The 228191-nt window shown below is 63.4% G+C and carries 220 protein-coding genes, 7 tRNA genes, 3 rRNA genes, 6 pseudogenes and 2 riboswitches (2 of these 238 running past the window's edge); of the genes and pseudogenes, 70 read left to right on the top strand and 166 right to left on the bottom strand.

Going from position 1 to position 228191, the window contains the following annotated elements:
• The 6 genes from trpE to QFZ91_RS16920 all read left to right on the top strand — a co-directional run.
• Positions 1-374, top strand: partial view of an anthranilate synthase component I gene (trpE, locus tag QFZ91_RS16945; protein WP_429567869.1) — the end only. 1120 nt of this gene lie to the left of the window's left edge; 374 of the gene's 1494 nt are visible here — the last part of the coding sequence; its start codon lies beyond the left edge, outside the window; it ends in the stop codon at positions 372-374.
• A 13-nt stretch (positions 375-387) separates the two neighbouring features.
• The gene (locus QFZ91_RS16940; protein ID WP_429567868.1) at positions 388-1005 is read left to right on the top strand and encodes an aminodeoxychorismate/anthranilate synthase component II; all 618 of its coding nucleotides are present in this window, start codon (positions 388-390) and stop codon (positions 1003-1005) included.
• Positions 1006-1024: 19 nt separating this feature from the next.
• Positions 1025-2056, top strand: coding sequence for an anthranilate phosphoribosyltransferase (gene trpD / locus QFZ91_RS16935; protein ID WP_429567867.1), 1032 nt, complete (start codon positions 1025-1027; stop codon positions 2054-2056).
• Between the two features lie 18 nt (positions 2057-2074).
• The gene (trpC, locus tag QFZ91_RS16930) at positions 2075-2860 is read left to right on the top strand and encodes an indole-3-glycerol phosphate synthase TrpC (protein ID WP_429567866.1); all 786 of its coding nucleotides are present in this window, start codon (positions 2075-2077) and stop codon (positions 2858-2860) included.
• 32 nt (positions 2861-2892) lie between these two features.
• Positions 2893-3519, top strand: a complete 627-nt coding sequence (locus tag QFZ91_RS16925; RefSeq protein ID WP_429567865.1) for a CYTH domain-containing protein — start codon at positions 2893-2895, stop codon at positions 3517-3519.
• A gap of 108 nt (positions 3520-3627) precedes the next feature.
• Complete coding sequence (locus tag QFZ91_RS16920) at positions 3628-4452, top strand: uracil-DNA glycosylase (RefSeq protein ID WP_429567864.1); 825 nt, start codon at positions 3628-3630, stop codon at positions 4450-4452.
• A gap of 126 nt (positions 4453-4578) precedes the next feature.
• On the opposite strand, the gene QFZ91_RS16915 is transcribed toward QFZ91_RS16920, so the two are convergent.
• From QFZ91_RS16915 to QFZ91_RS16895, 5 genes are all read right to left on the bottom strand, one after another.
• The gene (locus tag QFZ91_RS16915) at positions 4579-5175 is read right to left on the bottom strand and encodes an FMN-dependent NADH-azoreductase (RefSeq protein WP_429567863.1); all 597 of its coding nucleotides are present in this window, start codon (positions 5173-5175) and stop codon (positions 4579-4581) included.
• A gap of 191 nt (positions 5176-5366) precedes the next feature.
• Positions 5367-7157, bottom strand: a complete 1791-nt coding sequence (locus tag QFZ91_RS16910; protein WP_429567862.1) for a M61 family metallopeptidase — start codon at positions 7155-7157, stop codon at positions 5367-5369.
• A 145-nt stretch (positions 7158-7302) separates the two neighbouring features.
• Complete coding sequence (locus QFZ91_RS16905; RefSeq protein ID WP_429567861.1) at positions 7303-8028, bottom strand: DsbC family protein; 726 nt, start codon at positions 8026-8028, stop codon at positions 7303-7305.
• A gap of 215 nt (positions 8029-8243) precedes the next feature.
• Positions 8244-9416: a UbiH/UbiF family hydroxylase gene (locus tag QFZ91_RS16900; protein ID WP_429567860.1), complete on the bottom strand. Its 1173-nt coding sequence runs from the start codon at positions 9414-9416 to the stop codon at positions 8244-8246.
• Between the two features lie 86 nt (positions 9417-9502).
• Entirely contained in the window at positions 9503-9865 is a 363-nt protein-coding gene (locus QFZ91_RS16895) for a hypothetical protein (RefSeq protein ID WP_429567859.1), read from the bottom strand.
• Positions 9866-10139: 274 nt separating this feature from the next.
• On the opposite strand from QFZ91_RS16895, the gene ychF reads away from it, so the two are divergent.
• A complete protein-coding gene (gene ychF, locus QFZ91_RS16890) occupies positions 10140-11234 on the top strand; it encodes a redox-regulated ATPase YchF (protein ID WP_176381158.1) in 1095 nt (364 codons plus the stop codon).
• Positions 11235-11311: 77 nt separating this feature from the next.
• On the opposite strand, the gene QFZ91_RS16885 is transcribed toward ychF, so the two are convergent.
• Both QFZ91_RS16885 and QFZ91_RS16880 read right to left on the bottom strand, forming a co-directional pair.
• Positions 11312-11788, bottom strand: coding sequence for a hypothetical protein (locus QFZ91_RS16885; protein ID WP_429567858.1), 477 nt, complete (start codon positions 11786-11788; stop codon positions 11312-11314).
• Positions 11785-12051 (bottom strand): tlde1 domain-containing protein, encoded by a 267-nt coding sequence (locus tag QFZ91_RS16880; protein WP_429567857.1) that lies wholly within the window; start codon positions 12049-12051, stop codon positions 11785-11787. Before QFZ91_RS16880 ends, QFZ91_RS16885 begins: the two co-directional genes overlap by 4 nt.
• A gap of 407 nt (positions 12052-12458) precedes the next feature.
• On the opposite strand from QFZ91_RS16880, the gene ugpB reads away from it, so the two are divergent.
• The 6 genes from ugpB to QFZ91_RS16850 all read left to right on the top strand — a co-directional run bounded on the left by ugpB (position 12459) and on the right by QFZ91_RS16850 (position 19998).
• On the top strand, positions 12459-13784 hold the full coding sequence (gene ugpB, locus QFZ91_RS16875) for a sn-glycerol-3-phosphate ABC transporter substrate-binding protein UgpB (protein WP_429567856.1): 1326 nt from the start codon (positions 12459-12461) through the stop codon (positions 13782-13784).
• Positions 13785-13859: 75 nt separating this feature from the next.
• On the top strand, positions 13860-14744 hold the full coding sequence (ugpA, locus tag QFZ91_RS16870; protein ID WP_429567855.1) for a sn-glycerol-3-phosphate ABC transporter permease UgpA: 885 nt from the start codon (positions 13860-13862) through the stop codon (positions 14742-14744).
• Positions 14741-15586 carry a sn-glycerol-3-phosphate ABC transporter permease UgpE gene (gene ugpE / locus QFZ91_RS16865; protein ID WP_368592775.1) on the top strand — a complete coding sequence of 282 codons (846 nt, stop codon included), beginning with the start codon at positions 14741-14743 and terminating at the stop codon, positions 15584-15586. Before ugpA ends, ugpE begins: the two co-directional genes overlap by 4 nt.
• Before the next feature lie 50 nt (positions 15587-15636).
• Positions 15637-16716: a sn-glycerol-3-phosphate import ATP-binding protein UgpC gene (locus QFZ91_RS16860; RefSeq protein WP_429567854.1), complete on the top strand. Its 1080-nt coding sequence runs from the start codon at positions 15637-15639 to the stop codon at positions 16714-16716.
• Positions 16717-17044: 328 nt separating this feature from the next.
• Positions 17045-18709, top strand: a complete 1665-nt coding sequence (gene ettA, locus QFZ91_RS16855) for an energy-dependent translational throttle protein EttA (protein WP_152853645.1) — start codon at positions 17045-17047, stop codon at positions 18707-18709.
• A gap of 164 nt (positions 18710-18873) precedes the next feature.
• A complete protein-coding gene (locus QFZ91_RS16850) occupies positions 18874-19998 on the top strand; it encodes a DUF748 domain-containing protein (protein WP_429567853.1) in 1125 nt (374 codons plus the stop codon).
• 14 nt (positions 19999-20012) lie between these two features.
• Here the strand turns inward: QFZ91_RS16850 and QFZ91_RS16845 are convergent, their stop codons facing one another.
• Genes QFZ91_RS16845 through QFZ91_RS16835 form a run of 3 tightly spaced genes read right to left on the bottom strand, consistent with a single transcriptional unit; the run spans position 20013 to position 22773 of the window.
• On the bottom strand, positions 20013-20636 hold the full coding sequence (locus QFZ91_RS16845; protein ID WP_176381152.1) for an HAD family hydrolase: 624 nt from the start codon (positions 20634-20636) through the stop codon (positions 20013-20015).
• 34 nt (positions 20637-20670) lie between these two features.
• Positions 20671-22488, bottom strand: coding sequence for an aminopeptidase P family protein (locus QFZ91_RS16840; RefSeq protein WP_429567852.1), 1818 nt, complete (start codon positions 22486-22488; stop codon positions 20671-20673).
• An 18-nt stretch (positions 22489-22506) separates the two neighbouring features.
• Positions 22507-22773, bottom strand: a complete 267-nt coding sequence (locus QFZ91_RS16835) for a hypothetical protein (protein WP_176381150.1) — start codon at positions 22771-22773, stop codon at positions 22507-22509.
• A gap of 229 nt (positions 22774-23002) precedes the next feature.
• Between QFZ91_RS16835 and QFZ91_RS16830 the strand changes: the two genes are divergently transcribed.
• The 7 genes from QFZ91_RS16830 to QFZ91_RS16800 all read left to right on the top strand — a co-directional run bounded on the left by QFZ91_RS16830 (position 23003) and on the right by QFZ91_RS16800 (position 29173).
• Complete coding sequence (locus QFZ91_RS16830; protein ID WP_429567851.1) at positions 23003-23713, top strand: response regulator transcription factor; 711 nt, start codon at positions 23003-23005, stop codon at positions 23711-23713.
• A gap of 79 nt (positions 23714-23792) precedes the next feature.
• Positions 23793-25079, top strand: a complete 1287-nt coding sequence (hemA, locus tag QFZ91_RS16825) for a glutamyl-tRNA reductase (RefSeq protein ID WP_429567850.1) — start codon at positions 23793-23795, stop codon at positions 25077-25079.
• A 120-nt stretch (positions 25080-25199) separates the two neighbouring features.
• Complete coding sequence (gene prfA / locus QFZ91_RS16820) at positions 25200-26282, top strand: peptide chain release factor 1 (RefSeq protein ID WP_013090660.1); 1083 nt, start codon at positions 25200-25202, stop codon at positions 26280-26282.
• A gap of 10 nt (positions 26283-26292) precedes the next feature.
• A complete protein-coding gene (gene prmC, locus QFZ91_RS16815) occupies positions 26293-27180 on the top strand; it encodes a peptide chain release factor N(5)-glutamine methyltransferase (protein WP_429567849.1) in 888 nt (295 codons plus the stop codon).
• A 112-nt stretch (positions 27181-27292) separates the two neighbouring features.
• Positions 27293-27604, top strand: a complete 312-nt coding sequence (grxD, locus tag QFZ91_RS16810; RefSeq protein WP_008918687.1) for a Grx4 family monothiol glutaredoxin — start codon at positions 27293-27295, stop codon at positions 27602-27604.
• 40 nt (positions 27605-27644) lie between these two features.
• Positions 27645-28247, top strand: a complete 603-nt coding sequence (locus QFZ91_RS16805) for a UbiX family flavin prenyltransferase (RefSeq protein ID WP_429567848.1) — start codon at positions 27645-27647, stop codon at positions 28245-28247.
• Between the two features lie 134 nt (positions 28248-28381).
• A complete protein-coding gene (locus QFZ91_RS16800; RefSeq protein ID WP_176124301.1) occupies positions 28382-29173 on the top strand; it encodes a DODA-type extradiol aromatic ring-opening family dioxygenase in 792 nt (263 codons plus the stop codon).
• A gap of 123 nt (positions 29174-29296) precedes the next feature.
• Here the strand turns inward: QFZ91_RS16800 and QFZ91_RS16795 are convergent, their stop codons facing one another.
• Positions 29297-30892 (bottom strand): APC family permease, encoded by a 1596-nt coding sequence (locus tag QFZ91_RS16795; protein ID WP_429567847.1) that lies wholly within the window; start codon positions 30890-30892, stop codon positions 29297-29299.
• Between the two features lie 430 nt (positions 30893-31322).
• Here QFZ91_RS16795 and QFZ91_RS16790 point away from each other — a divergent pair, with 430 nt between their 5' ends.
• Positions 31323-31526, top strand: coding sequence for a cold-shock protein (locus tag QFZ91_RS16790; protein ID WP_013090665.1), 204 nt, complete (start codon positions 31323-31325; stop codon positions 31524-31526).
• A gap of 136 nt (positions 31527-31662) precedes the next feature.
• Here the strand turns inward: QFZ91_RS16790 and QFZ91_RS16785 are convergent, their stop codons facing one another.
• Positions 31663-32913, bottom strand: a complete 1251-nt coding sequence (locus QFZ91_RS16785; protein ID WP_368717222.1) for an Hsp70 family protein — start codon at positions 32911-32913, stop codon at positions 31663-31665.
• Positions 32914-33101: 188 nt separating this feature from the next.
• On the opposite strand from QFZ91_RS16785, the gene QFZ91_RS16780 reads away from it, so the two are divergent.
• Complete coding sequence (locus tag QFZ91_RS16780) at positions 33102-34625, top strand: MFS transporter (protein ID WP_429567846.1); 1524 nt, start codon at positions 33102-33104, stop codon at positions 34623-34625.
• Positions 34626-34667: 42 nt separating this feature from the next.
• Here the strand turns inward: QFZ91_RS16780 and QFZ91_RS16775 are convergent, their stop codons facing one another.
• Together QFZ91_RS16775 and QFZ91_RS16770 are read right to left on the bottom strand one after the other, a co-directional pair.
• A complete protein-coding gene (locus QFZ91_RS16775; RefSeq protein ID WP_368598691.1) occupies positions 34668-35261 on the bottom strand; it encodes a nitroreductase family protein in 594 nt (197 codons plus the stop codon).
• Between the two features lie 192 nt (positions 35262-35453).
• Positions 35454-36737, bottom strand: a complete 1284-nt coding sequence (locus QFZ91_RS16770) for an MFS transporter (RefSeq protein ID WP_429567845.1) — start codon at positions 36735-36737, stop codon at positions 35454-35456.
• 153 nt (positions 36738-36890) lie between these two features.
• On the opposite strand from QFZ91_RS16770, the gene QFZ91_RS16765 reads away from it, so the two are divergent.
• Both QFZ91_RS16765 and QFZ91_RS16760 read left to right on the top strand, forming a co-directional pair.
• A complete protein-coding gene (locus QFZ91_RS16765) occupies positions 36891-37538 on the top strand; it encodes a TetR/AcrR family transcriptional regulator (protein ID WP_368717220.1) in 648 nt (215 codons plus the stop codon).
• 59 nt (positions 37539-37597) lie between these two features.
• The gene (locus QFZ91_RS16760; RefSeq protein WP_429567844.1) at positions 37598-38152 is read left to right on the top strand and encodes a DUF1415 domain-containing protein; all 555 of its coding nucleotides are present in this window, start codon (positions 37598-37600) and stop codon (positions 38150-38152) included.
• 20 nt (positions 38153-38172) lie between these two features.
• On the opposite strand, the gene QFZ91_RS16755 is transcribed toward QFZ91_RS16760, so the two are convergent.
• On the bottom strand, positions 38173-39015 hold the full coding sequence (locus QFZ91_RS16755; protein WP_176381139.1) for a class I SAM-dependent methyltransferase: 843 nt from the start codon (positions 39013-39015) through the stop codon (positions 38173-38175).
• Positions 39016-39402: 387 nt separating this feature from the next.
• On the opposite strand from QFZ91_RS16755, the gene QFZ91_RS16750 reads away from it, so the two are divergent.
• A complete protein-coding gene (locus QFZ91_RS16750) occupies positions 39403-39723 on the top strand; it encodes a hypothetical protein (RefSeq protein WP_013090673.1) in 321 nt (106 codons plus the stop codon).
• Positions 39724-39858: 135 nt separating this feature from the next.
• Here the strand turns inward: QFZ91_RS16750 and QFZ91_RS16745 are convergent, their stop codons facing one another.
• The gene (locus QFZ91_RS16745; protein ID WP_176124292.1) at positions 39859-40068 is read right to left on the bottom strand and encodes a DUF1059 domain-containing protein; all 210 of its coding nucleotides are present in this window, start codon (positions 40066-40068) and stop codon (positions 39859-39861) included.
• A gap of 338 nt (positions 40069-40406) precedes the next feature.
• On the opposite strand from QFZ91_RS16745, the gene QFZ91_RS16740 reads away from it, so the two are divergent.
• Positions 40407-41678, top strand: a complete 1272-nt coding sequence (locus QFZ91_RS16740; RefSeq protein WP_429567843.1) for a TIGR03862 family flavoprotein — start codon at positions 40407-40409, stop codon at positions 41676-41678.
• Positions 41679-41693: 15 nt separating this feature from the next.
• On the opposite strand, the gene QFZ91_RS16735 is transcribed toward QFZ91_RS16740, so the two are convergent.
• Entirely contained in the window at positions 41694-42818 is a 1125-nt protein-coding gene (locus tag QFZ91_RS16735; RefSeq protein ID WP_429567842.1) for a methyltransferase, read from the bottom strand.
• Between the two features lie 662 nt (positions 42819-43480).
• Between QFZ91_RS16735 and QFZ91_RS16730 the strand changes: the two are divergent.
• Positions 43481-43615 (top strand): annotated as a pseudogene (locus QFZ91_RS16730) (alpha/beta hydrolase); the annotation flags it as partial.
• Between the two features lie 267 nt (positions 43616-43882).
• On the opposite strand, the gene QFZ91_RS16725 reads toward QFZ91_RS16730, so the two are convergent.
• The 7 genes from QFZ91_RS16725 to QFZ91_RS16695 form a co-directional block, all read right to left on the bottom strand.
• Positions 43883-43958: transfer RNA gene (locus QFZ91_RS16725), tRNA-Thr, on the bottom strand.
• Positions 43959-43977: 19 nt separating this feature from the next.
• On the bottom strand, positions 43978-44475 hold the full coding sequence (locus QFZ91_RS16720) for a ClpXP protease specificity-enhancing factor (protein WP_176381136.1): 498 nt from the start codon (positions 44473-44475) through the stop codon (positions 43978-43980).
• Positions 44476-44541: 66 nt separating this feature from the next.
• Positions 44542-45153, bottom strand: a complete 612-nt coding sequence (locus QFZ91_RS16715) for a glutathione S-transferase N-terminal domain-containing protein (RefSeq protein ID WP_006052302.1) — start codon at positions 45151-45153, stop codon at positions 44542-44544.
• Between the two features lie 95 nt (positions 45154-45248).
• Positions 45249-46004: a cytochrome c1 gene (locus tag QFZ91_RS16710; protein ID WP_429567841.1), complete on the bottom strand. Its 756-nt coding sequence runs from the start codon at positions 46002-46004 to the stop codon at positions 45249-45251.
• A gap of 23 nt (positions 46005-46027) precedes the next feature.
• Positions 46028-47407 carry a cytochrome b gene (locus QFZ91_RS16705; RefSeq protein WP_429567840.1) on the bottom strand — a complete coding sequence of 460 codons (1380 nt, stop codon included), beginning with the start codon at positions 47405-47407 and terminating at the stop codon, positions 46028-46030.
• Positions 47407-48027 carry a ubiquinol-cytochrome c reductase iron-sulfur subunit gene (gene petA / locus QFZ91_RS16700; protein WP_026228357.1) on the bottom strand — a complete coding sequence of 207 codons (621 nt, stop codon included), beginning with the start codon at positions 48025-48027 and terminating at the stop codon, positions 47407-47409. The genes QFZ91_RS16705 and petA overlap by 1 nt, the downstream gene beginning before the upstream one ends.
• A 220-nt stretch (positions 48028-48247) precedes the next feature.
• On the bottom strand, positions 48248-48994 hold the full coding sequence (locus QFZ91_RS16695; RefSeq protein ID WP_176124286.1) for a Nif3-like dinuclear metal center hexameric protein: 747 nt from the start codon (positions 48992-48994) through the stop codon (positions 48248-48250).
• A 19-nt stretch (positions 48995-49013) separates the two neighbouring features.
• Between QFZ91_RS16695 and QFZ91_RS16690 the strand changes: the two genes are divergently transcribed.
• On the top strand, positions 49014-50234 hold the full coding sequence (locus QFZ91_RS16690; RefSeq protein ID WP_176110151.1) for a Do family serine endopeptidase: 1221 nt from the start codon (positions 49014-49016) through the stop codon (positions 50232-50234).
• 88 nt (positions 50235-50322) lie between these two features.
• Here the strand turns inward: QFZ91_RS16690 and tatC are convergent, their stop codons facing one another.
• The 28 genes from tatC to QFZ91_RS16550 form a co-directional block, all read right to left on the bottom strand.
• Positions 50323-51108, bottom strand: a complete 786-nt coding sequence (gene tatC / locus QFZ91_RS16685) for a twin-arginine translocase subunit TatC (protein WP_176124285.1) — start codon at positions 51106-51108, stop codon at positions 50323-50325.
• Positions 51109-51142: 34 nt separating this feature from the next.
• Positions 51143-51685, bottom strand: a complete 543-nt coding sequence (gene tatB / locus QFZ91_RS16680) for a Sec-independent protein translocase protein TatB (protein ID WP_176124284.1) — start codon at positions 51683-51685, stop codon at positions 51143-51145.
• Positions 51686-51733: 48 nt separating this feature from the next.
• A complete protein-coding gene (tatA, locus tag QFZ91_RS16675) occupies positions 51734-51979 on the bottom strand; it encodes a Sec-independent protein translocase subunit TatA (RefSeq protein ID WP_176110148.1) in 246 nt (81 codons plus the stop codon).
• 272 nt (positions 51980-52251) lie between these two features.
• The gene (locus tag QFZ91_RS16670) at positions 52252-52617 is read right to left on the bottom strand and encodes a histidine triad nucleotide-binding protein (RefSeq protein WP_013090689.1); all 366 of its coding nucleotides are present in this window, start codon (positions 52615-52617) and stop codon (positions 52252-52254) included.
• A gap of 93 nt (positions 52618-52710) precedes the next feature.
• On the bottom strand, positions 52711-53106 hold the full coding sequence (locus QFZ91_RS16665) for a DUF4870 family protein (protein WP_152853628.1): 396 nt from the start codon (positions 53104-53106) through the stop codon (positions 52711-52713).
• A 90-nt stretch (positions 53107-53196) separates the two neighbouring features.
• On the bottom strand, positions 53197-53592 hold the full coding sequence (locus QFZ91_RS16660) for a phosphoribosyl-ATP diphosphatase (protein ID WP_176381132.1): 396 nt from the start codon (positions 53590-53592) through the stop codon (positions 53197-53199).
• Positions 53589-53999 carry a phosphoribosyl-AMP cyclohydrolase gene (gene hisI, locus QFZ91_RS16655; protein ID WP_176381131.1) on the bottom strand — a complete coding sequence of 137 codons (411 nt, stop codon included), beginning with the start codon at positions 53997-53999 and terminating at the stop codon, positions 53589-53591. The genes QFZ91_RS16660 and hisI overlap by 4 nt, the downstream gene beginning before the upstream one ends.
• Position 54000: 1 nt before the next feature.
• The gene (hisF, locus tag QFZ91_RS16650; RefSeq protein ID WP_176381130.1) at positions 54001-54774 is read right to left on the bottom strand and encodes an imidazole glycerol phosphate synthase subunit HisF; all 774 of its coding nucleotides are present in this window, start codon (positions 54772-54774) and stop codon (positions 54001-54003) included.
• Between the two features lie 247 nt (positions 54775-55021).
• Positions 55022-55774: a 1-(5-phosphoribosyl)-5-[(5-phosphoribosylamino)methylideneamino]imidazole-4-carboxamide isomerase gene (hisA, locus tag QFZ91_RS16645; protein ID WP_169500003.1), complete on the bottom strand. Its 753-nt coding sequence runs from the start codon at positions 55772-55774 to the stop codon at positions 55022-55024.
• A gap of 181 nt (positions 55775-55955) precedes the next feature.
• Positions 55956-56597, bottom strand: a complete 642-nt coding sequence (gene hisH, locus QFZ91_RS16640) for an imidazole glycerol phosphate synthase subunit HisH (RefSeq protein WP_176110144.1) — start codon at positions 56595-56597, stop codon at positions 55956-55958.
• A gap of 162 nt (positions 56598-56759) precedes the next feature.
• Complete coding sequence (gene hisB, locus QFZ91_RS16635; RefSeq protein WP_176110143.1) at positions 56760-57347, bottom strand: imidazoleglycerol-phosphate dehydratase HisB; 588 nt, start codon at positions 57345-57347, stop codon at positions 56760-56762.
• 114 nt (positions 57348-57461) lie between these two features.
• Positions 57462-58532, bottom strand: a complete 1071-nt coding sequence (hisC, locus tag QFZ91_RS16630) for a histidinol-phosphate transaminase (protein ID WP_429567839.1) — start codon at positions 58530-58532, stop codon at positions 57462-57464.
• 144 nt (positions 58533-58676) lie between these two features.
• Entirely contained in the window at positions 58677-60011 is a 1335-nt protein-coding gene (gene hisD, locus QFZ91_RS16625) for a histidinol dehydrogenase (protein WP_429567838.1), read from the bottom strand.
• 59 nt (positions 60012-60070) lie between these two features.
• The gene (gene hisG / locus QFZ91_RS16620) at positions 60071-60772 is read right to left on the bottom strand and encodes an ATP phosphoribosyltransferase (protein WP_176124279.1); all 702 of its coding nucleotides are present in this window, start codon (positions 60770-60772) and stop codon (positions 60071-60073) included.
• Positions 60769-62031, bottom strand: coding sequence for a UDP-N-acetylglucosamine 1-carboxyvinyltransferase (gene murA, locus QFZ91_RS16615; RefSeq protein WP_429567837.1), 1263 nt, complete (start codon positions 62029-62031; stop codon positions 60769-60771). The genes hisG and murA overlap by 4 nt, the downstream gene beginning before the upstream one ends.
• 111 nt (positions 62032-62142) lie before the next feature.
• Positions 62143-62382: a BolA family protein gene (locus QFZ91_RS16610; protein ID WP_176381127.1), complete on the bottom strand. Its 240-nt coding sequence runs from the start codon at positions 62380-62382 to the stop codon at positions 62143-62145.
• A 15-nt stretch (positions 62383-62397) separates the two neighbouring features.
• The gene (locus QFZ91_RS16605) at positions 62398-63162 is read right to left on the bottom strand and encodes an ABC transporter permease (protein ID WP_429567836.1); all 765 of its coding nucleotides are present in this window, start codon (positions 63160-63162) and stop codon (positions 62398-62400) included.
• A complete protein-coding gene (locus tag QFZ91_RS16600; protein WP_429567835.1) occupies positions 63159-64091 on the bottom strand; it encodes an ABC transporter ATP-binding protein in 933 nt (310 codons plus the stop codon). The genes QFZ91_RS16605 and QFZ91_RS16600 overlap by 4 nt, the downstream gene beginning before the upstream one ends.
• A 189-nt stretch (positions 64092-64280) precedes the next feature.
• Positions 64281-64601 (bottom strand): STAS domain-containing protein, encoded by a 321-nt coding sequence (locus QFZ91_RS16595; protein ID WP_176124275.1) that lies wholly within the window; start codon positions 64599-64601, stop codon positions 64281-64283.
• Positions 64598-65230, bottom strand: a complete 633-nt coding sequence (locus tag QFZ91_RS16590; protein ID WP_176110136.1) for an MlaC/ttg2D family ABC transporter substrate-binding protein — start codon at positions 65228-65230, stop codon at positions 64598-64600. Before QFZ91_RS16590 ends, QFZ91_RS16595 begins: the two co-directional genes overlap by 4 nt.
• 114 nt (positions 65231-65344) lie before the next feature.
• A complete protein-coding gene (locus QFZ91_RS16585) occupies positions 65345-66427 on the bottom strand; it encodes an MlaA family lipoprotein (protein WP_429567834.1) in 1083 nt (360 codons plus the stop codon).
• A gap of 11 nt (positions 66428-66438) precedes the next feature.
• Positions 66439-66978 carry an outer membrane lipid asymmetry maintenance protein MlaD gene (gene mlaD, locus QFZ91_RS16580; protein ID WP_176381124.1) on the bottom strand — a complete coding sequence of 180 codons (540 nt, stop codon included), beginning with the start codon at positions 66976-66978 and terminating at the stop codon, positions 66439-66441.
• A gap of 91 nt (positions 66979-67069) precedes the next feature.
• Positions 67070-67837 (bottom strand): lipid asymmetry maintenance ABC transporter permease subunit MlaE, encoded by a 768-nt coding sequence (gene mlaE / locus QFZ91_RS16575; protein ID WP_176381123.1) that lies wholly within the window; start codon positions 67835-67837, stop codon positions 67070-67072.
• On the bottom strand, positions 67834-68655 hold the full coding sequence (locus QFZ91_RS16570; protein ID WP_176110133.1) for an ABC transporter ATP-binding protein: 822 nt from the start codon (positions 68653-68655) through the stop codon (positions 67834-67836). Before QFZ91_RS16570 ends, mlaE begins: the two co-directional genes overlap by 4 nt.
• A gap of 94 nt (positions 68656-68749) precedes the next feature.
• Positions 68750-69853: a thiamine phosphate synthase gene (gene thiE, locus QFZ91_RS16565; RefSeq protein WP_429567833.1), complete on the bottom strand. Its 1104-nt coding sequence runs from the start codon at positions 69851-69853 to the stop codon at positions 68750-68752.
• Positions 69850-70665, bottom strand: coding sequence for a thiazole synthase (locus QFZ91_RS16560; protein WP_429567832.1), 816 nt, complete (start codon positions 70663-70665; stop codon positions 69850-69852). Before QFZ91_RS16560 ends, thiE begins: the two co-directional genes overlap by 4 nt.
• A gap of 107 nt (positions 70666-70772) precedes the next feature.
• Positions 70773-70970, bottom strand: coding sequence for a sulfur carrier protein ThiS (gene thiS, locus QFZ91_RS16555; RefSeq protein WP_026225709.1), 198 nt, complete (start codon positions 70968-70970; stop codon positions 70773-70775).
• Between the two features lie 65 nt (positions 70971-71035).
• The gene (locus tag QFZ91_RS16550) at positions 71036-72166 is read right to left on the bottom strand and encodes an FAD-dependent oxidoreductase (RefSeq protein ID WP_429567831.1); all 1131 of its coding nucleotides are present in this window, start codon (positions 72164-72166) and stop codon (positions 71036-71038) included.
• A 221-nt stretch (positions 72167-72387) separates the two neighbouring features.
• Positions 72388-72511, bottom strand: a riboswitch (TPP riboswitch).
• A 433-nt stretch (positions 72512-72944) separates the two neighbouring features.
• Here QFZ91_RS16550 and QFZ91_RS16545 point away from each other — a divergent pair.
• The 4 genes from QFZ91_RS16545 to QFZ91_RS16530 all read left to right on the top strand — a co-directional run bounded on the left by QFZ91_RS16545 (position 72945) and on the right by QFZ91_RS16530 (position 77000).
• Complete coding sequence (locus tag QFZ91_RS16545; RefSeq protein ID WP_368598715.1) at positions 72945-74696, top strand: ABC transporter ATP-binding protein/permease; 1752 nt, start codon at positions 72945-72947, stop codon at positions 74694-74696.
• Between the two features lie 234 nt (positions 74697-74930).
• Positions 74931-75404 carry a hypothetical protein gene (locus QFZ91_RS16540; RefSeq protein WP_429567830.1) on the top strand — a complete coding sequence of 158 codons (474 nt, stop codon included), beginning with the start codon at positions 74931-74933 and terminating at the stop codon, positions 75402-75404.
• A 64-nt stretch (positions 75405-75468) separates the two neighbouring features.
• Positions 75469-76137 carry a hypothetical protein gene (locus tag QFZ91_RS16535; protein ID WP_429567829.1) on the top strand — a complete coding sequence of 223 codons (669 nt, stop codon included), beginning with the start codon at positions 75469-75471 and terminating at the stop codon, positions 76135-76137.
• A gap of 101 nt (positions 76138-76238) precedes the next feature.
• A complete protein-coding gene (locus tag QFZ91_RS16530) occupies positions 76239-77000 on the top strand; it encodes a response regulator (RefSeq protein ID WP_429567828.1) in 762 nt (253 codons plus the stop codon).
• A 64-nt stretch (positions 77001-77064) separates the two neighbouring features.
• On the opposite strand, the gene QFZ91_RS16525 is transcribed toward QFZ91_RS16530, so the two are convergent.
• The 4 genes from QFZ91_RS16525 to QFZ91_RS16510 form a co-directional block, all read right to left on the bottom strand.
• Positions 77065-77736, bottom strand: coding sequence for a flagellar basal body L-ring protein FlgH (locus tag QFZ91_RS16525; RefSeq protein ID WP_429567827.1), 672 nt, complete (start codon positions 77734-77736; stop codon positions 77065-77067).
• Positions 77737-77849: 113 nt separating this feature from the next.
• Positions 77850-78560 carry a hypothetical protein gene (locus QFZ91_RS16520; protein WP_429567826.1) on the bottom strand — a complete coding sequence of 237 codons (711 nt, stop codon included), beginning with the start codon at positions 78558-78560 and terminating at the stop codon, positions 77850-77852.
• Between the two features lie 3 nt (positions 78561-78563).
• The gene (locus QFZ91_RS16515) at positions 78564-78761 is read right to left on the bottom strand and encodes a DUF6726 family protein (RefSeq protein WP_368598721.1); all 198 of its coding nucleotides are present in this window, start codon (positions 78759-78761) and stop codon (positions 78564-78566) included.
• Positions 78762-78776: 15 nt separating this feature from the next.
• Positions 78777-78968, bottom strand: coding sequence for a hypothetical protein (locus tag QFZ91_RS16510; RefSeq protein WP_368598722.1), 192 nt, complete (start codon positions 78966-78968; stop codon positions 78777-78779).
• A 392-nt stretch (positions 78969-79360) separates the two neighbouring features.
• Between QFZ91_RS16510 and QFZ91_RS16505 the strand changes: the two genes are divergently transcribed.
• Entirely contained in the window at positions 79361-80101 is a 741-nt protein-coding gene (locus QFZ91_RS16505) for a response regulator (RefSeq protein WP_429567825.1), read from the top strand.
• Positions 80098-81405, top strand: a complete 1308-nt coding sequence (locus tag QFZ91_RS16500; protein ID WP_429567824.1) for an ATP-binding protein — start codon at positions 80098-80100, stop codon at positions 81403-81405. The genes QFZ91_RS16505 and QFZ91_RS16500 overlap by 4 nt, the downstream gene beginning before the upstream one ends.
• A gap of 172 nt (positions 81406-81577) precedes the next feature.
• Here the strand turns inward: QFZ91_RS16500 and QFZ91_RS16495 are convergent, their stop codons facing one another.
• The 4 genes from QFZ91_RS16495 to QFZ91_RS16480 form a co-directional block, all read right to left on the bottom strand.
• Entirely contained in the window at positions 81578-82453 is an 876-nt protein-coding gene (locus QFZ91_RS16495; protein ID WP_429567823.1) for a tyrosine-protein phosphatase, read from the bottom strand.
• A 389-nt stretch (positions 82454-82842) separates the two neighbouring features.
• Entirely contained in the window at positions 82843-84312 is a 1470-nt protein-coding gene (locus QFZ91_RS16490; protein WP_429567822.1) for a glutamate synthase subunit beta, read from the bottom strand.
• A gap of 102 nt (positions 84313-84414) precedes the next feature.
• Positions 84415-89118 carry a glutamate synthase-related protein gene (locus tag QFZ91_RS16485; protein WP_429567821.1) on the bottom strand — a complete coding sequence of 1568 codons (4704 nt, stop codon included), beginning with the start codon at positions 89116-89118 and terminating at the stop codon, positions 84415-84417.
• 349 nt (positions 89119-89467) lie between these two features.
• Entirely contained in the window at positions 89468-90175 is a 708-nt protein-coding gene (locus QFZ91_RS16480) for a transposase (protein ID WP_013090727.1), read from the bottom strand.
• 187 nt (positions 90176-90362) lie between these two features.
• Between QFZ91_RS16480 and QFZ91_RS16475 the strand changes: the two genes are divergently transcribed.
• On the top strand, positions 90363-91088 hold the full coding sequence (locus QFZ91_RS16475) for an OmpW/AlkL family protein (RefSeq protein WP_176381108.1): 726 nt from the start codon (positions 90363-90365) through the stop codon (positions 91086-91088).
• Positions 91089-91452: 364 nt separating this feature from the next.
• Positions 91453-91833: a DUF883 family protein gene (locus QFZ91_RS16470; RefSeq protein ID WP_013090729.1), complete on the top strand. Its 381-nt coding sequence runs from the start codon at positions 91453-91455 to the stop codon at positions 91831-91833.
• A gap of 102 nt (positions 91834-91935) precedes the next feature.
• Here the strand turns inward: QFZ91_RS16470 and QFZ91_RS16465 are convergent, their stop codons facing one another.
• The 7 genes and pseudogenes from QFZ91_RS16465 to pilM form a co-directional block, all read right to left on the bottom strand.
• The gene (locus QFZ91_RS16465; protein ID WP_429568656.1) at positions 91936-93123 is read right to left on the bottom strand and encodes a deoxyguanosinetriphosphate triphosphohydrolase; all 1188 of its coding nucleotides are present in this window, start codon (positions 93121-93123) and stop codon (positions 91936-91938) included.
• 159 nt (positions 93124-93282) lie between these two features.
• Positions 93283-94368, bottom strand: coding sequence for a 3-dehydroquinate synthase (aroB, locus tag QFZ91_RS16460; RefSeq protein ID WP_176110116.1), 1086 nt, complete (start codon positions 94366-94368; stop codon positions 93283-93285).
• Entirely contained in the window at positions 94368-94919 is a 552-nt protein-coding gene (locus QFZ91_RS16455; protein ID WP_026228368.1) for a shikimate kinase, read from the bottom strand. Before QFZ91_RS16455 ends, aroB begins: the two co-directional genes overlap by 1 nt.
• 114 nt (positions 94920-95033) lie before the next feature.
• Entirely contained in the window at positions 95034-96752 is a 1719-nt protein-coding gene (locus tag QFZ91_RS16450) for a type IV pilus secretin PilQ (RefSeq protein ID WP_429567820.1), read from the bottom strand.
• Positions 96749-97687 (bottom strand): hypothetical protein, encoded by a 939-nt coding sequence (locus tag QFZ91_RS16445; RefSeq protein ID WP_429567819.1) that lies wholly within the window; start codon positions 97685-97687, stop codon positions 96749-96751. The genes QFZ91_RS16450 and QFZ91_RS16445 overlap by 4 nt, the downstream gene beginning before the upstream one ends.
• On the bottom strand, positions 97684-98379 hold the full coding sequence (locus QFZ91_RS16440; protein ID WP_429567818.1) for a fimbrial assembly protein: 696 nt from the start codon (positions 98377-98379) through the stop codon (positions 97684-97686). Before QFZ91_RS16440 ends, QFZ91_RS16445 begins: the two co-directional genes overlap by 4 nt.
• Positions 98376-99365 (bottom strand): annotated as a pseudogene (pilM, locus tag QFZ91_RS16435) (pilus assembly protein PilM). The gene QFZ91_RS16440 and the pseudogene pilM overlap by 4 nt, the downstream one beginning before the upstream one ends.
• 249 nt (positions 99366-99614) lie before the next feature.
• Here pilM and QFZ91_RS16430 point away from each other — a divergent pair.
• Positions 99615-102011, top strand: a complete 2397-nt coding sequence (locus tag QFZ91_RS16430) for a penicillin-binding protein 1A (protein ID WP_429567817.1) — start codon at positions 99615-99617, stop codon at positions 102009-102011.
• A 98-nt stretch (positions 102012-102109) separates the two neighbouring features.
• Here the strand turns inward: QFZ91_RS16430 and cyaY are convergent, their stop codons facing one another.
• A complete protein-coding gene (cyaY, locus tag QFZ91_RS16425) occupies positions 102110-102430 on the bottom strand; it encodes an iron donor protein CyaY (RefSeq protein WP_429567816.1) in 321 nt (106 codons plus the stop codon).
• Positions 102431-102465: 35 nt separating this feature from the next.
• Here cyaY and lptM point away from each other — a divergent pair, with 35 nt between their 5' ends.
• Both lptM and lysA read left to right on the top strand, forming a co-directional pair.
• Positions 102466-102810, top strand: coding sequence for an LPS translocon maturation chaperone LptM (lptM, locus tag QFZ91_RS16420; protein WP_429567815.1), 345 nt, complete (start codon positions 102466-102468; stop codon positions 102808-102810).
• A gap of 9 nt (positions 102811-102819) precedes the next feature.
• Positions 102820-104082, top strand: coding sequence for a diaminopimelate decarboxylase (gene lysA / locus QFZ91_RS16415; protein WP_429567814.1), 1263 nt, complete (start codon positions 102820-102822; stop codon positions 104080-104082).
• A 119-nt stretch (positions 104083-104201) separates the two neighbouring features.
• Here lysA and msrQ read toward each other — a convergent pair whose 3' ends face one another.
• The 5 genes and pseudogenes from msrQ to QFZ91_RS16390 all read right to left on the bottom strand — a co-directional run bounded on the left by msrQ (position 104202) and on the right by QFZ91_RS16390 (position 110317).
• Positions 104202-104903, bottom strand: a complete 702-nt coding sequence (msrQ, locus tag QFZ91_RS16410; RefSeq protein ID WP_429567813.1) for a protein-methionine-sulfoxide reductase heme-binding subunit MsrQ — start codon at positions 104901-104903, stop codon at positions 104202-104204.
• Between the two features lie 10 nt (positions 104904-104913).
• Positions 104914-105911 (bottom strand): annotated as a pseudogene (msrP, locus tag QFZ91_RS16405) (protein-methionine-sulfoxide reductase catalytic subunit MsrP).
• Positions 105912-106117: 206 nt separating this feature from the next.
• Positions 106118-107330: pseudogene (gene ccsB / locus QFZ91_RS16400) on the bottom strand (c-type cytochrome biogenesis protein CcsB).
• A gap of 4 nt (positions 107331-107334) precedes the next feature.
• Entirely contained in the window at positions 107335-109545 is a 2211-nt protein-coding gene (locus tag QFZ91_RS16395) for a cytochrome c biogenesis protein ResB (RefSeq protein WP_429567812.1), read from the bottom strand.
• A gap of 118 nt (positions 109546-109663) precedes the next feature.
• On the bottom strand, positions 109664-110317 hold the full coding sequence (locus QFZ91_RS16390; RefSeq protein WP_026228372.1) for a c-type cytochrome: 654 nt from the start codon (positions 110315-110317) through the stop codon (positions 109664-109666).
• 220 nt (positions 110318-110537) lie between these two features.
• Here QFZ91_RS16390 and yihA point away from each other — a divergent pair, with 220 nt between their 5' ends.
• Both yihA and hemB read left to right on the top strand, forming a co-directional pair.
• Positions 110538-111200 carry a ribosome biogenesis GTP-binding protein YihA/YsxC gene (gene yihA / locus QFZ91_RS16385; protein WP_429567811.1) on the top strand — a complete coding sequence of 221 codons (663 nt, stop codon included), beginning with the start codon at positions 110538-110540 and terminating at the stop codon, positions 111198-111200.
• A 285-nt stretch (positions 111201-111485) separates the two neighbouring features.
• On the top strand, positions 111486-112484 hold the full coding sequence (gene hemB / locus QFZ91_RS16380; RefSeq protein ID WP_429567810.1) for a porphobilinogen synthase: 999 nt from the start codon (positions 111486-111488) through the stop codon (positions 112482-112484).
• Positions 112485-112606: 122 nt separating this feature from the next.
• Here the strand turns inward: hemB and dsbD are convergent, their stop codons facing one another.
• The 57 genes and pseudogenes from dsbD to QFZ91_RS16095 form a co-directional block, all read right to left on the bottom strand.
• Positions 112607-114487 (bottom strand): protein-disulfide reductase DsbD, encoded by a 1881-nt coding sequence (gene dsbD / locus QFZ91_RS16375; RefSeq protein ID WP_429567809.1) that lies wholly within the window; start codon positions 114485-114487, stop codon positions 112607-112609.
• Positions 114480-114812, bottom strand: coding sequence for a divalent-cation tolerance protein CutA (gene cutA / locus QFZ91_RS16370; RefSeq protein ID WP_429567808.1), 333 nt, complete (start codon positions 114810-114812; stop codon positions 114480-114482). The genes dsbD and cutA overlap by 8 nt, the downstream gene beginning before the upstream one ends.
• Positions 114813-115068: 256 nt before the next feature.
• Positions 115069-115603: pseudogene (locus QFZ91_RS16365) on the bottom strand (group II intron reverse transcriptase/maturase); the annotation flags it as partial.
• 450 nt (positions 115604-116053) lie between these two features.
• Positions 116054-116446, bottom strand: a complete 393-nt coding sequence (gene rplQ, locus QFZ91_RS16360) for a 50S ribosomal protein L17 (protein WP_013090750.1) — start codon at positions 116444-116446, stop codon at positions 116054-116056.
• Between the two features lie 190 nt (positions 116447-116636).
• Positions 116637-117614 carry a DNA-directed RNA polymerase subunit alpha gene (locus QFZ91_RS16355; RefSeq protein WP_007730697.1) on the bottom strand — a complete coding sequence of 326 codons (978 nt, stop codon included), beginning with the start codon at positions 117612-117614 and terminating at the stop codon, positions 116637-116639.
• A 125-nt stretch (positions 117615-117739) separates the two neighbouring features.
• Entirely contained in the window at positions 117740-118363 is a 624-nt protein-coding gene (rpsD, locus tag QFZ91_RS16350; protein ID WP_013090752.1) for a 30S ribosomal protein S4, read from the bottom strand.
• A gap of 147 nt (positions 118364-118510) precedes the next feature.
• Positions 118511-118915 carry a 30S ribosomal protein S11 gene (gene rpsK, locus QFZ91_RS16345; RefSeq protein WP_006052224.1) on the bottom strand — a complete coding sequence of 135 codons (405 nt, stop codon included), beginning with the start codon at positions 118913-118915 and terminating at the stop codon, positions 118511-118513.
• Positions 118916-118943: 28 nt separating this feature from the next.
• Positions 118944-119309, bottom strand: a complete 366-nt coding sequence (gene rpsM, locus QFZ91_RS16340) for a 30S ribosomal protein S13 (protein WP_008923332.1) — start codon at positions 119307-119309, stop codon at positions 118944-118946.
• A gap of 41 nt (positions 119310-119350) precedes the next feature.
• The gene (rpmJ, locus tag QFZ91_RS16335) at positions 119351-119467 is read right to left on the bottom strand and encodes a 50S ribosomal protein L36 (protein WP_004199844.1); all 117 of its coding nucleotides are present in this window, start codon (positions 119465-119467) and stop codon (positions 119351-119353) included.
• A 20-nt stretch (positions 119468-119487) separates the two neighbouring features.
• Positions 119488-119706 (bottom strand): translation initiation factor IF-1, encoded by a 219-nt coding sequence (gene infA / locus QFZ91_RS16330; RefSeq protein WP_004521905.1) that lies wholly within the window; start codon positions 119704-119706, stop codon positions 119488-119490.
• Between the two features lie 8 nt (positions 119707-119714).
• Positions 119715-121061, bottom strand: a complete 1347-nt coding sequence (secY, locus tag QFZ91_RS16325; protein WP_013090753.1) for a preprotein translocase subunit SecY — start codon at positions 121059-121061, stop codon at positions 119715-119717.
• 46 nt (positions 121062-121107) lie between these two features.
• Complete coding sequence (gene rplO, locus QFZ91_RS16320) at positions 121108-121542, bottom strand: 50S ribosomal protein L15 (RefSeq protein WP_018420156.1); 435 nt, start codon at positions 121540-121542, stop codon at positions 121108-121110.
• 29 nt (positions 121543-121571) lie between these two features.
• Positions 121572-121754 carry a 50S ribosomal protein L30 gene (gene rpmD / locus QFZ91_RS16315; RefSeq protein ID WP_008923335.1) on the bottom strand — a complete coding sequence of 61 codons (183 nt, stop codon included), beginning with the start codon at positions 121752-121754 and terminating at the stop codon, positions 121572-121574.
• Between the two features lie 11 nt (positions 121755-121765).
• Entirely contained in the window at positions 121766-122284 is a 519-nt protein-coding gene (gene rpsE, locus QFZ91_RS16310; protein WP_004197945.1) for a 30S ribosomal protein S5, read from the bottom strand.
• Between the two features lie 14 nt (positions 122285-122298).
• Positions 122299-122664 (bottom strand): 50S ribosomal protein L18, encoded by a 366-nt coding sequence (rplR, locus tag QFZ91_RS16305; RefSeq protein ID WP_008923336.1) that lies wholly within the window; start codon positions 122662-122664, stop codon positions 122299-122301.
• A gap of 12 nt (positions 122665-122676) precedes the next feature.
• Complete coding sequence (rplF, locus tag QFZ91_RS16300) at positions 122677-123207, bottom strand: 50S ribosomal protein L6 (RefSeq protein WP_176110100.1); 531 nt, start codon at positions 123205-123207, stop codon at positions 122677-122679.
• Positions 123208-123225: 18 nt separating this feature from the next.
• On the bottom strand, positions 123226-123621 hold the full coding sequence (gene rpsH / locus QFZ91_RS16295; protein ID WP_006052216.1) for a 30S ribosomal protein S8: 396 nt from the start codon (positions 123619-123621) through the stop codon (positions 123226-123228).
• A gap of 14 nt (positions 123622-123635) precedes the next feature.
• The gene (gene rpsN, locus QFZ91_RS16290; protein WP_090802162.1) at positions 123636-123941 is read right to left on the bottom strand and encodes a 30S ribosomal protein S14; all 306 of its coding nucleotides are present in this window, start codon (positions 123939-123941) and stop codon (positions 123636-123638) included.
• A gap of 7 nt (positions 123942-123948) precedes the next feature.
• On the bottom strand, positions 123949-124488 hold the full coding sequence (gene rplE, locus QFZ91_RS16285) for a 50S ribosomal protein L5 (RefSeq protein ID WP_176110099.1): 540 nt from the start codon (positions 124486-124488) through the stop codon (positions 123949-123951).
• A 16-nt stretch (positions 124489-124504) separates the two neighbouring features.
• Entirely contained in the window at positions 124505-124813 is a 309-nt protein-coding gene (gene rplX, locus QFZ91_RS16280) for a 50S ribosomal protein L24 (RefSeq protein WP_008923340.1), read from the bottom strand.
• 9 nt (positions 124814-124822) lie between these two features.
• Positions 124823-125191: a 50S ribosomal protein L14 gene (rplN, locus tag QFZ91_RS16275; RefSeq protein WP_006998478.1), complete on the bottom strand. Its 369-nt coding sequence runs from the start codon at positions 125189-125191 to the stop codon at positions 124823-124825.
• Between the two features lie 290 nt (positions 125192-125481).
• Positions 125482-125754: a 30S ribosomal protein S17 gene (gene rpsQ, locus QFZ91_RS16270; protein ID WP_007180129.1), complete on the bottom strand. Its 273-nt coding sequence runs from the start codon at positions 125752-125754 to the stop codon at positions 125482-125484.
• The gene (gene rpmC, locus QFZ91_RS16265) at positions 125751-125945 is read right to left on the bottom strand and encodes a 50S ribosomal protein L29 (RefSeq protein ID WP_007180130.1); all 195 of its coding nucleotides are present in this window, start codon (positions 125943-125945) and stop codon (positions 125751-125753) included. The genes rpsQ and rpmC overlap by 4 nt, the downstream gene beginning before the upstream one ends.
• A gap of 10 nt (positions 125946-125955) precedes the next feature.
• Positions 125956-126372: a 50S ribosomal protein L16 gene (gene rplP, locus QFZ91_RS16260; protein WP_008923342.1), complete on the bottom strand. Its 417-nt coding sequence runs from the start codon at positions 126370-126372 to the stop codon at positions 125956-125958.
• Positions 126373-126374: 2 nt separating this feature from the next.
• A complete protein-coding gene (gene rpsC / locus QFZ91_RS16255) occupies positions 126375-127181 on the bottom strand; it encodes a 30S ribosomal protein S3 (RefSeq protein WP_176110098.1) in 807 nt (268 codons plus the stop codon).
• A gap of 11 nt (positions 127182-127192) precedes the next feature.
• The gene (gene rplV, locus QFZ91_RS16250) at positions 127193-127522 is read right to left on the bottom strand and encodes a 50S ribosomal protein L22 (protein ID WP_007730533.1); all 330 of its coding nucleotides are present in this window, start codon (positions 127520-127522) and stop codon (positions 127193-127195) included.
• A 12-nt stretch (positions 127523-127534) separates the two neighbouring features.
• Complete coding sequence (gene rpsS / locus QFZ91_RS16245; protein ID WP_006998484.1) at positions 127535-127810, bottom strand: 30S ribosomal protein S19; 276 nt, start codon at positions 127808-127810, stop codon at positions 127535-127537.
• Positions 127811-127820: 10 nt separating this feature from the next.
• Positions 127821-128648: a 50S ribosomal protein L2 gene (rplB, locus tag QFZ91_RS16240; RefSeq protein WP_008923344.1), complete on the bottom strand. Its 828-nt coding sequence runs from the start codon at positions 128646-128648 to the stop codon at positions 127821-127823.
• A gap of 2 nt (positions 128649-128650) precedes the next feature.
• A complete protein-coding gene (gene rplW / locus QFZ91_RS16235; RefSeq protein ID WP_008923345.1) occupies positions 128651-128965 on the bottom strand; it encodes a 50S ribosomal protein L23 in 315 nt (104 codons plus the stop codon).
• On the bottom strand, positions 128962-129582 hold the full coding sequence (rplD, locus tag QFZ91_RS16230) for a 50S ribosomal protein L4 (protein ID WP_008923346.1): 621 nt from the start codon (positions 129580-129582) through the stop codon (positions 128962-128964). The genes rplW and rplD overlap by 4 nt, the downstream gene beginning before the upstream one ends.
• Positions 129582-130241, bottom strand: a complete 660-nt coding sequence (rplC, locus tag QFZ91_RS16225; protein ID WP_176110097.1) for a 50S ribosomal protein L3 — start codon at positions 130239-130241, stop codon at positions 129582-129584. The genes rplD and rplC overlap by 1 nt, the downstream gene beginning before the upstream one ends.
• A gap of 199 nt (positions 130242-130440) precedes the next feature.
• Entirely contained in the window at positions 130441-130752 is a 312-nt protein-coding gene (gene rpsJ, locus QFZ91_RS16220) for a 30S ribosomal protein S10 (RefSeq protein WP_006998489.1), read from the bottom strand.
• A 127-nt stretch (positions 130753-130879) separates the two neighbouring features.
• Positions 130880-132070, bottom strand: a complete 1191-nt coding sequence (gene tuf / locus QFZ91_RS16215) for an elongation factor Tu (protein ID WP_013090760.1) — start codon at positions 132068-132070, stop codon at positions 130880-130882.
• Between the two features lie 48 nt (positions 132071-132118).
• A complete protein-coding gene (fusA, locus tag QFZ91_RS16210; RefSeq protein WP_013090761.1) occupies positions 132119-134221 on the bottom strand; it encodes an elongation factor G in 2103 nt (700 codons plus the stop codon).
• A gap of 132 nt (positions 134222-134353) precedes the next feature.
• Entirely contained in the window at positions 134354-134824 is a 471-nt protein-coding gene (rpsG, locus tag QFZ91_RS16205; protein WP_006053291.1) for a 30S ribosomal protein S7, read from the bottom strand.
• A gap of 182 nt (positions 134825-135006) precedes the next feature.
• Positions 135007-135387: a 30S ribosomal protein S12 gene (rpsL, locus tag QFZ91_RS16200; protein ID WP_006053290.1), complete on the bottom strand. Its 381-nt coding sequence runs from the start codon at positions 135385-135387 to the stop codon at positions 135007-135009.
• 220 nt (positions 135388-135607) lie between these two features.
• The gene (gene recQ / locus QFZ91_RS16195) at positions 135608-137455 is read right to left on the bottom strand and encodes a DNA helicase RecQ (protein WP_429567807.1); all 1848 of its coding nucleotides are present in this window, start codon (positions 137453-137455) and stop codon (positions 135608-135610) included.
• Between the two features lie 225 nt (positions 137456-137680).
• Positions 137681-141919, bottom strand: a complete 4239-nt coding sequence (rpoC, locus tag QFZ91_RS16190; protein WP_176381088.1) for a DNA-directed RNA polymerase subunit beta' — start codon at positions 141917-141919, stop codon at positions 137681-137683.
• A 21-nt stretch (positions 141920-141940) separates the two neighbouring features.
• On the bottom strand, positions 141941-146047 hold the full coding sequence (gene rpoB, locus QFZ91_RS16185; protein WP_176124236.1) for a DNA-directed RNA polymerase subunit beta: 4107 nt from the start codon (positions 146045-146047) through the stop codon (positions 141941-141943).
• A 369-nt stretch (positions 146048-146416) separates the two neighbouring features.
• Positions 146417-146794 (bottom strand): 50S ribosomal protein L7/L12, encoded by a 378-nt coding sequence (gene rplL, locus QFZ91_RS16180; protein ID WP_018420143.1) that lies wholly within the window; start codon positions 146792-146794, stop codon positions 146417-146419.
• 63 nt (positions 146795-146857) lie between these two features.
• Positions 146858-147361: a 50S ribosomal protein L10 gene (gene rplJ, locus QFZ91_RS16175; protein WP_176110093.1), complete on the bottom strand. Its 504-nt coding sequence runs from the start codon at positions 147359-147361 to the stop codon at positions 146858-146860.
• A gap of 303 nt (positions 147362-147664) precedes the next feature.
• Positions 147665-148363, bottom strand: coding sequence for a 50S ribosomal protein L1 (gene rplA, locus QFZ91_RS16170; RefSeq protein WP_429567806.1), 699 nt, complete (start codon positions 148361-148363; stop codon positions 147665-147667).
• Complete coding sequence (rplK, locus tag QFZ91_RS16165; protein WP_429567805.1) at positions 148364-148795, bottom strand: 50S ribosomal protein L11; 432 nt, start codon at positions 148793-148795, stop codon at positions 148364-148366.
• A gap of 160 nt (positions 148796-148955) precedes the next feature.
• A complete protein-coding gene (gene nusG / locus QFZ91_RS16160) occupies positions 148956-149513 on the bottom strand; it encodes a transcription termination/antitermination protein NusG (protein WP_429567804.1) in 558 nt (185 codons plus the stop codon).
• A 1-nt stretch (position 149514) separates the two neighbouring features.
• A complete protein-coding gene (gene secE / locus QFZ91_RS16155; protein WP_429567803.1) occupies positions 149515-149895 on the bottom strand; it encodes a preprotein translocase subunit SecE in 381 nt (126 codons plus the stop codon).
• Positions 149896-149930: 35 nt separating this feature from the next.
• Positions 149931-150006: transfer RNA gene (locus QFZ91_RS16150), tRNA-Trp, on the bottom strand.
• A 64-nt stretch (positions 150007-150070) separates the two neighbouring features.
• Entirely contained in the window at positions 150071-151261 is a 1191-nt protein-coding gene (gene tuf / locus QFZ91_RS16145) for an elongation factor Tu (protein WP_013090760.1), read from the bottom strand.
• Positions 151262-151323: 62 nt separating this feature from the next.
• Positions 151324-151398: transfer RNA gene (locus QFZ91_RS16140), tRNA-Thr, on the bottom strand.
• A 16-nt stretch (positions 151399-151414) separates the two neighbouring features.
• Positions 151415-151488 (bottom strand) — tRNA-Gly (locus tag QFZ91_RS16135).
• Between the two features lie 40 nt (positions 151489-151528).
• Positions 151529-151614: transfer RNA gene (locus QFZ91_RS16130), tRNA-Tyr, on the bottom strand.
• 157 nt (positions 151615-151771) lie between these two features.
• Positions 151772-151886: ribosomal RNA gene (gene rrf / locus QFZ91_RS16125) — 5S ribosomal RNA — on the bottom strand.
• A 201-nt stretch (positions 151887-152087) separates the two neighbouring features.
• Positions 152088-154969, bottom strand: a 23S ribosomal RNA gene (locus QFZ91_RS16120).
• Between the two features lie 307 nt (positions 154970-155276).
• A tRNA-Ala gene (locus tag QFZ91_RS16115) sits at positions 155277-155352 on the bottom strand.
• Between the two features lie 48 nt (positions 155353-155400).
• Positions 155401-155477, bottom strand: a tRNA-Ile gene (locus QFZ91_RS16110).
• Positions 155478-155555: 78 nt separating this feature from the next.
• Positions 155556-157088: ribosomal RNA gene (locus QFZ91_RS16105) — 16S ribosomal RNA — on the bottom strand.
• Together the 16S, 23S and 5S rRNA genes with 5 tRNA genes alongside form the textbook arrangement of a ribosomal RNA operon.
• A 364-nt stretch (positions 157089-157452) precedes the next feature.
• The gene (locus QFZ91_RS16100) at positions 157453-158733 is read right to left on the bottom strand and encodes an SGNH/GDSL hydrolase family protein (protein WP_429567802.1); all 1281 of its coding nucleotides are present in this window, start codon (positions 158731-158733) and stop codon (positions 157453-157455) included.
• Between the two features lie 85 nt (positions 158734-158818).
• Complete coding sequence (locus QFZ91_RS16095) at positions 158819-160441, bottom strand: NAD(P)/FAD-dependent oxidoreductase (protein ID WP_429567801.1); 1623 nt, start codon at positions 160439-160441, stop codon at positions 158819-158821.
• 196 nt (positions 160442-160637) lie between these two features.
• Between QFZ91_RS16095 and paaA the strand changes: the two genes are divergently transcribed.
• The 8 genes from paaA to QFZ91_RS16055 all read left to right on the top strand — a co-directional run bounded on the left by paaA (position 160638) and on the right by QFZ91_RS16055 (position 167008).
• Positions 160638-161636, top strand: a complete 999-nt coding sequence (gene paaA, locus QFZ91_RS16090) for a 1,2-phenylacetyl-CoA epoxidase subunit PaaA (protein WP_429566159.1) — start codon at positions 160638-160640, stop codon at positions 161634-161636.
• A 36-nt stretch (positions 161637-161672) separates the two neighbouring features.
• Entirely contained in the window at positions 161673-161957 is a 285-nt protein-coding gene (paaB, locus tag QFZ91_RS16085; protein ID WP_013090772.1) for a 1,2-phenylacetyl-CoA epoxidase subunit PaaB, read from the top strand.
• A 16-nt stretch (positions 161958-161973) separates the two neighbouring features.
• The gene (gene paaC, locus QFZ91_RS16080) at positions 161974-162777 is read left to right on the top strand and encodes a 1,2-phenylacetyl-CoA epoxidase subunit PaaC (protein WP_429568655.1); all 804 of its coding nucleotides are present in this window, start codon (positions 161974-161976) and stop codon (positions 162775-162777) included.
• A gap of 7 nt (positions 162778-162784) precedes the next feature.
• Entirely contained in the window at positions 162785-163363 is a 579-nt protein-coding gene (paaD, locus tag QFZ91_RS16075) for a 1,2-phenylacetyl-CoA epoxidase subunit PaaD (protein WP_429567800.1), read from the top strand.
• Between the two features lies 1 nt (position 163364).
• Positions 163365-164453 carry a 1,2-phenylacetyl-CoA epoxidase subunit PaaE gene (paaE, locus tag QFZ91_RS16070; RefSeq protein ID WP_368594380.1) on the top strand — a complete coding sequence of 363 codons (1089 nt, stop codon included), beginning with the start codon at positions 163365-163367 and terminating at the stop codon, positions 164451-164453.
• 175 nt (positions 164454-164628) lie between these two features.
• Positions 164629-165444 carry a DUF1835 domain-containing protein gene (locus QFZ91_RS16065; RefSeq protein WP_429567799.1) on the top strand — a complete coding sequence of 272 codons (816 nt, stop codon included), beginning with the start codon at positions 164629-164631 and terminating at the stop codon, positions 165442-165444.
• A gap of 16 nt (positions 165445-165460) precedes the next feature.
• Positions 165461-166072 (top strand): TetR/AcrR family transcriptional regulator, encoded by a 612-nt coding sequence (locus QFZ91_RS16060; RefSeq protein ID WP_176124623.1) that lies wholly within the window; start codon positions 165461-165463, stop codon positions 166070-166072.
• 267 nt (positions 166073-166339) lie between these two features.
• Positions 166340-167008, top strand: coding sequence for a GNAT family N-acetyltransferase (locus QFZ91_RS16055; RefSeq protein ID WP_176380124.1), 669 nt, complete (start codon positions 166340-166342; stop codon positions 167006-167008).
• 99 nt (positions 167009-167107) lie between these two features.
• Here the strand turns inward: QFZ91_RS16055 and QFZ91_RS16050 are convergent, their stop codons facing one another.
• Complete coding sequence (locus QFZ91_RS16050; protein WP_176110082.1) at positions 167108-167605, bottom strand: Lrp/AsnC family transcriptional regulator; 498 nt, start codon at positions 167603-167605, stop codon at positions 167108-167110.
• A 189-nt stretch (positions 167606-167794) separates the two neighbouring features.
• On the opposite strand from QFZ91_RS16050, the gene hppD reads away from it, so the two are divergent.
• A complete protein-coding gene (gene hppD, locus QFZ91_RS16045) occupies positions 167795-168892 on the top strand; it encodes a 4-hydroxyphenylpyruvate dioxygenase (protein ID WP_368718504.1) in 1098 nt (365 codons plus the stop codon).
• Positions 168893-169029: 137 nt separating this feature from the next.
• Here hppD and QFZ91_RS16040 read toward each other — a convergent pair whose 3' ends face one another.
• Entirely contained in the window at positions 169030-169224 is a 195-nt protein-coding gene (locus QFZ91_RS16040) for a hypothetical protein (protein WP_429567798.1), read from the bottom strand.
• A gap of 389 nt (positions 169225-169613) precedes the next feature.
• Between QFZ91_RS16040 and QFZ91_RS16035 the strand changes: the two genes are divergently transcribed.
• Complete coding sequence (locus tag QFZ91_RS16035; RefSeq protein WP_429567797.1) at positions 169614-173213, top strand: indolepyruvate ferredoxin oxidoreductase family protein; 3600 nt, start codon at positions 169614-169616, stop codon at positions 173211-173213.
• Between the two features lie 160 nt (positions 173214-173373).
• Here the strand turns inward: QFZ91_RS16035 and QFZ91_RS16030 are convergent, their stop codons facing one another.
• Both QFZ91_RS16030 and QFZ91_RS16025 read right to left on the bottom strand, forming a co-directional pair.
• On the bottom strand, positions 173374-175656 hold the full coding sequence (locus tag QFZ91_RS16030; protein ID WP_429567796.1) for an NADP-dependent malic enzyme: 2283 nt from the start codon (positions 175654-175656) through the stop codon (positions 173374-173376).
• 293 nt (positions 175657-175949) lie between these two features.
• Positions 175950-177194 (bottom strand): MFS transporter, encoded by a 1245-nt coding sequence (locus tag QFZ91_RS16025; protein WP_429567795.1) that lies wholly within the window; start codon positions 177192-177194, stop codon positions 175950-175952.
• Positions 177195-177506: 312 nt separating this feature from the next.
• Here QFZ91_RS16025 and QFZ91_RS16020 point away from each other — a divergent pair, with 312 nt between their 5' ends.
• Positions 177507-178193: an orotate phosphoribosyltransferase gene (locus QFZ91_RS16020; protein ID WP_013090785.1), complete on the top strand. Its 687-nt coding sequence runs from the start codon at positions 177507-177509 to the stop codon at positions 178191-178193.
• A gap of 158 nt (positions 178194-178351) precedes the next feature.
• Here QFZ91_RS16020 and QFZ91_RS16015 read toward each other — a convergent pair whose 3' ends face one another.
• The gene (locus tag QFZ91_RS16015; protein WP_429568654.1) at positions 178352-179041 is read right to left on the bottom strand and encodes a response regulator; all 690 of its coding nucleotides are present in this window, start codon (positions 179039-179041) and stop codon (positions 178352-178354) included.
• 269 nt (positions 179042-179310) lie between these two features.
• Here QFZ91_RS16015 and QFZ91_RS16010 point away from each other — a divergent pair, with 269 nt between their 5' ends.
• The 3 genes from QFZ91_RS16010 to argC all read left to right on the top strand — a co-directional run bounded on the left by QFZ91_RS16010 (position 179311) and on the right by argC (position 181734).
• Positions 179311-179907, top strand: a complete 597-nt coding sequence (locus QFZ91_RS16010) for a YbhB/YbcL family Raf kinase inhibitor-like protein (protein ID WP_429567794.1) — start codon at positions 179311-179313, stop codon at positions 179905-179907.
• A 90-nt stretch (positions 179908-179997) separates the two neighbouring features.
• The gene (locus QFZ91_RS16005; RefSeq protein ID WP_429567793.1) at positions 179998-180570 is read left to right on the top strand and encodes a flavodoxin family protein; all 573 of its coding nucleotides are present in this window, start codon (positions 179998-180000) and stop codon (positions 180568-180570) included.
• 216 nt (positions 180571-180786) lie between these two features.
• Positions 180787-181734 (top strand): N-acetyl-gamma-glutamyl-phosphate reductase, encoded by a 948-nt coding sequence (gene argC, locus QFZ91_RS16000; protein ID WP_429567792.1) that lies wholly within the window; start codon positions 180787-180789, stop codon positions 181732-181734.
• Positions 181735-182106: 372 nt separating this feature from the next.
• Here the strand turns inward: argC and QFZ91_RS15995 are convergent, their stop codons facing one another.
• Together QFZ91_RS15995 and QFZ91_RS15990 are read right to left on the bottom strand one after the other, a co-directional pair.
• The gene (locus QFZ91_RS15995; protein ID WP_429567791.1) at positions 182107-182742 is read right to left on the bottom strand and encodes a LysE family translocator; all 636 of its coding nucleotides are present in this window, start codon (positions 182740-182742) and stop codon (positions 182107-182109) included.
• A gap of 108 nt (positions 182743-182850) precedes the next feature.
• On the bottom strand, positions 182851-183720 hold the full coding sequence (locus tag QFZ91_RS15990) for an NAD(P)-dependent oxidoreductase (protein WP_176110071.1): 870 nt from the start codon (positions 183718-183720) through the stop codon (positions 182851-182853).
• A 93-nt stretch (positions 183721-183813) separates the two neighbouring features.
• Between QFZ91_RS15990 and QFZ91_RS15985 the strand changes: the two genes are divergently transcribed.
• Positions 183814-184572, top strand: a complete 759-nt coding sequence (locus tag QFZ91_RS15985) for a Mut7-C RNAse domain-containing protein (protein WP_368586379.1) — start codon at positions 183814-183816, stop codon at positions 184570-184572.
• Positions 184573-184623: 51 nt separating this feature from the next.
• The gene (locus tag QFZ91_RS15980) at positions 184624-184902 is read left to right on the top strand and encodes a hypothetical protein (protein ID WP_176110069.1); all 279 of its coding nucleotides are present in this window, start codon (positions 184624-184626) and stop codon (positions 184900-184902) included.
• A 151-nt stretch (positions 184903-185053) separates the two neighbouring features.
• On the opposite strand, the gene QFZ91_RS15975 is transcribed toward QFZ91_RS15980, so the two are convergent.
• Positions 185054-185263 (bottom strand): hypothetical protein, encoded by a 210-nt coding sequence (locus QFZ91_RS15975; RefSeq protein ID WP_018432578.1) that lies wholly within the window; start codon positions 185261-185263, stop codon positions 185054-185056.
• Positions 185264-185533: 270 nt separating this feature from the next.
• Positions 185534-186287: pseudogene (locus QFZ91_RS15970) on the bottom strand (IclR family transcriptional regulator domain-containing protein).
• Between the two features lie 240 nt (positions 186288-186527).
• Here QFZ91_RS15970 and QFZ91_RS15965 point away from each other — a divergent pair.
• Complete coding sequence (locus QFZ91_RS15965; RefSeq protein WP_429567790.1) at positions 186528-187457, top strand: DMT family transporter; 930 nt, start codon at positions 186528-186530, stop codon at positions 187455-187457.
• 78 nt (positions 187458-187535) lie between these two features.
• On the opposite strand, the gene QFZ91_RS15960 is transcribed toward QFZ91_RS15965, so the two are convergent.
• The 3 genes from QFZ91_RS15960 to QFZ91_RS15950 form a co-directional block, all read right to left on the bottom strand.
• Positions 187536-187787: a hypothetical protein gene (locus tag QFZ91_RS15960; RefSeq protein WP_176110066.1), complete on the bottom strand. Its 252-nt coding sequence runs from the start codon at positions 187785-187787 to the stop codon at positions 187536-187538.
• Between the two features lie 757 nt (positions 187788-188544).
• Positions 188545-189417 (bottom strand): DUF2242 domain-containing protein, encoded by an 873-nt coding sequence (locus QFZ91_RS15955; protein ID WP_429567789.1) that lies wholly within the window; start codon positions 189415-189417, stop codon positions 188545-188547.
• Between the two features lie 192 nt (positions 189418-189609).
• Positions 189610-190287 (bottom strand): lytic transglycosylase domain-containing protein, encoded by a 678-nt coding sequence (locus QFZ91_RS15950; protein ID WP_429567788.1) that lies wholly within the window; start codon positions 190285-190287, stop codon positions 189610-189612.
• Positions 190288-190702: 415 nt separating this feature from the next.
• Between QFZ91_RS15950 and QFZ91_RS15945 the strand changes: the two genes are divergently transcribed.
• Positions 190703-190963 carry a DUF6723 family protein gene (locus QFZ91_RS15945; RefSeq protein ID WP_176124588.1) on the top strand — a complete coding sequence of 87 codons (261 nt, stop codon included), beginning with the start codon at positions 190703-190705 and terminating at the stop codon, positions 190961-190963.
• Positions 190964-191012: 49 nt separating this feature from the next.
• Here QFZ91_RS15945 and QFZ91_RS15940 read toward each other — a convergent pair whose 3' ends face one another.
• The 6 genes from QFZ91_RS15940 to QFZ91_RS15915 form a co-directional block, all read right to left on the bottom strand.
• The gene (locus tag QFZ91_RS15940; RefSeq protein ID WP_176380108.1) at positions 191013-191612 is read right to left on the bottom strand and encodes a rhomboid family intramembrane serine protease; all 600 of its coding nucleotides are present in this window, start codon (positions 191610-191612) and stop codon (positions 191013-191015) included.
• 198 nt (positions 191613-191810) lie between these two features.
• Positions 191811-193628 carry a glutamine--fructose-6-phosphate transaminase (isomerizing) gene (gene glmS / locus QFZ91_RS15935; RefSeq protein ID WP_429567787.1) on the bottom strand — a complete coding sequence of 606 codons (1818 nt, stop codon included), beginning with the start codon at positions 193626-193628 and terminating at the stop codon, positions 191811-191813.
• Between the two features lie 59 nt (positions 193629-193687).
• A complete protein-coding gene (gene glmU / locus QFZ91_RS15930; protein ID WP_176380106.1) occupies positions 193688-195049 on the bottom strand; it encodes a bifunctional UDP-N-acetylglucosamine diphosphorylase/glucosamine-1-phosphate N-acetyltransferase GlmU in 1362 nt (453 codons plus the stop codon).
• 141 nt (positions 195050-195190) lie between these two features.
• On the bottom strand, positions 195191-196192 hold the full coding sequence (gene ttcA / locus QFZ91_RS15925; RefSeq protein ID WP_429567786.1) for a tRNA 2-thiocytidine(32) synthetase TtcA: 1002 nt from the start codon (positions 196190-196192) through the stop codon (positions 195191-195193).
• 3 nt (positions 196193-196195) lie between these two features.
• On the bottom strand, positions 196196-196591 hold the full coding sequence (locus QFZ91_RS15920; RefSeq protein WP_013090805.1) for a dihydroneopterin aldolase: 396 nt from the start codon (positions 196589-196591) through the stop codon (positions 196196-196198).
• 92 nt (positions 196592-196683) lie between these two features.
• A complete protein-coding gene (locus tag QFZ91_RS15915; protein ID WP_429567785.1) occupies positions 196684-197511 on the bottom strand; it encodes an SDR family oxidoreductase in 828 nt (275 codons plus the stop codon).
• A 13-nt stretch (positions 197512-197524) separates the two neighbouring features.
• Here QFZ91_RS15915 and QFZ91_RS15910 point away from each other — a divergent pair, with 13 nt between their 5' ends.
• Positions 197525-198727: a class I SAM-dependent methyltransferase gene (locus tag QFZ91_RS15910; RefSeq protein WP_429567784.1), complete on the top strand. Its 1203-nt coding sequence runs from the start codon at positions 197525-197527 to the stop codon at positions 198725-198727.
• Positions 198728-198758: 31 nt separating this feature from the next.
• Complete coding sequence (locus QFZ91_RS15905; protein ID WP_013090808.1) at positions 198759-198953, top strand: DUF2905 domain-containing protein; 195 nt, start codon at positions 198759-198761, stop codon at positions 198951-198953.
• Between the two features lie 31 nt (positions 198954-198984).
• Here the strand turns inward: QFZ91_RS15905 and QFZ91_RS15900 are convergent, their stop codons facing one another.
• The 4 genes from QFZ91_RS15900 to QFZ91_RS15885 all read right to left on the bottom strand — a co-directional run bounded on the left by QFZ91_RS15900 (position 198985) and on the right by QFZ91_RS15885 (position 203900).
• Complete coding sequence (locus QFZ91_RS15900; protein ID WP_368611249.1) at positions 198985-200217, bottom strand: multifunctional CCA addition/repair protein; 1233 nt, start codon at positions 200215-200217, stop codon at positions 198985-198987.
• Complete coding sequence (locus tag QFZ91_RS15895) at positions 200214-200867, bottom strand: glutathione S-transferase family protein (RefSeq protein WP_429567783.1); 654 nt, start codon at positions 200865-200867, stop codon at positions 200214-200216. The genes QFZ91_RS15900 and QFZ91_RS15895 overlap by 4 nt, the downstream gene beginning before the upstream one ends.
• 29 nt (positions 200868-200896) lie before the next feature.
• Positions 200897-201850, bottom strand: coding sequence for a complex I NDUFA9 subunit family protein (locus QFZ91_RS15890; protein ID WP_176380101.1), 954 nt, complete (start codon positions 201848-201850; stop codon positions 200897-200899).
• Between the two features lie 82 nt (positions 201851-201932).
• Positions 201933-203900, bottom strand: a complete 1968-nt coding sequence (locus QFZ91_RS15885; protein ID WP_429567782.1) for a transglycosylase SLT domain-containing protein — start codon at positions 203898-203900, stop codon at positions 201933-201935.
• 77 nt (positions 203901-203977) lie between these two features.
• Here QFZ91_RS15885 and QFZ91_RS15880 point away from each other — a divergent pair, with 77 nt between their 5' ends.
• Positions 203978-204520, top strand: a complete 543-nt coding sequence (locus QFZ91_RS15880; RefSeq protein WP_429567781.1) for a 5-formyltetrahydrofolate cyclo-ligase — start codon at positions 203978-203980, stop codon at positions 204518-204520.
• A 50-nt stretch (positions 204521-204570) separates the two neighbouring features.
• Here the strand turns inward: QFZ91_RS15880 and QFZ91_RS15875 are convergent, their stop codons facing one another.
• Complete coding sequence (locus QFZ91_RS15875) at positions 204571-205083, bottom strand: winged helix DNA-binding protein (RefSeq protein ID WP_018432558.1); 513 nt, start codon at positions 205081-205083, stop codon at positions 204571-204573.
• A gap of 210 nt (positions 205084-205293) precedes the next feature.
• Here QFZ91_RS15875 and pxpB point away from each other — a divergent pair, with 210 nt between their 5' ends.
• The 5 genes from pxpB (at position 205294) to QFZ91_RS15850 (ending at position 209701) form a co-directional block, all read left to right on the top strand.
• Positions 205294-205947, top strand: a complete 654-nt coding sequence (pxpB, locus tag QFZ91_RS15870; RefSeq protein ID WP_429567780.1) for a 5-oxoprolinase subunit PxpB — start codon at positions 205294-205296, stop codon at positions 205945-205947.
• Entirely contained in the window at positions 205944-206996 is a 1053-nt protein-coding gene (locus tag QFZ91_RS15865) for a biotin-dependent carboxyltransferase family protein (protein ID WP_429567779.1), read from the top strand. The genes pxpB and QFZ91_RS15865 overlap by 4 nt, the downstream gene beginning before the upstream one ends.
• A 20-nt stretch (positions 206997-207016) precedes the next feature.
• Positions 207017-207769, top strand: a complete 753-nt coding sequence (gene pxpA / locus QFZ91_RS15860; RefSeq protein WP_429567778.1) for a 5-oxoprolinase subunit PxpA — start codon at positions 207017-207019, stop codon at positions 207767-207769.
• Between the two features lie 205 nt (positions 207770-207974).
• Positions 207975-208748, top strand: a complete 774-nt coding sequence (locus QFZ91_RS15855) for a DUF969 domain-containing protein (protein WP_429567777.1) — start codon at positions 207975-207977, stop codon at positions 208746-208748.
• The gene (locus QFZ91_RS15850; RefSeq protein ID WP_176110042.1) at positions 208745-209701 is read left to right on the top strand and encodes a DUF979 domain-containing protein; all 957 of its coding nucleotides are present in this window, start codon (positions 208745-208747) and stop codon (positions 209699-209701) included. Before QFZ91_RS15855 ends, QFZ91_RS15850 begins: the two co-directional genes overlap by 4 nt.
• Before the next feature lie 65 nt (positions 209702-209766).
• On the opposite strand, the gene QFZ91_RS15845 is transcribed toward QFZ91_RS15850, so the two are convergent.
• From QFZ91_RS15845 to QFZ91_RS15790, 12 genes are all read right to left on the bottom strand, one after another.
• Entirely contained in the window at positions 209767-210852 is a 1086-nt protein-coding gene (locus QFZ91_RS15845; protein WP_429567776.1) for a TraB/GumN family protein, read from the bottom strand.
• Positions 210853-211019: 167 nt separating this feature from the next.
• The gene (locus QFZ91_RS15840) at positions 211020-212039 is read right to left on the bottom strand and encodes a peptide ABC transporter ATP-binding protein (protein WP_429567775.1); all 1020 of its coding nucleotides are present in this window, start codon (positions 212037-212039) and stop codon (positions 211020-211022) included.
• Complete coding sequence (locus QFZ91_RS15835) at positions 212036-213040, bottom strand: ABC transporter ATP-binding protein (RefSeq protein WP_176124543.1); 1005 nt, start codon at positions 213038-213040, stop codon at positions 212036-212038. The genes QFZ91_RS15840 and QFZ91_RS15835 overlap by 4 nt, the downstream gene beginning before the upstream one ends.
• Positions 213041-213042: 2 nt before the next feature.
• Positions 213043-213960, bottom strand: a complete 918-nt coding sequence (locus QFZ91_RS15830; RefSeq protein WP_176367735.1) for an ABC transporter permease subunit — start codon at positions 213958-213960, stop codon at positions 213043-213045.
• An 8-nt stretch (positions 213961-213968) separates the two neighbouring features.
• Positions 213969-214979 carry an ABC transporter permease subunit gene (locus tag QFZ91_RS15825; RefSeq protein ID WP_176110037.1) on the bottom strand — a complete coding sequence of 337 codons (1011 nt, stop codon included), beginning with the start codon at positions 214977-214979 and terminating at the stop codon, positions 213969-213971.
• Between the two features lie 140 nt (positions 214980-215119).
• Entirely contained in the window at positions 215120-216751 is a 1632-nt protein-coding gene (locus tag QFZ91_RS15820; protein WP_429567774.1) for an ABC transporter substrate-binding protein, read from the bottom strand.
• A 203-nt stretch (positions 216752-216954) separates the two neighbouring features.
• Positions 216955-218598 carry an ABC transporter substrate-binding protein gene (locus tag QFZ91_RS15815; protein WP_176110678.1) on the bottom strand — a complete coding sequence of 548 codons (1644 nt, stop codon included), beginning with the start codon at positions 218596-218598 and terminating at the stop codon, positions 216955-216957.
• Between the two features lie 173 nt (positions 218599-218771).
• Entirely contained in the window at positions 218772-219602 is an 831-nt protein-coding gene (gene metF / locus QFZ91_RS15810) for a methylenetetrahydrofolate reductase [NAD(P)H] (protein ID WP_176380090.1), read from the bottom strand.
• Between the two features lie 11 nt (positions 219603-219613).
• Positions 219614-219967, bottom strand: a complete 354-nt coding sequence (locus tag QFZ91_RS15805) for a phage holin family protein (RefSeq protein ID WP_018432546.1) — start codon at positions 219965-219967, stop codon at positions 219614-219616.
• Positions 219968-220142: 175 nt separating this feature from the next.
• Positions 220143-221561: an adenosylhomocysteinase gene (gene ahcY / locus QFZ91_RS15800; RefSeq protein WP_176110035.1), complete on the bottom strand. Its 1419-nt coding sequence runs from the start codon at positions 221559-221561 to the stop codon at positions 220143-220145.
• Positions 221562-221594: 33 nt separating this feature from the next.
• Positions 221595-221729: riboswitch (S-adenosyl-L-homocysteine riboswitch) on the bottom strand.
• Positions 221730-221791: 62 nt separating this feature from the next.
• On the bottom strand, positions 221792-222517 hold the full coding sequence (locus tag QFZ91_RS15795; protein WP_429567773.1) for an LrgB family protein: 726 nt from the start codon (positions 222515-222517) through the stop codon (positions 221792-221794).
• The gene (locus QFZ91_RS15790) at positions 222514-223005 is read right to left on the bottom strand and encodes a CidA/LrgA family protein (RefSeq protein ID WP_176124534.1); all 492 of its coding nucleotides are present in this window, start codon (positions 223003-223005) and stop codon (positions 222514-222516) included. The genes QFZ91_RS15795 and QFZ91_RS15790 overlap by 4 nt, the downstream gene beginning before the upstream one ends.
• Before the next feature lie 111 nt (positions 223006-223116).
• Between QFZ91_RS15790 and QFZ91_RS15785 the strand changes: the two genes are divergently transcribed.
• Positions 223117-224067: a LysR substrate-binding domain-containing protein gene (locus tag QFZ91_RS15785; protein WP_429567772.1), complete on the top strand. Its 951-nt coding sequence runs from the start codon at positions 223117-223119 to the stop codon at positions 224065-224067.
• A 76-nt stretch (positions 224068-224143) separates the two neighbouring features.
• Here QFZ91_RS15785 and QFZ91_RS15780 read toward each other — a convergent pair whose 3' ends face one another.
• Entirely contained in the window at positions 224144-225769 is a 1626-nt protein-coding gene (locus QFZ91_RS15780; protein ID WP_429567771.1) for a GMC family oxidoreductase, read from the bottom strand.
• Positions 225770-226085: 316 nt separating this feature from the next.
• Here QFZ91_RS15780 and QFZ91_RS15775 point away from each other — a divergent pair, with 316 nt between their 5' ends.
• Together QFZ91_RS15775 and QFZ91_RS15770 are read left to right on the top strand one after the other, a co-directional pair.
• Entirely contained in the window at positions 226086-227774 is a 1689-nt protein-coding gene (locus QFZ91_RS15775) for an isovaleryl-CoA dehydrogenase (protein ID WP_429567770.1), read from the top strand.
• 109 nt (positions 227775-227883) lie between these two features.
• Positions 227884-228191, top strand: partial view of a coniferyl aldehyde dehydrogenase gene (locus tag QFZ91_RS15770; RefSeq protein ID WP_429567769.1) — the start only. The gene runs 1111 nt beyond the window's last position; the window shows 308 of its 1419 coding nt (coding positions 1-308); the start codon lies at positions 227884-227886; its stop codon lies beyond the right edge, outside the window.

The following is a 228191-nucleotide window of genomic DNA, read 5'->3' as shown; positions in this document are numbered from 1 at the left end:
ACATCGTCAGCTCGGTCGAAGGCAAGCTCAAGAACGACATGACCAATTTCGACGTGCTGCGCGCCACCTTCCCGGCCGGCACGCTGTCGGGCGCGCCGAAGGTCCGCGCGATGGAGCTGATCGACGAGCTCGAACCCATCAAGCGCGGCCTCTACGGCGGGGCGGTTGGTTATCTGTCGTTCACCGGCGAGATGGATCTGGCCATCACGATCCGCACCGGCGTGATCGCGAACGGCAATTTGTATGTGCAGGCGGCCGCGGGCGTGGTCGCCGATTCGGTGCCGGAATCCGAATGGCAAGAGACCGAGAACAAGGCGCGCGCGGTGCTGCGCGCTGCCGAGCAGGTCCAGGACGGCCTCGATAGCGACTTCTGACCGGAGACACACCATGCTGCTCATGATCGACAACTACGACTCGTTCACCTACAACCTGGTGCAGTACTTCGGCGAACTCGGCGAAGACGTGCGCACCTACCGCAACGACGAAATCACGCTCGATGAAATCGCGAAGCTGAACCCCGAGCGCATCTGCCTGTCGCCCGGCCCGAGCAATCCGCAACACGCGGGCATCACGCTCGACGTGCTGCGCGAATTCTCCGGCAAGACGCCGATTCTCGGCGTGTGCCTCGGCCATCAGGCGATCGGCGAGGCGTTCGGCGGGCGCGTCGTGCGCGCGCAGACCATCATGCACGGCAAGGTCAGCACGATCGAAACCGACTGCAAGGGCGTGTTCGCCGACCTGCCGAAGCACTTCACGGTCACGCGCTACCATTCGCTCGCGATCGAACGCGAATCGCTGCCCGACTGCCTCGAAGTCTCGGCATGGACCGAAGACGGTGAAATCATGGGCGTGCGCCACAAGGAACTGGCCGTGGAAGGCGTGCAATTCCACCCGGAATCGATCCTTTCCGAACACGGCCACGCGCTGCTCGAAAACTTCGTCAAGCAGTCGAAGCTCGCCGTCGCCGGCAAGGCCCCGAACAACGCTGCGTCCCGCAATGCCTGACACAAAGAGAGACGAGATCATGTCCATTACGCCCCAGGACGCGTTGCAGCGGACCATCGAGCACCGCGAGATTTTCCACGACGAAATGCTGCACCTGATGCGCCTCATCATGCGCGGCGAACTCTCGCCCGTGATGTCGGCGGCGATCCTCACCGGCCTGCGCGTCAAAAAAGAGACCATCGGCGAAATCACTGCGGCTGCCACGGTGATGCGTGAATTTGCCCGGCACGTCGAAGTGCAGGACAACTCGAACTTCGTCGATATCGTCGGCACCGGCGGCGACGGCGCGCACACCTTCAACATTTCCACCGCGACGATGTTCGTGTCGGCCGCAGCCGGCGCGAAAGTCGCGAAGCACGGCAATCGCGGCGTGTCGAGCAAGTCCGGCAGCGCGGACGTGCTCGAAGCGCTCGGTGTCAACATCGATCTGCAGCCGGAGCAGGTCGCGGCATCGATCGCGGAAACGGGCATGGGCTTCATGTTCGCGCCGAACCATCATCCGGCGATGAAAAATGTCGCGCCGGTGCGCCGCGAACTAGGCGTACGCACGATCTTCAACATCCTCGGGCCGCTCACCAATCCAGCCGGCGCGCCGAATCAACTGATGGGCGTGTTCCACCCCGACCTCGTCGGCATTCAGGTACGCGTGATGCAGCGCCTCGGCGCGAGGCACGTGCTCGTCGTGTACGGGATGGACGGCATGGACGAAGTGTCGCTCGGCGGCGCGACGCTGGTCGGCGAGTTGCGCGACGGCGAAATCCGCGAGTACGAAATCCATCCGGAGGACTTCGGCATGCAGATGGTGTCGAATCGCACGCTGAAGGTGGCCGACGCGAACGAGTCGAAGGTCATGCTGCTCGACGCGCTCGACAACAAACCCGGCGTCGCGCGCGAGATCGTCACGCTGAACGCCGGCACCGCGCTCTATTCGGCGAACGTCGCGGCCACGATCGCGGACGGCATCGTGCTCGCGCGCGAAGCGATCGCGAGCGGCAAGGCGCGCGCGAAGGTCGACCAACTGGTGCGCTTCACCCAGCAATTCAAGCAGTAATCACGTAGCGAGACATTTATGAGCGACATTCTCGACCGCATCATCGCGGTCAAACGCGAAGAAATCCGGGCGGCCGAGCAGAGCGTGCCGCTCGAAGCATTGCGGCTCGAAGCGTCGTCGCGCGATCTGCGCGACTTCGTCGGCGCAATCCGCGCGAAGCACGCGGCCGGTCTCGCCGCGGTGATCTCCGAAGTGAAGAAGGCAAGCCCGTCGAAGGGCGTGCTGCGCGAGCACTTCGTGCCGGCCGACATCGCGCGTTCGTATGAAAAGCACGGCGCGGCGTGTCTGTCCGTGCTGACCGACGTGCAGTTCTTCCAGGGCAGCGTCGCCTATCTGCAGCAAGCGCGCGCCGCGTGCCAGTTGCCGGTGATCCGCAAGGACTTCATCGTCGATCCGTATCAGCTCGTCGAAGCGCGCGCGATGGGCGCCGACGCGATCCTGCTGATCGCCGCCGCGCTCGAAACCGCCGAGATGCAGGACCTCGAAGCGCTCGCGCATTCTCTCGGTCTCGCGGTGCTCGTCGAAGTGCACGACAGCGATGAACTCAAGGAAGCGCTGACGCTGAAGACGCCGCTGATCGGCATCAACAACCGCAATCTGCGCACCTTCGAGACCTCGCTCGACACGACGCTCGGCATGCTCGACGCGATTCCCGACGACCGCATCGTCGTGACCGAATCGGGCATCCTGTCGCGCGACGACGTCGAGCGCATGCGCGCGCGCAACGTGCATACGTTCCTCGTCGGCGAGGCGTTCATGCGCGCGGACGAGCCGGGCGTGGAGCTTGCGCGGATGTTTTTCTGAGCACCGCGCTCGCATAAGCAAGGACACGTACCATGAGCATGGAACGCGAAATCAAGCTGGCACTGCCGGCTTCGCAGGTGCAGGCGGCGACAGAGTGGTTCGCCGCGCGCGCCGGCAAGAAAGGACGCGCGATCAAGCTCGTGAACATTTACTTCGACACGCCGCAGTTGACGCTGGCGTCATCGAAGAGCGCGCTGCGTCTGCGTCAGACGCCGGACGGCTGGCTGCAGACCTTCAAGACGGTCGGCACGGCGACCAACGGCCTGCATAGCCGGCACGAATGGGAAATGCCGGTCGCCGGCGCGAAGCTCGAAATCGATTCGTTGCTGCGCGCCTGCGACGAACCCGCCGCCGCGGACGCTCTTAAACAGGCCGCGCCTGCGCTGATCGAGCTGTTCCACACCAATTTCACCCGCACGCTCTGGCTGCTCGACACCGACGGCGCTCAGATCGAGGCAGCGATCGATCAGGGCGACGTGCTCGCCGAAGTCGACGATCAAGCGCGCCGCGCGCCGATCTCGGAGATCGAACTCGAACTGAAGTCGGGCGACGAAGCGGCGCTTCACACGCTCGCCGCCGAACTCGGCGAACGGATTGCCGGCCTCGCGCCGGATGACATCAGCAAGGCGCAGCGCGGCTATCGGTTGCGCGCGGGGTAAGCGCGGGATGGGCGCGGAATGGCCGCGGGTTGACGAAACCCGCGGCACCTCATGCGCTCGCTCGCCGCAACTTGAGCTAGCCAGCGTTTGCTGCGACACTTCCCCGCCATGACCTCCGCTACCCGTACCCGCTCCAGTGCGCCGCAGGCGTCGTTGTTCGACCATGCCGCGCCAGCTCCCGCCGCAGCCTCGGCCGACACCACCTCCGCCGCTCCGCCCACGCTCGAAGCCCAATTCGCCGCGCTGCCGGCGGCTTGGCGTGCGCATTTGAAACCCTTCATCGACAGCGACACCTACGCGCCGCTGTGCCGCTTCGTCGACGGGGAGCGTGCTGCCGGCAAAACCATCTATCCGGCCGACGTGTTCCGCGCGCTGCGCCTGACGAGTCCCGACGAAGTGAAAGTCGTGATCCTCGGCCAGGACCCGTACCACGGCGAAGACCGCGGCACACCGCAGGCGCACGGTCTCGCGTTTTCGGTCGCGCCGCACGTGCGGCCGCCGCCGTCGTTGCGCAACATCTTCAAGGAAATCGGCGCGAGTCTCGGTCACGCAACGCCGCAGCACGGGTGCCTCGACAGCTGGGCCAGACAGGGCGTGCTGCTGCTGAACACGGTGCTGACCGTCGAGCGCGACAGCGCCGCGAGCCACGCGAAACGCGGCTGGGAAAAATGCACGGACACGCTGATCCACGAACTGGCGACACGGCATCAGGACCTCGTGTTCATGCTGTGGGGCGCGCATGCGCAGGCCAAGCGCGCGCTGCTCGGCGGCAAATCGCACTATGTGCTGGAGGCGCCGCATCCGTCGCCGTTGTCCGCGCATCGCGGCTTTCTCGGTTGCGGTCATTTCGCGAAGGCGAACGAATATCTAATGCAGCACGGCCGCGAGCCGATCGACTGGCGTCTGCCGGACGACGCGCAAATGCTTGCGTGACGGCGTCGCCGTCGGAAGATGTCGATACCAAGCGAAAACGCCACGGAGGGTGAACCCATCCGTGGCGTTTTTTATTTCACCGCTTGCGCCGCATCGAAGCGGCGCAATGCGACACGACGAAGCCGCTTAAACCGCGGCGATCACTTCGCGCGCCGAGCTCAGCGCGGCGTTCGCTGCATCCGGGCCCATGTTCAGGCCTTCGGCGTAGATGAAGCTCACGTCGGTCATGCCGAGGAAGCCGAGGAAGCTCTTCAGATACGGAGTCTGGCTGTCGTTCGGCGTGCCGAGATACTTGCCGCCGCGCGCCGACACGACGTACACCTTCTTGCCCTTCACGAGGCCTTCCGGGCCGTTCGCGGTGTATTGGAACGTGATGCCCGCCCGCGCGATGAAGTCGAAGTACGTCTTCAGTTGCGACGAGATGCCGAAGTTGTACATCGGCGCGCCGATCACGATGACGTCGGCGGCTTGCAGTTCGGCGATCAGCGCTTCGCTGCGCGCGGCGATGGCGGCTTGTTCCGGCGTGCGCTGCTCGGCCGGCGTGAAAAACGCGCCGAGCACGGCGTCGTCGAGGTGCGGCAGCGGTTCGGCTTGCAGGTTACGGACGACGACTTGCGCGCCCGGATTCGACTGTTGCAGCTTTTCGGTCAGTTCGTTGACGAGAAGTGTCGAGTTCGCGCCTTGCGAACGGGCTGCCGAGTTGATTTGCAGGATCGTGGTCATGGTTGACTCCAGTAGGGGCGCGCAGTGTTGCGCGAGTGGAGCCATTGTGTTTTTTTATCGAGCGGCGAAAAAGCCGTCCAGCGGCGACGGATTGTTGCATGGGTAGAACAATCCACCGCCCTCCTCCGCCGATTGATGACAAGACGGGCGACGATCGGTGGACCGTCCGGTGCGGCCCACCGCCACGCTGTTCACTTCGTCAGCCAGCGCTCGAGGGCTTTGCGCGCGGCGGGACGGTGATCGCTAACCGTGAGCTTGTAGCGCGCCACTTCGGGATCGTCGAGCTTCACCTGCGTGACCCGCAGCTCATCGCGGCGGAACGCGTGCACCTCGACTTTCGCGCCCGGCTGGTAGCGCGCCAGCAGCGCATCGATATTCCCGCCGGTCACGCGCAGGCCATCGAGCGCGATCAGCACGTCGCCAGCGGAAAGGCCGGCTTTCTGCGCGGCACTGCCCTCGTGCACCGTCGCGAGCGCGCAGTCCGCGCCGCCGCGCAGCCGCACGCCGAGCGACGGCTTGCCGTTCTTGTCGACGTCCGGCGCGAGCGTCACGCCGAACGGCGCGAGCAACGCGTCGAGCGGCAGATCGCGCGTGCCGCGCACGCCCTCGGCGAACAGTTCGGCGAGTTCCGCGCCGCTCGCTTCCGCAAAAATCGCCTCGATCTCGCTTTCATCGACGCCGACCGGCTTGCCGCGATAAAAATCACGGCCAAAGCGCTTCCAGAGCAGACGCATCACGTCGTCGAGCGATTTCTGATTGCCGGTTTGCGCGCGGATCGTCAGATCGAACGCGAGCGCGATCAGCGAGCCCTTCGTGTAATAGCTGACGATCGCGTTCGGCGCGTTCTCGTCCTGCCGGTAGTACTTGACCCATGCGTCGAACGAGCTTTCGGCGACGCTCTGCTTCAGGCGCCCGCTGCCGCGCTGCACGCCGCCAATCACCTTGCCGAGCAGGCCGAAATAGTCGTCCTGCGAGATCACGCCGCTGCGCACGAGAATCAGGTCGTCGTAATACGACGTGAAGCCCTCGAACAGCCACAGCAGCGACGTGTAGTTTTCGACGCCGAGGTCATACGGCGCGAACCCGGCCGGCTTGATCCGCTTCACGTTCCACGTGTGGAAGTACTCGTGGCTGCACAGACCGAGATAGGTCCGGTAGCCCTCGCTCATCGCATCGCGGCCCTGCACGGGCAGATCGGTGCGATTGCAGATCAGCGCGGTCGATGCGCGATGCTCGAGGCCGCCGTAACCGTCGGTGACGGCCTGCGTCATGAACACGTAGCGCTCGACCGGCGCCTTCTTCGATTTCGGTTCGAACAGTGCGATCTGCGCCTCGCAGATGCGCTTCAGGTCGCGGCACAACCGCTCCATGTCGAGCCCGATCACACGGCCGCCGATCACGACGTCGTGCGGTACGCCGTGCGACTTGAACGTCGCGAGCGCGAACTCACCGAGCGTCACCGGATGGTCGACCAGCTCGTCGTAGTTCTGCGCGCGGTACTCGCCGAAGCCGTAGCGCCGGGTGCCGCGCGCTTCCGGCAGCGCGGTCGCGACGCGCCAGTCGCGATACGCGGCGCCCTGCGGCTTCTGGATATCGACCACGCACTGCGCGTCTTCATGGCCGAGCGGCGACAGGAACACGCTCGTGCCGTTGAAAAAACCGATGGTGTCGTCCAGATGCGCGGCGCGCACCGACATGTCCCATGCGTACACCTCGTAGCGCAGCGTCAACGCTCCCTTGACCGGCGCGGCCTGCCACGTGTGCTTATCGACCTTCTCGACGCGCACCTTGCGGCCCGCGTCGTTGACCGCGCGCAGCGTCACGATGTTGCGCGCGAACTCGCGCACCATGTAGCTGCCCGGAATCCACACCGGCAGCATGAAACGCTGGCCGGCCGGATCGGGATCGGCGACGGTCACGGTGACTTCGAACAGGTGGGCGGCGGGGCTACTCGGAACGATGGTGTAGCGGATCGGCTTCATCGGCGGCGTTTGGGAGTGTCAGGAGAGTGAGGCGAAGAAGTTCGGGGCTCGATGCGAAAGGAGGCGCTGCGTGCGCCTCCTTTCGTTTGAACGTTGCATCTGTTGCGCGCCTGAGGCGTGCTTGACGCTGCGTGCAGCGCACTGTTCAGTGCACGGCCGACAGTTCCTTGTCGAGCCGGTCGGCCGGCACGGCGCCCGGCAGTCGGCGGCCGTCGGCGAGGAACACAGTCGGCGTGCCCTCGACGTTCATCGAACGGCCGAGCGCGAGGTTCTTGTCGATCGCGGCGGTGTCGCAGGTGGCGGCGGCGGTCGGCGCCTGACGGTCCTGCATCCACGATTCCCACGCCTTCGCGCGATCGGCCGAGCACCAGATCGATTTCGACTTGGCCGTCGAATCCGGCGACAGCACCGGGTACAGGAAGGTGTAGACCGTCACGTTGTCGATCGACTGCAGCGTTTTTTCGAGCTGCTTGCAGTACGGGCAGTTCGGATCGGAGAACACCGCGATCTTGCGCGCGCCGTTGCCGCGCACGACCTTCACCGCGTCGCCGAACGGCAGGGTCGCGAAGTCGATGCGGTTGGTTTCCGACAGGCGTGCCTCGGTCAGATTCTTGCGCGTCTTCGAGTCCACCATGTCGCCGAGCATCAGGTAGTCGCCGCTCGCATCGCTGTAAATGATCTGCGTGCCGAGGTTCACTTCGTACAGGCCCGCGATCGGCGTCTTCGACACGCCCTTGATCGTCACGTCGGACAGACGGTTTTGCAGGGTGGCTTTGAGCTTGTCGGTGGTCTGGTCGGCCTGCGCCGAGCAGCCGAGCGTGACGGCAGCGATCGCGAGGGCGGTGGCGGCGATGCGGAAAGTCTTTTTCATGCGGGAGTCCTGGAGGTCATTCGCGCACCTGCGCGTTCGTTACGTTCCGGCCGCGCGCTTTGGCCGCCTATCGGTTCGATCAGGCTCGATCAGGTTCGATCGGGTTCGGATAAGGGCCGGATAGGGGCGGATCGCAGCGCGTCGATCCGGTCATGATACCTGTCCCGGGCGCCCGTGACCGGCCATCGGCTATCCGCGCGACGCTTCGTTGCGGTTTATCCCAGCGCGGCCGACACGAGCCAGCGCTTGATGAATGGCTGCGCGCCGACGAACGCCATGCCGGTATTGCGCACGGCGCGCGCGAGCGGACCGGGCACCGAAAACAGTTTCTGCAGGCCGTCGGTGGCGATCATCAGCGCGCGGATGTCTTCGCGGCGCGCGCGTTCGTAGCGACGCAGCAGCACCATGTCGCCGAGATCGCGAAACGACTCCTTGCCGCCGATCGTGCTCGCGAGCGCGGCGACGTCGCGCAAGCCGAGGTTCATGCCCTGCCCTGCCAGCGGGTGGATCAGATGCGCGGCATCACCGACCAGCGCGACACGCGGCGCGACCAGCCGGTCGACGGTTTGCAGCGCGAGCGGGAAGCCCTGCGCGGGCGTGACACACTCGAGCGCGCCGAACTGTTCACCGCTCACGTGCTCGACTTCGGCGGCGAGCCGCTCGGGATCGAGCGCGAGCAATTGCTCGGCGTGTTCGGTGCGGGCCGACCAGACCAGCGACAGGTGGCCGTCCGGCATCGGCAGCAACGCGATGATCTCGCCGTCGCGGAACCACTGATACGCGGTTTCGCCGTGCGGTTTCGCTGCCTTGAAATTGGCGACCACGCCGATCTGCCGGTAGTCGCGGCGCACCATCTTCGAGCCGATCTGCGCGCGCACCCACGAGTGCGCGCCGTCCGCGCCGACTACCAGGTCCGCTTCGAGCACGTTGCCGTTCGCGAGGCCGATGCTCGCGCTGTCGACGGAGAAATCGAGTGCCTGCGCGCGCGTGTCGATCCATGTGAGGTTCGGCTGGAAGCGCAGCGCGGCATCGAGCGCGCGCTCGATCACCGACGACTCGACGATCCACGCAAGCTGCGGCACCGATGCCTGAAACGCGGAGAAATGCAGTTCGGCGTGCGCGTCGCCGTAGACGCGCATGTCGTAGACGGGACCGAGCCGTGAGTGATCGAGCGCCTGCCAGACCCGCAGCCGTTCGAGCAAGTCCTGCGAACTCGACGACAACGCATAGACGCGCGAGTCGAAGGCAGCACCCGCCGGCAGCGCCGCGCAAGGCTGCGCGAGCAGTGCGACGCGCAGTCCGGCTTGCGTGAGCGCGAGCGCCGCGGTCTTGCCGACGAGCCCGCCGCCGATCACGGCGGCATCAAAGGTCTGGTGGTGTGCGTTCATGCGCGCATTATAGCCGCGGGGGTGCGGGGGACGGATCGACGGGCGCGGGCATTTGGGCTCCAATCGCGGGCCCCTGATGGGTCGTGCTAACGCGTCGAGGCGCTCGCCGCGAGCGCCGCGTTCGCCTCGCGCATGCGCATGAAATCGTGATCGGACGAGAGGTTGCGCCATGCGGCCGCCTCGAGCTCGGCCTTGCGATCGCGCTGATCGCTGCGCACCGCGCAGTCGGGGAACACGCGGTCGAACACGCTCCACAACGAGTCGTAGTCGTTCTTGTCAGCGAACCGTGCGATGTCGGCGCGATCTGCGTGCGACAGGTGGGTCGACAAACAGTCGATCGTCTGACGGTCCGTGGTTGCCTGGGCTTCGTCGAAATCCGGCGCGACCCATGCCGCGACCACGCCCACCACGATCGCGGCGGCGACGCCAATTCCGACCCATCTCATCATTCGCACGCTGGTCCCCCGGAAATGGAGCGCTGCCGGCTTTGAACTGACGATTCTACAGTGGCGATGCGCAAATGCGCCGCCCGGTCCGCGCGGGCGAACGGGTTACAATTGCGCTTTCCGTGAAAACTCGCACTCAATCGTCGAGCCAACGCCCCGATTCGGTGACTTGTCCGCTCCGCTGAGCCTGCCGCGCCCCTCCTAACGCGAAGGCTTTCCGAATCCGCGCGCAGCGTCGAGCGCATCACGCAACCTACTGATTCACTGAAGGATTTCCATGAGCCTCCAATGTGGCATCGTCGGCCTGCCTAACGTCGGCAAGTCCACCCTGTTCAACGCACTCACGAAGGCGGGCATCTCCGCTGAGAACTATCCGTTCTGCACGATCGAGCCGAACGTCGGCATCGTCGAGGTGCCGGACGCCCGTCTGAAGGCGCTTGCCGAGATCGTCAAGCCGGAGCGCATCCTGCCGGCGGTGGTCGAGTTCGTCGACATCGCGGGTCTGGTGGCCGGCGCGAGCAAGGGCGAAGGCCTCGGCAACCAGTTCCTCGCGAACATCCGCGAAACCGATGCGATCACACACGTCGTGCGCTGCTTCGAGGACGACAACGTGATTCACGTCGCGAACAAGGTCGATCCGCTGTCGGACATCGAGGTGATCAACACCGAACTCGCGCTTGCCGACCTCGGCACCGTCGAAAAGGCGCTCGCGCGCTACTCCAAGGCGGCCAAGTCTGGCAACGACAAGGAAGCCGTGAAGAACGTGGCGGTGCTGGAGAAGGTCCGCGCGCAACTCAACCAGGCGAAGCCGGTCCGCGCGCTCGATCTGAGCGATGAAGAAAAGGCCACGCTCAAGCCTTTCTGCCTGATCACCGCGAAGCCGACGATGTACGTCGCCAACGTGAAGGAAAACGGCTTCGAGAACAATCCGCACCTCGACGCGGTCACGAAGTTCGCGGCCGCGGAAGGCTCGCCGGTCGTCGCCGTGTGCGCGGCGGTCGAAGCGGACATCGCCGACCTCGATGAAGCCGACAAGGAAGTCTTCCTCGCCGACATGGGCATGGAAGAGCCGGGGCTGAACCGCGTGATCCGCGCGGGCTACAAGCTGCTCGGCCTGCACACCTACTTCACGGCCGGCGTGAAGGAAGTGCGCGCGTGGACGATCCACATCGGCGATACCGCGCCGAAGGCGGCCGGCGCGATCCACACGGACTTCGAGCGCGGTTTCATCCGCGCGCAGACGATCAGCTTCGCCGACTACATCACTTACAAGGGTGAACAAGGCGCGAAGGAAGCCGGCAAGATGCGCGCGGAAGGCAAGGAGTACGTCGTGCACGATGGCGACGTGATGAACTTCCTGTTCAACGTGTAAGAGCGAAGCGGCGCACACAGCGCTGCCCGAGTAAGGCCCGCGAACCCTCAGGGGTTGCGGGCTTTTTTGTTTGCGCGCTACGACTTGCGCAGTGCGTCGAGACAACGGGCCTTGATGTGCCGATTTGCAGTGGTGATCGCCGAGACAGCGTGCAATGCGTTGGCCTTGTAGTTTTTCGGCGCATCGTCAATAAATGGAATGCCGCACACACGTGATATCGCCAGAACGTGGCCATCGCCTTCGAGCGGGTCTACGACCTTCAAGACGGCCGCGGGATTCTTCGGCAACGCATGGGCAAGAGCGATTCCCAACCCTTCTGCGTTTGCGCCGTCGGCCCCGACAGCCAGTTTGGGCGCAAGTGCGACCCAATCTGCGCGGCCTGTCCCGATCTGCTCGAAAAGCCTATCGACAGCCGCTTCGTCCAACGACCTGAAAAACGCGCTCGCCCCTTGCCGGCCGATCGCCGCTGATACCTCGGCAGGCGTGTTGCTTTGCACGGCCCCCACCGCTGCTGACGCACACACCAAGATCAGGAGTGCAAGAAGTTTCTTCATCGTTCTACCCGAAGCTGGTGGTCACCGCTTGACCAGATTCGCTCGCGGACGGCGCGGTTCGAAATAACGATGCATCCGTTCGACGCGTTACCCGGATGACTCTTGCTGTCGCCGTGAATGAAGAAGGCATTGCTGCCGAAGGTTTCTGTTCCTGGATCAGGCGTCAATGGCATGGCGAAAGCTCCGACATGATGGGAAGGCCTTGGCGTCCCAATCGTGTATGAACCTTCCGGTATCGGCCCTACGGATCGGACCGCCTGCATAACGGGATTGTTTTTGCCCGCACCATGGCCCGAGGTATCCGCGAGCGGCCAAGCTACCGTCTCGAGACAGAGTTCCCGAAGTCTGGTTGTACGTCCAAGTCATGTTAAACACCTCAGTATCAGATCGCGTTACCGAGCTTACGGCATTCGCAGACGGGCGAATGTCAAAAGTGGCAATGGTCGCGCAAACACATCTATGCGGCTCCATGCAATGAGCTGGATCGCCGACGATCTTCCCGAATAGAGTCCCATTTATTTCCTTTCCATGACAGCCGATGCTAAATTTCGGCTTCCGGCGCGCTGCCACCCATGGTCCGCGCCACCCGGCCACCGACGCCGGAATGTCATCGAACACAAATAGAATCGCGCGATTCGCGTCCGCGCCCTTATGAACAGGAGATAAATCGATGAATTACAAGCCGCTGTTCCGCTCACTTTCCGTCGCCGCTGTATTGAGCATCGGCGTCAGCCACGCGGCTCACGCCGCGACCGAAATCCAGTTCTGGCATGCGATGGAAGCCGCGCTGGGCGAACGTCTGAACGACATCGCGAACGACTTCAACGAATCGCAGAGCGACTACAAGATCGTGCCCGTGTTCAAGGGCACCTACGACCAGACCCTCGCCGCCGGCATCGCCGCCTATCGCAGCGGCAACGCGCCGGCGATCCTGCAGGTCTACGAAGTCGGCACCGCAACGATGATGCAGGCGAAGAAAGCCATCGTCCCGGTCACGCAGGTCTTCAAGGACGCGGGCGTGCCGCTCGATCAGAAGGCCTTCGTGCCGACCATCGCCAGCTATTACAGCGACTCGAAAACCGGTGAACTGATCTCGATGCCGTTCAACAGTTCGACGCCGGTGCTGTACTACAACAAGGATGCGTTCAAGAAGGCCGGCCTCGATCCGAACCAGCCGCCGAAGACCTGGGCCGAGTTGCACGCCGATGCGCAGAAGCTGAAGGCCGCGGGCCTGTCGTGCGGCTACTCATCGGGCTGGCAGAGCTGGATTCAGCTCGAGAACTACAGCGCGTGGCACGCGGCGCCGTTCGCGTCGCGTAACAACGGCTTCGACGGCATGGACGCCCAGCTGGAATTCAACAAGCCGCAGCAGGTCGCGCACATCCAGTTCCTGCAAAGCATGGCGAAGGACGGCACGTTCACCTATGTCGGCCGCAAGGACGAACCGGTGTCGAAGTTTTATAGCGGCGACTGCGGCATCATCACGAACTCGTCGGGCTCGCTCGCGACGATCAAGAAATACGCGAAGTTCAGCTTCGCCACCGGCATGATGCCGTACGACGACAGCGTGAAGGGCGCGCCGCAGAACGCGATCATCGGCGGAGCCAGCCTGTGGGTGCTGTCGGGCAAGGACCCGGCCGTCTACAAGGGCGTCGCAAAGTTCCTCGCGTATCTGGCCACGCCGCCGGTCGCCGCGAAGTGGCATCAGGACACCGGCTATCTGCCGATCACGACCGCCGCATATGATCTGACGCGCCAGCAGGGGTTCTACGACAAGAACCCGGGCAGCGACACCGCGATCCGCCAGATGCTGAACAAACCGCCGCTGCCGTACACGAAGGGTCTGCGTCTGGGCAACATGCCGCAGATTCGCACCGTGATCGACGAAGAACTCGAGCAGGTGTGGGCGGAGAAGAAGACGCCGCAACAGGCGCTCGATTCGTCCGTCTCGCGCGGCGACGAACTGCTGCGCCGCTTCGAAAAGGCCGGTAGCTAAGCATCGCCCGCTGGCAGGGTTCCGGCGCTCTTGCGCCGGAACCCGAAGTCGTTGCAACACATCTCGAGAATCCCGATGGATAAGCGCTCCTACTTCGGCACCAGCGCGCTGCCCTACCTGCTCGTCGCGCCGCAGTTGATCATCACGCTGGTGTTCTTCCTGTGGCCGGCCGGCGTCGCGCTCTGGCAAGCGACGCAAACTCAGGACGCGTTCGGCACGTCGAGCGAGTTCGTCGGACTCGCGAACTTCAAGCAGCTGTTCGCCGATCCTTTATATCTCGCGTCGTTCACCACGACGATCGTGTTCTGCACGCTCGTCACCGTGTCCGGCCTCGTGATCTCGCTGTTGCTGGCGGTCTGTGCGGACCGCGTGATGCGCGGCGCGAAGGCCTATCAAACGCTGCTGATCTGGCCGTACGCGGTCGCGCCCGCGATCGCCGCGGTGCTGTGGTCGTTCCTGTTCAACCCGAGCATCGGCCTCGTCACGTACGCGCTCGCGAAATACGGGGTCGTGTGGAATCACGCGCTGAACCCCGGTCAGGCGATGTTCCTCGTCGTGCTCGCATCGGTCTGGCAGCAGATCAGCTATAACTTCCTGTTTTTCTACGCGGGGCTGCAGGCGATTCCGCGCTCGCTGATCGAAGCGGCCGCGATCGACGGCGCCGGTCCGGTGCGGCGCTTCTTCGGCATCGCGCTGCCGCTGCTGTCGCCGACCACGTTCTTTCTGCTGGTGATCAACATCACCTACGCGTTCTTCGATACCTTCCCGGTGATCGACGCGGCGACCGGCGGCGGACCCGGTCAGGCAACCCGCACTCTGATCTACAAGATCTTCGCCGAAGGCTTCCAGGGGCTCGACATCGGCAGCTCCGGCGCGCAGTCGGTCGTGCTGATGATCATCGTCGTCGCGCTGACCGTCGTGCAATTCCGCTTCATCGAACGCAGGGTTCAATACTCATGATCGAGAACCGACGCGGTTTCGACCTGTTCTGTCACGCGGTGCTGATCATCGGCGTCGCGCTGGTGGTGTTTCCGGTGTACGTCGCGTTCTGCGCGGCGACGATGAGCGAGCATGAGGTGTTCACGGTGCCGCTGTCGCTCGTGCCCAGCACGCACCTGTTTGAGAACATCGTCACGATCTGGACGCAGGGCACCGGCAACGCGGCGGCGCCGTTCAACCGCATGCTGCTCAACAGCCTCGTGATGGCGCTCGTGATCGCGGTGGGCAAGATCGCCGTGTCGATGATCTCCGCGTACGCGATCGTCTACTTCCGCTTTCCGTTTCGCACGGCCGCGTTCTGGCTGATTTTCATCACGCTGATGCTGCCGGTCGAAGTGCGGATTTTTCCGACCGTGCAGGTGGTGTCGTCGATGCATCTGAGCAATACGTACACCGGTTTGACGCTGCCGCTAATCGCGTCGGCGACCGCGACGTTCCTGTTCCGCCAGTTCTTCAAGACGCTGCCCGACGAGCTGATGGAAGCCGCGCGCATCGACGGCGCGGGCGCGCTGCGTTTCTTCTGGGACGTCGTGCTGCCGCTGTCGCGGACCACGATGGCCGCCCTCTTCGTAATCACGTTCATCTACGGCTGGAACCAGTATCTGTGGCCGATCCTGATCACGAGCCAGCAGTCGCTGACCACCGCGGTGATCGGCATCAGGGGGATGATCGCCTCGGGCGATACCGCGACCGAATGGCATCTGGTGATGACGGCCACGCTGCTCGCGATGCTGCCGCCGCTCGCCGTCGTGCTGACGATGCAGCGCTGGTTCGTGCGCGGCCTCGTGGACTCGGAAAAGTGATCCGGTATGGCGGACTGCGACAAGCACTCAAAATCAAAGGCTAGAACCGCATGGCTGCACTGACTCTGCAAAGCGTTAAGAAAACCTACGACGGCAAACAGTTCGTATTGCACGGCATCGACGTCGACATAGCCGCCGGCGAGTTCGTCGTGATGGTCGGCCCGTCCGGCTGCGGCAAATCGACGTTGCTGCGGATGGTCGCCGGCCTCGAGCGCATCTCCGACGGCAGCATCTCGATCGCCGGCAAGGTCGTCAACGACTTGGAGCCGAAGGATCGCAACATCGCGATGGTGTTCCAGAACTACGCGCTGTATCCGCATATGAGCGTGGCCGAGAACATGGGTTACGCGCTGAAGATCGCGGGCGTCGATCGCGCGCAGATCGCGAAACGCGTCGAAGCCGCCGCGCAGATTCTCGAACTCGGCGCGCTGCTGCAGCGCAAGCCGCGCGAACTGTCGGGCGGACAGCGCCAGCGCGTCGCGATGGGCCGCGCGATCGTGCGCGAACCGGCGGTGTTTCTGTTCGACGAACCGCTGTCGAATCTCGACGCGCGTCTGCGCGTGCAGATGCGCCTCGAAATCCAGCGCCTGCATGCGCGCCTGAAGACCACGAGCCTATACGTCACCCACGATCAGATCGAAGCGATGACGCTGGCGCAACGCGTGATCGTGATGAACAAGGGCCACGCCGAGCAGATCGGCGCGCCGACCGAAGTCTACGAGCGGCCGGCGACGGTGTTCGTCGCGAGCTTCATCGGCTCGCCGGGGATGAACCTGCTCGAAGGCCGGGTTTCGGACGACGGCTCGACCTTCGACGTCGCCGGCAACGGCCCGAAGCTGCCGCTCGCGGGCGTGCCGTCGATCGGCCGCGAAGTCGCGACGGGCCGCGAATGGACGCTCGGCATTCGCCCCGAGCATCTGAGCCCCGGCACGGCCGATGCGACGCTCACCGTCGATTCCTGCGAGATTCTCGGCGCGGACAATCTCGCCCACGGCCGCTGGGGCAAGCACGACGTGACCGCGCGACTGCCGCACGCTCATCGTCCGGCGGCGGGCGAGACGCTGCAGCTCGCGCTGCCCGCACGACATCTGCACTTCTTCGATCCGGTGACGGGACGGCGCGCGAACTGACTCCGCGGCTGGGCGCCGCCGCCTGCTCACGGCACGGCGGGGTCGCGCAACGGCTCCGAAGATCGGCGACACGGTGCGCGCAAATAGCGCACCACCCGGTGCGTGAAGCGGCCCGCCAGCGGTCCGCCAGCGGTCCGCCCTGCCGCCCGGCCCCCGCCGGGCGAAGTACAATGCCACCTGAACAGATGCCGCGCGCGGCAGCGTCGTCGAATCCGACGCCGCGCCGGCCCGGCGCCGGGTGCTCCGCCCGGCCCTCACACCGATTACCCATTCAACCCCGACTGCCCGCCCGCACGCGGCCGGCATCGTCAACGTCTACTGCAAGCAAATGGCCCAATACGTTTTCACCATGAACCGGGTCGGCAAAATCGTGCCGCCCAAGCGCCAGATCCTCAAAGACATTTCGCTATCGTTCTTCCCCGGCGCGAAGATCGGCCTGCTCGGTCTGAACGGCTCGGGCAAGTCGACGCTGATTCGCATCATGGCCGGTGTGGACACGGAGATCGAAGGCGAAGCCACGCCGATGCCGAATCTGAACATCGGCTATCTGCCGCAGGAGCCGCAACTCGATCCGCAGAAAACCGTGCGTGAAGCGGTCGAGGAAGGCCTCGGCGATGTGTTCAACGCCCAGAAGAAGCTCGACGAGATCTACGCGGCCTACGCGGAGCCGGACGCCGACTTCGACGCTCTCGCGGCCGAGCAGGCGAAGTACGAAGCGATCCTCGCGACGACCGACGGCAGCGCCGAGCAGCAGATCGAAATCGCCGCCGACGCACTGCGCCTGCCGGCGTGGGACGCGAAGATCGAGCATCTGTCGGGCGGCGAAAAGCGCCGCGTCGCGCTGTGCAAGCTGCTGCTGCAAAAGCCCGACATGCTGCTGCTCGACGAGCCGACCAACCATCTCGACGCGGAATCGGTCGAATGGCTCGAGCAGTTCCTGACGCGCTTCCCGGGTACCGTGGTCGCCGTCACGCACGATCGCTACTTCCTCGACAACGCCGCCGAGTGGATTCTCGAACTCGACCGCGGTCACGGCATTCCGTGGAAGGGCAACTACAGCAGTTGGCTCGATCAGAAGGAAGAGCGCCTGAAGCAGGAAGAAGCGTCGGAGTCGGCGCGCCAGAAGGCGATCAAGAAGGAGCTCGAGTGGGTGCGCCAGAACCCGAAGGGCCGTCAGGCAAAGTCGAAGGCGCGCATCGCCCGCTTCGAGGAACTGAACAGCCAGGACTACCAGAAGCGCAACGAAACGCAGGAAATCTTCATTCCGGTCGGCGACCGCCTCGGCAATGAAGTGATCGAGTTCAAGAACGTCAGCAAGTCATACGGCGATCGTCTGCTGCTCGATAACGTCAGCTTCAAGATTCCGGCCGGCGCGATCGTCGGCATCATCGGTCCGAACGGCGCCGGCAAGTCGACGCTGTTCCGGATGCTGACCGGCCGCGAACAACCGGATTCGGGCGAGATCGTGCAGGGCCCGACCGTCAAGCTCGCTTACGTGGACCAGAGCCGCGAAGCGCTCGCAGCCAACAAGACGGTGTTCGAGGAAATCTCGGGCGGCGCCGACGTGCTGACGGTCGGCAAGTACGAAACGCCGTCGCGCGCGTATATCGGCCGCTTCAACTTCAAGGGCGGCGACCAGCAGAAGATCGTCGGCAATCTGTCCGGCGGCGAGCGCGGTCGTCTGCATCTGGCGAAGACGCTGATCGCGGGCGGCAACGTGCTTCTGCTCGACGAACCGTCGAACGACCTCGACGTCGAAACGCTGCGCGCGCTCGAAGACGCGCTGCTCGAATTCGCGGGTTCGGTGCTCGTGATCTCGCACGATCGCTGGTTCCTCGACCGTATCGCGACGCATATCCTCGCGTTCGAAGGCGACTCGCAAGTCACGTTCTTCGACGGCAACTACCAGGAATACGAAGCGGACAAGCGCGCGCGTCTCGGCGAGGAAGGCGCGCGCCCGAAGCGTCTGCGCTATAAGCCGATCTCGCGTTAACAGGCGGGGCACACCGGCCCGTCTGGCGCAATGCCGGACGGGTCCCGGGGCATGCGCGTTGCTATTCGTCACTTGATGGAGGCGCGCGTGACAGTCCCGCGCATACGAGAGACGGTCAACACGGCGCCGCGCGACGCGCAGCGCGTTGACGAGGAGACACAGGCATGGCGATGTCGAAGGGCAGGCGCTGGATCGTCGTCGTGGGCGGAACGCTATTGGCGTTGATTCTGATCTTGATCGGCGCGATGCAATTCGCGCAACAGGAAGTCAAGAATCGCGTCAGCGCGGCGCTCGGCCCGCTCGGCAGCGCCGACAGTATCGACGTCGGCCTCACTTCGGTACACCTGACCCATGTCGTGCTGAAAGCGCCGCCGGGCTGGCCGGCGGGCGAACCGCTACGCGCCGACGAAATCACGATCACCCCCAACGTGCGCGATCTGATCGCGCGGCGCATGCATATCCGCGAGGTCGTCGTGCGCGGCTTCGACATGGCCGTGTTACGCACGAAGGACGGCTCGCTGAATCTGCTGCCGAACCTGCGCGAATCGCTGAACCGCGGCGATCATCCGGGCGGCGCCGGCACGGCGGCGTCGATCCCACGCGAAAAACTGGTCGACCATATCCGCTTCGAACACGGCAACTTCCACTTCTACGACATGAGCGTCGGGCCGCCGCCGTTCAAGGTCACGGTCAGCAACGCGAACGCGAGCGTCGACAATCTGCATCTGCCGTCGCTTGCCGAGCCGACCAACGTCAGCGTTCGCGGCGCGCTGAAGGGTCCGGCGCATACCGGCACCGTGACGTTCGACGGCTGGATCAAGATCGCCAGCCGCGATTCGCAGACGACGACCACGCTGCATGGTGTCGATGTCGCGATGCTCGATCCCTATCTGCTGAAGAAGGCCGGCACGCGCGCGCAGGTGACGGGCGGTACGGTCGATCTGTCGATCGAATCGACAGTGCGCAACTATCATCTGCACGCGCCCGGCACGGTGACGGTCCACAATCTGCAACTCGCCGAAACCGACAATCCGCTCGAGACGTTCATGTCGATTCCGACCCGCGCCGCCGTCGCCGCGCTCAAGACGCATGACGGCAACATCACACTGCATTTCGTGCTCGACGGCGATCTGCGCGATCCGAAGTTCTCGGTACGCGAAGGGATCCTCAAGCGCATCGGCGAGGGGTTTGCAAAGGCGCTGGGGGTCAGCGTCGAAGGTGTTGCGAAGGGTGCGGGGGAGACCGTCAAAGGCCTCGGCAATGCGTTGAAGAATCTGCTGGGACAGTAGCGGTAGCGCTCAGCTCAAACCGGCAAGCCCAACTCGCGCAGCTTCGCTTCCGTTTGCGCGGCGCTCGTGTGATGCACGCCGTGCCAGCCGAGCGCCGTAGCAGCTTCGGCGTTTTTCGCGTTGTCGTCGATGAAGACGAGCTCGGCCGGCTCGACGCCGGGCATCTGCAGCTCGATGCGCCGGCGCATCTCGGCGAAGATCGCCGGATCGGGCTTCACGAGCTTCACGCGCCCCGACACGACGATGTCGCGAAAGCGCCGCAGCACCGGATAGTGCTCCCACGCATACGGGAAGGTCTCGGCCGACCAGTTGGTGAGCCCGAAGAGCGGCACCTCGGCCACTTCGAGCTTCTCCATCAGCGCAATGCCGTCGTCGAGCACACCCGCGACCATTTGATGCCAGCGCTCGTAGAACGCGCGGATCAGCGGTTCGTGATCGGGAAACTGCGCGATCAGCTCGTCGGTGGCTTCGACGATCGGCTGCCCGCCGTCCTGGCGGATCACCCAGTCCATCGAGCAGACGTGCGTGAGGAACCAGCGGCGCTCCGATTCGTCGGGAATCAGCTCGCGGTACAGGTACTCGGGACTCCAGTCGATCAGCACGCCGCCGAAATCGAAGACCACTGCCTTGATCGCCATGCACCACGCTCCGTTTGCAAGGTCGCCGCTACGCTCAGATCGGTTGCGTGCGCAGTTCGAGCCACGCCTTGGCGTCGCCCGATACATGCGGGGCGAGACGCGCGCGCACCGTCTCGTGATACGCGTTGAGCCACGCGCGTTCATCGTCGCGCAGCAGCGCCAGCTCGATGCAGCGCGTGTCGATCGGGCACAGCGTCAGGGTTTCGAACTTCAGGAAGTCGCCGAATTCGGTTTTTTCCGCGGCCACGTTCAGCACGAGGTTTTCGATGCGCACGCCCCACTTCCCCGGCCGATACAGACCCGGCTCGTTCGACGTGATCATGCCCTCTTCCATCGCGGTCCACGGTTCGGCCGGCGCATAGTGCGAGATCACCTGCGGGCCTTCGTGCACATTCAGGAAGTAGCCAACCCCGTGACCGGTGCCGTGGCCATAGTCCGCGCCGGCCTGCCAGATCGGCGCGCGCGCGATCGCGTCGAGCATCGGCGAGCGGATACCGCGTGGGAATTGCGCGCGTGACAGCGCGATCATGCCCTTCAGCACGACCGTGAAATCGCGGCGCTGTTCGTTGCTCGGCGTGCCGATCGGAACGACGCGCGTGATGTCGGTCGTGCCGCTCAGGTACTGGCCGCCCGAATCGATCAGCAGCAGGCCGTTGCCTTCGATCACCGCATGCGACTCCTCGGTCGCGCGATAGTGCGGCAGCATCGCGCCGTTCGCGTTGAAGCCCGCGATCGTCGCGAAGCTCAGCGACACGAAGCCGGGACGGCGCCCGCGAGCGGCAGTCAGACGCTCGTCGATCGTCAGTTCGGTGATGCGCTCGCGGCCCAGCGCGCTTTCGAACCAGGCGAAGAATTCGGCGAGGGCCGCGCCGTCCTGCTCCATCGTGTCCCGCACGTGCGCGGCATCGGCGGCGGTTTTGCACGACTTGAGGAACGTGGACGGATTGACCGCCTCGACCACCTTGACCGACGACGGCACCGCCTGCAGCGAGCCGTACGTGATGCGGCGCGGGTCGATCAGCAGCGTGCTGCCGGCTGGTAGCGCGGCGAGCGCGTCGGCGGCTTTCGCGTATGGCTCGACGCTGATGCCGTCGCGCGCGAGCACGTCGGCGAGCGCCGGCGACACTTTGCCGTCGGCGATAAAGAGGGACACGCGATCCACGCCGATCAGCGCGTGCGCGACGAACACCGGGTTGTAACTGACGTCGGCGCCGCGCAGGTTCAGCAGCCAGGCGAGGTCGTCGAGCGTCGAGATGAAGTGCCACTGCGCGCCTTTGTCGGCCATCGCGCGACGAACCTGCGCGAGCTTGTCCGCGCGCGCGACCCCCGCTTGCGGCGCGGCGTGCTCGAAGACTGCGTCGGCGGGCAACGCCGGGCGCTGCGCCCAGATCGCCTCGAACAGGTCGATGTCGGTGCGCAGTTGCACGCCGCGCGCGTTCAGCGCCGCGCTCAACGCACGCGCGGCCGAGACGCCGAGCACCGCACCATCCACCCCGACCGTGCCGCCGCTCACGACGTTCTGCGCGAGCCATTCGAAATGCGGCGTCGTGAGCTGGCCGCCGGTCATCTTCATCAGCTCGACACCGGCGCCGGCGAGCTGCGCGGTTGCCTGCTCCCAGTAGCGACTGTCGGTCCAGACGCCGGCGAAATCGGCGGTGACGATCAGCGTGCCGGCCGAGCCGGTGAAGCCCGACAGCCACTGGCGGCCTTGCCAGCGCCCTGGCAGATACTCGGACAGATGCGGATCGGCCGACGGCACGAGGTAAGCGGCGATGCCTTCGCGCGCCATCGCGGCGCGCAGGCTCGCGAGGCGCTCGGGAATGGAGGAGGTTTCGGGGAGTCGGGCGTTCATGGAGTTACCTGCAAGGATTCATCGACGGATTGACCGGCGCGAAAAAAGACCGACCGTCACGGCGACGGCGATCAGCGCGACGGCGGTGCATACCGGCCATTCGAGCATGTCGCCGTCATGGAAAAGACCCGTCACGTTGCCGGCCATGCGCGCGACGCTCGCGCCGAGCACGCCGGCCAACAGCGCGGCCCACCAGCGCGCGCGGCTCAGCCTGCGCAGCGGGTGCAACCACCAGCCCGCGAGGCCGATCACGACGCCGAGAACGAGAATGCCAGGCCACCCCATCAGGCGTGGGCTCCGGATTGGGTGCCGAAACAAGGCAAGTTCAATTTCGGATTCGTCTCATAGGACGACGGAGCCGCCAAGGCTAGCATTTTGGCCTCTTTAACTATAGAAGTTCAGCACGGCGCTTTCCGCATAGCGGTTGAGTTTAGGGGTCGGGGGGTACTTAGGCAAGTTACAAGCCTGACGAAAACACCTCACGCTCCGCTCCTTGCCAGGCTGACGCCGCGCCATGCGTATCGCACTTATCGAACCCGACCTGCAACACGCCAAGCTGGTCGACCGGCTCATTTTCGCCGGCGGCCATGTGTGCCTTCACTTCACCACCAGCGCCACCTTCCTGCAGCACGCCACCGATGAATTTTTCGATCTGCTGATCACCGAAAGCTGGGCCGGCGACCATTGCGCCGAAGACGTGATCCCGCGCGCGCGCTCAATTCTGCCAGGTCTGCCCATCATGATGCTGATTGCGGCACCGAGCGAATGCCAGATCGTCGCCGCGCTGCACGCGGGCGCCGACGACTGCCTCAGCAAACCGGTGCGCGGCCCCGAAATGCTTGCGCGAGTCGAGGCGCTGCAGCGCCGCGCGGGCCTGCGGCGGCCACCCAAACGTCGGCGCGACGTGATCGGCGGTTATACCTTCGACGCGGCGAATTGCGCCGTGACCTTCCGTGAGCTGACCGTCATCCTGACGCCAAAGGAATTCCGCCTCGCGCTGCTGCTGTTCAACAATCTGGCGCGACCGGTGTCGCGCGCGCATATTCTCGAAACCGTGTGGTCGCGCCGGCGCGACGTAAAGTCGCGCACCATCGACACTCACGCGTCGCGCGTGCGCGGCAAGCTGCAACTGCGTCCGGAACTTGGCTACGCGCTGACGCCGGTCTATGGTTACGGTTACCAGCTCGACGCGATTCCGCCGGAGACTCAGACAGGCGAGAGCTGACGCATGCTGGGTATGCGGCGTGCAGGATGTGAGAATCGTGAAAACGCTATAATATAAGGCTGAACGATAGCTCCCCCAAATGCAGCTTCTAACGATCGGAATCAACCATCACACTGCGCCTGTCGCCTTGCGCGAACGCGTGGCGTTTCCGCTCGAACAGATCAAGCCCGCTCTGGATACGTTCAAAGGCATCTGGCTGGGCCGCATGGCCCCGAATGCGCCGGAAGCGGCAATTCTTTCCACCTGCAACCGCACTGAACTCTACTGCGCGACCGACGACCTCGCCGCACGCGAAGCCTCGGTACAGTGGCTGTCGAAGTACCACAATCTCCCCATCGATGAACTCGCGCCGCACGTCTACGCGCTGCCGCAGTCCGAAGCCGTGCGGCATGCGTTCCGCGTCGCGTCGGGGCTCGATTCGATGGTGCTCGGCGAGACGCAGATCGTCGGGCAAATGAAGGACGCGGTCCGCACCGCCTCCGAAGCCGGCGCACTCGGCACCTACCTGAATCAGTTGTTCCAGCGCACCTTCGCCGTCGCAAAGGAAGTGCGCAGCACCACTGAAATCGGCGCGCAGTCGGTATCGATGGCCGCCGCCGCAGTACGCCTCGCCCAACGCATTTTCGACAAGATCGCGAACCAGCGCGTGCTGTTCATCGGTGCGGGCGAAATGATCGAGCTCTGCGCGACGCATTTCGCCGCGCAGCATCCGCGTGAACTCGTCGTCGCGAACCGCACGGCTGAGCGCGGCATGCGGCTCGCCGAGCGCTTCAACGGCCGCGCCATTCCGCTCTCCGAGTTGCCCTCCCGGATGCACGAGTTCGACATCATCGTGTCGTGCACGGCGTCCACGCTGCCGATCATCGGTCTCGGCGCGGTCGAGCGCGCGGTCAAGGCGCGCCGTCACCGGCCGATTTTCATGGTCGACCTCGCGGTGCCGCGCGACATCGAACCCGAAGCCGGCCAGCTCGAAGACGTGTTCCTGTACACCGTCGACGACCTCGGCGCGATCGTCCGCGAAGGCAATGCGTCGCGCCAGTCTGCGGTCGCGCAGGCCGAAGCGATCATCGAAACGCGCGTGCAGAACTTCATGCAGTGGCTCGACGCGCGCAGCATCGTGCCCGTGATCCGCCACATGCACACGCAGGCCGACACGCTGCGCCGCGCGGAAGTCGAACGCGCACAGAAAATGCTCGCGCGCGGCGACGACCCGGCTGCAGTGCTCGAAGCACTGTCGCAGTCGCTCACCAACAAGCTGATCCATGGTCCTACTCACGCGTTGAACCGCGCGAGCAGCGACAACCGTGACAAGCTGATCGAGCTGATGAGCGGCTTCTACAAACACCCCGGCTCTTCCGAGCGTTAGCGGCGCAATGCTCGCCGCACCCCGCGCGCCACCGCCGTGGCTCGCGAAGTGCTTCCGCCCCGGGCATTCGCCCGTTCCCCTGGCCGCATCCTTTCCGGAGTCCGCTCCGCTACCCGCCCGATGAAAACGAGCATGCAACGCAAGCTCGACCAGCTGACCACCCGGCTGGCCGAACTGAACGACCTGTTGAGCCGCGAGGACATCACCGCCAACCTCGACCAATACCGCAAGCTCACGCGCGAACACGCGGAGCTCGGCCCGGTCGTCGAGCATTACGGGCTATGGCGCCAGGCGCAGAACGACGCGGCCACCGCGCAGGAATTGCTCGCCGACGCGTCGATGCGCGATTTCGCCGAAGAGGAAATCCGCGCGGCGCGCGATCGTATGGAGACGCTCGGCGTCGAACTTCAGAAAATGCTGCTGCCGAAGGACCCCAACGACGAGCGCAACATCTTCCTCGAAATCCGAGCCGGCACCGGCGGCGACGAATCCGCGCTGTTCGCTGGCGATCTGCTGCGCATGTATCTGCGCTATGCCGAGCGCAATCGCTGGCAGGTCGAGATGATGTCGGCGAGCGAATCGGATCTCGGCGGCTATCGCGAAGTCATCGTGCGAATTGCCGGCGATGCCGCGTATTCGAAGCTGAAATTCGAATCCGGCGGGCATCGCGTGCAGCGCGTGCCGGCCACCGAAACGCAAGGCCGCATCCATACTTCGGCCTGCACGGTCGCGGTGATGCCGGAAGCGGACGAGATCGGCGAGGTCGAGATCAATCCGGCCGATCTGCGTATCGACACGTTCCGCGCGTCGGGCGCGGGCGGCCAGCACATCAACAAGACCGACTCGGCAGTGCGCGTCACGCACTTGCCGACCGGCATCGTCGTCGAATGTCAGGACGACCGTTCGCAGCACAAGAACAAAGACCGCGCGCTGAAAGTGCTCGCAGCGCGCATCAAGGATAAGCAAACGCACGAGCAGCAGACGAAGGAAGCGGCGACGCGTAAGAACCTGATCGGCTCGGGCGACCGCTCGGAGCGCATCCGCACCTACAACTTCCCGCAGGGGCGCCTCACCGATCACCGCATCAACCTGACGCTGTATCGCCTCGACGCGATCATGGACGGCGATCTCGAAGAACTGATCGCGGCGCTCGTCAGCGAGCATCAGGCCGAGCTGCTGGCCTCGCTCGGCGACGCGGACTGACGCCCCGCCAATGACCGACGCTTCCCCAATCCCGCTAGACCCCGCCGCTCCGCCCGCGACGGCCGACGCGCTATTGCGCGCATCGCCATTGCCGCCGCTCGAAGCGCGGATTCTGCTCACCCATGTTCTCGGCTGGCGGCGCACGCAGCTGATCACGCGCGGCGAGGAGCCGCTCGAGCGGGCGAGCGTCGAGCGTTATCGCGCGCTGGAGGCGCGGCGCATGGCCGGCGAGCCGGTCGCGCACCTCGTCGGCGCGCGCGAGTTCTTCGGGCTCGAATTCGAAGTCACGCCGCACGTGCTGATTCCGCGTCCCGAAACCGAGCTGCTGGTGGAGACCGCTCTCGCGGCGATCGAGACCCGGCCGCGCCCACGTGTGCTCGATCTCGGTACCGGAACCGGCGCAATCGCGGTGGCGATCGCGTCGATGCGGCCCGACGCCCAGGTCTGGGCACTCGACCGCTCGGCCGACGCGCTCGCCGTCGCCGCGCGCAACGGCGCGCGCCTGCTCGACGCGAAGCGTCCCGGCGGCGCCGTGACGTTCCTGCACAGCGACTGGTACGCCTCGCTCGACGCCGCGCCGCGCTTCGACGCGATCGTCAGCAATCCACCGTATATCGCGAGCGGCGACCCGCATCTGACCGAAGGCGATCTGCGCTTTGAGCCGCGCGGCGCGCTCACCGACGAGGCCGACGGCCTCAGCGCGATCCGCGCGATCGTCGCCGGTGCCCCCGAGCGTCTCGCCGCCGATGGCGCGCTTTGGATCGAACATGGCTACGACCAGGCGGAAGCCGTGCGCGCGTTGCTGAGCGCGGGCGGTTTTGCCGAGGTCCGCTCGGAGCGCGATCTCGCCGGTATCGAGCGCATCAGCGGGGGCGTGTTGCGCGCCGCGGCGGCGTGAGGGCGGTCGCCGAGGCTAAAACCCCAAGCACGACGCGGCTGCGGCCGCCCGTAGCGAAATCCGCTATCATTTCAGCCTATTCCCATCCTTTATCGGAACCGCAAGGTCAGTCATGGATACGCAACAACGCATCAAGCAAATCGTCGACGGCAACAACGTCGTTCTCTTCATGAAGGGCACGGCCCAGTTCCCGATGTGCGGTTTTTCCGGCCGCGCCATCCAGATCCTGAAAGCGTGCGGCGTCGGTGAAATCAAAACCGTCAACGTGCTCGAAGACGACGAAATCCGTCAGGGCATCAAGGTGTTCTCGAACTGGCCGACCATTCCGCAGCTGTATGTGAAGGGCGAATTCATCGGCGGCTCGGACATCATGATGGAGATGTACGAATCGGGCGAACTGCAGCAGCTGTTCGCCGCGGCCTGAGCGCTCTGCGCTCCGTTCGCTTTATCAGGCGCCGCAAGCCATGCAGCAAGCACGCACCGCGGCGCCCCGCCGGCTGATCGTCGCGATCACCGGCGCCACCGGCGCCATCTACGGCATCAGGTTGCTCGAGACGCTGCGGCGGCTCGGCGGTGTCGAGAGCCACCTGCTGATTTCGAGCGCGGGTTGGCTCAACATCCAGCATGAACTCCAGTTGGGCAAAGAAGACGTGCATCCGCTCGCGGATGTCGTCCATTCGGTGCGCGACGTCGGCGCGAGCATCGCGTCCGGCTCGTTCGCGACTGACGGCATGATCATCGCGCCCTGCTCGATGAAAACGCTCGCGAGCATCGCGCACGGTTTCGCCGACAACCTGATCACCCGCGCCGCCGATGTGACACTGAAGGAGCGTCGCCGCCTCGTGCTGCTGGTGCGCGAAACGCCGTTTAACCTCGCGCATCTGCGCAATATGACTGCCGTCACCGAGATGGGCGGCGTGATCTTCCCACCTCTGCCCGCGTTCTATAACCAGCCTGCTTCGATCGACGAGATGGTCGACCATACGGTCGCACGCGTGCTCGATCTGTTTGCGCTTGGACCGGCGTTGTCGCCGGCATGGCAAGGACTGCGGGACGCGCAGGATTAGCAGCGGCAACGCGAATTAACAACATTCGCGACACAATCAATTCCCTGCGCGCCCATTTATCAAGCTGGCGTGCGGACCTATATTGGTAGCAACCCAATTTCTCAGTGCCGTGCTGTCACGGCCGCGTTGCTGTCATGAACCGCTTACCTTCGCTTTTCCTGTCCCACGGCTCGCCCACGTTGCCGATCGATCCTTCGATGCCGTCCGCCGAGTTCGGCGCGCTCGGCACGCAATTGCCGCGTCCCGAGGCGATTCTGATGTTGTCGGCGCACTGGGGCACCGCCCAGCCACTCGCCAGCATCGCGACGGCGCCTGAAACCATCCACGATTTTTATGGCTTTCCGCGTCAGCTCTACGAAATCCAATACCCGGCACCGGGCGCACCCGATGTCGCGCGCAGCGCCGCCGCGCTGCTTGGCGCGAGCGGCATCGTCGCGGACGTGCAGCCGCACGGGCTCGACCACGGCGCATGGGTGCCGATGCTGCTGATGTTCCCGCAAGCGGACGTGCCGGTCGCGCAACTGTCGATCCAGCCGCACAAGGACGCCGCGCATCATTTCCGCGTCGGCCGGGCGCTGCGCGCGCTGAAAGACGAAGGCGTGATGGTGGTCGGCTCCGGTCAGATCACCCATAACCTGCGCGCCGCCGATTTCTCCGCTCGCCCGGAAGACGCCGATCCGCGCGTGAGCGAATTCACCGACTGGTTCGAAGACAAGCTCGTCGCGCGCGATATCGACGCGCTGCTCGACTATCGCCGCCAGGCGCCGCACGCGGTGCTGATGCATCCGACCGACGAGCATCTGTTGCCGGTGTTCGCCGCCCTCGGCGCCGCCGACGACGACTATTCGCTTGCGATCCAGTCGCTCGGCACCTACCAGCGTTCGCTCGCAATGACCAACTACGTGTTCGGCACCGCCACCGCCTGATCCGCCGCGGAACCAGCCAGCCACAACGACCAACGAAAAAGCCCGCCTGATCATCGATCAGGCGGGCTTTTTATCTACCGCGAAGGACCCGCTTCGAGCGGCCCCTTCGGCTGCGGCGAACGCTCAGTGCGCGCCGATACCTTCGAGCACTTCGTCGTGCACGAGCCGCTCGTCCAGATACTCCGAACGGTAGCCGCTGTTCACGCCCCAGAAGTAGAACACCAACGAGAAGGCGATCACGACGAGCATGTCCCAGCCGTACGGCAGGATGCCGAAGCCGCCGAACTCCTTGCTGCCGATCAGCGATAGGATCGCCATGATCGGAAGATACGCGACCAGCCACCAGGCTGCCTTCAGGTCACGCCCCCAGCCCTCGAAGCCCTGCTGGGCCTGGAAATAAAAGTACACCGGCAGCGCGACGACCATCAGCAGAATGATTTCGCCGGTCAGCGGCCACTTCGCCCAGTACAGGATCAGCGACGCGCAGACAAACGCGAACGGCGCAATCACCTTCATGCCGGCGATGTGCAGCGGACGCTCGAGATCGGTTGCCGCGCGGCGCAGCGCCATCAGGCTGATCGGGCCGGTCAGGTACGAGATCACCGTCGCGACCGAGATCACCGCCGCGAGCGAGCTCCAGCCGCGGAAGAAGAACAGGAAGATGAACGACACGAACAGGTTGAACCACATCGCCTGACGCGGCACGCCGTAGAACGGATGCACCTGGCCGAAAATTTTCGGCATCGTGTTGTTGCGCTCCATCGCGTAGATCATCCGCGTCGTGGTCGCCATATAGGTCGTACCGGTGCCGCTCGGGCTCACGAACGCGTCGACGTACAGCAGGAACGCCAGCCAGTTCAGGTTCAGCGCAATCGCCAGTTCCGCGAACGGCGAAGCGAAGTTGAAGTGGCTCCAGCCCTTCACCACGTCGGCCGGATTAACGGCGCCGATGTACGCGATCTGCAGCAACACGTAGATCACGAGCGCGAGCAGGATCGAGCCGATCACCGCGAACGGCACGCTCCTGGCCGGATTGCGCGCTTCACCGGCCAGGTTGACCGGGCTCTGGAAACCGTTGAACGCGAACACGATCCCGCTCGTCGCGACCGCAGTCAGCACCGCCGACCAGCCGTACGGCGCGAACGTGCTCGTCTGGCCGAAGTTCTCGGTGTGGACGCCGGTCATCATCAGACCGACGATCGTCGCGCCCGGAATCAGGAACTTGAAGATCGTTATCGCCGAATTGGCGCGCGCGAACAGCTTGACGCCCCAGTAGTTGAGCAGGAAGTAGATGATCACGAGGCCGGCGGACAACAACAGACCGTTGGTGGTCAATGATCCGTCGACGAAGAGCGCATGCGCCCAAGGATAGGGCCACGTACTCATGTATTGAATCGATGCTTCGGCTTCGATCGGGATCACCGACACGATCGCGATCCAGTTGGCCCACGCGCTGATGAAACCGACCAGCGCGCCGTGCGAGTAGCGCGCATAGCGCACCATCCCGCCGGATTCCGGAAACATCGCCCCGAGTTCCGCGTAGGTCAGTGCAATCGCGAGAATCACGACCGCGCCGATGATCCATGCGCAAATTGCAGCGGGACCGGCAATCTTTGCAGCCTTCCACGCGCCGAACAGCCAGCCGGACCCGATGATGGAACCGAGACCGGTCAGCATCAGCGCGAACGGCCCGATGTTCCGTTGTATAGAACTTTTCACGTCTTCTCCTAAATCAGAACCATGTCGGCACCGCGCGACATCGCTTGTGGCGGTGGCAACGGGGTGACGCGCATGCAAGCGCGTCCAGATGCGGAACAGGTGCAACCGACGCGCGGCGCGTAGTTTAACGGTTGCACCGGGTTGCTGCAGTGGAAGCGCCGGCCGACTAAGGGTTCTCCCTAGCAAAAATTCAGCCCCATGCGCAAGCTTTGTAAGAAAGCTTTGCAACAATCCAGCAAAGTTTCGTGCAGACTGTTGACCTTCGTCCGAATTCGCCGTATAACGTTCCAGCAGGATTTCAAGTGGCGAGTGAAGTGGTTCTTTCGTAGTTCGCCCATCAACGGTACTCCGGTTGGTCCCATTACCCCCTTCCTTGATTTTCATGCACCCCGGGCTTCGGCCTTATTCACCATTTTTAGGAAAAAGTAATATGGAAACCGGTACCGTCAAGTGGTTCAACGACGCTAAGGGCTTTGGCTTCATCACTCCGGACGGCGGCGGTGAAGATCTGTTCGCGCATTTCTCGGAAATTCGCGTCGACGGCTTCAAGACGCTGCAAGAAAACCAGAAGGTCACGTTTGAAGTGAAGACGGGCCCGAAGGGCAAGCAAGCGGCTAACATCAAGCCGGTGTAAGCTTCTAGCTTCCTTCTGGACGCAAAAAACCCCGCCTTGGCGGGGTTTTTTTATTTATCGGCGGCGAATCGAAATCAATGGATTAAATTTGCCGCATTCGCAATTCGCGGCGGATTATTTTTCCGATTATTCGCGATTATCCGAACACGCGTCGGGCGTGAATACCGAGGCCGGTCGCCACGCTCGCAAGACGATCGCCGAACACCGCTTTCGCGTCCGGAAACGCCGCCGCCAGCGCGCCCGACAGAAACGCGAGGCCGGTCGAGCCGCCGGTGAAATAAATCGCGTCGAGCTCGCGCGGTGCGACACCCGCCGCCTGCACCGTATCGCGCGCAGCCTGCACGATGCGTCGCGTTTCATCCTCGCCGGCTTTGACGAGTTGCGCTTCGTCGAAGGCGAGGCGCAGATCCTCTTCCACTTGCTCGAGATCGATCACGGTCTCGCCGCCCGCTGCAACGCCGATCTTCGCCTCTTCCGCGTGCGCCGCGAGCGCGTGCCCCAAACGCTGTTCGACCACGCGCATCAGCCGGTCGTGGTGCTTCGTCTCGATGAAAAGGTGCCGCATCAGCGCAAGTTCGCTGACGCGCTTAGGCGTGTAGACGGTGTTGATCAGATGCCAGGTCGCGAGATCGAAATAAATCCGGTTCGGGATTTCGCGCCCTTGCGGATCGAGCGATTGATAACCGAGTTCGCGCAGGATCGTCACGAGTTCGACCCGGCGGTCGAAGTCCGTGCCCGCGACGTGCACACCGTGATGCGCGAGCACGTCGTCCTTGCGCTCGACGCGCTTCATCCGCTCCGGCCCCACTCGCACGAGCGAAAAGTCCGACGTACCGCCGCCGATGTCCGCCACAAGCACGAGCCCTTCGGCGCTCAGGTGCGATTCATAATCGAACGCAGCTGCGATCGGTTCATACTGAAAGTGGATGTCGCGCAAGCCGACCGTGCGCGCAGCGGCTTCGAGCTGTTGCTGCGCCATCTGGTCGGCGCGCGGATCGTCGTCGACGAAGAACACCGGGCGGCCCAGCACCGCGCGGTCGATCGCGCCGCCGGCGCTCGCTTCGGCCGCTCGCTTCAGATGGGTCAGGAACGTCGCGATCACGTCGGTGTACTTGATCGCGCTGCCATCGCCGAGATCGGTCGTATTTTCGGCGAGCGGCGAGCCGAGAATGCTTTTCATCGAGCGCATCAGCCGGCCGTCGAAACCGTCGATGTAGGCGGCAAGCGCCGCGCGCCCGAATTCAGTGGTGTTTTCGTCGGTATTGAAGAAGACCGCGGTGGGCAGCGTCGTGTACGCGCCTTCGACCGGCGCCAGCTTTAGCTGCGGGCCGCTCGGAATCGCAACGGCCGAATTGGAAGTACCGAAGTCAATCGCGCAATAGTTCATGGCAGGAATGGCCGCTCACGGCTGGCGCGCACAGAAAGGGGAGCGGCTTTGTATCACGAAAACTCCGGCAGCATCAACTGAAGCTGACGGGACCGCGGAAAGATCGAGTGAAATCCTGGCGCGGAACGGATCTTGCTGCATCCGACCGGATACGCCGCTCCATTTCGCCATCGAGGAGACTTCGCGTCATGAGCGTGCCGCCCACCGCCGCCGTCGATGACCACCACGCCATGCTGATCGAAACCGACCTGCCGTCGCGGCTAGACCGCCTGCCGTGGGGCCGCTTTCACACGCTGATCGTAGTCGCGCTCGGTGTGACGTGGTTGCTCGACGGGCTCGAAGTGACGCTTGCCGGCGCGGTCGCGAGCGCGCTGAAAACCAGCCCGGCGCTGCGCTTTTCGAATGCCGACGTCGGCCTCGCCGGCAGCGCGTACATTGCAGGCGCGGTGCTCGGCGCGCTCGGTTTCGGCTGGCTGACCGACCGACTCGGCCGCCGCAAGCTCTTTTTCATCACGCTGACGCTTTATCTGGCCGCGACCGCGGCGACCGCGCTGTCGTGGAATCTGATGAGCTTCATGCTGTTCCGTTTCCTGACCGGTGCGGGTATCGGCGGCGAATACACGGCGATCAACTCGACGATCCAGGAATTCACGCCGGCACGCGTGCGCGGCTGGACCGACCTCGGTATCAACGGCACGTTCTGGGTTGGCGCGGGGCTCGGCGCCGCGGGCTCGCTGGTGCTGCTCGACCCGCATCTGCTGCCTTCCGACTGGGGCTGGCGCGCGTGCTTTTTCATCGGCGCGGTGCTCGCGCTCGGGATTCTGCCGATGCGCATCTGGATACCTGAAAGCCCGCGCTGGCTGCTCACGCACGGTGACGAGCGCGATGCACGGACGATCGTCGAGGGCATCGAAACGCGTTTTCGCGACGACGGCCACACGCTCGCCGACGACGCCCTCACGCGGCTGCGCCTGCGCGCTCGCGACCATACGCCGTTGCGCGAGGTGTTCCATACGCTGTTCAACTTGCACCGGCGCCGCTCGCTGGTCGGTCTCACGTTGATGACCGCGCAGGCATTCTTTTACAACGCGATCTTTTTCACCTACGCGCTGGTCCTCACCGACTTCTATCACGTGCCGGGCGGCGACATCGGCTGGTATCTGCTGCCTTTCGCGCTCGGCAATTTCCTGGGGCCGCTCGTGCTCGGGCGGCTATTCGACGTGATCGGCCGACGCAAGATGATCGCCGCGACGTACGCGATGTCGGCGATCCTGCTGACGCTGTCGGGTTATCTGTTCGAGCAGCAACTACTGACCGTCGTCACGCAGACGGTCGCCTGGATGGTGATTTTCTTCTTCGCGTCGGCGGCCGCGAGTTCCGCGTATCTGACCGTCAGCGAATCGTTTCCGCTGGAAATCCGCGCGCTCGCGATTGCCGTTTTCTATGCATTCGGCACCGCGCTCGGCGGCATCATCGGGCCAGCGTTTTTCGGTCGGCTGATCGACACGCATCAGCGCAGCGAAGTGTTTTCGGGCTATCTGGTGGGCTCGGGGTTGATGCTCGCGGCGGCGCTCGTCGCGGCGATCTGGGGTGTCGACGCGGAGCGCAAGTCGCTCGAGCATGTGGCGGCGCCGCTGTCGAGCGTGACGGATGAAGAGTATGGCGTGCACCGCGCCGATGAAAAACGCGCGGACCGTGCCGCGCGTACCTGACTGCCTGGCGAAGTCACGCGGCAAGCGCCGCGAGTCCGTTGCTCAGAACGCCTTCTTCCAGCCGCCGCCGTACGCGATTTCCGCGAGCGCCACGCGCTGACGCGGTGCCTTCTCGCGTTCGCGCAGGACCGGGTCCAGTTTGTCGACGTCGCCGTAATGGCCAAGCGAGATCATCGCGATCGGCTCGACGTCTTGCGGCAATTCGAAGGTGGTGCGGAACGCGTTCACGTCGAAGCCGCTCATCTGGTGCGCGGCAAGGCCGAGCGCGTGCGCCTGCAGCACCAGCGCCATCGCCGCCGCGCCCGCGTCATAGAGCGCGCAGCGATTGACGTCGCCCTTATTGGTCAAGGTGTGCGCGGTCACCGCGATCAGCACCGGCGCGGGCGCATTCCAGCCCTGGTTGAACGGCACCAGCGTGGCGAAAGCCTTCTTGAACGCGACTTCATCGACGCTGCGATCGAATACGACAAAACGCCAGGGCTGCGCGTTATACGAGGACGGCGCCCAGCGCGCCGCTTCGAGCACGGCGCGCAATTGATCGCGGCTCACCGGCTCGCTCGAATACGCGCGCGGGCTCCAGCGGCCTGCAATCAGCTCGTGAATGGCAACTTCGGTTGGGGCGGGTTTCTTGGCCATGCGCTTCTCTCGGTAGAAATTCATGATCGTCGGGCGGTTGCCCGAGGCCACATAGCATAACGGGCTTTCGATGCGCGCTCCAACTTGCAGCGCGGCGCTATGCGCGCTGGCTGAAAAAGCGCGCACGGCCCGTGATGGGGCCGTGCGTCGTTGCATTACTGACGGCGAATCTGCGCGGTCCGCGAAGGCGATTCAGATTGCCTGCGGCGCCGGCACTTTGGCCGGGCGGTTGATGCGCAGCACGATCACGGCGGCGATCAGGCACAAGCCGCCGGAAATCATCGAGGCGACCGTATAAGTGCCGAGGCTCGCGCGCAGCATGCCCGCGCCGAGCGCCGCGAACGCCGCGCCGAGCTGGTGGCCGGCGACCACCCAGCCGAACACGATCGGCGCCGATTCCTTGCCGTAGACGTCGGTGGCGAGACGCACGGTCGGCGGCACGGTGGCGATCCAGTCGAGACCGTAGAACACCGCGAACATCGGCAGCCCGAAAAAGTCGATGCCGAACGCGTGCGGCAAATACATCAGCGACAGGCCGCGCAGCCCGTAGTACCAGAACAGCAGCACGCGGCTATTGAAGCGATCCGACAGCCAACCCGACAGCGTGGTGCCGAACAGGTCGAACACGCCCATCGCCGCGAGCAGCGACGCGCCCTGCACTTCAGTCATGCCATAGTCGCCGCACATCGCAATCAGATGGGTGCCGACATAGCCATTGGTGCTCGCGCCGCAAATGAAGAAGCTGAAGAACAGCAGCCAGAAATCGCGCGTTTTGCTCGCCGACGCGAGCGTGCCGAACGCGATCGCAAGCGGGTTCTGCCTGGTGATGCTCGTGGTAATCGGCGCGTCGTGCGCTTCGCCGTATGGGCGCAGCCGCATGTCGGCCGGATGCTCGGGCAGCAGGAACGCGACGAGCGGAATCACGATGCCCGCCGCGAGCGCGACCACCCACACGACCTGGCGCCAGCCGTAATGCTCGGCGACGGCCGCGAGCAGCGGCAGGAACACCAGTTGGCCGGTCGCCGAACTGGCGGTCAGGATACCCATCACGAGACCGCGGCGCGTCGTGAACCAGCGCGTGACGACGGTCGCCGACAGCGACAGCGCCGCGACCCCGGTCGATCCGCCGACCATCACACCCCAGATCAGCACCATCTGCCACGGATGCGTCATGAGCGACGACAGCGCGACGCCCGCGGCCATCGTGCCGAGCGCGCTCAGCAGCGTCGGACGTACACCGAAGCGCTGCATCGCGGCGGCCGCGAACGGCCCCATCAACCCATACAGCGCGATGTTCACGGAGATCGCAAGCGAAATCGTCGCGCGGCTCCAGCCGAATTGGTGCTCGAGCGGCACCATCATCACGCTAGGCGTTGCGCGCGTACCCGCCGCCGCGAGCAACACCAGGAACACCACGGCGACGGTCAACCAGCCATAGTGGAAACGTCCGCCTATCAATCGCGCAGCCCAGTTCATCGGTTCTCCAATCGACGCGGCCGGGGTGGCGGCATCGTTCGTATTGTTACGGCTTCGGTAAATGATTTGTGACAGATCAGTCACAATGGTGTTGCGATATTAGTTACTGGTCGGTAACATGTCAAGGCGTCAATCTCATTCGGGTGACTTGCCATGTCCGACAGCGAAACTCTCAAGCCCGCCGCTACTCGCTCGCGGCGTGCGCGCGGCGCACAGACCGCGGGGCCGCAGGCGCAGCAGCATCTGCTGCGCGCGGCCAGCGAGTTGTTCTATCGCGAGGGCGTGCGCACGGTCGGCGTCGATGCGGTGGTCGAGCGCGCGGGTGTGAACAAAATGAGCCTGTATCGGCAGTTTTCGTCGAAGGACGAGCTGGTGATGGCGTATCTGGAACAGAAGGACGAGCAGTTCTTCGGCTACGTCGAGAAGAGTTTCGCCAAACATCCGGGCGAGCCGGCGAAGCAGCTTCAGCAGTACTTCGACGACCTCGCGGTGCGCGCCTCGGTCGACCATTACCGCGGCTGCCCGTTCGTGAACGTGTCGGTGGAGTTTTCGGATACCACGCATCCGGCGCGGCAGTTCGTGTTCCGCAACAAGCAGCGCTTGATGGCACGCCTCGTCGAACTGTCGACGGCGGCCGGCGCCGACGATCCGCAGGCGCTCGCCGATGGGCTCGGCCTGCTGATCGAGGGCGTGTACGCGGCGAGCCAGACTTACGGGCCGGGCTGCGGGCCGATCCTCGCCGCGCCGCGAGTCGCCGCGCAGTTGATTGCGGCCGCTTGCGCGAAGAAGCAGGCTCGCTGAGTCAGTCCGTCGACTGGGGTCCTTTAGAATTGCGCGTTTCCCCGTCTCATCCTTCCGCCATGCCGTTGCCCGCCGAATCCCACGATGCCGTTATCGCCACGACCCGTCACTGGCTGTCCGAGGTCGTGATCGGCTTGAACCTGTGTCCGTTCGCAAAGGCCGTGCATGTGAAGGAGCAGATTCGGTATGCGGTCAGCGAAGCGGACACGCTCGAAGCGGTACTCACCGACCTGGAAGCCGAACTGCAGACGCTCGTCGCCGCCGACCCCGCCGCCATCGACACGACGCTGCTGATCCTGCCGCGTGCGTTCGGCGACTTTCTCGACTTCAACGACTGCCTGTTCTTCGCCGACCGCCTGATCCAGCAACTGCGGCTCGAAGGCGTGATTCAGATCGCGAGCTTTCATCCGCACTACCAGTTCGAAGGCAGCGAGCCCGACGACATCGAAAACTACACGAACCGGGCGCCGTATCCGATCCTGCATCTGCTGCGTGAAGACAGCATCGAGCGAGCTGTGCAGGCCTTTCGCGACGCGGAAGAGGTTTACGAGCGCAATCAGGAAACGCTGCGGCGCATTGGCCTCAAAGGCTGGGATGCGTTGATGAAACGCTAGGCGAAGCGCCCGGCTGCGCCTCAGGCTGGCACGAAAAAACGCTCCTTAAGCGCATCGAGTCCGAGCGTGTCCAGCACTTCGCCGAGCCGCTCGGCCGGCCGGCGCCGCGGCAGATCCTTGTACTGCGCGATGATCAGCTCGTTTTTCATCGAGTGTTCCCAGCCGACCAGCTCGGTCACACTGACCTGATAGCCATGCGCTTCGAGCTGCAGGCAGCGCAGCACGTTCGTGATCTGACTGCCGAATTCGCGCGTGTGCAGCGGATGCCGCCAGATTTCCGTGAGCGCGTTCTTCAGAGCCTTGCCTTTGTTCTGCCGCAGCACGCCGGCCACCTCGGCCTGGCAGCACGGCACGACGACGATGTACTTCGCGTGCTTTTCGAGCGCGAAACGGATTGCGTCGTCGGTCGCGGTATTGCACGCGTGCAGCGCGGTCACGATGTCGATTTCGGCGGGCAGCTGCGTCGAGGTGATCGACTCGGCCACCGACAGATTCAGAAATGACATCCCCTTGAAGCCGAGCCGCGCCGCCAGCTCTTCGGACTTCGTCACCAGTTCCTCGCGCGTTTCGATGCCATAAATGTGCGAAGCCCCACCAGCGGCGTCCTGAAACTCCTTGAAAAACAGGTCGTACAGGATAAAACCGAGGTATGACTTGCCCGCGCCGTGATCGACGAGCGTCAGCGAACCCTGCTGGTCCTTCAGGTCCTTGAGCAGCGGCTCGATGAACTGGAACAGGTGGTAGACCTGCTTCAGCTTGCGACGACTGTCCTGATTCATCTTGCCGTCGCGCGTGAGGATGTGGAGTTCTTTGAGCAGTTCGACGGACTGGTTGGGACGGATTTCGTGGGTTTTGCCGGACATCGTGTGGGTCGCCATCAATTGCAGCGCGAACGTGCGACAGATGACGGAAAAAGAGAAAAGTTACTGCCAGTTTACCCAAACTGCGGCATTCCCAGCGAGCACGCCGCGCGGACCACGCGACATAGGTGCTCTGCTGGGAACACTTCCTGCTGGACAGGCGCTGCGCGGAAGTGTCTCGAGAATGGCTGAAAACAGCTTGCGCGCCGGCTGAGCCCGCGGGTGCATGCCGTGTCGCCGAAAACAGGAGGCTGTCGGGTCGTGCGACCGGCACGCGAACCGGATGCATGTGGGGAGAGCGGTCCCGCAACGCGGGCCGAACGTTACGTAACCAGCAGCGGCCGGCTTTGCTACCGGTCGCGCGCTCGGAAGATCACCGAAGAGGCGGCAATGGATACGGTACCCAACGGAAATGTCGAACAGAAGTTTCAGGAAATGCTTGCGAAGCTCACCACCGCGCCGGCATGGTCGGAGAAACAGCAACTCGAACTGGAGATGGCTCGCGATATCTCCACGGAAATGCTGCGGCTCGCCGAGGTCATGCGCGATGGCAACGTCGACCTCGAAACTTGCCTGACGATGCTCAAGTACGCCAAGGTGCTCGACTTCGTGATGACGACGCTCGCGTCGCGACGCGACATCAAGCCGCAGACGTTGCGGGTGATCTTCAAGCTCGCCGGGCTGAAGGTCGATGAGGCGTATCCGGGTTAGCGCGTCGGCATGTTGGTTAGGATGGCTTGGTATCGCGTTTCGCGTGTGACCAAAAGACTGCTGCAACACGACCGCGCGCGGGCGGCTGGATGCCGCTCGCGACGCGGGCTTCCACACTCCCCTTGCACGGGTATCTCAAGCGCGCGGCGCCTCGGCGGGCGGCGTTCCCTCATGAAATAGCGTCTTCAGCTGCGCGCGCAGCTCCGGCGAATCCGCGTGCTTGTGAACGCTGACGGCATGCTGGACCGCGGCTTCGAGCAGTTCGCTGTCGCTGTCGGCGGACATCGCGACGGTGCAGTTCATTTCGCTCGGAAATTCGCGGCAGTCGATGTATTTGCGGGTCATGACAATCTCCTTGAACCAGACGATCGACTCTTCCATCAATTCGACAGGCGATGTGCGTCGGCTGCCGGCGCGCGGCAGTGAAGCGCGCCGCAGCGGCTGCGTCGCAAGTGACGTGACGGGGATTGACGCGAGGAACGACGCGAACGACGTCCGATGGAAGATGTGTGAAAAGTATAGGTCGCGTGTGGCGCGAGCCAAGCGGTGAAAGCAGTTCGACCGCGTTCGACGGCGTTTGCCGCGCGCCGCGCGCGGTGTGACAATAACGCCCTTCGCGCCGCCCGTCCGTTCGGTCGCTGGCGGCGCAGCGCCCTTTTTCCCCCGCAGATCCGCCGAACCGCATGCCCTCCTCGCTCGATTCCGCCCGCGCCGCCGTAATCGGCGGCGGCCCCGCCGGCCTGATGGCCGCCGAGACGCTTGCCCGGCGCGGCGTGCAAGTCCACGTACATGACGCGATGCCGTCGGTCGGCCGCAAATTCCTGATGGCGGGCAAAGGCGGGATGAACATCACGCATTCCGAAGCGCTCGAGCGGTTTCTCGACCGCTACGGCACGCGCCGCGAGCGTATCGCGCCGCTGCTCGACGCGTTCGGTCCCGACGCGCTGCGCGCCTGGTTGCGCGGATTGGGTGTCGAGACGTTCGTCGGCAGTTCGGGGCGCGTGTTTCCGTCCGACATGAAGGCCGCGCCGATGCTGCGCGCGTGGCTGCATCGACTGCGCGAAGCGGGCGTGCAGTTCCACATGCGTCACAAGTGGAACGGCTGGGCGTCCGTGTCGGAAGACAACGCCGCGCATGCGCTGCGCTTCGCCACGCCCGACGGTGAGCAGACGGTGAGCTACGACGCGGTAGTGTTCGCGCTCGGCGGCGGCAGTTGGCCGCGGCTCGGCTCCGACGCCGCGTGGGTGCCGCTGATGATGTCGCGCGGCGTGCCCGTGATGCCGTTGCGCCCTGCGAACTGCGGCTTCGACGCGGACTGGAGCCCGTATCTGCGCGAGCGTTTCGCTGGTCAGCCGATCAAGACGATCGCGATTTCCTTCACCGATGTAGACGGAAAAGTCCACAATCGACAAGGTGAAATACTTCTGACCGAAACAGGCCTCGAAGGGAGTCTGATTTACGCGCTGTCGGCGCCGATCCGCGAGCGGATTCTGGCCGACGGCGAGCTCACCGTCGGGCTGGATCTCGCGCCAGGCTTGCCGCTCGGGCGGGTCATCGAGGAAGTGACGCGGCCGCGCGGCTCACGCTCGATTGCGAGTCATCTGCATGGGCGGATTGGCATCGGCGGGGTCAAGCTGGCGCTGTTGCACGAGATTCTGTCGAAAGAAGCATTCGCCGATGCGCGCGGTCTCGCCCACGCGATCAAGGCGCTGCCGTTGCGACTGCTGCGCGCGCGACCGATCGACGAGGCGATCAGCACGGCGGGCGGCATCCCATTCGAGGCGCTGGACGCACATCTGATGATCGACCGGATGCCCGGCGCATTCTGCGCGGGCGAAATGCTCGACTGGGAAGCACCGACCGGCGGTTATCTGCTGACGGCCTGTTTTGCCAGCGGGCTCGTGGCCGGCCGGGGCGCATGCGCGTATCTCGAAGCGCGCCGCGCATCGGCGTGACGCACGCACTCGCCGTCACCGCACCTTGAGCCGCCACAACGACGTGATCTCGGCCGCTCGCGCAGCATACAGCGGATCGTTCTGATCACTGGCCTTCGGATGCCGTGGACGAATGTCCTCGCGTCCCACCACACTGAGCCCCGCGTGCTCGATCGCCGCCAGCAGCCATGCGCGCGTGCGCAACCCGAGATGCTCGGCGAAATCCGAAATGATCAGCCAGCCTTCGCCGCCCGGCGTCAGATGATCGGCGAGGCCGTTCAGGAAGCCGAGCAGCATGCGGCTGTCAGGATCATAGACCGCGTATTCGAGCGGCGACGCGGGCCGCGCCGGCACCCACGGCGGATTGCAGACGACGAGCGGCGCCCGACCGTCCGGAAACAGATCGGCCTGCACGATCTCGACTTGCCGAGCGTAGCCCAGGCGCGCGAGATTTTCACGCGCACACGCCAGCGCGCGCTCATCCTGATCCGTGGCGACGATCTTGCGCACGCCGCGTTTGGCCAGCAGCGCGGCCAGCACGCCAGTGCCGGTGCCGATATCGAAAGCGAGATCCAGCGACGGCAGCGCGGCGCGCGCGACCAGATCGACGTACTCGCCACGCACAGGTGAGAACACGCCGTAATGCGGATGAATGCGCTCGCCGAGCGCCGCGATCTCGACACCCTTCTTGCGCCATTCGTGCGCGCCGATCAAACCGAGCAACTCCCGCAACGACACCACCGACGCCTCGCCGGTCGCCGGTCCGTACGCTTCGGTGCAGGCTTGCCGCACGTCGGGCGCGCGGCGCAGGGAAATGCCGTAGTCGGCATCGAGCGGAATCAGAATCATGCCGAGCGTGCGGGCGCGTTGCGACTGCGCCTGCCGATGCAGGTTGAACGCGTCGAGCGGTGTCGCTCCCTGCTTGCGCGCCTTGCGTTCGAGTCGGCGCGTGACCGCCTGCAACAGTTGGCGCGCGTTCTGGAAGTCGCCGTGCCACAACAGCGCGGTGCCTTCGCAGGCGAGGCGGTAGGCCGAATCGGCGGTGGTGCGGTCGTCGGCGACGAGGACGCGCTTCGGCGGCGGCACGGCCGCTTCGGAGCGCCAGCGTGCGGTGCGCGGGCCGTCGGCTTCGGGCCAGGTGAGAGTTGCGGGGTTGGTCATGGTGCAATGGAGTCGATGTGACGCCGCCGGCGACATGGACCGCGGCAGCGGACCGGAACGTCTGGCGGCTGCCCGCCATCCCGGGCGACGCCCGAATAGTACCGTACCGCCGCCGTGCGGCTTCGCGGCGCCGCAGCGATTGGTGACGATGATCGGCTAAGTTTAGACGCGCCAAATGTAGACAATAAAGTCCATAATCGACAAGGTGAAAGAGTTATCGTGATTTCTGATCCGTCAGGCGGCGCACCTCACGGCATGGGCGCACTTTAGCGGGTAAATTGCAGACCGAAAAGTCTATGATCGACAAGGTGAAAGAGATATTGTGATTTTTGAGCTATTCAGTGACTCACCTGAAACGGCAGCGCGGCCGAAGTTCGGCGACTAAATACTAAAAAGTCCACGATCGACAAGGTGAAGGAGATTGCGTGATGTTTGAGCCATCGAACGGCGCACCTTGGCCCGCACTGCATTTAGGCCCGCCGATTACAGATTAAAAAGTCTACTATGGACAAGGTGAAAGAGATATCGTGATTTCTGAGCTAGCCAGCGGCTCACCTCACACCGCATCCAACGTCTTTCCGGCATGGGCTAAAGACGAAAAAAGCACCGTCGAACTCCGACGGCGCTCGTGGTGACCCGTATTGGCGACTTCTACTGCGGCGCCCGGCGCGGACGAGGTCCAGCTCGATCTGTTCCGCGGCCATCGCCACAACGTCGCGCTGTACCCGGCGTTTCAGGAGTACTTCCGCACCCACCGACCGCCTCTGCTGGCGGTGCGGGGCAAGAACGACCCGTTCTCGTCATCGATCTTGACCTGTCTGAGCCGGATGCCGCTACGGGCATCTCACGTTATGGCACACCCGAGGAAATCGCGGAGCCGATGGCTTTCGTCATAACGCCGGCAGCACGCAGCACGCTGGACAGGCTCGACGCTGCAGATGGACGGCGGCCAGGTCAAATCGGTCTAGCTCGGCGACTCGACTGACGAAAAAAGAAAAACCCCGCCGAAGCGTGCGCTTCGACGGGGTTTTCAAGCATTTCCAGTTACTGCTGATAAAGCAATCTGGTGCCGGCTGCAGGACTCGAACCCGCCACCTCATGATTACAAGTCAAGCGCTCTACCTGATGAGCTAAGCCGGCATGAGGCCGTGATTCTACTTCATTTCACGATCTTAAGGCGAGCCCTTCCGCCACCTTTCGATCCATCGTCGTCGGGTTGCGGTTTGTCGTCGGCGTCGCTGGCCGCGGCCGGGTCGACCGGCGCGGTTTCGACGGCGCGCGGCGCCGCCGGCGTGTCCGCTTCGTCCGCGGCATCCGCGCCCGAATCCTGAGCCTCGCCGCCCGCCGATTCGACCGGGAACGCCATACCTTGGCCGTTCTCGCGCGCGTAGATCGCCAGAATATTGGCGACCGGCACTTCGATCTTGTGCGACTTGCCGGAAAAGCGCGCGTTGAACTCGATCCACTCGTTGCCCATCTGCAACTGGCTGGTCGCCTCGAAGCTGATGTTCAACACGATCTCGTTGTCTCGCACGAACTGACGCGGCACGCGCGTCTGATTGTCGACGCGGACCGCGATGTGCGGTGTGTAGCCGTTATCCGTGCACCACTCGTAGAGCGCGCGCAGCAGATAAGGCTTCGTGGAAATCTCTTGCATCAACAGTCCTCTTGCGGGCGCGGGCGCGCATCGAAGCAATGCGGCGCCCGCACACCAAAGCCAAACTCAACGACGCATCACCTTTTCCGACGGCGTCAGCGCTTCGATATAAGCCGGGCGGCTGAAAATGCGCTCGGCGTACTTCATCAGCGGCGCGGCGTTCTTCGACAGCTCGATACCGTAGTGGTCGAGGCGCCACAAGAGCGGTGCGATCGCGACGTCGAGCATCGAGAACTCTTCGCCGAGCATGTACTTGTTCTTCAGGAAGATCGGCGCGAGCTGCGTCAGGCGATCGCGGATCGCGAGGCGCGCCTTCTCGTGATTCTTCTCCGCTGCCTTGCCCTTCTCGTTTTCGAGTGTGCCGACGTGGACGAACAGCTCTTTCTCGAAGTTGAGCAGGAATAGGCGTGCCCGCGCGCGTTGCACCGGATCGGCCGGCATCAGCTGCGGGTGCGGGAAGCGCTCGTCGATGTACTCGTTGATGATGTTCGATTCGTACAGAATCAGGTCCCGTTCGACGAGAATCGGCACCTGACCATACGGATTCATCACGGCGATGTCTTCCGGCTTGTTGAACAGGTCGACGTCGCGGATCTCGAAGTCCATGCCCTTTTCGAACAACACCAGCCGGCAACGCTGGGAGAACGGGCAAGTAGTGCCGGAATACAGAACCATCATGTTTACGTTTCCTCAAAAAGCTGAAGGGCCAGCGCACGGAAAAACCGTTCAGCAGGTCTTTCCTGGCGCCGGCCCCACGCCGTGTAGCGGCGTGATTATTTGATATGTTTCCAGTACGCGGCGTTCAGTCGCCAGGCGAAAAAGCTCAGGATACCGAGGAACAACACCACCCACACGCCAAGTTGCTTGCGGATTTGCTGCGTTGGTTCGGACATCCATGACAGGTACGACACGAGGTCGGCCACAGCAGAATCATAATCTACCGGCGACATCGTCCCCGGAGTGAGTTGCTGGAAGCCGAGGAATTTGTGTACCTTTTCGCCGGTTCTTTCGTCGGTTTCGTCACCGAATTTCGCCGCCCGCTGCCCCTGAAGCTGCCACAGCACGTGAGGCATGCTCACGTTTTCGTACACCAGATTGTTCCAGCCAGTCGGCCGCGTATCGTCGCGGTAAAAACTACGCAGATACGTGTACAGCCAGTCCGTGCCGCGCGCCCGCGCCTCCACCGACAAATCCGGCGGCGTCGCCCCGAACCACGATTTCGCGTCGTCCGGGCGCATCGCCACGGTCATCGTGTTGCCGACCTTGTCGGTGGTGAATAGCAGATTCGCCTGGACTTCGTTCGGCGTGATGCCGAGATCGGTCAGGCGGTTGTAGCGCATCAGGTTCGCGCTGTGGCAATTCAGGCAGTAGTTTACAAACAATTGCGCGCCGCGCTGCAAAGAAGCGAAATTGTTCGTGTTGTCCGGCGCGCGACTGAGCGGGAAATTCTCGTCCGCGTGGACCGGAGCGGCCAACATCGCAAGCACGGTCGCGCCGACCAGCGCGCACATCGAAAGCAGTTTTTTCATCTTCGTGTTCTCCTGGCTCGCGATTAGTGAGGCTTGAACCGCACCCGTTCCGGCGGCTGCTTGAACTTGCCAAGCCGCGTCCAGAAGGGCATGCCGAGGAAAAACGCGAAGTACACCAGCGCGCAGATCTGGGCGATCAGCGTTGCGGCGGGCGAGGGCGGCCGCGTGCCGAGGAAGCCGAGCGTCAGGAACGCGATCACGAAGATCCCGAAGAAAACCTTGTGAAAAAACGGCCGGTAGCGAATCGACCTGACCGGCGAGCGGTCCAGCCACGGCAGGAAGAACAGCGAAATAACCGCGCTGCCCATCACGACGACGCCCCAGAATTTCGATTCGGTGAACACCATCGCGACGATCACCAGCACCGCGAGCACTGGCAACCCGATCTTCCACTTGCCGCGCGCGCGCACGAGCGCGAGCAGCCCCAGTAGCGCAATGACGATCATCAGGACGATCTTGAATGGATCGGTGGTGGCGCGCAGCATCGCATAAAAAGCGGTGAAGTACCAAACTGGCGCAATTTCCGGCGGCGTCTGCAGCGGATTCGCTGGAACAAAGTTGTTGGCCTCAAGGAAGTACCCGCCCATTTCCGGCCCGAAGAAGATGATGGCCGCGAAAATGAGCAGGAAGATCGCCACGCCCATGAAGTCGTGCACCGAGTAGTACGGGTGGAACGGAATGCCGTCGAGCGGCACGCCATCCGGCCCCTTCTTCGCCTTGATTTCGATGCCGTCCGGGTTGTTAGAGCCGACTTCGTGCAGCGCGACGAGGTGCGCGATCACGAGGCCGACCAGGACCAGTGGAATCGCGATCACGTGGAACGCGAAGAAGCGGTTCAGCGTGACGTCGGACACGACATAGTCGCCGCGAATCCACAGCGACAGATCCGGCCCGATGAACGGAATCGCCGAGAACAGGTTCACGATCACCTGCGCGCCCCAGAACGACATCTGGCCCCACGGCAGCAGGTAGCCGAAGAACGCTTCGGCCATCAGGCTCAGGAAGATCAGGCAGCCGAAAATCCACACGAGCTCGCGCGGCTTGCGGTAGGAGCCGTACAAAAGCCCGCGAAACATGTGCAAATACACGACGACGAAGAACATCGACGCACCCGTCGAGTGCATGTAGCGGATCAGCCAACCCCACGGCACCTCGCGCATGATGTATTCGACCGACGCGAACGCCAGCGTCGCATCGGGCTTGTAGTTCATCGTCAGCCAAATGCCGGTGACGATCTGGTTGACCAGCACCAGCAATGCAAGCGAACCGAAGAAGTACCAGAAGTTGAAGTTCTTCGGCGCGTAGTACTCGGAAACGTGCTTCTTCCACGTGGCAGTCATCGGGAAGCGCTGGTCGATCCAACCAGCCAGCCCGGTCGTCTCTACTTTGTGTTCGCTCGCCATTACGCTTCTCCTTTTTCGTCCTTCCCGATCACAAGGGCCGTCGCCGACGTGAACATGAAGCGCGGGATGTCGAGGTTCTGCGGGGCGGGTTTGTTCTTGAAGACGCGGCCGGCCATGTCGTAGGTCGAGCCGTGGCACGGGCACAGGAAGCCGCCGGGCCAGTCGTCGGGCAGATTGGGCTGCGGGCCTTCCTGGAAGCGCGGCGTCGGCGTGCAGCCCAGATGCGTGCAAACCGCGACGGCAACCAGCAGATGCTTGTTCTCGGCGCGTGAACGGAATTCGTTGTTGCAGTAGTCCGGCAGCGGCATCGAGAAGGGATTCTGCGTGTGGGGGTCCGCTACCTGGCTATCGGCTTTTTGAACATCGGCGAGCATGCGGTCCGTGCGGTTGATGATCCACACCGGCTTGCCACGCCAGGCGACCGTCATCATGTCGCCGGGCTTCAGACCACTGATATCGACTTCGACCGGGGCACCTGCAGCCTTGGCCTTTTCGGATGGTGCAAACGAACTAACAAAGGGTACGACAACGGCAACACCTCCTATGCCGCCTGCTACGGTCGTCGCTACCAGCCAGTTACGGCGGCTGCCATCGACGCGTTCCTCTTCTTTGTCTCGCATCACACGCCCCACTTCTGAGTTGGATTTTTCCTTCACGTCGCTTCTACCGCCGCTAGTTTGCTCGAATGGAGTCGCCATTTACAAGGGCCGATTGCCAAAAACCGTGCGAAGCCCTTGATAACTCAGGGTTTGTCCGTACCGATCGCAAACTTTTTTGTACCTCCTTTTAAGCGCCTTCTACGGTATTCGCGCCTTTTTCTTCGTTAATGCAATTCGCAATTCAAACGGGATTCGGAATGTCGATAAACAGGTGTTCGATATCGAACGATTCGGACAGATGCTTGCCCACCGCCTGCACGCCGAAACGTTCCGTCGCGTGGTGGCCGGCCGCGAGAAAGGCGACGCCGCTTTCCGCCGCCGTATGCATCACCGACTCCGATACTTCGCCGGTCACGTAGACGTCGACGCCCGCGTTGATCGCCGCGTCGAACATCCCTTGCGCGGCGCCCGTGCACCAGCCGACGCGGCGCAGCTGCATATCGGGATCGCCGAACACGAGCGGCGTGCGGCCCAGCGTTTGCTCGATTTCCGCGCTCAGGTGCGAAAGCGAGATCGGCATTGGCAACGTGGCGAGCCAGCCGAGGTCGTTGTCGCCGAAACGCGCGTCGCTGATCCAGCCCATCTTCTCGCCGATCTGCGCGTTGTTACCGAATTCGGGATGATCGTCGAGCGGCAGGTGGTAGGCAAACAGGTTCAGGTCGTTGGCGAGCAGCAGCTTCAGTCGAGCATGCTTGCGGCCGGTGATCTGCGGCGCCTCGTTGCGCCAGAAGTAGCCGTGATGGACCAGCACGGCGTCCGCGCCCCAATCGAGCGCGGCCTCCAGGAAGGCCACCGACGCGGTCACACCGGTCGCGAGTTTGTTGATCCGGCGGCGCCCTTCGACCTGCAGTCCGTTCGGGCAATAGTCCTTGAAGCGCGCGGTTTCAAGGAGATTGTTCAAGTACAATTCAAGTTCAATCCGATCCATATAGACCTCTTGTCTTCAGATGCTTAGACGCTTTTGGCTGTTATTTGCCCAAGCGGTGACGGTGCTGTTGGCGCTGATGTTCATCATTGCGACCCTCAAACCGCAGTGGCTGCAGCGTCAAGGACAATTCGGCAGACAACTCGCCGAACCCATCGTGGCGCTGCGGGAAGTGGCGCCGGGCATCAGCAAAGGGCACGCCGAAACGTCCTATGCCGAAGCGGCGCAAAAGGCCATGCCCGCGGTCGTCAACGTGTTCTCCAGCAAGGATGGCTCGCTGCCGCCCGACCCGCGCGCCAAAGATCCGCTGTTCCGCTACTTCTTCGGCGACAGGAACAATCGCAAGCAGCAGGAGCAGCCTGCCTCGAATCTCGGCTCAGGCGTGATAGTGAGTTCGGAAGGTTACATTCTAACGAACCAGCACGTCGTCGACGGCGCCGATCAGATCGAAGTCGCACTCGCCGACGGCCGCACCGCCAGCGCGAAGGTCATCGGCATCGATCCCGAGACCGATCTGGCGGTGCTCAAGGTCAACATGAGCAATCTGCCCACCATCACGCTCGGCCGGATGGACCAGACCCGCGTCGGCGACGTCGTGCTCGCGATCGGCAATCCGTTCGGCGTCGGGCAGACCGTGACGATGGGCATCGTCAGCGCACTGGGCCGCAACCACCTTGGCATCAATACGTTCGAAAACTTCATCCAGACCGACGCCCCGATCAACCCCGGCAACTCGGGCGGTGCGCTCGTCGACGTGAACGGCAATCTGCTCGGCATCAACACCGCGATCTACTCGCGCTCGGGCGGCTCGCTCGGCATCGGCTTCGCGATTCCGGTGTCGACCGCGCGCAGCGTGCTCGAGAGCATCATCACGACCGGTACAGTCACGCGCGGTTGGATCGGTGTCGAACCGCAGGACGTGACGCCGGAAATCGCCGAGTCGTTCGGGCTCGATCAGAAGTCAGGCGCGATCGTCGCTGGGGTGCTGAAGAGCGGACCGGCCGACCGCGCCGGCATCAAGCCCGGCGACATCCTGACGAGCGTGAACGGCCAGGTGATCACCGATACGACGCGCCTGTTGAACGTGATCGCGCAGATCAAGCCGGGCACGGCGGCAAAAGTGCATCTGGTACGCAAAGGCCATCAGATCGATCTCGACGTGATGATCGGCAAACGCCCGCCGCCGCCGAAACAGCCGGAAGACGAAAACGGCGGCGATCAGCCGGACGACGAAGGTGGTTAAAGTCAAGGCCGCGACTAACGCAACGAAAAAGGGCAGTCCGTGATGGACTGCCCTTTTCATCTGACGCCTGGCACCGACTCCCGGCACCTCAATTAGACGGCGGCGGACTCGCATCCTCGACGACCACCGGCTGCTTGCCGACGATCAACCGCGCCGCGACGATGCCGGCTTCGTACAGCAGAATCAGCGGAACCGCGAGGATCAGCTGCGAAAACACGTCCGGCGGCGTCACGACGGCCGACACCACGAACGCGCCGACGATCACATACGGCCGGATCTCCTTCAGCTTCTTCAGGGTCACCACGTTCATCCGCACCAACAGGACGACGACGATCGGCACCTCGAACGTGACACCGAACGCGATGAACATCGTGAGCACGAAGCTCAGGTAATTGTCGATATCGGTTGTCATTTCCGCGCCGAGCGGCGCGTTGTAGTGCGCCATCACGCGGAAGATGGTCGGAAACACGACGAAATACGCGAACGCCATGCCGCACAGGAACAGCGTATAGCTGCTCGCCACCAGCGGTGCGACCAGCTTCTTCTCGTGCTGATAGAGTCCCGGCGCGACGAACGCCCAGATCTGGTACAGCACGACCGGCAGCGCGATCACGAAAGCGACCAGCATCGTCACCTTCATCGGTACGAAGAACGAGCCGGTGACGTCGGTGACGATCATCTTGCCGTCCTTCGGCAGATTCATCATCAGCGGCCGCGCGAGCAGTTTGAAGATGTCCGGCGCCCAGTACACGAGCCCGATAAACACGACGATGACGGCGAGCCCCGCACGGATGATGCGGTCACGCAGTTCGACGAGGTGGGAAATGAAGGTCTCTTCGGCGCCTTCGTTCTGGGATTGCTGGGGGTCGCTCACACCGGCCCTCGGTTAGGGATTGTCGCTCTGAACATCAGAAAAACCGCGTCGGACGACGCAGGTTGGCAGGTGTGTGCCGCGCAACGCGCGCGGCGCCCGACTGCACGCGCGTGCGGCGCAGGCTCGCTCGCTTGTACCACGTGGGGGTGGCGCTTTGCTGGACGCGCCAGTTCTTGCGTTTGGGCGCGGCGGCCGGTGTACTGACCGGCCACGAGGTGGCACCGGTGCTGCCGCTGACGCCGCTGCCGGCGTCTTCGAGCGCGCCGCCGGCGATACTCGGCGACACCGACGTACCGCTCTTCCATGCCTCGTTCAGTTCATTCTCGTGCTTGCGCAGATTGTCCTGAACCGCCGTTTCGACGTTGCTGGCGGCCTTCTCGAACTCGGTCTTCATGCGCCGCAGTTCGTCGAGCTCGATTTCGCGCGTGACTTCGGCCTTCACGTCGTTGACGTACCGCTGTGCGCGGCCGAACAGCGCGCCGGCCGTGCGGGCGACACGCGGCAGGCGCTCAGGCCCGAGGACGACCAGCGCGACGACGCCGATCAGCGCCATCTTGGTTAGACCGAGGTCCAGCATGAGGTGAAATGTCCGTCAGAAACGCGGGAACGGCGCAAACGCCGCGGCTTAGCGGTAATCGCCCGATTGCTGCGTCTTTTCTTTCGCTTCGACGTCCACCGCGCCGTTGCGCGGCAACTCGCGCTGCTGCTGTTGCGCGTCGGCCGACGGTGATTCGGCTTCCTTCATGCCTTCCTTGAAGCCCTTCACCGCGCCGCCCAGATCGCTGCCGATGTTGCGCAGCTTCTTCGTGCCGAACACGAGCGCCACGATCAACAGAACGATCAACCAATGCCAAATACTCAACGAACCCATGACTACTCTCCTTAACCCCGACGCCGCATCTCGATGCGGCAAATTTGCCTAACCTGAAGCGCGTGCGCTTCGTCTGCCTCTATCTCTACGTTACCGCAGGTCGCACCAGCTCGCTCGCAAAGTGCGCCGCAGTCTGAACCGCCGTCATTGTGGTCAGGCGATCGCGTCGACGGTATTACACAGCGGTAAAAATAACGACGGCGCTATTGTCCTCGACCAAAACTCGCGGCGGTGTGCTCTCGCCACGCGGCGCGCATGACCCGTGCGCCCGCTCAGCCCATGCGATGCCAGGGGCGCGGTCCCGCGAGAATATGCGCGTGCAGGTGATACACCTCCTGACCACCGCCCGGACCGGTATTGATTACCGTGCGAAAGCCCGTTTCGCCGCCGCTATACGCGACCCCCAATTGCTCCGCCAGTCGAGCGGCCAAGACAAGCATTCTACCAAGCAGAGGCGCGTCGCTTTCCGTGCAGTTCGACAGCGTTGCAATGTGCTTGCGAGGGATCACCAGCACATGCGTTTCTGCCGCCGGACGGATGTCGCGGAAGGCGACGAACTCGTCGTCTTCGTGGACTCTGGTCGAGGGGATTTCGCCAGCGGCGATCTTGCAGAAAAGACAGTTCGGATCGTGACTCATCGTGTTCCTGACGCGGTATGACTTAGGCGAGCGAAGCCGCACGCGACGAGGTTCGACCCGAATGCCGGTCCGCGCGTGCGGACCGGCTAGCGTTCAGACCCAGCCGGCCGGATTCGCGAATGGCTTGTTATCGTACAGATACAGCCAGCCTTTGATAATACGGTACAACATCCATATGCTGACCGCCCACAGCACCGGGATGCCGATCACGACGACCAACAGCAACGCGCCGATCGCATAACCGACGAGGCCCATCCAAAACGTGCGAATCTGCCATTCGAAGTGCGCTTCGTACGGCGTGCCGGCCACGTCGGCCCGTTTCACGTAGTTGATGATGATCGCGACCAGAATGGTGAGCCCACCGGTCAGCCAATGAACCGCATACAGCGCGTACAGCACGTGCGTGAGCGTGCGCAGGCTGCGCTCCCGCTCAGGTTCCATCGCGTGGCGGTAGACCGGCGGCGGGTAGCTTCCTTGCGGCTGTTCCATGCTTGCGTCCTCACGAAGGTGCGGTTACCGCTATATAGGCGCCAGCGCGCGCGAGTTCAAGCGGAAATGCCAGATTTCCGCTCCGGCTGCTCAGTCGCCGTTTGCCTCACGCTCGCGGCTCTTGCGCAGCGCTTTTTCCTCGATGCCCGACAGGCCTTCGCGACGCTCGAGTTCGGCGATCACGTCGGCGGGGCTCAGATTGAAATGCGACAACATCACGAGGCAGTGGAACCACAGGTCCGCGACCTCCCCGACCAGCGCCTTCGGCACGCCGCCGTGGCGAGTGTCCTTTGCGGCCAGCACGACTTCGGTGGCTTCTTCGCCGATCTTCTTCAGAATCGCGTCGTCGCCCTTGTGGAACAGGCGCGAGACGTACGAGGTGTCTGGATCGCCGCCCTTGCGGCCATCGATCAACGCCGCGAGGCGCAACAGCGTGTCGAGCGTGGAAGCCTCGGCGGGCGACGGGTTTTGCGTGGATTGCGTCATTTGTAGATGTGTTCGGGGTCTTTCAGCACGGGATCGACGGCCTGCCAGTCGCCGTCGTCCACCGAGCCTTCGAATTTCTGGAAAAAGCACGAGTGGCGGCCGGTGTGGCATGCGATGCCCGAGACCTGCTCGACCTTCAGCAACACGACGTCTTCGTCGCAATCGAGTCGCACTTCATGCACATGCTGCACGTGGCCGGATTCCTCGCCCTTGAACCACAGGCGTTGGCGCGAGCGCGAGAAATAAACCGCGCGGCCGGTCTCGACGGTCTTCGCGAGAGCCTCGCGGTTCATCCACGCGAACATCAGCACGTCGTTCGTCGACGCTTCCTGCGCGATCACCGGCACGAGGCCGTTCGCGTCCCACCTGACCTTGTCGAGCCAGTTCACTGCCGAAGGATTCGTCACGTCACAACCTCACCGAAATGCCTTGGTCGGCCATGAAGCGCTTGGCCTCGCCGACCGTGTGTTCGCCATAGTGGAAGATGCTCGCGGCCAGCACCGCGTCCGCGTGACCGCTTTTGATGCCGTCGGCGAGATGCTGCAGATTGCCGACGCCGCCCGAGGCGATCACAGGAACCGGCACCGCGTCCGACACCGCGCGCGTCAGCGCAAGGTCGAAGCCGCTCTTGGTGCCGTCGCGATCCATGCTGGTCAGCAGGATTTCGCCCGCGCCGAGCTCGGCCATCTGGCGCGCCCATTCCACCGCGTCGAGACCGGTGGACTTGCGTCCGCCGTGCGTGAACACTTCCCAGCGCGGCGTTTCGCCGTCGGCAGAGACGCGCTTCGCGTCGATCGCGACGACGATGCACTGCGAGCCGTATTTGTCGGTCGCGTCCTTCACGAGCTGCGGATTCGCGACCGCCGACGAGTTCATGCTGATCTTGTCCGCGCCCGCGTTCAGCAGGCGCCGCACGTCTTCGACCGCGCGCACGCCGCCGCCGACCGTCAGCGGAATGAACACCTGCGAGGCGACTGCCTCGATGATCGGCAGGATCAGGTCGCGCTGATCCGAGGTCGCGGTGATGTCGAGGAACGTCAGTTCGTCGGCGCCCTGATCGTCGTAACGGCGCGCGATTTCGACAGGGTCGCCGGCGTCGCGCAGTTCGACGAAGTTGACGCCCTTGACCACGCGGCCCGCGGTGACGTCGAGACAAGGGATGATGCGTTTAGCTAGAGCCATGATCGTGCAATTCTGCCAATACCGCTGATGAGGCCGCTCGCTTGCGGGCAAGCGGCACGGTGCCGGCGCGAGCGGTTGCGTCGCGCCGCGAGTGAAGTGCTGGCCGCAGGCCGCCGAGGTTCCGGTTGCGTGATCGTGCGAAGCGCGCTACCCGGCAAGCCATCGGTCGAGCGAGTGCCGCAAGCCGAGGTGAGTGCCACGCCGGCACACGGCGAAAGCTTCCCGGCAAGCGCGGCCGACGCCGCGCTTAAGCGTCGTCCGCTTCGCGCAGCTTGTCCGCGAGCGTCTGCGCGGCCGCGAAGTCGAGGTCGCCCGAATAGATCGCGCGGCCGCAGATCACCCCTTCGATGCCCTCGCCTTCGACTTCGCACAGCGATTCGATGTCCGCGAGGTTCGACAGACCGCCACTCGCGATCACCGGAATCTTGACCGCGCGCGCAAGGCGCACCGTCGCTTCGATGTTGATGCCCTGCAGCATGCCGTCGCGGCCGATGTCGGTGTAGATGATCGACTCGCAGCCGTAGTCCTCGAACTTGCGCGCGAGGTCGGCCACTTCGTGACCGGTCAGCTTGCTCCAGCCGTCGGTCGCGACCTTGCCGTCTTTCGCGTCGAGACCGACGATGATGTGGCCGCCGAACGCGGTGCACGCGTCCTGCAGGAAGCCGGGGTTCTTCACCGCCGCGGTGCCGATGATCACGTACGACAAACCGTCGTCCAGATAGCGCTCGATCGTGTTCAGGTCGCGGATGCCACCGCCAAGCTGAACCGGAATCTCACCGCCCACTTCGTCGATGATAGCCCGGATTGCATCGCCGTTCTTGGGCTTGCCGGCGAACGCGCCATTCAGATCGACGAGATGTAGACGACGCGCGCCGCGGTCGACCCAATGTCGGGCCATTGCCGCCGGTTCCTCGGAGAAAATCGTCGCCTGGTCCATATCGCCCTGTTTGAGGCGTACACACTGACCATCTTTCAGGTCGATGGCGGGAATCAGCAGCATAGCAATCGGGTGTTATCTGGGAGTGGATTGAAGGTCGGCGGCAGCGGCTGGCGGATCAGCCCGCCGCAATACCGTCTCGCTAGTTTAGTACAACTCTTTCGGCGCTCCAGTGGGGCGCCGGTCGGATGCGGGACCGCGGCACCGCGCGACGCACGCGCGGCAACGGGATAAAGAAAGGCGTTCACGGGTTCCAGTGCACGAAGTTGCGATACACGCGCAAACCCGCCTCGGCGCTCTTTTCGGGGTGGAACTGGGTGGCGAAAATGTTATCCCGCGCTACAGCCGAGGTAAAGGGCACGCCGTAGACCGTCTCGCCCGACGTGTGCGTCGGGTTGTCCGGCACCACGTAGTAGCTGTGCACGAAGTAGAAGAACGCGTTGTCGGCGACGCCGTCCCACAGCGGATGCGGCTGCGCCTGACGCACGCGGTTCCAGCCCATCTGCGGGACCTTGAAGCGCGAGCCGTCGTCCTGCAGGCGGCCTTCGAGCTCGAAGCGCACCACCTTGCCGGGCAACAGACCCAGCCCCGGCGTGTCGCCCTCTGCGCTCCAGTCGAACAGCATCTGCTCGCCGACACACACGCCCATCAGCGGCTTGCTGCGCGACGCCTCGACGACCGCTTCCTGCAAACCGGACGCGCCGAGACTGCGCATGCAGTCGGGCATCGCGCCCTGGCCGGGCAGCACCACGCGGTCGGCCGCACGGATCGCTTCCGGACGATCGACGATCGCCACGTCCGCTTCCGGCGCCGCTTTGCGCAGTGCCTGGGCAACCGAGCGCAGGTTGCCCATTCCGTAATCCACAATCGCTATCGAAGTTTTCATTTCAAGTTGGGCCGCTCTGCCCTCGATCCATCGATGCCGCCGCGCGGCGTCGAACGACGTGCCGGCAAATGCGGTCCTGCCCGATGAGTCGCGTGAAGGTGAGTGGCCTGAAGACGTTGGGGGCGGTGAAACCCTGTGTTAAAGCCTGCTACGGCCGTTCGGTCAGAGACTGCCCTTGGTCGACGGAATCTGTCCGGCCGCACGCTCGTCGAGTTCGACGGCCATGCGCAGCGCGCGCCCGAACGCCTTGAACACCGTTTCGAGCTGGTGGTGAGCGTTGATGCCGCGCAGATTGTCGACATGCAGCGTCACGCCGGCATGGTTCACGAAGCCGCGGAAGAATTCGATCGACAGGTCGACGTCGAACGTGCCGATGCGCGCGCGCGTGAACGGCACGTGGAATTCGAGGCCCGGACGCCCGGAAAAATCGATCACGACGCGCGACAGCGCTTCGTCGAGCGGCACATAGGAATGGCCGTAGCGGCGGATGCCCTTGCGATCGCCGATCGCCTTCGCGACAGCCTGGCCGAGCGTGATACCGGTGTCCTCGACCGTGTGGTGGTCGTCGATATGCAGGTCGCCATGCGCTTCGATCTCGAGGTCGAACAGCCCGTGGCGGGCGATCTGGTCGAGCATGTGGTCCAGGAACGGCACACCGGTTGCCAGCTTCTGCTGGCCGGTGCCGTCCAGGTTGATCTTCACACGGATCTGCGTTTCGCTGGTGTTGCGAACGACTTCCGCAAGGCGCATGGCAATTCCTCGAATCTGGCTTAAAAGCGCTAGTAATGTGGGGTGGGCTAATGGCGGGCTGCTCAGTGCAGCCGTTCCATGCAGCGGCTCGGTGCCGCCGCTCGATGCGGCGGATTACCGCAACACGAGTTTCAGGCCGGCGAGCAACTGCGCGTTCTCGTTCGGCGAACCGACGGTCAAACGCACGCAGTTGTCCAGCAATGGGTGCATTTTACTCACGTTTTTGATCAGGATACGTGCCGTTAGCAGGGTTTCGAACAATACCGACGCATCGGGCACCCGCACGAGCAGGAAGTTGCCCGCGCTGTCGAACACTTCGGCGCCCGGCAGCGCGGCCACCGCCTGCGCGAGCTTCTCGCGTTCGTCGCGCAATTGCGCGGCCTGCGCGTCGAGCACGCCGATGTGGTCGAGCAGGAAATCGGCGGCGGCCTGCGTCAGCACGTTGGTGTTGTACGGCGGGCGCACCTTGTCGAATTCGGTCAGCCACTCGGGCTTGCCGACCAGATAACCGAGGCGGATCCCGGCTAGGCCCAGCTTCGACACCGTGCGCATCACGACGACGTTGTCGAACCGGTCGGCGCGCGGCAGCCAGCTCTTCTGCGCGAACGGCTGATACGCCTCGTCGATCACGACGAGGCTCTTGCCCGCCGCAGCGATGATGCGCTCGATTTCGGCGTCATCGAACAGCGTGCCGGTCGGGTTGTTCGGATACGCGAGATAGATCAGCGCCGGTTCGTGCTCGGCGAGCGCCGCGAGCATCGCGTCGGTATCGAGCGTGAAGTCGGCTTTCAGCGGCACGCCGACGAATTCGAGATGCGCCAGCTTGGCAGACATCTGATACATGACGAAGCCCGGCACCGGGGCGAGCACCTTCGCGCCCGGCTTCGCGCACGCGACCGACATAATGCTGATGATTTCATCCGAGCCATTGCCAAGCAGCACGTCGCAGCCCGCCGGCACGCCCATCACGTGACGGATGCGCTCGATCAGTTGCTCGGGACGCGGCGCTGGATACCGGTTCAACGCGACGCCGGCCAGACGCTCGCCGAGATGGGCGGCAAGTCCCGGCGGCAGCGGGAACGGGTTTTCCATCGCGTCGAGCTTGATGAAACCGGTGGCGTCCGGAACCGGATAGCTCGTCATTGCGAGCACGTCGCTGCGGATGATGTCTTGAGGTGTCGTCATAGCTTCGGGGCCGGGCCGGGCGAAGACTGCCATGTCGGCGTCGTCGGTGCAGGGCGTTCGGGTTGGTCTCTGTCGTTGTTATTGAACGGGGCGGGTGCTCGATGCGTCGCTCGCGCGGCAGTCTCCGCCCTCGCCGCTTCCGTCTCAGCCGCGTTCGTTGTTGTTCTGCCGCATCCGGAATTCGGCACTGCGTGCGTGCGCTTGCAGACCTTCGCCATATGCAAGTTCGGCGGCGATCTCGCCGAGCGTCTGCGCGCCCTCCGCGCTGACCTCGATCAGGCTCGAGCGCTTGAAGAAATCATAAACGCCGAGAGGCGACGAGAACCGTGCGGTACGCGACGTCGGCAGCACGTGGTTCGGGCCCGCGCAGTAGTCGCCGAGGCTCTCGCTGGTGTAGCGGCCAAGGAAGATCGCACCCGCGTGGCGGATTTGCTGCGCCCACTGATGCGGCTCCAGCGCCGAAATTTCGAGGTGCTCCGGCGCAATGTCGTTGGCGATCGCGCAGGCCTCGGCCATGTCGCGCACCTTGATCAGCGCGCCGCGATTTTCGAGCGACGTGCGGATTACCTCGTGGCGCGGCATCGTGGGCAGCAGTTCGTCGATCGCTTCCTGCACACGCGCGATGAACGCGTCGTCCGGGCACAGCAGGATCGACTGCGCGAGCTCGTCGTGCTCGGCCTGCGAGAACAGGTCCATCGCGACCCAGCGCGGATCGGTCGTGCCGTCGCACAGCACGAGAATTTCCGACGGCCCGGCGATCATGTCGATGCCGACCGTGCCGAACACGCGCCGTTTCGCCGACGCGACATACGCATTGCCGGGGCCGCAGATCTTGTCGACCGCGGGCACGGATTGCGTGCCGTACGCGAGCGCGCCCACCGCCTGCGCGCCGCCGATCGTGAACACGCGATCGACGCCGCCTAGCAGTGCCGCCGCGAGCACGAGCGGATTCTTCACACCGTCCGGCGTCGGCACGACCATCACGATTTCGCGCACGCCGGCCACCCGCGCCGGAATCGCGTTCATCAGCACCGACGACGGATACGCCGCCTTGCCGCCCGGCACGTAGATGCCCGCGCGATCGAGCGGCGTCACCTTCTGGCCGAGCACGGTGCCGTCCGCTTCGGTGTACTGCCAGCTATGGCTGCCGCACTCGATCTTCTGCTTCTCGTGGTAGCCGCGCACGCGCGCCGCCGCCGCTTCCAGCGACGCACGCTGCTTCGGCTCGAGACTTTCGAGCGCCGCTTCGAGCTCCGCCATCGGCAGTTCGAGCTCGGCCACGCTTTTCGCATCGATGCGATCGAAGCGGTTCGTGTACTCGAGCACTGCGTCGTCGCCCCGCGCCTTCACGTCGTTCAGAATCTGCGCGACCGCGCGCTCGATGGCTTCGTCTTCGCTCGCCTCGAACGCGAGCACCGCATGCAGCGACTTCTGAAAGTCGGGAGCGGTGGAATCGAGTTTGCGAATCTTGGTAGACATACAGGTATCCGTTTCGGTAAGGCGCTGAGTCGCAGCGTGATCAGCGTGCCATCGTTCAGTCAGGCCGCCGGGGCGCCGGTTTTCGACGACGCATTGGCAAACGCGTCGAGAATTGGCCGCAACGCGGCGCGTTTGAGCTTCAGCGCCGCCTGGTTCACCACGAGGCGCGACGAAATCTGCATGATCTCCTCCACCTCGACGAGATTGTTCGCGCGCAGCGTATTGCCCGAGCTGACCAGGTCGACGATCGCGTCGGCGAGGCCGACCAGCGGCGCCAGTTCCATTGAACCGTACAACTTGATCAGATCGACGTGAACGCCCTTGGCGGCAAAATGCTCACGTGCGGTTTCAACGTACTTGGTCGCGACACGCAGACGCGCGCCCTGGCGCACCGCGTTTGCATAATCGAAACCCGCCGCGACCGCGACCGACATCCGGCAACGCGCGATGTCCAGGTCGACCGGCTGATACAGACCGCTGCCGCCATGCTCGAGCAGCACGTCCTTGCCGGCCACGCCGAAGTCGGCCGCGCCGTACTCGACATAGGTCGGCACGTCGGTCGCGCGCACGATGATCACGCGCAGGTTCGGGTCGGTGGTCGGCAGGATCAGCTTGCGCGAACTCTCGGGATCTTCGGCGACTTCGATGCCGGCCGCCGCGAGCAGCGGCAGCGTTTCCTCGAAGATACGCCCTTTCGACAACGCGAGCGTGAGCGGCGCGCTCACCGCCGGCGACGACGACGTTTGCGGCATCGAACTCATGCCTGGCTCCCGGATACGCGGCGCACCTTCGCACCGATCGCGTTGAGCTTCGCTTCCATGCGGTCGTAGCCGCGATCGAGGTGATAGATACGGTCGATCAGCGTCTCGCCCTCGGCGCGCAGCGCGGCGATCACGAGGCTCGCGGACGCGCGCAGATCGGTGGCCATCACCTTCGCGCCGGACAGTTTCTCGACGCCGGTCACGAGCGCGGTGTTGCCGTCGATCGTGATGCTCGCACCGAGGCGGTTCAGTTCCTGCACGTGCATGAAGCGATTTTCGAAGATCGTCTCGACGACCTGCGACGTACCGTCGGCGATCGTGTTGAGCGCCATGAACTGCGCCTGCATGTCGGTCGGGAACGCCGGGTATTCGGAGGTGCGGAACGTGACCGCGCTCGGGCGCTTGTCCATGCGCACGCGCATCCAGTCGTCGCCTTCCTCGACCGTCACGCCCGCATCGCGCAGCTTTTCGGTGACGGCTTCGAGCAGCAGCGGACGCATCTTGCGCAGCGTGACGTCGCCGCCTGCCGCCGCGACCGCGCACAGGAAGGTGCCCGCTTCGATGCGGTCCGGAATGACCGTGTGCTTCGCACGGTGCAGCTTGTCGACGCCCTGGATCACGAGGCGATCCGTGCCGATGCCTTCGATCTTCGCGCCCATCGCGACGAGCAGATGCGCGAGGTCGACCACTTCGGGTTCACGCGCGGCGTTCTCGATGATGGTTTCGCCTTCCGCGAGCACCGCCGCCATCAAGAGGTTCTCGGTACCGGTCACGGTGATCATGTCGGTGACGATGCGCGCGCCCTTCAGACGCTTCGCACGCGCTTCGATGAAGCCGTGCTCGATCGTGATCTCGGCGCCCATCGCCTGCAGACCCTTGATGTGCTGATCGACCGGACGCGCGCCGATTGCGCAACCGCCCGGCAGCGACACGCGCGCATGACCGAAGCGCGCGACGAGCGGACCGAGCACGAGAATCGACGCGCGCATCGTCTTCACCATCTCGTACGGCGCGACGAGGTTGTCGACCTTCGACGCGTCGAGCGCGACGCGCCCTTCGCCTGCCTCGATACGCACGCCCATCTGGCCGAGCAGCTTGAGCATCGTGCGCACGTCCTGCAGATCGGGCACGTTCTCCAGATGCACCGGATCGGCGGTCAACAGACCCGCGCACAGGATCGGCAATGCCGCGTTCTTCGCACCCGAGACGACAACTTCACCGGAGAGCGGGTAGCCACCTTCAATGATGAGTTTATCCATGCCTGTCGGTTCCTGATCGGCCCGGTTCGCGCCCGGACCTGCTTTGTCTGTGTTCGGCGCGCCGCTGGCTGCGTCGCGCCCTTCGTGAGTAACTCGCACTAAATTTCCAGATTACGCGTTCTGCCATTCGGCGGGCGTCAGCGTCTTCATGCTGAGCGCGTGGATTTCTTCGCGCATGCGCTCGCCGAGCGCCGCATACACGAGTTGGTGACGCTGTATCAGGCGCTTGCCTTCGAAGCTCGGCGAGACGATCGTCGCAAAGAAATGCTGACCGTCGCCTTCGACTGCGAGATGCTCGCACGCGAGTCCAGCTGCAATGTACTGTTTAACCTGTTCGGGAGTCGGCAACATAAGGGAAGCTCCTCGTCAGTGGCGCAGCTTGTAGCCGGTGGCGAGCATTCGCATCGCCACGACAGCCAGCACCACGAAGAAACCGGCGACGATCGCGAGGCTCACCAGCGGGTCGATATCCGACACGCCGAAAAAGCCATAGCGAAAGCCGTCGATCATGTAGAAAAACGGATTGAGCCGCGATACTTCGCGCCACCCGGGCGGCAGCGTATGCGTCGAGTAGAACACGCCCGACAGGAACGTGAGCGGCATGATCAGAAAGTTCTGGAACGCGGCGAGCTGGTCGAACTTCTCGGCCCAGATGCCGGCAATCAGCCCCAGCGTGCCGAGAATCGCCGCGCCGAACATCGCGAACACGATGATGTAAAGCGGCGCGGTGAACGCGAGCGGCACGAACCAGATTGTCACGATGAACACACCGAAGCCGACGCACAGCCCGCGCGCCACGGCCGCGAGCACGTAGGCCGCGAACATCTCGTAGTGCGACAGCGGCGGCAGCAGCACGAACACGAGATTGCCGGTGATCTTCGATTGGATCAGCGACGAAGAACTGTTCGCAAACGCGTTTTGCAGCACGCTCATCATCACGAGACCCGGAATCAGGAAGCTCGTGTATTCGACGCCCGGATAGACCTCGACGTGGCCGCGCAGCGCGTGGCCGAAGATGGTCAGATAAAGGAGCGCGGTGATGACCGGGGCGAGCACGGTCTGGAACGATACCTTCCAGAAACGCAGCAGTTCTTTGTAAAACAGCGTGCTGAATCCACTGTAGCCGCTCATGCGAGCCCCTCGATCACTTCTGGACCGTTCATCACCTGAACGAATACGTCTTCGAGGTCGGCCTTGCGGACCTCGATTTCTTCGAATGCACAACCGGCCGCGCGGCATTGCGCGAGGATGCGCTCGACGTCGTCGTAGCTCGTCAGGCGCAGCAGGTGCTGGCGGCCATTGCCGTTGCCCGCGCCGCTTTCCGCCTCGAGCGGACGCAGATCGGCAGGCAGCACGCCGTGCGCGAAGCGCACGAACAGCTGCATGCCGGCGAAGCGCTGCAGCAGCGTGCTGGTGCGATCGAGCGCAACGACCTCGCCTCGGCGCAGCATCGCGATGCGGTCGCACAGCGATTCGGCTTCTTCCAGGTAGTGCGTGGTCAGCACGATCGTGTGGCCTTCGCGATTCAGGCGCGAGATGAACTTCCACAGCGTCTGGCGCAGTTCGACGTCGACGCCCGCGGTCGGCTCGTCGAGCACGATCACCGGCGGACGGTGCACGAGCGCCTGCGCGACCAGCACGCGGCGCTTCATGCCGCCCGACAGCGCGCGCATGTTGGCATCGGCTTTTTCGGTGAGATCGAGATTGGCCATGATCTCGTCGATCCACGCGTCGTTGTTGCGCAGACCGTAGTAGCCCGACTGGATGCGCAAGGTTTCGCGCACCGTGAAGAACGGATCGAACACGAGTTCCTGCGGCACCACGCCGAGCGCGCGGCGCGCATTGCGGAAATCGTCGACCACGTCGTGACCGCGCACCGCGATGCTGCCTTCGTCGGCGCGGGCGAGACCCGCGAGTATGCTGATGAGCGTCGTCTTGCCCGCGCCGTTCGGACCGAGCAGTCCGAAGAACTCGCCTTCTTCGACCGTGAGGCTGACGCCCTTAAGCGCCTGCAAGTCCTTGTAGCGCTTCTTGACGTTACGAATTTCTATGGCTGACATGACTATGGGCCGCGCGCGTCGCGGCGCCTGAAGTAGCCCCGATGGAGCTTGGGGACGTGCAAATGCTGGAAGAAACGGAACCGGGGCCGATTAGGGGGCCAGTTCAACGCCCCAAAAAAACGTTTGATTATAGGGCAAAAACTGACACCCCCGGCCTGGCCGGAAGGGGGGGACGACGCTAGAGGAGCGTCAATGTCGCGCTGACGCAACCATGCTGGAGGCGACAGGAGAGAGAAGCGTATCGACGCCGTAGGCCTGCGCGAGACTGGCGAGACCGGCCGGCAGATTGATGATTTCGAACTTGTCGCCGCGCGCCGCCGCGGCCCGCACCCACGCGAGCAGGACCGCGAGCGCCGACGAATCGAATTGCGTGAGCGGCGCGCAATCGACGCCGCGCGCGCCGGCCGCAATACGTTGCAGACCCGCCGCGAGCGCGGCCTTCGCGCTCTCGTGGGTCAGCGTCGCGCCGCTGTCGAAGCGGTTCGCGACCTGGTTCAGCACGTCGCTCACGACTGCTTGCCCGCGGCGAGTTGCTGATTGCGCTGCGTGAGGAACTGGATCAGTCCGTCCACGCCCTTCTGCTGGATCTGCTCGTTGAACTGCTGCTGATACGCCTGGATCAGCCACGCGCCGAGCACGTTGAGGTCATACACGCGCCAGCCTTGCGCCGTCTTGTACAGGCGATAGTCGAGTTCGATCGGCTGGCCATTGTTCATCACGACCGAGCGCACCACCGTGTCGGTGTCGTCCGGGTTCATGCGGAACGGCTTGAACTGGATCTGCTGGTCGCGCACCTGCGCGAGCGCGCCCGAGTACGTGCGGATCAGCAGCATCTTGAACTGCTCGACCACCTGGTTCTGCTGCTCGGGCGTCGCGGTGCGCCAGTTGCGGCCCATCGCGAGCTGGGTGGTGCGGCGGAAGTCCGTGTACGGCAGGATCTTTTCGTTGACGAGCGCCGTGATGTGGGTGATGTCGCCCTGCTGGATCGACTTGTCGCCGCGAATTGCGTCCATCACCTGCTGGGTGACGGTTTTGATCAGCGCCTCGGGGGAGTTGGTGTCGACGGTTTGCGCCGATGCGCCCGCGCTGATGAATGAAAACAACACGGCAAACAACGGAATCAGGAAGAATTTTTTCATATCGAGCTTTGCCTCAAAAATAGTGCAACAGGTTGAACGGACCTTATCACGCGAGTTTGACGGCAATCCATGCGCAAACTGCGAGAGTCGTATCGATCTGTTACGGCTGCACGTTCAATGCAATCTGAACGACGGGAAGTTGAAGCGCGTGGGCGGCACCAGCTGACCGGCCGGAATCTGCGTTTCAGGGCCGCCTTTCAGGTCGAGCGGCGGGGTTTCGGTGCCTGACGCGGCCTCCGGCGCCGACGCGCCTTGCGGTGCCGACGCGCCCTGCGGTGCCGACGCGCCTTGCGGTGTCGCCACGGCCGCGCCGGATGCGGGAGCCGCCTTTGCCGCAGCACCCTGCGCGCCCGCGGCGGCGCCCGCCGCGCCGGTTGCAGCGCCGGCCGGCGCACCTGCCGCCCCCGCGGCCGCGCCCGTCTCGCCTTCGTCGTACTTCGGCAGCGGCGCTTCCTCTTCGTAGCTCGGCAGGTCCTGCGGACGCCGGCGGTTGTCCGACAGCAGATACTGGCGGCGCTGCAGATACGCATTGCGCACGAACGAGTATTTGTCGAGCGCCGCGCCTTCCAGCAGGTTGCTCGCGCCGAGCAGGTTCGCGCGCGTATTGACGATGTTCAAGCCCCACAAGCCCCAACTCAAGCCCGGCGGATCGATGTAGCTGATCGGGTTCACGTAGTAGTTGCCGAGCGAGCCGAACGCGTCGCGCACCGTGCTCGGCCCGAACAGCGGCAGCACGAGGTAAGGGCCCGCCGGCACGCCGTAGTGGCCGAGCGTCAGACCGAGGTCGTTGTCGTGCTTGGGCAGCTTCGCGAGCGTCGCGACGTCGAACAGGCCGCCGACGCCGAACAACGTGTTGATCACGATCCGCATGATGTCCGACACGCCGTCCGCGATACGCAACTGCAGCAGATTGTTCGCCGCGATATAGATGTCGCCGATGTTCGAGAAGAAGTTCGTCACGCTGTCGCGCACCGGCTGCGGCGTGACAAACACGTAGCCCTGCGCGACCGGCTTGATCGCATACTGGTCGACCTTGTCGTTGATGGTGAAGATCGTGCGGTTCAGCCCTTCGAACGGGTCGCCCTTGGTCGGCGTCTGCACGGTCGTGCAACCGGCGAGCAGCGCAGCCGCCACGGCGACCTTGCCGAACTGTAGGACGCGCGCGCCGCTGCGCGGGGTCTGCAGTTTCGTCTGCATCGTTGTTCTCCTTATTGGCCTGACTGGCCGGCAGCGCCGGAAGCCGGCGCTGCCGGCGCCGGTGCGGGGGCGGATGCAGCGGGCTTCGCTGCGCCGGAATCCGCGGCCTTGCTATACAGGAACTGGCCGATCAGGTTTTCCAGCACGATCGCCGATTGCGTCATCGCGATGGTATCGCCCGCCTTCAGCATTTCCGAGTCGCCGCCCGGCTCGAGCCCGATGTATTGTTCGCCGAGCAGACCCGAGGTCAGGATCTTCGCCGAAGTGTCTCTCGGAAACTCGAATTGCTTGTCGATATCGATCGTGACGAGCGCCTGGTAGGTGTTGCTATCGAAGCCGATCGACGCGACCCGGCCGACCGTCACGCCGGCGCTCTTTACAGGCGCGCGCGGTTTCAGCCCGCCGATGTTGTCGAACTTGAGCTTGACCGGGTAGGTTGCCTGGAACGACAGCGAGCTCATATTGCCGGCCTTCAGCGCAAGAAATAGCAACGCCACGAAACCCAGCACCACGAACAGGCCGACCCAGAAGTCGAGAACATTCTTTTTCATCGTCATCCCAAAGTGAATCCGCCGCGCCGCCGCCGCTTCCCGCCGTGCGCGGCGCATCGTACGCCGCCGGCAGCCGGCACGCTGCGCGGCCTTAGCTGAACATCAGTGCGGTCAACAGGAAGTCGAGCCCGAGCACCGCGAGCGACGCGTACACGACCGTGCGGGTCGTCGCGCGCGACACGCCTTCCGGCGTCGGCTTCGCCTCGTAGCCCTGAAACAGCGCGACGAAGGTCACCGCGAGACCGAACACCACGCTCTTGACGACCCCGGCGCCGACATCGCGCCACACGTCGACGCCACTTTGCATCTGCGACCAGAACGCGCCGGCATCGACGCCGATCAGCAGCACGCCCACCACGTAACCCCCCAGCACACCGACCGCGCTGAAGATCGCCGCGAGGATTGGCATCGAGATAATGCCGGCCCACAGGCGCGGCGCGATCACGACTTTGACCGGATCGACGGCCATCATTTCCATCGCGGTGAGCTGCTCGCCGGCCTTCATCAGGCCAATTTCGGCGGTCAGCGACGTGCCCGCGCGCCCGGCGAACAGCAGCGCGGTCACGACCGGCCCGAGCTCGCGCACCAGCGACAGCGCGACGAGCAACCCGAGCGCTTGCTCGGAGCCATAACGGTTCAGCGTGTAATAGCCCTGCAGCCCGAGCACGAAGCCGACGAACAGCCCCGATACCGCGATGATCACGAGCGAATAATTACCGACGAAGTGGATCTGCTTCGTGACAAGACGCGGACGGCGCAGCAGCGGGAAAATTTCGAGCACGAGCCGCAGGAAGAAGCGCGTCGCGTAGCCGGCGGTGCCGAGCCCGCTGATGACCGAGCGACCGATCGTACTGATCATGACTGGCCTCCGCCGATGCCGAAGTCCGCCGCAAGCGGCGTCTGCGCCGGATAGTGGAATCTGAACGGGCCGTCCGGCGCGCCGTCGATGAACTGCCGCACGGTCGGGTCGGTCGACGCGCGCAGCTCGTCCGGTGTGCCTTCGGCGAGCACCCCGCCGCTGGACAGGAAGTACACGTAATCGGCGATCGCGAACGATTCCGGCACATCGTGCGTGACGAGAATCGACGTCGCGCCGAGCGCCTGGTTCAGCGTGCGGATCAGATTTGCGGTGATGCCGAGCGAGATCGGATCGAGGCCGGCGAACGGTTCGTCGTACATCATCAGTTCGGGATCGAGTGCGATCGCGCGCGCGAGCGCCACGCGCCGCGCCATGCCGCCCGAAATCTCCGACGGCAGCAAATCGCGAGCGCCGCGCAGGCCGACCGCGTTGAGCTTCATCAGCACGAGGTCGCGCAGCAGTTCTTCGGGGAGATCGGTGTGCTCGCGTAGCGAAAAGGCGACGTTCTCGAACACCGACATGTCGGTGAACAGCGCGCCGAACTGGAACAGCATGCCCATCTTGCGGCGCAGCGCGTAAAGGCCTTCGCGCGTCTGCCCGCCGATGTCCTGGCCATGGAACAGCACCTGGCCGCGTTGCGCGCGCACGAGGCCGCCGATCAACCGCAGCACCGTGGTCTTGCCGCAACCGGAGCCGCCCATGACCGCGACGACCTGACCGCGGCGAAAGCGCAGATTCAGATTCGACAGGACGAGCCGGTCGCCGTAGCCGAAGTCGACGTCGCGCAGCTCGAGTATGGTCTCGGGGGAGGAAGGCACCAAACTGACAATCCTTTTACACGGAAGGCCGAATTATAGGGCCATCATGCAAAAGCTGCGTTGAGGTGCCCCGTTCCTTGACTATGCCTGACGATTATTGCGTAAACGTGTGTTGCAGCGCCGAAACGGCGGCGGCTGGGTCGGCCGCTTCGGTGACCGCGCGCACCACCGCCGCGCAGCCGACGCCGGTCGCGAGCACCTCCGGCAGCACCTGCAGATCGATCCCGCCGATCGCGACGAGCGGCACCACACCGTCGAGCAGCCGCACATAGCGTGCGAGGCGCCGCAAGCCTTGCGGCGCGGTCGGCATGACCTTGGTCGTGGTCGGGAACACCGCGCCCAATGCAATGTAACTCGGACGAAAATGCAGCGCCTTCAGCATCTCGTAAAAGCCGTGCGTGGACAGGCCCAGACGGATGCCCGCGTCGGCCAGCGCGGACAGATCCGCAGTATGAACGTCTTCCTGGCCGAGATGCACGCCGTACGCGCCCGCCTCGAGCGCCGCCTGCCAGTGATCGTTGATGAACACCTGCGCGTCGTGCGCGCGGCCGGCCGCCACACAGCGGGCGATCTCGCGCTTCAGTTCGTCGGCGGGCTCGGCCGACTTGCGGCGCAACTGCACCGTCTTCACGCCGAACCCGACCACCCGCTCGACCCAGTCCGCGGTCGGCAGCACTGGATACAGGCCGAGCTTTTCCGGGCAGCGCGGGAACGCCCTGGCGGGTGCCGGCGGCAGGTCGGTAAGGCGCGGAAAGCGGCCGAGGTCGGACGGGAAAGCGTCGTCGGCGCGGGTCTCGTCGCCGTCGCGCCACGCGAGCGCGAGCACCAGCGCGTCGTGCGGATCGAAACCGCAGTCGAGGAACGCGGCCAGCGCGGGAATCCAGTCTTCCGCCAGATGGCCTTCGAGGCCGTATTTCTCACCGCCCAGATGCAGCGTCGCGCGGTTTTCCGCAGCGACGATCACGCCCGCGCCCCACGTCAGCCAGCGCGCGATCTGCTCGCCGTGCTGCTGCGCGTCGGCGACCACGATCAGGTCGCCACCGTTCGGTTCGTCCGGCGCGGTCAGGCAGATGCGCCACGGCGCGTGGGTCTGCGGCCAGTCGCCAAGCCGCGCGCGGATGCGCTCGGCGGCTTCGATGAGTTCGTCGGCCGTCGGCCAGAACAGATCGCGGTCCTTCAGCGTCAACGACTGCGTCATGCCGCACCTCCATCCTGATGCCAGAACGGCATGCCGACCACCGGCGTGCTCGCGTGCGCACTCTCGCGCTCGGCCATCGGGCCCGCGAGATACGCCTGCCGGCCCGCCTCGACGCCCAGCGCGAACGCGCGCGCCATCGCGTCGGGGTGCGTCGCCTGCGACACCGCCGTATTCAGCAGCACGCCGTCGAAGCCCCACTCCATCACCTGGGCCGCATGCGACGGCACGCCGAGCCCGGCATCGACGATCAGCGGCACGTCCGGCAGCCGCTCGCGCAATACACGCAGCCCGTACGGATTGATCACGCCCTTGCCGGTGCCGATCGGCGCGCCCCACGGCATCAGCGCCTCGCAGCCGGCGTCGAGCAGACGGCGGCCGATCACCAGATCTTCGGTGCAGTACGGCAGCACCTTGAAGCCATCCTTGACGAGCCGCGCGGCGGCTTCGATCAGCCCGACCGGGTCGGGCTGCAACGTGTAGTCGTCGCCGATCAGTTCGAGCTTGATCCACTCGGTCTCGAAGATTTCGCGCGCCATATGCGCGGTCGTCACCGCTTCACCGACGCTCAGGCAGCCCGCCGTATTCGGCAGCAGCGGCACGCCGTGGCGCTTGAGCAGATCGAAGAAGCCGGCTTCCGCGTTGGCCTCGTTCATCTGACGGCGCAGCGCGACGGTGACCATGCCGGGGCGCGCGGCGTGGATCGAATCGGACAGCGATTGCAGCGACGGGTAGCGCGACGTGCCGAGCAGCACGCGGCTTGCGAAAGTTTGACCGTATAGGGTCAGCGCGTCCGCGCTCTCGTGAGAAGTCATTTGCATCATCCTGGTTTGCCGTCGCGGCTAGAACCGACCGCGTGACGGCAATGGGTTTTCGGCGACGGTTGTTGCGTTCGGTATGCAGCAGGCCGGCGCGAGCGCGCTCAGCCGCCCGCGACCGGCTGCACGACGTCGAGCCGATCGCCCGTTTGCAGCGCGCGCGCCGCATGCTGCGCACGCGCGACGAAATCGCCGTTGAGCGCGACCGCGAACGGCGGACGCGCGCCAAAGGCGGCAAGCGCATCGGCGACAGTCGCGCCCTCGGGCAGCGACAACGGCTTCTGATTGATATGAATGTCCATGGTGTTCGAATACGGTTCAATCGATGGCGCAAGCGGCATCGCGTGCGGCACGTTTGCCGCTACGCTCAGGCCGGCTCACGCGCGAAATGCTGTTGGAACAGCTCGCTCCAGCGTGCGTCGCGCCGCCAGCCGGCGAATGCGTCGGCGTCCCGGACACGGCCGTCGAGCAGCGCGCTCGCGAAGCGTACGGCTTCGTCGGCGACTTCCGGCGCGATCATAAAGCCGTGCCGATACAGGCCGTTCACGCGCAACGTGCGCGCGCCGTCCCACAGCAGCGCGGGACGGTGATCGGGCAAGGTCGGCCGGCACTGCGAATTCAGCTCGAGGATGCGCGCCTCGCCGAAGCCCGGATGCACCGAGAACGCCGCGCTCAGCAACTCGAGCGCCGAACGCACGCTGACGGGCGACATGTCCTCGCCCTCCACCTCGGTCGCGCCGATCACGTAGAGGCCGTTCTGCTTCGGCGCGATATACAGCGGGTAGCGCGGATGCAGCAGCCGCACCGGGCGAGTCAGCTGCAGGTGAGGTGCATGCACGCGCGCAACTTCACCGCGGATGCCGCGCAGCGTCGGCAGCACAGGCTTTGCGCCGAGCCCGCGGCAATCGATCGTGATACCGGCGTCGGGCAGCGACGCGTCGTCGATCGGCGTGTTCCAGTGCGTGTCGACGCCGCGCTCGGCAAGCCCCGCGGCGAGCGCGGAAAGCACCTGGCGGTTGTCGAGCTGGCCCTCGCGCGGCAGTAGCCAGCCCTGATTGAAGCGGCCGGCCAACGCGGATTCGGCGGCGCCGAGCTGCGCGCCCGAAAGCGCGACGAAGCCGCCGTCGAGCAACTCGGCCGGCGCGTTCGCGCGCACGCGGCGCTCGAACAGCGGCGCCTCCGTGCGATCCGCGTGATGCCAGACGACGAGCGTGCCGTTGCGCTGGAAAAACACCGGCTCCGGCAGTTCGGCGAGCACGCGCGGCCAGCTTTCGAGCGAACTCGCACCGAGCCGTGTGATCAGCAGCTCGGCGCTCGCGGCTTCTGCCAGCGGCGCGAGCATCGCCGCGGCGACCCACGCGGCAGCCTGCGAGCCGGCGGCATCGCCGCGCTCATAGAGCGACACGCGATGTCCGTCGCCCGCGAGGTGCCACGCGACCAGCCGGCCGCACAAACCGCCGCCGAGCACGGCGAAATCAGGTCGAGCGGAATGGCTCATCGCACCCGCTCCGTTTGACAGCCGCGGGCGAAACCAAAGCGGCACGGCACGCCGGAGCCGGCGCGACGAAGAGAAAGATGCATGTCTGAAGAATAGGCGGTCATCGAGTCCTTTCCGTACGGCCAAAAACGCACGTACCCAGGACGAAACCGGCGGGTGAAGCCGGCCGGTCACGGCGTGTGCAGGTGAGCTGCGCTCGCCGCCCGGCGGGGAATGGAAGACGGTTGCTTCCGGAAACTTCCCGCGCCGGTATTACCCGGATCGGGTGCAAAGGGTCTCTCTCAGCCTCGCCGCCCCGGCATGAAAATCATGCCGCCTGTGGGCGAAGCACCCCTGTTTCGTCGCAGGTCATTAGACCATAAAAGGCGCGGCGCCCGCAAACCAGCGGTCCGCCGTCGCTGCCGCGATTTTGATCTGGCACCGTCTAGCGAGATGCCGATGCGAATCGGCCCGGCGCTCTGGCACAATGCCGTGACCGGTGCCGAAAAAACGCGGCGCGCGCGGCACTCGTGGCCGCATGCGTGGCAGCGGCATCCCGGCGGACGCCGGCCCCGAAAAATTAATTTTCGCTTAAGGGCGTCACGCCAGAATCGGGCGCCCGTCCGGACTCGCGTTCATCGAGCGCGAGGGCGCGATGCCCGGCCAGGTATCGCAGACCCGCCTCAGCCACGGCCTCGCAAAGGGCCGGCTGTCAGCGGGATCGCCCGACATGGGTCAACCAGATCGGACCCGTACGCCGCCGGAATGCACTTCGGGTCAGCACTTCATCAGGACGCTCATGACACCACATACTTCCGCCAGCCCCGCGCTGCCGTCCGACGAAAAGGTCTCCGCCTGGAGCCTGATCAAGCCTTACTGGGTTTCCGAGGAACGAGGCATCGCATGGGGGCTGCTCATTACGATCATCGTGATGAACCTGCTCGTCGTCTGGATCAACGTGCGCCTGAATAGCTGGAGCAGGGACTTCTACAACGCGCTGCAGGAGAAGAACGTCCACGACTTCCCGCATCTGCTGATGATTTTTACCGGACTCGCGTTCGGCTTCATCATCCTCGCCGTGTATGGACGCTATCTGCGTCAGATGCTCGGCTTCCGCTGGCGCCAGTGGCTGACCACCCGCTACCTGAACGAGTGGCTCAACGACAGCGCGTTCTACCGCATCGAGCGCGACCGCCTCGCCGACAACCCCGACCAGCGGATCAGCGACGACCTGCAGTCGTTCGCGACCACCACGCTGTCGCTGACGCTCGATCTGCTGTCGACCGTCGTCACGCTGGTATCGTTCATCACGATCCTGTGGACGCTCGCGGGCGCGCTGAGTATTTCGCTCGGCGGCATGCCGCTGCATATCCCCGGCTATATGGTTTGGGCCGCCGCGCTGTATGCGGTGGTCGGTTCGCTGCTGATGCAGAAGGTCGGCCATCCGCTCGTGTCGATCAACTATCAGGCGCAGAAAGTCGAGGCGGATTTCCGTTTCGGTCTGATCCGGCTGCGTGAGAACGCCGAGCAGATCGCGTTCTACAACGGCATGGAAACCGAGAAGACGAACGCGCGCACGTTGTTCGGCCGCATCCGCGACAACTGGTGGCAGGTGATGAAGTACACGAAGCGCCTGACCTTCGTGCTGAGCTTCTACGGCCAGATCGCGATCATTTTCCCGATCGTCGTCGCCGCGCCGCGCTACTTCGCGGGCGCGTTCACGTTCGGCGTGCTGATGCAGATTTCGAGCGCGTTCGGCACCGTCAGCGATTCGTTCTCGTGGTTCATCAACAGTTATACGAGCCTCGTCGAATGGCGCGCGACCGTAAACCGGTTGCGCGAATTCAAGCGCGTCGTGCATTCGCCGCGTCTGAAGGAATCGGTGTCGCCGGCCACGGAACACGGCGGCATCAATCTGCATTTCGTCGACAGCAACTCGCTTACCACCGACAGCCTCACGCTCGCGCTGCCCAATGGCAACCCGCTGTCGCGCATCCGCGATATCGCGATCCGGCCGGGCTCGCGCTGGCTCGTGCGCGGTCCGTCGGGCGCCGGCAAGAGCACGCTGATGCGCGCGCTCGCGGGCCTGTGGCCGTTCGGCGACGGCTCCATCGACGCGCCGGTCAACGCGCGCATGATGTTCATTCCGCAGGTCAGCTACATGCCGATCGGCACGCTGAAGGCGGCGCTCGCGTATCCGTCGGCGGCGGACACCTATGGCGACGACGAATGCCGCGACGCGCTCATCACCTGCCATCTGTCGGAATACGCGGACCGTCTGCAGGAAACGGGACACTGGACCCGCGTGCTGTCGCCGGGTGAGCAGCAGCGCTTCGCCGCCGCACGCGTGCTGCTGCACAAGCCCGACTACCTGTTCCTCGACGAAGCGACCAGCGCGCTCGACGCGGAAAACGAGGCGCGGCTCTATCGACTGTTCACCGAGAGGCTGCCGAAGGCGGCGATCGTCAGCGTCGCGCATCGCGAATCGCTTGCTGCGTTCCATGACGAAACGCTCGACGTCGAGCGTTCGGCCGAAGCGATAGCGGCGTGAGCGACGCGCACAGCGCTCACTTCAATTAAGCGCACGACGCCGCCCCCGCGCGTCGTGCGCAACATCCGGAAAGACACGAGAAGAGTTCGGAAGCATTTGCGAAGCGCGCAAGCTGTTCCGCGCTTTGAAAATGCCCGCGAGCAGCGACGATAGTCGTACGGGCCGCGCCATGCGTCGGCCTTCGTTGACGTCAGTCACGTCTTTGATCGCAACCGCTCTCCGGACTTCTCGCCCATGTCATTCGCTCGCCATGTTTCACCTCTGCTCCCGACTTTGCTCCCGCGTCTCGCGCTCGCCTTCGGCGCGGCGCTGCTCTTCATGAACGCCGTCGACGCCGCGCAAACGGCCGAGCCGAACCAGCCCGCCGATATCTGCGCGGCGCTCACGCACATCGTCGATGCGAGCGATTTCCGGCAACTGCCGAACGAGACCGCCGCGCAACTGCCGGGCGTCTTCCATTCCGACGATTGCCGCGCTACCGCGCACGCGTACGACTGCCACTGGCGCGCGCACTGGCAAGCCGACGGCGTCATCAACGATCCGCTCGAAGAACTCGGCGCCGACATCGCCGCCTGTTTTCCGCGCGTCGTGCACGACGTCAACACGCCCGTGCGCCAGCATTTCGTCGTGACCACCGACGCGCGCCGCGTGAACGTCACCGCAAGCGTGCAAGGCCAGAACGAACTGCGACTGCGCGTGACGCGCTGAGCGCGCGGCCATCGCTGCTTTCGATGACCCAGCGAATCTCGTGACCGGGATCGGGCGCCGCATCATGACCTCGCCGCCAACCGTGCGCGCGCCAGCCGCAACCAAGCCTTCGCGCCTGGGTCCGACCGCCTCGCTGATATCCCGGCGTCGCTGCGCCCTCGCCGCCTTCGCCGCGACGCTGACACTCACGCTCGACGGCTGCGCATGGACGCTGATCCAGGCCGCCGACGCCACCGGCTCCGTGATCCAGGCCGGCTACGCGATCGCGTCGAACTACTCGTCGCCGACCTTCGTCAACGGCCGGCCCGCCGATGTGCAGCACGTGTGCATCGAAGTGAATCCGACGGTGTCAGTCGGCGATTTCGTGCCGGCGCTGCAGCTCGCGCTCGAGCGGCGCGGCATTCGTTCGGACGTCTACAATCCGGGGACCTCGCCGGCCGGCTGCGAAGCGCGGCTCATCTACAGCGCCGCGATCGACTATGGGCGCCGGTCGTTCAGCGACGAATCCATCCAGTACCTGTCGATCATCGATCTGACGCTGATCCAGAGCGGCCGCATTCTCGTCACCGCGCGCTATCAGACCGGCGGCCTGAACACCGACCGCTTCTCGTCGGCCTCGGTGAAGCTCGGCGGGTTGATCGAGCGGATGGTCGTCGATCGGACCGATTTCGCGCGCCAGGAGCATCAACAGCAGACCCTGCAAACCTCGCAGGCCTTCCCGCCGACCCGCTGAAGACCCGCGGCTGTGCGTTCGCTTGCAGCGCCTTACACGGGAAAGGATTGGAAAGCGGTATGCGCTTTGCGCGGCCCGTGCGCATCACTAAGATGACCTGAATGAACCAGACCATCCTGATCGTCGATGACGATCCCGTCGTACGCGAACTCGTCAGCGAATATCTGCACGGGCGCGGCTTCAACGTCTCCACCCTCGAAAATGGCTTGGCGTTGCAGCGCAGATTGCAGCGGGAGCGTCCCGCGCTCGTCGTGCTCGACATCATGATGCCGGAGCTCGATGGCATCAGCGCGCTGCGCGCGTTGCGCGTCGCCGGCGACGACATTCCCGTGATTCTGCTGACCGCGCGCGCCGATCCGATCGATCGCGTGATCGGCCTCGAACTCGGCGCCGACGACTATCTCGGCAAGCCGTTCGAACCGAGCGAGCTCGTCGCGCGGATTCGCACGGTGTTGCGGCGTCGCGGCTCGATCGCGCCGGGCGCGCCGGAGCAACGCGCGCCCTATCATTTCGGCCGCTTCGAAGTGAACTTCCCCGCGCGCGAACTGCGCCGCGACGGCGAACGCATCACGCTGCGTTCGAGCGAATTCGCGATGCTGAAGGTGTTCGTCACGCACGCGATGACCGTGCTTACACGTGCGCAGCTGCTCGAGAAACTGCACGGCAATAGCGAAGCGCATCGCAATCGCAGTCTCGACGTATCGATCTGGCGCTTGCGTCGGCTGATCGAAGTGGACCCATCGGAACCGCGCTACGTGCAGACGGTGTGGGGACGCGGCTATGTGTTCGTGCCGGATGGCGAGCTCGGCGCGGCCGAACGCGGGCTCGCGCCGCCGCTCGGCGAGCGGCGCGAGTCGATCTGATCGGAGCCGGTTGATGCGATCTGCGCGTCGCGCACAATGCGCAGCGCGCTGACGCGGCTGACGGTCAAAACGTCAGCACACTCAGAAACATCCGCTGCAGCCAGCCCATCGTCGTCGCGTCGTTGACCATGCCGAGGCCCGCCTGTTCGATACGCGCGTTCGCGACCTTGCTCGACGCAACGTAATTGCCTGCTTCGATATCCTTGGGATTGACGATGCCCGACAACCGAAGACGGTCGCGGATACCGCTCATCGCGATCACCTTCTCGCCCGACACGACGAGATTGCCGCCCGACACCGTGCCGATCACGGTCACGGCGAGCGTGCCCGTCATATCGCTAATGTCGCGCAGATTGCCTTGCCCCTTGTAGTCGGTGCTGGCCGAGCCGATGTTGAACAGTTTCGCGAGCCGCGCGGCGGCGTTCGTCGATTGGTCCGCGGCGGTCGCGGTGATGCTGCTCGCGCGGTTCGCCGATGCGCTCGCGCTGTTGTTGCCGCTATACGATTCGGACAGCCGGATCGTCAGCACGTCGCCGATATGCTGCGCGCGCGGCGTCTCGTACAGCAGCAGCGGCGCGCCGGCCTGATAGATCGCGCCTTGCGTGTTGACGTTCAACGGCGCGGACGCAAGCGGCGGCGCCATCGGCGTTTCGACGATCGACCTGGTCTGCGTATTCGAACAGGCCGCGAGACAGCTCGCGGCGCCGAGCACCAGGATGAGTCGTAGTGCGGTCATGCTGACTCCGTGGCTAGAAAGATGAAAAGGAGTTAAAGCGTGGCGGCGCTAGCCAGACGCCACCCGCTTTCGGCGTTGGGTTCGCACCGATAATCAGGCTTGCCAGGCAATCATCAGCCCGCGTCGGCGCCGCTCGCCTGCCACTGCCGCACGACCGCTTTCATCCACGCATCCGAGCCCTTCAGCAGATACGTGAGCGTGCCGTTGCGGCTGCCCGGCAGAAAGCACAGCGTGATCGAACTGACCGCGTTCTCCCATACGTACATCGGCATCGCGCCCGGCGCCGCCGCGTTGCGCGTCGCGAGACGCGGCGGCCCATAACGATCCTCGAGCGCGTCGCGCAGATCCTCCGCGGTCAGCTCGTCGATCACGAACGACATCTCGTAGAGACGCAATGCGCCTTGCCCGTCGATGCGCGTGAAGCGCATCACGTGTTCGAGCGCCGGCGCGCCATCCACCACCGCCTGCGACACCGCCCAGCGCTGATCGTCGCGATGCGCCCAGCGGCACGCGACGCTCAGGCTATCGTGCGATTTCAGCCGCATGCCGAGCGCTCCCGCCTGCACGTCGGTCTCGCAGATCGGCACGCTGCCGACCGGCGTCGCGCGCACGGCCGAGCCCGCGCGGAATTCGTCGATCGTGATGCCGAGCGCGACACCCCGAAACGAAAACGGCCTGTCCGGCGAGCGCCGCCGCGTGTCGGTGACGACGCTATTCGATGCGCTGACCGCCTTCGGACTGCGCGCGACAGGCTGCGCATGCGCGGCACACGCCAGCACACCGCCGACCAGCATCAATGCACCAACCATCCTGGTGAGCATCATGATTCAATCGATCGCGGAAGCACACATGTCGAAGGGCGTCGCCGCCGCATGGCCGACGACCGGCAGCACTTTCAGGGTCGCCGCCGTGACCCGGCACGGCAGCGCCGCGGCGCCGCAGCCGCCGAGCGGCAACAGCAGCGCGCCGGCAACGAGCCACGCCACGACGCGACGCGGATGCTCAGTAGTTCTGGATAACGGCACGCGGACCTCGCCGGTTCACGCGGTCGTGTTGACCAGATGGCCGATGAGCCCCGTCCCCGGCGCAGGCAGTGCAGGCTGCGCGAGCGCGCTGCTTTGCTGCGATTTCGCCGCTGCACCGGTGGGGCTGGAACTGGTGGACTTCTCCGTGGCTGGCGTCTTCGCCAGCGTGGAGAACGGCGTGGAACTGAGGGTGCTGTGGATCGTCATGATGGACCTCGCGAAGGCGCGCATTGCGCGCGGGTGTCGGTTGAGCGCCGCGAGCCGTCATCCGAGGCAGCTGGCCTCGTTCGGCGTGCGGCGCGACTTGCTGCGCAACGAATCATCGCGCCGCGCAGGCGCCGACGATGGGCGAAGCAAAGCACGCTTTCGCGCGGTTGTTACGACCCGTTCCGTGGGCTTGCGAGGGCTTTCGAGTGCTTGCCAGGCGTTGTCATCGCGTGGCGGTCGTTGCGGAGAGCAGGATCAGGCAGTGCTAAAGTAGGCGCGGAACCTTCGCTGATCCGCCCCGGCGCAAGCCCGCCAGCGCCACGTGGCGCACAGTAAGCGTTGGTAAGGAAATGCGCGGTCGCGCGTCGGGCGCGCCAGTCTAGAATTTCGCCATGAATCCACAGGTCCTTATCGTCGACGACGATCCGGTCGTACGCGATCTGCTTTGCAAGTTTCTGCAGTCGAACGGCTTCGATGCGTCCGTGCTGCATGACGGCACTCATTTGCAGCGTCGTCTTGAGCGCGAGCGGCCGTCGGTCGTCGTGCTCGACATCATGATGCCGAACACCGACGGCCTGCGCGCGCTCACCGCGTTGCGCGCCGCCGGCGACGACATCCCGGTGATCTTCGTGACCGCGCGCGGCACGGTGGCCGATCGCATCGTCGGTCTGTCGCTCGGCGCGGACGACTATCTGACCAAGCCATTCGATCCGCGCGAACTGCTGGTGCGCATCCAGACCGTGCTGCGCCGGCGCGGGCCATCCACCACGAGCGCGCCGGAAGCACGCAAGCGCTATCGCTTCGGTCCGTTCGAACTGGACTTCGCGACGCGCTCGCTGAGCCGCGACGACGCCAAGCTGCCGCTGCGCGACAGCGAATTCGCGCTGCTGAAGATCTTCGTCAACAATCCGTACAAGGTGCTGTCGCGCGTGCTGATTCACGATCTCGTGCATCGCGACGACCTCGCGTTCCGCGACCGCAGCCTCGACGTCCCGATCTGGCGCCTGCGCCGCGTGATCGAGGACGACCCGTCGAACCCGTGCTATGTGCAAACGGTGCGCGGCAAGGGCTATGTGTTCGTGCCCGACGCCAATGGGACCCCCTTCGAGGACGGGGCCGCCCCGAGCGCATGAGAAATCCGCTGAACACGCTGTTCGGCAGAATGGCGTTGCTGTCGGCGGCGGTGCTGTTCGCGATTCAGGCGAGCTGGTTCGTGCTGGTGACGATGCAGCCGCCGCGCCATGAAATCGACGGCTTCGCGCGCGGCATTCTGCTGGTGCTGCAGGCGATCAACGGCGAGCCGATCAAGGGCGCCGCGCTCGCGCCGGCGATGCGCGTGCATCTGGTACCCACCTGGAACATGCCGACCAGCGTGCATCTGCGCGAGCCGCACGAGCATGTGTTGGTCGAGTTGAGCCGGCATCTGCGCGAGAACCTGCCGGCCGGCACGCAGATCGCCGTCGACGATCTGCGTCCGCCGCAACTGTGGGTGCTGGTTCCGGGCAAGTCGAACTGGGTCGTCGTGCCGGTCGATGTCCCGCCGCCGCCGCGCTTTCTGATCGAATCGGTCTCGATGCTGGCCGCCGGGTTGATCCTGTCGTTGTTCGCGGTTTGGCAGATGCAACGGCCGTTACTGCGCGTCGCCGATGCGTCGCGCGCATTCGGCTCGGGCGGCCGCCCTGAACCCGTGCCGGTGCAGGGTCCGCGCGAACTGCGCGATCTGATCGGCTCGTTCAACGACATGATGCGCCGCCTGAACGAAGCCGGCGACGACCAGGCGGTGATGCTCGCCGGCGTCGCGCATGATCTGAAGGCGCCGCTCACGCGCCTGAAGCTGCGCGCGAGCGTGCTGGTCGACGAAAACGAGCGTGCCGGCCTGATCCGCGACGTCGATTCGCTGACCAACATCGTCCAGCAGTTCCTCGAATTCGCGGGCCAATCGGCGGACGCCGGACCGCCGGTCGAAGTCGACGAGTTCTTGCGCGAGCAGTTTTCCTCGGGCGATTACGCGGAGGCCGCTGAACCCGCCGAAGCGGCGGACCCCGCCGAAACCCAGCTTTTCGCACTGGACTTGCGCGCTGGCCCCTCGTTCACGCTGCCGCGCACGCTGCTCGACCGGCTCATGACGAACCTCGTCGACAACGCGCTCGAACACGGCATGCCGCCGGTGGAAATCTCAACCGCGTGCAACGACGGTCATTGGATCATCAGCGTGCGCGACCACGGCCCCGGCATTCCCGACGACCGCATCGCCGCGGCGATGAAGCCGTTCGTGCGGCTCGACGCCGCGCGCGGCGGCGAAGGCCATTGCGGGCTCGGTCTCGCGATCGTCGCGCGGCTCGCGCACCATCGCGGCGGACGCTGCCTCGTGCGCAATCATGCGCAGGGCGGGCTCGACGTACGGATCGAACTGCCGGTGGACCCGGCGCTGACGTGAGGATGCTCGCAAGTAGGCGGGCCCGGACTGGGGCACTTACCTGCCCTTACCGCATCGACTGTCGCGCCGATCGCGGCCTTATAGTCGCCCCCGGCAACCTCGATGCCGCCCTTCTCGGTCCGCCCGCTCCTCTGGGGCGGACTTTTTTTCGCTATCGGACGGACGAAGCGCGTCAATGCACGAGCCGATTACGCAGCGTGTCGACCGTCGCGGTGGAAAGACCGAGGCCTTGCGTTAAATAGCTCGCCATCGTGCCGTAGCTCGCCTGGACCTGGTCGAAGCCCGCCTGCAGATAATTCTCGTCGACGTCGAACAACGGCGCTCTCGCCGCGGCGATGGCCGCGCCTTCCTGCGCGCGCAGCGCGGTGGTTTGGGCAGCGATCGATGGCGCGAGATAGACGTTGCTGAGCAGGTAGTCTTGCATGATCACGTCGAGCGGAACGTTGGCGATGCTGAGCAGCAGCGCCGCGACCCAGCCGGCGCGATCCTTGCCCGCACTCGAGTGGAATAGCTGCGCGCCCGTGCCGTTGGCGAGCGCGCCGAGCAACGCGCCATAGGCGGCTCGCTGCGGGCCGCCCGTCACATACGCGCGCGCCTGAGCCTGCATGAACGCGACGGCGTCGACGGGCGAATCGACCGGGGGTGTGACGAAGTCGTTCGTACCGAGCACATTCAGCGTGGCGGATGTCGCGCCGCCCGGCAGCACGTCGGCGGTGCGCGCGATTTCGGCGGGCGTGCGCAGGTCGTAGACCGACACGATGCCGAGCTTGTCGAGCGTCACAGCGTCCGTGCCGCTCAGCGTCAGCGCATTCGCGCGAAAGAACACGCCGCGCCGCATCTGCTTGCCGTCGACGGTCAGATAGCCGGCACCCGCGCCGCCGACATCGCGGAAATTGCTGACCGACACGAGTCGCGGCGTAGCCGGCTGCTCGGCTTCGAGACTGCCGCCGCACGCGGATAGCAGCGTGCTGCCGAAACCCGCGGCCAGCATCGCACCGGCCGAGCCCCTCAGAAAGCGTCGCCGCGCCGCCGACGTTTCGCCCAGCATGCCGCGCTCCACGGGCACGGTCGTGCTCGTAAGGGCGCGGAAAGGCGAACGGTTTTTCGCGGTGACGGGCATCGGAGGCGACGGGTTATAGGAGGATCGAGTGGGCAGCCGGGCTGCAGACGCAGTTTAACGTTGACCAATAAGTTTTGCGTTACATCGTAGGGGTTAGTAAGAAAAAAAGAGGGCCGGGTGCGCGCCAATAAATGCCGCGTGACGCTTGCGCGCTGTCGCAAATGAGGCGGACATAACGCACCGCGACGAGGCAAAAGAAAACCGGGCTCCCCCTTTCAGGCGAGCCCGGTTTCTTTGTTACTGCATCGCTTTACCGCTACCGGTGTCCTTCATGGGGCACCTTGTCGTCTCCACGTCTTCCTGCAAATTGAAGACGCTTAACGCGGCAGTTCCGTATGCCCCATCAGGAACGCATCGACCGAACGTGCGCACTGACGGCCTTCGCGGATCGCCCATACCACGAGCGACTGGCCGCGACGCATGTCGCCCGCCGTGAACACCTTGTTCACCGACGTGTAGTACGCCTTGTCGCCCTCGGTCGTGGCGCGCACATTGCCGCGCGCATCCTTGTCGACGCCGAATGCTTCCAGCACCGGCGAGACCGGCTGCGTAAAGCCCATCGCGAGCAGCACGAGGTCGGCCTTCATTTCGAATTCGGAGTTCGGCACTTCGACCATCTTGCCGTCCTTCCATTCGACGCGCGCGGCGATCAGCTTCTCGACCTTGCCGTTCTTACCTTCGAGGCGCTTGGTCGCAACCGCCCAATCGCGCTCGCAGCCTTCCTCATGCGACGACGACGTGCGCAGCTTGATCGGCCAGTACGGCCACACGAGCGGCTTGTTCTCTTCTTCCGGCGGCTGCGGTAGGAGTTCGAACTGCGTGACGCTCTTCGCGCCATGACGGTTCGACGTACCCACGCAGTCCGAACCGGTATCGCCACCGCCGATCACGACGACGTGCTTGCCCTTCGCGATCAGCTGGTTCGGCACCTTGTCACCGGCGTTGACCTTGTTCTGCTGCGGCAGGAATTCCATCGCGTAGTACACGCCTTCGAGCTCGCGGCCCGGCACCGGCAGATCGCGCGGTGTTTCCGAACCACCGGCGATCACGACCGCGTCGAACTGCTCGTTCAGCTCGGCCGGCGTGATGGTTTCCTTCGCGGTGCTGCCGATGTGCGCCGGCAACGAGTCCGGTTTGCCGATGAACACGTTGGTGCGGAACGTCACGCCTTCGGCTTCCATCTGGCGCATGCGGCGGTCGATCTGCCACTTCTCCAGCTTGAAGTCGGGGATGCCATAGCGCAGCAGGCCGCCGATCCGGTCGTTCTTCTCGAACACGGTCACGTCATGACCGGCGCGCGCGAGCTGCTGCGCAGCCGCGAGACCCGCGGGGCCCGAGCCGACCACGGCGACCTTCTTGCCGGTCTTGTGCTTCGGCGTTTGCGGCGCGACCCAGCCTTCGGCCCACGCCTTGTCGATGATCGCGTGCTCGATCGACTTGATGCCGACCGGGTCGTCGTTGATGCCGAGCGTGCACGCCGCTTCGCACGGCGCCGGGCAGATGCGGCCCGTGAACTCGGGGAAGTTGTTGGTCGAATGCAGCACTTCGATCGCGTTCTTCCAGTCCTGACGGAACACCAGGTCGTTGAAGTCCGGGATGATGTTGTTGACCGGACAGCCGTTGTTGCAGAACGGAATGCCGCAGTCCATGCAACGCGCGCCTTGAATCTTCGCTTCGTCGTCGGTCAGTGCCGCGACGAATTCCTTGTAGTGCTTCACACGCGTGAGCGGAGCCTCGTACGTCTCGTGGCGACGTTCGAACTCGAGAAAACCGGTTGCCTTGCCCATGTGGTTCTCTTCTCTATCTGTATCTAGGGGTAATCTGGACCCGCCGCGCGTCGATCGATCGGAACGCGGCGGGTACGTCTAAATGTGACTTCCGACGGCAGCTCAGGCGGCGAGCACTTCGCTGTTCGCCTTCTTCGCGGCGAGTTCGCCGAGAGCGCGCTTGTATTCGGTCGGGAACACCTTCACGAACTGACGGCGTGCCGCGTCCCAGTTTTCGAGCAGCGCCTTCGCGCGCGGGGAGCCCGTGAACTGGAAGTGACGCTCGATGAGCCCCTTGAGCAGCGCTTCGTCGGTCGTGTCGCGGTGCCATACGCCCTTGTCGACCGTGCGCTCCTGTTCGGCCTGTTGCAGCACCGGGTCGAGCGAAACCATCGACTTGTTGCATTTGCTCGCGAACGTGCCGTCCGGATCGAACACATACGCGATACCGCCCGACATGCCGGCCGCGAAGTTACGGCCCGTCTCGCCGAGCACGACCACCGTGCCGCCCGTCATGTATTCGCAGCCGTGATCGCCCGTGCCTTCGACGACCGCCGTCGCGCCCGAGTTACGCACGCAGAAACGCTCGCCCGCCACGCCGCGGAAGAAGGCTTCACCTTCGATCGCGCCGTACATCACCGTGTTACCGCAGATGATGTTCTCTTCCGACTTGCCGCGGAAATCGTTGGTCGGACGGATGATGATGCGGCCACCCGACAGGCCCTTGCCGACGTAGTCATTGCCGTCGCCGACCAGATCCAGCGTGACGCCCTTCGCGAGGAACGCGCCGAAGCTCTGACCCGCCGTACCCTTCAGCTGGATGTGGATCGCGTCGTCCGCGAGGCCTTCGTGGCCGTACTTCTTCGCGATCGTGCCCGAGAGCATCGCGCCGACCGTACGGTTGACGTTGCGAACCGGCTGGATGAACGAGACGTGCTCACCCTTCTCGATCGCGGCCTTCGCCTTCTCGATCAGCGTGTGGTCGAGTGCGCGGTCGAGGCCGTGATCCTGCACGTCGACGTGCTTGCGCGCGACTTCGGCCGGCACTTGCGGCTGATAGAACACGCGCGAGAAGTCGAGGCCCTTCGCCTTCCAGTGCTCGATGCCCTTCTTCGTGTCGAGCAGTTCCGCGCGGCCGATCAGGTCGTCGAACTTGCGGATACCGAGTTGCGCCATGATTTCGCGCGCTTCTTCCGCAACGAAGAAGAAGAAGTTCACGACGTGTTCCGGCTGGCCCTGGAACTTCGCACGCAGTACCGGATCTTGCGTCGCGACGCCGACCGGGCACGTGTTCAGGTGGCACTTGCGCATCATGATGCAGCCTTCGACGACGAGCGGCGCCGTCGCGAAGCCGAATTCGTCCGCGCCGAGCAGCGCGCCGATCACGACGTCGCGGCCCGTCTTCATCTGACCGTCGGCCTGCACGCGGATACGGCCGCGCAGCCGGTTCAGCACCAGCGTCTGCTGCGTTTCCGCGAGACCCAGTTCCCACGGCGTGCCCGCATGCTTGATCGATGACAGCGGCGACGCACCCGTCCCACCGTCATGACCGGCGATCACGACGTGATCGGCCTTCGCCTTGGCGACACCGGCGGCAACCGTACCGACGCCCGACTCCGACACGAGCTTCACCGAGATGCTCGACGACGCGTTGACGTTCTTCAGATCGTGAATCAGCTGTGCCAGGTCTTCGATCGAGTAGATGTCGTGGTGCGGCGGCGGCGAAATGAGGCCGACGCCCGGCACCGAGTAACGCAGCTTGCCGATGTAGTCCGACACCTTGTGGCCCGGCAGCTGACCGCCTTCGCCCGGCTTCGCGCCCTGCGCCATCTTGATCTGGATCTGGTCGGCCGACGCGAGATACTCCGCCGTCACGCCAAAGCGGCCCGATGCGACCTGCTTGATGCGCGAGCGCAGCGAATCGCCTTCCTTCAACGGAATGTCGACGATCACTTCGTCGCCGATCACGGACTTCATTGTGTCGCCGTTCTTGATCGGAATGCCGCGCAGTTCGTTGCGGTAACGGTTCGCGTCTTCACCGCCTTCACCAGTGTTCGACTTGCCGCCGATGCGGTTCATCGCGACGGCGAGCGTAGCGTGCGCTTCGGTGCTGATCGAGCCCATCGACATTGCGCCGGTCGCGAAACGCTTGACGATTTCCTTCGCCGGTTCGACTTCGTCGAGGGGGATTGCCTTGGTCGGATCGAACTTGAACTCGAACAGGCCGCGGAAGGTCATGTGACGCTTGGTCTGATCGTTGATCAGATGCGCGTATTCCTTGTACGTCTGGTACGAGTTGCTGCGCGCCGAGTGCTGCAGCTTGGCGATCGCATCCGGCGTCCACATGTGTTCCTCGCCGCGCACGCGGTATGCGTACTCGCCGCCCGCGTCGAGCATGTTCGCGAGAACCGGGTTGTCGCCGAAGGCTTCGCGATGCAGACGGATCGCTTCTTCCGCGACGTCGAACAGACCAATGCCGCCGACCTTCGACGACGTGCCGTGGAAGTACTTCGCCACCAGATCCGACGCAAGACCGACCGCTTCGAAAATCTGCGCGCCGGTGTACGACATATAGGTCGAAATGCCCATCTTCGACATGACCTTCTGCAGGCCCTTGCCGACCGCCTTCGTGAAGTTGTAGACCGCCTTCTCCGCCGACAGGTCGCCCTTCAGGCCGGCCGCGAGCTGGCTCAGCGTTTCCATCGCGAGGTACGGGTGCACGGCTTCCGCGCCATAGCCCGCGAGCAGCGCGAAGTGGTGCGTTTCACGCGCCGAACCGGTTTCGACGACGAGACCCGTGCTCGTGCGCAGACCTTGCTGCACGAGGTGCGTGTGGATCGCGGCGGTGGCAAGCAGTGCCGGAATCGCGACGTTGTCGCGGTCGGTCTTGCGGTCCGACACGATCAGCAAGTTGTAGCCGGACTTGACCGCATCGACTGCTTCCGCGCACAGCGATGCGAGGCGCGCTTCGATGCCTTCCTTGCCCCAGGCGACCGGATAGCAGATGTTCAGCTCGTACGAGCTGAACTTGCCGCCGGTGTACTGATCGATCGCGCGGATCTTCGCGATGTCCTTGAAGTCGAGCACCGGCTGCGACACTTCGAGACGCATCGGCGGGTTGATGTTGTTCGTGTCTAGCAGGTTCGGCTTCGGGCCGATGAACGACACGAGCGACATCACCATGTTTTCACGGATCGGGTCGATCGGCGGGTTCGTGACCTGCGCGAATAGCTGCTTGAAGTAGTGGTAGAGCGTCTTGTTCTTGTTGGACATGACCGCCAGCGGCGAGTCGTTGCCCATCGAGCCGACGGCTTCCTCACCCGCTTGCGCCATCGGCGCCATCAGGAACTTCAGGTCTTCCTGGGTGTAGCCGAACGCCTGCTGGCGATCCAGCAGCGCAGCAGCTTCGCGGCGTTCCGTGACGACGTCTTCCGCCTTCGCCTCGATCTCGTCGAGCTTGATGCGCACGGCGTCGATCCAGCTCTTGTAAGGCTTGGCGTTGGCGAGGTTGTCCTTCAGTTCCTTGTCGTCGATGATGCGGCCGTGCTCCATGTCGATCAGGAACATCTTGCCCGGCTGCAGACGCCACTTCTTGACGATCTTCGATTCGGGAATAGGCAGCGTGCCGGCTTCCGACGCCATGATGACGAGGTCGTCGTCGGTGACGATGTAGCGCGCCGGACGCAGGCCGTTACGGTCGAGCGTCGCGCCGATCTGGCGGCCGTCGGTGAACGCGATCGCGGCGGGGCCGTCCCACGGCTCCATCATCGCGGCGTGGTATTCGTAGAACGCCTTGCGGTTTTCGTCCATCAGCGTGTGCTGTTCCCAAGCTTCCGGGATCATCATCATCATCGCGTGGACGAGCGGATAGCCGGCCATCACCAGCAGTTCGAGACAGTTGTCGAACGATGCGGTGTCCGATTGGCCCGGATAGATCAGCGGCCACAGCTTCGGCAGATCGTCGCCGAGCACGTGCGAGGCGATCGCGCCGGTGCGCGCGTTCAGCCAGTTGACGTTGCCCTTCACCGTGTTGATTTCGCCGTTGTGGGCGATCATGCGGTACGGGTGTGCCAGTTCCCACGCCGGGAACGTGTTGGTCGAGAAGCGCTGGTGCACAAGGGCGAGCGCCGAAACGACACGCTCGTCCTGCAGGTCGCGGTAGTAGACGCCCACCTGACCCGCGAGCAGCAGACCCTTGTAGACGACGGTGCGCGCCGAGCACGACGGCACGAAGTATTCCTTGCCGTGCTTGAGCTTCAGCGCCTGGATGCGGTGGCTCGCGGTCTTGCGGATGATGTACAGCTTCCGCTCGAGCGCGTCGGTCACCATGATGTCCTTGCCGCGACCGATGAAGATCTGGCGGATCAGCGGCTCGCTCGCCTTCACGGTCGGCGAGATCGGCATCGCGTGGTCGACCGGCACGTCGCGCCAGCCGAGCACGACCTGACCTTCGGCCTTCACCGTGCGCTCGAGCTCCTGCTCGCAGGCGATGCGCGACGCATGCTCCTTCGGCAGGAAGATCATGCCGACGCCGTATTCGCCAGCCGGCGGCAGCGTCACGCCTTGGCGGGCCATCTCTTCGCGATAGAAGCCGTCCGGAATCTGGATGAGGATGCCCGCGCCGTCGCCCATCAGCGGATCGGCGCCGACGGCGCCCCGGTGGTCGAGGTTCTCGAGAATCTTCAAGCCCTGCTGGATGATTTCGTGACTCTTGTGGCCCTTGATATGGGCGACGAAGCCGACGCCGCAAGCGTCGTGCTCGTTTTGCGGGTCGTACAGACCTTGGGCGGCGGGAACCGGGTGAATCGGTTGCTGGTGGTCGTTCATGGGGACACCGTCTGTGAGGAGGCCGGACAGGCCGTTAAACCATTGTTTTTTTGCCGCAGTGCGCTTCGCAACCACGACGGCGCTCTTCTCGCAGCCAGACTGCGCGGGACGAAAAGCGTCGGAAATCGGAATATACGCGACGAATCAAGGAAATAGCAAATAAAACATAGTGATCAGCCCCCGATTATCAAATTGGTGCGCTGCGGCTATTTTTTATTGGTGTCACATCAATTCGACGCAAAAGAAAACGGCATACGAAATGCCGTCTTCATACAGTCCTTTGATGCAAAACGCTTTATTCGAATTTAAAGCCACTCTATCGCGGTGCTGGGTAGCGGGTGTCGCCGCGTCACTGTGTATGCGGCGTCTCGCGCACCTTGCGTGGCCGGCCACGCGGTAGCGGGGACACACGTCGGTTCGCGGCGCGCGCCGCCCATTCGCGGTAAGTGTCGCTGCCGAGTACCCAACCCTTCAACGTGGCTTGCTGGAGCTGACTCGCTTCGCGCTCGTCGAGCGGCTGCTCGCACAGTTCGCGATAAGCACGCTGTCGCTCGAACGGCGTATTGCCGAGAGACCAGTAGAGAGGGTGATCCGTGATCAGGCTGTCGAGGGTAAGGCCGATGTGATGACGATAGCTCGACCAACGATAATCCTCCGCCGCGTTGACCAGTTGCAAGCGAACCGGACACATCTCGACCACCCTGCTCGCCAGCAGGAAGTAGCGCTCGCCTTCGATCACCGTGGCCCGGTAACGGCCCTCCCACAAGGTGCCGCGACGCGCATAGCGCCGGTTGAAGTGCGCGACGTAGCGCCGCCCGACAGCCTGCATCGCCTTGGGCAGACTCGACTCCTCGGTGGGCGTGACGAGCAGTTGCACGGCGCCCGGCATCAAGGCATAAGCGTGGATGGAAAGGTGATGGTCCCGGGAAGCCGCCTTCAGACAGTCGATGAAAAGCTCGTAGTCCTGGTCGTCGACGAAGGCGGGCTGCTGATCGAGCCCGCGGAGGATGACGTGCTGCGGCTGGTCGGGGACATAAAGACGTGCAAGCCGTGCCATGCTGGAGTGTCCAATAGTCGCGTTGGTATATACCCGAAGGTCCGAAGATCCGCATGCGCGCAAGGTTCGGCGCCATGCGGCCAAGCCAGAAACCATGCGGTGCTTAGGGAGAAAACTCTAACCGCCGCGTATGGTTTGTTTCAAACGTTGTAGTCATAATGAGCGGGCCTTTTTTGGAGGAGCACATATGAAATTAAAACAGGCCGTAACGGGGATGGCAGTGCTTGCCTGCATGAGCACGGCGGCGCACGCACAATCGGCCGGCAGCTTTTACGTCACGACGGGCTGGTTCCATCTGGCGCCCCAATCGAGCAGCGACCCGCTGACCGTAACCAGCATTGGCGGTAGCCCAACCAACATCACCGAAGCCAACACCGGCGCTTCGCTGGGTTCGGCCGACACCATCGGCTTCACCGCCGGATACTTCGTCACTGACCACATCGCCACCGAATTCGTCATTGGCGTCCCGCCTACTTTCGACCTGTCAGGCACGGGCAGCCTCGCGCAGTTCGGCAAGATCGGGCAGGCCAAACAGTGGAGCCCGACTCTGCTGTTCAAGTACTACTTCAACGCGCCGACCGCTGCGTTCCGGCCGTATCTCGGTGTCGGTGTGAGCCGCATCTGGTTCACCGACGAGCACATCACCAACAGTTCATTCCAAGCCAACGTTCTGCATGGTCCGACCAGTGTCTCGACGGATAGTTCGTGGGAACCCGTGTTTAATGCGGGCTTCCATTACTCCTTCAATCAGCACTGGTTCGCCGGCGTGTCGATCTCGTACCTGCCGCTCAGCACGACCGCGAAGCTCAGTTCGGCGGCCACCACGCCGGTCGGCACGCTGACCGTGCAATCGCAGACCAAGATCAAGCTGAACCCGATCGTCACCTACGTCAACATCGGTTACCGTTTCTAACGCCTCGCGACAGCAGGTGGCTTGAATTAGGGTAGTCGAATTTTCGCGCCCTGGGGAACGCCGTCATCGAGCAGATGACGGCGTTTTTGTTTGGCGTCCCGGTCGTATCGGCATGGCAGTGTCATCCGGCATCGGCGTTTGTAAATTTGACGCGAATGCGGCGCACCTGTGTGCAATATCTGGCAACGTTACGGCCACGCGCAGCGTGTCGCGAGCCGCGCGCTGTCACGTTACGGGCGATGCGACGCTTGGCATCGAAGTTGCGTTAAATGGCGTTTCCTACGCTGCGACGTGATACTGCGTCTGCGCATAGCGTGTCCGCGCGACGATGCGCGGGGCCTTTCAACTCATCGACGGAGCGACCATGACAGCACTTCCAAATACGCGAGACGCCCTCGGCGAATCCTGGACCAGCGCGAGTCGCCGTGCGCGGCGCATCGCTCGCCATAGCCGCCATGCGGCCGAAGATATCGCGGTCGAGTTGCGCACCCTGCTGTCGGAACTCGAATCGACCTTGGCCGACGGCACGCAGGCCGACGCCGTTGCCTTGCGCGGCAGGCTGCGCAAACAGCTGGACGCCGCGCGCGAGCGACTGAACGACACGCGCGATGCAATGCGCGACCGCGCGGGCGTCGCGATCTCGGACGCCGATCACTATGTGCATGAAAATCCGTGGCAGACGATTGCGATCGTCGGCGGGCTTGCGCTGGTGGCGGGGGCGCTGTTCGCGTCGCGTTCGCGATGACGCTGGCTTGCGCGGCTTGACGGTGCTGGCAAGGAGACGCGACGGCCGCTTCGATGCGGCAAGGCCGAACGTTGCCCCCTTGCCGCGCCTCGCCGCCAACGACTAGTTATCGTCGATCACGAACAGCCGCCGATACTCCTTCAGCGCGTAGCGATCGGTCATCCCCGCGATGTAATGCGCGATCAGACGCGGCTGGCGCGTCGCATCGCTCGATTGATAGTCCGGCGGCAGTAGCCGCGGATCGTCGGTGAACGCGTCGAACAGGCCGACCACGACGCGGCGTGCCTTGTTGGCCATGCGCATCACACGATAGTGGCGGTACATGTTTCTGAACAGAAAGCATTTGAGCGCCGCGGCCTGAGCCGCGATCGCATCGCTGTGCGCGACGAGCGGGGGCGCCGCGCGCACGTCGTCTAGTGACGCCGGTGCGTAGCGCGCGAGATTGGCCCGCGTGGTCTCGATCAGATCGACGATCAGCGTATTGATCACGCGCCGCACCGTCTCGTGAATCAGCCGACGTCCTTCGATCTGCGGGTAGTCGCCGCGCGCCGCCTCACAATGCGTCTGCCAGAGCTCCACTTCGGCGAGCTGCTCGAGCGACAGCAGACCGGAGCGCAAGCCGTCGTCGACGTCGTGATTGTTGTACGCGATTTCATCGGCGACGTTGGCGATCTGCGCTTCGAGCGACGGTTGACGTCCTTCGAGAAAGCGCTCGCCCAATTCGCCGAGCCGGCGCGCGTTGTCGCGCGAGCAATGCTTGAGGATGCCCTCGCGCGTCTCAAAGCACAGGTTCAGACCGTTGAATGCTCCGTAGTGCTCTTCAAGTTCATCGACGACCGCGAGGCTCTGCAAATTGTGCTCGAAGCCGCCATGCTCGCGCATGCATTCGTTCAATGCGTCCTGGCCGGCATGACCGAACGGCGTATGGCCGAGATCGTGCGCCAGCGAAATCGCTTCGACCAGATCTTCATTGACGCGCAAATTCCGCGCAACCGAGCGCGCAATCTGCGCAACTTCGAGGCTATGGGTGAGGCGCGTGCGAAACAGGTCGCCCTCGTGATTGACGAATACCTGAGTCTTGTACTCGAGCCGCCGGAACGCGGTGGAGTGGACGATGCGGTCGCGGTCGCGCTGAAACTCGGTGCGCGCGCTCGGCGCGGTTTCCGCATAGCGGCGCCCGCGCGACTGGCTCGAATGCGCCGCGTACGGCGCGAGATGCGCTTCGAGCGCCTGCTGGGTCGGCGCGAGGACGGCGGGTGCGGCGACCGCGGCGGCGGCATCCGCGGCGATGGCCGTGGCGCCGATCGCGCCGTTCCCGGCGCCTGCGCGCGCGCTTGTCGAGTCATGCTGGATATCGTCGCTGCGCCTGTCAGTCACCGGGTTCTCCGAAACATGGGCGGCGCCTCGTGACGCGGGTGCGTGAAGCGTGGCTGCAGGGCCGTGTTGAAACTAGACGGCGGCGGCCAGCGTCGCATGCACTTCGGCGTCGGGCGCGCGGGTGATAAGTGTCTCACCGAAACGCTTCAGCAGAATGAACTTGATCGCGCCGCCTTCCGCTTTCTTGTCGATCTGCATCAGCTCGACGTAGCGATCCGTGCCGAGAGCGGGAGCACGCGTGGGCAGATGCGCGGCAAGCACCACGTCGACGAGTCGCTTGCGCGACGCTTCGTCCAGATGGCCGAGGCGCACGGACAGATCCGCCGCCATCACCATCCCGCAGCCGACCGCCTCGCCGTGCAGCCACTCGCCATAACCGAGCCCGGCTTCGATCGCGTGGCCGAACGTATGGCCGAAATTCAGGATCGCGCGCAGACCGCCTTCGCGCTCGTCCTGCGCCACCACCGACGCCTTGATCTCGCAGGAACGTTTGACCGCCTCGGTCAACGCCGCCGGTTCGCAGCGGTTCAAAGCCTCGATATTGGCCTCGATCCAGGTGAAGAAACCGGCATCGGCGATCGCGCCGGTCTTGATGACTTCGGCGATGCCCGCCGCGAGTTCGCGCTCCGGCAGCGACCGCAATACCCCGATGTCGGCGATCACCGCCTGCGGCTGGTAGAACGCGCCGATCATGTTCTTGCCGAGCGGATGATTGATGCCGGTCTTGCCGCCGACCGATGAATCCACCTGCGACAGCAACGTGGTCGGCACCTGGATGAACGGCACGCCGCGCATGTAGCAGGCGGCGGCAAACCCGGTCATGTCGCCGATCACACCGCCGCCGAGCGCGATTAGCGTGGTCTTGCGGTCCGCGCGCGAGCCGAGCAGCGCGTCGAAGATCAGGTTCAGCGTCTGCAGATTCTTGTGCGCTTCGCCATCCGGCAGAACGACCGTGGACACCTGCTTGTTCAGCGGCGCGAGCGCCGCGCGCAGCTTGTCGCCGTAAAGCGGATCGACGGTGCTGTTGGTGACGATCGTGACTGAGTTGCCGGCGATATGCGGCTTGAACAGCTCGGTCTGGCCGATCAGGTCGGCACCGATATGAATGGGGTAGGCGCGCTCGCCCAGTTCGACGTTGACGGTAATCATACGGTCCATTATGACGCAGGATGTTTGGCGACGCCGGCCATCTCGAGCTGCATCAGAACCATGTTGACGAGTCCGTTGACCGAGGGCCGGCCGGTTTCGATCACGAAGTGCGCGCATTCGCGGTACAGCGGGTCGCGCACTTCATAGAGCGCTTCGAGGCGAGCCTTGGGGTCTTCCGTTTGCAGCAGCGGACGATTCTTGTCGCGCCGCGTGCGCAGCCACAGGTCATGCGGATTGGCGCGCAGATAGATCACGAGGCCGCGGCTTTTCAGCGCTTCGCGGTTTTCCGGCCGCAGCACCGCGCCGCCGCCGGTCGCGAGCACGATATTGTCGCGCGCGGTCAGCTCCGAGATCACGCTGGCTTCGCGATCGCGAAAGCCCGCTTCGCCCTCGAGCTCGAAGATCACGGGAATGCGCGCGCCCGTGCGCGCCTCGATTTCATGGTCGGAATCGAAGAACGGGCGCTCGAGACGGCGCGCAACCGCCCGACCCACAGTGGTCTTTCCTGCCCCCATGAGCCCTACGAAAAAAACATTGGCGTGTGCGTCCCGCGCTTGCAACGGTGTCCTCTGGCTAATCCGGTGTAGTTCGTGCCGCAGCTTACTGGCAAAGCGGCTGCCTTGTCGAGCCTGCGCGCCGCCGACGGACGGCGGCGCAAGCGTGCCCTATATGCCCTAATTTTCCCGCACCACGCGCGGCGTGATGAAAACCGCCAGTTCACTGCGCGTGTCGCGATGAGTCCGATGGCGGAACAACGCGCCCAGAACCGGTATTTTGCCAAGGATGGGCACCCGCTCGACGTCGTCGCGGTCGTCAGTCTCGTAAATTCCGCCGATCGACACCGTACCACCATCCTCGACCTCGACGCGCGTTTGCACGTGCTTGGTGTTGATCGCGGGCCCGGCGTCGGTCTGCTCGCCGACGCTGTCCTTCGCGACGTCTAGATCGAGCACCACGCGGCCATCCGGCATGATCTGCGGCTCGACCTCCAGTTTGAGCGTCGCGCGGCGAAACTGCACGCCAGATACGCCCTGGCCGACCTTCGCCTGATATGGCAGCTCGGTGCCCTGCTCGACGATCGCCTTCATCCGGTCCGCCGTCACGACCCGCGGGCTCGACACGATTTTCCCATGTCCCTCTGATTCGAGCGCCGAGAGTTCGATATTGAGCAGCCGTGTAGCGTGCGCCGCGAATAGCGTGAGGCCGGCGGTCGCGGCATCGAATCCGGAAATCGGACGGGCCGACAGATCGTACACGGTGCCGTCCGTTCCTCCCGTCAGCCCCCTCGACGTACCATCCGCGCTCGTGCCGGCCAGCGACAGCCGCACCCCGAGATTGCGCGAGAAGCCTTGGTCGCCTTCGACGATCTGCGCCTCGATCAGCACCTGGCGAGTCGGCCGGTCGACGGAGGCGATCAGCGCCGCGATCTGTTCGAGCCGCCCAGCGAGATCGGTGACGAACAGCAGGTTGGTGCGCGGATCGGCGGTGACGGCGCCGCGTTTGGACAGCACGCGCTGGGTGCCGGAACCGGTCAGCAGGCGCCGCACGTCCTCGGCGTGCGCGTAGTGCAGTTCGAACGTGCGGCTCGCGAGCGGTTCGAGGTCCGCGGCGCGCGCGTGAGCTTCGAAGCGCTGACGTTCGCGCGCGGCGAGTTCGGCGGCGGGCGCGACCCAGATGACGTTGCCGTGGCGCTCCATCGCCAGATTGTTGACGTCGAGCAGCGTGTCGAACGCGGTGCGCCACGGCACCTGATCGAGCCGTATCGACACGGCGCCGCGCACTTTGTCGCTGGCGACGATGTTCAGGCCGGTGAACTCGGCGAACGCTTTCAGGACCGCGCCGAGTTGCGCATGCTGGAAGTTCAGCGAAATCGGCTTGTTGCCCGCGGGAAGACCCGAGTCGGCACCTGCCGCTGCGTCGGCGAGGCGCGGCCGCGGCGGCAGCGGAACCGGCGGGCCCTCGAGACTGGGCGTGCCGGCGCCGTCGTCGCGGGCGGTAACGGCGGGTTGTTTTGGCGACGGTGGCAGGATCTGGCCGTTGGGGTCGTCGTCCGGGGAAGCGTTGGCCGCTATCGCGGCACGCGGGGCCGGCTCGACGGTGTCCGGGTCCGAGGTCGCGCCTGGCGCAGAAACATAGCCGAACGGATTCGCCGCCTGGCCGATGCCGCCGCTCGGCAGCGGCGCTGTCTCGTGGGCGGTATTGGCCGATAAGGCTGGGTCGTCGAGCGCGGCGTAAGTCGGCAACGGCGGTAGCAGCGGTGACGTCGCTGCCTGTGCGACCCCACCGCCCAGCGTCGCAGCGACGTAGAGCCCGAAACACAGCCCGCAGACGACACGGACCTCGCGTTCGCCCCGCAACATCGCCACTCTCAATCGCTTGAGTGTGCGCATCATGACGCCTCCGTCTGCATCAGCGTCAGCGTGCGCGTCGCGCCGCCGTTCACGAGCGTAATGCCGAGCGCGTCGAGCTGCGTGACCCGCTCGACGCCCAGTTGCTGCCCGGCCGCGACAGTCGTCGTGCCGTCTGGCGTGTCGAGCAGGGCAAGCCCGCGGGTACGATCGCGCAGCAAACCGATAAGCCGCAACTCGGAAACATCGCCCGGCTCGCCGCTCGCGGAGATCTGCGGCTTCGCGAACGGATCGAAGAATACGAGACCTTCGTCGTCATCGTCGGCTGCCTCGTCGGGGTCAGCGCTTGCGCCGGCGCTCGCGGCCGGGGTCGCGGACGGCGGTCGCAGCGCGTCATACACCTGCAGCGTCGCGGCCACCGCGAGACCTTTGCCGTCCTGCTTGACGGTCACATCGACGGGAGTGATCAGCACCGGCAGTTGCGCGAGCCCGTGGAAAAACGCCATCAGGTGGACGAAGTCCGTGCGCGCGGTGAGCTGCAGCTCGCGCTTGCGCTCAACGCCCTCACCGCTCGCCGCGCCCGGTTCGACCGCGAGCAACAGGACGCCGCTCTGCGTGGCCAGCTCGGAGACGATTCGCACGTCGTCGGCGGAATTCCACGGCACGGCGCTCGACACCGTGGCCGGCATCGCCGCGGCTGCACGGCGCAACGACGGCAGCTGCGCTAGCGCGTGGCGCGCCTGCGCGAGACGCTGCGTGCCGAGCGCGAGCGCCGCGCGGCTCGCTTCCAGTCCGGCGAGATCGGCCGTGTTCCAGCCGTACGCGCCGAAGGCGAACACCAGCGCGGCGATTGCCGTCGCGACGAGCCAGCGACGGTGCGAGCTCCAAGCCTCGAGCGGCATACGCGCCCGCTTGACCCAGCGTGAAACGAACGCGGCGCCGTGCGGTGCACCGCCCGGCTCGAAAAATGTCGTGCTCATCGTGCACCTCCCTTTCGTGCGGCCCGCGACGCGTGCGTCGCTTGGAGCGGCGGTTCGCCCCAGCGCAGGCGCGCATCGAATTCCACCGGTCCGCCAATCGCCGGTTCCGTCGATGCGCCGCCCTTCCCCGTCGGACGACGTAAATCGCGCATCTCCGCGCCCTGCACGCCGTGAATCGCGCCGAGCCGCTTGAGCCACTCAGCCGACGCGATATGGCCGCTCGAAGTCGCCAGCAATTCAGTCTCGTACTCGCGCTGTCGAAACTGCCGCAACACGATGCGCTCGCCGGGCTCGAAGCTCAGCGCGTCGAGCAGATCGCGCAGATGCGCGAGCGGCCTCGCGAGACTCGCGGCGCGCCCCGCGGCTTCGCGTTGCGCCTGTTCGGCCCGCGACAACTTCGCGTGCTCCGCGAGCGGCGCGGCGAGCGGGGTCAGCGCCTGCTCGACAGCTGCGCGCCGCGCATCCAACCGCGCCGCGGCAAAGCTCTGCCAACCGGCGACGAGCAGCACGCCCGCGGCACCGACGCACGCCGCCACGGCCCAGTCGCGCATGCAGCGGCGCCGTGCGAGTCGCGCGTTGCGTTGGCGGTACGGCAGCAGATTGAAGCCGCCTAGCCACGGCACAGCGGCACGCTGGTCACACCGATCGGGATTCGCGGCCACGCCAGATGAAAACGACAGAGCGCCCCTCATTCCAGCACCCCACGCAACGCGAGCCCAAACGCGACCGCGCCAGCCGGCTCGTGCAGCAACGCGTCATCGAGCGGCCGTGCGTGGCTGCCGAGCAGCGCGCACTCGAACGGCAGCGCGGAGCAGCCGAGCACGTCGCCAATCTCGGCGAGCGAAAAACCGACGCCGTCGAGCAGATCGATTTCACCGCCGATCAGCGCGCAGTCGAACTCCGGCCCCTGCGCGAGATCGCGCAACGCGTCGGCGAGATCGGCATGCTCGGGCGCCGGATAGCGCATTTCGGCGACGTTCGCGCCATCGACGACACTCCAGCCGTACACGCCGTCCGTACCGACCCACACCGCCGGTTACGGTTCGTTTGGGTCGAGTTCGCGACTCGCCGCATGGCGCAGTGCGCGCAATGCGGCGTGCGGTTCGCCATCGATAGCGGACAGCGAAATGCCCGCGGTCGCCGCGCATTCGATCCGCGCTTCCAGATGCTGACGCGAGGTCGCGGCGATCTTCACCGAGCGCTGCGGAGACGGCGTCTCGTCGACGTACCAGTCGACCGCGAGTGCATGACGCTCGAGCCCGGCGATGCGCTCGGCTTCGCCCATCACCGCGGGCGCGAGTCCGGCGAGCGCGACGCCGCCGTCCTCGGCCTCGCAGTCGCTCTGCGCGGCGAGCCGCGCGAGCGGCACTGTCGTCGTCAGCGTGGCCGACGCAGGCACGGCCATCGCGCAGCGCAGCGCGTGCGTCGTGCATACGCGCGGCAAGCCGGCGAACGCATCGCGCAATGCCCGCGAAACGGCCTGCCGATCGACGATCTCGGCGCCCGCCATTACGCCGGCCGCGAGCGGCACCGTGCTGATATGTTCGAGATGCAGCGCACCCCGTGCGCGTTGACTCACCACCACGAGACGCACGTTTTGCGAGCCGACGTCGATGCCGGCGGCGAAACGCTGCCGGCCCTCCCTCACCGCCTGAAGCCATGAATTTCTATAAGCCATACCGTCCTCCCTCTGAACGCGAATAACGAGGGATCATTGTCGGCAGACGCGCGTCCTAACGACATTCAGCCGAATGGCTAACGCGGCTGCGAAGCCGCCCCGAGCGGCATCAAAGCGACTACAGTTGGGACTACAGCGAAGTCGTTCCCGCGCCGCCTCGCATGTGCCGATTGCACGCCATCCGTAAGCCTTCCGAAAGCAGAAAAACCCTGGCGGCTATAATCGCGGGACTGTTTTTCCGGTACTCCTATGCAAGCCACGTCTCCTACGTCTCCGCCGCCCGCGCCGAAAAAGCGCAAACGTCCGTTATGGCTGAAGCTGATCCTCGGCTTTGTCGGCTTGATCGTGGCGGGCATCGTGTGCGTAGCGCTGGTGCTCGGCTATGCGCTCGTCGTCGCGACGCCGAACCTGCCGTCACTCGATGCGCTGACCGACTATCAACCCAAGGTGCCGCTGCGAATCTATACGGCCGACCACGTGCTGATCGGCGAATTCGGCGAGGAGCGGCGCGACATCGTGCACATCCAGGACGTGCCCGACAGCCTGAAGAAAGCGATCCTCGCGATCGAGGACGCGCGCTTCTACGAACACGGCGGCGTCGACCTGACCGGCATCGCGCGAGCCGGCATCGTCGCGCTGACCAACGGCCATGCGACGCAAGGCGCGAGCACGATCACGATGCAGGTCGCGCGCAACTTCTTTCTGTCCAGCGAGAAAACCTACACGCGCAAGATCTACGAGATGCTGCTCGCGTACAAGATCGAGTCGAAGCTGAGCAAGGATCAGATTCTCGAGGTGTACATGAATCAGATCTATCTCGGTCAGCGCGCGTACGGATTCGCGAGTGCGGCGCGCGTGTACTTCGGCAAGGATCTGAAGGACCTGACGCTCGCCGAATCGGCGATGCTCGCCGGTCTGCCGAAGGCGCCGTCCGCGTATAACCCGGTCGTCAATCCGAAGCGCGCGAAGGTGCGCCAGGAATACATCCTGCAACGCATGTACGAACTGCATTACATCACCCCGGAACAGTACGACGAGGCGAGCCGCCAGCGGCTGGTCGTGAAGGGCATGGGCAAGGAGTACAGCGTGCACGCGGAATACGTCGCGGAAATGGTGCGGCAGATGATGTACGCGCAGTATCGCGAGGAAGCCTACACCCGCGGCCTGAACGTCGTGACCACGATCGACTCGGCCGATCAGGACGTCGCCTATCACGCGGTGCGCAAAGGCTTGATGGACTACGAGCGCCGTCACGGCTATCGCGGCCCGGAGGCGTTCATCGATCTGCCGGCCGACGCCGACGAGCGCGAGCAGGCCATCGACGATGCGCTGCTCGAGCATCCCGACAACGGCGAAATCATCGCCGCCGTCGTCACGGCCGCGAGCCCGAAAGAGGTGCAGGCGGCCTTCATCGACGGCAACGTCGCGACGATTCAGGGCGACGGTCTGCGCTATGCGCAGTTCGCGCTCGGCCCGCGCGCGCAGCCGAATCAGCGCATCCGGCCTGGCGCGATCGTGCGTCTCGTGAAGAATGAGGAGGGCGACTGGTCGATCACGCAATTGCCGCAGGTGGAAGGCGCGTTCATCTCGGTGGTGCCGCAGGACGGGGCGATCCGTTCGCTGGTCGGCGGCTTCGACTTCAACAAGAACAAGTTCAATCACGTGACGCAGGCGTGGCGTCAGCCGGGCTCGAGCTTCAAGCCGTTCATCTATTCGGCGTCGCTCGAAAAAGGCCTCGGGCCCGCGACGATCATCAACGACGCGCCGCTCTTTTTCAGCGCCGCCGAAACCGGCGGCCAGGCGTGGGAGCCGAAGAACTACGGCGGCGGCTTCGACGGTCCGATGACGATGCGCACCGCGCTGCAGAAGTCGAAGAATCTCGTGTCGATCCGCATCCTGAACCAGATCGGCCCGAAGTACGCGCAGCAATACATCACGCGCTTCGGCTTCGACGCGGATCGCCATCCCGCCTATCTGCCGATGGCGCTTGGCGCGGGCCTCGTGACGCCCTTGCAGATGGCGGGCGCGTTCTCGGTGTTCGCCAACGGCGGCTACCGGATCAATCCTTATCTGATCGCGGAAGTCACCGATCAGCGCGGCGGCGTCGTCGCACAAGCGCAGCCGCTCGTGGCCGGCCGAAACGCACCGTATGCAATCCAACCGCGCAACGCCTATGTGATGAACAGCCTGCTGCAAAGCGTCGCGCAGCACGGCACCGGCGCGAAGAGCAACGTGCTCAAGCGCACCGATCTCGCCGGCAAGACCGGCACGACCAACGATTCCCGCGACGCGTGGTTCGCCGGCTATCAGCACACGCTCACCGCGATCGCGTGGATCGGCTACGACAATCCGCGCAGCCTCGGCGACAAGGAAACCGGCGGCGGCCTCGCGCTGCCGGTGTGGATCGAGTACATGGGACGCGCGCTGAAGGGCGTGCCCGAGTACAAGATGGCACGCCCCGACGACGTCAGCGAAATCGGCTCGGAGCTTTATTTCGACGATTTCACCCCGGGCCACGGGTTCATCGCAACGGTCGGCGTCAGTCAGGCGACGCTCGACGCCCAGGCGAGCGCCGCGGCCGCCGCGCCGGAACAGGTCGGCGAGCAGGAGAAGCAGGACATCATGAATCTGTTCCGCGGGCACTGAGGCCGCGTCGACGTCCCGTTAGAAAAAAAACCGCCGCGTTCGTTACGCGGCGGTTTTGTTTTGAGAGCGTCTCGTGCTTCGCGCTCATTGCGCCACGCTCATTGCGCGGCGAACTGCACCGGCTCCCCAGCCTGCTCGGTCGCATACTGCGACAGCGCCGCGAAAAACTCCGCGCCGTTGCGCGTGTCGCGCCATTCGCCGTCGACGAAACGGAAGTGAAAACCACCGGCCTTCGCCGCGATCCAGATCTCGCTCATCGGCGGCTGAAGGTTGACGATGATCTTCGTGCGGTTCTCGAATTCGAGCGTCAGAACGTTGCCGCTGCGCTCGAGCTCGATGTCGGCGTCGATGTCGTCGAGCGCGCTCTCGATGGCGGCCAGTACGGCTTCCGCACGGGTCAGGTAATCACTATCGGACATGCTAAACTCCATCGATTATTCATTCAGGGACAGTCATGCGAGTCGTAACTCGGATGCGCGCGGCAGCGCCCGGCCGCGCGATTGTAGCGGTTTTAGCCATTCTCGCAGGTTGTGCGCTTACCGGCTGCGGCCAACGCGGCTCGCTCTATCTGCCAACCGTACCGCCGCTGCCTGCCCCGCCGGCTCACCGCACGCAAACACCGTCGACCGATCAGACGCAGCCGGCTACCGGCAACACGGCCGACACGGATTCGATCCCGGACACCTCGGGCACGCCGCTCACGCTCGCCCCCGAAGACCAACTCAAGACGCCGCCCGCTTCGGCGGCATCGGCTCCCGCGGTGCCGCTGCCCGCCTCTGCCGCCCCTTCCGCTCAATAAGACTTTCGCATGACTCGATCCGCATTTGACTACGTCGACGGCGTATTGCACGCCGAAGGCGTGTCCGCCGTTTCCCTCGCCGAGCAGTTCGGCACGCCGCTGTACGTCTATTCGCGCGCCGCGCTCACCGCGGCGTGGAACGCCTATGCCGGCGCCTGCGCCGGGCGTCGCGCGAGCGTGCACGTGGCCGTCAAGGCCAATAGCAATCTGGCGGTGCTGAACGTATTCGCGCGCCTCGGCGCGGGCTTCGACATCGTGTCGGGCGGCGAACTCGCGCGCGTGCTCGCGGCCGGCGGCAAGGCGGAAAACACCGTGTTTTCGGGCGTCGGCAAGCAGGCGAGCGAAATGCGCGACGCGCTCGCGGCGGGCGTCAAATGCTTCAACGTCGAATCGATTCCCGAGCTCGATCGACTCAACGCGGCGGCGGGCGAGATGGGCAAGAAGGCGCCAGTGTCGCTGCGCGTGAATCCCGACGTCGACGCGAAAACGCATCCGTACATTTCCACCGGCCTGAAGACGAACAAGTTCGGCGTCGCGTTCGAGGATGCACGTGCCACTTATCAGGCGGCCGCGGCGATGGCGAATCTCGAGGTGGTCGGCATCGACTGCCATATCGGCTCGCAAATCACCGAAGTCGCGCCTTACCTCGACGCAATCGACAAGGTGCTGGAACTGGTCGAACAGATCGAGCTGGACGGCGTGACGATTCGCCATATCGACGTCGGCGGCGGCCTCGGCATCACATACGACGACGAAACGCCGCCGGAAATCGGCGAGTTCGTGCGCACGGTGCTCGATCGCATCGAAGCGCGCGGCCACGGTCACCGCGAAGTCTATTTCGAACCTGGCCGCTCGCTGGTCGGCAACGCGGGTGTGCTGCTCACGCGTCTCGAGTATCTGAAGCCGGGCGAGGACAAGAACTTCGCGATCGTCGACGCGGCGATGACCGATCTAGCACGCCCCGCGATGTACGACGCGTATCATGCAATCGAGCCGGTCGTGAAGCGCGACGTCCCTGCGCACGTCTATGACGTGGTCGGCCCGGTCTGCGAAAGCGGCGACTGGCTCGGCCGCGAACGGCTGCTCGCGGTCGAGCCCGGCGATCTGCTCGCGATCCGTTCGGCCGGCGCGTATGGCTTCGTGATGAGCTCAAACTACAACACCCGTGCGCGCGCCGCCGAAGTGATGGTGGATGGTACACAAGCGCACGTAGTTCGCGCGCGCGAAGAGGTCAGCCAGCTGTTTGCGGGCGAAACGATCCTGCCGGCGTAAACGTCGGGGCTGGCTGCAGAGCCAACGGTAAATGAAGCGCAGCAAACGAAAATGGCGATGCCCGCTCGGCATCGCCATTTTCTTTGCAGCAGCGTGCGTGACGCGAAAGGTTCGCGCAATCACCGTCGGCGCGTTGTCATCCTTCGCTCACGTATCCACACCACCAGCCGCCACCCCAGCAGCGCGATCATCACCGCGCCGTAAATCTTCGGCAGCAGCAGATCGTGCTTGCCCGCCTTCATCCACCAGAAATGCAGGATCGCGAGCGCGCCGATCACGTAGATCGCACGATGCAGCGTCTGCCAGCGACGTCCGAGCTTGCGCACCATCGCGCGCGGCGACGTGACCGCAAGCGCGATCAGCAGCACGAAGGCGGCGAAGCCCACCGTGATGAAGGGCCGCTTGCCGATGTCCTTCAGTATCTCCGCCACATCGAACCACTTGTCGAACCACAGGTAGGTGGTGAAATGCAGCGTCGCATAGAAGAACGTATAGAGTCCGAGCATCCGACGGAAACGCATGAGCGCGGCGACGCCGGTCAGACGGCGCAGCGGCGTCACCGCTAGCGTGATGCACAGGAACACGAGCGTCCACAGGCCCGTCGAGCGGGTGATGAATTCGATCGGATTCGAACCGAGCCGGTCGGTCAGGCCAAACAGCACGAGGCGTGCGAGCGGATAGAGCGCCGCGACGAAGACCGCGACTTTCGCCGGGACGACCCAGCGCGCGCTGCCCGCGGCCCGCGGCTTGGCCGCCGACATCGGCGCCGTGCGCCGTGTCGCAGGCTCGCTGCGGGTGACAGTTTGCGTGTCGGTTGCCATCGCGCTCGCCTTAAAAGTTCTTCTTCAGGTCCATGCCTTGATAGAGCGATGCGACCTGATTGCCGTAACCGTTGAACATCAGTGTCTTGCGCTTCGGCGTAAAAAAGCCGTCTTCGCCGATACGCCGTTCCGTAGCCTGGCTCCAGCGCGGATGATCGACATTCGGATTCACATTCGAATAAAACCCATATTCGTTCGATGCGTACGTGTTCCAGCTGGTAGGCGGCTGCTTCTCGACGAAACGGATTTTCACGAGCGACTTCGCGCTCTTGAAGCCGTACTTCCACGGCACCACCACGCGCACCGGCGCGCCGTTCTGATTCGGCAGCACCTGGCCGTAGAGGCCCATCGTCAGCAGCGTCAGTGGATGCATCGCTTCGTCCATCCGCAGGCCTTCCGAGTACGGCCACTCGAGTATGGGCTGCGACAGCCCGGCGGCATCTGCGACGGATCGGCGAGCGTGATGAATTGCACGTACTTCGCATTGCCGGTCGGCTCGACGCGTTTAATTAACTCAGAAAGCGAGACGCCGATCCACGGCACCACGATCGACCAGCCTTCGACGCAGCGATGCCGATACACACGTTCCTCCAGCGGCGCGAGCTTCAGCAGGTCGTCGATGTCGTAGACCTTCGGATTCTTGATTTCACCCTCCACGCTCACCTTCCACGGATGCGGCCGCAACGTGCCCGCGTGCTGCGAGGGGTCGGATTTGTCGGTGCCGAACTCGTAGAAATTGTTGTAGGTGGTGATGTCCTTGTACGGCGTGATCTTGTCGAGCGCGACGAACCTGGTGTTGGTTTTCGCCGCGAGCTTCTGCGCCTTCGGATCGGGTGACGAGTATGTCGCGAGCGCCTCGCCGCTCACGCCGACCAAGCTGCCGAGCGCCATTGCGCCCGCTGCCTGCAGGATGCGTCGGCGGTTCTCGAACACGTGCCGCGGCGCGATTTCGCTGCGCGCGATGTCATCGCCGGCCAGTTGAATTCTGTCGCTTCGCTTGATCCACATCGTGCTGCTCCTTGCCGGCCCGCCGCGTCATGCGCGTTGCGGTGCCATATTGATGATCGCCCGTTTGGGGGCGCCTGTCATCCACGGGTACCTGCTCAGGTGCTTGATTAGCAAACACCGGGGCGCGACGAATATTCCGTCCACCATGAAAAAACCGCCGGTGCAAAAGCACGCGGCGGTTCTTAGTCGGCTCAGCGCGGCGGATCTTACAGCTTGCCGTAGCTATGCAAGCCCGACAGAAACATGTTCACGCCAAGGAACGCGAAGCTCGTGACCAGCAGGCCCGTGAGCGCCCACCATGCGGCGATAGCGCCGCGCAGGCCCTTCATCAGACGCATGTGCAGCCAGGCCGCGTAGTTCAGCCAGACGATCAGCGCCCACGTCTCCTTCGGGTCCCAGCTCCAGTAGCCGCCCCACGCTTCGGCGGCACCACAGCGCGCCGAGAATCGTCGCGATCGTGAAGAACGCGAAGCCGACCGCGATCGACTTGTACATCACGTCGTCGAGCACGTCGAGCGCCGGCAGACGATCCGCAAGGACGCCGCGTTCCTTCGCCAGATATGCGACGCCGACCATCGCCGACAGCGCGAAGCTGCCATAGCCGATAAAGTTCGCCGGCACGTGAATCTTCATCCACCAGCTTTGCAGCGCCGGCACGAGCGGCTGGATCTGCTGCGCATCGCGCGAGACCGAGTACCACATCAGGAAGCCGACGGCCGCGCTGATCACCAGCAGCACAAACGCGCCGAGCGCGCGCGTGTTGTAGTGCTGCTCGTAGTACAGATAGAAAAGCGCGGTGATCAGGCTGAACAGCACGAAAACTTCATACAGATTCGAAATCGGAATATGGCCTACGTCCGAGCCGATCAGGTACGACTCGTACCAGCGCACCATCATGCCGACGAAGCCCATCAGCACCGCCACCCACGTCATCTTCGAGCCGATCGCGGCGCCAGTCGGCGAGCGCGACAGCAAGGCGATCCAGTAGAACACGGTCGCGAAGACGAACAGCGCACTCATCCACAGGATCGCGGACTGGCTGGACAGGAAATACTTGAGGAAGAACGCGTTGTCGGCGCGGCTCAGATCGCCTTGGTAGATCTGGATCGCAAGCAGCGAAAGAGCGGCGATTCCCACCATCAGCGGACGCACCGGCTTCCAGCGCCAGCCGAGCACCACGAAAACCGGCACCGAGCACACCAGCACCAGTTTGTCGTAGTAGTTCATGAACGGGTAGTAGCGCGACAGCGCAAAGCCGGCGCCCCCGACCAGCGCCAGCGCGAACAGCCAGTCAAAGATGCCCAGGCGTTTCAGGAACGGCCGTTCGTCGAATTGCTGGAGTTCGGGCGTGCTGCTCGCAAACGCCTTGTCGGCGCGTGAAGCAGAAGAAGAGGAAGAGGAAACCTGAGTCAAGTCCATGATCTTACCGGGTCGAATCCTGTGAACTTGCCGACGGGGCGGCGGCCTGAGCGGCCGGACGGGCATCGGCTGCTTCGATGAGTTTCGCGCCCAGTGCGGCGCTCACGGCGTCGCGCGTCTGGACGAAGTCCTTCTCGAAGTCTAGCGTCTTACGCGCGCTCGACATCGCCATCACGACGTTCGTGCCGTGGTCCGTGTCCTTGAGCCAGAACCACAGACGCCGTTCGCGAACGTAGAACATCGAGAAGATGCCCAATACGAGAAGCAGGCTGCCAAGATACACGACTTTTTTGCCCGGCGCGCGCGTCAACTGAAATACCGAAGCTTGCACCTGCTTGAATGAGTCAAGCTGCAAATAGACCGGCGATCCATACAGAAAGCTGTCGGATATCGCATTAAGCGAGCTCTGGATGAAGCGGCTCGTGTCCGCATTGGCCGGCGCGGCGGGCTCGCCGAGCCGCTGGCGCGACAGTTGCCATAGATCCCACGTGACACCTTCGAGCATCCGAAGCAGCAGGCCCGCGGCCTTTTCCTGCTCGCCTTTCGGTACCGAGCGGTCGATAAACCCAGCGACTGCCTGGAAGCCGCCGAGCGTTTCGCCGTTCGGCATCTTCATGCTGGCGTCGGCGCCCGCAAAAAGGGTCAGCACGCGCAATGCGCTTTCCTCCAGATGCTGCTGCAGCTCCGCATTCAAGCCCGGCACCGAGCGCTGCGCAAACTGATGAGCGGCGATGGCGCGTTGGTTCGGGTCTTCGAGCGTGGCGCGCAGGTTCATCCATTCCTTGAGCGTGCCGCCGCTGTCGGCGGGAATGCGCAGGTAGCGGAACGGATCGTCGGGATTCAGGCGCATGCCGGCGAGGAACATCTTCTCGCCGTTCACGTCGACGGGCAGCATGTAGTTGTTGTACTCGCGCGCCTGTCCATCCTTGCCGCGAATCTTGTACTGCACCGACGGGCCGACGTTGTGCAGGTCGAGCGGCTTCGAGGATTTCGCGCCGGAGCCGAGACGCTCGTCGAACGCTTCCTTCAGCGAGTGCTGCGCAGCGACCCCGCGCGCATCGTTCTGGCCATTGGCGTTGGAGATGTTTTCGACGTTGATCGCGCGGAAGTCGGTGAATTCGACAGTCTGGCCGTCGGCGAGCGGCGTGGCCGAGCTCAACGGCGCGCTGCCGCCGATCGTGCCGCCAAACGGCGCGGGCTTCGCGCTCGGGCCGGACATCGGGAAGGCGGTCATTTGCATCTGGGAGCCGCCGTCCTGGAAACTCGACTGATAAATCGACACGCCGTCGTATTCGAACGGCTTGTTGACCTCGACGCGCGCTGGCACGCGCGCGCCGGTCTTGTGATCGACCACGACGATGTCGCTCGCGAACAGCTTCGGCATGCCGGTCGTGTAGTAATCGACGATGAACTTGTTCAGTTCGATCGAAAACGGCAGGTCTTGGATCAGCGAACCGTTGGGCTGATTCAGGATCGCGGTCGACACGTGCTGCCCCTCGGGCACCCACGCGTAGCCGCGGAACGTCGGGTTCGACTGCGACAGCCGATGCTCGGGCGAAATCTCGCTGATAACGGTGTTCGAGTTGATCGGCGACTTGTCGAACAGCCACATTTGCAGCTTGATCGGCAGATTGCTGTCGAGCAGGCCGCCGAGGCAGATCACGACGATCGCGAGGTGCGCGGAGATGTAGCCGAACTTCGTCAGCGCGCCACGCTTTGCGGCGATCAGCGTCGCGCCGTCCGACTCACGCGTGACGAACTTGTAGCCGAGCTTCGCCGACAGTTTCGCGAGCACTGCCGCGGTCTGCGCGCGCGTGCCGTGCACGGCGAACTCGCCCTTGTGATGGAACGCACGCAGGCTGCCTTCGCGAACCTTGTCCTTCCAGCTCTTCGCATCGGCGAGCATCTTCGGCGCATTGCGGATCACGCAGAGCGACACCGACACCATCAGGAAGCCGAGAATCAGCATGAACCACCACGAGCTGTACACCGTGTAGAGGCTCAGCGCGCGGAAGATGTCCGCCCAGAACGGACCGAACTGGTTGACGTAGTTGGGATACGGATCGTCCTGCGTGAGGACGGTACCGATGATGCTGGCGATCGACAGAATCACGAGCAGCGCAATGGCGAAACGCATCGAGCTCAGGAGCTCGATGGAGCTGCGCATGACGCGATTGCCCGACTTCGACTGCAGACCCGAGGTGGTGACGCTCATTCAAACTCCGACTGAACAGCAAAAAAGGGTGAAGGGCTGTCGTAGCTACGACACCCTCACCCTTTTCTTGTTTTTCACCGGCCTCGCCGGGCCGGTTGGATTCGCGCGGGCGAACCGCTTAATGCAGACCCGCGATGTAGTCGGCAACCGCCTTGATCTCGTTGTCCGACAAACGCGATGCTATCGCATGCATCGCGTCGCTGTTGTTACGAGCGCCCGGACCTTGCGTGAACGCGGTCAGCTGCGTCACCGAGTACTCGGCCCACTGTCCCGACAGGCGCGGATACTGGATCGGAATGCCCTGTCCCGTGGGGCCGTGGCAGGCCGCGCAGGCCGGCACGCCGCGGTCGGCAATCCCACCGCGATAGATCTGCTGCCCCACCGCGACCGTGTTCTTATTGTGCGCATAGCCCGGCTTGGGCGTCTGCGTCGAGAAGTAAGCCGCAACGTTGATCATGTCCTGATCGGAGAGCGCGGCGGCCATGCCTGCCATGATCGCATTATTGCGCGCGGCCTGTTTGGCGCCCGGTTGCGTCTTGAAATCTCGGAGCTGCTTGACGAGATACTCAGGATGCTGGCCCGCCAGCTTCGGATATGCACCGCCGGCACTGTTGCCGTCTGCCCCGTGACAAGACGCGCACACTTGTACCGCGATTGCCTGCCCCCGATTGATGTCCGGCTTTGCCGGATCTGCTGCTCGTGCCTGAATTGCCAAACCTGAAAGACCTGCCGTTACATGAAGCACCATCAGAGTCTTGCACAGTCGATTCATTCGCACACCCTGTCTCGTCTTGTGGGATTTTAGAGGTTCTGCAAAGTACGACGACGGCGACCGAGTGACCGCCAGGAGCCGCCAAGGCACGTGGGGCGGGCTCCCAAGGTTTTCAGTAAACCATCGTATTGTACAATAACTCGCTAATCGCTTAGACGCCAGTCGGGCTTGACCCCGTTCCCGCTGCGGGCTCCGCGGCGTCTCCAATCTGGCTTCCACCATGCCCTTCCTGCTCCACGAATCCCGCTTCTATACCACCGTCAATCATCTGCGTGACCTGCCGGCCACCGCGCAGCCCGAGATCGCTTTCGCAGGACGCTCGAACGCAGGCAAGTCGACGGCGATCAACGTGCTCTGCAATCAGAAGCGACTTGCGTTCGCGAGTAAGACGCCTGGCCGCACGCAGCACATCAATTATTTTTCGGTTGGCAAGGCAGATGAGCCGACCGCCTATCTGGTCGACCTGCCGGGCTACGGTTATGCGGAAGTACCGGGAGCGGCGAAGGCACACTGGGAAGCGCTGCTGTCCACGTACCTGCAATCGCGCTCGCAACTGCGCGGCATGATCCTGATGATGGATTCGCGCCGCCCGCTGACGGAGCTCGATCGACGCATGATCGAGTGGTTCGCGCCGACCGGCAAGCCGATCCACACGCTGCTCACCAAATGCGACAAATTGACGCGTCAGGAAAGCACGAACGCGTTGCGCACCGCGCAGAAGGGATTGGCCGAATATCGAGCCGCCGGCTATCGCGGCGAGTTGACCGCACAGCTCTTTTCGGCGCTCAAGCGAACGGGCCTCGACGAAGCGCATGAGCTGATCGAGAGCTGGCTGGTCCCCGGCGCGGTGGACGAAACAGGTGAAAAGCCAGCTGGGGGCTGAATCACTATCGATGCCGGAATCCCTCATCGCGCGTGACGCGTGATATGCCTTGAATACCCGTATGAGGGCGCATTTCCGGCCACCCATAAAAAAACCCGCCGCTTGAACGGCGGGTCAAACAGCCTAATCGAAAAACGACAGGCACCCGCTCAGGGAGGAGAAGCGGGGAGGTCAGCGCTAGGCGCCTTGCTCGATCGGTATGATATACCATTGTCTCGAAAAGTTTCCGGGAGCGGAGTCAGGTGCCATCTGTCCACTCCACCTATCCACGATCTTCGATTCGATATGAGCTTCTACCCGCACTACCGTCCGCGCCGCATGCGCCGTGACGACTTCTCGCGCCGCTTGATGCGCGAAAACATCCTCACCACGAACGACCTGATTTACCCGGTATTTATCGTCGAGGGCACCAACGTTCGACAAGCGGTGCCGTCGATGCCGGGCGTCGAGCGCGTGTCGGTCGATCTGCTGATGGGCGTCGCGGAGCAGTGCGTCGAACTGGGCGTGCCGGTGCTGTCGCTGTTTCCCGCGGTCGAGCCCTCGCTGAAGACGCCCGAAGGCCGCGAAGCGGCCAACCCAGCGGGTCTGATCCCTCGCGCGGTGCGTGAATTGAAGAAGAATTTTCCGGAGCTCGGCGTGCTCACCGATGTCGCGCTCGATCCGTACACGAGCCACGGTCAGGACGGCGTGCTCGACGAAGCCGGCTACGTGATGAACGACGAGACCGTCGAAATCCTCGTCGAGCAGGCGCGTGCGCAGGCGGAAGCCGGCGTCGACATCGTCGCGCCGTCAGACATGATGGACGGCCGCATCGGCGCGATCCGCGAAATGCTCGAGAGCGAGGATCACATCCACACCCGCATCATGGCGTACGCGGCGAAGTACGCTTCGGCGTTCTACGGCCCGTTCCGCGATGCCGTCGGTTCCGCGACGAACCTCGGCAAGAGCAACAAGATGACCTACCAGATGGACCCGGCCAATTCGAACGAGGCGCTGCGCGAAGTGCAGGCCGACATCAACGAAGGCGCGGACATGGTGATGGTCAAGCCGGGCATGCCGTATCTGGACATCGTGCGTCGCGTGAAGGACGAGTTCCAGTTTCCTACCTACGTGTACCAGGTGAGCGGCGAATACGCGATGCTGAAGGCCGCCGCGCAGAACGGCTGGCTCGATCACGACAAGGTCATGATGGAATCGCTGCTGGCATTCAAGCGTGCCGGCGCGGACGGCGTGCTGACGTATTTCGCGCTGGATGCCGCGAAGATCCTGCGATCGCAAAAGTAAATCAACGCGCGGTTTAGCACGCGACTGTCGAGACAACAAAAAGGAGACGAACCTTGGGTTTCGCCTCCTTTTTTGCTGCTCGTTTGCGCCGGAGCGGCCTTTCAACACCCCGCGGCGTTCGATTACACCCCCGACGCACTCGCCCGATCCAGTGTGCGCAGGAATTTATCCGCCGATTCGTAGCCGACCACCCGCAGCACTTCCTTGCCCTCCTGATCGAAGAAAATAATCCCCGGCGGCCCGAACAGGTTGAAGCGCTTGAGCAGCGCCTGATCGTCGGTATTGTTCGCAGTGACGTCGGCGCGCAGCAGATTCATCTGCTTCAGCTTCGCCTGAACGCGCGGGTCGCTGAAGGTGAATTTCTCCATTTCCCTGCAGCTCACGCACCAGTCCGCGTAAAAATCGAGCATGGCAGGCTGTGCGGCCGTTTTGACGGCCTGGTCAAGCTGCTCCGATGAACGAACCGGTGCGAACCTCAAATCGCTTTGCGACGCCGTTGCGACCGCGCTGGAGCCATCTTTCGCGATGCCCGCCTGATTGCCGGCGCGAGCCGCGAGCACCGCCAGCGGGCGCAGCGGGTCCGACGATCCCGCGGCGAGGCCAATTAGAAGCGCGGCCGCCCAGACGGCCATCACGACTCCGACCGCCCGCCCGAACCGGTGCCATATCGATCCGCCCGCGACCGACCTGGAAAACAGGCCGAGGGTGACCGCCGCGATCAGCAGCCAGAGCGCACTCAACAGCATCGTCGCCGGGGCGCCGAGCACCGGCCAAACGATCCACAGCGCCGCGGCGAGCAGAACCACGCCGAAAAACACTTTTACGCTGTCCATCCACTTGCCCGCGCGCGGCAGCAGCGTGCCCGCGCCGAGGCCAATAATTAGCAGCGGCAGCCCGAGCCCGAGACCCATCGAGAAGAGCGCCGCGCCACCGAGCACGGCGTTGCCGGTGTGCGCGATGAACGCGAGCACCGCAAAAAGCGGTGCGGTCATGCACGCGCCGACAACCAGCGCCGACAGCGCGCCCATCACGGCGACCGCGGTAAATTTGCCGCCCGAGCGTCCCGCTGACACGCTCGACATGCGATCGCGCCAGCGCGGCGGCAGTTCGAGATCCACACCGGCGATCAGCAACAGCGCGAAAATCGTCAGAAGGCCGCCGAACGCGCCCAGCACCCACGGATTCTGCAGCCATGCGCCGAGACTCTGCCCGACGAGTGCCGCCGCGACGCCCAGCACCGTGTAGACGAGCGCCATCCCGATTACATACGCGACCGACAGCGCGAAACCACGCCCACGCGTGACGCGCGCCCCCTCGCCGATGATGATCGCAGACAGGATCGGAATCATCGGATACGAGCAGGGCAGCAGGCTCAGAATTGCGCCCGCAACAAAATAAAGCCCTACGATCGCAAAGAAACCGCCTCGCTGTAGCAGCGTCTGCGCGTAGTCGGCGCTGGTTGCGCGTTCGTACCACGGTTCGTCATCAGTGGGCGCGAATTGGTGCGCGGTTGGACCCGCTGCTGCGCGGCCAGCCGGCTGCAGCGCCTCGCCGCTCACGTGATAAACGCGCTCCATCGGGGGGTAGCAGATGCCAGCTTCGGCGCAGCCCTGCGACGTCACCGCGAGATCGAATGGTCCGGCTGCCTGCTTCACCGGAATATGAATCGTCACCTCGTTGCGATACGTCTCGACATTCTTGTTGAATGTCTGATCGAACTTCACGTGACCGTCGGGCAGTTGAGGCTCGCCAAGCGTCGCTGTGCCGTTGCGGGTCGCGAAAGCGAAGCGCTCGCGGTACATGTAGTAACCATCCGCAATCTTGTAGGTGACGACGATTTGCCCGGGCTGCTCGGTCGCACTGAACCGGAACGCGACCGACGGGTCGAGGAAGTCGTCCGCGGCGCGCGCGAGGGTGGCGAGTTGCGCGAGGAACACGCAGCCGAGCAGAAAGAATGCGGTGCGCAGCGTAGCGAGCGCGCGCCGGTCGAGACCGTTAAACATGAAGAGGGCGTTGGGTTTCAGCAGTGATCCACTGGCCGTAGGCGGCCGAGGCCGTCGCTTGCCATGAGAGGATTTCCGGCGTGTCGTAGGGATGGTGAGCCTGAATGTATTGTTCAAGTTCGAGCGCGCGAGCGGCGCTGGTCTTGAACAACAGCTGGATTTCCTGCACGGTTTCGATCGCGCCCTGCCAGTGATAGCTCGAATGCACGCTGCCTAACTGCGTGACGCATGCACAAAGGCGCGCGGCGAGCGCGCTGGCGGCGAGTTTTTCAGCGACGGCCGCATCCGGCACCGTCGTCAGTACCAAGGTCACTTTCACACTCACACCAGGCTCCGGCGACGCAGGATTTCGATGCCGATATCGTATCACCTGGCCATGTCGCCTCGCAGAGCGCCCCGCAGCGCGGCCGCGGCATTTGGTCACCGCGGCACGGCTTGCCGCATCGATGAAAAATTCGCCGCCAAATCGGCATAGGGGACGGCCATGAGTCCGTACCCCTGCCACACTACCCGGCGTGCGCGTCCGCGCCGGGCGGTTCGGGAAGTTGAGGTTATGAGAGGCGGGGTGCACCCAGCCGATCCACGATTCGCCGGCCCGACTGCACATGCGACTGCGCGGCCAACACCGCGTCGTGCGCACGTCGCCCAGGCCGGAAGCCATAGCTGTGCTCGCTGAAGGTGGGGTCGAGAACCGCTTGCAGCACCTGCAGCAGCGTCTGCTGGATCCGCCGGTCCGTGACCGTCGTGATGCCAGGCCCGCGCTCGCCTCCGTCCGGTTTCGGGATCGTCACCCGCCGTAGCGGACTGGGGCCGGTACGTCCCCTTCAGCAACTGTTCCCGGATCGCGGGCCATGCCGTCACAAGATGGCGCGTCGTCTGGTCGATGTCCAGACCGTCCACGCCAGCGGCTCCCCTGTTGGCCCGTACCCGTTTGAACGCCTGCTTCAGGGTCGCTCTCGTCAGCGCCGCCCTCAGCAGCGATGACCCTGTCTCCCTGGATTCATGGCGCGGGCAACAAGCTTCGTCGCTCGCGGGCATAGGCGCAGCTTCACCGCGTGTGCCTCCCGCTCGCCCCGCTTGCGCGGGCATCTGACGCAATTCCTGTCGCATCGACATGTCGCTGGACACTTCTTCCCATTCGGCCCTTCGTCACCAGCTTCGGTCTCATCGACCTGTCCTGTGACAACTACGGCCTCTGCTGACTTCTCGCTCCGACTCGACGCCGTCGCCCTTTCAGGTATGAGGCGAGATCTCCCCTGGTAAGAACGCATTCCTTCATCGCACAACCGCCGTATCTACGCCGCTTCGCCTTAGTCACGAGCGCTTTGTGGTTGTTTGCCCACTCGCCCTGCTCCACAGCGCCTTCTATACGGTTCTTGTTCATCGGCTCGCCATTTACGCTCCTCGCTTCTTCCCAACACCCGGTCGCCTTCATGCAGTTGCGCTTCACTTCATTCGCTATGACCAGCTTATGGCGGGACTTATACCCGCAAGAGTGCGCCCCTGCTGGGCGCACAAACAAAAAAGCCAGGCGATGCGCCTGGCTTTTCGTTCAAACCAAAAAGCTTACTCAGCTTCTTGCACTTCCGTTTCTTCAACTTCCGGACGGTCGAGGAGTTCGACCAGTGCCATCGGCGCGTTATCGCCAACGCGGAAGCCGAACTTCAGCACGCGCAGGTAGCCGCCTGGACGGTTTGCGTAGCGCGGGCCGAGCACGTCGAACAGCTTCGTGACCGAGTCACGGTCGCGCAGGCGGTTGAACGCCAGACGACGGTTTGCCAGCGACGGCTTCTTGCCGAGCGTGATCAGCGGCTCGACGACTTTACGGAGTTCCTTCGCCTTCGGCAGCGTGGTCTTGATGACTTCGTGCTCGATCAGCGAGTTGGACATGTTACGGAGCATTGCCAGACGGTGGCTGCTCGTGCGGTTCAGTTTCCGCAGACCATGACGGTGACGCATGTTAATTCCTTCAGTTCAAAGTTTTGGTCCAGCTCTTCTATCGCACTCGTTCTGCAGCGTCGGCAGCAAACAGTGAGCGCACGGGCCGGTAGTTAAAAAAGACAAGACGCGGATTTTAAAGGAAAATCCGCGTCCTTGCCAGGCTAGTGCAGCAGTGCAATCGCGGGTTACCCCTGACCGAGTTGTCCGCTTACTTGTCGAGACCAGCCGGCGGCCAGTTCTCAAGCTTCATGCCGAGCGTCAGACCGCGCGATGCCAGAACTTCCTTGATCTCGTTCAGCGACTTGCGACCGAGATTCGGAGTCTTGAGCAGCTCGTTCTCGGTACGTTGGATCAGGTCGCCGATGTAGTAGATGTTTTCGGCCTTCAGGCAGTTCGCGGAACGAACCGTCAGTTCGAGATCGTCGACCGGGCGCAGCAGGATCGGATCGATCTGCGGTGCGCGCGACGGCGCTTCCGCCGCTGCTTCGGTACCTTCCAGCGCCGCGAACACCGACAGCTGATCGACCAGAATGCGCGCCGATTGGCGGATCGCTTCTTCCGGCGAAATCACACCGTTGGTTTCGATGTTCATCACGAGCTTGTCGAGGTCGGTGCGCTGCTCGACGCGGGCGCTTTCGACCGCGTAGCTCACGCGACGAACCGGCGAAAACGACGCGTCCAGCACGATTCGGCCGATGATCTTGGCCGACTCTTCCCCGTAACGACGCACATTGCCCGGCACATAGCCGCGGCCCTTTTCCACCTTGATCTGCACGTCGAGCTTGCCACCCTTCGACAGATGCGCAATCACGTGATCCGGATTGATGACTTCGCAGTCATGTGCGAGTTCGATATCGCCCGCTGTGACCACGCCTTCGCCTTCCTTGCGCAGCGTAACCGTCACTTCGTCACGGTTATGCAGCTTGAAGACGACGCCCTTCAGGTTCAACAACAGGTTGACCACGTCCTCTTGCACACCGTCGAGCGTCGAATACTCATGCACGACGCCTGCAATCGTCACCTCGGTCGGTGCATAGCCGACCATCGACGACAACAGCACGCGCCGAAGCGCGTTACCCAAGGTGTGGCCGTAACCGCGTTCAAACGGTTCCATGACCACTTTCGCGTGGCTCTCGCCAAGCGATTCAACTGCAATGATCTTGGGCTTCAACAAACTGGTTTGCATAGGTTTTCCTTTTCAATACCCTCGGCTCGTTACACCGATAAGGCTGACCGGTAACAACCTGAAAATAAACAGCCGAGACGCCCCCTTTGCGCAACGCAATCAGGACGCCCCGGCCGTCAATCCGATTACCGCGAATACAATTCGACGATCAGGCTTTCGTTGATGTCGCCAGCGATGTCGCTGCGTTCCGGCTTCTGCTTGAAGGTACCTTCGAACTTCTTCGCGTCGACCGCGACCCAGCTCGGCATGCCGCCTTGCTCGGCGAGCGACAACGCCTCGATGATGCGAGCCTGCTTGCGCTTCTGTTCGCGCACGGCAACGACGTCGCCAGCCTTCACTTGCATCGACGGGATGTTCGTCACGACGCCGTTCACCGTGATCGCCTTGTGGCCAACCAGCTGACGTGCTTCAGCACGCGTCGAGCCGAAGCCCATCCGATACACGACGTTGTCCAGACGCGATTCGAGCAGTTGCAGCAGGTTTTCACCCGTGTTGCCCTTCAGGCGGTCTGCTTCAGCGAAGTAGCGACGGAACTGGCGCTCGAGGACACCGTAGATACGCTTTACTTTTTGCTTCTCGCGCAACTGCGTGCCATAGTCGGACGTACGCGCGCCCGAAGTACGGCCGTGCTGGCCGGGCTTGCTGTCCAGCTTGCACTTGTCAGCGAGCGAGCGGCGCGCGCTCTTCAGGAAGAGGTCAGTGCCTTCACGGCGGGACAGCTTGGCCTTGGGGCCGATATAACGTGCCACGTTGATTCCTTCTGTGATTAATCACGCGAATGCTTCCACTCGCGCTAGTCCGAACCCTTTGGGTCGAACGGTGGGCTTAGTCTATTCAATAACGCGCGCAGCCCGCCGCCGCACAAGGCGGCAACAGGCGCTCGCAAAACCAGCGTCTTAGATACGACGACGCTTCGGCGGACGGCAGCCGTTATGCGGGACCGGCGTCACGTCGGAGATCGCGGTAATCTTGATGCCAAGACCATGCAACGCGCGCACCGCCGATTCGCGGCCAGGACCGGGGCCCTTGATCCGCACTTCGAGGTTCTTCACGCCGTATTCCATCGCCACTCGACCAGCCGATTCAGCTGCGACCTGAGCTGCAAACGGGGTCGACTTACGCGAACCCTTGAAGCCCTGACCACCCGACGTTGCCCAAGCAAGCGCGTTGCCTTGACGGTCGGTGATCGTGATGATGGTGTTGTTGAACGACGCGTGAACGTGAACCACGCCCTCGGCGACGTTCTTCTTGACCTTCTTGCGAACGCGTTGCGCCGCGGAGTTGTTCGAAGCCTTAGCCATTACGTTTTCCTGTAACTGTCAGTTCCGCTTACTTCTTCAGCGATTGCGCTGCACGACGCGGACCCTTGCGCGTACGGGCATTCGTACGCGTACGCTGGCCGCGCAGGGGGAGACCCTTACGATGCCGCACGCCACGATAGCAGCCGAGATCCATCAGGCGCTTAATGTTCATCGTCGTTTCACGACGCAAATCGCCTTCAACGATGAACTTGCCGACTTCTTCACGCAGCTTTTCGAGGTCTGCGTCAGTCAGGTCTTTGACCTTCTTCGAAAATGCCACACCAGCAGCGACGCAAATGTCGCGCGAGCGCGTGCGACCGATACCGTAAATAGCCGTCAGGCCGATTTCAGTATGCTGGTGATTCGGGATGTTAACCCCTGCGATACGAGCCATTGTTTTTCCTCAAACAAAAAGCGCAAGCAAAAGCGCGGCGTTCAGCCTTGACGCTGTTTGTGGCGCGGATCAGAGCTGCAAATCACCCGCACAACGCCTTTGCGCTTGATGATCTTGCAATTGCGGCAAATGCGCTTAACCGATGCCATCACTTTCATGATATTACCCTTTTTTCAAATCACTTCGCCCGGAACACGATCCGCGCACGCGACAGATCGTAAGGCGTCAATTCAACCGTCACCTTGTCGCCCGGCAGGATCCGGATGTAGTGCATCCGCATCTTGCCGGATATGTGTCCCAACACGACATGGCCGTTTTCCAGCTTCACCCTGAAGGTAGCGTTAGGCAGGTTCTCGATTACTTCGCCCTGCATCTGGATAACATCGTCTTTGGCCATAAGTCCTTTCAACGCATCGGGACGCCGCCGCCTTTGAAATTAGCTTTCTTCAGCAGCGATTCATACTGTTGCGACATAACGTACGACTGCACCTGCGCCATGAAATCCATTGTGACGACGACAATGATCAGCAGCGACGTTCCACCAAAATAAAACGGCACGTTCCAGCGCAGCACCAGAAATTCGGGCAGCAGGCAAACGAACACGATGTAGATCGCACCGGCCAGCGTCAAACGCGTGAGGATGCGGTCGATATATCGCGCCGTCTGATCGCCCGGGCGAATGCCAGGGACGAAAGCGCCGCTCTTTTTCAGGTTGTCGGCCGTTTCTCTGCTGTTGAACACCAGTGCGGTGTAGAAAAAGCAGAAGAAGACGATCGCCAACGCGTACAGCAACACGTACACGGGTTGACCGGGCTTCAGGGCTTCGGCCACGTTGTGCAACGTGTCTGCGAACCAGCTGGTACGCGAACCCGAACTGAACCAGTTCAGGATGGTTGCCGGGAAGAGAATGATCGACGATGCGAAGATCGGCGGAATCACGCCCGACATGTTCAGCTTCAGCGGCAAATGCGAAGACTGGCCGCCGTAAATCTTGTTGCCCACCTGCCGCTTTGCGTAGTTCACAAGAATCTTGCGCTGGCCGCGTTCGATGAACACCACCAGATACGTCACAGCGGCAATCAGCGCGACGACGATAATCGCCGAGATGATACTCATGGAGCCGGTTCGCACCAGTTCAAAGAGACCACCGATTGCGTTCGGGAAGCCCGCCGCAATACCGCCGAAAATGATGATCGAGATACCATTGCCGAGCCCGCGCTCCGTGATTTGCTCCCCCAGCCACATCAGGAACATCGTGCCGGTCACAAGCGTCACGACCGTCGTCAACCGGAAAACCATCCCCGGATCAATCACGAGGCCAGGCTGATTTTCGAGCGCCACGGCAATGCCGAACGCCTGAAATGTCGCCAGCACGACCGTAAAGATCCGCGTGTACTGCGTAATCTTCCGCTGACCTGCCTGCCCTTCCTTTTTCAGCGCTTCGAGTTGCGGCGAGACAATCGCCAGCAACTGCATGATGATCGACGCCGAAATGTACGGCATGATCCCCAACGCGAAAATGGTGAACCGCGAAAGTGCGCCACCCGAGAACATGTTAAACATGCCAAGGATGCCGCCCGACTGGCTTTGGAACAACTTCGCCAGTTGGTCCGGGTCGATACCCGGCACCGGGATATGCGCGCCGATGCGGTAGACGACCAGCGCCAGCAGCAGGAATACTGCTCGCCGACGCAGATCGCCAAACTTCGCCGCGCTGCGACCGGGTTTTGCGAGACTCGGGCTGTTAGCCAAGTACCTTCTCCGATGCAAATGCTAGTGACGGCAAATAGCTTGCGCGTTACTCGGCAAACGAGCCACCGGCTGCTTCAATAGCAGCACGTGCGCTCTTCGTCGCACCCAGACCCTTCACAACGACCTTGCGCTTGAGCTCGCCGGTCGCGATGATCTTGGCGCTACGGATCAGCTCGCCGACCAGGCCGGCTTGTTTGAGAGCCAGCAGATCGATTTCGTCAACCGGCAGCTTCTCCAGATCCGAGAGGCGCACTTCACCGACGAATTCCTTCGTCAGCGAGGTGAAGCCACGCTTCGGCAGGCGACGTTGCAGCGGCATTTGACCGCCTTCGAAGCCAACCTTGTGAAAGCCGCCCGAACGCGACTTCTGACCCTTGTGACCACGGCCAGCGGTCTTGCCGAGGCCGGAGCCGATGCCGCGACCAACGCGACGCTTTGCGTGCTTCGCGCCTTCAGCCGGCTTCAGGTTATTCAATTCCATTATCAACTCCTTGAGTCCTGGTCAGCCGCTTAGCTGATGACCTTAACGAGGTACGAAACCTTGTTGATCATGCCGCGCACAGCCGGCGTATCCTGCAACTCGCTAACCGAGTTGAGTCGGCGCAGGCCCAAGCCACGCACCGTTGCGCGGTGCGATTCACGGGTGCCGATCAGGCTCTTGACGAGCTGGACCTTGACAGTTTTATCAGACATGGTGTCCACCTTTAGCCCAGAATTTCTTCGACGGACTTGCCGCGCTTCGCAGCGATGTCGGCCGGCGTGGACTGCTTGCGCAGGCCGTCGAGCGTCGCACGAACGAGGTTATACGGGTTCGTCGAACCGTGGCTCTTGGCCACGACGTTCTGCACGCCCATCACGTCGAACACTGCGCGCATCGGACCGCCAGCGATCACGCCGGTACCGTCCTTCGCCGGAGCGAGGAGAACCGTTGATGCGCCGTGCTTACCATGCACTTCGTGTTGCAGGGTACCGTTCTTCAGCGGCACCTTGAACATGTTGCGGCGAGCCTGTTCCATCGCCTTCTGGACAGCGACCGGCACTTCCTTCGCCTTGCCCTTGCCCATACCGACGCGGCCATCACCGTCGCCAACCACGGTCAGTGCAGCGAAGCCGAGAATACGGCCACCCTTCACGACCTTGGTCACGCGGTTGACCGAGATCATCTTTTCACGAAGGCCGTCGTCGCGTTCGTCAGCCTGAACTTTAGCTTGCATCTTTGCCATGACGAATTCTTCCCTTAGAACTTGAGTCCGGCTTCGCGCGCCGCATCAGCCAACGCTTTCACGCGGCCGTGGTAACGGAAACCCGAACGGTCGAAGGCGACGGATTCGATGCCGGCAGCCTTAGCCTTTTCTGCAATGCGCTTGCCGATCAGGGTTGCAGCAGCAACGTTGCCGCCCTTGCCCGATTGATCGGCCAGTTGCGCACGCACTTCGGCTTCGAGCGTCGACGCGCTGGCGAGCACCTTGGTGCCGCACGGCGAGAACACTTGCGCATAGATGTGCGTGTTCGTGCGATGCACGGCGAGACGCGCGACCTGCAGCTCAGCGATCTTGATACGCGTCTGACGAGCGCGGCGCAGGCGAGATTGAGTCTTATCCATGATTGCGCACCCTTACTTCTTCTTCGTTTCTTTGAGGATCACAACCTCATCGGCGTAACGCACGCCCTTGCCCTTATAGGGCTCCGGCGGACGGTAGCCGCGCACTTCTGCAGCGACTTGACCGACTTGTTGCTTGTTGATCCCCTTGATCACGATTTCGGTTTGCGACGGGGTTTCTGCCTTGACGCCAGCCGGCATCTGGTGCACCACCGGGTGCGAGAAACCCAACGACAAGTTCAGCTTGTCGCCTTGCGCCTGTGCGCGATAACCGACGCCAACCAGCGTCAGCTTGCGCTCGAAACCCTTCGTCACGCCGTACACCATATTCGCAACCAGTGCGCGCATGGTGCCCGACATCGCATTCGCTTCGCGGCTTCCGTCGACCGGCTCGAACTTCAGCGTGCCATTGTCGTTAACCACCTTCACGAGACTGTTGGCAGCCTGCGAAATCGTACCCAGCGGACCCTTGACAGTAATGCTGTCGGCGCTCAGGGCCACTTCCGCGCCTTGCAGCGCGATCGGGCTCTTACCTACTCGAGACATGTTTCTCTCCTTTCGGCCTTAAGCGACGTAGCAGATGACTTCGCCGCCAACGCCCGTTGCACGTGCCTTGCGGTCCGTCATCACGCCCTTGGGCGTCGACACGATTGCCACGCCGAGGCCATTCATGACCACGGGGATGTCGTTACGGCCGCGGTACACACGCAGACCAGGCTTCGAGACGCGTTCGATGCGCTCGATGACCGGGCGGCCAGCGTAATACTTCAACACGATGTTCAATTCCGACTTCGCACCTTCGGACTTCACTGCGAAATCGTCGATATAACCTTCGTCCTTCAGGACCTGCGCAATCGCAACCTTGACTTTCGACGAGGGCATAGTCACCGAAACCTTCTCGACCATCTGCGCATTGCGGATGCGAGTCAGCATATCGGCGATAGGATCACTCATGCTCATTTATGTTTCTCCTATTACCAGCTCGCCTTGGTCAGGCCAGGGATCTCGCCGCGGAACGCGATTTCACGAATCTTGTTACGCGCCAGGCCGAATTTACGGAACGTCCCGCGCGGACGACCGGTAATTGCGCAACGGTTGCGCTTACGGGTCGGGTTAGAGTTGCGCGGCAGTTGCTGCAGTTCCAGACGTGCTGCGTAATGCTCTTCTTCCGACTTGCTCGTGTCGCCAATGATTGCCTTCAGTGCAGCACGCTTGGGAGCGTACTTGGCGGCGAGGCGAGCACGCTTCTTTTCACGTTCGATCAGTGCCAGTTTAGCCACGGTAACCTCAGTTTCTGAACGGGAACTTGAAGCCGGCGAGCAGAGCCTTTGCTTCGTCGTCAGTCTTCGCAGTCGTCGTGATGCTGATGTTCAGCCCACGCAGTGCGTCGATCTTGTCGTAATCGATTTCGGGGAAAATGATCTGCTCTTTCACACCGATGTTGTAGTTGCCGCGACCATCAAACGCCTTACCCGACACGCCACGGAAGTCGCGCACACGGGGGAGCGCAACCGTCACGAAACGGTCGAGGAATTCGTACATTGCCTGGCCACGCAGCGTGACCATGGCGCCGATCGGATAGCCCTGACGGATCTTGAAGCCAGCAATTGCCTTGCGCGCCTTCGTGATCACCGGCTTCTGACCTGCGATCTTCGTCAGATCGCCAACCGCGTTTTCGATGATCTTCTTGTCAGCGACGGCTTCGCCAAGACCCATATTCAGGGTGATCTTGGTGATGCGCGGCACTTCCATCACGGACTTGTAACCGAACTTTTCGATGAGGCCGGGTACAACCTTTTCTTTGTAAAACTCTTGCAAACGAGCCATTTTTTACTCCGCAGCGTCAGGCGCTCAGCACGGCACCGGTCGTCTTCAGGAAACGGACCTTCTTGTCTCCTTCGACCTTGATGCCTACACGCGATGGCTTGCCATTCGCGTCGACCAATGCGACGTTCGAAATTTGCAGCGGCATCGTCTTGGCTTCCACGCCGCCCGTCGTACCCTTCATCGGGTTCGGCTTGACGTGCTTCTTGACGAGATTGATGCCCTCGACGGTCACGGTCTCGCCGTGAACGGCCAGCACAACGCCACGCTTGCCCTTATCTTTGCCGGTGATGACGATAACTTCGTCACCCTTGCGAATCTTGTTCATCGCGACTCCTTACAGCACTTCAGGCGCCAGCGAAACGATCTTCATGAATCGTTCGCTACGCAACTCGCGCGTGACTGGCCCGAAAATACGGGTGCCGATCGGTTCGAGCTTGGTGTTGAGCAACACAGCTGCGTTGCCGTCGAACTTGATCAGCGAGCCGTCCTGGCGGCGCACGCCCTTGGCGGTGCGAACCACCACGGCGTTGTAGATTTCGCCTTTCTTCACGCGCCCGCGCGGCGTTGCCTCTTTGACGGTCACCTTGATGATGTCGCCAATGCTGGCATAACGACGCTTCGAGCCGCCGAGCACCTTGATGCACATGACTTCACGTGCACCCGTGTTGTCGGCCACTTCAAGCCGAGTTTCGGTCTGGATCATGGTTTATCTTTCCCAACTTAATCCGGTCACACCACCATGGTGCTCCCCGGTCAGTCTTGGTCCCGTCAGCCGATCGGCTGCTTGGGTTAGAACAGCAGCGACGGCAAACGAAACCCGCCATCGCAATCCGGTGAATCCTTCGGCACAGGCTGGCGCCCGGACCGCTTCCCCCACCAACTTCGCCCGCGACGGGGCTCCCATAAAGAGGGAAGACCGAGATTATATCAAATAATCCCGGTCTTGCAAGCGAAACTTACTGCGATTTCAACTACTTCTACTGCTTTGCGACATCAGATGACGCGAGCAGCCTCGACCAGGCGAGCCACAACCCAAGCCTTCGTCTTCGAAATCGGACGAGTTTCCTGGATCTCAACGAGGTCGCCCTCGTTGTACGTGTTCGCGTCGTCATGCGCGTGGTACTTCTTCGAACGCACGACGTACTTGCCGTAGATCGGGTGCTTCACGCGGTGCTCGACCAGCACGGTAACCGTCTTGTCCATCTTGTTGCTGACGACCTTGCCGACCAGCGTCCGCTTGAGCGAGGTTTTTACGCTATCGTTCATTTCTGGTTCGCCTTCTCAGTCAGGACGGTCCGCACACGTGCGATGTCGCGACGAACCTTCTTCAGCTGGCTCGTGTTCGTGAGCTGCTGGGTCGCGAGTTGCATGCGCAGGCCGAATTGCGCCTTCAACAGGTCCGACAGCTCCTTGTTGAGCGCGGCCTGATCTTTCTGGTGAAGTTCGGAAGCCTTCATCATTTGCTCCTTAGGCGCCGAGCTGACGCACGATAAACGTCGTCTTCAGCGGCAGCTTCGCTGCAGCCAGACGGAACGCTTCGCGCGCCAGTTCTTCGGTTACGCCGTCCATTTCGTACAGCATCTTGCCCGGTTGAATCTCAGCGACGTAGTACTCTGGGTTACCTTTACCGTTACCCATACGAACTTCCGCCGGCTTGGTCGAGATCGGCTTGTCCGGGAAGATCCGGATCCAGATGCGGCCACCGCGCTTGATGTGACGCGTCATTGCACGACGCGCCGCTTCAATCTGGCGCGCGGTCAGACGGCCACGACCGACAGCCTTCAGGCCGAACTCACCGAACGACACCGCGTTGCCGCGGGTAGCAACGCCGGTGTTACGACCTTTCTGCTCTTTGCGATACTTTCTGCGTTTCGGTTGCAGCATCGTTATTCTCCAGTCTTCCCGTCGCCGCCGGTACCGCCAGCACGACGAGGAGCGCCACGGCGTGCACCTGCCGGGCCACCACCTTCACCATCACGACGCGGACGGCGATCGCCACCCGGACGTGCGTTGCGGCGCGGACGCTTTTCTTCGGCGACTTCTTCGACCACCGGTGCGTCATTGCGGCCGAGCGTATCGCCCTTATAGACCCACACCTTCACGCCGATGATGCCGTACGTCGTCTTTGCTTCCGACGTTGCGTAGTCGATATCTGCACGCAGCGTGTGAAGCGGCACGCGACCTTCGCGGTACCATTCCGTGCGAGCGATTTCGATACCGTTCAGACGGCCTGCGCTCATGATCTTGATGCCTTGAGCACCCAGACGCATCGCGTTCTGCATCGCACGCTTCATCGCGCGCCGGAACATAATCCGGCGCTCGAGCTGCTGCGTGATCGAATCAGCGATCAGTTGCGCGTCGGTTTCCGGCTTGCGAATTTCTTCGATGTTGACGTGAACCGGAACGCCCATGCGCTTTTGCAGCTCGGACTTCAGCAGTTCGATGTCTTCACCCTTCTTACCGATCACGACACCCGGACGCGAGCTGAAAATCGTGATACGTGCGTTCTTTGCAGGACGCTCGATCACGACGCGGCCGACGGACGCGTTCTTCAGCTTCTTCTTCAGGTATTCACGAACACCGATGTCTTCCTGCAACATCGCCGCGAAATTGTTGTTGTTCGCGTACCAACGCGAAGCCCAATTACGGCTGACGGCCAAACGGAAGCCAGTCGGATGAATTTTCTGTCCCATCGTATGACCCCTTAATTCCCGACCGTCACAGTGATGTGACAGGATTGCTTCTCGATGCGGTTACCACGGCCCTTGGCGCGCGCGGTAAAACGCTTCAGCGACGCTGCCTTATCGACGTAGATGCTCGTGATCTTGAGCTCGTCGATATCGGCGCCTTCGTTGTGCTCCGCATTCGCGATCGCCGACAGCACGACCTTTTTCACGATTCCCGCAGCCTTCTTCGGCGAGAACGTCAGAACGTTCAGCGCCTTGTCGACCGGCAAACCGCGGATCTGGTCAGCCACAAGGCGCGTTTTTTGCGCCGAGATGCGGGCACCGCGATGAATTGCTTTCACTTCCATCTTGATTGCCCCTTATTTCTTGGCCTTCTTGTCGGCCGCGTGACCCTTGAACGTACGGGTCAGTGCGAACTCGCCAAGCTTGTGGCCGACCATGTTTTCCGTGACATACACCGGAACGTGTTGACGGCCGTTGTGAACGGCGATCGTCAGACCGATGAAGTCCGGCAGGATCGTCGAGCGACGCGACCATGTCTTGATCGGTTTCTTGTCACGCGATGCTGCAGCCGCCTCAACCTTCTTCAGCAAATGGGCGTCGCAGAACGGACCTTTCTTAATAGAACGTGCCATTGCCTACTCCTTAACGCTTGTGACGGCGCTGGACGATCATGCTCGTCGTGCGCTTGTTGCTGCGGGTACGATAGCCCTTCGTCGGCGTGCCCCACGGGCTCACCGGATCGCGGCCTGCCGCAGTCTTGCCTTCGCCACCACCGTGCGGGTGGTCGACCGGGTTCATTGCAACGCCACGCACCGTCGGGCGGATGCCGCGCCAGCGGTTCGCGCCCGCCTTACCGATTTGACGGAGGCTGTGCTCTTCGTTGCCCACTTCTCCGATCGTCGCGCGACATTCAACGTGCACGCGGCGGATTTCGCCCGAACGCAGACGAACCTGCGCGTAGACGCCTTCGCGAGCGAGCAGCATCGCCGACGTGCCAGCCGAACGCGCCATTTGCGCGCCCTTGCCCGGCAGCATTTCGATGCAGTGAATCGTCGTACCGACCGGAATGTTGCGGATCGGCAGCGTGTTACCTGCGCGAATCGGCGCCTCCGAACCCGACATCAGTTGCTGACCGACGGTGACACCCTTTGGAGCGATGATGTAGCGGCGCTCGCCGTCTGCGTACAGAACCAGCGCGATGTTCGCGCTACGGTTCGGGTCGTACTCAAGACGTTCGACCTTTGCCGGAATACCGTCCTTCGTGCGACGGAAGTCGACGACACGATAGTGATGCTTGTGACCACCGCCCTTGTGACGCGTAGTGATGTGACCGTTGTTGTTGCGGCCGGCGGTCGACGACTGCGTGTCGAGCAGTGCCGCAAACGGCTTGCCCTTGTGCAGTTCTTTGTTGACCACCTTGACCATCGCGCGGCGGCCCGGCGAAGTCGGCTTAACTTTCACGATTGCCATGATTACTTGGCCTCCGCTTCAAAGTTGATTTCCTGGCCGGGCTTCAGGCAGACGTACGCCTTCTTCACGTCTTTGCGCTTGCCCATGAAGCGGCCAAAGCGCTTGGCTTTGCCCTTCGCGACCAGCACGTTGACGGAGTCGACTTCCACCTTGAACAGCAGCTCGACTGCAGCTTTCACTTCCTGCTTCGTAGCATCCGGCGCGACTTCGAACACAACCTGCTCGTTCTTGTCGGCAACCAGCGTCGCCTTTTCGGAGACCACCGGCGCGAGCAGGACCTGCATCAAACGATGATCGTTCTTGCGAATCTCGCTCATGACAGCAACTCCTCGATCTGGGCGACCGCAGCCTTCGTGATCAGGACTTTCTTGAAGTAGATCAGCGACAGCGGGTCGGCGTAACGCGGCTCGACAACCGCCACGTGGGCGAGATTGCGCGACGCGAGGTACAGGTTTTCGTCAACCGTGTCGGTAATCACCAGCACGGAGTCGAGACCCATCGCCTTGAATTTTTCGGCCAGCAGCTTCGTCTTCGGCGCCTCGAGCGTCAGCTCGTCGACCACCGAGATGCGGCCTTCGCGGGCCAGCTGCGAGAAGATCGAGCAGAGACCTGCGCGATGCATCTTCTTGTTGACCTTGTGCGAAAAGTTTTCTTCCGGCGAATTCGGGAAGATGCGGCCACCGCCGCGCCACAGCGGGCTCGACGACATACCGGCGCGGGCGCGGCCTGTACCCTTCTGGCGCCACGGCTTCTTGGTCGTGTGCTTGACCTGCTCACGATCCTTCTGCGCGCGGTTGCCGCTACGGGCGTTCGCCTGGTACGCAACCACCACCTGGTGAATCAGGGCTTCGTTATAATCGCGGCCGAACACGACGTCCGACGCGCTAACGCCTGCACCTTCCTGACCATTGGCATTCAGGAGCTTAAGTTCCATTATTTCGCTCCTTTCACGGCACGCGTCTTCACGGCCGGCGTAACGAATACCTTGCCACCCTTCGCACCCGGAACGGCGCCCTTGACCAGCAGCAGCTTGCGGTCAGCGTCGATACGAGCGATTTCGAGGTTTTGCACCGTTACCTTCTCGTCACCCATGTGACCCGTCATGCGCTTACCCGGGAAAACACGACCCGGATCCTGCGCCATACCGATCGAGCCCGGCACGTTGTGCGAGCGCGAGTTACCGTGCGAGGCACGGCCCGACGAGAAGTTGTAACGCTTGATGGTACCGGCGTAGCCCTTACCGATCGACACGCCTTGCACGTCGACCTTCTGACCCACTTCGAACAACTCGGGACCAACCACGGTGCCGTTCGACAACTCGGCAGCCTTAGCGGGGTCGATCTGAAATTCTTTGAGGATTTCACCGGCTTGAACGCCGGCTTTGGCGAGATGACCTGCCAACGGCTTCGTCACGCGCGATGCACGGCGCGTACCGAAGGTAACCTGCACGGCCGTGTAGCCGTCGGTTTCAACAGTCTTGATCTGCGTCACGCGGTTGTCGGACACGTCCAGCACGGTGACGGGAATCGAATCCCCCTCAGCCGTGAAGATACGGGTCATGCCAACCTTGCGACCTACGAGTCCAAGGCTCATCGTTTTCTCCATTCCCGACTGCGATTGGTCGGGGCTAATTTACAAAATGTCGGCGCCGTTTCGGACATGAGACCATGCTGCAGCACACCGACTTTTTACGCAAATGCGCGAAAAGCTCACTAGTATAGCGAGCCTTTTCGTTTTCTGCAAGCAATCAAAGACTTAGCGCTGCCCGGATCGCCGGACAAGGGCTGAAGCCTTATTGCAGCTTGATTTCAACGTCGACGCCAGCCGGCAAATCGAGCTTCATGAGCGCATCAACGGTCTTGTCCGTCGGGTCGACGATGTCCATCAGACGCTGGTGCGTGCGGATTTCGAGCTGATCGCGCGACGTCTTGTTGACGTGCGGCGAACGCAAAATGTCGAAGCGTTGAATGCGGGTCGGCAGGGGCACCGGGCCACGAACGATTGCGCCAGTCCGCTTCGCCGTGTCGACGATTTCAGCTGCCGATTGATCGATCAGGCGATAGTCGAAAGCCTTCAGGCGGATACGGATTTTCTGGTTCTGCATGACAAATTCCTTGGAAAGAGCGAGGCGATATTGCACCGCCGAGTAGAAAAAGAACGTAGGCTCGGGCGCTTGCGGAGAGCGAGCGCCCGAGCCCGGGCGCTACATACTGTTAAAGCAATCTGCGATTTTACTCGATGATCTTTGCGACGACACCAGCGCCGACCGTACGGCCACCTTCGCGGATTGCGAAGCGGAGGCCTTCTTCCATCGCGATCGGGTTGATCAGCTTCACCGTGATCGACACGTTGTCGCCCGGCATCACCATTTCCTTGTCCTTCGGCAACTCGATCGAGCCCGTCACGTCCGTCGTACGGAAGTAGAACTGCGGACGGTAGTTGTTGAAGAACGGCGTGTGACGGCCGCCTTCGTCCTTGCTCAGCACGTACACTTCAGCCGTGAAGTGCGTGTGCGGGTTGATCGAACCCGGCTTGGCCAGAACCTGACCACGCTCCACGTCTTCACGCTTCGTGCCGCGCAGCAGGATACCAACGTTGTCGCCGGCCTGCCCCTGATCGAGCAGCTTGCGGAACATTTCCACGCCCGTGCAGGTCGTCTTGGCCGTTGCGCGGATACCGACGATCTCGATTTCCTCGCCGACCTTGATCACGCCACGCTCGACGCGGCCCGTCACCACCGTGCCACGACCCGAGATCGAGAACACGTCTTCCACCGGCATCAGGAACGAACCGTCAACCGCGCGTTCCGGCGTCGGGATGTACGTGTCCAGCGCGTCGGCCAGGTTCATGATCGCCACTTCACCCAGCTCGCCCTTGTCGCCTTCCAGCGCCAGCTTGGCCGAACCCTTGATGATCGGCGTGTCGTCGCCCGGGAAGTCGTATTTCGACAGAAGTTCGCGAACTTCCATCTCGACGAGCTCCAGCAGCTCAGCGTCGTCCACCATGTCGCACTTGTTCAGGAACACGATGATGTACGGAACGCCAACCTGACGCGCCAGCAGAATGTGCTCACGCGTTTGCGGCATCGGGCCGTCAGCAGCCGAGCACACCAGGATCGCGCCGTCCATCTGCGCCGCACCCGTGATCATGTTCTTCACGTAGTCAGCATGGCCCGGGCAGTCAACGTGTGCGTAGTGGCGGTTAGCCGTTTCGTACTCGACGTGCGCGGTGTTGATGGTAATGCCGCGCGCCTTTTCTTCCGGCGCCGCGTCGATCTGGTCGTACGCCTTCGCTTCGCCGCCAAACTTCTGCGTCAGAACCGTCGTGATCGCTGCCGTCAGCGTGGTCTTGCCGTGGTCAACGTGACCGATCGTGCCCACGTTCACGTGCGGCTTGGTCCGTTCGAATTTACCTTTAGCCATGTTTCTCTTCTTTCAGTAAGTTAATCGTTGAATGACTTTGCCGCGCGATTACTTCGACTTCGCGTTGATGATCGCTTCCGACACGTTGCGCGGAGCTTCAGCGTAGTGCTTGAACTCCATCGTGTACGTTGCACGACCCTGCGTCAGCGAACGCAGCGACGTCGAGTAGCCGAACATTTCCGACAGCGGTACTTCGGCGCGAACGATCTTGCCGCCACCAACCATGTCTTCCATGCCCTGGACGATACCGCGACGGCCCGACAGGTCGCCCATCACGTTGCCCATGTAATCTTCCGGCGTTTCGACTTCCACAGCCATCATCGGTTCGAGGATGACCGGGCTTGCCTTACGCATTGCTTCCTTGAACGCCATCGAACCGGCCATGCGGAACGCATTTTCGTTCGAGTCAACGTCGTGGTACGAACCGAACGTCAGGTGAACCTTCACGTCAACGACCGGGAAGCCTGCCAGCACACCAGCCTTTAGCGTTTCCTGGATACCCTTGTCGACTGCCGGAATGTATTCACGCGGAATCACGCCGCCCTTGATCTCGTCGAGGAACTCGTAACCCTTGCCTTGTTCGTTCGGCTCGAGCGTGATGACTGCGTGACCGTACTGACCGCGGCCGCCCGACTGCTTGACGAACTTGCCGTCAACGTCAGCCGCCGTGCTACGGATCGTTTCGCGGTAAGCCACCTGCGGTTTGCCGACGGTCGCTTCCACGCCGAATTCACGCTTCATCCGGTCGACCAGAATTTCGAGGTGCAGTTCGCCCATACCCGAAATGATCGTTTGACCCGATTCTTCGTCCGTCTGAACGCGGAACGACGGATCTTCCTGGGCCAGGCGGTTCAGTGCCAGACCCATCTTTTCCTGGTCAGCCTTGGTCTTCGGCTCGACAGCCTGCGAAATCACCGGCTCCGGGAAAATCATGCGTTCGAGCACGATCGGGTTCTGCGGATCGCACAGCGTGTCGCCCGTGGTCGCCTCTTTCAGGCCGACCGCGGCAGCGATGTCGCCCGCGCGCACTTCCTTGATTTCTTCGCGCTGGTTCGCGTGCATCTGCAGAATACGACCCAGACGTTCCTTCTTGTCTTTGGTCGCGTTCAGCACCGTGTCGCCCGAATTGACGACGCCCGAGTACACACGGAAGAAGATCAGCTGGCCGACGAACGGGTCGGTCATGATCTTGAATGCCAGTGCCGAGAACTTCTCGTCATCGGCCGCGCGGCGCTCCGCCTTTTCACCGTTTTCCAGTTCGCCAGTAACCGGCGGAATGTCGATCGGCGACGGCAGGAAGTCGAGCACGGCGTCCAGCATGCGCTGCACACCCTTGTTCTTGAACGCGGTGCCGCACAGCATCGGCTGGATTTCGCAAGCGATCGTACGGTCGCGCAGACCCTTGATGATTTCCTCTTCGGTCAGCTCGCCCGACTCGAGGTACTTGTTCATCATGTCTTCGTTCGCTTCAGCCGCGGCTTCGACCATCTTTTCACGCCATTCGTTGCACGTGTCGACGAGTTCTGCCGGGATGTCTTCGTACGAGAACTTGGTACCTTGGGACGCGTCGTCCCAAATGATCGCCTTCATCTTCATCAGATCGACGACGCCCGTGAAGTTCTCTTCCGCGCCAATAGGCACGACGACCGGAACCGGGTTCGCCTTAAGACGCAGCTTGAGCTGGTCGTAGACCTTGAAGAAATTCGCGCCGGTACGGTCCATCTTGTTGATGAACGCGAGACGGGGAACCTTGTACTTGTTAGCTTGACGCCACACGGTTTCCGACTGGGGCTGCACACCGCCCACAGCGCAGTACACCATGCACGCGCCATCGAGCACGCGCATCGAGCGCTCGACTTCGATCGTGAAGTCGACGTGACCCGGGGTGTCGATGATGTTGATGCGGTGCTCGGCGCGGTCGCCCGCCATGCCCTTCCAGAATGCCGTGGTAGCAGCGGAAGTAATCGTGATGCCGCGTTCCTGTTCCTGCTCCATCCAGTCCATGGTGGCAGCGCCGTCGTGAACTTCACCAATCTTGTGGTTCACGCCCGTGTAGAACAGAATGCGCTCGGTCGTCGTCGTTTTGCCGGCGTCGATGTGAGCGCTAATACCGATGTTACGGTAGCGCTCGATAGGAGTCTTGCGAGCCACTTTGATCCTCTATTGGGATGGCGCGATGCGAGAGATACCCATCGCGCTGTAACACAAACGGGCGAGGCGCCCTTGAAGCGCACCCGCCCGGAATTCCTTTCCGTTTTCCGCTAAACCCGGGGTCGGGAAAGCTTAGAAACGGAAGTGCGAGAACGCCTTGTTGGCTTCTGCCATCCGGTGAACTTCGTCGCGCTTCTTCATCGCGCCGCCACGGCCTTCGGCCGCTTCGGAGAGCTCACCTGCCAGACGCAGGGCCATCGACTTCTCGCTGCGCTTCTTCGCGGCTTCACGCAGCCAACGCATCGCCAATGCCATACGACGCGACGGGCGCACTTCGACCGGAACCTGATAGTTCGCACCACCAACGCGGCGGCTCTTCACTTCGACCACCGGCTTGACGTTGTTGAGCGCCACCGTGAACACCTCCAGCGGGTCCTTGCCACCCTTGGTCTGGATCTGTTCGAAAGCGCCGTACACGATACGCTCGGCAACCGACTTCTTGCCGGAGAGCATCAGGACGTTCATGAATTTTGCTACATCAACGTTGCCGAACTTCGGATCCGGCAACACTTCCCGCTTGGGGACTTCGCGACGACGCGGCATGTTTCTTCCTTTACCTGTTTCAGTTGGAGCTGATTGCAGCCCCGCGGCCACCAACTAACCCGATTCATCCGTAAGACTAACCAGCCTGGTCGGGTGACCACTTACTCGATAGCACCGGCGATTCCGGCACCATCGCTATTACCGCCTTTGCAGGCGACCTGAAACTACGATTGACGGGCTAATTACTTGCCAGCCTTGGCACGCTTCGCACCGTACTTCGAGCGAGCCTGCTTACGATCCTTGACGCCCTGGGTATCCAGCGAGCCGCGAACCATGTGGTAACGCACACCCGGCAAGTCCTTCACACGGCCGCCGCGAATCAGCACGACCGAGTGTTCCTGCAGGTTGTGGCCTTCACCACCGATATACGAAATGACTTCGAAGCCATTCGTCAGGCGAACTTTGGCGACCTTACGGAGTGCCGAGTTCGGCTTCTTCGGCGTCGTGGTGTACACACGGGTGCACACGCCACGACGCTGGGGGCAGTCCTGCAAGGCCGGGCTCTTGCTCTTCGTCGTTTCCGACGTGCGGCCTTTGCGAACCAGTTGATTGATGGTTGGCATTGTTTATTCCTGAAATTGAACAAAATCGACGCATCTGTTTCCGGGCAAAGCGGAAACGCCTGCGCATCGAACTTCCGGTTGGCCTACTTACGCACGAACTGAAGCCGCGCGCACGCATGCCAAGAACCGGAACCTAGCATAATATTCCGAAAATACTAAGGGAGTCAACAGGTTGCGATGTTTCGCATCCCTGTCAATCCGGCGAAACAGCCAGATGAGGTCAGTTGGCCGCTACGACGTTTAGCAATTCGTAACCGAAACGGTCAAGTTTACGGGCGCCCATGCCAGGAATCCCACGCAGATCCTCGATCGAATCCGGGCCGAGACGGGCGATTTCCGCAAGCGTCGCGTCATGGAAAATCACATAAGCCGGCACGCCGTCGCTCTTCGCGGTTTCGGTGCGCCACATGCGTAGACGCTCCCAGCGGGCGCGCTCGCGAGGGCCCATGCCGATGGTCGGATCGGCGCGTTCGCTCGTACGCCCCGCCGATTGACGCGTGCGTGTGGGCTTGACGTAGCGCCGCATCGTGACCTTCTGCTCGCCCTTTAGCACCGGCTTGCTCGCCTCCGTGAGCACGAGCGAACCGAAGCCCTCGTGGTCGACCGTCAGGTAGCCGAATGCAACTAGCTGACGGAAGATCGCACGCCACTCCGGCTCACCGAGCGCTGCGCCGATACCAAACGTGGTCAGCTTCTCGTGCCCGCGCTGCAGGATTTTCTCGCTGCGGTTGCCGCGCAAAATATCGATCAGGTGTCCGGCGCCAAAATGAAAGCCGCTCGCGCGCTGCGCGCGAAACACGCACGACAGCGCCATCTGAGCCTCGCGCGTCGCATCCCAGGTCGGGGGCGGCTCGAGGCAGTTGTCGCAGTTGCCGCACGGTTGGCTCGTTTCGCCGAAGTACGCGAGCAGGCGCACGCGTCGGCAGGTCGCGGTTTCGCACAAACCGAGCAGCGCATCGAGCTTGCCGGTCTGGACGCGCTTGTGGGCGTCATCGGCTTCGGATTCGTCGATCATCTTGCGCTGCTGCACGACGTCGCCGAGCCCGTAGGCCATCCACGCATTCGACGGCAGCCCGTCCCGGCCCGCGCGGCCGGTCTCCTGGTAGTACCCTTCGACGCTCTTCGGCAAATCCAGATGGGCGACGAACCGCACGTCGGGTTTGTCGATGCCCATGCCAAACGCGATCGTCGCGCACATCACGATGCCTTCCTCGCGCTGGAACATTTCCTGATGCTTCTGGCGCATGTCGAATTCCATGCCGGCGTGGTATGGCAGCGCGCGCATGCCCTTTTCCTTCAGCCACTCGGCGGTCTCCTCGACCTTGCGGCGCGACAGGCAATAGACGACGCCCGCGTCGGTCGTGCCGTCGGCCTTCGTATGCTCTGCGCGGATGAAGTCGAGCAGTTGCGTACGTGCGTTGTCTTTTTCGGCAATGCGATAGCGAATGTTCGGTCGATCGAAACTCGACACGAACACGCGCGCATCCTCGAGCGCAAGACGGTGGATGATTTCGTCGCGCGTGATCGCGTCGGCGGTCGCCGTCAGCGCAATGCGCGGCACATTCGGAAAGCGCTCGTGCAGCACCGACAGCTGGATATATTCGGGCCGGAAATCGTGTCCCCATTGCGACACACAGTGCGCTTCGTCGATCGCGAAAAGACCGATGCGCGTGCGCTCGAGCAGTTCCTGGAAGCGCGACGTCATCAGCCGCTCCGGTGCGACGTAGAGCAGATCGATGTCGCCGTCGCGAAGCGCCCGCTCGGTGGCCATCGCCTCCGCACTCGACAGCGTCGAGTTCAGGTACGCGGCCCGCACGCCGACTTCGGTCAACGCGGCCACCTGATCCTGCATCAACGCGATCAGCGGCGACACCACGATGCCGGTGCCAAAGCCGCGTTCGCGCCGCACCAGCGACGGAATCTGATAGCACAGCGATTTGCCGCCGCCCGTCGGCATCAGCACGAGGCAATCGCCGCCATCGGCGACGTGCTCGACAATTTCGCCCTGCCGCCCTCTGAACGCGGGATAACCAAAGACTTCGTTGAGGATTTCGAGCGGACGGGACATGTATTTGACAGAGACGGCGAAGGGAACGGCACGCAGGCGGTGAGACGAATTTTACCAACGCATTCGCGCCGCGCCCGCGCTTTGCGACAACCTTGGCCATCCGGCCTAGGGATGCGCCGGCGCATGGCGCCGATGCACGCGCAAAAATGAGCAAAAAAAAGCCGCTCAGTCGAAACTGAGCGGCTTTCGTGGCTCGTCAGGCAAGGCGGCTTGCGCCGCCAGCGCTTACTCGCCCGAGTGCTGCTGTTCGGCAGCCGGGGTTTCCGGCGTACCGAATTCGAACGACTCTTCCGCTGCGATCTGATCGAAACGCTCGCGGTCGGCCAGTTCCTTGCTCTTGCGCGCCTTGTGGAACGCGAGACCGGTACCGGCCGGAATCAGACGGCCGACGATCACGTTTTCCTTCAGGCCACGCAGGTCGTCGCGCTTGCCCATGATCGCCGCTTCGGTCAGCACGCGGGTCGTTTCCTGGAACGACGCCGCGGAGATGAACGAATCGGTCGACAGCGACGCCTTCGTGATACCGAGCAGCACGTTTTCGTACGTTGCCGGACGCTTGTCTTCCGCGATCATACGGTCGTTCTCATCGAGCATGTCCGACCGCTCGACCTGTTCGCCCGGGATGAAACGCGTATCGCCGTTGTCCGTGATCTGGACGCGGCGCAGCATCTGACGCACGATCACTTCAATGTGCTTGTCGTTGATCTTCACGCCTTGCAGACGGTACACGTCCTGCACTTCGTCCACGATGTAGCGCGACAGCGCCTCGACGCCCTGCAGACGCAGGATGTCGTGCGGATCCGCCGGTCCGTCGACGATCATTTCGCCCTTGTTGACGACCTGACCATCGTGCACCAGAACCTGCTTTTCCTTCGCGATCAGGAACTCGTGCTGGTTGCCCTCGAGGTCCGTGATAACGAGACGCTGCTTGCCCTTCGTGTCCTTACCGAACGACGTCGTACCCGTGACTTCCGCCAGGATACCTGCATCCTTCGGCGAACGTGCTTCGAACAGTTCCGCCACACGCGGCAGACCACCGGTAATGTCGCGCGTCTTCTGCGATTCGGTCGGGATACGTGCAAGCACTTCACCAACCTGCACCTGCTGACCGTCCTTCACGGTGATCAGCGCGCCGACCTGGAAGCCGATCTGCACCGAGTGCTCGGTGTTCGGGATCTTCACTTCCTCGCCGTTCGCATCGAGCAGTTTGACCTGCGGCCGCACCGTCTTGGACGCCTGCGAACCACGACGCTTCACGTCGATCACGACGAGCGTTGACAGACCCGTCACGTCGTCGATCTGCTTCGCGACCGTCACGCCTTCCTCGACGTTCTCGAACTTCACCGTACCACCGTACTCGGTGATGATCGGACGCGTCATCGGATCCCAGGTGGCCAGTTGCGTGCCGGCCTTGATCTGCGCGCCGTCGAGCTGCAGCAGCGTGGCGCCGTACGGCACCTTGTGACGCTCGCGCTCGCGGCCGTGATCGTCGGTGATCATCGCTTCGCCCGAACGCGAGATGACGATCTGCTCGCCCTTCGCATTCGTAACGTAGCGCATCGTCGACGTGAAACGCACCGTACCGTTCGACTTCGCTTCGACCGAGGAAGCCACCGCCGCACGCGACGCCGCGCCACCGATGTGGAACGTACGCATCGTGAGCTGCGTGCCCGGTTCACCGATCGACTGCGCTGCGATCACGCCGACCGCTTCGCCGACGTTCACCAGCGAGCCGCGGCCGAGGTCGCGCCCGTAGCAGGCCGCGCACAGACCATAACGGGTTTCGCAGGTGAGCGGCGTGCGCACGCGCACTTCGTCGATGCCGAGGCGTTCGATATCTTCGACCGCGTCTTCGTCGAGCAGCGTGCCCGCTTCGAACAGCGTTTCCTGCGATTCCGGGTTGACGATGTCAGCCACCGCCACGCGACCGAGAATACGGTCACGCAGTGCTTCGACCACTTCACCGCCTTCCACGAGCGCCTTCATCGCCACGCCGTTCGACGTGCCGCAATCTTCTTCGACGACGACCAGATCCTGCGTCACGTCGACCAGACGACGCGTCAGGTAACCCGAGTTCGCAGTCTTCAGTGCCGTATCAGCCAGACCCTTACGTGCGCCGTGGGTCGAGATGAAGTACTGCAACACGTTCAGACCTTCGCGGAAGTTCGCCGTAATCGGCGTCTCGATGATCGAACCGTCCGGTTTCGCCATCAGACCGCGCATACCGGCCAGCTGACGGATCTGAACCGCGGAACCACGAGCGCCCGAGTCCGCCATCATGTAGATGGAGTTGAACGACTCCTGACGCGTCTGGTTGCCGTCGCGGTCCGTGACCGGTTCCGTCGACAGCTGCTCCATCATCGCCTTGCCGACCGCTTCCGACGTTGCCGACCAGATGTCGACCACGTTGTTATAGCGTTCCTGCGCGGTGACGAGACCCGACATGTACTGACGGTCGTATTCCTTCACCTTCTTCGCGGCATCGCCGACGATGGTTTCTTTCTGCGGCGGCACGAGCATGTCGTCGACGCAGATCGAAATACCGGCGCGCGTTGCCAGGCGGAAGCCCGACTGCATCAGCTGGTCGGCGAAAATCACCGTCTCACGCAGACCGCACTTGCGGAACGCGGTGTTGATCAGACGCGAGATTTCCTTCTTCTTCAGCGGCTTGTTCAGCACCGAGAACGGCAGACCCGGCGGCAGGATTTCCGACAGGATCGAGCGGCCAACCGTGGTCGCGTAGAGCGTGATCTTCGGCACGAACGCCGGCGCGCCTTCCGACTTGTCTTCGTTGTGGACCATTTCGGTGATCCGCACGTTGACGCGCGATGCAAGCTCGACTTCCTTGTTCTCGTACGCGCGCAGCACTTCCGATACGCCCGTGAACGTCAGGCCTTCGCCCTTGCCGTTCACCGCTTCGCGCGTCGCGTAGTACAGGCCGAGCACGATGTCCTGCGACGGCACGATCGACGGATCGCCGTTGGCCGGGAACAGCACGTTGTTCGACGCGAGCATCAGCGTGCGCGCTTCCATCTGCGCTTCGAGCGACAGCGGCACGTGAACGGCCATCTGGTCACCGTCGAAGTCGGCGTTGAACGCCGCGCAGACGAGCGGGTGCAGCTGGATTGCCTTACCTTCGATCAGCACCGGCTCGAAAGCCTGGATGCCGAGACGGTGCAGCGTCGGCGCGCGGTTCAGCATGACCGGATGTTCGCGGATCACCTCTTCGAGGATGTCCCACACCACCGGCGTCTGGTTCTCGACTTCCTTCTTCGCAGCCTTGATGGTGGTAGCGACACCCATCACTTCGAGCTTGTTGAAGATGAACGGCTTGAACAGTTCGAGCGCCATCAGCTTCGGCAGACCGCACTGATGCAGCTTCAGCGTCGGGCCGACCACGATCACCGAACGGCCCGAGTAGTCGACGCGCTTACCGAGCAGGTTTTGACGGAAGCGACCGCCCTTACCCTTGATCATGTCTGCGAGCGACTTCAACGGACGCTTGTTCGCGCCGGTCATCGCCTTGCCGCGACGGCCGTTGTCGAGCAGCGAGTCGACGGCTTCCTGCAGCATCCGCTTTTCGTTGCGGACGATGATCTCAGGCGCCTTCAGCTCGAGCAGACGCTTCAACCGGTTGTTACGGTTGATCACGCGGCGATACAGGTCATTCAGGTCCGACGTCGCGAAACGGCCGCCGTCGAGCGGCACCAGCGGACGCAGTTCCGGTGGCAGCACCGGCAGCACTTCGAGGACCATCCAGTCCGGCTTGATGCCCGAACGCTGGAATGCCTCGAGCACCTTCAGGCGCTTCGCGTACTTCTTGATCTTCGCTTCCGAGCCGGTGTTGCGCAGCTCCGTGCGCAGCATTTCGACCTGCTCGTCGATGTTGATCGCGCGCAGCAGCTCGCGAATACCTTCCGCGCCCATTTCGGCACGGAATTCGTCGCCGTATTCCTCGACCTTGTTGTAGTAATCCTCTTCGGTCATGATCTGCCGCGCTTTGAGCGGCGTCATGCCCGGATCGATCACCACGTATGCTTCGAAGTACAGCACGCGCTCGATGTCGCGCAGCGTCATGTCGAGCACCATGCCCAGACGCGACGGCAGCGACTTCAGAAACCAGATGTGCGCAACCGGCGAGGCCAGTTCAATGTGGCCCATGCGCTCGCGGCGCACCTTCGCGAGCGTCACTTCGACGCCGCACTTCTCGCAGATCACGCCGCGGTGCTTCAGGCGCTTGTACTTGCCGCAAAGGCATTCGTAGTCCTTGATCGGACCGAAAATCTTCGCGCAGAACAGACCATCGCGCTCCGGCTTGAACGTGCGGTAGTTGATGGTTTCCGGCTTTTTGACTTCACCGAACGACCACGAACGGATCTTGTCCGGCGAGGCCAGACCGATCTTGATCGCGTCAAAAACTTCAGGTTGTTGGACTTGCTTGAATAGATCGAGCAAAGCTTTCATCGCTTCTCTCCAGTAGTCCGATTAGTTCCGGTCCAGGTCGATGTCGATACCCAGCGACCGGATTTCCTTCACCAACACGTTGAACGACTCAGGCATGCCGGCATCGATCACGTGATCGCCCTTGACCAGGTTCTCGTAAACCTTGGTCCGGCCCGTCACGTCGTCCGACTTCACCGTCAGCATTTCCTGCAGCACGTACGATGCGCCGTACGCTTCGAGCGCCCACACTTCCATTTCACCGAAACGCTGGCCACCGAACTGCGCCTTACCGCCCAACGGCTGTTGCGTCACGAGCGAGTACGGACCCGTGGAGCGCGCGTGCATCTTGTCGTCGACCAGGTGGTGCAGCTTCAGGTAGTGCATGTAGCCGACCGTCACCGTACGTTCGAACATCTCGCCCGTGCGGCCGTCAAACAGACGCACCTGGTTCTTCGACGGCGTCATGCCGAGGTTCTCAGCGATCTCGTCCGGGAACGCCAGATCCAGCGCGCGCGACATTTCTTCTTCCGTCGCACCGTCGAACACCGGCGTTGCAAACGGCACACCTTCGCGCAAATTCTTCGCCAGTTCGAGGATTTCGTCGTCGCTAAAGCTGTCCAGCTCTTCGGCGCGGCCCGATTCGTTGTAGATCTTGATCAGGAATTCGCGCAGTTCAGCGATCTTCGCCTGACGCTGCAGCATTTCGCCGATACGCCAGCCGAGACCCTTCGCGGCCCAACCCAGATGCACTTCGAGAACCTGACCCACGTTCATCCGCGACGGCACGCCGAGCGGGTTCAGAACGACGTCAGCCGGACGGCCGTCGGCCATGTACGGCATGTCTTCGATCGGCACGATCTTCGACACGACACCCTTGTTACCGTGACGGCCTGCCATCTTGTCGCCAGGCTGCAGACGGCGCTTCACTGCCAGATACACCTTGACCATCTTCAGCACGCCCGGCGGCAGTTCGTCGCCCTGGGTGAGCTTCTTGCGCTTCTCTTCGAACGCGAGGTCGAACTGGTGACGCTTCTCTTCGATCGAGTTCTTGATCGCTTCGAGCTGGGCCGCTGCTTCTTCATCCGCGAGGCGGATGTCGAACCAGTGGTAGTGATCCAGATCTTCGAGGTAAGCGCGCTCGATCTTCGTGCCCTTCGCGAGCTTCTTCGGACCGCCGTTCGCAACCTTGCCTTCGAGCATTCGCGCGAGACGCTGGAACGCATCGCCTTCCACGATACGCAGCTGGTCGTTCAGGTCGAGACGATAGCGCTTCAGTTCATCGTCGATGATCTGTTGGGCGCGCTTGTCGCGCTGGATGCCTTCACGCGTGAACACCTGAACGTCGATCACCGTACCGCTCATGCCCGACGGCACACGCAGCGACGTGTCCTTCACGTCAGATGCCTTCTCACCGAAGATCGCGCGCAGCAGCTTTTCTTCCGGCGTCAGCTGGGTTTCGCCCTTCGGCGTGACCTTGCCGACCAGCACATCGCCCGCTTCGACTTCCGCGCCGATGTACACGATGCCCGACTCGTCGAGACGGCCAAGCTGCACTTCCGCGAGGTTCGAGATGTCGCGCGTGATTTCTTCCGGTCCGAGCTTCGTGTCGCGAGCAACGACATTCAGTTCTTCGATGTGGATCGACGTATAACGGTCGTCCGCCACCACCTTCTCCGAGATCAGGATCGAGTCTTCGAAGTTGTAGCCGTTCCACGGCATGAACGCGATCAGCATGTTCTGGCCGAGCGCGAGCTCGCCCAGATCGGTTGATGCGCCGTCAGCCAGCACGTCACCTCGCGCAACCTTGTCGCCCATCTTCACGATCGGACGCTGGTTGATGTTCGTGTTCTGGTTCGAACGCGTGTACTTGATCAGGTTGTAAATGTCGACACCGACTTCACCTGCGACCGCTTCGTCGTCGTTCACGCGAATCACGATACGGCCCGCGTCGACGTAATCGACCACACCGCCACGCAGTGCCTGAACCGTCGTGCCCGAGTCGACCGCCACGGTGCGCTCGATGCCCGTACCGACGACCGGCTTTTCCGGACGCAGACACGGCACAGCCTGACGCTGCATGTTCGAGCCCATCAATGCGCGGTTCGCGTCGTCGTGCTCGAGGAACGGAATCAGCGAAGCAGCGACCGACACGATCTGCGACGGTGCCACGTCCATGTACTGGATGCGGTCCGGCGTCACCATCAGCGTTTCGCCCGCTTCACGCGACGACACGAGTTCGTCGGTCAGCGTGCCGTCGTCGGCCACCGCCGCGTTCGCCTGAGCGATCACGTAACGGCCTTCTTCGATCGCCGACAGGTAGTCGATCTGGTCGGTCACCTTGCCGTCCGCAACCTTGCGATACGGCGTTTCGAGGAAGCCGTATTCGTTCAGGTGCGCGTACAGAGCGAGCGAGTTGATCAGACCGATGTTCGGACCTTCCGGCGTTTCGATCGGGCACACGCGGCCGTAGTGGGTCGGATGCACGTCGCGGACTTCGAAGCCGGCGCGCTCACGCGTCAGACCGCCCGGGCCCAGCGCGGAAACACGACGCTTGTGCGTGATTTCCGACAGCGGGTTGGTCTGGTCCATGAACTGCGACAGCTGCGACGAACCGAAGAACTCGCGAATCGCCGACGAGATCGGCTTGGAGTTGATCAGGTCGTGCGGCATCAGGTTTTCGCTTTCGGCCTGGCCGAGGCGTTCCTTCACAGCACGTTCGACACGCACGAGGCCCGCACGGAACTGGTTCTCTGCGAGTTCGCCGACGCAACGCACACGACGGTTGCCGAGGTGGTCGATGTCGTCCACTTCGCCCTTGCCGTTGCGCAGTTCCACGAGGATCTTGATCGTCGCGAGGATGTCGTCGTCCTGCAGCGTCATCGGGCCGACGATTTCGTCACGGCCGACGCGGCGGTTGAACTTCATACGACCCACCTTCGACAGGTCGTACGCTTCTTCGCTGTAGAACAGGCGGTTGAACAACGCCTCGACCGCTTCTTCGGTCGGCGGCTCGCCCGGACGCATCATGCGATAGATTGCAATGCGCGCGGCCATCTTGTCGGCCGTTTCGTCGATACGCAGCGTCGACGAGATATACGGACCCTGGTCCAGATCGTTCGTGTAGAGCGTCTGGATGTCCTTGATCTTCGCTTCGCGCAGCTTCTCGAGCACGGATTCCGTGATTTCGTCATTCGCGTTCGCGATGACTTCGCCCGTATCGCCGTCGATTACGTTCTTCGCGAGCACGCGGCCGAGCAGATAATCTTCCGGTACCGAGATGAACTTGGTCTTCGCGTTGTCGAGATCGCGAATGTGCTTGGCGTTGATCCGCTTGTCCTTCTGGACGATCACGTTGCCGTCGCGGTCCGTGATATCGAAGCGCGCGACTTCACCGCGCAGACGCTCCGGCACGAATTCCATCTGCGCGCCTTCCGGCATCAGCGTGAAATTGTCGAACACGAAGAAGTTTGCGAGGATCTGTTCCGGCGTCAGGCCGATTGCCTTCAGCAGGATCGTGACCGGCATCTTACGGCGGCGGTCGACGCGGAAGTAAAGCACGTCCTTCGGGTCGAACTCGAAGTCGAGCCACGAGCCACGGTAAGGAATGATACGTGCCGAAAACAACAACTTGCCCGAGCTGTGCGTCTTGCCCTTGTCGTGCTCGAAGAACACACCCGGCGAACGGTGCAGCTGCGAAACGATCACACGTTCCGTGCCGTTGATGACGAACGAACCGGTCGGTGTCATGAGCGGGATTTCGCCCATGTACACTTCCTGTTCCTTCACTTCCTTGACGACCGGCTTGCTCGGCGATTCCTTGTCGAGCAGCACCAGACGCACCTTGGCGCGCAGCGCCGAGCAGTACGTCAGACCGCGCTGCTGGCATTCCTTGATGTTGAATGCTGGCGGCGACAGCATGTAGCTGACGAACTCGAGACGCGCGAAGCCGTTGTGCGAAACGATCGGGAAAACAGAAGTAAACGCGGCCTGCAGGCCTTCCGGCTTGCGTTGCGTAGACGACGTATCTGCTTGCAGAAACGTGCTGAATGATTCAAGCTGGGTAGCCAGCAGGAAAGGTACTTGGTGAACGATGGGGCGCTTCGCAAAACTCTTGCGAATACGCTTCTTCTCGGTGAAGGAATATTGCATACGATCTCCGAATCACGGCGGGCATAGTTGTCGAGGCAGGATACCTTGATGAGACAACCCGAGTGTTCACCGACTGAGACCCGATGGCCGTCCGATGGCTTGAACGAGCCTAGAAGCTTGGTGGTTGGCCGCTACCAACCGCTGGCTGACGGCAGCGGATGCCTGTGTTGCCCGCTACCCGACCAAACTTGCCTTCTGCAGTCGCTTCAGAAGACAAAGAGAAACACCGGTCAATATTACGGAAGGCGTTTTTCTTTGGCTTCTGGAAATCACATTTCTGCTGGCGTACACCTGCAAAAACGCGTCCTCCACAAAGCACAAAAAGGCCGGCGGTGAAAAACCGCCAGCCTTCGCACAGCGCGTTGAAGCTTACTTGATTTCAACCTTCGCGCCGGCTTCTTCCAGCTTCTTCTTGGCTTCTTCAGCAGCAGCCTTGGGCACCGCTTCCTTAACGGGCTTCGGTGCACCATCGACCAGATCCTTCGCTTCCTTCAGGCCGAGACCCGTCAGTTCGCGAACAGCCTTAATTACCGAAACCTTGTTTGCACCGGTTTCAGCCAAGATGACCGTGAATTCGGTCTGCTCTTCAGCAGCAGCTGCGCCGCCGGCCGCACCTGCCGGGCCTGCCACTGCAACAGCAGCTGCAGACACGCCAAACTTTTCTTCGAACGCCTTGACGAGCTCGTTCAGTTCCAGAACCGACATCGAGCCTACGGCTTCGAGGATGTCTTCTTTTGCGATTGCCATTTGAAATACTCCTAAATTGAATTCGGATACAGCCAGCGATCAATTACGCTCGACTGAAGTGCATTACGCAGCGGTTTCTTCGCCTTGTTTCTTTTCTGCCAGCGCGGCCAAGGCGCGCGCAAAGCCCGAAACAGGTGCCTGCATAACGAACAACAGCTTGGAGAGCAGTTCCTCGCGGCTCGGGATGTTTGCCAGCGCTTGCACGCCAGCCTTGTCCATCACCTTGCCTTCGTAGGAACCAGCCTTGATGACCAACTTGTCATTGCCCTTGCTGAAGTCATTGACGACCTTAGCAGCAGCAATTGCATCTTCCGAGATGCCGTAGATCAGGGGGCCAGTCATCTGCTCTGCCAGCGGAGCAAACGGGGTACCCTCAACGGCGCGACGCGCCAGCGTGTTCTTCAACACGCGAAGGTAAACCTGTTGCTCGCGCGCTTTCGCGCGTAGCTTGGTCAGATCGCCAACCGCGATTCCACGATACTCAGCCAGAACCACGGTCTGAGCTTTCGCGACTTGCGCGGCAACCTCAGCGACGACGGCCTGCTTGCTTTCTTTGTTGAGTGGCACGGTTAACCTCCAGATTCGATACACGCAGCGTGCGCCTTGTGTACCGCGTTCAATAACGGCGTCCGACCAGTCAGGAGTATTTCGACCGTCCTAAGCCCGCATTCCTAGGGACATCGGACGGCTTCATCACTACAAAACCTTTTCGGGTTCGCCATCTGCGTTGGCCTTACATTAAGGACCCGCCTACCTGCTGCGTGCCCGCCAACGGTCTTTGACAACCGGTTGCGCAATGCAGACTGCCACCTCGCAACCGCCCAAAGCCCTTAAAAACCGCCCCGATTCGCACCAGAGCGGCCAAATTTATTACTGTGCAGCGATCGACGTCTGGTCGACGCGAACGCCCACACCCATCGTGCTCGACAGCGCGACCTTGCGGAGGTACACGCCCTTGCTCGTTGCCGGCTTCGCCTTTTGCAGCGCTTCGATCAGCGCGTTCAGGTTTTTGCGCAGGGCTACCGGTTCGAACGAAGCACGGCCGATCGTTGCGTGGATGATACCGGCCTTGTCGACACGGAATTGCACCTGACCCGCCTTGGCGTTCTTGACCGCAGTCGCGACGTCCGGGGTGACCGTGCCAACCTTCGGGTTCGGCATCAGGCCGCGTGGCCCCAGGATCTGACCGAGCGTACCGACAATACGCATCGTGTCCGGCGAAGCGATTACGATGTCGAAGTTCAGGTTGCCGGCCTTGACCTGTTCAGCCAGATCTTCCATACCGACGACGTCAGCACCAGCGGCACGAGCCTGCTCAGCCTTGTCCCCCTGCGCGAACACAGCGACGCGCACCGACTTACCGGTGCCAGCCGGCAACACGACCGACCCACGAACCACTTGATCCGACTTCTTTGCGTCGATGCCGAGTTGCACGGCGACGTCGATCGACTCGTCAAACTTCGCGCTTGCACATTCCTTCACGAGCGACAGAGCATCCTCAATCGGATACAGCTTCTGACGATCCACTTTGGCTGCAAATGCTTGCAGACGCTTCGAAAGCTTAGCCATTTACACGCCCTCCACGGTGATGCCCATCGAGCGGGCGCTACCAGCGATTGTACGAACCGCTGCATCCAGATCAGCAGCCGTCAGATCGGGCATCTTGGTCTTGGCGATATCTTCGGCTTGAGTACGGGTGATCTTGCCGACCTTGTCGGTATGCGGCTTGCTCGAACCCTTTTCGAGCTTCGCTGCCTTCTTGATCAGAACCGTTGCCGGCGGCGTCTTCAGAACGAACGTGAAGCTCTTGTCTGCGAATGCCGTAATCACGACAGGAATCGGCAGACCCGGCTCCATTGCTTGAGTCTGCGCGTTGAACGCCTTGCAGAACTCCATGATGTTCAGGCCGCGCTGACCCAGTGCCGGACCAACCGGCGGCGACGGGTTGGCTTTACCTGCAGGAATCTGCAGCTTGATAAAGCCGATAATTTTCTTTGCCATTTCGAGAACCTCTTTGGAACGCCGACCTACGTGCGGACGCTCAGTGAGTAGTAGCGCGTGTTCGCCGACAGTTGGCTAATTACGCTCCTCAACGGCCATTACGCGGACCGTAAGCGCGAAATACGGAACGCACCTAGCGATGCGTTCCGTAAAACTTGGACTACAACTTTTCGACCTGACCGAATTCCAACTCGACCGGCGTTGCCCGGCCGAAGATCGTAACGGAAACACGGACTCGCGACTTTTCGTAGTTCACTTCTTCGACGCTGCCGTTGAAATCTGTGAACGGGCCTTCTTTTACCCGCACCATCTCGCCTACTTCGAACAGGGTCTTCGGACGCGGTTTCTCTACGCCCTCCTGCATCTGCGACATGATTTTTTCAACTTCCCGAGGGGAAATCGGACTCGGGCGGTTGCGCGCCCCGCCTACAAAACCGGTCACCTTCGCCGTGTTCTTCACGAGGTGCCACGTTTCATCTGTCATTTCCATCTCGACTAAAACGTAGCCGGGGAAAAAACGACGTTCCGTCACTGATTTGTGACCACCCTTTACCTCAACAACTTCTTCTGTGGGAACGAGGATCTGCCCGAACTGATCCTGCATGCCAGCCCGCTCGATGCGCTCCTGAAGCGCTCGCTGCACACTCTTCTCCATACCTGAGTATGCGTGCACCACGTACCAACGCTTGCCACTCGGGGATGCCGAAGTATCACTCATATCATTTCCAACCCAGAATCGCCGAGAAAATCGCCCACTCGATGGATTTATCACAAACCCAGAGAAAGACGGCCATCACGACTACGAAGCCGAACACTACAAGCGTCGTTTGCGTGGCTTCTTTCCGAGTCGGCCAAACGACCTTACGGACTTCTTTATACGAGTCTTTGGCGAAAGCGATGAAACCCTTGCCCGGCGCCGAGAGAAGCCCGACTGCGACACCCGCGATCGCACCAACAGCCAAGGCAGCTCCGCGGATGTACCATTCCTGGCCACTAAGCCAGAAGAACCCCACGAACCCGGCCAAGACCAGCAACACACCGGCGATTAACATCATCTTGTCGCCGGATGTATTTACAGTTTCGACGGAAGGATTCGCCATAACACCTTAACGAAGCGCCACTACGACGCGATAGTTGGCAGGGGCAGAGGGAATCGAACCCCCAACCTTCGGTTTTGGAGACCGACGCTCTGCCAGTTGAGCTATACCCCTAAACCATTTGGGGTTGACGACACCGCCAACCCCGAGACAACCGATTATCGAGAACTGTCTGGCGTTACTCGATGATCTTTGCGACGACACCAGCGCCGACCGTACGGCCACCTTCGCGGATTGCGAAGCGGAGGCCTTCTTCCATCGCGATCGGGTTGATCAGCTTCACCGTGATCGACACGTTGTCGCCCGGCATCACCATTTCCTTGTCCTTCGGCAACTCGATCGAGCCCGTCACGTCCGTCGTACGGAAGTAGAACTGCGGACGGTAGTTGTTGAAGAACGGCGTGTGACGGCCGCCTTCGTCCTTGCTCAGCACGTACACTTCAGCCGTGAAGTGCGTGTGCGGGTTGATCGAACCCGGCTTGGCCAGAACCTGACCACGCTCCACGTCTTCACGCTTCGTGCCGCGCAGCAGGATACCAACGTTGTCGCCGGCCTGCCCCTGATCGAGCAGCTTGCGGAACATTTCCACGCCCGTGCAGGTCGTCTTGGCCGTTGCGCGGATACCGACGATCTCGATTTCCTCGCCGACCTTGATCACGCCACGCTCGACGCGGCCCGTCACCACCGTGCCACGACCCGAGATCGAGAACACGTCTTCCACCGGCATCAGGAACGAACCGTCAACCGCGCGTTCCGGCGTCGGGATGTACGTGTCCAGCGCGTCGGCCAGGTTCATGATCGCCACTTCACCCAGCTCGCCCTTGTCGCCTTCCAGCGCCAGCTTGGCCGAACCCTTGATGATCGGCGTGTCGTCGCCCGGGAAGTCGTATTTCGACAGAAGTTCGCGAACTTCCATCTCGACGAGCTCCAGCAGCTCAGCGTCGTCCACCATGTCGCACTTGTTCAGGAACACGATGATGTACGGAACGCCAACCTGACGCGCCAGCAGAATGTGCTCACGCGTTTGCGGCATCGGGCCGTCAGCAGCCGAGCACACCAGGATCGCGCCGTCCATCTGCGCCGCACCCGTGATCATGTTCTTCACGTAGTCAGCATGGCCCGGGCAGTCAACGTGTGCGTAGTGGCGGTTAGCCGTTTCGTACTCGACGTGCGCGGTGTTGATGGTAATGCCGCGCGCCTTTTCTTCCGGCGCCGCGTCGATCTGGTCGTACGCCTTCGCTTCGCCGCCAAACTTCTGCGTCAGAACCGTCGTGATCGCTGCCGTCAGCGTGGTCTTGCCGTGGTCAACGTGACCGATCGTGCCCACGTTCACGTGCGGCTTGGTCCGCTCAAACTTACCCTTGGCCATTTTCGACTCCTAAGAGGATTTTCCGTACGTTGCGCCGGGCGCAAACAATCACCGATTACTTCTGGTGCCCATGGGCAGGATCGAACTGCCGACCTCTCCCTTACCAAGGGAGTGCTCTACCACTGAGCCACATGGGCGCTACATCTGTGCTACTGGAGCGGGTGAAGGGAATCGAACCCTCGTCGTAAGCTTGGAAGGCTTCTGCTCTACCATTGAGCTACACCCGCAAGGATCATGGATTCCCAACAACCGCTGCAACTTGCATTCTGGTGGAGGAGGTTGGATTCGAACCAACGTAGGCGTAAGCCAACAGATTTACAGTCTGCCCCCTTTAGCCACTCGGGCACCCCTCCGCAGAGAACTGATGATTATGGGGGAACAACATCCTTTTGTCAAGACCTGCTTGACCGTTCCGATCCCAACGCTCTCACTTATATAGTGATTGGCTGTTAGCTTTCCGTAAACGCAAAAACCCCACCGCTGCGGGTGGGGTTTCTGGCTTTTGGGGGAGCCTGACGATTACCTACTTTCACACGGGCAATCCGCACTATCATCGGCGTGGAGTCGTTTCACGGTCCTGGTTCGGGATGGGAAGGGGTGGGACCGACTCGCTATGGTCATCAGGCATGACGGGTTGCTGCGTCGCAGTCGGGTTGGGGTCAACCCGGCGCCACAGCCAATCGGGAAGAAGCGTAAAGGATTCGTGTTTTGGGGTTGTGTTGTTTCTGGCACAACACCGATCTCAAACTGCATGTCTTCATCCCCTTCGGGGATCGGACACCCGTAAGCGCTGAAGCGCTAACGGTTGTCGAGACACACCTGTTATAGGATCAAGCCTTACGGGCAATTAGTATCAGTTAGCTCAGTACATTACTGTACGTGCACACCTGACCTATCAACGTCCTGGTCTTGAACGACCCTTCAAGGGGCTCGAAGCCCCGGGGATATCTCATCTTAAGGCGAGTTTCCCGCTTAGATGCTTTCAGCGGTTATCTCTTCCGAACATAGCTACCCGGCGATGCCACTGGCGTGACAACCGGTACACCAGAGGTTCGTCCACTCCGGTCCTCTCGTACTAGGAGCAGCCCCCTTCAAATATCCAGCGCCCACGGCAGATAGGGACCAAACTGTCTCACGACGTTTTAAACCCAGCTCACGTACCTCTTTAAATGGCGAACAGCCATACCCTTGGGACCGGCTACAGCCCCAGGATGAGATGAGCCGACATCGAGGTGCCAAACACCGCCGTCGATATGAACTCTTGGGCGGTATCAGCCTGTTATCCCCAGAGTACCTTTTATCCGTTGAGCGATGGCCCTTCCATACAGAACCACCGGATCACTATGACCTGCTTTCGCACCTGTTCGACTTGTCAGTCTCACAGTCAAGCACGCTTATGCCATTGCACTATCAGCACGATTTCCGACCGTACCTAGCGTACCTTCGTACTCCTCCGTTACACTTTGGGAGGAGACCGCCCCAGTCAAACTGCCTACCATGCACTGTCCCCGATCCGGATCACGGACCAAGGTTAGAACCTCAAACAGATCAGGGTGGTATTTCAAGGACGGCTCCACGCAAACTGGCGTTCACGCTTCACAGCCTCCCACCTATCCTACACAGACCGGTTCAAAGTCCAATGCAAAGCTACAGTAAAGGTTCATGGGGTCTTTCCGTCTAGCCGCGGGGAGATTGCATCATCACAAACACTTCAACTTCGCTGAGTCTCGGGAGGAGACAGTGTGGCCATCGTTACGCCATTCGTGCAGGTCGGAACTTACCCGACAAGGAATTTCGCTACCTTAGGACCGTTATAGTTACGGCCGCCGTTTACCGGGACTTCAATCAGGAGCTTGCACCCCATCATTTAATCTTCCGGCACCGGGCAGGCGTCACACCCTATACGTCCACTTTCGTGTTTGCAGAGTGCTGTGTTTTTATTAAACAGTCGCAGCCACCAGTTTATTGCAACCCCTTCACCCTCCTGGCGCAGGCCAGTCAAGCTACCAGGGCGTACCTTATCCCGAAGTTACGGTACCAATTTGCCGAGTTCCTTCTCCCGAGTTCTCTCAAGCGCCTTAGAATACTCATCTCGCCCACCTGTGTCGGTTTGCGGTACGGTCACTGTGAAACTGAAGCTTAGAGGCTTTTCCTGGAACCCCTTCCAGTTGCTTCGCTTCCGAAGAAGCTCGCGCCACACCCTTGAGTCCTGTGCCCGGATTTGCCAGGGCACCCTCTCCAATGCAGCGACCGGGACTTCCAACACCCGGACAACCTTCCGCGATCCGTCCCCCCATCGCATTTCACAATGGTGCAGAAATATTAATCTGCTTCCCATCAGCTACGCATTTCTGCCTCGCCTTAGGGGCCGACTCACCCTACGCCGATGAACGTTGCGTAGGAAACCTTGGGCTTACGGCGAGGGGGCCTTTCACCCCCTTTATCGCTACTCATGTCAGCATTCGCACTTCCGATACCTCCAGCACACTTTCCAGTGCACCTTCGCAGGCTTACGGAACGCTCTCCTACCATGCACATAAATGTGCATCCGCAGCTTCGGTATATGGCTTAGCCCCGTTACATCTTCCGCGCAGGACGACTCGATCAGTGAGCTATTACGCTTTCTTTAAAGGGTGGCTGCTTCTAAGCCAACCTCCTGACTGTTTTAGCCTTCCCACTTCGTTTCCCACTTAGCCATATTTGGGGACCTTAGCTGGCGGTCTGGGTTGTTTCCCTCTTGACACCGGACGTTAGCACCCGATGTCTGTCTCCCGTGATTGCACTCTTCGGTATTCGGAGTTTGCTATGGCGTAGTAATCCGCAATGGACCCCACAACCATGACAGTGCTCTACCCCCGAAGGTGATACACGAGGCACTACCTAAATAGTTTTCGGAGAGAACCAGCTATTTCCAGGTTTGTTTAGCCTTTCACCCCTATCCACAGCTCATCCCCTAACTTTTCAACGTTAGTGGGTTCGGTCCTCCAGCACGTGTTACCGTGCCTTCAACCTGGCCATGGATAGATCACCTGGTTTCGGGTCTACACCCAGCGACTGGACGCCCTGTTCGGACTCGCTTTCGCTACGCCTGCCCTAATCGGTTAAGCTCGCCACTGAATGTAAGTCGCTGACCCATTATACAAAAGGTACGCCGTCACCCCTTCGCAGAGGCTCCGACTGTTTGTATGCATGCGGTTTCAGGATCTGTTTCACTCCCCTCCCGGGGTTCTTTTCGCCTTTCCCTCACGGTACTGGTTCACTATCGGTCGATCACGAGTATTTAGCCTTGGAGGATGGTCCCCCCATCTTCAGACAGGATTTCACGTGTCCCGCCCTACTTCTCGTACACCTAGTTCTTTCCCGCTGTTTTCGTCTACAGGGCTATCACCTGCTATGGCCGCACTTTCCAGAGCGTTCGACTAACAATGAGAATAAAGAGTACAGGCTCATCCCATTTCGCTCGCCACTACTTTGGGAATCTCGGTTGATTTCTTTTCCTGCGGTTACTTAGATGTTTCAGTTCACCGCGTTCGCTTCACGTAGCCTATGGATTCAGCTACGGATACTCCATTAGGAGTGGGTTTCCCCATTCGGACATCTCCGGATCAAAGCTCGTTTGCCAGCTCCCCGGAGCTTTTCGCAGGCTACCGCGTCCTTCATCGCCTGTGATCGCCAAGGCATCCACCACATGCACTTGTTCGCTTGACCCTATAACGGGTGTGTCTCAATGATTGCTCACCGCAGATCACATGCCGCTACAGGTTGAGTATTCGTGTTGCGCCGTATTCCAAAGGCAATCTCTCGATTCCCTTAAAATACATCGATACAATCACAACCCTGATTCACCTACTCGCATACCCATCTCCAGGTACGCTTTCGTGAATCTCTTTACTACTTCTTCCTGATTGTTAAAGAACGACAGCCGATATCACGATTGAATCGTGTACCGCTCTGACTGGCTCAATCGCCAATGCGCAACGCTCTGCCTTCAGGCAGAACCCTGCGCATTGAGGATTGGTGGAGGATGACGGGATCGAACCGACGACCCCCTGCTTGCAAAGCAGGTGCTCTCCCAGCTGAGCTAATCCCCCGGTCATACCCGACTCAAGGGTGTCCCAGTCAGCACCAGCAGACAAAGATGGTGGGTCTGGATGGATTCGAACCATCGACCCCCGCCTTATCAAGACGGTGCTCTAACCGACTGAGCTACAGACCCCTGAGTCTGTCTGCGTTGCTTCTCTAAACCACAGCCGATAAGCGTGAGCACTTGAATGCACTGAATGCATAGCTCTGGAAAGGAGGTGATCCAGCCGCACCTTCCGATACGGCTACCTTGTTACGACTTCACCCCAGTCATGAATCCTACCGTGGTGACCGTCCTCCTTGCGGTTAGACTAGCCACTTCTGGTAAAACCCACTCCCATGGTGTGACGGGCGGTGTGTACAAGACCCGGGAACGTATTCACCGCGGCATGCTGATCCGCGATTACTAGCGATTCCAGCTTCACGCACTCGAGTTGCAGAGTGCGATCCGGACTACGATCGGTTTTCTGGGATTGGCTCCACCTCGCGGCTTGGCAACCCTCTGTTCCGACCATTGTATGACGTGTGAAGCCCTACCCATAAGGGCCATGAGGACTTGACGTCATCCCCACCTTCCTCCGGTTTGTCACCGGCAGTCTCCCTGGAGTGCTCTTGCGTAGCAACTAGGGACAAGGGTTGCGCTCGTTGCGGGACTTAACCCAACATCTCACGACACGAGCTGACGACAGCCATGCAGCACCTGTGTGATGGCTCCCTTTCGGGCACTCCCGGCTCTCACCAGGATTCCATCCATGTCAAGGGTAGGTAAGGTTTTTCGCGTTGCATCGAATTAATCCACATCATCCACCGCTTGTGCGGGTCCCCGTCAATTCCTTTGAGTTTTAATCTTGCGACCGTACTCCCCAGGCGGTCAACTTCACGCGTTAGCTACGTTACCAAGCCAATGAAGGCCCGACAACCAGTTGACATCGTTTAGGGCGTGGACTACCAGGGTATCTAATCCTGTTTGCTCCCCACGCTTTCGTGCATGAGCGTCAGTATTGGCCCAGGGGGCTGCCTTCGCCATCGGTGTTCCTCCACATCTCTACGCATTTCACTGCTACACGTGGAATTCCACCCCCCTCTGCCATACTCCAGCGCTGCAGTCACCAATGCAGTTCCCAGGTTAAGCCCGGGGATTTCACATCGGTCTTACAGCACCGCCTGCGCACGCTTTACGCCCAGTAATTCCGATTAACGCTCGCACCCTACGTATTACCGCGGCTGCTGGCACGTAGTTAGCCGGTGCTTATTCTTCCGGTACCGTCATCCCTCACGGATATTAGCCACGAGGTTTTCTTTCCGGACAAAAGTGCTTTACAACCCGAAGGCCTTCTTCACACACGCGGCATTGCTGGATCAGGCTTGCGCCCATTGTCCAAAATTCCCCACTGCTGCCTCCCGTAGGAGTCTGGGCCGTGTCTCAGTCCCAGTGTGGCTGGTCGTCCTCTCAGACCAGCTACAGATCGTCGGCTTGGTAGGCCTTTACCCCACCAACTACCTAATCTGCCATCGGCCGCCCCTTGAGCGCGAGGTCCCGAAAGATCCCCCGCTTTCCTCCACAGAGCGTATGCGGTATTAATCCGGCTTTCGCCGGGCTATCCCCCACTCCAGGACACGTTCCGATGTATTACTCACCCGTTCGCCACTCGCCACCAGACCGAAGTCCGTGCTGCCGTTCGACTTGCATGTGTAAGGCATGCCGCCAGCGTTCAATCTGAGCCAGGATCAAACTCTTCAGTTCAAACCTGTTACTGTTTTCGGTTCCGCAGTTTCCTGCTGACGAACCGGTCGCTCACTCAACGTACTGACGATGATCCATCCGTCTTTCGACAGATAAACCTTCCTCTAATACTGTGTGAGGCTTCTGATACTTTTGCCTTGCAGCAGATTCATACGAACCCGCCGCCGCATTCCGCATCAAGCGCCCACACTTATCGGCTGTTAGTTTTTAAAGATCGATCCGCCCAACCCGCAACGCCGGAACTACCACCACCCGGCACTGCTTCGTTTGCGTCGCTGCGTCTGCAGCAGAGAAACGAGATTATGGAGACCCTTTCTCGTCTCGTCAATACCCGATTTCGCTTTTGCTTAAAAAAAGTTGTGACTCACTTCCGGGCCGCGCTCACCACTGCCTCAACAGGAACAGCGTCGGCCATGGCCGCGTAGCCAGCGTCGCTCGGATGGATGTGATCGCCGCTATCGAAAGCGCGCTGCAGACGCTCCGGCTGCGCTCTGTCGCGCAACGCCGCGTCGAAATCGACGACGCCATCGAAAGCGCGACTAGTCCGGATCCACTGATTAACCGCGAGTCGGATGTTTTCCCGCTCCTGCGGCAGCGACGCCGGCGTCAGCGTCGCGCCGAACACCTTGACACCCTTGCGCCGCGCGGCCGCGATCACTCGCTGGTAACCGGCGATCAGATCGGCAGCCGTGACGGACGTATGAGGAAAATCGCAGTCGAGCCCGCCATGAGGCGGCATTGCCGCAAAGTTAATGTCGTTGATGCCAATCAGCACAACCGCCGCCTTGACGCCCGGACGTTGCAAAACATCGCGCTCAAACCGGCTCGCAAGCGCGTCGCCATAACAAGGTGAGTCGCTAAGAAGCCGGTTGCCGCTGATGCCGAGATTCACGATCGCCGTCGACTGCGCGCCGCTCGCCGCCAGTCGCCGAGCCAGCGCATCCGGCCAGCGACGGTTCTGGTTCAGGCTGGAGCGCATGCCGTCGGTGATCGAGTCGCCGATCGCAGCGACGGCAACTGACGGCGCCACCGCCTCCACCGACAAGCTCGTGACCCACACATATTGGGTGAAGCGGCCGCGAAATGCGGCGGCGGACGTGTCGGCAGTGTGATTGCCCGGCCCCGACACATAATTCACCTGATTCGACACCCGGTGCCACGCGACGATCCGCTGCTCCGGTCCCATAAACGCACTGATCGCATACGGCGCGCCCTCGACGACGTCGATCCCAATCGGATCACTGTCCAGCTCGCCGCCGGGCGGAACGCTGACTGCGCCCTTGCCAGCAAACGTCACTCGACTGCCATCCCTCGCTACCGCCGCCGCGCCGCCGGCCGAGCGCGCGATGCGCAGCTCGTCGATGACCAGAGGTGTCTTGCCATACGCATTGCTCAGATGAATCCGCGCCGTCTTTCCCGACAAAGTCGGATACACGATTTGCCGGACGGTGCGCCCGGCGACTTCCGGCGCGCGATACAGCGGTGGCAAGTCGGCCTGCTGGGGAAGCGGTTGCAGCGCGGTCGCCCACACGGCGACCCAATGCTCGGGCGCTTCGGCAGCGAACGCATTCGAGGAAACGACAAACGGAGCAAATTGGGCAAGCAGCGCCGCGCCGCATGCGGCAGCCAGGGTGCGAATGGTCATTCGGACGATCGGTTCGAGACGAAACGCGCATTGTGCCCGAACGACGCGGCAATCGCCGGTGCCCGGCGGCTGTGCCCGTTTGGACTCATGCCGTTTGCTGACTCATGATCTTCAGAGCGACGGCTTCGGCGACTTCGATTCCGTCGATCGCGGCCGAGTAGATCCCGCCCGCGTATCCCGCACCTTCGCCGGCGGGATACAGCCCTTTGATGTTGACGCTCTGGTAGTCGTCCCCGCGACGAACGCGTACCGGCGACGACGTTCGGGTTTCAACGCCGGTCAGCACCGCGTCATGCATCGCGAAACCGGCGATTTTCTTTTCCATCTGCGGCAGCGCTTCGCGAATCGCCTCGATCGCGTAGTCGGGCAGTGCGGTGCTGAGATCGGTTGGCCGCACGCCGGGCTTATACGACGGCACGACGGAGCCGAGCGACGTGGACGGACGCCCGGCGATGAAGTCCCCGACCAACTGCCCCGGCGCCATATAGTTGCCGCCACCGAGTTCGAACGCCCGCTCCTCCCACTTGCGCTGAAACGCGATGCCCGCAAGCGGGCCGCCCGGGTAGTCGTCTGGCGTAATGCCGACCACGATGCCCGCATTCGCGTTGCGCTCCGCGCGCGAGTACTGGCTCATGCCGTTCGTGACGACCCGCCCGGGCTCCGACGTGGCCGCCACCACGGTGCCGCCGGGACACATGCAAAAGCTATACACCGCGCGCCCATTGCTACAGTGGTGCACCACCTTATAGTCGGCTGCACCGAGCTGTTTGTGACCGGCAAATTTGCCGAAACGGCTGCGATCGATCACCCCTTGCGGATGCTCGATCCGGAAACCGAGCGAAAACGGCTTCGCCTCGACGTGAACGCCGCGGTCGTGCAGCATCTGGAAGGTGTCGCGTGCGCTATGGCCGACCGCCAGCACCACGTGGTCACAGCGCAGCGTCTCGCCGGTCGACAGCTTCAGCCCGCGCACCTGGCCGTTGTCGATGTCGATGTCCTCGACACGCGTCTCGAAGCGCACTTCGCCGCCCAGCTCATGGATGCCCGCACGCATCTTCTCGACCATGCTGACGAGGCGAAACGTGCCGATATGCGGCCGGCTCAGGTACAGGATGTCCTCGGGCGCACCGGCCCGCACGAATTCGTCGAGCACTTTGCGGCCGTAATGTTTCGGGTCCTTGATCTGGCTGTAGAGCTTGCCGTCCGAAAAAGTGCCCGCGCCACCTTCGCCGAACTGCACGTTCGACTCGGGATTCAGCACCGATTTGCGCCACAGGCCAAACGTGTCCTTGGTGCGCTCGCGCACGGCCTTGCCGCGCTCGAGGATGATCGGCCGGAAGCCCATCTGCGCGAGGATCAGTCCTGCGAACAGACCGCACGGTCCCATGCCGATCACGACCGGACGCGGCGTGGTCAGTTGGGCGGGCGCTTTGGCGACGAACTTGTAGCTCATGTCGGGGGTCACGCCGCAATGCGGCACGTCGGCGAGCCGTTTCAGCGCGGCCGCTTCATCCTTGACCTCGACATCGACGATATAGGTGAGCTTGATGTCGGCGCGCTTGCGCGCGTCGTGCGCGCGGCGAAACACGGTGTATCGGATGAGCCCGTCCCGCGCCACGCCGAGGTCCGCGAGGCGCGCACGGATGGCGGCTTCGAGGGCGCTTTCGGGATGATCGAGCGGGAGTTTGATTTCGCTTAGACGTAACATGAGTACCGGAGATGCAAGTGGGCCGCAGATCGCGGCCAATTCGCAATTTTACCGGTAAGTGTCGGAGTGGGGGACGTGCTTCAACACCCCTGAATGACGCTATCAAGCCCAATCCCCGTCCTCAAAAAATTTATTAACCGACCGGTCGGTTGGTTTATACTACGCCGACACAGACTACTCCTTCAGAGAGCGTCCCATGTACACCCAATCCCTCGATATCCCCGGCCACGTCGCCCCACAGGACGCGGACGCGAATTCGCCCGAACAGGCGCGCTTCGACGCGGTCATGGCCGCCGACGGCAAGATCGAGCCGCAGGACTGGATGCCCGACGCGTACCGCAAGACGCTGGTGCGGCAGATCTCGCAGCACGCGCACTCGGAGATCGTCGGCATGCTGCCCGAGGGCAACTGGATCACCCGCGCGCCGAGCCTGAAGCGCAAGGCGATCCTGATCGCCAAGGTGCAGGACGAGGCCGGCCACGGGCTCTATCTGTATAGCGCCGCCGAAACGCTCGGCGTGTCGCGCGAGCAGCTGATCGACGCGCTGCACGCAGGCAAGGCCAAGTATTCGAGCATCTTCAACTACCCGACGCCCACCTGGGCCGACGTCGGCGTGATCGGCTGGCTGGTCGACGGCGCGGCGATCATGAACCAGATCCCGCTGTGCCGCTGCACCTACGGGCCGTACGCCCGCGCGATGATCCGCATCTGCAAGGAAGAGTCGTTCCACCAGCGCCAGGGGTTCGATGCGCTGCTCGCGATGATGGCCGGCACCGACGCGCAGCGCGAGCTCGTGCAGCAGGCGGTGAACCGCTGGTGGTGGCCGGTGCTGATGATGTTCGGCCCGAGCGACAGGGACTCGGTGCACAGCAACCAGTCGGCGCAATGGGGCATCAAGCGCATCACCAACGACGACCTGCGCCAGAAATTCGTCGACGCGACCGTCGAGCAGGCCAAGGTGCTCGGCGTCACGCTGCCCGATGCGCAGCTCAAATGGAACGCGGCGCGCGGCCACTACGACTACGGCGACATCGACTGGGAAGAGTTCTGGCGCGTCGTCAATGGCGACGGCCCGTGCAACCGCGAGCGCCTTGCCACGCGCGTGAAGGCCCATGCGGACGGCGCCTGGGTGCGCGAAGCCGCACTCGCCCATGCCGAAAAACAGCGCCAGCGCGCGCAACAGCACGCCGCCTGAGTGGCACCGCACATCACAGGAATCAGGAGATCAGCAATGAACAAGGAATGGCCGATTTGGGAAGTGTTCGTGCGCAGCAAGCAGGGACTCGACCACAAGCACTGCGGCAGTCTGCACGCGGCCGACGCGCCGATGGCGCTGCGCATGGCGCGCGACGTCTACACGCGCCGCCAGGAAGGCGTGAGCATCTGGGTGGTGCCGTCCTCGGCGATCACCGCCTCGGCGCCCGACGAGAAGGCCGAACTGTTCGAACCGGCGGGCGACAAGATCTATCGCCACCCGACGTTCTACACGCTGCCCGACGAAGTCAACCACATGTAAGCGCGCCATGACCACAATATCCATCACGCCCGAACATCTGCAGTACGTGCTGCGCCTCGCCGATACCGCGCTGATCCTCGGTCAGCGCAACAGCGAGTGGTGCGGCCACGGCCCGATCCTCGAAGAGGACATCGCGCTGTCGAACATGAGCCTCGACCTGATCGGCCAGGCGCGCCTGCTGTACACGCATGCGGCCACGCTCGAAGAGCAGCTCACCGGCCGTCAGCGCAGCGAGGACGACTACGCGTACTTCCGCGCCGAGCGCGAATTCGCGAACTACACGCTCGTCGAGCTGCCGCACTACGGGCCGCTCGCCGGCACCGCGCAGGCAGAGAAGGACTATGCGGTCACCATCGTGCGCAACTTCCTGTATTCGACGCTGATGCTGCACCTGTGGAGCGCGCTGACGGGTTCCGCCGACGCACAGCTCGCCGCGATCGCCGCGAAGTCGATCAAGGAAACGCAGTACCACGTGCATCACGCGGGCGAGTGGCTGATCCGTTTCGGCGACGGCACCGACGAATCGCACCGTCGCGCGCAGGCCGCGCTCGACTATCTGATGCCGTACACGTACGAGTTCTTCAGCGCGGACGCGGTGGAAGACGCGATCGCCGCGGCCGGCATCGGCCCGCGCACCTCGACGCTGGAAGCCGCATGGCTCGACGACGTGCGCGCCACGCTCGACGCGGCCACGCTGACGCTGCCCGCGGCGCTGCGGCACGTGAGCACCGGCAAGCACGGCGAGCATTCGGAGCACATGGGTTTCGTGCTCGCGGAAATGCAGAGCCTCGCGCGCCAGCATCCGGGCGCGAACTGGTGAGCCCGCGATGACGACCTCGACCGCCGCGCAGCCCGTGAATACAGCCGCTGCCACCACCGCCACGACCGATCCCGCGCTCACCCGCGCGTGGAGCGTGCTTGAAGCGGTACCCGACCCGGAGATCCCGGTGGTCTCGATCCGCGAGCTCGGCATCCTGCGCGAGGTGCGACGCGCCGCGGACGGCGCGCTCGAAGTCGTGATCACGCCGACCTACTCGGGCTGCCCGGCGATGTCGCAGATTGCCGAAGACATCGGCCGTGCGCTCGAGGCCGCGCAGCTCACGCCGTACCGCGTCGCCACCGTACTCGCGCCGGCTTGGACCACCGACTGGATCACCGCCGAGGCGCGCGAAAAACTGCGCGTCTACGGCATCGCGCCGCCCACGGGCAACTGCGGTTCAGCCGCGACGTCTGCGTCACAGGAGAAAGTGCTGCGCTTCGTGCCGCGCGCGCTGCCCGCCCCGCCCTGCCCGCGCTGCGGCTGCGCACACACCGAGCGACTCGCGCAGTTCGGCTCGACCGCCTGCAAGGCCCTGTATCGCTGCCTCGACTGCCGCGAACCCTTCGACTACTTCAAACCGTACTGATATGGCCACCCCGCAATTCCATCCGCTGCGTATCCGCGAAGTACGTCCCGAAACCGCCGATGCGGTGTCGGTCGCCTTCGAAGTCCCGCCCGAACTGCGCGACCAGTACCGCTTCACGCAGGGCCAGTTCGTCACGCTGAAGACGCATATCGACGGTGAGGAAACGCGCCGTTCGTATTCGATCTGCGTGGGCGTCACCGACTATGACCGCGACGGCGAGTTGCGCATCGGCATCAAGCGCGTGCGCGGCGGGCGTTTCTCGAACTTCGCGTTCGACACGCTGCAGCCCGGCCACACGATCGACGTGATGACGCCGGACGGCCGCTTCTTCACGCACCTGAACGCCGAACAGGGCCAGCAGTACCTCGCGTTCTCGGGCGGCTCGGGCATCACGCCGGTGCTGGCGATCATCAAGACCACGCTCGAAGTCGAGCCGCGCAGCACCTTCACGCTGGTGTACGGCAACCGCAGCGTCGACCAGATCATGTTCGCCGAGGAACTCGAGGATCTGAAGAACCGCTTCATGAACCGCTTCGTGCTGTATCACGTGCTGTCGGACGACCTGCAGGACGTCGAGCTGTTCAACGGCGTGCTCGACCAGCAGAAGTGCGCGGCGTTCCTCGAGCAGCTGCTGCCGGCCGACGCGATCGACGAGGCGTTCATCTGCGGCCCCGCGCCGATGATGGACGCGGCCGAGGCGGCCCTGAAGGCCGCCGGCGTGCCGCCCGCGAAGGTGCACGTCGAGCGTTTCGGCACGCCGCTGCCGCAGGCGGGGGTGCCGCCCGTCGAGATCACCGCGGACACCCCGGCTGCCGACCTCGAGATCGTGCTCGACGGCAAGCGGCGCAGGCTGCGCCTGCCGTATCAGGGGGTGAGCGTGCTCGACGTCGGGCTGCGCGCCGGTCTGGCGCTGCCGTATGCGTGCAAGGGCGGCGTGTGCTGTACGTGCCGCGCGAAGGTGCTCGAGGGCGAAGTGAAGATGGAAAAGAACTACACGCTCGAAGAACACGAGGTCCGCGACGGGTTCGTGCTGACGTGCCAGTGTCATCCGGTGAGCGAGAAGGTCGTCGTCAGTTACGACGAACGTTGAGCCTGGAGCTTTCGTCGCCAGGGTGGGCACTCGCTTCGTGTAACGGCCGGCGCCGCTTTCGGCCGTTTCGCGATCCGCTTACACTAGGGGCCGCTCATCGATCGGGACATCGGTTTCCAGTCGGCGAGCGGCCTCTTTTTGTTACAGCTGCAAGCGTCACAGCAAACCCTTGCCCATGAGCACGATTCATCTCACCAACGGCGACGTCGCCGCCGAGTCGCTGCGTAGCGCGCTGGCCCTGGCGGGCCGCGACGATCGCGTGCAGCCGTTGCGCGACGATCTGGCGGTCGGCCCGCTGCGCGGCGTCGACGACGCTCCCTACGTGCGCGCCGACTTCTGGGAACGCGTCAACGCCGACACGCGACGCGACTTCGTGCGCGAGTTCCGCGAACAGGCCGCAGTGCTCGACGGCCTCTCGAACGACACCGCGAATCTCGTTGTGTGGCACGCCGAAAGCGCGTCCGATCAGCTGATGCTGCGCCGTGTCTGCTACCTGGTGCGCAACAGCCCGCAGCGTTTGAACGAAGTGCGTCTGTCGATCGCCGAGCTCGCCGATCCGCAAGCGTGGGCGCATACGCGCAAGGACCGCGCGACATCGGTCGGCATGTTTGCGCCGGACGTATTGCAGGCACATCTGCCGGACGCCGCGCCGATTTCCGTGCTGCGCATCAGCCGGCTTGCGCTCGAATGGCAGGAGGTCAAGCAGGCGAACGGCGAGACGCGGCGCTGGCGTGACAATACCTTCACGAGCGGCAGCTTTGCCGAAATCGACACGCTGATCCTCGAACGCGCAAGCGACGACTGGCAGCCCGCCGCGCGCGTCGCCGCCTATGTTATGACCTCCGAACTGTGGTTTCTCGCCAGCGACAGCATCGTGCTGTGGCGCATGCGCGAACTCGCGACGCAACGACGCATCCACCTGCGTGGCGACGCGAACGAATGGCGCTCGCTCGAACTGCGCGCGGCGTCCGCTTCCAGCTCACCCCAATAAGATAAAACAGACAACTATGGCCCGCACCCGAGCCCCCGACCACGAAACCCAGCGCGAGCAGATTCTCGAACTGGCCGCCGCGAAGTTTGCGCAGACCAGCTACCCAAGCACGTCGATGGCCGATCTCGCCGCGGCGAGCGGCACCTCGAAGGCGCGCCTCTATCACTATTACGAGAGCAAGGAAGCCATCCTGTTCGACCTGCTCGATCGCTACACGAAGCGGCTGATGCTGATCATCGCCGAGGTGGAAGGGTCGAGCCAGCGGCGCGAACTGAGCGAGCGCGAAACCTTCGCGGAGCTGATCCGCGCGTTCCTGTCCGAGTATGAGACGTCGCACAGCCGGCACGTCGCGCTGTTGAACGATGTCAAGTATCTGGTCGATTCGCAGCGCGAGATCATCCTGAACCGCCAGCGCGACGTGGTCGCCGCGTTCGCGCGGCAGCTCGCGCGCGCCTACCCCGAACGAGCGACGCGCGACAACCAGACCGCGCTGACGATGATGGTGTTCGGCATGATCAACTGGACCTTCACGTGGCTCAAGCCGGACGGCCGCATGGGTTATAGCGAGTTCGCCGAACAGGTGGTCGGCATGGTCGAGCATGGTCTCGGCACCGCGCCGGTCAAGTGAGACGACGGTCCGAGCCGGCGCCTTGGATGATGCAAAGCAACAACATTCATACGAAATATGTCAGCTCCGGGATGCATGCGGCATCGTGTCCCGAACGTGCGTTCACTTGCATTTCCTTTAAAAATCAATTGAGTAAATTTAGGGCTCCAGCGGTCTAGGTAATCGCCTCAGTTTTTGATACGGGTTTTCCCTAGTGAATGGCTTGGGTTTCCGCTAAAATCGGTTTTGCGGTGCACAACACCGCCTGATTAAAAGGAGAACCCGACCATGAACACGCTGAGCCTTCGCACCACCGAGCCGATCGCGCCGAACGACCGCGCGTCGCTGTCTGCTGGACGCGCGCACGTTCTGGTCCGAGAACTCACCGCGGTCGATCGCGAACGCCTGCTTACGCACTTCCTCGCGCTCGACGAAGAAGACCGACTGCTGCGCTTCGGCCAGGTTGTGCCGAACCACGTGATCGAAAACTACGTGCGCACGATCGACTTCACGCGCGACACCGTGTTCGGCGTGTTCAACAGCAAGCTGGAACTGAGCGGCGTCGGCCATCTGGCCTACCTGCCGGCCGAAGGCAACAAGCGCACCGCCGAATTCGGCGTCTCGGTGCTCGAAAGCGCGCGTGGCATCGGTATCGGCTCGAAGCTGTTCGAGCGCGCCGCGATCCGCAGCCGCAACACGCATGTGACGACGCTCTACATCCACTGCCTGGCGCGCAACTCGACCATGATGCACATCGCCAAAAAGGCCGGCATGAAGATCGAATACGCGTACGGCGAAGCCGACGCCTATCTGACGCTGTCGCCGGCAGATCAGTCGAGCATCCTCGCGGAAATGCTGCAGGAGCAGGCCGCCGTGTTCGACTACGCACTCAAGCGCCACGCGCGCCAGGCATCGCGACTGTTCGAGTCGTTCATGCCGGTGGCTGTCGCTGCCTGAACAATCGCTGCGGGGAAATGAGACTGGGGCGGCCGCAAGGTCGCCCTTTTTTCTATCTGTACCAAATCAACGCCATGCGCAGGGCGTGGCGCGTGAAGCCTACAAAATGGGCAGCGCTGTCGTTTCCTTGATCTTTTCGAGCGAAAAGCTCGATTTCACATCGATCACCGATGGATGCCGCAGCAATTGATCCTGCACGAAGCGCGAAAAGTGCGCCATGTCCTCAACCTGGACGCGCAGCAGGTAATCCATCTCCCCCGTCATCGCGTGACACGCGACCACTTCGGGCCACGTCTGCACGGCCGCGCCGAACAGATCGGCGTGGGTGGCATCGCCATGCGGACTGAACGCGCGACCGCCGCCCTTCTCCAGCCGCACGTTGACATATGCAAGCAGGTCGAGTCCGAGACGCTGCGCGTCGAGTAGCGCGACGTAGCCGCGAATCACGCCGCTTTCCTCGAGCCGGCGAATCCGCCGCAGGCACGGACTCGGCGACAGATTGATCCGCTCCGCTATCTCCTGATTCGACAGCCGGCCATTTTCCTGAAGGATCGCCAGAATGCGTCGATCGATCGCATCTATCTCGCTATTAGCCATGTTCTGCCACGTCTCGCTCGAATCGAGCCATAAAGTAGCTCGAGAATAGCGACGCGCGATTAAGTTCGCAAGTTCTTGCCTCCATCACAGTTCTACAATTGCCCTATCCGGTCACGCTCAGCCGACCGTCCCGCGCGCTCACCGCCAGCGCGCCTCGGCAACCCCCTTGCATGGGATTGGAGACAGACAATGCAGGTTTCTACTTGGGAAAATCCGGTCGGCACTGACGGCTTCGAATTCATCGAATACACGGCGCCGGACCCGAAAGCGCTTGGCAAACTGTTCGAACGGATGGGTTTCACCGCCGTCGCGCGACATCGTCACAAGGACGTGACGCTGTATCGTCAGGGCGACATCAATTTCATCGTCAACGCGGAGAAGCATTCGTTCGCGCAGCGCTTCGCGCGCTTGCATGGCCCATCGATCTGCGCGATTGCGTTTCGCGTGCAGGATGCCGCGAAGGCCTACAGCCAGGCGCTCGAAAAAGGCGCGTGGGGATTCGACAACAAGACCGGCCCGATGGAGCTGAACATCCCGGCGATCAAAGGCATAGGCGATTCGCTGATCTATTTCGTCGACCGCTGGCGCGGCAAGAACGGCGCGGCGCCGAACAGCATCGGTGACATCGACATTTACGACGTCGACTTCGAACCGCTTCCCGGCGCGAACCCCAATCCGGTCGGCCATGGCCTGACCTATATCGATCACCTGACGCACAACGTGCATCGCGGCCGCATGCAGGAATGGGCCGAGTTCTACGAGCGCCTGTTCAACTTCCGCGAGGTGCGCTACTTCGACATCGAGGGCAAGGTGACGGGCGTGAAGTCGAAGGCAATGACTTCGCCGTGCGGCAAGATCCGCATTCCGATCAACGAGGAGGGCTCGGACACAGCCGGTCAGATCCAGGAATATCTGGACGCGTACCACGGCGAAGGCATCCAGCACATCGCGCTCGGCACCAGCGACATCTACCGCACCGTCGACGGCCTGCGCGCGTCGAACATTTCGCTGCTCGACACGATCGACACCTACTACGAACTCGTCGACCGGCGCGTGCCGAATCATGGCGAGCCGCTCGAGGAACTGCGCAAGCGCAAGATTCTGATCGACGGCGCGCCGGACGATCTGCTGCTGCAGATCTTCACCGAAAACCAGATCGGCCCGATCTTCTTCGAGATCATCCAGCGCAAGGGCAATCAGGGCTTCGGCGAGGGCAACTTCAAGGCGCTGTTCGAATCGATCGAGCTCGACCAGATTCGCCGCGGCGTCGTGCAGGACAAGACCTGATCGCGGTGACTCGCGCCTGATCGGCGCGCAGAAGAAAAAAGGGCGAGGATCGCAGGATCCTCGCCCTTTCACGTTGCACGCCGCCGCTCTCTTCGAAACGGCGGCCGGTTGTCACAAGACGCGCGCGATGTGGCGCGTCATGAATTCTGCCTGTACTCATTGCTGCCGGTCGCACCGTCGATCGTTCCGACCTGCGCCGGCGCTACCTGCGCCGTGCGAATGATCGCGTTCGACAGCGCCCCCGTAGTGCCCGGATTCGAGTGCATCGGCGCGCTCATCGCGAAGAATGCGGCGGAAACCATCAGGAACGTCTGGATGTTTCTTGTGTTCATGCGTACTCCTTTTCTAACTGCCCTGCTGTCCAGAAGCTGCGCAAAATGCGCAGCGATCGGCATCGCTCGCAGGTCCGGGGATTAGACAGTGGTTTTCACTGCGGTTCCGCACATTTGTAGGTTTTACAGCTTGTTACATGCGCAAGCACAACCCAACTCGATTCCGCGGAAAATCCGCGCCAACTGCTGACAACGCGTGGCCACCTTGCAGCGAAACCATCTGAAATCAGATTCGGCGCGGGCGATTTCTGATCCGCTGCGGCGGGTTTCCACCAGTGCTACCATCGCTTGAAACCCGTCAATATGACGACCCCGGCCCCAGCATTCACGAGATGCCGGGGGCCAGAAAAGTTTTGGTGATCCCAAGCTGAAGTGGAGGAGTACACATAATGAATGCCCCGCTAGACGCAGGTCAGCGAGCCTCGCTCGAAGCCGCGTTGTCTTCCGTCACGCTCGACGACAAATACACCCTCGATCGCGGCCGCGCTTACATGAGCGGCATCCAGGCGCTGGTGCGTCTGCCGATGCTGCAGCAGGAACGCGACCGCGCCGCTGGCCTCAATACGGCCGGCTTCATCTCCGGCTACCGCGGGTCCCCGCTCGGCGGACTCGACCAGTCGCTGTGGAAAGCCAAAAAGCATCTGTCCGCGCATCAGGTCGTGTTCCAGCCCGGTGTCAACGAAGACCTCGCGGCCACCGCCGTGTGGGGTTCGCAGCAGGTCAACCTGTACCCGAGCGCCAAATACGACGGCGTGTTCTCGATGTGGTACGGCAAGGGCCCCGGCGTCGACCGCTCCGGTGACGTCTTCAAGCACGGCAACTCGGCCGGCTCGTCGCGGCACGGCGGCGTTCTGGTGCTCGCCGGCGATGATCACGCGGCCAAATCCTCGACACTCGCGCACCAGTCCGAACACATCTTCAAGGCGTGCGGGCTGCCGGTGCTGTTTCCGTCCAACGTGCAGGAATATCTGGACTTCGGTCTGCACGGCTGGGCGATGAGCCGCTACTCGGGCCTCTGGGTCGCGATGAAGTGCGTGACCGACGTGGTCGAATCGTCCGCATCGGTCGATATCGACCCGCACCGCACCAGCATCATCCTGCCGGAAGACTTCGTGATGCCCGACGGCGGGCTGAACATCCGCTGGCCCGATCCGCCGCTCGTGCAGGAAGCGCGTCTGCTCGACTACAAGTGGTACGCGGGCCTCGCCTACGTGCGCGCGAACAAGCTCGACCGCGTCGAAATCGATTCACCGCATGCGCGCTTCGGCATCATGACCGGCGGCAAAGCCTATCTCGACGTGCGTCAGGCACTGACCGACCTCGGCCTCGACGACGAAACCTGCTCGCGCATCGGCATCCGTCTGTACAAAGTCGGCTGCGTGTGGCCGCTCGAAGCGCAAGGCGCGCAGGCCTTCGCGCGCGGTCTCGACGAAATTCTCGTGGTCGAGGAAAAGCGCCAGATCCTCGAATACGCGATCAAGGAAGAGCTGTACAACTGGCCCGACGCGCAGCGCCCGCGCGTGTTCGGCAAGTTCGACGAAAAAGACGGCGCGGGCGGCGAATGGTCGGTGCCGATGGGCAACTGGCTGCTGCCGGCGCACTACGAGCTATCGCCCGCGATCATCGCGAAGGCAATCGCCACGCGGCTGGACAAGTTCGATCTGCCGTCGGACGTGCGCGCCCGGATCGCCGCGCGCATCGCGGTGATCGAGGCGAAGGAAAAAGCGCTCGCGCGGCCGCGCGTCGAAGTCGAGCGCAAGCCGTGGTTCTGCTCGGGCTGCCCGCACAACACGTCGACCAATGTGCCGGAAGGCTCGCGCGCGATGGCCGGCATCGGCTGTCATTACATGACGGTCTGGATGGACCGCAGCACCAGCACGTTCAGCCAGATGGGCGGCGAAGGCGTCGCGTGGATCGGCCAGGCGCCGTTCACGAACGACAAGCACGTGTTCGCCAATCTCGGCGACGGCACCTACTTCCACTCGGGGCTGCTCGCGATTCGCGCGGCGATCGCATCGAAGGCGAATATCACCTACAAGCTGCTGTACAACGACGCGGTCGCGATGACGGGCGGCCAGCCGGTCGACGGCGTGCTGACCGTGCCGCAGATCACGCACCAGCTCGCCGCCGAAGGCGCGGCGAAAATTGTCATCGTGACCGATGAGCCGGAGAAATACGCGGCGAATGTCGGCCTCGCGCCCGGTGTCGACATTCATCACCGCGACCAGCTCGACGACGTGCAGCGCCAGTTGCGCGAGATTCCCGGCACCACGATCCTGATCTACGACCAGACCTGCGCGACCGAAAAGCGCCGTCGCCGGAAGCGCGGCGCGTATCCCGATCCGGCACGGCGCGTCGTGATCAACGAGGCGGTGTGCGAAGGCTGCGGCGACTGCTCGGTGAAGTCGAACTGCCTGTCGGTCGAACCGCTCGGCACCGAGTACGGCACGAAGCGCCAGATCAACCAGTCGACCTGCAACAAGGACTTCTCGTGCGTGAACGGCTTCTGCCCGAGCTTCGTCTCCGTTGAAGGCGGCCAGTTGCGCAAGCCGAAGGCGGCGTCGGGCGCCGGCGCCGAAATGCCGCCGGTGCCGGACCCCGAGCTGCCGTCCATCGAGCGTCCGTACGGCGTGCTGGTGACGGGCGTCGGCGGCACCGGCGTCGTCACGATCGGCGCGCTGCTCGGCATGGCCGCGCATCTCGAGAACAAGGGTGTCACCGTGCTCGACGTCACCGGCCTCGCGCAGAAAGGCGGCGCCGTGATGAGCCACGTGCAGATCGCGAACCAGCCGGCCGACATCCATGCGACTCGCATCGCGATGGGCGAAGCGAGCCTCGTGATCGGCTGCGACGCGATCGTGACCGCCAGCGACGAGTGCGTGTCGCGGATGCAGGCGGATCGCACGCGCGTGGTGCTGAACAGCGCGCACACGCCGACCGCCGAGCTGATCAAGAACCCGAACTGGCGCTTCCCCGGCAGCAGCACCGAAGCCGACGTGCGTGCCGCAGCGGGGGACGACAACGTCTCGGCGGTCGACGCGAATCACTTTGCCGTCGCTCTCCTCGGCGACGCGATCTACACGAACCCGTTCGTGCTCGGCTACGCGTGGCAGCGCGGCTGGGTGCCGCTCACGCACGAGTCGCTGATTCGCGCGATCGAGCTGAACAACGTGCAGGTGGAGAAAAACCGCGCCGCGTTCGAATGGGGCCGGCGTGCCGCGCACGATCTGGCCGCGGTACGCAAGCTCGCGCAATCGCAGGGACGCGGAGAGACGACCGACAACGCAAGCGGCAAGATCATCGCACTGCATACGCCGAAGGCGCTCGACACGCTGATCGACAAGCGCGCCGACTATCTGACCGCGTGGCAGAACCGTGCGTATGCGGACCGTTATCGCGCGCTGGTGTCGCAGGTGCGGGTCGCGGAAGAAGCGCTCGATTCCGCCGACGGCCATATGCCGCTGACCGAAGCGGTCGCCAAGAACCTGCACAAGCTGATGGCGTACAAGGACGAATACGAAGTCGCGCGTCTGTACAGCGACCCGGCGTTCATCGAGAAGCTGAACGCGACGTTCGAAGGCGACTGGAAGCTGCATCTGCATCTCGCGCCGCCGACGCTATCGAAGAAGGACGCGCACGGCCATCTGGTGAAGAAGAAGTACGGTCCGTGGATGTTCCGCGCGATGCACGTGCTCGCAAAGCTCAAGTTCCTGCGCGGCACCGCGCTCGACGTGTTTGGCAACACCGAGGAGCGACGCACCGAGCGCGCGCTGATCGGCGAATACGAGGCATTGGTGCGTGAATTGATCGGCGGGCTGACTTCGCAGAAGCGCGATCTCGCGGTCGAGCTCGCGAACCTGCCCGACGGCATCCGCGGTTATGGGCACGTGAAGGAGAACAACCTGAAAGGCGTGCGCATCAAGTGGAACGAGCTGCTCACGCGTTGGCGTTCGTCCGATGCAGGCAACACGACGCAGCACGCGGCCTGATCGACTCTGGCAGTTGAACTGAAAAGCGGCGGTCTTCACGGACCGCCGCTTTTTTTCGGACGCAAAAAAAGCGCCACGGAACCGCAATTCCGTAGCACCTTTACCGAAGCCGTCGCGCGCGCGTTACTGCCGCCCCCGCTTCAACCCCGCGCGATGCACGTTACTTCGCGTTCACCGACTTGCGCGCGTTCGCCGAAGCGACCGCCGTCATGTTGATGATCCGGCGCACGGTCGCGGCCGGCGTCAGGATATGCACCGGCTTTTCCGCGCCGAGCAGGAACGGTCCGACCGTCACGCCCTCGCCGCCCACCACCTTCAGCAGGTTGTACGCGATGTTCGCCGCTTCGACGTTCGGCATGATCAGCAGGTTCGCTTCGCCGGCGAGCGTCGTGCCCGGAAACGCGGCCTTGCGGATGGTCTCCGACAGCGCCGCGTCGCCGTGCATTTCACCGTCGATTTCGAGCGACGGCGCACGTTGCGTGATCAGCTTGCGCGCCGCGGCCATGCGCTGCGACGACGACGACGGCGCGCTGCCAAAGTTCGAGTTCGACAGCAGCGCGACCTTCGGCGTGATACCGAACTTCTCGATTTCGCGCGCGGCGAGCATCGTCATGTCGGCGAGCTGCTCGGCGGTCGGTACTTCGTTCACGTACGTGTCGCAGATGAACAGGTTACGGCCCGGCAGCATCAGCAGGTTCATCGCGGCGAAGTTCTCGACGTTGTCGGCCTTGCCGAGCACCTGCTCGATGAAGTTCAGGTGCGTGTGGTACTGGCCGATCATGCCGCAGATCATGCCGTCCGCATCCCCGAGATGCACGAGGATCGCGCCGATCAGCGTGTTGAACTTGCGCATCGCGGCCTTCGCGACGTCGGGCGTCACGCCTTCGCGCGCGCCGATTTCGTGATACGCCTGCCAGCTCTTGTGATAGCGCGGATCGTCTTCCGGATCGACGATTTCGACGTCTTCGCCGCACTTGAGCTTCGAGCCCATCTTCTTCAGACGCATCTCGATCACCGACGGACGGCCGACCAGGATCGGCTTCGCGATCTTTTCGAGCAGCACGAACTGCGCGGCGCGCAGCACGCGCTCGTCTTCGCCTTCCGCGAACACGATGCGCGCCGGTGCCGCCTTCGCCGCCGCGAAAACCGGCCGCATCACCATGCCCGAGCGATAGACGGTCGCGCCGAGCTGTTCGCGGTACGCGTCCATGTCCTGGATCGGACGGGTCGCGACGCCCGAATCCATCGCGGCCTGCGCGACGGCCGGCGCGATCTTGATGATCAGACGCGGATCGAATGGCTTCGGAATCAGGTATTCGGGACCGAATTCGAGCGAGTGGCCTTCGTAGGCCTTCGCGACCTCATCGCCCTGGTCGGTTTCCTCGGCCAGTTCGGCGATCGCGCGCACGCACGCGAGCTTCATTTCTTCGGTGATCGTCGTCGCGCCGACGTCGAGCGCGCCGCGGAAGATGAATGGGAAGCACAGCACGTTGTTGACCTGGTTCGGATAATCCGAACGGCCGGTCGCGATGATGCAGTCCGGGCGGACCTTGCGCGCTTCTTCCGGACGGATCTCCGGCTCGGGGTTCGCGAGCGCGAGAATCAGCGGCTGCGAGCCCATTTCGGCGACCATCTCCGGCTTCAGCACGCCGGCGCTCGAGCAGCCGAGGAACACGTCGGCGCCACGGATCGCGTCGGCGAGCGAGCGCGCTTCGGTGTGCGCCGCATAGCGTTCCTTCGACGGATCGAGGTTGCCGCGCCCTTCGTAGATCACGCCCTTCGAGTCGGCGACGATAATGTTCTTCTTCGACAGACCGAGATTGACGAGCAGATCCAGGCACGCAATGGCGGCGGCGCCCGCGCCAGAACAGACCAGCTTCACTTCGTCGAGCTTCTTGCCGACCACTTTGAGGCCGTTCAGGATCGCCGCCGACGCGATGATCGCGGTGCCGTGCTGATCGTCGTGGAAGACCGGAATCTTCATACGTTCGCGCAGCTTCTTCTCGATGTAGAAGCACTCGGGCGCCTTGATGTCCTCGAGGTTGATGCCGCCGAGCGTGGGCTCGAGCATCGCGATCGCCTCGACGAGCTTGTCCGGATCGGATTCGGAGAGCTCGATGTCGAACACGTCGATGCCGGCGAACTTCTTGAACAGACACCCCTTGCCTTCCATCACCGGCTTCGCGGCGAGCGGGCCGATATTGCCGAGGCCGAGCACCGCTGTACCGTTCGTGATCACGCCGACCAGGTTGCCGCGCGACGTGTACTTCTGCGCGTCGAGCGGTTCCTCGTGAATCGCCATACAGGCTGCAGCCACGCCCGGCGAATATGCGAGCGACAAATCCAGCTGGTTCGACAGCGGCTTGGTGGGCGTCACCGAAATCTTGCCAGGTTTCGGATTCTGGTGATATGCGAGAGCGCTTTGCTTGAGTTGTTCGTCCATTTCTAGGCCTGCGAGACGTAAGTGATTGGACCCGGCGCCCCACACCGTTGCGGCGTTTTCATCTGTCGAATGGATAGCCGACCGAGGCGGTTTTCGCACGCGCCCGCCAAGGCGCGATGACTTACCTCGACGAAGACGGGACGATGCGGAGTGCTTCGCGGGTCGATCAGTGTACACCCCGGAAGTGTCGATGCACTGAGTGGTTAACAGAACTGGCCATTGGCGAAACAGCCGCTATAAATGCAGAGTCGCTGCACCTGGGAGCGTTTTTCCGCCATGTGGCGGCGGCACGCTTAATCGAGCTCGGCGCCGCGTCGCTCAGGGATCAGAAATAGTGTCGCGAAGATGTCGAGCAGGTAAATCGACGCGAGCAGCGCGAGCGCCGCGCCGAACGAGTAGCGCGCCGCCAGCGCGCCCACCACGACCGGCCCAAAGCCTCCCACCGCGCGGCCGGCGTTGAACAGCACGTTTTGCGCGGTGGCGCGCGCATCGGTTGGATAGAGCTCCGAAATGAGCGCGCCATAGCCGCCGATCATGCCGTTCACGAACACCCCCATCGCCGCGCCGCCGATCAGCAACGCCATCGGCATCCTCAGTTGCGCATATCCGAACACCATCACGACTGCGCCCGCCTGGTAGAACAGGAACGTCGGCTTGCGGCCGAAGCGGTCGGCGGCGATGCCGAATAGCCAGATGCCGGCCGCCATGCCGAGAATCGTCGCGGCGGTCCATAGCCCCGATTTAGTCAGCGAATAGCCGAAGGTCTTCGACAGATAGCTCGGCAGCCAGATCATCAGCCCGTAGTAGCCGAAGTTCTGCACCGAGCACAGGATCATGACGCCGAGGCTCGCGCGCGTCGTGCGCGCATCGACGAACAGCAGTTTCAGCGGCAGCTTGCGCATGCCGCGCGCGACGCGTTGGTTGAAAAGCGCCGGCTCCTCGACGCGGCGCCGCACGAAGAACGACACGACCGCCGGCAACAGCCCGAGCGCGAACATGCCGCGCCAGCCGATCACCGGCAGCAGGAGCGGCGTCAGCAACGCGGCCGCCAGCACGCCGACTTGCCAGCCAAGACCGACATACGACGACACCCGCGCCCGCTGCGACGCCGGCCACGCTTCGGCGACCAGCGTCATGCCGATGCCGAATTCGCCGCCCAGCCCGATGCCGGCGATGGTCCGGTAGACCAGCAGGTCCGTATAGCCCTGCGCGAGCGCGCACAGGCCGGTGAACACCGCGAAGACCAGGATCGTCCACGTCAGCATGCGCACGCGGCCGAAATAATCGCTGAGCACGCCGAACAGCACGCCGCCCGCGACTGCGCCGATCAGCGTCCATGTAACCAGCGCGCCGGCCTGCGACGAGCTCAGATGCAGGTCGGCGGCGATCACCGGCAGCATGAAGCCGAGGATCAGCAGATCGAAGCCGTCCATCGCGTAGCCCAGCACCGACGCGAGCAGTGCGCGGCCCGCATGGCCCGGCTTGACGGCAAAACGGGTTTCGGTGGCGGAGGCTGAGGCGGATGGAGCGGCGTTCATTGAAAGCATTCCGTTGGTCTGGAGGCGGCTGCGTGGGTTGCCGCCCGGGAAAGTCGCGTGAGTGTAAAGGCGGCCTCAGCCGGTCACAAGACGATGCGCGCGCCGAAGCGCCCACCGGGGGCGGCGGCGCGTACGACGGCCTCCTCGGTGGGACCCATTTCAGGTAAAATAACGGCCCACGCGCGCAGCAAAAGCCGGTCTTTGCTCTTCCCCCGGCCGCGTATCCCGCCCAGCATGGCGCGGCATACCCCGCTTGCTGCGCCACCGGGCCCGGCGCCCGCTTCTCCCCCGCTCACTCCGAAGGATCCGCCCATGACAGGCTTCGATCGCCAGACGATCTCCGACACCACCGCCAAAATGCTGCTCGAAGTGCAAGCAGTGCATTTCAACGCGGAGAAACCGTATATTTTCACGTCCGGCTGGGCGAGCCCGGTGTATATCGACTGCCGCAAGCTGATCTCGTATCCGCGCGTGCGCCGCGGCCTGATGGAAATGGCCGAAGCGACGATCCTGCGCGACGTCGGCTATGAGCAGATCGACGCGGTCGCCGGCGGCGAAACCGCGGGTATCCCGTTCGCCGCATGGCTGTCCGACCGCCTGATGGTGCCGATGCAGTACGTGCGCAAGAAGCCGAAGGGTTTCGGCCGTAACGCGCAGATCGAAGGTCTGCTGACCGAAGGCCAGCGCGTGCTGCTCGTCGAAGACCTGACGACCGACAGCCGCAGCAAGATCAACTTCATCAACGCACTGCGCACCGCCGGCGCGACGGTGAACCACTGCTTCGTGCTGTTCCACTACAACATCTTCAAGGAAAGCGTGTCGGTGCTGAAAGACATCGACGTCGATCTGCACGCGCTCGCCACGTGGTGGGACGTGCTGCGCGTAGCGAAACAAAACAACTACTTCGACACGAAGACAATCGACGAAGTGGAGAAATTCCTGCACGCGCCTGCCGAATGGTCCGCGGCGCATGGTGGTGCGACGTCTGCGCCGCAATAAAGCCATCGCGCTAAAGCAGTGACAATAAAAACGTAGCCGCTTTATGCGAATTGAATAAGAAAGCCGTCTGTTGCGAAACAGGCGGCTTTTTTTATCGCCGATTGCATATTGCCGATTACCTTTCGCCGATTACGCGGCGGACAAAACGAGGCGCGATATCAGGAATCGTTCGCGATGTTCCTGGCCGCGTTCGACGACAGATTCAGCAAACCATTGCTCTGCGCATACTGGAATAGTTGGGAGTCGCGATCGATTCCGAGCTTGCGCATGGCTGCATTTTTCTGCGTGCTGATCGTCTTGATGCTGCGATTCAAACGCTCCGAAATTTCCTTGATCGTCATACCCGATACGAACAGCCGCACGACTTCGAGTTCGCGCCTGGACAGCTTCGAGTCGTCGCGCTTGCCGGCCGAATTGACCCGCAACCCTTCGAGCACCGCCTTCACCGACGGACTCATATAGGTCATGCGACGGCCGACGTGCTGTACCGCAAGCGCAATATGGCTTAGATCGTCCGACTTGTTCACGACCGACGTCACGCCAAGCTCCTTGAGCCGTTTCAGTAAGGCGGCGTTCTCGAGCATGGTGAGCACGACAATGGGCAGGTTCGGAAAATTGCGGCGCAAATAGTCGATCAGCTGCAAGCCATCGCCGTACTGACCGCCCGGCATGGCCAGGTCGGTGACGAGCACGTCGCATCCGGTGGATTGCAACAATTTAATGAGTTCAGTCGACTGTCTTGCGCGCCCAACGACTTGCATACCGGGAAACTTGTGAAGCGCATTTTCGGCACCAAACAGAATAACCGGATGATCGTCTGCCACCACGACCCTGAGTGAAACTTGCATCGTCCTCCTCTGGACGGATAAACCGGTCTCCACAACTTCTAACACTTCTTTCGACGCTCGCAATTTAAACGAGATAAATACAGCCAGGGTCGCCCGATAGTCCTCTTACTATAGCTGATTTCCTATCTGCTAATTCCGCGGGACGCGAACAGATTGCGTCGCAGAGCTAATCAGCGCTGGTGTTAGACTTTATTCGACCTTGGGGCACAATTCAGGACAACGACCATCGCGAGGACCCGCGCCTCGCGCCCTGACAGGAGAACCGGCATATGCGCGTGCGTTGCCTGGTTGTTTCGTTGGCTTCATCCTGGTGGCATCGATCGCTCGCCGTCGGTGCGATGCTCGCACTATTGGCGGCGCATAGTGCCGGTGCCTGCGCCGACGAGCCGTTCACGCTGACGAGCGCAAGCGTGCGCGCGGGCGGCGCCGTGCAGAATGCGCAGGTGTTCGACCAGAGCGACTGCAAGGGCGGCAACCGTTCACCGCAGCTTTCATGGCGCGCCGCACCGGCCGGCACGCGCGGCTTCGCGATCACGATGTTCGACGAGGACGCGCCTGGGCGCGGCTGGTGGCACTGGGCGGTCGCGGGCATCCCAGCCACGGTCGACAGCCTGCCCGAGAATGCCAGTTCGTCCGGTTTCCTGCGCAAGCTCGGCGCGGTCGAAGCGCGCAACGACTTCGATACGGACGGCTATGGCGGCCCGTGCCCGCCGCCCGGCAAACCGCATCGCTATATCATCACCGTGTACGCGCTGAATTCGGCCGATCTGCGTCTCGCGCAAGGGCGTCCCGCGTTGATGTTCGATCACGAGATCGGCACGGCCGCGATCGGCAGCGCGAAGCTGGTGGTCAATTTCGGGCGCTAGTGGCGGCCGGCGCGGTCGTCATGGCGCGCCGCCTCGCCGCATCGGGTTTCGTCTCCCATCACCGTCCGGGTCGCCTTGCTGGAGCAGTCCATGTCGAAGATCGTCATCGTTTATCACAGCGGCTACGGCCACACGAAGAAGGTCGCCGAAGCCGTGCTCGCGGGCGCGCTCGAAGCCGGTGCGCACGCGAAGTTGATGCCGGTCGGCGACCTCGACGACGCCTCGTGGGACGAGCTCGCCGCCGCCGACGCGCTGATCTTCGGCGCGCCGACCTACATGGGCGGCCCGTCGGCCGACTTCAAGAAGTTCGCCGATGCGAGCTCGAAACCGTGGTTCTCCCAGGCGTGGAAAGACAAGATCGCGGCCGGCTTTACGAACTCGGCGACGATGAACGGCGACAAGTTCTCGACGATCCAGTACTTCGTCACGCTGGCGATGCAGCACAGCATGATCTGGGCGGGCACCGGCATGATGCCGTCGAACACGAAGGCCGCGACGCGCAACGATCTGAACTTCGTCGGCGGCTTTACCGGCCTGCTCACGCAATCGGCGGCCGATGCGTCACCCGACGAAGCGCCGCCGCCGGGCGATCTCGAAACCGCGCGCCTGTTCGGCGCGCGCATCGCGGGCGTCACCGCGCGCTGGATCGCGGCGCGCGGTTGATGGCAGAGCGGCCTGAACGGCGCCGAAGCGGCGTCGCGCCGCATCTGTAGTGCATCTTCGGTCATCAGCCCGCATTTGCCGCGCAACGGGTCACGCCGATGTCACGTTGCGCGCGCATCGTCGTTTTTTCGCGCTGCACCGCACGATCGCGGCGATGACGTCTTAAAATAACGTTCCGGCGCGGCGTCGCGCCCCGTTCCAGCGAGTGAGAGTGAGATGAGCACGAAAGTTTTTGTCGACGGACAGGAAGGCACGACCGGCCTGAAGATTTTTGAATACCTGTCGCAGCGCGCCGACGTCGAAATCCTGCGTATCGAAGAAGCGAAGCGCAAGGACCTGGACGAGCGCCGTCGTCTCATCAACGCATCGGACGTCACGTTCCTGTGTCTGCCCGACGTCGCCTCGCGCGAATCCGCTTCGCTTGTCGAGAACGACCGCACGGTGCTGATCGACGCGAGCACCGCATTCCGTACCTCGCCCGACTGGGCCTACGGCCTGCCTGAGTTGGCCCGTTCGCAGCGCGAGCGGCTGCGCACCGCCAAACGCATCGCCGTGCCGGGCTGCCACGCCTCGGCGTTCGTGCTCGCGATGCGCCCGCTCGTCGAAGGCGGCGTCGTCGCGCCCGAGTTCGCCGCGCATGCCTACTCGATCACCGGCTACAGCGGCGGCGGCAAGAAGATGATTGCCGACTACGAAGCCGGCGGCAACGACAGGCTGAAGAGCCCGCGCCCGTACGCGCTCGGCCTCACGCACAAGCATCTGCCGGAAATGGCCGCGCATACGGGCCTGAAGTCGGCGCCGATCTTCACGCCGATCGTTGGCGACTTCTACAAGGGCCTCGCGGTCACCACGTACTTCTCGCCGGGCCAGCTCGCGAAGAAGACGACACCGCAGGACGTGCAGACTCTGTTCGCCGAGTACTACGCAGGCGAAGCATTCGTGCACGTCGCACCGTTCGACGCCGACGCGAACCTCGACAACGGCTTCTTCGACGTGCAGGCGAACAACGACACCAATCGTGTCGATCTGTTCGTGTTCGGCAATGAGGAGCGCTTCGTGACCGTCGCGCGTCTGGACAATCTCGGCAAGGGCGCGTCGGGTGCGGCGATCCAGTGCATGAATCTCGCGATCGGCGCGACCGAAGACAGCGGTCTGAAACGCTAAGCGAGTCGACCCGCGAGCCTCGCTGCGAGCCTACGAAAAAGCCAGCCGGTCTATAAAGACCGGCTTTCTCGTTTTAATACCGCGAACTTGGTCACTTCCTTCGTGGCCGCATCGTAAAGTTCTGAGCTTGATTTTCCCCGGTCGCGGCGGTGGCGCTTTGCGTACACGCGGCGAATTCCGGGCAAAAAAAAGCCCGCCTAGGTTGGCGGGCTGAATCCATATCAGAGGAGACATGGAGGAGACAAGACGTACTATAGCAAACCGCTTGGTGCGTTGCAACATGCAAATTAGGGTTGACCCTCGATGTTGCAAACATACAACGGTCACACAAATACGCTTCAGTTTCCCCTTGTCTGCCGGCAGGCGCGGTGCTCAGTGCCGCACCAGCGCCATCATCGCGCCGAAACCCACGAATACACCACCCGTCAGCCGGTTGAACATGCGCGCGACGCTGCGGCTCTTCAGCTTCGCGCCGATGCGTGTACCAAAACCCGCGTACACCAGATACCAGCTGACCTCGATCAACGCGAACGTCGAGAGGAGCACGCCGAACTGCGGCAACTTCGGTTCGGTGGCATCGATGAATTGCGGCAGCAGCGCTGCCGCGAACAGAATCGCCTTCGGATTGCTGCTCGCGACCAGAAAGCCGTTGCGAAACAGCGCGAAGCGCGAGCGCGCGGGCCTGACCGCCAGGTCGTCGACGGTTTGCGCGGCGGCTTCGTCGGCCGGCGCGCGCCATGCCTTGATGCCCAGATACACGAGGTAGGCCGCGCCGATCATGCGCAGTGCGTTGAACATGGTCGGCCATGCCGCCAGAAACACGCCGAGTCCCGCCGCCGATACCGCCAGCATCAGCACCAGCGCCGACAGACAGCCGGCCATCGTCGCGCTCGCGCGGCGCAGACCGTGCTGGGCGCCGTGCGTCATTACGAGCAGCATGTTGGGACCGGGAATCGCGGAAACGACGAAAACGGTGGCGACGAACAGCCACCAGGTATGCAGAGTCATCGAGGTCGGGTGTAGGGAAATCGGGCGGCCATTATGCCTTGCCGCCCAGCGTGACTCCATGCGGTCACATTGGGTCGACCGCTCGCGTGCGGCGATCGACGGCCACGATCAACGGCCGGCGCGTCGCGCGGCCACCTGGCCCAGCACCGCGAAATCCTTCTCGCCGTCGCCGTGCGCGATCGCCTCGATCAGGCTGTCGCGCACCACGCTTGCGACCGGCATCGGCGTCGTCACCGCATCGGCGGCGGCGAGGGCGAGGCGCACGTCCTTCAGTCCCAGACGCGCCTTGAACAGTGCCGGTTCGAAGCGCTGCTCGGCGATCAGCTTGCCGTAGCCCGAGTACACCGGCCCCGGGAACAGGCCGCTCGTGATCACATCGAGGAAGTCCTGCATTCCGACGCCGTGGCCCGTAACGAGCGCGGCCGCTTCGCCGAGCGACTCGATCGCCGCGCCGAGCATGAAGTTCGCGGCCAGCTTCATCACGTTCGCCTGCTGCGGCAGCGAGCCGATGCGCCAGGTCTTCTGGCCGAGCACGTCGAAAATCGGCTGGATCCGGTCGATCGATTCGGCCGGGCCGCCCGCGACGATCGTCAGCTTGCCCGCGGCTGCGACGTCGGGCCGCCCGAGCACCGGCGCGGCCACATAGTGCACGCCGCGCGACGCGTGCGCGGTCGCCAGTTCCTCGGCGAGCGCCACGGAAATCGTCGCCATGTTCGCGTGGATCAGCCCACGCGGCGCATGTTCGAGCAGCGACGCGGTGATGACTTCGCGCAGCGCGGCATCGTCGGCGAGCATCGAAAACACGGCGTCGCCCGCAAACGCTTCAGCCGGCGTGGCGACCACTTGTGCGCCCAGCGCGGCCAGCGGCTGAGCCTTCTCCGGCGAGCGGTTCCACACGCGCACCTGGTGCCCGGCTTTCAGAATGTTTGCAACCATCGCGGCGCCCATCTCGCCGAGACCGATAAAACCGATGTCCATCTATCGCTCCGTCTTCTAAAGAACCCGAAGTAAAGCACACTCATGCGACACGCGCAGGACAACACGCCGCCCCGGCGGTGCGATACTGCGGGCATGGTCACTGCGACATTCCGCTTCTACGAGGAGCTGAACGACTTCATCGCCCGGCCGCTGCGCCGGCGCGCGTTCACCTGCGTCTGCGCGCGCGACGCGACGACCAAGCACATGATCGAAGTGCTCGGTGTGCCGCATACCGAGGTCGAGCTGATCCTCGTGAACGGCGAGTCGGTCGGTTTCGATTATCCGCTCGCCGACGGCGACCGCGTCGCGGTCTATCCAAAGTTCGAGGCGCTCGACATCCAGCCGCTGCTGCGTGTGCGCGAGCGTCCGTTGCGCGTGATGCGCTTCATCGCCGACGCGCATCTCGGCGGCCTCGCGCCGCTATTGCGGCTCGCGGGCTTCGATACGCTGTATGACAACCACTTTCCCGACGCCGATATCGAGGCGCTCGCCGCCGCTCAACAGCGCATCGTGCTAACGCGCGACCGCGAGCTGCTCAAACGCCGCAACATCACGCATGGCTGCTATGTGCGCGCGCTGCGGCCGCGCGAGCAGTTACGCGAAGTGTTCGAGCGGCTCGATCTCGCGCGCAGCGCGCAACCGTTCCGGCTATGCCTGGTATGCAACGCGCCGCTGCGGCGAATCGGGCGCGAGGAAGCCGGCCCGCGTGTGCCGCACGGCGTGCTGCAGCGGCATAGCCGCTTCGTCACCTGCGATGTATGCGGACGGGTGTTCTGGGAAGGCACGCATTGGCAGAGGATGCGTGCGTTGATGGACAGCGTCTCCGCCAGCGCGCCGGAGCGAGTCGGCTGACGTCGCGCTTGCGTACAATGCGGGTTGATCTATTTGGCAGAGGCCTTTCCGATGGCGATGAAAAAAACCGACCTTGAAAAGAACAAGGCGCTGAAACTGGGCAACGCGATGAAGCAGGCGGCCGCGAACCGCGGCGGCAAGAACGCGGCGACCGAGCCGAAAGTCGACCGGCGCGAGCAGCGCAAGCTCGATCAGGCGCAAGGCCTCGTCCCGTTTGCGTGCAAGCTCAATAGCGGGCTGGTGGAAGAATTGAAAACGCGCGCCGCCACGCATCCGGACGGCCTGAACGGTTTGCTCGATGAAGTGATCCGGCGCGGGCTCGCGGGCTGATCCTCCCGCGCGCAATATTCGCCGCAAAAGCAAAAAGGCCAGAGCTCGCGCTCTGGCCTTTTTGCTTGCAACGCATCCGCCTTCACCGGCTGCATCGACCGGCAAGCGGCCCGGTGCAGCGGTATGGCACGCCCGACGAGCGGGCGTCGGCTCAGTTCTGCGTGCCCTTGTCGTTCGTGCCAGCGGCCGAAGCTGCAGCGGAAACGTGTGCCTTCTTGCCGTGGGTCTTCAGTTGCTTGATGTGGTGCTTCTTCGGTGCGCTTGCTGCTTCCGTAGCTGCGGCATCCGATGCCTGTGCGAAAGCCTGAACGGAAACGAGTGCGATCGAAGCGGCTGCGAGCGAGACGATAACTTTTTTCATGTGTTGATCCCCAAACCAGACGACTTAGTCAATGTGAATGAATACAACAGCTACACGGTAGAGCGGGCCGGACTTCGAGGCGCCTTGTGCTCCCCGCGGGAGAGTATTACCCAAGCGTAGGCGGTTTGTCATGCGCAAAACTCGATATGTATTTTCCGGGAGACAGCCTGCTTTGAGCGTGCTTGCATCGACCTGCAAGTTGCACCAGGGACACTACCAACTCCCCCGTGAAGCCACCTGCCGCGCGCCTCGCCGACCGCTTCGCCGCGCTCAAACAAGGTTCCGCAGCAGGCTCGCGGTCTCCTGCAGCGCCGGCAAAACGCGGTGCAGCGCGGCGTTCGCCGACTCCTCGCCGATCGGCATGGTGACGCTGATCGCCGCGACCACCGTACCGTGCCGGTCGCGCAACGGCACCGCGACGCCGCGCACCCCGATCTCAAGCTGCTGGTCGGTGACCACGTAGCCGTTGCGGCGGATTTCGCCGAGCACTTCCCTGAGCCGGTCGACCGTCGAATAGGTGTACGGCGCAAAAAACCTTGATCGGATACGACGCGAGCCACGGGTCGATGCTGTCGGGCGGCTGAAATGCGAGCAGCACAAGCCCCGCCGACGATAACGGCGCCGGCGCGCGTGAGCCGGTCACGAAGCCGACCGCCATCGCCCGATTCACGCCGTTGCGCGCGACGTAGACGACGTCGTGTTCGTCGAGAATCGCAACCAGCGCGGTTTCCTGCACGGTCGCGGTGATCCGCTGCAGGAACGGCTGCACCGTGCGCGGCAGCCGCGCCGAATCGAGGTAAGACTGCCCGAGCCGCAGCACGCGGGGTGCGAGCCAGAACAGCTTGCCGTCGGTGTCGACGTAGCCGAGCTCGCGCAGCGTCAGCAGATAGCGGCGTGCGGCCGTCCGTGACAGGCCGGCGCGCGCGGCGACCATCGTCGGCGTCATGCGCGCGTGTTCTTCGTCGAATGCTTCGATGATCGCGAGCGCCTTCGCGGCGCCCGCGATCCAGTCCTTGTCGTCCATTTCGTTTGCTCGTGGAAGGAGCCCGGGATCGCGGTCCGGTTTGCAAGTCGCCTCATCACTGCGGTCCGCACGGCGGCGACCGCGGCCGTTGCGCGATTATCGCGCGGCTCGCGGGCTTTGCCTGCCCGGCGCGCGAGGCCCGCGTATCATGTGAGCGATTCCTTACGGGCTGCGCACCGCGTGGCGCGCCCTTGCGGCTTCCCAGCCCGATCCACACGACAAAACAAAACAGAACAAACCTTGAATCCCGACACCCGCCAACACCTGCGCGCGAACGTGCTGATGCTGATCGCCGCGATGATCTGGGGCTCCGCGTTCGTCGCGCAGCGACTGAGCCTCGATACGATCGGCCCGTTCCTGTTCACCGGCCTACGCTTTTTGCTCGGCGGGCTCGTCGTGCTGACGATGATCGTCTGCGTGCGCCGCCCGGCGCTCGCCGAACTGACGAAGCGCGCGCCTGGCGGCGCCCGCGAACTGCTTGGCGCGGGCGGGCTGCTCGGTGTCGTGCTGGCCGTGTCGATCTCGCTGCAGCAGATCGGCCTGCAGTACACGAAGATCGCCAACGCGGGCTTCATAAGTTCGCTGTATGTGGTGATCGTGCCGCTGCTCGGCGTGCTGTTTCGCCACCGGACCGGCCTAGGTACATGGCTTGGCGCGCTGCTCGCGGCCGTTGGCATGTACTTCCTGAGCGTCGACGAGCACTTCTCGATGCTGTATGGCGACTGGTATCAGCTCGCCGGGGCGCTGGTGATTTCCGCACAGATGATGCTGGTCGGCCGCTTCGCGGCGCGCCACGACACGCTGATGCTCGCGCTCGTGCAGTTCGTGACCTGTGGGCTCGCGTGTCTGTCGATTGGCCTCGTCGTCGAGCCCGTTAGCGCCGCGGTAATTGTGCGAGCCGCGCCGATGATCGCGTACGGCGGTGCATTATCGGTGGGCGTCGCGTATACGATCCAGGTGGTCGCGCAGCGCTATGCGGCGCCTTCGCACGCGGCGGTGATTTTCAGCATGGAAGGCGTGTTCGCGGCGTTCGCGGGCTGGCTCGTGCTCGGTGAGACGCTGACGGCGCGCGCATTGTTCGGCTGTGCGCTGATGCTCGCGGGATTGATCGTGTGTCAGGTACTGCCGGGCTGGAAACGCGCCCGGCAGCGTGCTCCGCAGGGGTTGTGACTGACAGCGGTTAAAACGATTCGATGCCGACGCTCGGTGCGCGACGCGCACCGGCAGGCGTCTTGCCCATTCGCCCAACTATGCCGCGCGCGGATGAGCGAATAGGCTCGGCGTATCGGCGGTCGGCGGAAACACACACCAGCAGCCGTCGTCGTGCCGAAAGAAGAACAAACCGCGCGCGCCCTCTTCCGACGAAGTTTCCACCCGCACATAACGCCGCCCGCCGGTGCGCGTGCGGCTGAACTCCGTCACGTGAACCGGCTCCGCCGGCGATGGCGAAAGCCACTTGTCGACCAGAAACCGCAACGACTGTTCGCTCGCGGTTCTCATGATCTGCTCCGGAACAGCTTGTCGCGCTGCGCATTGCGCGTGGACTCGGGACCGTCGTCGTCGCGAGTGGTGTCGCCGTTCTCGGCAGCCTCGGCGGCTGCCAGCGCCATCATCCGATTGGTTGCGGCCGCCCGCAACGATCTGCAATGGGCCGCATGTCGAAGGTCCGACAGAAGACGGACTAGCTGTCCTGCTGATCTGCGTTTCATACATCCCCCGCACTGCACCAGAAACCTCACAAAGCACTTTAACTCTATGCCGGATTGTTCGCTGGGCAAATGGTTTTTGACGAAATAGCAACAGTTGCGCTTGCAATAAGAAGGCGCGCAATCTTCGTACCGCGTCATCAATGTGCGCGTTCGGTGGCCGAAATTCTGTGCGTTGGCGAGCGCTTCGCATCGCGCGAAGCGCAGGTGCGGGCAACGGTTATCCACAGCGACCTCTGAATAACTTCGGGATAGCACGACGAACAGCCTGTGCGCGAAATCTTGATAAAGCTGGGGTCGGTTAACGCGTGTTCGAACTTATCCCAGCTATGTAGTTTTTCTACCGACGTGTTCCGCAGGGTTATCGGTTTCGCATGATGTTGAAGCGGCGGGACATTTGCGACTTATCCACAGAATCGGTTAACCCTTGTTAACTACTACTACGTATGTATACGTACCAAGTAAACACCATAAGGTGAATCTGGCTGCGCGCCTGAATCAAAGGCTGATCGGATCTTGATCCGCCGCGATGCGAAAGCCGCCGCGCGCTGTCACGGCACCAGAGACGCCGTGCCGCTCGCGGGTTCGATCGCAGCGGCCTGGCCAATCGGGTCGGTTGGTTGGACCGCAGAGGTTGGCGACGGCGTCGTGAGCGAAACCGGTGCGGGCGCGGTTAACTGCACTGGGGCGGGCGCTGATTGGACAGCTTGAACCGCAGATGGCTGCGTCGCCTGAACCGACACTGCCGGCGTCGCCTGAACGGCAGCGGGAGTCGTCGCCGGTACCGGCTCGGGGACCGGATCAGGAATCGTCAGCTGGAGCGGCGTGGCTACCTGCATTGGCAGCGTGCGCGTTTCGATCGAACTGCTCGTCACCGGCTGCGTACGCACGACGGTCTGCAAGTAATGATCGACGAGGCTGAAAAAGCGGTCGTAGAACTTCCCAGACGGGATCGTTTCGCTCGAGATCTTCACCATCGCGTCGCTATTCGAGCGAATCGGCAGCGACAGCGAACCGAGCACGCTGAGCCCGACGCTCGCCGACGTATCGCTCTTCTTCAACGCGAAGCCGTTCTGTACCGCGTTCACATAAACGATGCTGGTATTGGCCGCCTCTTCGCCGGGCGTGCAGACGACGTGAAATTCGACGACCACGTGTGAATCGCCGGTCGGCTGAAAATTCTTCGTGCCGTCGACGGTATCGGGGCGCGACATCGTCGTCAGATAGCCTTGACTCAGCAGTGCGCGGCGCGCGGCTTCGCAGCTATCGCCGGTACTCGAATTGAAATTGCGCGCGTACGGGCTTGCGCCGGTTTCGAACAGTTCCTGCGTGAATTTGGGTTGCGGCGTGCTGCCGCTGCATGCGGTGAGCGCGAGCAGCCCGAACAGGGCCGCGGCGGTGGTGCGGGAGAAGGGGGTCTGCATGATCAGGTGCAAGAAGCGCCTCGTGAGCGCGAATGGGAATGCATTGTAGAGCGGGCAGCGCTATGTGCGTAAAAAGCGTGCAAGCCGGAGCCCGAACCCCATTACGTCATGTAACACAGCACATCGATGCACGCCGCCCGACCTTCGCAGCACGTACGGGCGAAAACGGGAGTAAAAGCCGCGCCGGCGCGGCTAGTTCGATGTCGTGCGCGTCGAGCCCGCTGTCGCGGCCGAACTCGACCCTGAGGCCGCGGCAGCCCCGCTCGCCGCAGGTGCCACAGGTGTAGTGAGCGCCGCCGGTAGGCTGAACGCGTCGGCCCACGGGTTCACACCGGCGCAACGATCCGCCTCGCACGACGCGGCCCGCCCGGCGGCTCCTGAAGCGCCGTCCGCGGGCGTCGCAACCGCCGCGAAATCTTCGATGCGCAGATTCACCTTCTGCGCATAGGCCTTCGAGCCGCCATAGCTCTTCAGTGCCGTATTCAGATCGCCGTTCGCCGAGCGCATGTAGCCGTATAGGATCGCCGAACCGGCTTCGATGTTCGCACCGGGTTCGGTCAGGTCCTTCACGTTGCGCAGCAGCCCGCGGTGCGCCTGCGGCACGACCTGCATCAGCCCCGTCGCGCCATTGGCGCCGCGAGCCTTTTCCTTGAAACGGGATTCGATCGAGATGATGGCGAGCAGCAGCGCCGGAGGGAGGGAGTATTTGTTGGCGGCGGATTGCACCGCGTCGGAGATCTTTTGAGCTTTTTCTTTGCCCACACCGAATTTCTGCGTCAGGTACGCCGATATTCGGTCGGTGTTTTCGTCGGCCGCCGCGGTTTGCGCGAGGCCGAGCGAAAGCACCATCAGGCAAAGTAACCGGCTCATGGTGGACGTCAGGGGAAGCAAAGATCCGCGCATTATAGCTCCGCGGTGCACTACGGAGCCTTTCTTCGACAGTTTTTGTCTTTTAAATCAAGGCTGACCAGAACTCTCCGCATTTTTCGATCCGCTTATTTGACCGCTTCGGTCTTCGGGTCATAGCCATAGGTCAGCGTTGCGAGGCGGGGTCGTCGAACAGCTTTTGGCTCGCAACTCTTGTGCAGTTAGTTGCACTTTTCTATCGAGGTAGCAATCGAACTTGCTCGTGTACGGATGAGAGCTCGGGTCATCGCGCTCGAAGCGCTCGATCGCGTGGCGAGGGGGCCGCTCGCTTCATCGTTCGCGCGGATTTGAGACAATGCACGTCCGCCGTGCGCATCGCGTTGCGCACCGCCTCGATGAACAACCGATGTTTTCAGCTATGAGCAAGACCGCGTTTATTCCCAGCGTCCCGGGCACATCGGACGACGACTTCGAGATTTCGGCGAGCGCGAAGATGGCCGGCTACCGGCGCTTCTTTGGCGTGTTGAAGGTCGTGCGCACGACCGACGGCCGCGTGCTGTTTCCGTTCGACGGCGCGCCGGAACTCGGCCCGCATCCGAGCCGCGTCGAAGCACTCGCGGCCGCGCAGGTGTATGGCGAACACATCGTCGCGAGCGATCTGGCGCGGCCGGAGTTGTAGGCCGGGACGCCCCGAACCGGGTCCATTCCAACGAACGGCGAGGTCTCCATCAGCGCGCCCGCACCCGGCGCGCAGCCCCAGCCCCCGAGCGTGCCGCGAGCACACCGCCGATCACGCCGCCGATATGGCTCTGCCATGACACATCGGGATAGATCGGCAGCACACCGAACAGCAAACTCAGACCGTAGCTGCCGACCACGACTAGAGCCACGAGGATCGACGCCAGATTGCGCGTGTAGTAGCCGCGTGCGACCAGGTAACCCGCATAGCCGAACACCAGTCCACTCGCGCCGATATGCACCGAATACGGCGCGCCGAACAGCCACGCGCAAAGACCGGCGCCGAGCATTGCGCCGATGGTCGCGCGCCAGAAGCCCCCGATGTGCGGCCACGTACACAGCCAGCCCAGTACGACGAGCCCGCTCGTGTTGGCCGCGATATGCCCGACGCTCGCATGCAGCCACGGTGCGAACAGAATCCCTTGCAAGCCGCCGAACGTACGCGGCACGACACCGTGTTCGTCCAGATGCAGGAACGGCAACGCAACCGACAGAAAGAACACGGCCCACATCGAACCGACGAACAGCGCGATCAGTACGACTCGCGACTTGAGCTTCTCGGTGAGCGTGTTGCGAGATGAGGTCTTCATGGTGACGTGGCCACGGGATGTCGACAGAGGGTAGTCGATGTGGCGTCGTCACGTCGAGGCATCGTGGAACGACAGATGCCGATTTGAGCGGTGGATGTTTCGTCAGCCGCACCGCACCGAATGGCGGTGCGGCTGATTTGGCGGGAGCCGGCGGCCGGGTTCGTCGCCGCCGCCGTCGTTACGTCTTCTGCTTCGTCGTCACTCCACCGTCACCGACTTCGCCAGATTGCGCGGCTTATCCACATCCGTGCCACGCGCACACGCGGTGTGATACGCGAGCAACTGCAGCGGCACCACGTGCAGGATCGGCGACAGCAAGCCATAGTGCTCCGGCATCCGGATCACATGCAGCCCTTCGCCGTTGACGATTTTCGTATCCGCATCGGCGAACACATACAGCTCGCCGCCGCGCGCGCGCACTTCCTGGATGTTCGACTTCAGCTTTTCGAGCAGTGCGTCATTCGGCGCAACCGTCACCACCGGCATCGCTTCGGTCACGAGCGCCAACGGCCCGTGCTTCAGCTCGCCAGCCGGATACGCCTCGGCGTGGATATACGAAATTTCCTTGAGCTTCAGCGCGCCTTCGAGCGCGATCGGATAATGCATGCCGCGTCCGAGGAACAATGCGTGTTCCTTGCGCGAAAACTCCTCCGACCAGGCGATGATCTGCGGCTCCAGCGCGAGCACGCTGTTCAGCGCGGCCGGCAGGTGGCGCAACTGCTTCAGATAACTCGCTTCCTGCTCGTCGCTCAAACGTCCGCGCAGCTTCGCGAGCGTTGCCGCCAGCGTGAACAGTGCGACCAGCTGCGTCGTGAATGCCTTGGTCGACGCGACGCCGATCTCGCGGCCCGCATGCGTGAGGAACGACAACTCGGTCTGCCGCACCATCGCGCTCGTGCCGACGTTGCAGATCGCGAGCGTGTGCGGGTGGCCGAGTTCCTGCGCGTGCTTGAGCGCCGCGAGCGTGTCGGCGGTTTCGCCCGACTGCGAGATCACCACCACCAGCGACTTCTGATTCGGCACCGACTCGCGATAGCGATACTCGCTCGCGATCTCGACCTGAGTCGGAATCTTCGCGACCGATTCGAGCCAGTACTTGGCGGTGAGTCCGGAGTAGTAGCTCGTGCCGCACGCGAGAATCAGCAGGCTGTCGATGTCCGCGAACACCTGGCGCGCGCCTTCGCCGAAGATCGACGCATCGAACGCGTCGGCTTGCGGAATCGTGTCGGTGATCGCGCGCGGCTGCTCGAAGATTTCCTTCTGCATGAAGTGGCGATACGGGCCGAGTTCGACCGCGCCGCCATAGGCCGCGACCTGACGTACCTCGCGTTGCGCGATCTCGCCCTGGCGATCGGCGATGCGCACGCCATCGAGCGACAGTTCGCACACGTCGCCTTCCTCGAGGAAGATGAAGCGCTCGGTGCTGCCGGCGAGCGCGAGCGCGTCCGAGGCCAGGAAGTTTTCACCGTCGCCGAGTCCGACCACGAGCGGCGAGCCCTGGCGGGCGCCGACCACCGTATGCGGCTGGTCCTTATGCAGCACCGCGATCGCATACGCGCCGTGCAGTTGTGCGATGGCTTCGCGCACCGCGGCGAACAGGTCGCCGCGATATAGGCTATGGATCAGGTGAGCAATAACCTCGGTGTCGGTTTGCGACACGAACTCATAACCCTTGCCACGAAGCATTTCGCGCAAGGTCTCGTAGTTCTCGATGATGCCGTTGTGTACCAACGCCAGCGCGTCGCGCGAGAAGATCGGGTGCGCGTTATCGGTGACCGGCGCGCCATGCGTGGCCCAGCGTGTATGCGCGATGCCCGTCACGCCTTCGAGGTGACCTTCGCGCACCTGAGCGTCGAGGTCGGCGACGCGCGCGACGCTGCGTGCGCGGCTCGGCCCGCGAGCGCCGAGCACGGCGACGCCGCACGAATCGTAGCCGCGATATTCGAGACGTCGCAGTCCTTCGATCAGGACGGGAACGATATTACGTTGCGCAACCGCGCCGACAATGCCGCACATGGTGTATTCCTTTTCAGTGCCGAATTCAGTGAGCGCGCCTCGTGGGCACGCCATATCGATCAGCTTTTCTTTTTGACTGGGCGCACGTAGCCCGTCTTGCTCGTCTGGGTTTTATCGTTCAACACCAGCGCATTCGCGGCGACGTCTTTCCACACCGTGGTGCCGGCCGCGATCGTCGCGCCGCGCTGCACGCGCACCGGTGCGACCAGTTGCGTGTCCGAGCCGACGAACACGTCGTCCTCGATCACGGTGCGGAATTTATTGGCGCCGTCGTAGTTGCAGGTGATCGTGCCCGCGCCGATATTCACGCGCGCACCGACATCCGCGTCGCCGATGTAGCTGAGGTGGTTGGCTTTCGAGCCATGACCGAGCACAGCGTTCTTGATCTCGACGAAGTTCCCTACATGAGACTCGTCTTGCAGCGCCGCGCCTGTGCGCAAGCGCGCATACGGACCGACAACGGCTTTCGCGCCCACTTCCGCGCCTTCGATGTGCGTGAACGCATCGACCCGCGTACCCGCGCCGATTCGCGCGTTGCGAATCACGCAGTTCGGCCCGATGCTGACGTTGTCAGCGAGCGACACGCTGCCTTCGAACACGCAGTTGACGTCGATCGATACGTCGCGGCCGCATTCGAGCGTGCCGCGCACGTCGACGCGCGCGGGGTCGGCGAGCGTCACGCCCGCGACGAGCAGCGCGTCGGCGACGTTGCGCTGATGAATCCGCTCAAGTTCGGCGAGTTGCTGCTTGCTGTTGACGCCGAGCGTTTCCCACTCGTCGTCAGGCTGCGTGGTGACGACTTCGAGGCCGGCTTCGATCGCCATCTCGACCGCGTCGGTCAGATAGAACTCGCCTTGCGCGTTGTCGTTCTTGAGCGCCGCGAGCCAGCCGGCAAGGCGCGCGGTCGGCGCGACGATGATGCCGGTGTTGATTTCAGCGATCTTCAGCTGCTCCGGATTTGCGTCCTTCTGCTCGACGATGCGCTGCACGTTGCCATGCTGATCGCGCACGATGCGGCCGTAGCCGTTCGGGTCGTCGAGCGTGACCGTGAGTACGCCGTAGCCGTCCTGCCCGGCGCGCTCTGTCAGTGCGCGCAGCGTTTGCGCGCGCGTGAGCGGCACGTCGCCATAGAGCACCAGCGTGGGCAACGAAAGATCGAGCAACGGCAGCGCCTGCTGCACCGCGTGGCCGGTGCCGAGCTGTTGCTCCTGCACCGCGAACTGGATATCGGGCGCCGCGACGGCTTCGCGCACGGCTTCGGCGCCGTGGCCGATCACGACGATCAGGCGCGCGGGCCTCAGCGCGCGGGCGGTGTCGATGACATGAGCGAGGAGCGGCCGGCCGGCCAGAGGATGGAGCACCTTGGGAAGCGCGGACCGCATGCGCTTGCCGGTACCTGCCGCCAAAATGACGATGTTCATGGCGTCGGCAAATAGACGAGTTTGGAGCGCACGATTCTATCATGCTGCACCTGCAAAAAAGGCCGCAGACGCGGCCTCGGCGGGGCGTGCAAGCCAGCGGAAAACCGCCCGAATGCCGCCAAAACAAGCAGTTTTCGCTCTCTACAGGTCGTCGAACTGGACCAGCGGAATAGTCTTCGGGCCGGTGAGCGGTGCACCTTCGTCGCCGCTCGAGCACGGTTCTTCGTCGAACGCGATGTCGCCTTGCGGGTCGGCCTCACCGGTCGCGCGCAACCCCGCGAACGGAAACAGCTGGTGATCCATCAGATGCGACGGCACTACGTTCGACAGCGCGTTGAACATGTTCTCGATGCGGCCGGGGAAACGCTTCTCCCAGTCGCGGACCAGCGCCTTCATTTCCGCGCGCTTCAGGTTTGGTTGGCTACCGCACAGATTGCACGGAATGATCGGGAATTCGCGCAGCTCCGCGTACTTCTCCAGATCGGTTTCCTTCACGTAGGCAAGCGGCCGGATCACGATGTTCTTGCCGTCGTCCGATTGCAGCTTGGGCGGCATGCCCTTCAGCTTGCCGCCGTAGAACAGATTCAGCAGCAGCGTCTGCAGGATGTCGTCGCGATGATGGCCGAGCGCGATCTTGGTCGCGCCGAGCTCGCCGGCGACGCGATACAGGATGCCGCGCCGCAGCCGCGAGCAAAGCGAGCAGGTGGTCTTGCCCTCCGGCACGAGCCGCTTGACGATGCTGTAGGTGTCCTGGTTCTCGATGTGGAACGGGATGTCGAGCTGGGTCAAGTACTCGGGCAGCACGTGCTCGGGGAAGCCCGGCTGCTTCTGGTCGAGGTTGACCGCGACGATGTCGAAATTGATCGGCGCGCGCTCGCGCAGCCGCATCAGGATGTCGAGCATCGCGTAGCTGTCTTTGCCGCCCGACAGGCACACCATCACCTTGTCGCCGTCCTCGATCATGTTGTAGTCGCCGATCGCCTGGCCGACCTGGCGCGCGAGGCGCTTGAACAGCTTGTTGTTCTCGTACGCTTCCTTCTGCTCGCGGCGCGTGAGCGGCGATTTCGGGGCGCGCGGGGCGTTCGGGGCCGTGGTGGCCTCGGCGGCCTGGTTGCCTGCGTTCAGCATTTCCGGTGCATTCATCGCTCAGTCCTCCTTGATGCGGAAGACTTCGACACCGACCGCATCGCAGTCCGGATACACGTCCGGCTTCTCGGTCGACACGCGCGCGCCGCGCACCTGCGGATGTTCGAGCATCACGCGCACGAGGTCGTCGCACAGCGTTTCCTGCAGATGAATATGGCCTTGCGACACGCGCTTGGCGATCGTCGAGCGCATGAAATCGTAGTCGACGACTTCGGTGAGCTTGTCGTGAACCGGCGTGGACATCGCGAGCGGCACGAACAGTTCGACGTTGATCACGACGCGCTGCTCGCCGCGCTTTTCGAAGTCGTGCACGCCGATGTTGATATGCACTTCGTAATTGCGCAAAAACAGCCGGCGGCAATCGGCGAGCCGGGGGTGCGAAAGAGCGGCAAACATGTTCGTTCCAGTCAAAAAAGCGTGCGGGGCACGCAAAGGGACACTTCGTCGCACGCGACGGCCGCCTCGGCAAGGCCGGCCGCCCGCACGTATCAGGCGCCCGTCAAAAACATTACGTCGCGCGGCAGCGGCACGAGATGCTGCCCGCCGTCGACCACCAGCGTCGTTCCGGTGACGCCGGCTGCATCCGCGAGATACAGCGCAGCGGCGACGATATCCTCGGGCCGCGACGCACGGCCGAGAGGCGTCATACGGTGGGCGGCCTCGAACCCGTGCTGGGTCTGGTCGCCCGATTGCATGGTCAGGCCAGGCGCGAGCCCGACCACCCGGACCTTCGGCGCGAGCGCCTGGGCGAGCGCGACCGTCGCGGTCTGCAGCGCCGCCTTCGACAGCGTGTACGACAGATAGTCCGGGTTCATGTTGTACAGCTTCTGATCCAGCACATTGATGACCACGCTGCGCTGGCTTTCGTCGCGCAACGCGGCATCGGTCGTCGCGTCGTAAAGCATGCGCGCGAGCACCAGCGGGGCGCCGACGTTCATCGCGGTCAGCTTCAGCAGCAGGTCGTAGCCGACGTCGCGCGCCGTGTCTTCCTCGAAGCGAGACGCGTTGTTGACGATGCACGACGGCCGCCCGAGCGCCGCGGCACAGTCCGGCAGCAGCCGCGCGACCTGCGCCTCGTCGCCGAGCTCGGCGTGCAGCGCGACCGCGCGGCGGCCCAGCGCGACGATCTGCGCGACCACTTCGTCGGCGTCCTCACGCGAGGCGCCATAGTGCACGGCCACGTCCCAGCCGCGTGCGGCAAAGCCGAGCGCGAGCGCGCGCCCGATGCGGCGCGCGGCGCCGGTAATCAGCACGACACGGGGCGGTTCAGTCGGCGCTTCGGCCGCGCGGGCAGCGATGTCCGGAGAAACGGTCATTTACAATGCGGGGATGAATCCGAAAGCTCACCAACCCGATAGTTTACCTGCTCCCGGCCCGAGCGCGCTCGCGCAGTCCGACGCGCTCGTCGCCGAGATCCGCGCGCAGCTCGAAGCGGCCGGCGGCTGGCTGTCGTTCGACCGCTACATGGAGCGCGCTTTGTACGCGCCGGGGCTCGGCTACTACAGCGGCGGTGCACGCAAATTCGGCCTGCGCGCCGACGATGGCAGCGACTTCGCCACCGCGCCGGAATTGTCACCGCTGTTCGCCGCGACGCTCGCGCGCCCGGTCGCGGAAGCGTTGGAGGCGAGCGGCACGCGCGAGGTGATGGAGTTCGGCGCCGGCACCGGCAAGCTCGCCGCTGGGCTGCTCAATGCGCTCGACACCCTCGGCGCCGAATTCGACAGCTATTCGATCGTCGATCTGTCGGGTGAGCTGCGCGAGCGGCAGCGCGAAACGATCGCGGCGGCCGCGCCCGCGCTGCTCGCCAAAGTGCGCTGGCTCGACGCATTGCCGGAGCGCTTCGAAGGCGTGGTGATCGGCAATGAGGTGCTCGATGCGATGCCGGTGCGGCTCTTCGCGCAAAACGGCGGTGTCTGGCACGAGCGCGGCGTGGTCTGGCGCGACGGCGCATTCGCATTCGACGACCGCCCCGTCGCCGCCGCCGCGGACCGCGCGCTGCTGACCGAAATCGATACTGATCGCGAGAACGCCGGCGACGGCTACGTGACCGAAACGCACGAAGCCGCCCGCGCTTTCACGCGCACCATCTGCACGATGCTCGCGCGCGGCGCGATCTTGCTGATCGACTACGGCTTTCCGCGCCACGAGTACTACCACGACCAGCGCGCGCAGGGCACGCTGATGTGCCACTACCGGCATCGCGCGCACGGCGACCCGTTCCTGTACCCCGGTCTGCAGGACATCACCGCGCACGTCGAATTCACTGGCATCGCCGAGGCGGGCGTCGACACCGGCGCGGATCTGCTCGGCTTCACTTCGCAAGCGCGCTTCCTGCTGAACGCGGGCGTCACCGAGGTGCTCGGCGAAATCGATCCCGCCGACACCAGGCGTTTTCTGCCCGCGGCCAACGCGGTACAGAAGCTGCTGTCCGAGGCGGAGATGGGCGAACTCTTCAAGGTGATCGCGTTTTCACGCGGACTCGACGGTACGTTGCGCGCCTTTTCGAGCGGCGACCGCTCGCATACGCTGTGATTGTGAAACCGCTCCGGTTCGAGGACTCGCGATGATTCGCTGGCTGTTGACTACCTTCGTCGCCGTCGCGGTGCTGTCGTCGTGCTGGCCGTGGCTGCGGAAGCTCGGCATCGGCCGGATGCCCGGCGACGTGACCTTGCGGCTGTTCGGCCGCGAGTATCCGTTTCCGTTCATGTCGACGCTGGTGCTGTCGATTCTGTTGTCGCTGTTGGCGCGGGTGTTATAGGCACCGCGCGCAGCTTCACGTTAGCACCGCTTCAGGCAAGCGCCGCTTGCACCGCGCGCACCCGCTCCTCATGCACGGCGTCCTTGATGCCGGCCGGTGCATCGGCGAGCCGCTTGGCCACCGCTCCCGCATCCACGCCTCGCGCGGCCACCAGCGCCACCCTCAGCCGCTCGGCCTGCGGGTACTCGCTCATCTCGAGGCCGAGCCGCCCGCGCGCATCGGACTCGCAGGCCTGCAGCGCCTCGGCGAAGCGCGCCGGCTTCCTGATCGCGTCGCTGCGCTCGAGCAGGCGCACCAGTGCCGCCGCCCCCATCTCCATCACGCGATGAATGTTGCCGTGCTCGCGCGCGACCAGCATCGCCAGATCGCGGCATTCATTTGGCACGCGCAGCCGCTCGCACAGCGGCTTCAGCAGATCGACGCTGCGGCCCTCGTGGCCGATGTGCCGCGGCAGTTGCTCCTCGGGCGTGGTCGCCTTGCCGAGGTCGTGCGTCAGCGCCGCGAAGCGCACCGGCAGCGTGTAGCCCTGCTGCGCGGCATGGTCCAGCACCATCATCACGTGAACACCGGTATCGACTTCGGGGTGATAGTCGGCGCGCTGCGGCACGCCGAACAACGCATCGATCTCCGGCAGAATCCGCGCGAGCGCGCCGCAGTCGCGCAGCACGTCGAACATCCGCGACGGCTTCTTCTCCATCAGTCCGCGCGATACTTCCTGCCACACGCGCTCGGCCACCAGTGCATCGGCTTCACCGTCGGCGACCATCTCGCGCATCAGCGCCAGCGTTTCCGGCGCGACCGTGAAATCGACGAAGCGCGCCGCGAAACGCGCGATGCGCAGAATCCGCACCGGATCTTCGAGGAACGCATCGCTGACATGGCGAAAGAGCCGCGCTTGCAAGTCAGCCTGGCCGTTGAACGGATCGATGACGGGGCCGGTCAGCGCACCGTCCGGGCGCACCTCGCGCGCCATCGCGTTGATCGTCAGATCGCGGCGCGCGAGGTCTTCTTCGAGCGTCACGTCGGGCGCATAAAAAAACTGGAAGCCGTGATAACCGGCCGCCGTCTTGCGCTCGGTGCGCGCGAGCGCGTACTCCTCGTGCGTCTGCGGATGCAGGAATACCGGAAAGTCCTTGCCCACCGGCCGATAGCCCTGCGCGACCATCTGCTCGGGCGTCGCGCCCACCACCACATAGTCGCGGTCCTGCACCGGTACGCCGAGCAGCTCGTCGCGGACCGCGCCACCTACTGCATAGATATTCATGGGCATTCGTCTTGATAGGCGATCGCGTGCGTTTCACGGCGCGAGGCATCGATCCATGCGTTGACCGCGGGCAGCTTGGTAAGCCGCTCGACATAGGCGACCGAGGTCTCCGACAACGCCGGCTTCCACGTGTTGAAGCGCATTGCGACCGGCGCGTACATCGCGTCGGCAATGCCGAATTCGCCGAACAGGAACGGACCGCCGTAGGTGTCGAGGCAGTCGCGCCAGATCGTCTCGATCCGCGCGATGTCGGCGAGCGCGCCCGGCGTCGCGTTCTTGCCCGGGAACGACGCACGGATGTTCATCCACATCTTCGAGCGCAATTCGCCGAAGCCCGAATGCATCTCGGCGCTGACGCTGCGCGCATGTGCGCGCGCCGCCGCCTCACGCGGCCACAGCGCGTGTTGGGCAAAGCGCTCGGCGAGCGTTTCGGCGATCGCGAGCGAATCCCACACGGCCTGCCCCGCGTCGTCGATCAGGCACGGCACCTTGCCCGGTCCGCGCGGTGCCTGAGCGCGGATCTTCGCATTCGTGTCCGCTTCGTTGAGCAGGATCAGTTCCTCGTCGAACGGAATGCCGAAGTGCGTGAGCAGCAGCCACGGACGCATCGACCACGACGAATAGTTCTTGTCACCAATCAGCAGTTTCATGCTTGTTATCAGGGAATGGGAAAAAGGTTTCAGCGCCCCGCGCTGGCGCGGAACGTGTCGAGTCGCGAACCCGAGGCCGCGCCGGTCAGATACGTCGGCACGATCGCTTCGATGCTGACCGGTTCGAGTCCGAGCTCCGGCGCGAGCGGCCCGCTCAGAATATTGGCGACCTTCATCGAATCGAGATTGTCGCGCGAAATCACCGGTTCGCCCGGCGCCAATTCGAAGCTCAGCGCCTGCAGCCGCGCGAGCGGCTCGGGCAGACGGATGATGCGCGCATGCTTGCCGATCACGTCGCCACAATACGACACCAGGTCTTCGAGCGTATAGACGGTCGGGCCGCCGAGCTCGTAGGTGCGGCCGCCCGCGCCATCCATATCGAGCACGTTGACGATCGCCTTCGCGACGTCGCCGACATAGACCGGCTGGAATTGCGCGTCCGGCATCGCGAGCGGGATGGCCGGAAACACGCGCTGCAAAAACGCGAACTTGTTCAGAAACGCGTCCTCGGGACCGAACACGACGGACGGCCGGAAGATCGTCCACGCGACATTCGCCGCATGCACCGCCTTCTCGCCGTCACCCTTCGAGCGCGCATACATGCTCGGGCCGCTCGGATTGGCGCCGAGCGCGCTCAGATGAATCAGCCGATGAACACCCTTGCCTTCGCAGGCGGCGACGATTCGCGTCGGCAACTCGACGTGCGCATGCGCGAACTCCCGTCCATAAGGCTTGCCGCGTTTGCCGTTCAGGATACCGACGAGGTTGATCACGCAATCCGCGCCTTCGACGAAGCGCGCGAGCTGCACCGGATCGAACACGTCGGTTTCGAGCACGTCGATCGGCAGCATGGTCAGATGGCGCGCGTTGTAGCGTCGCCGCGTGGCGACGCGCACATCCTTGCCCATTTCGACGAGCGAGTTGACGAGGTAGCTGCCGATGAACCCGGAGCCGCCGATGACCGCGATAGCTTGATGTCGCATTTTTCGACTCCCTGATGGAAGCCGCGGCAACGGCTGGCGAAGCGCGCCGCAACCTCGAAACGAGATTGCGGCGGCAAGGCGCTTACGGTGCGATGTAACCTAGGCGCGCCTTCAGCGATTGCGGACGGCCTTCAAACAATGCCGCGTAGTAGACCGTGTTGGACAGCACATTCTTAACGTAGTCGCGAGTTTCCTGGAACGGAATCGCCTCGGCGAACACCGCGCCTTCGACCGGGCGCTGCAGCGACTGCCGCCAGTTGCGCGGACGGCCCGGACCTGCGTTGTAGCCAGCGGTGGCCAGCACGGCGGACCCGTCGAACTGATTGTAGATCATCGCCAGGTAGTTCGTGCCGAGCAGGATATTGGTGTTGATGTCGTTCATCTGCTCGCGCGAGAGCGGGCCCAGACCGATTTTCTTCGCGACCAGTTGCGCGGTGGCGGGCATCAGCTGCATCAGTCCGCCCGCGCCGACATCCGAGCGCGCGTTGATGATGAAGCGCGACTCCTGGCGAATCAGCCCGTACGCCCACTCGACGTCGAGCCCGCTCGACTGCGCGTCCTGCTCGACGATGTTGCGGAACGGCGATAGATAGCGCAGCGAAAAATCATGCTCGCTCTTCGTGCGGTCCGCAGTGTTGACGGTGCGGTCGTACAGCTCGATGCGGCGCGCGTACTCGGCGGCCGCCAGCAGTTGCCGGTCGGTCATGCCGCGCAGCGGCCAGTTCCACTCGCGATTGCCTTCGAGCCGCAGATTCAGCGCATAGAAGCGCTGCGCCAGATCGAAGCCCGGCGTGGTGCCGGCCTGCTGCACTTCGGCATCGGTGACCGTGGTTTTCGGCGGCACGGTGATGTTCTGGCCGAGCTCTTCGAGCGCAAGCTGGCCGTAGAAGTTGAAGTTCGACGCGATCGACTGGAACTCCTGGTTGGCCGTGGCCGTGTCGCCGGCCTGCTTCAGCGCGCGTGCGTGCCAGTACACCCACGACGGCTGCTTGCGCAGCGATTCGGGCATCTGCTCGATCGACCACCGCACCATGTTCCAGTCGCCGGCGAGCAGCGCGCTGCGCGTGCGCCATTCATACGCGGGATTCGATAGCGGTGCGTTCGCCGACAGCCGGAACCAGTCGACTGCGGCAGGCATCTGCTTGAGCGCGCCCTGATAGCCGATCGTGCCCCAGCCGATCGCGCGCTCCGGCGAATTCAGCGACGGCGCGACCGATGCGAACGTTGCCGCGGCCATGGCCGGATCGTTGCGCGCCATGCGCGTGATCGCGAGCAGCGCCAGCTGATGCGATTGCGCATCCGCTCCGACGCTGCGCGCGAGCAAGAGCGGCGGCGTATCGACCGCCTGGCCGAACAGCACCGGGTCGGGCGGCGGGTCGCCGAGCGCGTCGACGAGCTTGCTGCCGGTGCTCGTGTAGTTCTGCTCGTACGCGAGACGGATTTGCGCCCAGATGTCGTCGGCGCTGAACTGGCGGTTCACGCCGAGCACCGTGATCAGATCGACGCAGCCGTCGCCGTACCACTTCGGCTCGACGAGCAGCGCGCGCGCCGCGTCCGCGACGTTCTCGCCGCGCGACGCGCGCGATTCGAGCGCGTAGCACTTGACCTGAGTGTCGTCGTCGAGCACGAACTTCGCGTACTGCTGGTCGAAGTTGCGCCAGTCATGGCGCGTACCGAGCACGGTCAGATAGTCGTTGCGCATGCGATCGGCGATCGCCTGGCCGTCGTACTTCTGCAGGAACGCGAGCACGGGCGCGTCCGGTGCGTCGATGCGCGCATGGCCGGTCGAATCGAACAGCTGCGGCTTGATCTGGAAGTACTCCAGATACGAGGGCGCCGGATAATTCGGGATCATGCTCGCGAGCTGGGCTGCGCGCGCTGCGTCGTTAGTGCGCGCGGCTTCGCGAAGCTGGACGAAAATCTGGTCGTCGTTCGTGAGTTGGGAGATCGGGAGAGGCTTGACGGCCGAGGCAGTACTGCAGGCCACGAGTGCCGCTGCGGCCAGCGCGATACCGGCCGCGCGATATACTCGAAAAAGGCGTTTTGACATCGTTGTTTCTGGAGCGCGAATTGGACCCAAGCATAGCATGCAACCCTGTCCCCGCAACCAAAAAGGCGCTGCGCCGGATGTTGCTGGAAAGCCGTCTGCAAGCGGCTTCCGAGCCGTCGAAGAATGCTGCGCTCGGGCGTCGAATGCTCGACGCGCTGAAACACTACGCGGTACGCAGCGCCGGATTCTACTGGCCGCTCGTCGGCGAGTTCGACGCGCGCGGCGCGATCGGGATCTGGCTCGCCGCGGATTCGCATCACGAAGCCAGTCTGCCAATCATTAAAGAACGTGGCATGGCACTCGAATTCCATGCGTGGACGCCCGCGACGCCGATGAAAATCGGCCATCACAAGATTGCCGAGCCCACTTCGGGGCGCGTCGTGCTGCCCGAGCTGCTGTTCGTGCCCTGCGTGGGTTTCGACTCGGACGGCTATCGCCTCGGCTACGGCGGCGGCTATTACGACCGCACGCTGGCCGGCTGGCCGGCCGCGCACAAGCCGATCACGGTCGGCATCGCGTACGAAGCATGCCGCACCGACACGCTGGAGCGTGAGGCGCACGACATTCCGCTCGATCTGATCGTGACCGAAGCGGGGTTTCATCCGGCGCTGCCGGACTGAACGCGCGATGCGCGGCGTGTGACGCGCGACGTTTGCGCGCTATTTCGTCGTTATAGCGAAGCGGCCGCGCGCGCCGCCGTGTCGTACAGCCCCGACGCATTGCGCATCAACTGCGCGGCCTCGCCGATCTGCTGGTTGGTCAGGCCGCTTTCCTTGAGCGTCGAGATCAGGCAGTTCTCACGCACCTCACGATACTTCAGGCATAGCTCGCGGCCCGCTTCGGTTGCGGAAAAAAACACTTCCTTGCCGGTCTTTTCGCTTTTTACGTACCCTCTAGCTACGAGCTTTTTCAACGCGTAAGTCGCGACGTGCGTGTCTTCGATGTTCAGCACGAAGCAGATGTCCGCGAGCTTCTTGCGGCGCTCGCGATGGCTCACGTGGTGCAGCAGCGACACCTCGATCGCGGTCATGTCCTTGTCGCCGGCCGCCGACATGCAGCGCACCATCCAGCGGTTGAACGCATTGCCCGCCATGATCAGCGCGTATTCGAGCTCGGACAGCTCCGCGCTGCTCTCGGAGACGAGGTGTTCAGACGAAACGATCTTGGTGGGATGACGCGTCATACGAGGTTCCCGTGACGAATTGGGAGGGAAAAGTGTCGCAAGTGTACGACGATGCCCCGTCGCCGACGAGCCTGGCAGAAACGCTTATTGATAAATCGTCAATATTTTATTGATAATGTACGCTCGAAACGTCGCCGACTCCATGCCGGATATGCGCCAACGTACCGCGCTGGCCGGCTTATTTTCCGACTCGATCCGGGCCGCCCACTCATGAGCCAACCACGAATCTTTCCGCTCGGCGATAGCGCGCTCGTCTGCGAAGCGCCCCCGCCGGCCACACTGTCGTGCCAGCAGCGCGTGTGGGCCGCCGCTGAAGCCGCGCGCGACTGGCCGCAGGTGCTCGAAGTGGTGCCCGGCATGAACAATCTGACGCTCGTGTTCGACCCGCTCGCGACCGACGCCGACGCGCTCGGCAAGCAGTTGCTGTCGGCCTGGAACGCAGCGGAAGAAGCCGCCGCGCCAACACGCGACGTCGAAATTCCGGTGCAGTACGGCGGCGCATTCGGCCCCGATCTGCAGGCGGTCGCCGAACATACGGGCTTGAGCGCGCGAGAGGTCGTCGAGCGTCATGCGGGCGGCGCCTACGTGGTGTTCTTTCTCGGCTTTCAGCCCGGCTTCGCCTATATGGGTGGGCTCGACGCGGCGCTGCACACGCCGCGCCGCGCGTCGCCACGGCTCGAAGTGCCGGCGGGCTCGGTCGGCATCGGCGGCGAGCAGACCGGCATCTATCCGGCGGTGTCGCCGGGCGGCTGGCAGCTGATCGGCCGCACCGAGGTGCCGCTGTTCGACCCGGCGCGCCGCCCGCCCACCCTGCTGCAGCCCGGCGACCGGGTGCGCTTCACGATCGCGGGGATGCACGCATGATCGACGTGATCCGCGCGGGTCTCCAGACCACGATCCAGGACCTCGGCCGCCACGGCTACCGGCATCTCGGTATCGCGATGAGTGGTGCGCTCGACCGGTTGTCGCTCGAAGTCGGCAACCGGCTGGTCGGCAATCGCCCCGATGCGGCCGGCCTCGAAATCACCTTCGGCCCGACCGTGCTGCGCTTTCTGCGCGCAACGCGCGTCGCGATCGCCGGCCCCGACTTCGGCTCGACGCTCGACGGCAAGCCGGTCTTTTCATGGTGGAGCCTGCCCGTGCAGGCCGGCCAGGAACTCGTGCTGAACGCGGCGAAGCGCGGCATGCGCGGTTATGTGTGCGTGGCGGGCGGCATCGACGTACTGCCGATGCTCGGCTCGCGCAGCACCGATCTCGCCGGTCGTTTCGGCGGACTCGGCGGCCGCGCGCTCAACGATGGCGACCGTCTGCCGGTCGGCGCGCCGCCGCAGCGCGGCCATCTCGGCTTCGCGCCGGAAGCGCCCGCGTTCGGCGTGAAGGCGCCCACATGGTGCAAATTCGTGCTCGTCCCCGAGCCGCTGCGGCGCGGCCGGCATCCGTCGGGCGTGCCGTGGGCGGTACCGATCCGCGTGCTGCGCGGCCCCGAATACGACAGCTTCACCACGGATGCGCAGCAGTCGTTCTGGTCCGACGAGTGGCTCGTCACGCCGAACAGCAACCGCATGGGCTACCGCCTCGCCGGCACGGAACTCAAACGCACGCACAAGACCGATCTGCTGTCGCACGCTGTGCTGCCCGGCACGATCCAGGTGCCGCCGAACGGTCAGCCGATCGTGCTGATGAGCGACGCGCAGACCACCGGCGGCTATCCGAAGATCGGCGCGGTGATCCAGGCCGATCTGTGGAAGCTCGCGCAGGTGCGCCTGAACGCGGCGGTCCGTTTCATCCCGACGACGCCCTACGAGGCGCGCCAGGCTTTGCTGGAAGAGCGCACGTATCTGCGGCAGATCGATGCCGCGATCGCGATGCATGAAGAGCGTTGCACGCGCCAGGCGGCGCTCGCGGCGCTGTAACGGTGAGAAAAGGAATCCCCATGGAAATCGATCTGAACGCCGATCTCGGCGAAGGCTGCGGCTCCGACGAGGCGCTGCTCGACCTCGTGAGCTCGGCCAACATCGCATGCGGCTGGCATGCGGGCGGGCCCAACGCGATGCGCGACTGCGTGCGCTGGGCCGTGCAGAAAGGCGTGTCGATCGGCGCGCATCCGAGCTTCAACGATCCGGAGAATTTCGGCCGCAAGGAAATGGATCTGCCGGCGGGCGAGATCTACGCGGGCGTGCTGTATCAGCTCGGCGCGCTGTCGGCGATCGCGCAGGCCGAGGGCGGACGCATCGCGCATGTGAAGCCGCACGGCGCGCTGTACAACCAGGCCGCGCGCGATGCGAAGATCGCCGACGCGATCGTCTCCGCGGTGCACGACTTCGATCCGTCGGTGGCGGTGTTCGCGCTCGCCAACAGCGGGCTCGTCAGTGCCGCGCGCAACGCGGGCCTGACCGCGATCGAGGAAGTGTTCGCCGACCGCGGTTATCGCGCCGACGGCTCGCTGGTGCCGCGCAAGGAGCCGGGCGCGCTGCTCGAGGACGAGGACGAAGTGCTCGCGCGCACGCTTACGATGATCCGCGAGCAACGCGTGAAGGCCGTCGACGGACAGTGGGTGCCGCTGAAGGCGCAAACCATCTGCCTGCACGGCGACGGCCCGCACGCGCTCGCGTTCGCGCGACGCATTCGCGCCGCGCTCGCCGACGCCGGCATCGAAGTGCGCCCGGCGGGCGTTGCGCGCGTCTGAGCGTTCGCATCGCCACCGTGCACACCGCGCGCGGTGATGCCCGCTGCAAGCCCGCCGATGCCGACGCACGCGCATCCGCGGGGCAGGTAAAGAGAGTTCGACGCGGCCGCAGAGCCGCGGCAGCACGCCGGCGCATGGGCCGCATGCGCCGGTTCACGTCAGCCGCCACCCGCGGCGAAGTTGCATAACCTCTTTGGAGACCCTGATGCAGACAACCGTCAGTCTATGGCCGCTCATCGGTGTGGCCGTCATCATCGTTGGCTTTCTGTTGCGCTTCAATCCGATGCTGATCGTGGCCGTGGCCGCGATCATCACCGGTTTCGCCGCGCATTTCCCGCCGGAAAAAATCCTCGCGCTGATCGGCACCGGCTTCATCAAGACGCGCAACATCCCGCTGATCATCCTGTTGCCGCTCGCGGTGATCGGCCTGCTCGAACGACATGGCCTGCGCGAGCGTGCGCAGGCATGGATCAGCGGCATCAAGGCGGCGACCGCCGGGCGTCTGTTGATCGTCTATCTGGCCGTGCGCGAGCTGACCGCCGCGGTCGGCCTGACCGGGCTCGGCGGCCATCCGCAGATGGTGCGTCCGCTGATCGCGCCGATGGCCGAGGGCGCGACCGAGAACCGCTTCGGCAAGATCAGCGACGCGGTGCGCTTCCGGCTGCGCGCGTTCTCGGCCGCAACCGACAACGTCGGGCTCTTTTTCGGTGAGGACATCTTCGTCGCGTTCGGCGCGATCGTGCTGATGACGACCTTCCTGAAGGAAGCGGGCATCGTCGTGGAGCCGATTCACGTTGCGGTGTGGGGCATTCCGACCGCAATCAGCGCGTTCATCGTGCATGGCTTCCGGCTCTGGCTGCTCGACCGGTGGCTCGAGCGTGAATTGCGCGGCAAGGTGTCGGGCGGTACTTCGAGCGCGAAAGCGACTGTCAAATCGAAACCGTCGTCGGCCACGCGTGCTACCGGAGACGAAGCATGACCTTCACGATCACCTATCTGTTCTGGTTGCTCGGCATCGTGCTGCTGATCGTCGGCGGCATGATTGTTACGGACCGCCAGCATCCGCGCCGCTTCACCGCGGGCGGCTTCTGGATTCTTTACGCGCTGATCTTCCTGATCGGCGACCGGCTGCCGCCGGCCGTGGTCGGCGTCGCGGTGATCGCGATGGCGCTGATCGCGGGCTTCGGCGGCGTCACCGCGGGCAAGCCGAAGACGCTGTCGCTCGAAGCGCGTCAAGCGAGCGCCGCGCGTCTGCGCAACAAGCTGTTCGTGCCCGCGCTGACGATTCCGGTCGTCACCGTGATCATCACGCTCGCGGCAAGCCATCTCGTGTTCGGCGGCGTGCCGCTGATCGAGAAGGCCAACGTCACGCTGATCGGCTTCGGCATCGGCTGCGTGATTGCGCTCGCGATCGCCTGCGTGATCACGCGCGACACGGTCGGTCAGTCGATGAAGGAGGCGCGCCGCCTCGTCGATGCGCTGTCGTGGGCCGCGGTGCTGCCGCAGATGCTCGGCATGCTCGGCCTCGTGTTCTCGGACGCGGGCGTCGGCAAGGCGGTCGCGCACGTGACCACGTCGTATATCAGCCTCGACTACCGCTTCGTCGCGGTGGCCGTGTACTGCATCGGCATGGCGTTGTTCACGATGGTGATGGGCAACGGCTTCGCGGCGTTTCCGGTGATGACGGGCGGCGTCGGGGTGCCGATCCTCGTCGGTGTATTCCACGGCAACCCGGCCGTGATGGCCGCGATCGGCATGTTCTCCGGCTACTGCGGCACGCTGATGACGCCGATGGCCGCGAACTTCAACATGGTGCCGGTCGCGCTGCTCGAATTACCCGACAAGAATGCGGTGATCAAGGCGCAGATTCCGACGGCGTTGACGCTGCTGGTGATCAATATTTTTCTGCTCAATTTCTTGATGTTTCTGTAGCGCTGCTGACAAGCGCGTCGCTCAGAGAAGCGGCGCGTGAAAAGACGCGAGCGGTCTTGCGTCGCTCACCCCGCCTCCACCACGAAGCCGTGCTGCCGCAACAGCTGCAGCACGCCCTTCGGTCCACCCAGATGGAGCGCGCCGATCGCGACGAACAGCGGCTTGTTCGGCGCGGCGAGCTGCAGCATCTTCGCGACGAAGCGGCGATTGCGCTCGTAGACGATCCGGTTGTCGATCGAATCGGAGATGCGGGGATCGCGCGCGAGCTTCTCCGATTTGGCGGCCTGCCACGCGGCGATCGCGTCGGCATCTCCGACCTGCCATAGCCGATGCAGCGTGCGCACGTCCTGGACGTTCTGCGCCGGCGTCTGCACCAGGTCCTGTGCGAGCATCTCACGCTGCTGCGCGGCCGACAGTCCGGTGAACGAACGCATCTGCTGTGCGAGCGTTTCGAGTCCGACGATCTTGCCGCGCGTCTTGAGATACACGTTCTGCAATTGCGCTTCGGTACCGTACTCAGTTTGCAGACCCGCTGACAGCGAGTCGTAGGTCTCGACGACCAGCGACGCAAGCCACGGCCGCATCTTCTTGATCGCATCGAGCGCGGCTGGGTTGCCGCGCAGCCGCAGCGCGAGCTTGTGCCACAGCGGCTCGGGCAGCAGGCCCGGCAGGCAGTCGTGCTTGCACACGCCGTACTTGGAGACGTCGTCCTGCGACACCAGCAGTTCGTCGGGCGACAGTTCGAGCGCGAGTGTCGGCGACGCGGCGAGCGCCGCGAGGATCGGCGCGCGGAACGGCTGCGCCGCCGGATAGTCGGCCGGATCGCCGACGTGCAGCGTGCCGAGCACATAGATGGTGATATTGCCGCGTGTCGCGACATAGAACGGCATGCGCGCCGGTTGCTGACGCACCGGTCCGCTCGCGGTGGTGCCAGGAACCGGGGGCGGCGCAATCGACGGCGGTGGCGTGGCCGGCACCGTAACCGCCGGTCGGGCCGCCTGCGCCGCCGGTGCTGGCGTATTCGCCGCCGCGCCGGCCGCGTCAGCGATGCCGGGCACGGCCGCGCCGACCGACAGCGCGCAGCCTACGCGCAAAAAAACGGACAACGACGCGGGAAGAAATACGGAGAACAAGGCGGCGCGCGAGCGCATCGACAAACGCGCGGAAAAACGTGCGAAAAAACTCGCTGAAGAAGCTTCCAGCAAATGCGCCGCAGGGCGCGGCGCCTCCCGACGCACGCGCCCCGCGGCGCCGCGCGAAGGCGGCTATCCCGCCGCCCTCACACAAGCGGCGCGCAACACGACGCGCCGCCACCCCATCAGGCATCCACGTCCCCCACCTCTTCGGCGCGGTGACACGAGACGAGGCGCCCATCCACTTCACGCAGCTTCGGCACCTCACTGCGGCAACGATCGATCACGTACGGGCAGCGCTGATGGAACGTGCAGCCCGACGGCGGATTCAGCGGCGACGGCATTTCGCCTTGCAGCTTGATCTTGATCGTGCGGTCCGCCTCGAAGATCGACGGGGTCGCCGACATCAGCGCGCGAGTGTACGGATGGCGCGGGTGCGAGAAGATGCGCTTCTTGTCGCCGAGCTCGGCGACGCCGCCGAAGTACATGACCATCACGTCGTCGGCGATATGCTCGACCACCGACAGGTTGTGCGAGATGAACACGTAGCTCGTCTTGAACTCGTCCTGCAGGTCCATGAACAGGTTCAGGATCTGCGCCTGGATCGACACGTCGAGCGCTGAGACCGGTTCGTCGGCGACGACGATCTGCGGATCGAGGATCATCGCGCGCGCGATCGCGACCCGCTGGCGCTGGCCGCCGGAGAACATGTGCGGATAGCGCTTCGCGTGCTCGGGCCGCAGGCCGACCGTGCGCATCATCTGCGCGATGCGCGCGGTGCGCTCGGTCGCGCTCATCTGCGTGTTGATCGCGAGCGGTTCGCCTAGCGTTTGCTCGACGGTCTTGCGCGGATTGAGCGACGCAAACGGGTTCTGGAACACCATCTGCACGCGCCGCCTTAGCGCGGCGATCTTCTCGCGACTCGCGCCGGCCACGTCCTCGCCATCGATCAGCAGGCGGCCCGCGCTCGGCGTTTCGATCATCGTCAGCTGACGTGCGAGCGTCGACTTGCCGCAGCCGGACTCGCCGACCACCGCCAGCGTCTTGCCGCGTTCGAGCGCGAACGACACGCCGTTCAGCGCCTTCACCGTGCCGTGCGCGAACATGCCGCGCTTGACGTCGTAGTAGCGTGCGAGCTGATCGGCGACGAGCACGTGATCGCCAGTACGATCCGACTGGCGACGGGTTTCGGGTACTGCGCTCATCGGGCGCCTCCTTGCGTGTGAACGTTGGCGTCCTTCTCGAGGTTCAGCGGTTTGATGCAGCGCACGCGCGTGAACTCGGGGTGAGCGGGCAGCGCAGCGAGCGCGGGGCGCGCCTTCATGCAGTCGTCGACCACGTACTTGCAGCGCGGCGCGAACAGGCAGCCCTTGGGCCGGTCGTCGCGGCCCGGCACCATGCCCGGTAGCGCCGCGAGCCGCACCGCGCCCACGTTGTGCTCGGGAATCGCGGCCAGCAGCGCTTCCGTGTACGGATGATGAGGCGCGGCAAAGATGTCGGGCACCTTGTTCGTCTCGATCACCTCGCCCGCGTACATCACGGCGACGCGCTGCGCGACCTCGGACACCACCGCCAGATCGTGAGAAATCAGCACGAGCGCCATGCCGCGTTCCTTCTGCAGGCGCATCAGCAGTTCCATGATCTGCGCCTGGATCGTCACGTCGAGCGCGGTGGTCGGCTCGTCGGCGATCAGCAGTTTCGGGTTGCAGGCGATCGCCATCGCGATCATCACGCGCTGGTTCATGCCGCCTGACATCTGATGCGGAAACGCGCCGATGCGGTTCTTCGCATCCGGAATGCCGACCTGGTCGAGCAGTTCGAGTGCGCGTTTGTCCAGCGCGCTGCCGCGCAAGCCTTCGTGCAGCTTCAGCACTTCCTTGATCTGATAGCCGACCGTGTAGCTCGGGTTCAGGCTCGTCAGCGCGTCCTGGAACACCATCGCGATGTCCTTGCCGATGATCTTGCGGCGTTCCTTCGCGGAGGCGTTCAGCAGGTTCTTGCCGTCGAACGTGATTTCGTCGGCGGTGACCTTGCCGGGCGCGTCGATCAGGCCCATCAGCGCCATCATCGTCACGCTCTTGCCCGAGCCCGATTCGCCGACCACGCCGAGCACTTCGCCCGGTGCGACGTCCAGATTGATGCGATCGACCGCGGGAAGGCCGCCGAAGTTGACCGCGAGGTTGCGGATGGTCAGTAGATTGCTCATGTTCAGGCCATCCGTTTCAGTTTGGGGTCGAGCGCGTCGCGCAGCCCGTCGCCGAGCAGGTTGATCGCAAGCACCGAGATCAGGATGGACAGGCCAGGCATCGTGACGATCCACCATGCGCTGTCGATGTAATCGCGCGCCGACGCGAGCATCGCGCCCCACTCCGCCGACGGCGGCTGCACGCCGAGGCCGAGGAAGCCGAGTGCGGCGGCATCGAGAATCGCCGACGAAAAGCCTAGAGTGGCCTGCACGATCAGCGGCGCGGTGCAGTTCGGCAGCACCTGCGAGAACATCAGCCGCAACGTGCCCGCACCGGCAACGCGCGAGGCGGTTACGTACTCCTTCTGCAATTCGCCTTGCGCGGACGCGCGCGTCAGACGCACATAGCCCGGCAGCGCGACGATCGCGATCGCGAGCATCGTGTTGACGAGACCCGGACCGATGATCGCGACCACCGCGACCGCGAGCAGCAGCGACGGCAGCGCGAGCAGCACGTCCATGATGCGCATGATCGGCGTGTCGGCCCATTTCTCGAAGAACGCGGCGATGAGCCCGAGCACGATGCCCGGAATCAGCGCGAGCACCACCGACACGAAGCCGATCCAGAACGACAACCGCGCGCCGTACATCAGACGCGAGAGGATGTCGCGGCCCGCTTCGTCGGTGCCGAGAATGAACTTCCAGTTGCCGCCGTCGAGCCACGCGGGCGGAATCTTCACGGAGTCGCGATACTGCTCGATCGGGCTATGCGGTGCGATCAGCGGCGCGAAGATCGCGATGAAGATCAGCACCAGCACGATGATGCCCGCGCCGACCGCGCCGCGGTTGCGCGAGAAGTTCGCCCAGAATTCGCGTGCCGCGATGGCGCGGCCGCTCGGTGGGGTGACCGCCTGGGGGACGGTGTTTTGAATGTCAGCCATGGTCGTGATTACCTCGTATGGCGAATGCGCGGGTTGAGCACGCCGTACAACAGATCGACGACGAGGTTCACGACGATCACCAGCGTCGCGATCAGCAGGATACCGCCCTGCACGACCGGATAATCGCGCCGGCCGATCGCATCGATCAGCCATTTGCCGATGCCCGGCCATGAAAACAGCGTTTCGGTCAGCACCGCGCCCGCAAGCAGTGTGCCGACCTGCAAACCAATCACGGTGACGACCGGAATCAGCGCATTGCGCAGCGCATGCACGACGATCACGCGTCCCGGCGACAGCCCCTTCGCGCGCGCGGTGCGGATGTAGTCCTCGCGCAGCACTTCGAGCATCGACGAGCGCGTCATGCGCGCGACGACCGCGAGCGGAATCGTGCCGAGCACGATCGCGGGGAGGATCAGGTGACTGAGCGCGGACGTGAACGCGCCTTCGTCGGTGGACATCAGCGAGTCGATCAGCATGAAGCCGGTCACGTGCGGAATGTCGTATTCGACCGCGATGCGGCCCGACACCGGCGTCAAGCCGAGCTTGACCGAGAACACCATGATGAGGATCAAGCCCCACCAGAAGATCGGCATCGAGTAGCCGGTCAGCGCGGTGCCCATCACGCCGTGATCGACCACCGTGCCGCGCCTCAGCGCCGCGAACACGCCCGCCGGCAGGCCGACGATCAGCGCGAACAGCATTGCGCAGAACGACAGTTCGACCGTGGCGGGAAAGCGCGCGAGGAATTCGCCCATCACGCTGGTGTTGGTGATGATCGAGGTGCCGAGGTTGCCGTGCAGGGCGCGGCCGATGTAGTGGAAGTACTGGATTGGCAGGGGCTCGTCGAGCCCGAGGCGGTGCATCGCGGCCGCGTGCATGGCCGGATCGACGCCGCGCTCGCCCATCATCACTTCGATGGGGTCGCCCGGGATCAGGTGAATCAGCGCGAACGCGAGGATGGTGATGCCGATGAACGTCGGTATCACCATGCCGATGCGGCGCAAAACGAAGCGGAACATGGTTCGCTCCTATGGTACTGGTGATGAAAAAACGCAACCGGCGACGAGGGCTCGTGACCCCGGTCGCCGGACCATTTCGACCAGTTTTCTAACCGTGCGAAAGCGTACTCTACTGCGGCGTACTGTGCGAACTTTACGAATTACTTGATGCTGACGCCGTCGAAGCGCGCGTAGCCAAGCGGTTCGATGCGCATGTCGACCACCTTCTTGCTGACCGGCTGATAGACGGTCGAGTGGGCGACCGGCGAGAACGGCAGTTGCTGCGCGAAGATATGCTGCGCGTCGCCGTAGATCTTCGTGCGCGTCGCCACGTCCGAGGTCGTGCGGCCCTTCTGGATCAGCTCGTCGAACGGCTTGTAGCACCACTTCGAGAAGTTGTTGCCGTTGATCGCCTCGCAGCCGAGCAGCGTGCCGAGCCAGTTGTCCGGATCGCCGTTGTCGCCGGTCCAGCCGATCAGCATCGAGTCCTGTTCGCCCGCGTGCGCGCGCTTGATGTACTCACCCCACTCGTACGTGACGATCTTCGCCTTCACGCCGATCTTCGCCCAGTCCGCCTGGATCATTTCCGCCATCAGGCGCGCGTTCGGGTTGTACGCGCGCTGCACGGGCATCGCCCACAGCGTGATGTCGAAGCCGTTCGGGTAGCCGGCCTTCGCGAGCAGATCCTTCGCCTTGGCCGAATCGTACGAGGCGGCCGGCAGGTTCTTGACGAACGACCATTGCGTCGGCGGCATCGGGTTCGTCGCGAGCTGGCCCGCGCCCTGGTAGACCGAGTCGATGATCGCCTTCTTGTTGATCGCCATGTCGAGCGCCTGACGCACTTCGAGCTTGTCGACCGGCTTGTGCGTCACGTTGTACGCGAGGTAGCCGAGGTTGAAGCCCGGCTGCGACGGCATGTCGATGTTCGGCTCGGCCTTCAGCGGCGCGATATCGGCCGGGCGCGGATAGCTCATCACCTGGCATTCGTCGCGCTTGATCTTCTGCACGCGCACGCCGGCGTCCGGCGTGATCGAGAAGATCAGCTTCGAGATCTTCACCGCGTTCGGCTTCCAGTATTCCGGATTGCCGTCGAAGCGGATCGTCGCGTCCTTCGTGTAGCTGCGGAAGATGAACGGACCGGTGCCGACCGGGAACTGATTGATATCGGCGGCCTTGCCTGCCTTCAGCAGCTGATCCGCATATTCGGCCGACAGGATCGACGCGTATTCCATCGCCAGATTCTGGATGAACGGCGCGTTGACTTCCTTCAGCGTGAACTTGACCGTGTACGGGTCGACCTTCTCGACGCTCGTGATCAGCTTGTCGAGGCCCATGTCGGTGAAGTACGGGAACTGCACCGGATACGCCTTGCGGAACGGCTGGTTCGGGTCGAGCATGCGCTGGAACGAGAACACCACGTCGTCCGCGTTGAATTCGCGCGTCGGCTTGAAGAACGAGGTGGTCTGGAACTTCACGCCGTGGCGCAGATGGAACGTGTAGGTCTTGCCATCGGGCGACACGTCCCACTTCTCGGCGAGGCCGGGCTCGACCTTGGTGCCGCCGCGCTCGAATTCGACGAGGCGGTTATAGACGGTGAACGTGTTGGCCGTGAAGTCGACGCCCGTCGTGTATTGGGCCGGATCGAAACCCGCGGGACTGCCTTCCGAGCAGTAGACGAGGGTTTTGTTCGGAATCCCAGCGGCCTGCGCGCTCGTGACGCCAAGCAGGGATGCCGCTGCGGCTGCGACGAGCGTAGACACACGCGCGACGCGCAACAGACTGTTTTGCTTCATGTTTCCTCCAGGTTCAGGGCCGGCTTGCGCCGGCGTAGCGGGATATTACTTGAGCTTGGGCCGGCCACCAAGCGGAGCAAAATCCCTCTGTTGACGATAGGAAACACTTCGTGCAAACGTTTTGCCGCGATACTGTCGCGGGCCGGACGGCCCGTTCGAGCCGCCCGGCGACGAAAGCGGCGCAAAAAGCGCGCCGCGTCCGCTTACTTCACCCCGACCTCCAGGAATTGCGTCGGTCCGAACGGATCGATCTTGAAGCCCGTCACGTTCTTGCTGATCGGCTGATACACGGTCGAATGCGCGATCGGCGTGAACGGCACCTGGTCCTTGAAGATTTCCTGAGCCTGGGTGTAGGCCTTCAGCCGATCGGGCATCTTAGTGGTGCTGCGGCCCTGCTTGATCAGGTCGTCGTAAGGCTTGTAGCACCACTTCGAGAAGTTGCTGCCGTTGACCGCGTCGCAGCCGAGCAACACGCCGAGCCAGTTGTCGGGGTCGCCGTAGTCGCCGGTCCAGCCGATCAGCATCGCCTGATGCTCGCCGGCGTGCGCGCGGCGGATGTACTCGCCCCACTCGTACGTGGCGATATTCACCTTGACGCCGATCTTCGCCCAGTCAGACTGCAGCATTTCGGCCATCAGGCGCGCGTTCGGGTTATACGGGCGCTGCACCGGCATCGCCCACAGCGTCAGCTCGAAGCCGTCGGGGTAGCCGGCCTCCTTCAGCAGCGCTTTCGCTTTGTCGACGTCGTACGGCGCGTCCTTCAGGCTCTTGTCGTAGCCCCATTGCGTCGGCGGCATCGGGTTGGTCGCGAGCTGGCCCGCACCCTGGTAGACCGCTTCGATGATCGCCTTCTTGTTGACCGACATGTCGAGCGCGCGGCGCACGAGCACGTTGTCGAGCGGCTTTTTGCTCGTGTTGTACGCGATATAGCCGAGGTTGAAGCCCACTTCGCTCGGCATCGCGAGCGAGCCATCGGCCTTCACGGTCGGAATGTCGGCCGGGCGCGGATACGACATCACCTGACATTCGCCGCGCTTCAGCTTTTGCAGGCGCACGGCCGGATCGACGGTGATCGCGAAGATCAGCTTGCCGACCTTCGCGACGCCCGGCTTCCAGTAGTCGGGATTGCCGTCGAAGCGGATCGTGTCGTCCTTCGTATAGCTGCGGAAGATGAACGGACCGGTGCCGACCGGGTACTGGTTGATGTCGGACGCCTTGCCCGCCTTCAGCAGCTGATCCGTGTATTCAGCCGACAGGATCGATGCGAACGGCATTGCGATCTGCTGCAGGAACGGTGCGTCGACTTCCTTCAGCGTGAAGCGCACCGTGTACGGATCGACCTTCTCGATTTTGGCGATGTTCTTCGCGAGACCGAGGTCGTTGAAGTACGGAAAATTGACCGGATACGCCTTGCGGAACGGATTCTCGGGATCGAGCATGCGCTCGAAGGTGAACACGACGTCGTCCGCGTTGAATTCGCGGGTCGGCTTGAAATACGACGTGGTCTGGAATTTGACGCCGCGGCGCAGATGGAACGTATAGGTGAGACCGTCGGGCGACACGTCCCACTTTTCGGCAAGTCCCGGCTCGATGTCCGTGCTGCCATGCGCAAATTCGACCAGCCGGTTATAGACCGTGTACGAGCCGGCGCTGAACTCGACGCTGGTCGTGTATTGCGCGGTATCGAAGCCCGCCGGGCTGCCTTCGGAGCAGAAAATCAGCGTCTTGTCGGGCAGCGAGGCCGCCTGCGACGCGGCGGGCGCGAGGCCGCTGGTGGCGACCGCGAGCGCGGCGAGAGCCGGCAGGCAGAACTGGTGAAGCGCGAACAGTCGGTGTGCCGCAGTCATTCTTGTCACTGTCATATCGTCCTCCGCACAGCAGCCGGGGTAGCTGCTTTTCGATGATAGACAGCCCAAAAATGAGCTTCAACAGGGACTTACCACGCTATTTGGGACAAATTCGAGACCCACGCCGGGGTGGCGGGGACCGCGCGGCCGTTGCGGCCGCGCGGGCATAGCCGTTAAACGGCGAGCCGTTCGCAGATCGCCTTGGTCGACGTGGCCGCGTTCAGCGTATAGAAGTGCAGACCGGGCACCTTCGCGTCGACGAGCCGTTGACACAGATCCGTCACCACGTCGAGCCCGAACGCGCGGATCGACTCGCGGTCATCGCCGAAGCTCTCGAGGCGGCGCGCGATCCAGCGCGGCACTTCGGCGCCGCACATTTCGGAGAAGCGCATCAGCTGCGAGAAGTTCGTGATCGGCATGATGCCGGGCACGATCGGCACGTCGACGCCGAGCTGGCGCGCATCGTCGACGAAACGGAAGTACGCGTCCGCGTTGAAGAAGTACTGCGTGATCGCCGAGTTCGCGCCGGCTTTCACTTTGCGCGCGAAATTCTCCAGATCGTGACGCGGCGAACGCGATTGCGGATGGTATTCCGGATAGCCGGCCACCTCGATCCAGAACCAGTCGCCGAACTCGGCACGGATGAAGCTGACGAGCTCCGATGCATAGCGCAGCTCGCCGACCGCGCCCATGCCCGAGGGCAGATCGCCGCGCAGCGCGACGATATGGCGGATGCCGTGCGCGCGGTACTCGTTAAGAATCGCGCGCAGGCTTTCCTTCGACGAGCCGATGCACGACAGGTGCGGCGCCGCCTCGAGCCCTTCCTTCGTCATGTCGATGACGGTATCGAGCGTGCCTTGCTGGGTCGAGCCGCCGGCGCCGAACGTGACGGACACGAACTTCGGCTTGAGCGACACGAGTTGCGCGCGGGTCGCGCGCAGTTTGTCGATGCCTTCCTGCGTTTTCGGCGGGAAGAATTCGAATGAGAGTTCGATCGGTTTCATAGTCAATGAGGTCAACCGAGACTGCGGTTGCCGAAAATGAGCGCGGACAGTAGCCACGACACGATGCTGTACAGGATCGAGCCGAAGAACGCCGACCAGAAGCCCGACACCTCGAAGCCCTTCAACAGCGACGAGGCCAGCCAGAAGCACAGCGCATTGACGACCAGAATGAAGAGTCCGAGCGTGAGGATCGTGACGGGCAGCGTCAGCAGGATCAGTACCGGCCGAATCACCGCATTGATGAGACCGAGCACGATAGCGACGATCAGCGCGGTGCCGAAGCTACGGATGTGGATCGACGGAACGATGTAGGTGATGATCAGCAGCGCGAGCGCGTTGATGAGCCAGGTCAGCAGCACGGTCATGTTAGAACTCCTTGTAAGCACCTGTGCGGGGAAGATGTCCAGCAAATGAAAAGCGGCGCTGTCGAACAAAGCGGCGCATTGCGCGCCGCCCCGAGATCAGACCGTCAAACTTTTCACCGCCGTCCGCTTGGCCGGGCGCGCGAAGCGCGCCTCGAACCCGCGGGCGGCCGCCTACTTAGTAGCGATAGTGGTTCGGCTTGAACGGACCGTTCTTGTCGACGCCGATGTAGCCCGCCTGCGCGTCGGACAGCACGGTCAGGTTCGCGCCGATGCGCGCCAGGTGCAAACGCGCGACCTTCTCGTCGAGATGCTTCGGCAGCACGTACACCTTGTTCTCGTACTTCGCGCCCTGCGTGAACAGTTCGATTTGCGCGAGCGTCTGGTTCGTGAACGAGTTCGACATCACGAACGACGGGTGGCCCGTCGCGCAGCCCAGGTTCACGAGACGGCCTTCGGCCAGCAGGATCACGCGCTTGCCGTCCGGGAAAATGATGTGGTCGACTTGCGGCTTGATGTTTTCCCACTGGTACTGACGGGTCGACGCAACGTCGATTTCCGAGTCGAAGTGGCCGATGTTGCAGACGATCGCGTTATGACGCATCGCCTTCATGTGATCGTGATTGATCACGTGGTAGTTGCCGGTCGCGGTCACGAAGATGTCGGCTTTATCCGCCGCGTATTCCATCGTCACGACGCGGTAGCCTTCCATCGCCGCTTGCAGTGCGCAGATCGGATCGATTTCGGTGACCCACACGGTCGCGCCCAGACCACGCAGCGATTGCGCGCAGCCCTTGCCCACGTCGCCGTAACCGGCCACGACCGCGATCTTGCCCGCGATCATCACGTCGGTCGCGCGCTTGATGCCGTCGACGAGCGACTCGCGGCAGCCGTACAGGTTGTCGAACTTCGACTTCGTGACCGAGTCGTTGACGTTGATGGCCGGGAACGGCAGACGGCCTTCCTTTTCCATCTGGTACAGGCGGTGCACGCCGGTGGTGGTTTCTTCGGTGACGCCCTTGATCGCCGCGAGGCGCTTCGAGTACCACGTCGGGTCGATCTCGAGGTGCGCGGCGATCGACTTGTACAGCGCGATCTCTTCCTCGTTGGTCGGCTTGGCGATCACCGAGCGGTCTTTTTCGGCCTTCGAGCCGAGGATCAGCAGCAGCGTTGCGTCGCCGCCGTCGTCGAGAATCATGTTGGCGAACTCGCCGTTCGGCCATTCGAAGATGCGGTGCGAGAACTCCCAGTATTCGTCGAGCGATTCGCCCTTGAACGCGAACACCGGCGTGCCGGCCTGCGCGATCGCGGCGGCGGCATGGTCCTGGGTCGAGAAGATGTTGCACGAGGCCCAGCGCACGTCGGCGCCGAGCGCGGTCAGCGTCTCGATCAGCACGCCGGTCTGGATCGTCATGTGCAGCGAGCCGGCGACGCGCGCGCCCTTCAGCGGCTGCTGCGCCTTGTACTCTTCACGCGTTTGCATGAGGCCGGGCATTTCGGTCTCGGCGATGGTGAGTTCCTTGCGGCCCCAAGCGGCGAGCGACATGTCGGCAACAACGTAATCCTGCTTTTGGGAATCGATGACTGCGGCGTTCATCACGCCCTCCTTTCTAAGAAATTGACTAGAAATGTGACGTGAGCGCGGTTTGAGGCAACGCACGGATTCGCGTGATGCGCATTCCATGCTGCCGATTGAAGCCTTCGAGCCTGGCGGGCGGCCGGCGAATGCGGATTCGCGGTACCCGTCGCAACGCTCCTCGAAGACGAACGGCGATTGTAGCAAATCGAGATGACTTCGGCGTGCGCGGGATGGCGTGGCGCGCTGGTTCAGATCGGCAGCAGTCCCAGCATCGGCGCGAGCAGCACCATCGCGACGCCGGCGATCATCATCGTCAGGCTGGACACCACGCCCTCCTCGCTGCCGAGCTCGCGTGCCTTGGCGGTGCCGACGCCGTGCGCGGCCGCGCCGAACAGCGCGCCGCGCGCGAGCCGCGTGCGCAGCGGCATGAACGCGAGCACGAATTCGCCGAACAGCATCCCGCAGACGCCCGTCGCGATCACGAACAGCGCGCTCAGGTCCTTCGGCGCGTGAATCCGGTCGGACACGGCGAGCGCGAACGGCGTCGACACCGAGCGCGTCATCAGGCTGCGCTGCAATTCCGGCGACAGATGCAGCAGCTTCGCGAGCATCAGAGAGCCGCCGACGCCGACCAGAATGCCCACCGTCACGCCGACGGACAGCGAGATCCAGTGGCGCTTCAGCAGTGCGCGGTACTCGTAGATCGGCACGGCGAACGCGACCGTCGCGGGGCCGAGCAGCCACATCAGCCAGCGCGTGTCTTCGAAGTACAGCGAATACGGAATGTGCGCGAGCGCGACGATCGCAACGAGCGCGGCCGGCACGGTCAGCATCGGCGTGAGCCACGGCGAGCGCACGCGCGCATACAACGCCTTCGACGCGAAATACAGCGCGATCGTCAGCACGAGGCAGCCTGCCGCGATCAGGCGAGAGGCGTCGTCGGCCAGCAGCGAAGCGAAAAAGTGAGGGTTCATCGGCGCTCGCGCGACAGACTGCCTGCCTCGCGCGCAACCCGCACCCGGCGCAGCGCGAAACGTCGTTCGACGCGCGCGGCCTGATCGACGGCGAACGCCACCGCGACCATCACCATCAGCGTGCCGGCGATCACGACGAGCGCGAGGCGCCAGCCGTCCGCGCGGAAAAGGCCGCCGTATTGCACGGCGGCGACCGCGGCCGGAATGAAGAACAGCAGCATGTCGGACAGCAGCCAGTCCGCGCCGGCCTTGACCCAGCGCGGCGCGACGCCGCCGCAGAACAGCAGCGCGAGCAGCACGACGAGGCCGAGCACGCCGCCCGGCACCGGCAGATGCAGCCGGCGCACGATGAAATCCGCGCCCATCCACAGCACGGCGATCGCGGCGCTTTGCACGGCGATGCGTGCAACCCGGCCGAAGCCACCCGCGCCGCCGCTCGAACCGCCATCGGCGGGAGGAACGGAACGGGCGAAAACTGGGGTGGACATGGGATTCCCTGGCTGACTCGGAAGCATTCAGTATGGGGCGCATCGCGCCATAAACAAAATGACTTACAATCATCCGAACCATTCCAAACTGGAATTCTGGAGGCCGCGATCATGGAACTCCGCGCGCTGCGCTATTTCGTCGAAGTAGTCCGTCAACAGAGCTTCACGGTCGCCGCCGAGCAGATGTTCGTCACGCAGCCGACCATCAGCAAGATGGTCAAGTCGCTGGAAGATGAAATCGGCTCGCCGCTGCTGCTGCGCGACGGCCGTCAGATGGTGTTGACCGACGTCGGCCGGATCGTCTATCAGCGCGGCCAGGACGTGCTCGCCGCGCACGCGCAACTGCAGGCCGAACTGAACGATCTCGACACCCTTGGGCGCGGTGAACTCGCAATCGGCATCCCGCCGATGGGCGGCGAGCTCTTCACCCCCGCAATCGCCGCGTTTCGCCAGCGCTATCCGAAAATCGAACTGAAGCTGTTCGAGCAGGGCTCGCGCGCGATCGAAGCCGCGCTGATCAACGGCGAGCTGGAACTCGGCGGGGTGCTGCAGCCGGTCGATCCCGACAACATCGACGTGCTGCCAATGTCGCGCCAGTTGCTGTGGCTCGTCGCGCGCACCGGCTCGCGCTGGGATGCGTTGAACGAGGTGCCGCTCGCGCAGCTCGCGAACGAGCCGTTCGTGTTTTACGGCGAGAGCCTCGCGTTGAACGACGTCGTGCTGAACGCGTGCCGCGCGGCGGGGTTTGCGCCGGCTATCGTCGGGCGTAGCGGGCATTGGGACTTCATGGCGGCGCTGGTGCTGGCCGGCGTCGGCATCGCGCTGCTGCCGGCGCCCTATTGCCGCCGGCTCGACCCCGCGCAGTTCACCTGCCGCCCGGTCGTCGAACCGGAGATCCCGTGGGAAATGGCGATCGGCTGGCGCCGCAACGGCTATCTGTCGAACGCGGCGCGCGCATGGCTCGACGTCGCGCGCGAAACGCTGCCGACGCACGTCAGCGACGATTTCATGCTCGGACCGGGAATCGGCTTCAACGGAATCGCAGCGCCGGACGAAGCTTAGCTACCCGCGCACGAGTGACGCGCGGCGGGCGGTTGCATTGCGCCGCCGCGTTTCTCGAACTCGTCGTCAGCGGCGATCAAACCGCCTGCGCCGACATCCCCGCTCCCTGTCGCCGGCTCGCCGCGATCAACTCCGCGGCCCGTTCGCCGATCATCACCGTCGGAGAATTGGTGTTGCCGCCGATCAGGGTCGGCATCACCGACGCATCGACGATCCTCAACCCCGTTACGCCGCGCACGCGCAATTGCGGATCGACGACCGCGCGCGCGTCGCCGCCCATCCGGCAGGTCGCGACCGGGTGATAGATCGTGTCCGCGCGCTCGGCGATCGTCTGGCGCAGTTCGGCGTCCGATTGCCCCGGCCGCGTGTACAACTCCTCGCCGCCATGAAGCGCGAGCGACGGCGCGTCGAGAATGCGCCGCGCGATCTTCGCGCCCTCGACGAGCAGATCGAGGTCGCGCGCATCGCTCAGAAAGCGCGGATCGATCAGCGGCGCGACACGCGCATCGGCGCTCGCGAGCGTCACGGAGCCGCGGCTATGCGGACGCAGCACGCACACGTGCAGCGAATAGCCGTGGCCCCAGTGCATATGGCGGTTGTGATCGTCGACGATCGCCGCGCAGAAATGCAATTGCAGATCGGGCCGCTCGAGCGTCGGCCGGGTCTTCAGAAACCCGCCCGCCTCGGCCACGTTGCTCGACAGCATGCCGCGCTCGTGCCGCATGAACGTGACGAATTGCGGCAGCATCCGCGCGATGCCGCGCACCGAGAAACCGACCGGCTCGATCGACCTCACCCGCTTGTTGATCGTGAAATCGATGTGATCGGTCAGGTTCTGGCCGACTTCGGGTGCATCGTGCAGCACCTCGATGCCGAGCGAGCGCAAATGCGCGGCCGGCCCGATACCCGAGCACATCAGTAGTTGCGGCGAGTTGAACGCGCCCGCGGCGAGCACGACCTCGGCGCGCGCGGCGAGCGTTTCGATCCGGTCGCCGCGCGCGATCTCGACGCCGCTCGCGCGCTTGCCGTCGAACACGACGCGCAGCACGGTCGCATCGGCGATCGCGTGCAGGTTCGCGCGCGGCCGGTCGTAGATATACGCGCGCGCAACGCTGCAGCGGCGTCCGTCTCGTTGCGTGACCTGATAGAAACCGATGCCTTCCTGGTCCGCGCCGTTGAAATCGTCGTTCGCCTTGTAGCCCGCTTCGAGCGCGGCCTGCACGAAGCGCTTTGAAAACGGATTCTTGAAGCGCAGATCGGACACCGTCAGCGGACCGGCCTCGCCATGCCACGCATCGGCGCCGCGCTCGTTGTCTTCGGCGCGGCGGAAATACGGCAGCACCTCGGCCCACGACCAGCCGTCGCAGCCGAGCCGCGCCCACTCGTCGTAATCGAGCGGATGGCCGCGCGTATAGATCATCGCGTTGATCGCGCTCGATCCGCCGAAACCGCGGCCGCGCGGCTGATAGCCCTGGCGACCGGCGAGCCCCGGCTGCGGCGTGGTCAGGTAGCCGTAGTTGGTCTTTAGCCGGTTCGGCACCACGGCCGCGACGCCGACCGGCATGTTTACCAGCAGATTGCGCTCGGTATGCGGACCGGCTTCGATCAACGCGATGGTCGCGTCGGGACAGCTATCCGCGAGACGGCTCGCGAGCGCGCAGCCACCCGAGCCCGCACCGACGATGATGTAGTCGTATTGCATGCGCTCCTCCTGATGGGCCGCGTTGCTCGCGGACCCTGTCTCGTGCACACTTGTCTACGTGTGTTTTCTGCGCATTGTAGGGAGCGTTTTGGGGCTGCGGCCGCTTACTGACAGAACGATTCCTCTAAACGCCGGCGGCATCGCGCCCCTATGATGAAGGGCGCGCACGGGCCGCGCGCGGCATGCAAAGACGGCGCGGCGCGCGCCTTTCTCTCCCCATCCGGCGTCACGTGCGGCGCTCGAACAGATGCGTCGAAACACGTCGCGGATGCCGTCGGCAAAGCGGCGCACAATAGCGAAAGAACGGAGACAGCAGATGGAACGGCACGGCTTCGGCCAGACTCACGAGGTGACGAATCAGGCGCCTGAGCTCGCGGACTACAACCTGTTCGCGAGCGACGCCGCCTTGAGCGCGGCCGTCGATCGCGACGGCGCGAGCTGGCATCGCGAGGCGCTGCTGCGACACGGCGCTGCGCTGACGACGCCCGACGCGCTCGCGCTCGCCGAGCTCGCCAACCGTCATACACCGGAGCTGGTCACGCATAGTCCGCGCGGCGAGCGCATCGACGCGCTCGAGTTTCATCCCGCGTGGCACGAACTGCTCGTGCTGCTGCGCCGCGAAGGACTGCACGCGCTGCCGTTTTCCGATCCGCGAAGCGGCGCGATGGCCGCGCGCTGCGCCGGCTACTTCATGCATGCGCAGATCGAATCCGGCTCGCTGTGTCCGCTGACGATGACCTTCGCGAGCATTCCGGTGTTGCAGCGCGAGTCCGCGTTGTTCGGCACACTGCGCGAGCAGTTGTACACGCGCGAGCACGATCCGCGCGACGTGCCGCTCACGCAGAAACGCTCGATGATGATCGGCATGGGCATGACCGAGAAACAGGGCGGCTCCGACGTGCGCAGCAACCAGACGCGAGCGCATGCGCTCGACGGTGCCGGCGGGCGCGGCGGCGCCTACGGGCTCATCGGTCATAAGTGGTTTTTCTCGGCGCCGCAATGCGACGCGCATCTGGTGCTCGCGCGCACCGGCACGCACGAGGGACTGTCGTGCTTCTTCGTGCCGCGCTTCGGGCCGGACGGCAGCAAGAACGCGGTGCAGATCCAGCGCCTGAAGGACAAGCTCGGCAACCGCTCCAACGCAAGCAGCGAAGTCGAATTTCTCGACGCATACGGCGTGATGATCGGCGACGAAGGACGCGGCGTGCCGACCATCATCGAAATGGCGAACTACACGCGGCTCGATTGTGTGATCGGCAGCGCCGCGCTGATGCGCGCCGCGCTCGTGCAGGCGATCCATCATGCGCGGCATCGCAGCGCGTTCGGCCGGCACCTTGCCGAGCAGCCGCTGATGCGCAACGTGCTTGCCGATCTCGCGCTCGAATCGGAAGCGGCGACGATGCTGTTCATGCGTCTCGCGCGCGCCTTCGAGGAATCCGCCGACGCGTCGTCGGCTTCATCGGCCGAACGCGCGTGGCGGCGCATCGTTACGCCGGCCGCGAAGTACTGGGTCTGCAAGCGCGCGCTCGAATTCACCGGTGAGGCGATGGAAGTGTGGGGCGGCAACGGCTACGTCGAAACCGGGCCGATGGCGCGCTTCTATCGCGAGGCGCCGGTCAACTCGATCTGGGAAGGCTCGGGCAACGTGATGTGCCTCGACGTGCTGCGCGCGATGGAGCGCGAGCCGCAAGCCGCGCAAGCGCTGTTCGCCGCCTGGCAGGACGTCGCGCGCGCGCATCCGGCGTTGGGGGCGGCGCTCGCGCGTCTGACCGCAACGCTGAACGGGCCAGCTGAACAGCGCGAGGCGTCGGCACGACGTATCGCGCAGCAGATCGTGCTGCTCGCCCAGGCGACGCTGCTCGCCCAGCACGCGCCCGCGGCGGTCGCCGACGCGTTCATCGCGACGCGTGTCGCCGACGGTTGCGGCGAAAGCGGCCGCGTGTACGGCACGCTGCCGGCCACTTTCGATCACGCGGCGATCATCGAGCGCGCCTTTCCCGCTTAAGCGCGGCGGGGCACGCTAACTCCGGGCGCTCCGCTCGCAATACCGACGCCAAGCTCAATCCAATAAGCGCGCTCGACGCGCATCGTCATCCATCAGGGAGTGGACTCACATGAAGAATGATCTGGCGGGAGTCGCCGCGCTCGAAGCGCTGCTGCGCGATCAACGTCACGCGCATCTGCGCGCGCCGTATCCGTCGTGGGACACGCGCGCGACGCATCTGCGCGCGCTGCGCAAGCTGATGCTCGACAATCGCGACGCGCTCGCCGATGCGATGCACGCGGACTTCGGCAATCGCGCGAAGGAAGAAGTGCTGCTCGCCGAATTCCTGCTCGTGAAGGAAGAGATCGACGCCGCGCTGCGTCACGGCAAGCGCTGGATGAAAGCGCAGCGCCGCCGCACCAACAAATGGCTGCTGCC

Source organism: Paraburkholderia sp. JPY419, assembly GCF_050435705.1.
GTDB classification, from domain to species: Bacteria; Pseudomonadota; Gammaproteobacteria; order Burkholderiales; family Burkholderiaceae; genus Paraburkholderia; species Paraburkholderia youngii.
Note: the sequence above shows the minus strand (reverse complement) of the source record. Positions and strands in the feature narration are given on the sequence as shown.

Bases quoted from the DNA above. Each gene is read 5' to 3' on its own strand.
- QFZ91_RS16940 (WP_429567868.1), top strand. From the start codon at position 388: ATGCTGCTCATGATCGACAACTACGACTCGTTCACCTACAACCTGGTG.
- trpD (WP_429567867.1), top strand. From the start codon at position 1,025: ATGTCCATTACGCCCCAGGACGCGTTGCAGCGGACCATCGAGCACCGC.
- trpC (WP_429567866.1), top strand. From the start codon at position 2,075: ATGAGCGACATTCTCGACCGCATCATCGCGGTCAAACGCGAAGAAATC.
- QFZ91_RS16925 (WP_429567865.1), top strand. From the start codon at position 2,893: ATGAGCATGGAACGCGAAATCAAGCTGGCACTGCCGGCTTCGCAGGTG.
- QFZ91_RS16920 (WP_429567864.1), top strand. From the start codon at position 3,628: ATGACCTCCGCTACCCGTACCCGCTCCAGTGCGCCGCAGGCGTCGTTG.
- QFZ91_RS16915 (WP_429567863.1), bottom strand. From the start codon at position 5,175: ATGACCACGATCCTGCAAATCAACTCGGCAGCCCGTTCGCAAGGCGCG.
- QFZ91_RS16910 (WP_429567862.1), bottom strand. From the start codon at position 7,157: ATGAAGCCGATCCGCTACACCATCGTTCCGAGTAGCCCCGCCGCCCAC.
- QFZ91_RS16905 (WP_429567861.1), bottom strand. From the start codon at position 8,028: ATGAAAAAGACTTTCCGCATCGCCGCCACCGCCCTCGCGATCGCTGCC.
- QFZ91_RS16900 (WP_429567860.1), bottom strand. From the start codon at position 9,416: ATGAACGCACACCACCAGACCTTTGATGCCGCCGTGATCGGCGGCGGG.
- QFZ91_RS16895 (WP_429567859.1), bottom strand. From the start codon at position 9,865: ATGATGAGATGGGTCGGAATTGGCGTCGCCGCCGCGATCGTGGTGGGC.
- ychF (WP_176381158.1), top strand. From the start codon at position 10,140: ATGAGCCTCCAATGTGGCATCGTCGGCCTGCCTAACGTCGGCAAGTCC.
- QFZ91_RS16885 (WP_429567858.1), bottom strand. From the start codon at position 11,788: ATGAAGAAACTTCTTGCACTCCTGATCTTGGTGTGTGCGTCAGCAGCG.
- QFZ91_RS16880 (WP_429567857.1), bottom strand. From the start codon at position 12,051: ATGCAGGCGGTCCGATCCGTAGGGCCGATACCGGAAGGTTCATACACG.
- ugpB (WP_429567856.1), top strand. From the start codon at position 12,459: ATGAATTACAAGCCGCTGTTCCGCTCACTTTCCGTCGCCGCTGTATTG.
- ugpA (WP_429567855.1), top strand. From the start codon at position 13,860: ATGGATAAGCGCTCCTACTTCGGCACCAGCGCGCTGCCCTACCTGCTC.
- ugpE (WP_368592775.1), top strand. From the start codon at position 14,741: ATGATCGAGAACCGACGCGGTTTCGACCTGTTCTGTCACGCGGTGCTG.
- QFZ91_RS16860 (WP_429567854.1), top strand. From the start codon at position 15,637: ATGGCTGCACTGACTCTGCAAAGCGTTAAGAAAACCTACGACGGCAAA.
- ettA (WP_152853645.1), top strand. From the start codon at position 17,045: ATGGCCCAATACGTTTTCACCATGAACCGGGTCGGCAAAATCGTGCCG.
- QFZ91_RS16850 (WP_429567853.1), top strand. From the start codon at position 18,874: ATGGCGATGTCGAAGGGCAGGCGCTGGATCGTCGTCGTGGGCGGAACG.
- QFZ91_RS16845 (WP_176381152.1), bottom strand. From the start codon at position 20,636: ATGGCGATCAAGGCAGTGGTCTTCGATTTCGGCGGCGTGCTGATCGAC.
- QFZ91_RS16840 (WP_429567852.1), bottom strand. From the start codon at position 22,488: ATGAACGCCCGACTCCCCGAAACCTCCTCCATTCCCGAGCGCCTCGCG.
- QFZ91_RS16835 (WP_176381150.1), bottom strand. From the start codon at position 22,773: ATGGGGTGGCCTGGCATTCTCGTTCTCGGCGTCGTGATCGGCCTCGCG.
- QFZ91_RS16830 (WP_429567851.1), top strand. From the start codon at position 23,003: ATGCGTATCGCACTTATCGAACCCGACCTGCAACACGCCAAGCTGGTC.
- hemA (WP_429567850.1), top strand. From the start codon at position 23,793: ATGCAGCTTCTAACGATCGGAATCAACCATCACACTGCGCCTGTCGCC.
- prfA (WP_013090660.1), top strand. From the start codon at position 25,200: ATGAAAACGAGCATGCAACGCAAGCTCGACCAGCTGACCACCCGGCTG.
- prmC (WP_429567849.1), top strand. From the start codon at position 26,293: ATGACCGACGCTTCCCCAATCCCGCTAGACCCCGCCGCTCCGCCCGCG.
- grxD (WP_008918687.1), top strand. From the start codon at position 27,293: ATGGATACGCAACAACGCATCAAGCAAATCGTCGACGGCAACAACGTC.
- QFZ91_RS16805 (WP_429567848.1), top strand. From the start codon at position 27,645: ATGCAGCAAGCACGCACCGCGGCGCCCCGCCGGCTGATCGTCGCGATC.
- QFZ91_RS16800 (WP_176124301.1), top strand. From the start codon at position 28,382: ATGAACCGCTTACCTTCGCTTTTCCTGTCCCACGGCTCGCCCACGTTG.
- QFZ91_RS16790 (WP_013090665.1), top strand. From the start codon at position 31,323: ATGGAAACCGGTACCGTCAAGTGGTTCAACGACGCTAAGGGCTTTGGC.
- QFZ91_RS16785 (WP_368717222.1), bottom strand. From the start codon at position 32,913: ATGAACTATTGCGCGATTGACTTCGGTACTTCCAATTCGGCCGTTGCG.
- QFZ91_RS16780 (WP_429567846.1), top strand. From the start codon at position 33,102: ATGAGCGTGCCGCCCACCGCCGCCGTCGATGACCACCACGCCATGCTG.
- QFZ91_RS16775 (WP_368598691.1), bottom strand. From the start codon at position 35,261: ATGGCCAAGAAACCCGCCCCAACCGAAGTTGCCATTCACGAGCTGATT.
- QFZ91_RS16770 (WP_429567845.1), bottom strand. From the start codon at position 36,737: ATGAACTGGGCTGCGCGATTGATAGGCGGACGTTTCCACTATGGCTGG.
- QFZ91_RS16765 (WP_368717220.1), top strand. From the start codon at position 36,891: ATGTCCGACAGCGAAACTCTCAAGCCCGCCGCTACTCGCTCGCGGCGT.
- QFZ91_RS16760 (WP_429567844.1), top strand. From the start codon at position 37,598: ATGCCGTTGCCCGCCGAATCCCACGATGCCGTTATCGCCACGACCCGT.
- QFZ91_RS16755 (WP_176381139.1), bottom strand. From the start codon at position 39,015: ATGTCCGGCAAAACCCACGAAATCCGTCCCAACCAGTCCGTCGAACTG.
- QFZ91_RS16750 (WP_013090673.1), top strand. From the start codon at position 39,403: ATGGATACGGTACCCAACGGAAATGTCGAACAGAAGTTTCAGGAAATG.
- QFZ91_RS16745 (WP_176124292.1), bottom strand. From the start codon at position 40,068: ATGACCCGCAAATACATCGACTGCCGCGAATTTCCGAGCGAAATGAAC.
- QFZ91_RS16740 (WP_429567843.1), top strand. From the start codon at position 40,407: ATGCCCTCCTCGCTCGATTCCGCCCGCGCCGCCGTAATCGGCGGCGGC.
- QFZ91_RS16735 (WP_429567842.1), bottom strand. From the start codon at position 42,818: ATGACCAACCCCGCAACTCTCACCTGGCCCGAAGCCGACGGCCCGCGC.
- QFZ91_RS16720 (WP_176381136.1), bottom strand. From the start codon at position 44,475: ATGCAAGAGATTTCCACGAAGCCTTATCTGCTGCGCGCGCTCTACGAG.
- QFZ91_RS16715 (WP_006052302.1), bottom strand. From the start codon at position 45,153: ATGATGGTTCTGTATTCCGGCACTACTTGCCCGTTCTCCCAGCGTTGC.
- QFZ91_RS16710 (WP_429567841.1), bottom strand. From the start codon at position 46,004: ATGAAAAAACTGCTTTCGATGTGCGCGCTGGTCGGCGCGACCGTGCTT.
- QFZ91_RS16705 (WP_429567840.1), bottom strand. From the start codon at position 47,407: ATGGCGAGCGAACACAAAGTAGAGACGACCGGGCTGGCTGGTTGGATC.
- petA (WP_026228357.1), bottom strand. From the start codon at position 48,027: ATGCGAGACAAAGAAGAGGAACGCGTCGATGGCAGCCGCCGTAACTGG.
- QFZ91_RS16695 (WP_176124286.1), bottom strand. From the start codon at position 48,994: ATGGATCGGATTGAACTTGAATTGTACTTGAACAATCTCCTTGAAACC.
- QFZ91_RS16690 (WP_176110151.1), top strand. From the start codon at position 49,014: ATGCTTAGACGCTTTTGGCTGTTATTTGCCCAAGCGGTGACGGTGCTG.
- tatB (WP_176124284.1), bottom strand. From the start codon at position 51,685: ATGCTGGACCTCGGTCTAACCAAGATGGCGCTGATCGGCGTCGTCGCG.
- tatA (WP_176110148.1), bottom strand. From the start codon at position 51,979: ATGGGTTCGTTGAGTATTTGGCATTGGTTGATCGTTCTGTTGATCGTG.
- QFZ91_RS16670 (WP_013090689.1), bottom strand. From the start codon at position 52,617: ATGAGTCACGATCCGAACTGTCTTTTCTGCAAGATCGCCGCTGGCGAA.
- QFZ91_RS16665 (WP_152853628.1), bottom strand. From the start codon at position 53,106: ATGGAACAGCCGCAAGGAAGCTACCCGCCGCCGGTCTACCGCCACGCG.
- QFZ91_RS16660 (WP_176381132.1), bottom strand. From the start codon at position 53,592: ATGACGCAATCCACGCAAAACCCGTCGCCCGCCGAGGCTTCCACGCTC.
- hisF (WP_176381130.1), bottom strand. From the start codon at position 54,774: ATGGCTCTAGCTAAACGCATCATCCCTTGTCTCGACGTCACCGCGGGC.
- hisA (WP_169500003.1), bottom strand. From the start codon at position 55,774: ATGCTGCTGATTCCCGCCATCGACCTGAAAGATGGTCAGTGTGTACGC.
- hisH (WP_176110144.1), bottom strand. From the start codon at position 56,597: ATGAAAACTTCGATAGCGATTGTGGATTACGGAATGGGCAACCTGCGC.
- hisB (WP_176110143.1), bottom strand. From the start codon at position 57,347: ATGCGCCTTGCGGAAGTCGTTCGCAACACCAGCGAAACGCAGATCCGT.
- hisC (WP_429567839.1), bottom strand. From the start codon at position 58,532: ATGACGACACCTCAAGACATCATCCGCAGCGACGTGCTCGCAATGACG.
- hisD (WP_429567838.1), bottom strand. From the start codon at position 60,011: ATGTCTACCAAGATTCGCAAACTCGATTCCACCGCTCCCGACTTTCAG.
- hisG (WP_176124279.1), bottom strand. From the start codon at position 60,772: ATGAGTTCGATGCCGCAAACGTCGTCGTCGCCGGCGGTGAGCGCGCCG.
- murA (WP_429567837.1), bottom strand. From the start codon at position 62,031: ATGGATAAACTCATCATTGAAGGTGGCTACCCGCTCTCCGGTGAAGTT.
- QFZ91_RS16610 (WP_176381127.1), bottom strand. From the start codon at position 62,382: ATGTTGCCGACTCCCGAACAGGTTAAACAGTACATTGCAGCTGGACTC.
- QFZ91_RS16605 (WP_429567836.1), bottom strand. From the start codon at position 63,162: ATGAGCGGCTACAGTGGATTCAGCACGCTGTTTTACAAAGAACTGCTG.
- QFZ91_RS16600 (WP_429567835.1), bottom strand. From the start codon at position 64,091: ATGTCAGCCATAGAAATTCGTAACGTCAAGAAGCGCTACAAGGACTTG.
- QFZ91_RS16590 (WP_176110136.1), bottom strand. From the start codon at position 65,230: ATGAAAAAATTCTTCCTGATTCCGTTGTTTGCCGTGTTGTTTTCATTC.
- QFZ91_RS16585 (WP_429567834.1), bottom strand. From the start codon at position 66,427: ATGCAGACGAAACTGCAGACCCCGCGCAGCGGCGCGCGCGTCCTACAG.
- mlaD (WP_176381124.1), bottom strand. From the start codon at position 66,978: ATGAAAAAGAATGTTCTCGACTTCTGGGTCGGCCTGTTCGTGGTGCTG.
- mlaE (WP_176381123.1), bottom strand. From the start codon at position 67,837: ATGATCAGTACGATCGGTCGCTCGGTCATCAGCGGGCTCGGCACCGCC.
- thiE (WP_429567833.1), bottom strand. From the start codon at position 69,853: ATGACGCAGTCGTTGACGCTGAAGGACCGCGATCTGTTCTGGCCGACG.
- QFZ91_RS16560 (WP_429567832.1), bottom strand. From the start codon at position 70,665: ATGACTTCTCACGAGAGCGCGGACGCGCTGACCCTATACGGTCAAACT.
- thiS (WP_026225709.1), bottom strand. From the start codon at position 70,970: ATGGACATTCATATCAATCAGAAGCCGTTGTCGCTGCCCGAGGGCGCG.
- QFZ91_RS16550 (WP_429567831.1), bottom strand. From the start codon at position 72,166: ATGAGCCATTCCGCTCGACCTGATTTCGCCGTGCTCGGCGGCGGTTTG.
- QFZ91_RS16545 (WP_368598715.1), top strand. From the start codon at position 72,945: ATGACACCACATACTTCCGCCAGCCCCGCGCTGCCGTCCGACGAAAAG.
- QFZ91_RS16540 (WP_429567830.1), top strand. From the start codon at position 74,931: ATGTCATTCGCTCGCCATGTTTCACCTCTGCTCCCGACTTTGCTCCCG.
- QFZ91_RS16535 (WP_429567829.1), top strand. From the start codon at position 75,469: ATGACCTCGCCGCCAACCGTGCGCGCGCCAGCCGCAACCAAGCCTTCG.
- QFZ91_RS16530 (WP_429567828.1), top strand. From the start codon at position 76,239: ATGAACCAGACCATCCTGATCGTCGATGACGATCCCGTCGTACGCGAA.
- QFZ91_RS16525 (WP_429567827.1), bottom strand. From the start codon at position 77,736: ATGACCGCACTACGACTCATCCTGGTGCTCGGCGCCGCGAGCTGTCTC.
- QFZ91_RS16520 (WP_429567826.1), bottom strand. From the start codon at position 78,560: ATGATGCTCACCAGGATGGTTGGTGCATTGATGCTGGTCGGCGGTGTG.
- QFZ91_RS16510 (WP_368598722.1), bottom strand. From the start codon at position 78,968: ATGACGATCCACAGCACCCTCAGTTCCACGCCGTTCTCCACGCTGGCG.
- QFZ91_RS16505 (WP_429567825.1), top strand. From the start codon at position 79,361: ATGAATCCACAGGTCCTTATCGTCGACGACGATCCGGTCGTACGCGAT.
- QFZ91_RS16500 (WP_429567824.1), top strand. From the start codon at position 80,098: ATGAGAAATCCGCTGAACACGCTGTTCGGCAGAATGGCGTTGCTGTCG.
- QFZ91_RS16495 (WP_429567823.1), bottom strand. From the start codon at position 82,453: ATGCTGGGCGAAACGTCGGCGGCGCGGCGACGCTTTCTGAGGGGCTCG.
- QFZ91_RS16490 (WP_429567822.1), bottom strand. From the start codon at position 84,312: ATGGGCAAGGCAACCGGTTTTCTCGAGTTCGAACGTCGCCACGAGACG.
- QFZ91_RS16485 (WP_429567821.1), bottom strand. From the start codon at position 89,118: ATGAACGACCACCAGCAACCGATTCACCCGGTTCCCGCCGCCCAAGGT.
- QFZ91_RS16480 (WP_013090727.1), bottom strand. From the start codon at position 90,175: ATGGCACGGCTTGCACGTCTTTATGTCCCCGACCAGCCGCAGCACGTC.
- QFZ91_RS16475 (WP_176381108.1), top strand. From the start codon at position 90,363: ATGAAATTAAAACAGGCCGTAACGGGGATGGCAGTGCTTGCCTGCATG.
- QFZ91_RS16470 (WP_013090729.1), top strand. From the start codon at position 91,453: ATGACAGCACTTCCAAATACGCGAGACGCCCTCGGCGAATCCTGGACC.
- aroB (WP_176110116.1), bottom strand. From the start codon at position 94,368: ATGGACCGTATGATTACCGTCAACGTCGAACTGGGCGAGCGCGCCTAC.
- QFZ91_RS16450 (WP_429567820.1), bottom strand. From the start codon at position 96,752: ATGATGCGCACACTCAAGCGATTGAGAGTGGCGATGTTGCGGGGCGAA.
- QFZ91_RS16445 (WP_429567819.1), bottom strand. From the start codon at position 97,687: ATGAGCACGACATTTTTCGAGCCGGGCGGTGCACCGCACGGCGCCGCG.
- QFZ91_RS16440 (WP_429567818.1), bottom strand. From the start codon at position 98,379: ATGAGGGGCGCTCTGTCGTTTTCATCTGGCGTGGCCGCGAATCCCGAT.
- QFZ91_RS16430 (WP_429567817.1), top strand. From the start codon at position 99,615: ATGCAAGCCACGTCTCCTACGTCTCCGCCGCCCGCGCCGAAAAAGCGC.
- cyaY (WP_429567816.1), bottom strand. From the start codon at position 102,430: ATGTCCGATAGTGATTACCTGACCCGTGCGGAAGCCGTACTGGCCGCC.
- lptM (WP_429567815.1), top strand. From the start codon at position 102,466: ATGCGAGTCGTAACTCGGATGCGCGCGGCAGCGCCCGGCCGCGCGATT.
- lysA (WP_429567814.1), top strand. From the start codon at position 102,820: ATGACTCGATCCGCATTTGACTACGTCGACGGCGTATTGCACGCCGAA.
- msrQ (WP_429567813.1), bottom strand. From the start codon at position 104,903: ATGGCAACCGACACGCAAACTGTCACCCGCAGCGAGCCTGCGACACGG.
- QFZ91_RS16395 (WP_429567812.1), bottom strand. From the start codon at position 109,545: ATGAGCGTCACCACCTCGGGTCTGCAGTCGAAGTCGGGCAATCGCGTC.
- QFZ91_RS16390 (WP_026228372.1), bottom strand. From the start codon at position 110,317: ATGAATCGACTGTGCAAGACTCTGATGGTGCTTCATGTAACGGCAGGT.
- yihA (WP_429567811.1), top strand. From the start codon at position 110,538: ATGCCCTTCCTGCTCCACGAATCCCGCTTCTATACCACCGTCAATCAT.
- hemB (WP_429567810.1), top strand. From the start codon at position 111,486: ATGAGCTTCTACCCGCACTACCGTCCGCGCCGCATGCGCCGTGACGAC.
- dsbD (WP_429567809.1), bottom strand. From the start codon at position 114,487: ATGTTTAACGGTCTCGACCGGCGCGCGCTCGCTACGCTGCGCACCGCA.
- rplQ (WP_013090750.1), bottom strand. From the start codon at position 116,446: ATGCGTCACCGTCATGGTCTGCGGAAACTGAACCGCACGAGCAGCCAC.
- QFZ91_RS16355 (WP_007730697.1), bottom strand. From the start codon at position 117,614: ATGCAAACCAGTTTGTTGAAGCCCAAGATCATTGCAGTTGAATCGCTT.
- rpsK (WP_006052224.1), bottom strand. From the start codon at position 118,915: ATGGCTAAGGCTTCGAACAACTCCGCGGCGCAACGCGTTCGCAAGAAG.
- rpsM (WP_008923332.1), bottom strand. From the start codon at position 119,309: ATGGCTCGTATCGCAGGGGTTAACATCCCGAATCACCAGCATACTGAA.
- rpmJ (WP_004199844.1), bottom strand. From the start codon at position 119,467: ATGAAAGTGATGGCATCGGTTAAGCGCATTTGCCGCAATTGCAAGATC.
- infA (WP_004521905.1), bottom strand. From the start codon at position 119,706: ATGGCCAAAGACGATGTTATCCAGATGCAGGGCGAAGTAATCGAGAAC.
- rplO (WP_018420156.1), bottom strand. From the start codon at position 121,542: ATGGAATTGAATAACCTGAAGCCGGCTGAAGGCGCGAAGCACGCAAAG.
- rpmD (WP_008923335.1), bottom strand. From the start codon at position 121,754: ATGTCTGATAAAACTGTCAAGGTCCAGCTCGTCAAGAGCCTGATCGGC.
- rpsE (WP_004197945.1), bottom strand. From the start codon at position 122,284: ATGGCAAAGATGCAAGCTAAAGTTCAGGCTGACGAACGCGACGACGGC.
- rplR (WP_008923336.1), bottom strand. From the start codon at position 122,664: ATGGATAAGACTCAATCTCGCCTGCGCCGCGCTCGTCAGACGCGTATC.
- rplF (WP_176110100.1), bottom strand. From the start codon at position 123,207: ATGTCTCGAGTAGGTAAGAGCCCGATCGCGCTGCAAGGCGCGGAAGTG.
- rpsH (WP_006052216.1), bottom strand. From the start codon at position 123,621: ATGAGCATGAGTGATCCTATCGCCGATATGCTGACTCGCATCCGCAAT.
- rplE (WP_176110099.1), bottom strand. From the start codon at position 124,488: ATGGCTCGTTTGCAAGAGTTTTACAAAGAAAAGGTTGTACCCGGCCTC.
- rplX (WP_008923340.1), bottom strand. From the start codon at position 124,813: ATGAACAAGATTCGCAAGGGTGACGAAGTTATCGTCATCACCGGCAAA.
- rplN (WP_006998478.1), bottom strand. From the start codon at position 125,191: ATGATCCAGACCGAAACTCGGCTTGAAGTGGCCGACAACACGGGTGCA.
- rpsQ (WP_007180129.1), bottom strand. From the start codon at position 125,754: ATGAACGATAGCGTAAAAACCTCGCTCAAGCGGACGCTGGTCGGCAAG.
- rpmC (WP_007180130.1), bottom strand. From the start codon at position 125,945: ATGAAGGCTTCCGAACTTCACCAGAAAGATCAGGCCGCGCTCAACAAG.
- rplP (WP_008923342.1), bottom strand. From the start codon at position 126,372: ATGCTGCAACCGAAACGCAGAAAGTATCGCAAAGAGCAGAAAGGTCGT.
- rpsC (WP_176110098.1), bottom strand. From the start codon at position 127,181: ATGGGACAGAAAATTCATCCGACTGGCTTCCGTTTGGCCGTCAGCCGT.
- rplV (WP_007730533.1), bottom strand. From the start codon at position 127,522: ATGGAAGTGAAAGCAATTCATCGCGGTGCCCGCATCTCGGCGCAAAAA.
- rpsS (WP_006998484.1), bottom strand. From the start codon at position 127,810: ATGGCACGTTCTATTAAGAAAGGTCCGTTCTGCGACGCCCATTTGCTG.
- rplB (WP_008923344.1), bottom strand. From the start codon at position 128,648: ATGGCAATCGTGAAAGTTAAGCCGACTTCGCCGGGCCGCCGCGCGATG.
- rplW (WP_008923345.1), bottom strand. From the start codon at position 128,965: ATGAGCGAGATTCGCAAGAACGATCATCGTTTGATGCAGGTCCTGCTC.
- rplD (WP_008923346.1), bottom strand. From the start codon at position 129,582: ATGGAACTTAAGCTCCTGAATGCCAATGGTCAGGAAGGTGCAGGCGTT.
- rplC (WP_176110097.1), bottom strand. From the start codon at position 130,241: ATGAGCCTTGGACTCGTAGGTCGCAAGGTTGGCATGACCCGTATCTTC.
- rpsJ (WP_006998489.1), bottom strand. From the start codon at position 130,752: ATGCAGAACCAGAAAATCCGTATCCGCCTGAAGGCTTTCGACTATCGC.
- tuf (WP_013090760.1), bottom strand. From the start codon at position 132,070: ATGGCTAAAGGTAAATTCGAACGGACCAAGCCGCACGTGAACGTGGGC.
- rpsG (WP_006053291.1), bottom strand. From the start codon at position 134,824: ATGCCGCGTCGTCGCGAAGTCCCCAAGCGGGAAGTGTTGCCGGATCCG.
- rpsL (WP_006053290.1), bottom strand. From the start codon at position 135,387: ATGCCAACCATCAATCAACTGGTTCGCAAAGGCCGCACGTCGGAAACG.
- recQ (WP_429567807.1), bottom strand. From the start codon at position 137,455: ATGTCCCGTCCGCTCGAAATCCTCAACGAAGTCTTTGGTTATCCCGCG.
- rpoC (WP_176381088.1), bottom strand. From the start codon at position 141,919: ATGAAAGCTTTGCTCGATCTATTCAAGCAAGTCCAACAACCTGAAGTT.
- rpoB (WP_176124236.1), bottom strand. From the start codon at position 146,047: ATGCAATATTCCTTCACCGAGAAGAAGCGTATTCGCAAGAGTTTTGCG.
- rplL (WP_018420143.1), bottom strand. From the start codon at position 146,794: ATGGCAATCGCAAAAGAAGACATCCTCGAAGCCGTAGGCTCGATGTCG.
- rplA (WP_429567806.1), bottom strand. From the start codon at position 148,363: ATGGCTAAGCTTTCGAAGCGTCTGCAAGCATTTGCAGCCAAAGTGGAT.
- rplK (WP_429567805.1), bottom strand. From the start codon at position 148,795: ATGGCAAAGAAAATTATCGGCTTTATCAAGCTGCAGATTCCTGCAGGT.
- nusG (WP_429567804.1), bottom strand. From the start codon at position 149,513: ATGAGTGATACTTCGGCATCCCCGAGTGGCAAGCGTTGGTACGTGGTG.
- secE (WP_429567803.1), bottom strand. From the start codon at position 149,895: ATGGCGAATCCTTCCGTCGAAACTGTAAATACATCCGGCGACAAGATG.
- tuf (WP_013090760.1), bottom strand. From the start codon at position 151,261: ATGGCCAAGGGTAAGTTTGAGCGGACCAAGCCGCACGTGAACGTGGGC.
- QFZ91_RS16100 (WP_429567802.1), bottom strand. From the start codon at position 158,733: ATGACCATTCGCACCCTGGCTGCCGCATGCGGCGCGGCGCTGCTTGCC.
- QFZ91_RS16095 (WP_429567801.1), bottom strand. From the start codon at position 160,441: ATGTTACGTCTAAGCGAAATCAAACTCCCGCTCGATCATCCCGAAAGC.
- paaA (WP_429566159.1), top strand. From the start codon at position 160,638: ATGTACACCCAATCCCTCGATATCCCCGGCCACGTCGCCCCACAGGAC.
- paaB (WP_013090772.1), top strand. From the start codon at position 161,673: ATGAACAAGGAATGGCCGATTTGGGAAGTGTTCGTGCGCAGCAAGCAG.
- paaD (WP_429567800.1), top strand. From the start codon at position 162,785: ATGACGACCTCGACCGCCGCGCAGCCCGTGAATACAGCCGCTGCCACC.
- paaE (WP_368594380.1), top strand. From the start codon at position 163,365: ATGGCCACCCCGCAATTCCATCCGCTGCGTATCCGCGAAGTACGTCCC.
- QFZ91_RS16065 (WP_429567799.1), top strand. From the start codon at position 164,629: ATGAGCACGATTCATCTCACCAACGGCGACGTCGCCGCCGAGTCGCTG.
- QFZ91_RS16060 (WP_176124623.1), top strand. From the start codon at position 165,461: ATGGCCCGCACCCGAGCCCCCGACCACGAAACCCAGCGCGAGCAGATT.
- QFZ91_RS16055 (WP_176380124.1), top strand. From the start codon at position 166,340: ATGAACACGCTGAGCCTTCGCACCACCGAGCCGATCGCGCCGAACGAC.
- QFZ91_RS16050 (WP_176110082.1), bottom strand. From the start codon at position 167,605: ATGGCTAATAGCGAGATAGATGCGATCGATCGACGCATTCTGGCGATC.
- hppD (WP_368718504.1), top strand. From the start codon at position 167,795: ATGCAGGTTTCTACTTGGGAAAATCCGGTCGGCACTGACGGCTTCGAA.
- QFZ91_RS16040 (WP_429567798.1), bottom strand. From the start codon at position 169,224: ATGAACACAAGAAACATCCAGACGTTCCTGATGGTTTCCGCCGCATTC.
- QFZ91_RS16035 (WP_429567797.1), top strand. From the start codon at position 169,614: ATGAATGCCCCGCTAGACGCAGGTCAGCGAGCCTCGCTCGAAGCCGCG.
- QFZ91_RS16030 (WP_429567796.1), bottom strand. From the start codon at position 175,656: ATGGACGAACAACTCAAGCAAAGCGCTCTCGCATATCACCAGAATCCG.
- QFZ91_RS16025 (WP_429567795.1), bottom strand. From the start codon at position 177,194: ATGAACGCCGCTCCATCCGCCTCAGCCTCCGCCACCGAAACCCGTTTT.
- QFZ91_RS16020 (WP_013090785.1), top strand. From the start codon at position 177,507: ATGACAGGCTTCGATCGCCAGACGATCTCCGACACCACCGCCAAAATG.
- QFZ91_RS16015 (WP_429568654.1), bottom strand. From the start codon at position 179,041: ATGCAAGTTTCACTCAGGGTCGTGGTGGCAGACGATCATCCGGTTATT.
- QFZ91_RS16010 (WP_429567794.1), top strand. From the start codon at position 179,311: ATGCGCGTGCGTTGCCTGGTTGTTTCGTTGGCTTCATCCTGGTGGCAT.
- QFZ91_RS16005 (WP_429567793.1), top strand. From the start codon at position 179,998: ATGTCGAAGATCGTCATCGTTTATCACAGCGGCTACGGCCACACGAAG.
- argC (WP_429567792.1), top strand. From the start codon at position 180,787: ATGAGCACGAAAGTTTTTGTCGACGGACAGGAAGGCACGACCGGCCTG.
- QFZ91_RS15995 (WP_429567791.1), bottom strand. From the start codon at position 182,742: ATGACTCTGCATACCTGGTGGCTGTTCGTCGCCACCGTTTTCGTCGTT.
- QFZ91_RS15990 (WP_176110071.1), bottom strand. From the start codon at position 183,720: ATGGACATCGGTTTTATCGGTCTCGGCGAGATGGGCGCCGCGATGGTT.
- QFZ91_RS15985 (WP_368586379.1), top strand. From the start codon at position 183,814: ATGGTCACTGCGACATTCCGCTTCTACGAGGAGCTGAACGACTTCATC.
- QFZ91_RS15980 (WP_176110069.1), top strand. From the start codon at position 184,624: ATGGCGATGAAAAAAACCGACCTTGAAAAGAACAAGGCGCTGAAACTG.
- QFZ91_RS15975 (WP_018432578.1), bottom strand. From the start codon at position 185,263: ATGAAAAAAGTTATCGTCTCGCTCGCAGCCGCTTCGATCGCACTCGTT.
- QFZ91_RS15960 (WP_176110066.1), bottom strand. From the start codon at position 187,787: ATGAGAACCGCGAGCGAACAGTCGTTGCGGTTTCTGGTCGACAAGTGG.
- QFZ91_RS15955 (WP_429567789.1), bottom strand. From the start codon at position 189,417: ATGCAGACCCCCTTCTCCCGCACCACCGCCGCGGCCCTGTTCGGGCTG.
- QFZ91_RS15950 (WP_429567788.1), bottom strand. From the start codon at position 190,287: ATGAGCCGGTTACTTTGCCTGATGGTGCTTTCGCTCGGCCTCGCGCAA.
- QFZ91_RS15945 (WP_176124588.1), top strand. From the start codon at position 190,703: ATGAGCAAGACCGCGTTTATTCCCAGCGTCCCGGGCACATCGGACGAC.
- QFZ91_RS15940 (WP_176380108.1), bottom strand. From the start codon at position 191,612: ATGAAGACCTCATCTCGCAACACGCTCACCGAGAAGCTCAAGTCGCGA.
- glmS (WP_429567787.1), bottom strand. From the start codon at position 193,628: ATGTGCGGCATTGTCGGCGCGGTTGCGCAACGTAATATCGTTCCCGTC.
- glmU (WP_176380106.1), bottom strand. From the start codon at position 195,049: ATGAACATCGTCATTTTGGCGGCAGGTACCGGCAAGCGCATGCGGTCC.
- ttcA (WP_429567786.1), bottom strand. From the start codon at position 196,192: ATGAATGCACCGGAAATGCTGAACGCAGGCAACCAGGCCGCCGAGGCC.
- QFZ91_RS15920 (WP_013090805.1), bottom strand. From the start codon at position 196,591: ATGTTTGCCGCTCTTTCGCACCCCCGGCTCGCCGATTGCCGCCGGCTG.
- QFZ91_RS15915 (WP_429567785.1), bottom strand. From the start codon at position 197,511: ATGACCGTTTCTCCGGACATCGCTGCCCGCGCGGCCGAAGCGCCGACT.
- QFZ91_RS15910 (WP_429567784.1), top strand. From the start codon at position 197,525: ATGAATCCGAAAGCTCACCAACCCGATAGTTTACCTGCTCCCGGCCCG.
- QFZ91_RS15905 (WP_013090808.1), top strand. From the start codon at position 198,759: ATGATTCGCTGGCTGTTGACTACCTTCGTCGCCGTCGCGGTGCTGTCG.
- QFZ91_RS15900 (WP_368611249.1), bottom strand. From the start codon at position 200,217: ATGAATATCTATGCAGTAGGTGGCGCGGTCCGCGACGAGCTGCTCGGC.
- QFZ91_RS15895 (WP_429567783.1), bottom strand. From the start codon at position 200,867: ATGAAACTGCTGATTGGTGACAAGAACTATTCGTCGTGGTCGATGCGT.
- QFZ91_RS15890 (WP_176380101.1), bottom strand. From the start codon at position 201,850: ATGCGACATCAAGCTATCGCGGTCATCGGCGGCTCCGGGTTCATCGGC.
- QFZ91_RS15885 (WP_429567782.1), bottom strand. From the start codon at position 203,900: ATGTCAAAACGCCTTTTTCGAGTATATCGCGCGGCCGGTATCGCGCTG.
- QFZ91_RS15880 (WP_429567781.1), top strand. From the start codon at position 203,978: ATGTTGCTGGAAAGCCGTCTGCAAGCGGCTTCCGAGCCGTCGAAGAAT.
- QFZ91_RS15875 (WP_018432558.1), bottom strand. From the start codon at position 205,083: ATGACGCGTCATCCCACCAAGATCGTTTCGTCTGAACACCTCGTCTCC.
- pxpB (WP_429567780.1), top strand. From the start codon at position 205,294: ATGAGCCAACCACGAATCTTTCCGCTCGGCGATAGCGCGCTCGTCTGC.
- QFZ91_RS15865 (WP_429567779.1), top strand. From the start codon at position 205,944: ATGATCGACGTGATCCGCGCGGGTCTCCAGACCACGATCCAGGACCTC.
- pxpA (WP_429567778.1), top strand. From the start codon at position 207,017: ATGGAAATCGATCTGAACGCCGATCTCGGCGAAGGCTGCGGCTCCGAC.
- QFZ91_RS15855 (WP_429567777.1), top strand. From the start codon at position 207,975: ATGCAGACAACCGTCAGTCTATGGCCGCTCATCGGTGTGGCCGTCATC.
- QFZ91_RS15850 (WP_176110042.1), top strand. From the start codon at position 208,745: ATGACCTTCACGATCACCTATCTGTTCTGGTTGCTCGGCATCGTGCTG.
- QFZ91_RS15845 (WP_429567776.1), bottom strand. From the start codon at position 210,852: ATGCGCTCGCGCGCCGCCTTGTTCTCCGTATTTCTTCCCGCGTCGTTG.
- QFZ91_RS15840 (WP_429567775.1), bottom strand. From the start codon at position 212,039: ATGAGCGCAGTACCCGAAACCCGTCGCCAGTCGGATCGTACTGGCGAT.
- QFZ91_RS15835 (WP_176124543.1), bottom strand. From the start codon at position 213,040: ATGAGCAATCTACTGACCATCCGCAACCTCGCGGTCAACTTCGGCGGC.
- QFZ91_RS15830 (WP_176367735.1), bottom strand. From the start codon at position 213,960: ATGGCTGACATTCAAAACACCGTCCCCCAGGCGGTCACCCCACCGAGC.
- QFZ91_RS15825 (WP_176110037.1), bottom strand. From the start codon at position 214,979: ATGTTCCGCTTCGTTTTGCGCCGCATCGGCATGGTGATACCGACGTTC.
- QFZ91_RS15820 (WP_429567774.1), bottom strand. From the start codon at position 216,751: ATGAAGCAAAACAGTCTGTTGCGCGTCGCGCGTGTGTCTACGCTCGTC.
- QFZ91_RS15815 (WP_176110678.1), bottom strand. From the start codon at position 218,598: ATGACTGCGGCACACCGACTGTTCGCGCTTCACCAGTTCTGCCTGCCG.
- metF (WP_176380090.1), bottom strand. From the start codon at position 219,602: ATGAAACCGATCGAACTCTCATTCGAATTCTTCCCGCCGAAAACGCAG.
- QFZ91_RS15805 (WP_018432546.1), bottom strand. From the start codon at position 219,967: ATGACCGTGCTGCTGACCTGGCTCATCAACGCGCTCGCGCTGCTGATC.
- ahcY (WP_176110035.1), bottom strand. From the start codon at position 221,561: ATGAACGCCGCAGTCATCGATTCCCAAAAGCAGGATTACGTTGTTGCC.
- QFZ91_RS15795 (WP_429567773.1), bottom strand. From the start codon at position 222,517: ATGAACCCTCACTTTTTCGCTTCGCTGCTGGCCGACGACGCCTCTCGC.
- QFZ91_RS15790 (WP_176124534.1), bottom strand. From the start codon at position 223,005: ATGTCCACCCCAGTTTTCGCCCGTTCCGTTCCTCCCGCCGATGGCGGT.
- QFZ91_RS15785 (WP_429567772.1), top strand. From the start codon at position 223,117: ATGGAACTCCGCGCGCTGCGCTATTTCGTCGAAGTAGTCCGTCAACAG.
- QFZ91_RS15780 (WP_429567771.1), bottom strand. From the start codon at position 225,769: ATGCAATACGACTACATCATCGTCGGTGCGGGCTCGGGTGGCTGCGCG.
- QFZ91_RS15775 (WP_429567770.1), top strand. From the start codon at position 226,086: ATGGAACGGCACGGCTTCGGCCAGACTCACGAGGTGACGAATCAGGCG.